144 protein-coding genes, 2 tRNA genes, 3 rRNA genes and 1 other RNA gene (1 of these 150 only partly in view) are annotated in these 175,109 nt (G+C 38.2%); 83 read left to right on the top strand and 67 right to left on the bottom strand.

All coding sequences use genetic code 11. The annotated features are described in order from the left end of the window. The 4 genes in view from ALLST_RS0108775 to ALLST_RS0108790 are tightly spaced (at most 13 nt apart) and all read right to left on the bottom strand, a layout consistent with a single transcriptional unit that may run on beyond the window. Positions 1–1,328: the 5' portion of an extracellular solute-binding protein gene (locus tag ALLST_RS0108775; RefSeq protein WP_019893810.1), read on the bottom strand. Its footprint begins 583 nt before the window's first position; only the first 1,328 of its 1,911 coding nucleotides appear in the window; it begins with the start codon at positions 1,326–1,328; its stop codon lies beyond the left edge, outside the window. Then, positions 1,325–2,158, bottom strand: a complete 834-nt coding sequence (locus ALLST_RS0108780) for an ABC transporter permease (RefSeq protein WP_019893811.1) — start codon at positions 2,156–2,158, stop codon at positions 1,325–1,327. Before ALLST_RS0108780 ends, ALLST_RS0108775 begins: the two co-directional genes overlap by 4 nt. Then, positions 2,155–3,744, bottom strand: coding sequence for an ABC transporter ATP-binding protein (locus tag ALLST_RS0108785; RefSeq protein WP_019893812.1), 1,590 nt, complete (start codon positions 3,742–3,744; stop codon positions 2,155–2,157). Before ALLST_RS0108785 ends, ALLST_RS0108780 begins: the two co-directional genes overlap by 4 nt. Before the next feature lie 13 nt (positions 3,745–3,757). Next, positions 3,758–4,294, bottom strand: a complete 537-nt coding sequence (locus ALLST_RS0108790) for a type II toxin-antitoxin system RelB family anti-toxin (RefSeq protein WP_019893813.1) — start codon at positions 4,292–4,294, stop codon at positions 3,758–3,760. A 199-nt stretch (positions 4,295–4,493) separates the two neighbouring features. On the opposite strand from ALLST_RS0108790, the gene ALLST_RS0108795 reads away from it, so the two are divergent. Further along, positions 4,494–5,363: a DUF368 domain-containing protein gene (locus ALLST_RS0108795; RefSeq protein WP_019893814.1), complete on the top strand. Its 870-nt coding sequence runs from the start codon at positions 4,494–4,496 to the stop codon at positions 5,361–5,363. A 183-nt stretch (positions 5,364–5,546) separates the two neighbouring features. Here the strand turns inward: ALLST_RS0108795 and ALLST_RS0108800 are convergent, their stop codons facing one another. Beyond that, positions 5,547–6,713 (bottom strand): cation diffusion facilitator family transporter, encoded by a 1,167-nt coding sequence (locus ALLST_RS0108800; RefSeq protein ID WP_019893815.1) that lies wholly within the window; start codon positions 6,711–6,713, stop codon positions 5,547–5,549. A 57-nt stretch (positions 6,714–6,770) separates the two neighbouring features. Here ALLST_RS0108800 and ALLST_RS0108805 point away from each other — a divergent pair. Further along, a tRNA-Ser gene (locus tag ALLST_RS0108805) sits at positions 6,771–6,859 on the top strand. Between the two features lie 191 nt (positions 6,860–7,050). On the opposite strand, the gene ALLST_RS0108810 is transcribed toward ALLST_RS0108805, so the two are convergent. Next, a complete protein-coding gene (locus ALLST_RS0108810; protein ID WP_019893817.1) occupies positions 7,051–8,391 on the bottom strand; it encodes an MATE family efflux transporter in 1,341 nt (446 codons plus the stop codon). A 220-nt stretch (positions 8,392–8,611) separates the two neighbouring features. On the opposite strand from ALLST_RS0108810, the gene ALLST_RS10630 reads away from it, so the two are divergent. From ALLST_RS10630 to ALLST_RS0108845, 7 genes are all read left to right on the top strand, one after another. Beyond that, on the top strand, positions 8,612–8,953 hold the full coding sequence (locus ALLST_RS10630; RefSeq protein ID WP_019893818.1) for a hypothetical protein: 342 nt from the start codon (positions 8,612–8,614) through the stop codon (positions 8,951–8,953). A gap of 150 nt (positions 8,954–9,103) precedes the next feature. Next, positions 9,104–9,400 (top strand): hypothetical protein, encoded by a 297-nt coding sequence (locus ALLST_RS0108820; RefSeq protein ID WP_019893819.1) that lies wholly within the window; start codon positions 9,104–9,106, stop codon positions 9,398–9,400. A gap of 126 nt (positions 9,401–9,526) precedes the next feature. Further along, on the top strand, positions 9,527–9,907 hold the full coding sequence (locus ALLST_RS0108825) for a GntR family transcriptional regulator (protein ID WP_019893820.1): 381 nt from the start codon (positions 9,527–9,529) through the stop codon (positions 9,905–9,907). Next, positions 9,900–10,748: an ABC transporter ATP-binding protein gene (locus tag ALLST_RS0108830; protein WP_019893821.1), complete on the top strand. Its 849-nt coding sequence runs from the start codon at positions 9,900–9,902 to the stop codon at positions 10,746–10,748. Before ALLST_RS0108825 ends, ALLST_RS0108830 begins: the two co-directional genes overlap by 8 nt. Positions 10,749–10,751: 3 nt before the next feature. Continuing rightward, positions 10,752–11,366 (top strand): ABC-2 transporter permease, encoded by a 615-nt coding sequence (locus ALLST_RS0108835; RefSeq protein ID WP_019893822.1) that lies wholly within the window; start codon positions 10,752–10,754, stop codon positions 11,364–11,366. A 632-nt stretch (positions 11,367–11,998) separates the two neighbouring features. Continuing rightward, a complete protein-coding gene (locus tag ALLST_RS0108840; protein ID WP_019893823.1) occupies positions 11,999–12,703 on the top strand; it encodes a C39 family peptidase in 705 nt (234 codons plus the stop codon). A gap of 20 nt (positions 12,704–12,723) precedes the next feature. Continuing rightward, a complete protein-coding gene (locus ALLST_RS0108845; protein WP_019893824.1) occupies positions 12,724–13,920 on the top strand; it encodes a hypothetical protein in 1,197 nt (398 codons plus the stop codon). 138 nt (positions 13,921–14,058) lie between these two features. Here the strand turns inward: ALLST_RS0108845 and ALLST_RS0108850 are convergent, their stop codons facing one another. The 3 genes from ALLST_RS0108850 to ALLST_RS0108860 all read right to left on the bottom strand — a co-directional run bounded on the left by ALLST_RS0108850 (position 14,059) and on the right by ALLST_RS0108860 (position 21,308). Further along, complete coding sequence (locus ALLST_RS0108850; RefSeq protein WP_019893827.1) at positions 14,059–15,396, bottom strand: NCS2 family permease; 1,338 nt, start codon at positions 15,394–15,396, stop codon at positions 14,059–14,061. Positions 15,397–15,592: 196 nt separating this feature from the next. Further along, positions 15,593–18,874 carry a UvrD-helicase domain-containing protein gene (locus tag ALLST_RS0108855; RefSeq protein ID WP_019893828.1) on the bottom strand — a complete coding sequence of 1,094 codons (3,282 nt, stop codon included), beginning with the start codon at positions 18,872–18,874 and terminating at the stop codon, positions 15,593–15,595. A gap of 1 nt (position 18,875) precedes the next feature. Then, positions 18,876–21,308 (bottom strand): PD-(D/E)XK nuclease family protein, encoded by a 2,433-nt coding sequence (locus ALLST_RS0108860; RefSeq protein ID WP_019893829.1) that lies wholly within the window; start codon positions 21,306–21,308, stop codon positions 18,876–18,878. 305 nt (positions 21,309–21,613) lie between these two features. On the opposite strand from ALLST_RS0108860, the gene ALLST_RS0108870 reads away from it, so the two are divergent. The 16 genes from ALLST_RS0108870 (at position 21,614) to ALLST_RS0108945 (ending at position 38,963) form a co-directional block, all read left to right on the top strand. Then, a complete protein-coding gene (locus tag ALLST_RS0108870) occupies positions 21,614–22,474 on the top strand; it encodes a YitT family protein (protein WP_019893830.1) in 861 nt (286 codons plus the stop codon). After that, positions 22,474–22,986 (top strand): ribonuclease M5, encoded by a 513-nt coding sequence (rnmV, locus tag ALLST_RS0108875; RefSeq protein ID WP_019893831.1) that lies wholly within the window; start codon positions 22,474–22,476, stop codon positions 22,984–22,986. Before ALLST_RS0108870 ends, rnmV begins: the two co-directional genes overlap by 1 nt. Continuing rightward, on the top strand, positions 22,983–23,852 hold the full coding sequence (gene rsmA, locus ALLST_RS0108880; RefSeq protein WP_019893832.1) for a 16S rRNA (adenine(1518)-N(6)/adenine(1519)-N(6))-dimethyltransferase RsmA: 870 nt from the start codon (positions 22,983–22,985) through the stop codon (positions 23,850–23,852). Before rnmV ends, rsmA begins: the two co-directional genes overlap by 4 nt. A 63-nt stretch (positions 23,853–23,915) precedes the next feature. Further along, a complete protein-coding gene (locus ALLST_RS0108885) occupies positions 23,916–24,761 on the top strand; it encodes a 4-(cytidine 5'-diphospho)-2-C-methyl-D-erythritol kinase (protein ID WP_019893833.1) in 846 nt (281 codons plus the stop codon). Further along, positions 24,749–24,964, top strand: a complete 216-nt coding sequence (locus ALLST_RS0108890; protein ID WP_019893834.1) for a DUF1146 family protein — start codon at positions 24,749–24,751, stop codon at positions 24,962–24,964. The genes ALLST_RS0108885 and ALLST_RS0108890 overlap by 13 nt, the downstream gene beginning before the upstream one ends. Before the next feature lie 33 nt (positions 24,965–24,997). After that, positions 24,998–25,918: a rod shape-determining protein gene (locus tag ALLST_RS0108895; RefSeq protein ID WP_019893836.1), complete on the top strand. Its 921-nt coding sequence runs from the start codon at positions 24,998–25,000 to the stop codon at positions 25,916–25,918. 268 nt (positions 25,919–26,186) lie between these two features. Next, complete coding sequence (gene tilS / locus ALLST_RS0108900; RefSeq protein ID WP_019893837.1) at positions 26,187–27,503, top strand: tRNA lysidine(34) synthetase TilS; 1,317 nt, start codon at positions 26,187–26,189, stop codon at positions 27,501–27,503. Positions 27,504–27,535: 32 nt separating this feature from the next. Further along, a complete protein-coding gene (gene hpt / locus ALLST_RS0108905) occupies positions 27,536–28,090 on the top strand; it encodes a hypoxanthine phosphoribosyltransferase (protein ID WP_019893838.1) in 555 nt (184 codons plus the stop codon). A 36-nt stretch (positions 28,091–28,126) separates the two neighbouring features. Continuing rightward, complete coding sequence (gene ftsH / locus ALLST_RS0108910; protein WP_019893839.1) at positions 28,127–30,112, top strand: ATP-dependent zinc metalloprotease FtsH; 1,986 nt, start codon at positions 28,127–28,129, stop codon at positions 30,110–30,112. A gap of 179 nt (positions 30,113–30,291) precedes the next feature. Beyond that, the gene (hslO, locus tag ALLST_RS10635) at positions 30,292–31,206 is read left to right on the top strand and encodes an Hsp33 family molecular chaperone HslO (protein ID WP_019893840.1); all 915 of its coding nucleotides are present in this window, start codon (positions 30,292–30,294) and stop codon (positions 31,204–31,206) included. Continuing rightward, complete coding sequence (dusB, locus tag ALLST_RS0108920) at positions 31,196–32,221, top strand: tRNA dihydrouridine synthase DusB (protein ID WP_019893841.1); 1,026 nt, start codon at positions 31,196–31,198, stop codon at positions 32,219–32,221. Before hslO ends, dusB begins: the two co-directional genes overlap by 11 nt. A 304-nt stretch (positions 32,222–32,525) precedes the next feature. Next, a complete protein-coding gene (gene glgB, locus ALLST_RS0108925; RefSeq protein WP_019893842.1) occupies positions 32,526–34,394 on the top strand; it encodes a 1,4-alpha-glucan branching protein GlgB in 1,869 nt (622 codons plus the stop codon). A gap of 67 nt (positions 34,395–34,461) precedes the next feature. Beyond that, positions 34,462–35,058: a class I SAM-dependent methyltransferase gene (locus tag ALLST_RS0108930; RefSeq protein ID WP_019893843.1), complete on the top strand. Its 597-nt coding sequence runs from the start codon at positions 34,462–34,464 to the stop codon at positions 35,056–35,058. Between the two features lie 21 nt (positions 35,059–35,079). Continuing rightward, positions 35,080–36,144 carry a sensor histidine kinase gene (locus ALLST_RS0108935; RefSeq protein WP_019893844.1) on the top strand — a complete coding sequence of 355 codons (1,065 nt, stop codon included), beginning with the start codon at positions 35,080–35,082 and terminating at the stop codon, positions 36,142–36,144. A 93-nt stretch (positions 36,145–36,237) separates the two neighbouring features. Then, positions 36,238–37,029 carry an ABC transporter ATP-binding protein gene (locus tag ALLST_RS10640; RefSeq protein ID WP_019893845.1) on the top strand — a complete coding sequence of 264 codons (792 nt, stop codon included), beginning with the start codon at positions 36,238–36,240 and terminating at the stop codon, positions 37,027–37,029. Continuing rightward, positions 37,002–38,963, top strand: a complete 1,962-nt coding sequence (locus ALLST_RS0108945) for an FtsX-like permease family protein (RefSeq protein ID WP_019893846.1) — start codon at positions 37,002–37,004, stop codon at positions 38,961–38,963. The genes ALLST_RS10640 and ALLST_RS0108945 overlap by 28 nt, the downstream gene beginning before the upstream one ends. An 85-nt stretch (positions 38,964–39,048) precedes the next feature. On the opposite strand, the gene ALLST_RS0108950 is transcribed toward ALLST_RS0108945, so the two are convergent. The 4 genes from ALLST_RS0108950 to ALLST_RS0108965 form a co-directional block, all read right to left on the bottom strand. Beyond that, positions 39,049–40,950: an ABC transporter permease gene (locus tag ALLST_RS0108950; RefSeq protein ID WP_019893847.1), complete on the bottom strand. Its 1,902-nt coding sequence runs from the start codon at positions 40,948–40,950 to the stop codon at positions 39,049–39,051. A gap of 191 nt (positions 40,951–41,141) precedes the next feature. Then, a complete protein-coding gene (locus tag ALLST_RS0108955) occupies positions 41,142–41,924 on the bottom strand; it encodes a ZIP family metal transporter (protein ID WP_019893848.1) in 783 nt (260 codons plus the stop codon). Between the two features lie 131 nt (positions 41,925–42,055). Next, entirely contained in the window at positions 42,056–43,381 is a 1,326-nt protein-coding gene (locus ALLST_RS0108960) for an O-antigen ligase family protein (protein ID WP_019893851.1), read from the bottom strand. Between the two features lie 326 nt (positions 43,382–43,707). Next, positions 43,708–45,069, bottom strand: a complete 1,362-nt coding sequence (locus ALLST_RS0108965) for a serine hydrolase (RefSeq protein ID WP_019893853.1) — start codon at positions 45,067–45,069, stop codon at positions 43,708–43,710. Positions 45,070–45,562: 493 nt separating this feature from the next. Here ALLST_RS0108965 and ALLST_RS0108970 point away from each other — a divergent pair, with 493 nt between their 5' ends. Next, positions 45,563–46,777, top strand: coding sequence for an ATP-binding protein (locus ALLST_RS0108970; RefSeq protein WP_019893854.1), 1,215 nt, complete (start codon positions 45,563–45,565; stop codon positions 46,775–46,777). A gap of 172 nt (positions 46,778–46,949) precedes the next feature. Here ALLST_RS0108970 and ALLST_RS0108975 read toward each other — a convergent pair whose 3' ends face one another. Genes ALLST_RS0108975 through ALLST_RS0108990 form a run of 4 tightly spaced genes read right to left on the bottom strand, consistent with a single transcriptional unit; the run spans position 46,950 to position 50,448 of the window. Continuing rightward, positions 46,950–47,591: an RpiB/LacA/LacB family sugar-phosphate isomerase gene (locus ALLST_RS0108975; RefSeq protein WP_019893855.1), complete on the bottom strand. Its 642-nt coding sequence runs from the start codon at positions 47,589–47,591 to the stop codon at positions 46,950–46,952. A 33-nt stretch (positions 47,592–47,624) separates the two neighbouring features. Next, entirely contained in the window at positions 47,625–48,428 is an 804-nt protein-coding gene (locus ALLST_RS0108980) for a gluconate 5-dehydrogenase (RefSeq protein WP_019893856.1), read from the bottom strand. 15 nt (positions 48,429–48,443) lie between these two features. Further along, positions 48,444–49,463 (bottom strand): sugar kinase, encoded by a 1,020-nt coding sequence (locus ALLST_RS0108985; protein WP_019893857.1) that lies wholly within the window; start codon positions 49,461–49,463, stop codon positions 48,444–48,446. A 1-nt stretch (position 49,464) separates the two neighbouring features. After that, positions 49,465–50,448 (bottom strand): bifunctional 4-hydroxy-2-oxoglutarate aldolase/2-dehydro-3-deoxy-phosphogluconate aldolase, encoded by a 984-nt coding sequence (locus ALLST_RS0108990; protein ID WP_019893858.1) that lies wholly within the window; start codon positions 50,446–50,448, stop codon positions 49,465–49,467. Between the two features lie 344 nt (positions 50,449–50,792). Here ALLST_RS0108990 and ALLST_RS0108995 point away from each other — a divergent pair, with 344 nt between their 5' ends. The 7 genes from ALLST_RS0108995 (at position 50,793) to ALLST_RS0109025 (ending at position 57,876) form a co-directional block, all read left to right on the top strand. Further along, positions 50,793–51,983, top strand: a complete 1,191-nt coding sequence (locus tag ALLST_RS0108995; RefSeq protein ID WP_019893859.1) for a glycoside hydrolase family 88 protein — start codon at positions 50,793–50,795, stop codon at positions 51,981–51,983. A 25-nt stretch (positions 51,984–52,008) separates the two neighbouring features. Next, positions 52,009–52,500: a PTS sugar transporter subunit IIB gene (locus ALLST_RS0109000; RefSeq protein WP_019893860.1), complete on the top strand. Its 492-nt coding sequence runs from the start codon at positions 52,009–52,011 to the stop codon at positions 52,498–52,500. Positions 52,501–52,521: 21 nt separating this feature from the next. Then, on the top strand, positions 52,522–53,313 hold the full coding sequence (locus tag ALLST_RS0109005; RefSeq protein ID WP_019893861.1) for a PTS mannose/fructose/sorbose/N-acetylgalactosamine transporter subunit IIC: 792 nt from the start codon (positions 52,522–52,524) through the stop codon (positions 53,311–53,313). After that, positions 53,300–54,118: a PTS system mannose/fructose/sorbose family transporter subunit IID gene (locus ALLST_RS0109010; protein WP_019893862.1), complete on the top strand. Its 819-nt coding sequence runs from the start codon at positions 53,300–53,302 to the stop codon at positions 54,116–54,118. Before ALLST_RS0109005 ends, ALLST_RS0109010 begins: the two co-directional genes overlap by 14 nt. A gap of 110 nt (positions 54,119–54,228) precedes the next feature. Continuing rightward, positions 54,229–56,163: an alginate lyase family protein gene (locus ALLST_RS0109015; protein WP_019893863.1), complete on the top strand. Its 1,935-nt coding sequence runs from the start codon at positions 54,229–54,231 to the stop codon at positions 56,161–56,163. A gap of 40 nt (positions 56,164–56,203) precedes the next feature. Then, positions 56,204–57,220, top strand: coding sequence for a LacI family DNA-binding transcriptional regulator (locus tag ALLST_RS0109020; protein ID WP_019893864.1), 1,017 nt, complete (start codon positions 56,204–56,206; stop codon positions 57,218–57,220). 50 nt (positions 57,221–57,270) lie between these two features. Then, the gene (locus tag ALLST_RS0109025; protein ID WP_019893865.1) at positions 57,271–57,876 is read left to right on the top strand and encodes a hypothetical protein; all 606 of its coding nucleotides are present in this window, start codon (positions 57,271–57,273) and stop codon (positions 57,874–57,876) included. Between the two features lie 255 nt (positions 57,877–58,131). Here ALLST_RS0109025 and ALLST_RS0109030 read toward each other — a convergent pair whose 3' ends face one another. Continuing rightward, complete coding sequence (locus ALLST_RS0109030; protein WP_019893867.1) at positions 58,132–58,998, bottom strand: aldo/keto reductase; 867 nt, start codon at positions 58,996–58,998, stop codon at positions 58,132–58,134. Positions 58,999–59,097: 99 nt separating this feature from the next. Between ALLST_RS0109030 and ALLST_RS0109035 the strand changes: the two genes are divergently transcribed. Continuing rightward, entirely contained in the window at positions 59,098–59,499 is a 402-nt protein-coding gene (locus tag ALLST_RS0109035) for a MerR family transcriptional regulator (protein ID WP_019893868.1), read from the top strand. 309 nt (positions 59,500–59,808) lie between these two features. On the opposite strand, the gene ALLST_RS10645 is transcribed toward ALLST_RS0109035, so the two are convergent. The 5 genes from ALLST_RS10645 to ALLST_RS0109060 all read right to left on the bottom strand — a co-directional run bounded on the left by ALLST_RS10645 (position 59,809) and on the right by ALLST_RS0109060 (position 67,096). After that, a complete protein-coding gene (locus ALLST_RS10645; protein WP_019893869.1) occupies positions 59,809–60,453 on the bottom strand; it encodes an HAD family hydrolase in 645 nt (214 codons plus the stop codon). A 331-nt stretch (positions 60,454–60,784) separates the two neighbouring features. Then, positions 60,785–60,889, bottom strand: a 5S ribosomal RNA gene (rrf, locus tag ALLST_RS0109045). 89 nt (positions 60,890–60,978) lie between these two features. Next, positions 60,979–63,849: ribosomal RNA gene (locus ALLST_RS0109050) — 23S ribosomal RNA — on the bottom strand. Positions 63,850–64,114: 265 nt separating this feature from the next. After that, positions 64,115–65,641 (bottom strand): 16S ribosomal RNA (locus ALLST_RS0109055). The 16S, 23S and 5S rRNA genes sit together here, the layout of an rRNA operon. A gap of 549 nt (positions 65,642–66,190) precedes the next feature. After that, on the bottom strand, positions 66,191–67,096 hold the full coding sequence (locus ALLST_RS0109060) for a YitT family protein (protein WP_019893870.1): 906 nt from the start codon (positions 67,094–67,096) through the stop codon (positions 66,191–66,193). A gap of 279 nt (positions 67,097–67,375) precedes the next feature. Here ALLST_RS0109060 and ALLST_RS10650 point away from each other — a divergent pair, with 279 nt between their 5' ends. Both ALLST_RS10650 and ALLST_RS0109070 read left to right on the top strand, forming a co-directional pair. Beyond that, positions 67,376–68,692: a CapA family protein gene (locus tag ALLST_RS10650; RefSeq protein ID WP_019893872.1), complete on the top strand. Its 1,317-nt coding sequence runs from the start codon at positions 67,376–67,378 to the stop codon at positions 68,690–68,692. 41 nt (positions 68,693–68,733) lie between these two features. Next, positions 68,734–69,306, top strand: coding sequence for a xanthine phosphoribosyltransferase (locus ALLST_RS0109070; protein ID WP_019893874.1), 573 nt, complete (start codon positions 68,734–68,736; stop codon positions 69,304–69,306). A 72-nt stretch (positions 69,307–69,378) separates the two neighbouring features. Here the strand turns inward: ALLST_RS0109070 and ALLST_RS0109075 are convergent, their stop codons facing one another. The 4 genes from ALLST_RS0109075 to prfA form a co-directional block, all read right to left on the bottom strand. After that, positions 69,379–70,224: a Cof-type HAD-IIB family hydrolase gene (locus ALLST_RS0109075; protein WP_019893875.1), complete on the bottom strand. Its 846-nt coding sequence runs from the start codon at positions 70,222–70,224 to the stop codon at positions 69,379–69,381. Positions 70,225–70,425: 201 nt separating this feature from the next. Next, positions 70,426–71,289 carry a methionyl aminopeptidase gene (locus tag ALLST_RS0109080; RefSeq protein WP_019893876.1) on the bottom strand — a complete coding sequence of 288 codons (864 nt, stop codon included), beginning with the start codon at positions 71,287–71,289 and terminating at the stop codon, positions 70,426–70,428. Positions 71,290–71,321: 32 nt separating this feature from the next. Next, entirely contained in the window at positions 71,322–72,170 is an 849-nt protein-coding gene (prmC, locus tag ALLST_RS0109085; RefSeq protein ID WP_019893877.1) for a peptide chain release factor N(5)-glutamine methyltransferase, read from the bottom strand. Beyond that, positions 72,170–73,246, bottom strand: coding sequence for a peptide chain release factor 1 (prfA, locus tag ALLST_RS0109090; protein ID WP_019893878.1), 1,077 nt, complete (start codon positions 73,244–73,246; stop codon positions 72,170–72,172). The genes prmC and prfA overlap by 1 nt, the downstream gene beginning before the upstream one ends. Before the next feature lie 496 nt (positions 73,247–73,742). Between prfA and galU the strand changes: the two genes are divergently transcribed. Together galU and ALLST_RS0109100 are read left to right on the top strand one after the other, a co-directional pair. Further along, positions 73,743–74,687: a UTP--glucose-1-phosphate uridylyltransferase GalU gene (gene galU / locus ALLST_RS0109095; RefSeq protein ID WP_019893879.1), complete on the top strand. Its 945-nt coding sequence runs from the start codon at positions 73,743–73,745 to the stop codon at positions 74,685–74,687. Positions 74,688–74,814: 127 nt separating this feature from the next. Further along, the gene (locus ALLST_RS0109100; RefSeq protein WP_019893880.1) at positions 74,815–75,588 is read left to right on the top strand and encodes a TatD family hydrolase; all 774 of its coding nucleotides are present in this window, start codon (positions 74,815–74,817) and stop codon (positions 75,586–75,588) included. Positions 75,589–75,635: 47 nt separating this feature from the next. Here the strand turns inward: ALLST_RS0109100 and ALLST_RS0109105 are convergent, their stop codons facing one another. The 6 genes from ALLST_RS0109105 to rpmE all read right to left on the bottom strand — a co-directional run bounded on the left by ALLST_RS0109105 (position 75,636) and on the right by rpmE (position 81,891). Then, entirely contained in the window at positions 75,636–76,631 is a 996-nt protein-coding gene (locus ALLST_RS0109105) for a ribose-phosphate diphosphokinase (RefSeq protein ID WP_019893881.1), read from the bottom strand. 1 nt (position 76,632) lies between these two features. Beyond that, positions 76,633–77,631 carry a bifunctional UDP-N-acetylglucosamine diphosphorylase/glucosamine-1-phosphate N-acetyltransferase GlmU gene (locus ALLST_RS10655; RefSeq protein WP_033400001.1) on the bottom strand — a complete coding sequence of 333 codons (999 nt, stop codon included), beginning with the start codon at positions 77,629–77,631 and terminating at the stop codon, positions 76,633–76,635. 240 nt (positions 77,632–77,871) lie between these two features. Continuing rightward, complete coding sequence (locus tag ALLST_RS0109115) at positions 77,872–79,623, bottom strand: hypothetical protein (protein WP_019893883.1); 1,752 nt, start codon at positions 79,621–79,623, stop codon at positions 77,872–77,874. 221 nt (positions 79,624–79,844) lie between these two features. Next, positions 79,845–80,186, bottom strand: a complete 342-nt coding sequence (locus ALLST_RS0109120) for a hypothetical protein (RefSeq protein ID WP_019893884.1) — start codon at positions 80,184–80,186, stop codon at positions 79,845–79,847. A gap of 110 nt (positions 80,187–80,296) precedes the next feature. Continuing rightward, positions 80,297–81,514 carry a helicase-related protein gene (locus ALLST_RS0109125; RefSeq protein WP_019893885.1) on the bottom strand — a complete coding sequence of 406 codons (1,218 nt, stop codon included), beginning with the start codon at positions 81,512–81,514 and terminating at the stop codon, positions 80,297–80,299. A 158-nt stretch (positions 81,515–81,672) separates the two neighbouring features. Beyond that, positions 81,673–81,891 (bottom strand): 50S ribosomal protein L31, encoded by a 219-nt coding sequence (gene rpmE, locus ALLST_RS0109130; protein WP_019893887.1) that lies wholly within the window; start codon positions 81,889–81,891, stop codon positions 81,673–81,675. Between the two features lie 162 nt (positions 81,892–82,053). Between rpmE and ALLST_RS0109135 the strand changes: the two genes are divergently transcribed. Beyond that, positions 82,054–82,602, top strand: a complete 549-nt coding sequence (locus ALLST_RS0109135) for a DUF5662 family protein (RefSeq protein ID WP_019893888.1) — start codon at positions 82,054–82,056, stop codon at positions 82,600–82,602. 69 nt (positions 82,603–82,671) lie between these two features. Here ALLST_RS0109135 and ALLST_RS0109140 read toward each other — a convergent pair whose 3' ends face one another. Genes ALLST_RS0109140 through rsmG form a run of 3 tightly spaced genes read right to left on the bottom strand, consistent with a single transcriptional unit; the run spans position 82,672 to position 85,095 of the window. Then, positions 82,672–83,580: a ParB/RepB/Spo0J family partition protein gene (locus ALLST_RS0109140; protein WP_019893889.1), complete on the bottom strand. Its 909-nt coding sequence runs from the start codon at positions 83,578–83,580 to the stop codon at positions 82,672–82,674. After that, positions 83,577–84,356, bottom strand: coding sequence for a ParA family protein (locus ALLST_RS0109145; protein WP_019893890.1), 780 nt, complete (start codon positions 84,354–84,356; stop codon positions 83,577–83,579). Before ALLST_RS0109145 ends, ALLST_RS0109140 begins: the two co-directional genes overlap by 4 nt. Next, positions 84,349–85,095, bottom strand: coding sequence for a 16S rRNA (guanine(527)-N(7))-methyltransferase RsmG (gene rsmG / locus ALLST_RS0109150; protein WP_245553770.1), 747 nt, complete (start codon positions 85,093–85,095; stop codon positions 84,349–84,351). The genes ALLST_RS0109145 and rsmG overlap by 8 nt, the downstream gene beginning before the upstream one ends. A gap of 125 nt (positions 85,096–85,220) precedes the next feature. On the opposite strand from rsmG, the gene ALLST_RS10660 reads away from it, so the two are divergent. Beyond that, complete coding sequence (locus tag ALLST_RS10660; protein ID WP_019893892.1) at positions 85,221–85,919, top strand: DUF4230 domain-containing protein; 699 nt, start codon at positions 85,221–85,223, stop codon at positions 85,917–85,919. 295 nt (positions 85,920–86,214) lie between these two features. On the opposite strand, the gene rpoE is transcribed toward ALLST_RS10660, so the two are convergent. The 11 genes from rpoE to rpmH form a co-directional block, all read right to left on the bottom strand. Beyond that, on the bottom strand, positions 86,215–86,562 hold the full coding sequence (gene rpoE, locus ALLST_RS0109160; RefSeq protein ID WP_019893893.1) for a DNA-directed RNA polymerase subunit delta: 348 nt from the start codon (positions 86,560–86,562) through the stop codon (positions 86,215–86,217). Positions 86,563–86,590: 28 nt separating this feature from the next. After that, complete coding sequence (gene argS / locus ALLST_RS0109165; RefSeq protein WP_019893894.1) at positions 86,591–88,225, bottom strand: arginine--tRNA ligase; 1,635 nt, start codon at positions 88,223–88,225, stop codon at positions 86,591–86,593. A 97-nt stretch (positions 88,226–88,322) separates the two neighbouring features. Next, on the bottom strand, positions 88,323–88,742 hold the full coding sequence (locus tag ALLST_RS0109170) for a hypothetical protein (RefSeq protein WP_019893895.1): 420 nt from the start codon (positions 88,740–88,742) through the stop codon (positions 88,323–88,325). A gap of 53 nt (positions 88,743–88,795) precedes the next feature. Next, positions 88,796–90,025, bottom strand: a complete 1,230-nt coding sequence (locus tag ALLST_RS0109175) for an HD domain-containing protein (RefSeq protein ID WP_019893896.1) — start codon at positions 90,023–90,025, stop codon at positions 88,796–88,798. Then, positions 90,006–90,287 (bottom strand): RNA-binding S4 domain-containing protein, encoded by a 282-nt coding sequence (locus ALLST_RS0109180; protein ID WP_019893897.1) that lies wholly within the window; start codon positions 90,285–90,287, stop codon positions 90,006–90,008. The genes ALLST_RS0109175 and ALLST_RS0109180 overlap by 20 nt, the downstream gene beginning before the upstream one ends. Positions 90,288–90,290: 3 nt before the next feature. After that, positions 90,291–93,722 (bottom strand): transcription-repair coupling factor, encoded by a 3,432-nt coding sequence (mfd, locus tag ALLST_RS0109185; protein WP_019893898.1) that lies wholly within the window; start codon positions 93,720–93,722, stop codon positions 90,291–90,293. A 43-nt stretch (positions 93,723–93,765) separates the two neighbouring features. Next, positions 93,766–94,437: an aminoacyl-tRNA hydrolase gene (gene pth, locus ALLST_RS0109190; protein ID WP_019893899.1), complete on the bottom strand. Its 672-nt coding sequence runs from the start codon at positions 94,435–94,437 to the stop codon at positions 93,766–93,768. 236 nt (positions 94,438–94,673) lie between these two features. After that, entirely contained in the window at positions 94,674–95,309 is a 636-nt protein-coding gene (locus ALLST_RS0109195) for a Jag family protein (protein WP_019893900.1), read from the bottom strand. Positions 95,310–95,371: 62 nt separating this feature from the next. Further along, on the bottom strand, positions 95,372–96,421 hold the full coding sequence (locus tag ALLST_RS0109200; protein WP_019893902.1) for a YidC/Oxa1 family membrane protein insertase: 1,050 nt from the start codon (positions 96,419–96,421) through the stop codon (positions 95,372–95,374). After that, a complete protein-coding gene (gene rnpA, locus ALLST_RS0109205) occupies positions 96,411–96,764 on the bottom strand; it encodes a ribonuclease P protein component (protein ID WP_019893903.1) in 354 nt (117 codons plus the stop codon). Before rnpA ends, ALLST_RS0109200 begins: the two co-directional genes overlap by 11 nt. Positions 96,765–96,804: 40 nt before the next feature. Then, entirely contained in the window at positions 96,805–96,939 is a 135-nt protein-coding gene (rpmH, locus tag ALLST_RS0109210) for a 50S ribosomal protein L34 (RefSeq protein WP_019893904.1), read from the bottom strand. Positions 96,940–97,884: 945 nt separating this feature from the next. On the opposite strand from rpmH, the gene dnaA reads away from it, so the two are divergent. From dnaA to serS, 7 genes are all read left to right on the top strand, one after another. Further along, positions 97,885–99,234: a chromosomal replication initiator protein DnaA gene (gene dnaA / locus ALLST_RS0109215; RefSeq protein WP_019893905.1), complete on the top strand. Its 1,350-nt coding sequence runs from the start codon at positions 97,885–97,887 to the stop codon at positions 99,232–99,234. Between the two features lie 135 nt (positions 99,235–99,369). Next, on the top strand, positions 99,370–100,503 hold the full coding sequence (gene dnaN / locus ALLST_RS0109220; RefSeq protein ID WP_019893906.1) for a DNA polymerase III subunit beta: 1,134 nt from the start codon (positions 99,370–99,372) through the stop codon (positions 100,501–100,503). A 267-nt stretch (positions 100,504–100,770) separates the two neighbouring features. Continuing rightward, positions 100,771–100,974: a S4 domain-containing protein YaaA gene (gene yaaA, locus ALLST_RS0109225; RefSeq protein WP_019893907.1), complete on the top strand. Its 204-nt coding sequence runs from the start codon at positions 100,771–100,773 to the stop codon at positions 100,972–100,974. Next, on the top strand, positions 100,971–102,071 hold the full coding sequence (gene recF / locus ALLST_RS0109230; RefSeq protein ID WP_019893908.1) for a DNA replication/repair protein RecF: 1,101 nt from the start codon (positions 100,971–100,973) through the stop codon (positions 102,069–102,071). The genes yaaA and recF overlap by 4 nt, the downstream gene beginning before the upstream one ends. Then, the gene (gene gyrB / locus ALLST_RS0109235; protein ID WP_019893909.1) at positions 102,064–104,085 is read left to right on the top strand and encodes a DNA topoisomerase (ATP-hydrolyzing) subunit B; all 2,022 of its coding nucleotides are present in this window, start codon (positions 102,064–102,066) and stop codon (positions 104,083–104,085) included. The genes recF and gyrB overlap by 8 nt, the downstream gene beginning before the upstream one ends. 122 nt (positions 104,086–104,207) lie before the next feature. Next, positions 104,208–106,751 carry a DNA gyrase subunit A gene (gene gyrA, locus ALLST_RS0109240; RefSeq protein WP_019893911.1) on the top strand — a complete coding sequence of 848 codons (2,544 nt, stop codon included), beginning with the start codon at positions 104,208–104,210 and terminating at the stop codon, positions 106,749–106,751. Between the two features lie 267 nt (positions 106,752–107,018). Next, complete coding sequence (serS, locus tag ALLST_RS0109245) at positions 107,019–108,308, top strand: serine--tRNA ligase (protein WP_019893912.1); 1,290 nt, start codon at positions 107,019–107,021, stop codon at positions 108,306–108,308. 244 nt (positions 108,309–108,552) lie between these two features. Here serS and ALLST_RS0109250 read toward each other — a convergent pair whose 3' ends face one another. Then, entirely contained in the window at positions 108,553–109,383 is an 831-nt protein-coding gene (locus ALLST_RS0109250; RefSeq protein WP_019893913.1) for a hypothetical protein, read from the bottom strand. Between the two features lie 801 nt (positions 109,384–110,184). On the opposite strand from ALLST_RS0109250, the gene ffs reads away from it, so the two are divergent. The 5 genes from ffs to ALLST_RS0109275 all read left to right on the top strand — a co-directional run bounded on the left by ffs (position 110,185) and on the right by ALLST_RS0109275 (position 115,407). Beyond that, positions 110,185–110,282: signal recognition particle sRNA small type (gene ffs, locus ALLST_RS11370), an RNA gene on the top strand. Positions 110,283–110,603: 321 nt separating this feature from the next. After that, positions 110,604–111,107, top strand: a complete 504-nt coding sequence (gene tadA / locus ALLST_RS0109260; RefSeq protein ID WP_019893916.1) for a tRNA adenosine(34) deaminase TadA — start codon at positions 110,604–110,606, stop codon at positions 111,105–111,107. Between the two features lie 100 nt (positions 111,108–111,207). Next, positions 111,208–112,947: a DNA polymerase III subunit gamma/tau gene (gene dnaX / locus ALLST_RS0109265; RefSeq protein ID WP_019893918.1), complete on the top strand. Its 1,740-nt coding sequence runs from the start codon at positions 111,208–111,210 to the stop codon at positions 112,945–112,947. A 254-nt stretch (positions 112,948–113,201) separates the two neighbouring features. Next, positions 113,202–113,789 (top strand): recombination mediator RecR, encoded by a 588-nt coding sequence (gene recR, locus ALLST_RS0109270; RefSeq protein WP_019893919.1) that lies wholly within the window; start codon positions 113,202–113,204, stop codon positions 113,787–113,789. Between the two features lie 1,003 nt (positions 113,790–114,792). Then, positions 114,793–115,407 (top strand): hypothetical protein, encoded by a 615-nt coding sequence (locus tag ALLST_RS0109275; RefSeq protein WP_245553772.1) that lies wholly within the window; start codon positions 114,793–114,795, stop codon positions 115,405–115,407. A gap of 75 nt (positions 115,408–115,482) precedes the next feature. On the opposite strand, the gene ALLST_RS0109280 is transcribed toward ALLST_RS0109275, so the two are convergent. Beyond that, a complete protein-coding gene (locus tag ALLST_RS0109280) occupies positions 115,483–116,058 on the bottom strand; it encodes a CYTH domain-containing protein (protein ID WP_019893921.1) in 576 nt (191 codons plus the stop codon). Between the two features lie 219 nt (positions 116,059–116,277). Here ALLST_RS0109280 and ALLST_RS0109285 point away from each other — a divergent pair, with 219 nt between their 5' ends. Next, on the top strand, positions 116,278–117,069 hold the full coding sequence (locus ALLST_RS0109285; protein ID WP_019893922.1) for an NAD(+)/NADH kinase: 792 nt from the start codon (positions 116,278–116,280) through the stop codon (positions 117,067–117,069). Between the two features lie 196 nt (positions 117,070–117,265). Here ALLST_RS0109285 and ALLST_RS0109290 read toward each other — a convergent pair whose 3' ends face one another. Beyond that, on the bottom strand, positions 117,266–118,519 hold the full coding sequence (locus ALLST_RS0109290) for an FtsW/RodA/SpoVE family cell cycle protein (RefSeq protein WP_019893923.1): 1,254 nt from the start codon (positions 118,517–118,519) through the stop codon (positions 117,266–117,268). Between the two features lie 253 nt (positions 118,520–118,772). On the opposite strand from ALLST_RS0109290, the gene mutS reads away from it, so the two are divergent. The 5 genes from mutS (at position 118,773) to ALLST_RS0109320 (ending at position 126,524) form a co-directional block, all read left to right on the top strand. Beyond that, complete coding sequence (mutS, locus tag ALLST_RS0109295; RefSeq protein WP_019893924.1) at positions 118,773–121,304, top strand: DNA mismatch repair protein MutS; 2,532 nt, start codon at positions 118,773–118,775, stop codon at positions 121,302–121,304. A 66-nt stretch (positions 121,305–121,370) separates the two neighbouring features. Continuing rightward, positions 121,371–123,416 (top strand): DNA mismatch repair endonuclease MutL, encoded by a 2,046-nt coding sequence (gene mutL, locus ALLST_RS0109300; protein ID WP_019893925.1) that lies wholly within the window; start codon positions 121,371–121,373, stop codon positions 123,414–123,416. Further along, the gene (gene miaA, locus ALLST_RS0109305; RefSeq protein ID WP_019893926.1) at positions 123,409–124,311 is read left to right on the top strand and encodes a tRNA (adenosine(37)-N6)-dimethylallyltransferase MiaA; all 903 of its coding nucleotides are present in this window, start codon (positions 123,409–123,411) and stop codon (positions 124,309–124,311) included. The genes mutL and miaA overlap by 8 nt, the downstream gene beginning before the upstream one ends. After that, positions 124,301–124,987 (top strand): tRNA threonylcarbamoyladenosine dehydratase, encoded by a 687-nt coding sequence (locus ALLST_RS0109310; protein ID WP_019893927.1) that lies wholly within the window; start codon positions 124,301–124,303, stop codon positions 124,985–124,987. The genes miaA and ALLST_RS0109310 overlap by 11 nt, the downstream gene beginning before the upstream one ends. Positions 124,988–125,189: 202 nt before the next feature. After that, a complete protein-coding gene (locus ALLST_RS0109320; protein ID WP_019893929.1) occupies positions 125,190–126,524 on the top strand; it encodes an HlyC/CorC family transporter in 1,335 nt (444 codons plus the stop codon). Between the two features lie 173 nt (positions 126,525–126,697). Here ALLST_RS0109320 and ALLST_RS0109325 read toward each other — a convergent pair whose 3' ends face one another. From ALLST_RS0109325 to ALLST_RS11175, 5 genes are all read right to left on the bottom strand, one after another. Next, positions 126,698–128,077: an ISL3 family transposase gene (locus ALLST_RS0109325; protein WP_019893930.1), complete on the bottom strand. Its 1,380-nt coding sequence runs from the start codon at positions 128,075–128,077 to the stop codon at positions 126,698–126,700. Between the two features lie 220 nt (positions 128,078–128,297). Continuing rightward, positions 128,298–129,347 (bottom strand): N-acetylmuramoyl-L-alanine amidase, encoded by a 1,050-nt coding sequence (locus ALLST_RS11165; RefSeq protein ID WP_019893931.1) that lies wholly within the window; start codon positions 129,345–129,347, stop codon positions 128,298–128,300. A 108-nt stretch (positions 129,348–129,455) separates the two neighbouring features. Then, complete coding sequence (locus ALLST_RS11170) at positions 129,456–130,499, bottom strand: N-acetylmuramoyl-L-alanine amidase family protein (RefSeq protein WP_019893932.1); 1,044 nt, start codon at positions 130,497–130,499, stop codon at positions 129,456–129,458. An 83-nt stretch (positions 130,500–130,582) separates the two neighbouring features. Beyond that, a complete protein-coding gene (locus tag ALLST_RS0109340) occupies positions 130,583–131,215 on the bottom strand; it encodes a YggS family pyridoxal phosphate-dependent enzyme (RefSeq protein WP_245553773.1) in 633 nt (210 codons plus the stop codon). A 110-nt stretch (positions 131,216–131,325) separates the two neighbouring features. Beyond that, a complete protein-coding gene (locus ALLST_RS11175) occupies positions 131,326–131,898 on the bottom strand; it encodes an SOS response-associated peptidase family protein (RefSeq protein ID WP_019893934.1) in 573 nt (190 codons plus the stop codon). 132 nt (positions 131,899–132,030) lie between these two features. Here ALLST_RS11175 and tmk point away from each other — a divergent pair, with 132 nt between their 5' ends. The 4 genes from tmk (at position 132,031) to rsmI (ending at position 135,705) form a co-directional block, all read left to right on the top strand. Further along, the gene (gene tmk, locus ALLST_RS0109350; RefSeq protein WP_019893935.1) at positions 132,031–132,672 is read left to right on the top strand and encodes a dTMP kinase; all 642 of its coding nucleotides are present in this window, start codon (positions 132,031–132,033) and stop codon (positions 132,670–132,672) included. Then, entirely contained in the window at positions 132,665–133,699 is a 1,035-nt protein-coding gene (locus tag ALLST_RS0109355) for a DNA polymerase III subunit (RefSeq protein ID WP_019893936.1), read from the top strand. Before tmk ends, ALLST_RS0109355 begins: the two co-directional genes overlap by 8 nt. A gap of 304 nt (positions 133,700–134,003) precedes the next feature. Next, positions 134,004–134,882, top strand: a complete 879-nt coding sequence (ricT, locus tag ALLST_RS10680; RefSeq protein ID WP_019893939.1) for a regulatory iron-sulfur-containing complex subunit RicT — start codon at positions 134,004–134,006, stop codon at positions 134,880–134,882. Further along, positions 134,854–135,705: a 16S rRNA (cytidine(1402)-2'-O)-methyltransferase gene (rsmI, locus tag ALLST_RS0109365; RefSeq protein ID WP_019893940.1), complete on the top strand. Its 852-nt coding sequence runs from the start codon at positions 134,854–134,856 to the stop codon at positions 135,703–135,705. Before ricT ends, rsmI begins: the two co-directional genes overlap by 29 nt. Before the next feature lie 158 nt (positions 135,706–135,863). On the opposite strand, the gene ALLST_RS0109370 is transcribed toward rsmI, so the two are convergent. Further along, on the bottom strand, positions 135,864–136,790 hold the full coding sequence (locus ALLST_RS0109370; protein ID WP_245553774.1) for an aldo/keto reductase: 927 nt from the start codon (positions 136,788–136,790) through the stop codon (positions 135,864–135,866). Positions 136,791–137,128: 338 nt separating this feature from the next. On the opposite strand from ALLST_RS0109370, the gene uvrA reads away from it, so the two are divergent. The 4 genes from uvrA to ALLST_RS0109390 all read left to right on the top strand — a co-directional run bounded on the left by uvrA (position 137,129) and on the right by ALLST_RS0109390 (position 143,288). Then, positions 137,129–139,945: an excinuclease ABC subunit UvrA gene (uvrA, locus tag ALLST_RS0109375; RefSeq protein ID WP_019893943.1), complete on the top strand. Its 2,817-nt coding sequence runs from the start codon at positions 137,129–137,131 to the stop codon at positions 139,943–139,945. Positions 139,946–140,175: 230 nt separating this feature from the next. Beyond that, a complete protein-coding gene (hprK, locus tag ALLST_RS0109380) occupies positions 140,176–141,108 on the top strand; it encodes an HPr(Ser) kinase/phosphatase (protein ID WP_019893944.1) in 933 nt (310 codons plus the stop codon). A 60-nt stretch (positions 141,109–141,168) separates the two neighbouring features. Beyond that, on the top strand, positions 141,169–142,398 hold the full coding sequence (locus ALLST_RS10685) for an HAD family hydrolase (RefSeq protein ID WP_019893945.1): 1,230 nt from the start codon (positions 141,169–141,171) through the stop codon (positions 142,396–142,398). Beyond that, positions 142,374–143,288 carry an NAD(P)/FAD-dependent oxidoreductase gene (locus ALLST_RS0109390; protein WP_019893946.1) on the top strand — a complete coding sequence of 305 codons (915 nt, stop codon included), beginning with the start codon at positions 142,374–142,376 and terminating at the stop codon, positions 143,286–143,288. Before ALLST_RS10685 ends, ALLST_RS0109390 begins: the two co-directional genes overlap by 25 nt. A 135-nt stretch (positions 143,289–143,423) precedes the next feature. Here the strand turns inward: ALLST_RS0109390 and ALLST_RS11495 are convergent, their stop codons facing one another. Together ALLST_RS11495 and ALLST_RS0109400 are read right to left on the bottom strand one after the other, a co-directional pair. Next, positions 143,424–143,570, bottom strand: coding sequence for a hypothetical protein (locus ALLST_RS11495; RefSeq protein WP_019893947.1), 147 nt, complete (start codon positions 143,568–143,570; stop codon positions 143,424–143,426). A 209-nt stretch (positions 143,571–143,779) separates the two neighbouring features. Beyond that, entirely contained in the window at positions 143,780–145,210 is a 1,431-nt protein-coding gene (locus tag ALLST_RS0109400) for a polysaccharide deacetylase family protein (RefSeq protein ID WP_019893948.1), read from the bottom strand. Between the two features lie 494 nt (positions 145,211–145,704). Here ALLST_RS0109400 and ALLST_RS0109405 point away from each other — a divergent pair, with 494 nt between their 5' ends. The 4 genes from ALLST_RS0109405 to ALLST_RS0109420 all read left to right on the top strand — a co-directional run bounded on the left by ALLST_RS0109405 (position 145,705) and on the right by ALLST_RS0109420 (position 148,435). Beyond that, entirely contained in the window at positions 145,705–146,949 is a 1,245-nt protein-coding gene (locus ALLST_RS0109405; protein WP_019893949.1) for a phosphoribosylglycinamide synthetase C domain-containing protein, read from the top strand. A 411-nt stretch (positions 146,950–147,360) separates the two neighbouring features. Then, a complete protein-coding gene (locus ALLST_RS0109410; RefSeq protein WP_019893951.1) occupies positions 147,361–147,621 on the top strand; it encodes a hypothetical protein in 261 nt (86 codons plus the stop codon). Between the two features lie 15 nt (positions 147,622–147,636). Beyond that, positions 147,637–148,002, top strand: a complete 366-nt coding sequence (locus tag ALLST_RS0109415) for a hypothetical protein (protein ID WP_169336062.1) — start codon at positions 147,637–147,639, stop codon at positions 148,000–148,002. A 19-nt stretch (positions 148,003–148,021) separates the two neighbouring features. After that, entirely contained in the window at positions 148,022–148,435 is a 414-nt protein-coding gene (locus ALLST_RS0109420; RefSeq protein WP_019893953.1) for a hypothetical protein, read from the top strand. A gap of 138 nt (positions 148,436–148,573) precedes the next feature. Here ALLST_RS0109420 and ALLST_RS0109425 read toward each other — a convergent pair. Further along, a tRNA-Leu gene (locus ALLST_RS0109425) sits at positions 148,574–148,657 on the bottom strand. A gap of 177 nt (positions 148,658–148,834) precedes the next feature. Between ALLST_RS0109425 and ALLST_RS0109430 the strand changes: the two genes are divergently transcribed. Further along, positions 148,835–149,746, top strand: a complete 912-nt coding sequence (locus tag ALLST_RS0109430; protein WP_019893954.1) for a DUF3737 family protein — start codon at positions 148,835–148,837, stop codon at positions 149,744–149,746. 268 nt (positions 149,747–150,014) lie between these two features. Next, positions 150,015–150,965 (top strand): 1-phosphofructokinase, encoded by a 951-nt coding sequence (pfkB, locus tag ALLST_RS0109435; RefSeq protein WP_019893955.1) that lies wholly within the window; start codon positions 150,015–150,017, stop codon positions 150,963–150,965. Positions 150,966–151,052: 87 nt separating this feature from the next. On the opposite strand, the gene ALLST_RS0109440 is transcribed toward pfkB, so the two are convergent. Then, positions 151,053–151,466, bottom strand: a complete 414-nt coding sequence (locus tag ALLST_RS0109440; protein ID WP_019893956.1) for a GtrA family protein — start codon at positions 151,464–151,466, stop codon at positions 151,053–151,055. A 541-nt stretch (positions 151,467–152,007) separates the two neighbouring features. Here ALLST_RS0109440 and ALLST_RS0109450 point away from each other — a divergent pair. Then, positions 152,008–152,982 carry a YihY/virulence factor BrkB family protein gene (locus tag ALLST_RS0109450; RefSeq protein ID WP_019893958.1) on the top strand — a complete coding sequence of 325 codons (975 nt, stop codon included), beginning with the start codon at positions 152,008–152,010 and terminating at the stop codon, positions 152,980–152,982. Positions 152,983–153,120: 138 nt separating this feature from the next. On the opposite strand, the gene ALLST_RS0109460 is transcribed toward ALLST_RS0109450, so the two are convergent. Next, on the bottom strand, positions 153,121–153,750 hold the full coding sequence (locus tag ALLST_RS0109460; RefSeq protein WP_019893960.1) for an HAD family hydrolase: 630 nt from the start codon (positions 153,748–153,750) through the stop codon (positions 153,121–153,123). Between the two features lie 260 nt (positions 153,751–154,010). Continuing rightward, a complete protein-coding gene (locus tag ALLST_RS0109465; RefSeq protein WP_245553775.1) occupies positions 154,011–154,637 on the bottom strand; it encodes an HAD family hydrolase in 627 nt (208 codons plus the stop codon). A gap of 350 nt (positions 154,638–154,987) precedes the next feature. Between ALLST_RS0109465 and ALLST_RS0109470 the strand changes: the two genes are divergently transcribed. Both ALLST_RS0109470 and ALLST_RS0109475 read left to right on the top strand, forming a co-directional pair. Further along, positions 154,988–156,346, top strand: a complete 1,359-nt coding sequence (locus tag ALLST_RS0109470; protein WP_019893962.1) for an MATE family efflux transporter — start codon at positions 154,988–154,990, stop codon at positions 156,344–156,346. A 163-nt stretch (positions 156,347–156,509) separates the two neighbouring features. Next, on the top strand, positions 156,510–156,761 hold the full coding sequence (locus ALLST_RS0109475; protein ID WP_019893964.1) for a GNAT family N-acetyltransferase: 252 nt from the start codon (positions 156,510–156,512) through the stop codon (positions 156,759–156,761). A 72-nt stretch (positions 156,762–156,833) separates the two neighbouring features. Here ALLST_RS0109475 and ALLST_RS0109480 read toward each other — a convergent pair whose 3' ends face one another. The 4 genes from ALLST_RS0109480 to ALLST_RS0109495 form a co-directional block, all read right to left on the bottom strand. Further along, complete coding sequence (locus ALLST_RS0109480; protein WP_019893965.1) at positions 156,834–157,829, bottom strand: LacI family DNA-binding transcriptional regulator; 996 nt, start codon at positions 157,827–157,829, stop codon at positions 156,834–156,836. A gap of 81 nt (positions 157,830–157,910) precedes the next feature. Further along, a complete protein-coding gene (locus tag ALLST_RS0109485; RefSeq protein WP_026472877.1) occupies positions 157,911–158,882 on the bottom strand; it encodes a carbohydrate kinase family protein in 972 nt (323 codons plus the stop codon). Positions 158,883–158,980: 98 nt separating this feature from the next. Further along, positions 158,981–160,429, bottom strand: coding sequence for a glycoside hydrolase family 32 protein (locus ALLST_RS10690; protein WP_019893967.1), 1,449 nt, complete (start codon positions 160,427–160,429; stop codon positions 158,981–158,983). A gap of 117 nt (positions 160,430–160,546) precedes the next feature. Continuing rightward, the gene (locus ALLST_RS0109495; protein WP_019893968.1) at positions 160,547–162,469 is read right to left on the bottom strand and encodes a sucrose-specific PTS transporter subunit IIBC; all 1,923 of its coding nucleotides are present in this window, start codon (positions 162,467–162,469) and stop codon (positions 160,547–160,549) included. A gap of 337 nt (positions 162,470–162,806) precedes the next feature. Between ALLST_RS0109495 and ALLST_RS0109500 the strand changes: the two genes are divergently transcribed. The 5 genes from ALLST_RS0109500 (at position 162,807) to ALLST_RS11185 (ending at position 170,441) form a co-directional block, all read left to right on the top strand. Next, the gene (locus ALLST_RS0109500) at positions 162,807–163,268 is read left to right on the top strand and encodes a winged helix DNA-binding protein (protein WP_019893969.1); all 462 of its coding nucleotides are present in this window, start codon (positions 162,807–162,809) and stop codon (positions 163,266–163,268) included. 49 nt (positions 163,269–163,317) lie between these two features. Then, on the top strand, positions 163,318–164,151 hold the full coding sequence (locus ALLST_RS10695; RefSeq protein WP_019893970.1) for a DegV family protein: 834 nt from the start codon (positions 163,318–163,320) through the stop codon (positions 164,149–164,151). A gap of 325 nt (positions 164,152–164,476) precedes the next feature. Continuing rightward, the gene (locus tag ALLST_RS10700) at positions 164,477–165,310 is read left to right on the top strand and encodes a DegV family protein (protein WP_019893971.1); all 834 of its coding nucleotides are present in this window, start codon (positions 164,477–164,479) and stop codon (positions 165,308–165,310) included. Positions 165,311–165,578: 268 nt separating this feature from the next. After that, positions 165,579–167,399 carry an LCP family protein gene (locus ALLST_RS11180; protein ID WP_019893972.1) on the top strand — a complete coding sequence of 607 codons (1,821 nt, stop codon included), beginning with the start codon at positions 165,579–165,581 and terminating at the stop codon, positions 167,397–167,399. A 507-nt stretch (positions 167,400–167,906) separates the two neighbouring features. After that, the gene (locus ALLST_RS11185) at positions 167,907–170,441 is read left to right on the top strand and encodes a leucine-rich repeat domain-containing protein (protein WP_019893973.1); all 2,535 of its coding nucleotides are present in this window, start codon (positions 167,907–167,909) and stop codon (positions 170,439–170,441) included. 130 nt (positions 170,442–170,571) lie between these two features. Here ALLST_RS11185 and ALLST_RS10715 read toward each other — a convergent pair whose 3' ends face one another. Then, positions 170,572–171,267, bottom strand: coding sequence for a lysozyme family protein (locus ALLST_RS10715; RefSeq protein ID WP_019893974.1), 696 nt, complete (start codon positions 171,265–171,267; stop codon positions 170,572–170,574). A 449-nt stretch (positions 171,268–171,716) separates the two neighbouring features. Between ALLST_RS10715 and ALLST_RS10720 the strand changes: the two genes are divergently transcribed. The 3 genes from ALLST_RS10720 (at position 171,717) to ALLST_RS0109545 (ending at position 175,014) form a co-directional block, all read left to right on the top strand. Further along, on the top strand, positions 171,717–172,964 hold the full coding sequence (locus ALLST_RS10720; RefSeq protein ID WP_019893976.1) for an AI-2E family transporter: 1,248 nt from the start codon (positions 171,717–171,719) through the stop codon (positions 172,962–172,964). Between the two features lie 83 nt (positions 172,965–173,047). Next, positions 173,048–173,374, top strand: coding sequence for a thioredoxin (gene trxA, locus ALLST_RS0109540; protein WP_019893977.1), 327 nt, complete (start codon positions 173,048–173,050; stop codon positions 173,372–173,374). 218 nt (positions 173,375–173,592) lie between these two features. After that, entirely contained in the window at positions 173,593–175,014 is a 1,422-nt protein-coding gene (locus ALLST_RS0109545) for an aldehyde dehydrogenase family protein (RefSeq protein WP_019893978.1), read from the top strand. The last annotated feature ends 95 nt before the right edge of the window (positions 175,015–175,109 follow it).

Genomic DNA, 175,109 nt, shown 5'->3' on the forward strand with positions numbered 1-175,109 from the left:
ACGAATTTAGGGTCTTGGAAAATTGCCCATCCTTCGGCTTCTAATTCTTCACGAGAAACTTTTTCTTTATCATAAGAAATTCCTACTGTTCCCCAGAAATAAGGAATCGAGTAGAGATTTTGTGGATCATAAGCTAAGTTGCACACTTGTTCATCCAATTGTGCAATCGTTTCATCCACTTTGCTTTGATCTAAAGGCATCAATAAATCTTCGCCAATCAAGCGTTGAATCATATAGTCAGATGGAATCAAAACATCAAAAGATTCATGGTTGGCCACTTTGATATACATTTGTTCATTTGAATCAAAGTTATCAATCACTAAAGTTGCTCCTGTATATTCTTCAAATGTAGTAATCATTTCTTCAGAAATATATTCACCTGGCATATAAATATGGAGCGTTTGTCCAGCATACATTTGTCCGCCACTTGTTGGACGTAAAAATAAAGTAACTAAGCCGACTGTTACGACAAGCGCACCAATCAACAAGTTTCTACCTGTATGCTTGTGTGGAGATGGTTCGTAGTTTGGATCTTGTTCTCGTTTTTCTTGGATCTTTTTACGAATGATCGGCACAACGTTAACTAAGATTAAAACAACTGTAATCAATAAAACTAATAGAGTTGAAATTGCGTTAATCGATGGATTTACACGTTTGGACATCGTATAAACCATAATCGATAAGTTTTTAATTCCATTTCCTGTCGCAAAATACGAAATGATAAAGTCATCAAAACTCATCGTAAACGCAATGATTGCCCCCGAAAGGATCCCCGGAATAATTTCCGGAATGATAACTTTCGTCAACGTTTGGAAAGGGGTAGCCCCTAAGTCCATTGCAGCATCGGCTAAGTTTGGATCTAGTTGTCTTAACTTTGGCATAACCGACAACATGACATAAGGAATACAGAATGCTACGTGAGCCAATAATAATGTGATAAAACCACGTTCAATATGGAAGGTGATGAATAACAACATCAAACCGATTGCGGTTACGATATCTGGGTTCATCATGGGTAAATCGTTAATTTGTTGCACATAAGCTTTCGTTAACTTTTTAGAGTACGAAAGACCTATGGCTGTCAGTGTTCCAACAACTGTTGAAATTAAAGTTGCGAGCATGGCAATCACAATCGTGATGTATAAAGAATTCATCATGTCATGTGATTGCAGCATCTGCTGATACCATTTTATTGAAAAACCAGTAAAATGCGTCAAAGATTTAGAACTGTTAAAGGAGAACACGACCATGAACACAATTGGCAAATAGAAAAAGATCATGGCCAACGTTGTGATCAGCGCGCCGGTTGTGCGTCTTTGTTTCTTCATGCTTTCCCTCCTTTAGTTCCTTTGCGATCTGCTTTACGGACTAAAGTCATTAATAACATCATCACCATCGCCATAATGACAGAAATTGCGGAACCGAAGTTCCATTCCCCAACTGTGATGAACTGGTTTTCAATGACGTTACCAATTAAGAACCAGCTTCCTCCACCGAGCAGTTTTGGAATGAAGAAGGCCGAAATCGCAGGTAAGAACACCAATGTCACCCCAGAAATAACCCCTGGTAAAGAGAGTGGAAAAATCACTCGCCAGAATGTCTGGAATGGTGATGCCCCTAAATCGTTTGCAGCTTCGACTAAAGAAGGATCCATTTTCGTCAATGACGTATGGATCTGTAAAATCATATACGGTAAAAAGTTGTACACCATACCGATTAATACTGCAGTTTCCGTATATAAAATTTCTGTGTGGATGCCAAACCATCCTAAAACGACCGACAAAGGACCACCTTCAGATAAAATACCAATCCAAGCATAAGTACGCACGAGCATATTAATCCACATTGGTAAAGTGATCATCATGATCAATACGTTTTGCATACGCGCACTGCAACGGCTAATCCAATACGCAATTGGATAGCCGATCACTAAACAAATCAATGTTGTTTTTAAAGCAATCGTCAGCGAGCGCACTAAAATCAATAAGAAGTCTTTATCCGTAAAAAAGCGAATAAAGTTGGCGAATGTAACTCTAAAGGTTGTGACTTCATTTCCCGGTTGAATCAGTGAATAAAACACAATCAACAACATAGGAAGAAGTAACATGACAGTGCCCCAAACCAAATAAGGAATGGTTAAACGACGCCACGTCTTCATGAGATAAAGTCCTCTTTTTCCATAACGTGGATGTCTTCAGGGGCAAAATCAAGTCCTACTTCAGATCCTTCATGAACATTTTTCGTTGTATGAACTTTAAATTCACGTCCTGTTGTCCAGAATGTGATCGGATAAATACCCGGCACGATATTTTCTGGGTCAAAATCATAAGTGACCGTTAAGTTAATATCTTCATCTTCGTTGTCTAACTTCCAACCTTGTGCGTTAGACCACGTTTTTAAGTCGGTATCTAAAGCGATAGATTCTTCAATTTCTTCTTTAGATTTAAAGAAGTCAAAGGCAGATACCCCTTCGTTTTTCTTTGGATTGCGTACAACCTGTTGGTCGATAACTTGGATCGTTTTGGTGATCGATAATCCACCAACTGTTGTAAATGTGATTGAATATACCCCAAGTTCAGGTTTTAAATCTGTTTCCACTTTTTCAATGGAGATTAATTCATCTGTTTCATCGTTCCATGCTTGCGCATCCGCACGAGCGATTAAATCTTTTTCTTCAATGCCTTCCATATCTTCTTTATCGAGATAGAAGCTATTTCCGGAAATATGGATATGGCCATCATCATTTTGGTTAGCACTTTCACTTGTAATATGCATATTTACAGTGACGTGTGTACCTGGAACCGTTTCGACAATCACTTCATTGAGCATGCCTTTAAATAAAACGCTTTCCACTGTTCCACTTAATTTACCTTGGCCATTAGGAACGATATAAATATCTTCTGGACGAATCACAACATCGACTGGCTCATTTGGACGGAAACCTTTATCGACACATTCAAAATCAGTTTCGTCAAAACGAACTAATTCATCGTGAATCATTCGGCCTGGAATAATGTTGGATTCACCGATAAAGTTTGCAACATAAGCGTTAGCAGGTTCGTTATAAATTTCTACTGGCGATCCCACTTGTTGGATTTCGCCTTCTTTCATCACGACAATTTTATCCGACATCGTCAAAGCTTCTTCTTGGTCATGAGTGACAAAGATAAATGTGATGCCGACTTCTTGTTGAATTCGTTTTAATTCATATTGCATTTCTTTACGCAGCTTTAAATCTAATGCGCCCAGTGGTTCATCCAATAATAAAACGTTTGGTTCATTGACTAATGCACGCGCAATCGCAACACGCTGTTGTTGACCACCAGAAAGCTGCGTGATTTCACGTTTTTCATAACCTTCTAAACCGATCAGCTTTAACATACGCATGACTTTTTGTTCAATAATATCGTTTGAGACTTTTTTAATTCGCAAGCCAAAGGCGATATTTTCATAAACATTCATGTTTGGGAATAAGGCGTACTTTTGGAATACCGTATTCAATTCCCTTTTATAAGCGGGAAGCTTAGTAATATCTTGATTATCGATCAAAATTTCACCTTCATCTTGATCTAAAAACCCACCAAGAATACGTAGTAGCGTTGTTTTTCCGCAGCCCGAAGGTCCCAAAAGGGTTACGAACTCATTTTCGTAAATGTCCAGATTAATTCCTTTTAAAATAATCTGATCATCAAAACTTTTTTGGATGTTGCGAAACTGAATTAGTTTCTTTTTTTCATTTTCCATCCTGTTATCCTTTCTAGAACACCGGTGGTGTCGAAACCCAAAGCAGTTGTGCTTCGCCTTTATTGACGTTGACAATGCGATGACTTAAAGAGCCTTCTATATAAAACGTTTCGTGCGCATGCACGACCACACTTGTCTTGTTTTCAAATTCAATCCGAATGACACCTTTTAAAACATAACCAAATTCTTGACCATCATGATTGGAGATTTCATACGAATGTCCTTTTGGTTTTAAATCCAATAAGATCGGCTCCATCATATTTTTTTGCGCATTTGGAACAATCCATTTAATGGTGTATTCCTCTTGTTCATCGACAAAAAAATCTTCTTGACTGAACACAATTTGTTCATCACGTTCTTCTTGGAAAAACTCGGCCAAATTCGTTCCGAGTGCTTCTAAGACGTCTTCTAAAGTCGAAATTGAAGGTGATGTTAAGTTGCGTTCTAGCTGAGAAAGGAAGCCTTTAGTCAGCTCACTACGACTCGCCAATTCTTCTAAAGTGAGTCCACTTGTTTTTCGCAATTTTCGTATTTTTGCTCCGATATCCATGCCGTCCTCCGTTTAGTATTAGTAAACAAGAAAGTATCTTTATATAAACGCAAATCAATTATAAAGAAAACGGTTTTCAAATCAATTCAAAGTGATTGTTCATGTTAAATTCGGACAAAAATATTATTTTTTCACTTCTTTTATGCCTTATCCTATAAAATCAGTTAGAATACCCTAGTTCTTCAATGGAGATATGATTATGAACAAAACACATTTTCAATTAAATCTTGTTCGGGGAATGATTATTGGACTTGCCAATATTATCCCTGGCGTATCGGGTGGAACTATGATGGTGGCCATGGGTATTTATGACCAACTCATCCATTCCATCACGCATTTACTGAAAGAATTTAAAAAATCTATTCGCTTTTTATTGCCAATCTTTATTGGCGTTGCTGTTGCGATTGTCCTGCTCGCTAAACTGTTTGATTTCCTTTTAGTGCATGCCCCAATTGCGACTAACTTGGCATTTTGTGGGCTGATCCTTGGATCCGTTCCACCTATTGTGCAAAACGTTAAACACAAAGGATTCAACTTCACTTATGGCATTGCCTTTTTTGCTTTCTTTGCGATCGTTGTCTTAGGCGCATTGTTCTCGAATGCCAGTGGACCTGATGCAAAACTAACGGTTTCTTTTGGTGGTTTAGCCATGTTATTTCTCGTTGGTGTGATCGCCGCTGCAACAATGGTTATTCCTGGCGTATCGGGATCCATGATGTTGATGTTAATGGGCTACTATCAACCTGTTATTTCCCTTGTTTCAACTGCTGTTGATTCTTTAATCCACTTTGATTTCCCAGCACTTCTCAATTGCATTATTTTGGGAATTCCTTTTGGACTGGGCGTAATTGTTGGTATCTATGCGATTGCTAAACTCATTGAATGGGTATTAAAAAACTATCAATTACATACGTATTGGGCAATTTTAGGTTTAATTATCGCAAGCCCAATTGCGATCATGATCCAAACGAACTGGAGCGTTTCTTCTTTATGGCAGATCGCTGTTGGAATTGTTGCCTTTATCGCTTGCTTCTTCGTTCCAAAATTAATCGAACGACTTGAACCTTAGTTCTTTTTAGCCTACAAAGCGATTCAATTTGGATATCTAAATCTTTACCGGACTTCATGTTTTGAAGCCCGTTTTTTTTCGTCAAATTCTCTTCTCCATTTTCAACATAGAAAAAAAACTCCGAACCAATCAGTTTTATTTTCTGATTCATTCGGAGAATTACACTTTAAAGTCATAATTAGATTAGCGATAAGGATGGACGACACGCATTTCCAAGCGATAGTATTGTTTGTTTTTCAACTCATCCGCGATGAGTGGTTCGATTTCACTTGCGGATCTCTTTTCTTCAAAAGGAACAACTAAATCGAAGAATATATGAATATGTTGCGGATTTTCATCTTTCTTGATTCTAAAATCTTGCACAGTCCATTGGGGATCAATATTACGGACTATATTTCGAATCCGTAAATCGAGATTTTTCGTTAATGTATCATGCAACAAAACCGGATCGACATGCGTAACGAGTTCGATATTCATCTCTTTGGCGATAATTCGTTCTAAGCGATCGACTTCTGTGTGCACTTCCATTAAATCTAATGTTCCATCCACTTCCACATGCGCACTGGCATATGTGCATTGAGGACCATAAGTATGAACCGCAATATCATGAACCGATAAAACCATAGGGCTTTGTTGAATGATTTCTTCAATCCGTTCAACCACTTCTTCCGATGGTGCTTGACCAAGTAGTGTGCTAACAACTTCTTTGATTAATCCATAAGCGGAATAAAAGATAATCCCAGAAACAACGATCCCCACAATGCCATCTAAATCATAATTGATCAAAGGAGAGATCAAAGTTGAAGCTAAAACAAGCGTTGTTCCCATAACATCATTTCGGGAATCAATCGCATTGGCTTCTAACAAATCCGATTGATACGCTTTACCATAACGATGGTTATAGCTATACATATATAACTTTGTCAAAATTGAAATTCCTAAGACGATGATCGCTGCCCATTCAAAATGAACTGGCGCTGGATTGAGTACTTTTTCAATCGATTGTTGCAACATATCAATCCCTAAAGACACAATCAGCATTCCCATAAATAAGGCCGCAATCGTTTCTGTCCGGCCATGACCATAGGGGTGCTCTTTATCCGCTGGTTTTTGGGACAAGTTAAACGAGAAAATCGAAACAATGTTGGACATTGAGTCCGTTAAGTTATTGATCGCATCCCCTTTAATGGCGACAGATCCAACTAAATAACCAATCAAAAACTTTGCGACAAATAAGAAGATATTCAATCCAATCCCGATATAGCCTAAAAGTTTGCAGATCGCATAGCGTAAGGTATTGGCATCTTTCTGTTCTTTCTTTATCATGCGTGATACTAAAAACGAAACCATGATTTCACCTTCATCCTTTAAAATGAAAAAAGTCTATGTTAAAATACAAAAACATATGGAGACGTATCGAAGTGGTCATAACGAGCCTGACTCGAAATCAGGTAGTCTGCAAGGGCTCGTGGGTTCGAATCCCACCGTCTCCGCCACTTAAAAATCAAACCGGCATAGCCGGTTTTTTTTATTTCCCCATTATATTCCATTTCCAATCAAAAGGAATAAGTTAAAGCTGCAAAATCATTAGACACATCAAACTCTTCTCTATAAAGCTTCTTGTTCAATTTGCTCAAAAAAAGATGCCTGTTCAGCAATCAGACATCTTTAAAACATTCTATTCCAATTATTCTTTTAATAATTTCCTTTTATTTTTGCGGTAATACAAGAATCCTACAAGATCCGCCAAAACCCAACCAATAGGAATCGACCACCATATTCCTAATACACCAATTTGCGAAATAGAGGAAAGAAAATAAGAAAGTAACACTCTTGTTCCCAGGGAAATAATTGTTAAGACCACTGAAACGCCTGGTTTTCCAATTGCTCGATACAATCCATATAACAAAAATAGGCAACCAATCCCAAAATAAAATGGACCTACTGTATGTAAATAACGAATCCCCTGGGCAACGATCAGCGTTTCTTGCGGATCGATAAAGATAAGGATCAACGGCTTAGCAAGAAACCAAAGCACTAGGGAGATTGCAAAACAATACCCTATTGATGTGAGTACACCATAGCGAAATCCTTGTTGCACCCGCTTTGTTTGATGGGCGCCCATATTTTGGGCAATAAAAGTCGAAAATGCATTGCCATACTCTTGGACTGGCATATACGCAAAAGCTTCGATTTTAACACTTGCCGCAAAAGCTGCCATGATGGCCGTTCCAAAACTGTTCACTAACCCTTGGACCATCAAGATTCCTAAATTCATCACAGATTGTTGCATGCACGTCAACAAAGAATAATTCGCAATTTCTTTAAGACTTTCTTTTTTGACATTAAAACGACAGAATGCCTGGCGCATTTTATGATCGTGAATGAGGGTATACATCCCAATGCCAATTCCGGAAATATATTGAGCAATAATTGTTGCCCAAGCCGTTCCCGCAACACCTAGTGGATACACCACCACCAAGACAAGATCCAATATAATATTGATTCCCGTTGCCACGCCTAAAAAGACTAACGGAACTATCGAATTTCCTAATGCTTTTAAATAGGCGCTAAAGAAATTGTATAAAGCAATCGCCGGAATCCCACAAAAGACAATGAATAAATAAGATCTTGTTCGCTCAACAATTTCGACAGGAATATTCAGCCACAACATGATGCCATCAATCAATATGAGTGAGGCGAACATCAAAACAAGTGCAACAACACTTGTTAAAAAGAACGCTGAACAAATGCCTCGTTCTAGTCGTTTTTTGTCTTGCGCTCCAAAACAAATCGAGAAAACTACACCACTGCCCATACACAATCCCAAAAGAATAGACGTCAAAAACGTCATTAACGTAAAGGCGGATCCAACTGCTGCCAATGCATCAGAGCCGATGTAATGTCCGACAACCCACGTATCCACAATGTTATATCCTTGTTGTAAAAGATTGCCTAAAATCATCGGCATCGCAAATAAGCACATCGTGGAAAATACATTTCCTTTAGTTAAATCTTTCTGGTGCACAATCCTATTCCTTCTCTCTGTCCATTTTCTTCGCTTTTATCATCTGTTTTTTCAAACTCATTTTGGCGTTTTCACGTATTTTAATCCATTTTAAAGCAATGTCGATAGATTCGTTATGTTTGGATTCAATTCTATTTTGCCTTATACTCTTAATGTTTCAGTGCCTCGCAAGCTGGATATCGAATTATCAAGCATTTAAACGAGGCAGAAAGGAGTTCTCATGTCTCAAGATGTGTTAGTTGTTTTAAATTCCAGCCGTTTCGGTCAAGGAAATCCGCAATTAGGCGAACGTTTAATGAAAAATTTTTTAAATTCTCTCGTTTCCAATTCGACTCGCCCAACGGCTATTCTTCTATATAATTCTGCTGTTGTTTTAGCTAGTGAAGAAAGTGCTGTATTAGAAGATCTTCAAGCTCTCGAAAAAGAAGGAATTGAAGTCCTTGTTAATGAAGAAAGCTTATCTTTCTATAATTTAGATACTGTGCTTAAAGCCGGAAAAAGTTGCCCATTATCCGAAATGAGCGAAAAAATGATGAACGCTGATCTAATCGTCAAGCCATAACACCCAAAATATTCAAAAAAATTGATTTTTGCTTTATTTGTGGGATTTAAATGTTTTGCGATTCGCTTACATCATGCTAATTTGACAATCGAATGATATCCTTTATTCTATCTTTTAGCTTATCGGCCCAAACGAAGAAAGGAAATTCTCATGGAAAAATGGACGCAAGAACAGTATGAGCAAGTGTTAATGTCCAAAAAACAACAAGCTCATGATGCCATGGAACTCTATATTCTTGTCAACGCAAAAGAATTACAGGATGAATGTGAACCAGGTTGCAAAAATTTAACTGCTGCTTGTAAAGCTATGCTCAACCAAATGTTAGAAGGCGATGGATTTGAAGTTGAACCAAAAATCCGTACCAAAATTGCAGGCAAATTAACTGTTCGTTACTATTGTGACAACCTCGACCCATCCCGTCGTAAATATTCCGAAGTCAATCAATAAAACATGAAAATGCGCTTTTCTCAATTTGAGAAAGGCGTTTTTTTATCTCAGAATTTCTGTTTTGTTGTGTTTGTACTGTTTATTTCTGTTATTCACTGTTCTATACTGTTTATGCAGGAGGTGCTTATGGAACTTCAAATCTCTACAACCTCAATGGTCCCTATATACGAACAAATCGCCAATCAAATTCGCAAACAAATTGCCAACGGCTCTTTAGCAAGTGGTGAACTATTACCCTCTGTTCGCACATGCGCTAAAAACCACCATATTTCCGCTCTAACTGTAAAAAAAGCCTACGACTTATTAGAAAGCGAAGGCTTTGTGCAAAGTGTGCATGGAAAAGGCACTTATGTTTCTTCTATTTCACCAAATTTGGTGGAAGAAGAAATGCAAAAACAACTCGAAAACGCATTTGATCTCGCTTTTACAAAGGCAAAAACGATGAATTATACCCGTGATCAAATTCTCGAGCTCGTGAATACTTTATTGGAGGATTATGATGCTTAACATTCAAAATCTAAAAAAAGAATATCCAGGATTTTCTTTATCTATCGATCAATTTCATCTTGAACCCAATTCGATTACCGGAATTGTTGGACTCAACGGCGCAGGAAAAAGCACATTGTTCAAAGCCATCTGTGGCTTAATTCAAATCAATTCAGGCACGATTGAATTATTTGGCCAGACTTTCGATGAACTGTCCAAAGAGCAAAAAGAAAATCTCGGTGTGCTCTTTAATCATGCGACATTTTCTCGCTATCTCAACATTGCCCATTGTAAAAAAGTTTTAAAAGCGGCTTATTCACATTTTGATGAAGCGTTGTTTGATCAATTGTGCAAACAGCTCAACTTACCTTATGACAAACCATTATCGAGTTTTTCAACAGGTATGGAAGTGCGTTTTAAATTAGCCACTGCCTTAACCCATGAAGCAAAATTATTAATTCTCGATGAACCAACTGCTGGATTAGATATCATTGCGCGCAACAAGACATATGAATGCTTGCAAGATTTCATGGAGAAACCAGATCGATCCATTCTCATCAGTTCCCATATTGCTTCTGATTTAGAAAATCTTTGTGATGATTTTTGGGTCATTCATAATGGCCAATTCATTCTTCACGAAACAGTGGATGCCCTTAAAAATCAATATGGAATCTTGTCTGTAGATGCTAAAACATTAGACACACTTGATCCAGTTGCGATCGTAGGAATCGATCGCCAACCACATGGCATTAAAGTCCTTGTTTCCGATCGACAATTTTATGAGGAAAACTATCCCGGAATCGTCGTTTCTGCAGGAAATATCGATGATCTTCTGACTATTCTTGAACAGGGGGAACGCTAATTTATGAAAGCTTTATTTATCCTTGATTGGCAATGGCTCAAATCCATGAAGTTTTACCTTTTGATCATTCTAGGTTTAAGTCTGTTATATTGTTTTGTCCACCCCACTCTAGCCGTCGTCTTTATGCCTGTGATGCTCGCAATCACAATGACTAAATCGGTGAGCGACAATCTTCAGCGATCAACTGGTGCTTATTTATTTACTTTGCCATTCACACGAAAACAATACGTTTTCGAAAAATATATCATCAGTATTGTCCCTGCCTTACTGACCTCATTCATCTTTGCATACGCCTTAGGTGTAGTGAATTCTTTTTCAAAGATGGGAATTCCTTGCTTAATCGCTTGTATCAGTGCCATCTTGATCGCTTCCCTATTAATTCCCTTAACCATTAAATTTAAGGATAATGGCATATTAGTTTTCCGATTACTCTCCATTGCGATTGTCGTGATGATTATTGTCATTGCTGAATCATTTACTTCACCAGATGTTCTCAATTCAGCACTATTTATGAGCCATTCTCCTTGGATTTTCCTAATGATTGGTGTCGCTTTAATTGTCATCATCTTCATCTCAATGTTCATCAGTAATCGTTTAATTCAACGCCGTGAATTCTAACTTATTGGAGTAGATCAAAGATTTAACTTCTAAATTAATAACTCAAATTCATTTTTGCTTTCACTTCAAAACAATACTAGGCGAGAACCTTTTGAATTCGACTTTCTAATTAGAAAATATGAATTCAAGTGGATTCTCTCCTTTTTCTATTTTTCTCATCTTTTCCGTCGTAGACAAAATTAAGAAATACAAATTGGATTATTTTAATGCAAATCAGCATATAACACAAACCAAAATCAGTTAATTTTAACTGGATTTGCAACAATTTTTAATTTTCGATTTTTATTTACATAATCAATTTGACATTTTACAATATCAATAACATATATCATTCATATATATTGAGAACGATATTCCTGGATCATGAGTCATAAAATAATCATTTCAGTTCTTTTTATCACAACGACTTCGTCTCTTTTCTTTAATAAAAGATCTCATCATTTTGTTGATATTTAAGTAAATAAGCAAAACGAACATTGATCCAGACTCGAACATAATTAACCTCAATATTGTATGTATCAAAGGACGTGATGCCCATGACTTATTTTGAGCTTTGAAAGCATTTATAAATACAAACCAATAAACGAACAAAAAAATCTCATTTGAATAGAGATGGAACTAGGAGAAAAACAATGAATAAATATTTTTCGTTATTATTGACCGCAAATATCCTATTTGCGTCTATCCCCATTCAAGCCAATGAATTTAAAAATGATGAACAATTTGAAATGACTCCAGGCACTAATTATAGTGGCATGAGCCCGGAAGGAGAAAAAGAATTCTGGTCAGAAGATAACCTAAGAAAATTAGACGAGAAAATCAAAATTCTACAGGAACAAAATGCAAAACGACCAATCCCTTATGCTGGAGAAGTGATTCTTAATACACCAAGATATACACAAGAGACAAATTATTATTGTGTACCAGCATGTTCTCAGATTCTAATCGAATATGTTACAGGAGCTAAGAAATCACAAAACGAACTTGCTGGAATGATGAAAACTGTTGAAGGTCGTGGGACATATATGAGTGATGCTCAACCTGTAATCACTCAGTTAACTGGGGTAAATTATGAATTAGGAAACAATACTTATTCTCATTATTACCAAAATATGGTAGCGGATATTAATGCGAATTATCCAGTGATTTATAGTGTTGACGCTTCTGTATTCGGATATGGACACGGAAATTATGGTCACGCCGTTCTTGGAAATGGATATGCGCCTGGTCAAACTTGGTTTTGGGATCCCTTCCCTAATTTTGCATCACTTTGGTATTGCCCAGTAGATGAAATGTCTCGGGCATTAAACAATAATGGTGGTTATTATATTTTCTAGCTCAATTAGAGGACTTGTATATGAATAAATATGTATCAAGAATTAGCACATTATTAGTAGGTGCCTTATTCATTAGCGCTTGTGCTACAAACACCAATACATCTTCTGTGTCCAGTACTTCCAGCGCAATCACAACTGAGGATTCTTCGCAAACATCAGTTGATGAGATCGTGATTGATCAACCTGTAATGAAACTTGAAACACAAGGGGATGTCATCATCAACGAAAACGAGTGTTATGAACGCGTTCGTGAATCGAATAATACTTACTATTTCCAAGTTTTAAATAGACAAATTAGTTATTTATATCCTACAGTTCGGCAATATAAGATGGATTTACACGATGGGAACATTTCATTAATCAAAGAACGTGATCCAAACAGCAATGAGCGTGTATGGGATTTTTTAGAGTTTAATGGGGTGTTCTATGAATCTGTCATCGTCCCTAGAGAAGATAATGCTTACGGTGTGATTTATGCAGACGGAAACGAAATTTGGAGCGCCCCACTTGACGGAATTCCATCAGCACCACTCTTCGCGATCGATCAAGGTCATCTGTTATTTGCGACAAGTGGACCTGGTGATATCGATATGAGAAGTACAGTCTGTCGCATCAATTCCGATCAAACAGTCACAACACTATGGCAATCAGGAGGAGATTCTGGATTTACCCATTTTAAATTTCCGACATTCACCAATGATGATCTATGCAAACTTGTATTTCAATCCACTTTAAACGGAAAGAAAGTAATCGTTCTTGTCAATTCAGAAGGGTATGAGACTGTCGAGTTTGATAAAGATGTGATTCGTCTTCAACCACTAAAAGATAAAGTATTTATAGCCAATAGAAAATATGATCAACCAGATCTAGGCGAAACATTTGTCGCAGACGCATCGCTTGCAGAAAATGAATATCATCTTTTAGATTTAACCACAAAAGAAATTGTTCCAATCGAATCACCTTATGATGAAATCGGAAATAAAAACGTCGGCGCAGGTGCACAGAATTCTTTCTTGTTCATTCGTTCAGATGATCATTCAACTTGGAAAGCCAAATTACAGGATAATCAATTAACGATCGAAAAGCTTCCAGATATTGAAGCAGGAATCGATTATTATTTCCGGTTAAACGATAAGACTGCCCTTGTCAATGTGATTGTTGATTATGCGAATAATGACTGGTCAAAGATCAAATTCTATCTTGTAAATATGGAATAGCTATTTGAGCTATAACACATTTTCGATCTACAGTGCCTCTTTACTGACTTTCATAAAATCAAAAAAAGCTATAACGTTCTTGGATTTTTCCAGGCGTTATAGCTTTTATTATTGATCATATTTCGCTTCTAATTGGAATTAGAAAGATAAGTATGGTGATGCGAAGTAGAATAAGAAGATCACCATTAATACCCAAACTGTTGGGTGAATTTCTTTTGCACGTCCTGCTGCAAGCATAACGACAACATAGGAGATGAAGCCAAATGCGATACCATTAGAAATGGAATACATTAAGATCATGGAGATGATTGTTACGAATGCTGGAATAGCAATAGTAATGTCATCCCATTTAACGTTTTTCATCTGCTGAGCCATCATAACACCAACTACGATTAAAGCAGGCGCTGTAACAGCATTTGTGATTAATCCTAAAACCAATGGTGAAATGAAGATGGACAGAATAAAGAAAACACCAGTTGTGATTGCTGTTAAACCAGTTCTACCACCAACTCCTACACCAGAAGAAGATTCAACGAAGCTTGTTACTGTAGAAGTACCTAAAGCAGCACCTACGCAAGTTCCGATAGAGTCAGCTAATAAAGCTTGTTCTGCATTTTCTAATTCACCTTTTTCGTTAACCAAACCGATTTCGTTACCTACGGCAACTAATGTTCCGGCAGTATCGAAGAAGTCAACGAATAAGAAAGAGAAGATTACAACAAGTGCGTTCATTGGGTTTGCGAATAATTCACCAAAACCTTGTACGAATGCACCAGCTGCGTTCATTTCAAAAGATGTAGTAAATACACCAGTTACTGCAGGCATGTTTTCCATACCCATCATACCTAATACAACACCAACTAATGCTGTAAGAAGAAGACCAACGAATACACCAGCTGGAATTTTACGAACAACACAAACGATTGTCACAATTAAACCGAATACTGCGAGTAATACAGTTGGGTCTGCTAAGTTACCGATACCTACGAATGTAGATGCATTTGCGATAATTAATCCACAGTTTTTCAAACCTACAAATGCGATAAAGAAACCGATACCTGCACCAATCGCAAGTTTTAACTGTACTGGGATCGCATCGATAATTTTCTTACGAATTCCTGTTACGGAAATCAATACGAAAACCAAACCAGAAACAAATACAGCAGCTAAAGCAGCTTGCCAAGAATAACCCATTGCACCACATACTGTGTAAGCGAATAATGCGTTAACACCCATACCAGCAGAAAGTGCAACTGGATAGTTTGCTAAAAAGCCCATTAAGAAACAAGCAACAGCAGAAGCTAATGCAGTCGCCATGAATACAGCGTTTTTGTCCATTCCCGCATCGGCTAAGATCATTGGGTTAACCCCTAAGATATAAGCCATGGCAAGGAAAGTTGTAATTCCGGCAACAATTTCTGTTTTTACTGTTGTCCCCTTCTCAGAGAGATGGAAACACTTTTCTAAAAAAGACATAATTTCCTCCTATGTTTTTCTATAAAGAAACATTTATAAGTATAGCTAAGGAAATTTTCGAATCCGAAATTTTCCCGAATTACGGAAAAAATTCGGATAAATTGTTGTAATTTAATTGTTTTTACTACGTTTTCATAAATCAAAAATCTTGGCTTGTATCTTTCAAATCTCAATATTTCTTTTACTCACACTGGACTTAAGAAATTTCAATCATTTCTCCAAGTGTGAACGAATAGATCCAAGCTGTAATTTTCATTCCTGGTCGAATTTGTTCCATTGCCTTACGATACGTTTCAAGCTGAGAACGATATTTGCGCACTAAGCTTGTCGCATCAAAAGCATTGTCGGATTTAAAATCGACAATTACGATTTCGTTTTCCAAAAAGACGACTAAGTCCATAAATCCATGAACATATGCCTCTTCTTCTTTTGTGCAATAAGGGCACTCAAATTCATGCGGATAGTTCATCCATTTTTGATAGTGTGCTTCTTGGTTCAATTGCATAATTTGATTTTTGCCTTGCTGATCCAGGGTTTGATTGGCCTTTTTTAAGTAGGATTCAATTTCCTCTTGTTGATATGGATATGGAATCGAACCTACAATTTCATGAATGAGCGTTCCACGATTTCGTGCTTCTAAAGATCCCGGTTGCGCAAGAGTTTGGACTTGTTTCCAAGAAGAACGCTTCTTAGACGCACTAGCCGTTTGAGAACGAATAATATGGGTTGGATATTCGTAATGTGAAATTCGAATTCGTTGTTGTTTCGATAAAACCGAACGATCTGGTCTTGTATACAGCTCTTCTACTTTTTCAAATACCACTTCTTGGCAGGGGTGCGTATGGAACGCATGGAAGAACCAGCTCGTAAATCCTTTATTGGCTGCGATCGCATATTGATTTAATGGTCCATCATAGAGATTTTCTTGTTTCAAACTATCCACAAATACAAGTTCTTGTTCAGCTCGTGTACAAGCAACATACAACAAGCGCATTTTTTCTTGGATATCTTCCATGAACCGTTTTTGTTCAAAGGCTAGAGAAGATGCACTTTTCAATTTCAAATGGCGATGCAAATCGAGGCCTTCTAGGCTAACGCCTAAATCGGCATCGATGTGAATCGGCATCCCCGCTTCCATGTCTCGTGTATTTTGATCACTGAGAATATAGACCAATTTATATTGCAAGCCTTTCGAAGCATGAATGGTGGAGATACGCACGGCATCTTCTTCTTTACCAAACGACATTGCCTCACTCGTTTTATCGAGTTTTTCCTCTAGATTCGCCGAGTCTAAAAAGCCATCTAAATCGAGAAGGGATTGCGCTTCAACTGCTTTTTGCAACAACAAATCGAGGTTCGTCTGATCTTGGGCTGTTGTTTTCGTATCATAGAACTGGTTGTAGGCATAAAGACGAATCACAATTTCAGCTAAAGGCAAATTACGATATTTTTGAATATCGCGAACGAGCTTCAACATTTGATAGCCTTGTGGCTGATTATGTAAGGTCTGATAGAGAGATTGTCCTTCTTGTCTATTTTGAAGTAAAGGTAATAAGTCGTTTTGATCTAAACCGGTTAAAGGCGAACAGAGTGCTGCCATCAAGGCGATATCGTTTCGTGGATCTTGTATCACCCGCATTGCTGACAAAATAATCTGAATTGCTTTATTGGTATAGAAACCTTTGCGCATATGGTGAATCGAACGAATTCCCCAACTATCTAACGCTTGTTTCAATTCTTCATGTGGTGTAGAAGATCGTGTTAAAATCGCAATATCACGATATGTATACTCTTTATTAGCAACTTTTTGTTCAATATCATGGGCAATCAAATCATAGCGATGCACGCGGTGAATCGCTTTTTTACTTTTCGCTGGTTTTTCTTGTTCTGCTTCTTCTTGATCTTCACTTGGGGCATCATATTCCGTAAATAAGAAACGAATCGGATGTTGAACAGATTCATATTGTCCCGAACTTCCTGGTTTGGCGACATCAATCGCACCAAATTGCGATGGCATGCCTTCAATATTCATCAATTGTTCAAAAAAGCGATTCACAAAGGAAATCAACATCGCACTTGAGCGGTAGTTTTCCTGCATCGCAATCACTTCATCATGCTTTCCAACGTGTTCTAAATGATGTTTCATCAATTCTGGACGAGCTTGGCGGAAACGATAAATCGATTGTTTAATATCGCCTACCCTAAACACGTTATTTTCTCTCGCAATCGCTTGAATGATCGCTTCTTGTAAGTCATTTGTATCTTGATATTCATCAATCAAAATAACTTGGTAACGATCGCGTAATGCATTTGCGGCTTCTTCATGTTGCAAGATTTTCCACGCATATTGTTCCATATCGGAGAAATCGATAAAGCCCGCTTCTTTTTTCTGAGCCATGAACTCTTCTTGCACATCAATAGCCAATTCACAAAACGTTGCTAATAACTCCGCTGTGTCTTGAGCAATCTTTTCAAAATCTTCGATCGTATATAAAACTTCCGCAATTTTCTTTTCAAATTTTCGCGAATCCGCCTGCACTTCTTTAAAGGAAACTTTATTAATCGTCGGAGTGAATTTGCCAGAGGTTTCAATATATTCAATAAATCGATGATAGAACACCAAATAATTATTTTGATTCAAAGCTTCTAAACAGCCACGCAATTTCGTGATTTTCCCCGAAAAAATTGCCAGGAATTCTTCTTGTTTTTTAGCTTGTTTAAATTCCATTTCTGCGACTTGTTCTTCAACTTCTTCAAAAATATCGATCAAAGCTTGAATCCGGATCGCAAACCAATCTAAAAACTCTTTCGTCACGACCGCTTTAGGTTTGGCGTTTTCTTGAATCCACGCCTTCCAATCCGCTTTTGATCGGGCAATCTCTAAAAACTTCAACAAAATCTCTTGGAGATCTTTTTCGGTTTTCGAATATGTTTCTAAATAAAATTCCATATTGGCCCGCTTGAGCGGATCAAGACGTTCCATCCCTTTACGACAAGCGATTTCTAAAGCTTGTTGATCAGCCAATCCATTATCAACATGGGTCGCCATCGAATAACTCAATCCGGCCAAGTAATATTCTTTTTGAACAACATCCAAACAAAAGGAGTGGATTGTTGAAATCGACGCCGTTTCAAGCTGACTAATTTGTTGGTCAATCCAGGGGTCACGATCCATTTCCAAAAGACGTTGCTTTAAACGCACTTTCATTTCACGCGCTGCATCTTCGGTAAATGTCATCGCTAAAATAGATTGAATTGGAACACGATCATCAATCACAAAACGACACAATCGTTCAACGAGCACGGCCGTTTTCCCCGCCCCCGCTGAGGCACTAACTAATAAGTTTTTGTTTCGGCTATCGATGACAGCTTGTTGTGTACTAGAAAAATTAATTTTCTTTGTGGACTTTTCTTCAGGAAGAGCAGGTTTTTTCATGTCTTGATCGACAAGATCAAATTGATCGAGTTGGTTTTCCATATTATTCCCCTCTTTCTATTGCAGCATTACGACAAATGGCCCGATATGCGCATGTCGTGCAGGCTGTACTTTTGTGGTAAGGCATAAATTCATTTTCTTTCATCGCTTGCGCATACCCTTGTGCTTGGTTTAATAATTGTTCTTCGCGCTTTTGATAGGTCGGCACTTTTTTCGTGAGTGCTTGCATCAACGGTTGTTGGCTTGGTTCAAAATTTTGCGCAACAATCGCTTGTTTTAAATAATCAACTTGGGCACTGGCGGCACCTTGTTCATACGTGATGGCAACGGCATTGGCTTGTGCTCCTCTGCCATAAGAAATGGAAAAAGCTGCACTACTTTGCGCTTTCGGTTGTAAAGATAAATCTAATGTGCCGCTTGGTCCTTCAAAACCATTTTGTTCTGGGGCATATAAATTAAAAATCGCATGTCGTGAATTCGCATTAGCGAGGGATCCTTCAATTTGAAATGGGATTCCTTGTAATGTTTCTTCAATATCGAGCTGATATTCGCCTGGCACTAAAATATAAGGAATCTCTTTGCCAATCGTTTGAATGTTTTGTAATACCCAGATGAGTTGTTTTTCTGTCTTGATGGCCAGGGCATCGAGTTCCGCTTTTCGCTGTAAGAAGATCTTTCTTGCAAATTGGAATTGTTGTTCGACAAATGCACGTACTTCTGTTGGTGTCACTTCTTGATACGGTTTACCGATTTGTTGGCAATATTGAATCAACGTTGGAATGATTTGTGCTCGTAAGTGAAGAACATCTTTTCGAACAGTTGGCTTTTTCAACTGCAAACCATATTGCAACATGTTTTGTAAAGGACAATCTTCATAGGCTTTTAATTGTCTAGAATGAGTTCGCACTTTTTGATTCTCTTTTTCGAAGAACACCTGACTTTGCATATTTTTGATTTGAAAGCTTGGTCGTAAATTGATTGAACTTTGTGCTGAGTTTTTAAACTTAGGCAAAGCTTCTAGCCATAACGTCAGTTCGTGCGAGTGTTCAATACTTTTCCCTTCATAGTCCGTTTGCGCCATTAAGAAATAAACACTTTCTGGTTGCATCAATACGGATTTGAGCGTTTCTAAATGTTCACTCATTCGCACATCTAATGTCGGAAAATCGAGTTTTGCGACATATTCTTCATCAAATACTCCCGATCTTGCGACATTTGTTGGAAAGTTTGACGCATCAGCTCCTAAATAAAAGACATTATCGAATAAGTTACAAACTAAATCTCGACCACCAATTAAAACACCTTTCCATTCCGGTAATGCAGAAGAAGGGTGAAGGGCATCTAATGAACGAATAAAAATTTCTAAGTCTTCTGGTTGATGAACATATTGTTTAATTTGGTTCCAACCATCTAAAACTCCTGAATAAATACGGACATCATCTTCACTTGGTTCCGGTGTTTGGTCCATGATCATCGCCCCAATTTTCCCCATAGATTTTAATGTCCAAGAGCGAATTTCTTTTAATTTGCCAAGCCATGGGCTCACGGCCATTTCTAGGCTCACTAAATCATCAAAATCCGTTTGAGAAATCAGCGGATTTTCTTGATAAGGCATATCTTTTAAAGCAATTGGCTGATCGCCAAACAAATCCAAATAGCGTCTTAAGTCATATCCGGTGGTTGGAAACATCACTTTTAATACATTCATTAAATTAGCTTGGTTTGGATCAGCTAAATAATGTAACGCCGCTCGCCATTGATTGAGAATTTTCGAATCTGTTTCTTCATGAACGAATGTATAAGGAATTCGTCTCGATTCTAGAGCTTGGGCCAAGGCATATTTTTGTTGATCATCCGCAAGCGCAATCAATGTGTTTTCCGCTTTAAGTTGGTTTTTTACGAGTGCGTCAGCACAAACTTCTTTTTCTTTATGGGGATTGGACGTTGCCCAATAGTAAAAGCGCTGATGTTTTTGCGTATCGATGAGTTTTGCTCCTTGTTTTTCTAACATCGAAACCCAATAAGCTTGAAGCGGATTGAACTCCGTTTTTAAAATGCGCAAAGCTGTTGCATCGGGATAAACGGTTGTTTTTGCTTCTTCAACCCAAAGTTCAATCGGCATCAACTTTTCGATTACTTCATATAGATCTTGATCCCGTTTTGTTTCTTGTGGAAATTGTTGAATGTCATACAGCTTGGCATACGTCATGAATTCATTGCAATCTTTCAAAAAATCGTAATCACTTCGCGAAGAGTAAAACGTATTCGTTTGACTTAGTGTACTTAACGCTTGGCGATAAGAATATAAAATTGCTGCTGTGGAAGGTCTTGTTTGCTTTAAATTGCGGCTAATGTATGCCTCCAAAGACAAAACTGATACATTCAAACAACTGCCTTTTTGCGCAATGATTTCTTCATAAATCCGTAGATGAAGAGGGCTTGGGGCAATAATAATTGTGTTTTCTTCAATTCGCATAACAATCTTCCTTTCGCGATCTTATTTCATCGCTTTTCCATTTTTTCCGTTTGAATTGACCAGAAAGAGCTGATCATCCTCTGTATGCTTAACTCATTCCGTTTCCAATCGAAATCACAATAAAATCCTTTTTGTTTAAGTGCATTTTTTGTATTTCTCATGTAGTCTTAGACTTGAGCAAACAAATCCTCATTTCAATCCATTCCTTGAAATGAACACAAAATTTTAACTCACTCATTGATCATGGAGATCATCCTCTTTTAGATCGGACGCTCAATCTGTTGAAGGGTTAGAAAGGACTTAACATGTCAAAAGTTAAAAACATTCTTCTTTTGCTCCTTGGCAACTTGATTCTTGCTTGTGGAACATCTTTTTTTATTTTACCGAATAATATTCTTTCTGGGGGAGTCACCGCAATTTCCATTATTCTCGACTCCTTATTGGGCATCAACCGCGTTTTTACGATTTATGCACTCAACATCGTTCTCTTTATCCTAGGCGCTGTTTGTTTAGGAAAAGCATTTGCGGCAAAAGCTTTAATGTCCACGATTCTTTATCCAACATTCATCGCTTTACTGTCTCCTTTTTATGATCCGGAATTCTGCGCCGTCGATCCGATTTTAGCCGCTATATTTGCCGGGGTGATTATGGGGACTGGTCTTGGTTTAGTCTTCCGAGCAAATGGCAGTTCGGGAGGAATGGACATTCCTGCCTTAATCCTGCATAAATATCTACATATTCCACAAGGCAATGCCGTGTTCGTTATTGATTTTCTTACGGTATCTGCTGGTTTGATGGTCTTTGGCTTAAACTCTCTATTGACCGGTATTTTAACTATTTTCACCACTTCCAATGTGATTAATATGGTATTAACGTTCGGTGGTGAAAATGCCCAAAACGTCATGATCATTTCAAACAAATGGGAAACAATCCGCGACTATCTTTTAAAAGATCTCGCTCGTGGTGTCACCATTTTAGAAGGTACTGGTGCTTACTCCAATGAACATCGTCCTGTTTTAATGTGTGTTGTTAAAACTCGTGAATATGCAAAATTCCAACGTGAAATTGGCACGATTGACCCAGAAGCATTTATTATCGTTAACTCCGTCCATGAAGTTCGCGGAATGGGCTTCTCTTATGCGGTCCCTAATGGAGAAAACAAATAATGCAAATTAAGGAAATCATCGTGGTCGAAGGGCATAATGATACCCAAACCCTCAAACGTTATTTCGATTGTGAGACAATCGAAACCGGTGGCGATCACGTATCCAAAGAAACTCTCGATCGCATCGCCCATGCAGCAAACACTCGTGGCGTCATTGTGTTTACCGATCCAGATAAAGCAGGCAAACACATTCGTAGTGTCATTGAGCGCCACATTCCTCATGTTAAGCATGCCTATATTGATCCAAGCGTTGCCCACACCCCTAAAAAAGTAGGCGTTGAACATGCTAAAAAAGCAGATCTAGAAGAAAGTCTGTCTCATTTAGTCACTTATCGTGAGGCACAAGATAGTATTTCTTGGTCTGAATTTATCGATTTAGGCCTAATTGGGGATGCCCCTTTACGCAAAAAAGTGTGTGACACTTTTCATATTGGCCATTGCAATGCCAAATCTTGTTTTAAACGCCTTAACCAACTCGGGATTACCTACACACAAATCAAGGAGATTTTATGATAGATCAACCGATTGCAACAAAAAAAAGAACTCGCGAAATCCAAGACAAATGGAACGCTTCGACCAAGAAAAGTTTTGGTCAAAACTTTATTGTCGAACCTGGTGTCGTCGATAAAATTGCCAAGTCCGCTATTTTAAGTGAAGAGGGCGTCGTCATCGAAATTGGTCCTGGGATTGGTGCATTAACCCAATTTCTATGTGAATATGGCAAACAAGTCATCGCATTTGAAATCGATCCTCGTTTTCCAAAAATCTTAGAAACAGAGATCAACAGCGATCATCTGCAAATTATTCAGCAAGACTTTTTAGAAGTTGATGTCAATGCACTATTAGAGCCTTTTGCCAAAAGCAATACTCCTGTTTATTTTGCATCCAACTTGCCTTACTACATCACTACACCGATTTTATTTAAACTTTTTGAAGCGACCCAACCCATTGCAGCAATCACAGTTATGATGCAAAAAGAAGTTGCTGATCGTTTCATGGCAAAAGTCGGCAGCAAAGAGTACAACGCGCTTTCTGTTATTACTCAATATCGTTGTGATCTAAAACGCATCATGGATGTCAATCGCAACGTTTTTTGGCCAAGTCCAAATGTCGGCAGCACTGTTTTACAATTCACATTTAAAACAGATAAGCCAGCGATTGATGAAGCGAAGTTTGTCGCTTTAGTGAAAGCTTGTTTTGTCCAACGCCGTAAAACGATTCTTAACAATCTTCAAACTTGGCTAGCGGACAAACAAAAAGCATCACAATTATTAGAGCGAGCTGGCATGGAGCCATCTTTAAGAGCCCAACAGCTTGGTGTCGATGATTTTATCCATTTATACAACTGTCTGATTGAACTCGAACAAGCAGACCACTAATCTTGATCCTGTCTGTTTAACTTCTTGTTTTAAATAGTCAGTTCCAGAAAGGTTTTAAATTTTATGAAAGTAAAAGCATATGGAAAAGTGAACCTTGCGCTTGCCGTTGGTGGAGTGCGCGAGGATCGCAAACACGATATGAATATGATTAATGGGCGTGTCAATTGTTTTGACGAGCTTGATATTCAACCAATTGATCGCGATGTCGATGAAATCGAATGCCCTGGTTTTCATATTCCACCCCAAAACACATTAACGAAAACACTTGATCTGTTACGTCAACACGGTCTAAAACACCATTACCATATCCATTTAGTCAAAAACATTCCTAGCCAAGCCGGACTTGGTGGGGGAAGCGCCGATGCCGCTGCATTGATTTTGGCTTTAAACGAAAGCGAACAACTCCATCTTTCTTTAGCACAGATGGAAGAAATCGGTTTTCAAATTGGCGCAGATGTTCCTTGTTGTTTACATGATGGCTTTACACATGTAACCGGTGCTGGAGAACACGTTGAAGAACTCCATGTCGATTGGAAAATTCCGGTTTTACTTGTTCAAGGTGTCAAAGGCATTTCCACAGCGCAAGCATTTGCCGATTTTGATGAGCGCGAACCTCGCGATCTTGATGTCGATATCGTCCAAGATGCGATCCGCAAACACGATATTGGTCTTCTTTTCCAAACAATGGTCAACGCCTTTGAACCGCAAGCTTTTGAACAACTCATCGAATTGCAAGAACTCAAAGAAGCGATGCAAGATGCCGGCTTAGTTCGTGTCGTTATGACTGGTTCTGGCTCTTGTTTGATGGGATTTAGTGTCGATGAAGAAGTTTTAGATGAAGCCTATGATCAACTTCGCAAACATTATCCATTTGTCTTCAAAGGAGTGATTGGCTCATGTTCTCGATGACTTGGATGATCTATATCATCGTCTTTTTAGGCTTTTTTGCCTGTGCAATGTACGCTTTAACGTGTGTGGATTTTTCAAAATTTTGTAAAATCCACAACATGCAAAAAGTTTATCTTTTGATGTTTTTACTCGCCTTTGCTTTAGCATGGATGGCTACAGAAGCGATCTTGACGCTCACAATTCGCCAAGGCTTACCATTTTAATCGTTACATTTTGATCAATAGAAAGGATTTATTATGTTTGAAAGTAGTTATTTAATTGATCCCGGTGCTCATACCACCCGTTTATACGATCCCAAAACAAAACAAATCCTTTCCGTTCGCTCTTGTCGTCTAGCCAAACAACCGCAAGTCATTGGTCAAGATGCCCTTGCCGCAGCATGGGATAAAGGGGATCATCTCGTTTATCCTTTTGATCAAGAAAAGATCATTGCCAATCCAACCACGATCGTAAAAAGCTTATTTAGCCAAGCTCCCCCTGATCGCTATTTACTTGTCCCGGGGGCAAGAGTTCTTTCGTTTCAAACACCTGATCTTTCTTTACAAGAAGAGTGGAAACAATACTTAAAATGTGCCAATCTCGTCAAAGTCAAAATGATTCCGGCTTATCAACCGGTCGACTATGCGCCATTTTTCCATATTCATGCTGGAGCGAGTCTTGTTCACTTTGTGATGGGCAATGGCAATAAAGTTTTAGACTATCAAGCTTTAGATTTAGCAGGTCATCAAATGGATAATGCGATCTCCAAAGAAATTACTCGCGTATTTCAAGTTCTCATTTCTAATGAAGATGCTTGTGCGCTTAAAGAAGCTGTCAGCCATGCCTTAAGTCAAAATCGAAATCCGATTTTGAGTGTCGTGGGATTAAATCGTCATAACGAATATGTTCAAATCCAATTCCGCGCTGCTGATTTATGGGGCTGTATGGAGCCCATTCTTTTAGAGATTGCTCATCAAGCGGCAACATTTGTTTGTCAAAAAGGACCAGAATTAATGGAACAAGTGCTAGCTGCACCAATCCTTCTTTCAGGGGGATTTGGTCAATGCTATAACTTTGTGGCTTTATTAGAACGTGCTTTACATACCCACGTTCAATTATGTGAAGATCCAGAAAACTGGGTCATCAACCATCTCGTCCAATCCAACCTCGTTTTCTAAAGGTTGGCCTCTAACAAGAGGCATTATTATCCAAACATGCTTTGTGACATTATTCATGTCTGTTTATTTTTTACAAATCTAAGGCAGTAACTGAAGTGAGTATTTTCTTGCTGATGTTTCTGCCTTTTTTCTATTCCAATTTCAATCGCTCTTGTTTGATTGTGCTATTTTTTCTTAAAATCGATACATTTGACCATTAATGCGACATTTTGTTGGAATTCTAAAAAAAAACAAAAGACAATATCAAATAAAGGAAGACAATACAGAAATGATGACGGATAAATTTTCTTTTTTGAACACTGAACAACAAACTCAAATTGAGAATCAAGACAACATCTTTTTGCGTGCTCATTTAAACGAACTTCTTCAAAAAACGACATCTTGTTTGGATCATCCAACTGTCTTAGCCGCCGTTTCCGGTGGCCCAGATTCAATGGCCTTGCTTTATTATTTAGAAGAAATTCAGATTGATTATGTAATTGCCCATGTCAATTACCATCATCGACCCACTGCTTCACGAGATGAAGACATCGTCCGCCAATTTGCTGGTGAACATCAAAGAGATCTTTGGATTCTTCATCCCACTTTTGAACAAGGCAACTTTCAAGCTTGGGCTCGCAAAGTCCGTTATGACTTTTTTGTCCAGCTTGCAAATAGCTATTCTTTACAAGCGATCGTCTTAGGACATCATTTGGATGATCATCTCGAAACGTGGATGATGCAAAAAAAGCGCGGATCCTTTCCTCAAACTTACGGCTTGCAAGAAATCAGCACCTATCAAGATGTATTGTTGTTGCGACCATTTTTAAACCTACAAAAACATGAACTTCAAGATTGGTGTACAAATCATCACGTTCGCTTTGGTATTGATGAAAGTAATTTAGAAAATGACTATTTGCGCAATCAAATTCGTCATACATGTATCGAGCCAGCAAATTTTCCACAAAAAATGCACTGGCTTAAAGAACTCGAAGCCGATCAACACCAACTCGAACAAATACGAAATCATACCCAACAATTAATCGCCCAAAATGATGCGCAAAAGATTTTGTCTGATCCCTGGGGCTGGCTCGTTTTAGAAACACGATTATTCAATCAAACAAAGCGTCATCACTCCAAAAAGGCAATGCTGGATCTTGTCCAAAAGCTCAAAAGCGATCCTTATCAAGAGATTGATTCCTATGCGATTCAAATCATCGACCAAAAAATCGAAATTCTTCCAACAAGCTGGGTCCCCTTTTATGTCGATAATCTTGAGCAACTACAAAGTTTATGCAAAAGTCATTATCGCTATGCATATTTTGAACTTTCGACAACAGGAAAACGGATCCAAGGTTTTCATGTCGAAGACACGGATTTTCCATGCATCATTCGTCAAAGTCATGCCCATGATGCGCTAGAACAGCGCTTTGGTACTAAAAAAATTAACCGCCTTTACATCGATCGTAAGATCCCACGCGCCAAGCGAATGATGTATCCCGTCATTATTGGTCAAAACGGGCTATTTTTCGCGAGTTTAGCGGGCTGTAATCCAAATCATTTTATGGAAAGTCAAGCCTTATATATGTTAGAATTATCGGTATAATTAATAGAATTTTTTTATATAAGAGGGATATTATGGCAAAAATTATTAGTGAAGATATCGATCACGTTTTATTTACTGAAGAACAAATCGAAGCAAGATGTAAAGAACTTGCTCAACAAATTGAAAAAGACTATGAAGAACGTCATATCCAACCCCTAGTTGTTGGTTTATTAAAAGGAAGCATTCCTTTCATGGCGGAATTAATCAAATATTTCAAACATCCTATCGAAATCGACTTTATTTCTGTTTCTTCTTACCAAGGAACTGAATCTTCTGGGGATGTTCGCATCAACAAAGACCTCGACTTATCTAGCCGAGATAAAAATGTATTGATCGTTGAAGACATCGTTGACACTGGTCGTACATTAAAAGAAGTAAAACAACTTTTCTACAACAAAGGTGCTCACGACGTAAAAGTTGTTGCTCTATTAGATAAACCAGATCGTCGTTTAGTTGATATTCAAGCTGATTTCATTGGGTTCACAATTCCTGATGAATTCGTCGTTGGATATGGATTAGACTATAACCAGTGTTATCGCAACTTGCCATACATTGGTGTCCTCAAAAACGAAATCTACAATTCGTAATTTTCGTTAAAAAATTAGTTTTAGAAAGGTATTTAGATGAAAAAATGGCTGAACTATCTGCCGACTCTGTTCATCATCATTATCCTTGCCTCCTTATTGCTTTTCTCTACTCAAGGATCAGTAAGAAGACTCAATTACACGGATTTTCAGAAGGTTGCACAGCAGGCAGATTTTAAAGAGTCCTCATTAAGCATCTCGACAACTATCATCAAAGCCGAAGGAACTTATGAGCTAAATGGTAAAAAACAAAGCTATAGCGTCATTATTCCAAACACGGAAGAAAACATGGTGTGGCTGACTGATGTTTTAGAGGAAGACGGTGGATCAATTTCCATTACCGACCCATCCACAGGAAATCTTTGGATGACGATTCTCGGACAAATTGTCCCATTACTTTTAATTGGATTCTTATTCTATTTCTTGCTTTCGAAAATGAGTGGTGGCGGATCTGCCAACAAAGCATTCGAATTCTCGAAATCGAAAGCTCGCATGGAAAGCGATGTAAAAGTTCGTTTTAAAGACGTCGCTGGCTGTGAAGAAGAAAAAGATGAAGTTAAAGAAATTATTGACTACTTAAAAACGCCTCAAAAATTCACTCAGATGGGCGCTCATATTCCAAAAGGATTATTGATGGTTGGCCCTCCTGGTACAGGTAAAACGTTATTGGCAAAAGCGGTTGCGGGAGAAGCTAACGTTCCATTCTTCTCCATTTCCGGTTCTGACTTCGTTGAAATGTTCGTTGGTACTGGAGCAAGCCGTGTTCGCGACATGTTTAAAACGGCCCAAAAAAATGCGCCATGTATTTTATTTATCGATGAAATCGATGCCGTTGGTCGTCAACGTGGTGCCGGTATGGGCGGCGGAAACGATGAACGTGAACAAACTTTAAACCAATTATTAGTTGAAATGGATGGTATGGGGGATAACACGGGTATCGTTGTTATCGCTGCAACAAACCGTCCTGATGTATTAGACCCTGCTTTACGTCGTTCTGGTCGTTTTGACCGCAACATCACCGTTTCTTTACCTGATGTTAAAGGCCGTGAAGAAATTCTTAAAGTTCATGCGCGCAACAAACCACTTGCGCCAACAATCTCTCTAGAAAACCTCGCAAAACGTACTCCTGGTTTTTCTGGTGCTGACTTAGCTAACGTGTTAAACGAAGGGGCAATCTTAGCCGTTCGTAATAAGCAGTCTAAAATCACTCAAGAAGATTTAGATGAAGCGATTGACCGCGTTATGATGGGTCCAGCAAAAAAATCGAAAAAATACTCCGAAAAGGACAAATGGCTTGTTTCTTACCATGAAGCCGGACACGCTGTCATCGGCTTAATGTTAGACGATGCGAAAATCGTTCAAAAAGTTACCATCATCCCTCGTGGAGATGCAGGTGGTTATAACTTGATGACACCAAAAGAAGACCGTTACTTCCATCGTAAATCCGAACTGTTAGCAGAAATCACAGGATTACTAGGTGGACGTACAGCGGAAGAAATCGTCTTTGGCGAAATTTCTGCCGGTGCTATCAACGATATCGAACAGTTAACAAGCATCGCGAAAAACATGGTTCGCGTATATGGAATGTCCTCCCTTGGACCAATCCAATATGCTGATCCAAGTGGTAACGTCTTCTTAGGACGCGACTACAACAAAGGTTCTGATTACTCCGCTGGCGTTGCAACAGAAATTGATAAAGAAGTTCGCTCCATTGTCGATTCTTGCCACGATCAATGTAAACAGATTTTGACTGAACAACGCGCATTACTGGATTTAATCGCTTCTCAGTTATATGAACACGAAACATTGACGAACGAAGAAATCACTAACCTCAAAAACTTTGGACAATTAACAGATCCAAACATTTCGGAAGAACAACTCAATGATCAAAATGAGATGCCACCTCTTCCAATGCCAAATCAAGACGTTCCAGCGCCAACTGTAGACAATGAACCTCCTGTTCAAAACCCAACAGTTGATCATGAAACTATGGATGAAGCGTTAAACGAATTGACGAAAAAGTAATCGATATAAAAACCGCAGAATCTCTCTGCGGTTTTTCAATGGATAAATTGGGTAGGATCACTTTGGTTTGTGCTACATTCCGCTATAATAGTAGCGATTTGAATGCACAATCGCGCAAATCAAATTCAATTTCTACACGTATTTAACCTCTACAATATGAAATAGATAAGGAGAATCATATGGAAGATACATTAGTCAAAGCAATGGCGCTTGATGACCGCGTTCGTTTCTTTATTGTCCGCTCAACCGATCTCGTTCAAGACGCTGTCGATCGATTTGATTTATCCCCTGCTGCTGGCGATGCGCTTGGTCGTGTTTTATCCATCGCCTCCATCATGGGTAGCATGCTTAAAAGCCCAAAAGAAATGTTGACGATCAACATTTTAGGCAATGGTCCATTTGGATCCATCGTCGTTGACGCTTATGAAAGCGGCAATGTTCGTGGATTTGTGGCCAATGGACAATTAGAAGGCGAACAGGCAAATTGGCCTGTTAATGCTTTAATCGGTTTACCCGGAACACTCACGATCACAAAAGATTTGTCCATGGAAGAAAACTGGTCGGGAACTGTTGAACTTCAAACTGGTGAAATCGGGCAAGATTTTGCGTATTACTTCACACTCAGTGAACAAACTCCAACAGCAGTCAGTGTTGGTGTCAAAATTGATACCACTGGACAAGTTGAAGCTGCCGGTGCCCTTATTTTACAAATGATGCCGGATGCAACAGATACAGAAGTTTCCATTTGCGAACACGTCTTATCCGGTTTAAAACCAATGACGACTTTGATCGAACACTACGAAGATAGCTCACTCGAACAACTCGCTTATGATTTATTCGATGATACAAAAATTATGGACCATCGTTCGATCGCCTTTAAATGCACTTGCTCCAGAGAAAAAACCAAAAGTGTATTACATACCATTTCTGCCGATCAACTTCAAAAAATGATCGATGAAGATCATGGTGCCGATGTCAATTGTAATTTCTGTAATGAAACTTACCATTTTGACACGCAAGAACTCCAAGAAATTTTGGATCAAAACAAAAATAACAAAAAAGAAAGTGAACAAACAGAAACTCATGACGCTTAAGATTCGAGAAATAGAACTCCCTTCTCCAGTAGTCATTGCGCCTTTAGCAGGTGTTTCTACTCGTGCCTTTCGCCATATCGCCCGCCAATTTGGTGCGGGATTGGTCTGTAATGAAATGGTTTCTGATAAAGCGCTGTACTATGATTCCACACGGACAAGAAGAATGTTAAAAAGCGATCCAGAAGATCATCCTGTTTCATTTCAGCTTTTTGGTCATGATAAAGAATCCGTTTTACATGCCGCTAAAATATTAGATGAAGAAAGCGAATGCGATATTATCGACTTCAATATGGGTTGTCCGGTCAATAAAGTCATCAAGGCAAAAGCTGGCTCCTATTTGATGAAAGATATCGACTATGCCTACGATTTAATTTCTTCTTTAGTACAAAGTGTGTCCAAACCAGTTACCGTAAAAATGCGTCTGGGCTTTGATTCGCAATCCATCAATTGTGTTGAAATGGCACAAGCGATGGAAAAAGCAGGGGTCAGTGCGATCATTTTACATGCTCGAACACGTGCGCAAATGTACGAAGGAAAAGCGGATTGGAGCTGGATTAAAAAAGTAAAAGAAGCCGTCTCCATTCCTGTCATTGGCAATGGCGATATTGTCAGTGTTGAAGATATGGTCGCAATGATGGAACAAACAGGTTGTGATGGTGTGATGATTGGTCGCGGGATTATTGGAAATCCATTTTTAATCCAAGAATGTGTCGATTACTTTACTGGTGAACATCATACATTTGAACTTTCACAACGCTTTGAAGCTTGCAAAGAACATGCTCGCTTACTTTGCGAAGATTTAGACGAACGAAATGCCCTTTCACAAATGCGCGGTTTAGCAAGTTGGTATTTAAAGGGGTTGCCGAAAAGCCATGAATACAAAGATCGCCTCTCTAAAGTTCGCACTTATCAAGAACTCGTCGATATTTTAGATGAATATCAAGAGATCATTCGCGAATATCAAGCCACAAAGCCAGAATATAACAGTCCCAATCTTGCAGAAGATATTGAATAGATTGAACCGTCATCCAACCACTTTGGCGTGGTTGGATGTTTTTTATTTGCCTCTTCCATCTATAGTTTATTGATTTGATCAACAATTGTGATACGATTTTTTTATATCCAGAACTCAATCACTTTAGATGAATATTCAGGTATTTTGAACAAAAATAATATTTTTTATTCAATGAAGTAAGCGATATCTTAAAAACAAGCCGTACTCTTGTTTTAGTTTTTTTATCGCTCTATCCCTTTTCATCTGCCTGCATTGAGATAAAATAAAAGTTGAATATTGAACACACATAATTAAGGAGAGTCCTATGCTTAAAATGGATCTAACCCCCTTCTTTCAAGGAAGAGAAATAGGCTTATTTAAATATTTCGGTGCCCATCCCGAAAAAGATGGTGTATTTTTTGCGGTATATGCCCCAAACGCAAAAGAAATTTCTATTGTCGGTGATTTCAACGAATGGACTACTGACATCGACACAATGACCAAAGACAAAGATGGTGTTTGGACCGCTTTTGTCAAAGGCGCTAAAGTTGGCCAAGCCTATAAATATCGAATTACTCAATCCACAGGGCGAATTCTCGACAAGATCGACCCATGTGCCTTTAGTGCCAAACTTCGTCCTGAACATGATTCCATCATTTGCGATTTAACATTTGATCAATGGACAGACGAAAAATGGATGCAAGAAAGAAATAAAGGCTTTGATACTCCATTATCCATCTACGAAATTAACCTCGGTTCTTGGCGTGATCGCAACATGCGTGTTGAAGAAGTCGAAGGTGCGCCAGAACAAAATGAAGATGGATTATTTGTTCACTACGATGATATCGTTGAAGAATTAATCGTTCACTGCCAGAAAAATCACTTCACCCACGTTGAAGTTATGCCATTATCGGAATTCCCATTTGATGGTTCTTGGGGATATCAAGTTTCTGGTTTCTTCTCCGTAACTAGCCGCTATGGCTCACCTTTAGAATTAAAAACATTCGTCAATCGGATGCATGAAGCTGGAATTGGCGTCATTATGGACTTTGTTCCTGTCCACTTTGTTAAAGATGAATATGCGCTTGCCCATTTTGATGGAACGCCATTATACGAATATGCCAAAGAAGAAGATGCAAATTCCGAATGGGGAACAAGCAACTTTGACTTATGGAAAGAATCCGTTCGTTCCTTCTTAATGTCCGCTGCTAACTATTGGCTTGAAGAATATCACTTTGACGGCTTACGTATGGATGCCATCAGTAATGCGATTTTCTGGAAAGGCAATAAAATGATGGGGGAAAACAAAGGTGCAACTGATTTTATCAAACGCATGAACTACACCCTCAATCAAAAATACGACAACAAAATTTTATTGATTGCAGAAGACTCCACTGACTTTCCAAATGTCTGCAAATCCACACTCGATGGTGGCTTAGGATTTGACTATAAATGGGATTTAGGTTGGATGAACGATACGCTCAACTACCTTAAACTCGACCCCATCTATCGCAAATGGCATCATAACGACATCACATTCTCAATGGCTTATTTCTATAGTGAACGCTTCATTTGTCCACTCAGCCACGATGAAGTCGTGCATGGAAAAGCTACAATCGTCGATAAGATGTGGGGCAGTTACGATGATAAATTCGCTCAAGCTCGTGCTTTATATACTTACATGTTCGCTCATCCAGGTAAGAAATTGAACTTCATGGGGAATGAACTTGGTATGCTTCGCGAATGGGATGAAATGAAAGGCTGCGATTGGTTCTTGCGTAAATATCCAATGCATAATTCTTTCGAAAAATTCTTTAACGAATTAACGGGCGTATGTTGCGAAAGCGATGCTTTCTATTTCGGCTATGATCCAATGAATTTCCAATGGATCAATGCTGACGATGCCGACCACAACGTCTTCTCCTTTATGCGTAAAGGATCCAAAGATGTTTACATCATCATCATCAACTTCTCAACAAACCCATATACGATGCAATTCGGTGTTCCTCACGGGGGCATTTATGAACAACGTATCAATACACAATGGGAATGTTTCGGCGGAAAATTAACAAAACAAATCGAAAACGCAAAAGCGATCCATTTACCTTTGAATGGCTTACCTTGGCGCATTCGTGTGAATGTTCCTGCTCTTGGCGCCTTGATTTATAAAGTTGATCGACCAGAAGAACAATAATTATCGTAAACTATAAAGGCAGGGTTTCACCCTGCCTTTTCTAATACAAATCAATGAGGTGTATTCTATGTCCCATTACTATGAATTCGATCAAAATCTCGATCGCAGTGAATTTGAAATTTCTTTTGACCTCCATGGTCAATCTTTCCAACTCTTTTCTTCTGCAGGTGTCTTTTCCAAAGAAGGATTAGATACCGGCAGTCGGATCTTAATTGAAGCCGTTCTCGATCATGCGTTGCCAAGCCATAACGTTTTAGACTTAGGCTGTGGCATTGGCGTCATCGGCGTCGCCCTCGCTCACTTTTGGAAATGTCCTGTTGTTGGCATCGATCCCAATAGCCAAGCGTGCTATCTGGCCAATAAAAACTATGCCCGCTATCAAATCGATGCCACTGTCCATGAAAATGATCATATCGAAGAAGATCTTGGATTATTTGATACAATTGTGCTGAATCCCCCTATTCGAACTGGAAAAAAAGTCATTTATTCCCTATTCGAACAATCTGCTCGCCACTTAACTCAAGATGGTTCTTTGTGGATTGTCATCCGCAAACAACATGGTGCGCAAAGTGCTTGGGATTATCTGCAGTCTTTAGGCTTAACTTGCAAGCGCGTTGTGCGTGATAAAGGCTTCTGGGTCATTCAAGCAACCAAAACAAACTAAACACAAAAGAAAGGGGTTCTTATGCAAGATCCTTATTATGAAGAAGATCTCGAAGATAAATATTTAACCTATCTTTCGAATCTCTGGAAACAAAATTGGCTCTTTATTCTCGCTTGGCTTTTAAGTGGTCTTTTGTTGGTGATTTTATCTTGGCTCTATTCCATCCCTTTTGATATTGCTTGGATGTTTATGTTAATTAGCGGCTTTGGTTTAATGATTTATTTAGGGTTTTATTTACGCCGCCTACATGATATCAAACACCTTCTTCATGCTGATAACTTTGAAATTGAAAAATATCCGGAAGAATTGCGCTCTTGTGTTTTGAAGATGCAACAACTTTCGCGCCAAATCCAAGAAGTGAAATCGCAAGCTCGTCACGATCAAAGCGAACTGGAAGATTACTTTTCCATGTGGGCTCACGAAGTCAAATTACCCCTTGCTGCAATGGAGCTTCAACTCTCTTTACCCCAACCTGATTTAAAGGAAATTTCCGATTGTGAAAAGCGAATTTCGCATTTCGTCCAACAAGCGATGATGTATGTCCGCCTCGATGGTTCGGATTATCGCATTCAAAAAGTTAACTTAGAAGAAGTCGTTCGTCCTTTAATTCGTGAACAATCAGCAACGTTCTTCGCTCGCAAATTGATCTTGGATTGTGATTTAAATCCTTGCGAAGTCTATACTGATCGCAAATGGATTGCTTATGTCATTGAACAACTCTTTGCCAATGCCATTAAATATTCTCAAGCCAACAACACGATCACGATCAAAACCGAAGACAATTCTTTTGTCATTTATGATGAAGGTTGTGGAATTAATCCCGAAGATTTACCGCGTATTTTTGAAAAAGGATTTACCGGTAAAAATGGGCATAACAACATTACAAGCTCAAGTGGTCTTGGTTTATATTTAGCCGCTAAAGTCTGCGATAAACTCGGCTGTACACTCACCATTGAAAATCGCGATTATACGCTCTATCCGGCACAAGAAAGAGAGGATGAAGATTCTTCCTCTTGCCCGACGCCTTCAAAAACAGGCGTTGTTGCGCGAATTCAATTTCCACCGGCTTTATTTTTCCGGGCTTAATTGACTTACTGTAGCGTAAGACAACGGTAAGCCATCCTTATGGCAAATTTCTTTAGTGATTTTTAAACTAAAGATACATAAGAGGTGAATACTATGGCATTACTTGAAGTACGTAATCTACAAAAAATATACAAATCACGCTTTTCTTCCGTTCAGGTTGAAGCTTTGCACGATGTTTCTTTCCAAGTTGAACCAGGAGAATTCGTTGCGATTATGGGGGAAAGTGGATCCGGTAAATCCACCTTATTAAACTTACTTGCTGTCCTCGATCAACCTACTGCGGGGAAAATCTATATCAATGGCCAAGACTGTGCCTCCATCCCCAATAAAGAGTTGAGTGCTTATCGTCGTAACCATTTAGGTTTTATTTTCCAAGATTATTCGTTATTAGACACATTTACACTGAAAGACAACATTTTATTGCCTTTAGTGTTAAACAAAATGAAATATCCACAAATGATCGAACAACTGGAGCCACTCGCTAAAGAATTGTCGATCGAACCGTTTTTATTAAAATATCCTTATGAAGTCTCTGGGGGTCAAAAACAAAGAGCCGCTGCGGCAAGGGCATTGATTACCCATCCGGAATTATTGTTAGCGGATGAACCTACTGGAGCACTTGATTCTAAAAGCTCGCAATCTTTGCTTGAATTATTTGAATATTTGAATAACGAACAAAACCAGACAATTGTCATGGTGACACACTCTGTTTCTGCCGCTAGCTATGCAAAACGTGTCCTCTTTATTAAAGATGGCAAGATTTTCCATCAGCTCTATCGCGCAAAGCAAAGTCGTGAGCAGTTCTATGAACAAATTTCAAATACATTGACGCTTTTGGCTTCCATGGAGGAAAACACATGCAAAGCGCCTTATACTTCCTTTTAGCCCTGCGCTCACTAAAAAAGAATTATCGAATCGCACTGCCTCTATTTGGAGGGAGTGCGATTTTGGTTTCTCTTTTTTATTCAACGATGGCTTTACCCCATTCCTTAACGCATCACTTTGGGATCGATAATCTTGTTGCAAGTTCTTATTTTGAAATCATTGAGATGATGTGCCAATTTTTGTTGGTGATTTTCTATCTCTACCTCAACGCCATTTGGAACAATACTCGGGCTAAAGAAAATGCCGTCTTTACTTCCTTAGGGATGGAAAAAGGTCAGCTCGTACGTATTACATTTTATCAGCTTGGCCTTTTCTATTTATCCTCTTTAGTTGCTGGCATTATTTTGGGCATCTGTCTGGAGAAAGTCCTTTTATTATTTTTATTGAAACTATTAGACCTTGAGCCCTTAATTGGATTTTATCTCTCTTATGATGCCTTAAAAACCACCGCGTTATTTATCTTATTTTGTTACGGATTATTGTTTGTGTGCAGCACCATTAGCGTTTTGCGCTCCAAACCTCTAGAACATTTACATGAACCACAAGGCGGAGAAAAGCCGCTCAAAGCCCCTTATTTCTTTGCGTTACTCGGGCTGATTTCTTTACTTTGTGGATATTGTTTAGCGACCATGACCACCAATCAAATGTATTTGGTGATCAATTTCTTCAATGCCGTCTTATTGGTCATTGTGGGCACGTATTTGTTGTTTTTATATGGTTCCTATATTTTGTTGGAATTACTGAGTCGAAATAAAAAGGCGTACTATCAAACACGCCATTTTATCTTTTGGTCCACGATGAAATCGCAGCTCAGAAAAAACGCCTTAGCCCTGGCCAACATGTCGATTTTATCGACGATGCTTTTGATCATCAGTGCAACAACGATTACATTGCAGCTATCGATCAAACCGACACTTGAAATGCGCTATCCGAACGCTTTTCAAGTGTCAATTCCTTACTCCCCTACCCTCCAAGATGCAACCACACAATCGCCGACAAACAAGATCTCTTCCATTCGTAAAGATCTCAATGGGCAAGCTGCTCAACATCAAGTGGAATTTCAAGACTTACGCATTTTGCCCTTCACGCTTGTTTCTTTGTATGAACCTGGCGATTCTTCCGCTAGTGTGATCCATCTTGATGACTTAAATGAATTGCTCCAGACTGATTACAAACTTGAAGAAAATGAAATATTTGTTTTAGATGGAGCTTACTTTCAAGACCAATTAGACAAGCTACAAAAATATAAAATCACTGATCTTGAACATGATGACCAATTGAATTGGATTGCGGATTTAACCCCGTTATTAACCATTGTCGCAAAAGATAATGCCAATTTTGTTCCCGTTCGTGATGAGCTTTTCCTCTCTTTCGATTTAATCGATGCCCAAACGAAAGAAAATGTTGCTGAAGATGAAGCGACGAGTGAGTTGATTTTGGATTTGTTGAAACCTTATTTAGGCGATCAATACGCCTATGTCTATATGCGATCTGACTTTTCCAAAAATTTGAAATACATCTATTCGATGCTTTTAATCACGGGTCTATATATGACCATCATCTTCTTATTAGCCGTGATTTTGATTTTGTATTTCAAGCAAATCACCCAAGGCCAAGAAGATCACCAACGATTCAAAATTATGAAACATATTGGCTTAGAACCTGATGGATTACGCCAAATCATTAACTCGCAAGTGCGGATTTTATTCTTTTCGCCCTTGATTACTGCACTGATCCATATTCTCTTTGCCTATCCGCTGATTCAAAACATTCTAGATAGTATGACTTATGAAACATTCGACCATTTCTTTATCGTTTTAATCGCATGTTTTATGATTTTTGCCCTGCTCTACTGGATCACCTTTAGGTTAACAGCGCGCTCTTACTACAAGCTAGCATTGCTCAATGATCAAACAAATGATTTCACCATCTAAAATAAAAAGCACAATTCCAATCCTCTTATTGAGGACGAATTGTGCTTTTTCATTGCATTTCAATGTTGATTCAACAGTACATTCTTTACGCTTTTTGCGTTGCGATTTGATAGTAAACGCGAGCACTGAGCTTGTAGACCATGAAGTAACAAATACCAAAGATCAAAATCGTAATGGCGCAAGCGATGATAAATACCCAGGCATAAGGCAAAGACATCGCATATAAAATTTGATTGATCAATGGAAAGGCAAAGCATAAGTGAATCACAGCCACGATCAAAGGTAAGAAGAATACCGCAATGACTTGGTCGTTGATCACTTTGCGAATTTGTTTTTTCTCCAATCCCACTTTTTGTAAAATTGCGAAACGATCATGGTCTTCATAGCCTTCTGAAATTTGTTTATAGTACATAATCAAAATGACAGAGACTAAGAATAATAAGGAGAGATAGATCCCCACAAAAAGCATGGCAGAATACATACTCAATAATCGTTCTGCCATCAAACTTTTACTCACATAGCGAATAAAAATTGATTCATTCGGGAAGTTACTTTGAATTGCTTGCGCAAAAGTATCCGAGATACTCATTTCTCGTTCATCATCCATCACACCTGTTAAATCCCCATCCAGGCGAATGATACTAGCGGTTGGTAAAATTCCATTTTTATTAAAATCCACAATCGCTTCAATCATGAGCATTGGATTGGAAGAAGGGCTATCGACATGATTAATGATTTCAAAGTGTTTCCCTTCAACATCAAATGAAGTATTTTCTTCTTCTTGTTTTCCTAAAGTAATCGCTTGGTTTGCTTCTAAACTGACCGATTCAAGACCAAACTGCTCAGCTTGGCTTACATCATAAAGCGTCACTGGCATGCCAGAATCTAAAAATGTCGATTTGCTCGAATTTAACTTCATTGTTGAAGGATCCATCCCCACTTGCTTAGCAACTTCTTGAATCGTTGGGACAAGTTGATCGATATGAAGCGTGGACCCATCGGATAGATCGAGCATTAATGTATGTTGGGTTGGATAAGCTTGATCGACCGCTGTTTTGGCCCCGGCAAAGAGCGCTGATGTACTCGATAATGTCACAAGCACCATCGTCGATAAAATCGCAATCGAGGCTAAAGAAGCCGCATTTTGTTTTAAGCGATACTTCATCGTCGAAACATTGAGAAAATGATTGGTTTGATAGAAATAACGATGATTTTTCTGCAATGCATTTAAGATCACTGTCGATCCATATAAAAACAACAAGTAAGTCCCAATGATGACGAGTGTGACCGCCACAAAAAATAACATGACTGCTGTAACTGGATCTTCAATTGTAATCGCAATCCCATAGCCCGCTCCTAAAGACAAAAAGCCAAGTAAAGCAAGAATCCAATTGTTGCGAATTTTCTTTTCGCCTGTTTTTTTGACTTGTTCTAAGGGATTCGTTCGAATTAAATTCACGATCGAATATAACGAAATTGCCAAATAACAAGCCCCAATCCATAATGCACTCTCACGAATTGCACTAGGCATAATCGCAAAATCAACCACTAGCGCGGGAACCATCCATTCAAGGATTTGAACAGTGGCAAAACTCATCGCAATTCCTAAAGGAATTCCAATCAATAGCGATAAAAGATAACAGACGATCATTTGATCGAGCTGAATTTGAATCAAGTGAATCCGATCCATCCCTAAAATTGTAAATACACCATTTTCTTGTTTTTTGTTTTTTAACCAAACGGAATTGAGATAGAAAAACAAAATAAACATAAAAATGCGAATCACGACGATTCCCATACTCATCACTAACAATAACTGTTGCCCAGACATTCGTGATGTGTCATACAGGGAAGGTAAGACACAAATATTGGCAATTGATAAGTAAAGCGCCGTAATAAATGCCGAACCACAAATAAACGGTATCGAAATACGCTGATTTTTCTTCAGTGATTGTGTGGCTAGACGTAAATAAATCCCATTAAACATATTTCATCCTTCTTCCTTCATCTTTGTGTTTTCAGTATAAAAAGACAAAAGAAGGCGATCCATCGACTCATCTTACAAAAGCCGGCATCTCTTACATACGATCTTACGTCTTTGAAAGAACAAAAAACGAAGCGTTCTGCCTAGATCATCGCGGCATAATCGCTTCGTTTTTTCTTATCTTTCATTTAGATCTAGCCTAAAGCAACATCGAGAACCATCATCAATACAAAACCAATCGCAAATGAGATCGTGCCAATATTCGAATGATGTCCTTGGGAAGCTTCGGGAATCAACTCTTCTACTACAACATAAACCATTGCTCCAGCTGCAAAACTGAGTAAATAGGGCAAAATTGGCATGATGTGCGTTGCGAGCAAAATCGTAATCCCTGCGGCAATTGGTTCAACAATTCCTGATAATGCACCATAAACAAATGCTTTTGACTTACTTTTACCCTCTGATTTTAACGGCATCGAAACGATTGCTCCTTCAGGAATATTTTGAATCATAATCCCCAAAGCAAGCGCCATTGCGCCCGCTAAAGTGATGCTCGAATGTCCACTCATCCAACCTGCTAAAGTGATCCCCACAGCCATTCCTTCTGGAATGTTATGCAGGGTAATCGCAAAAACGAGTAAAGTTGTCTTTTTAAAATGAGATTGTGGGCCTTCTGGTTCTGTACTATCTGCATGTAAGTGCGGAATGAATTCATCCAAAGCCAACAAAAACAAAATTCCGAGTAAAAAACCAACCGCTGCGGGAATGAATGCCCATTTGCCCATAGACTCGCTTTGTTCCATAGCCGGAATTAATAAACTCCAGACGGATGCCGCAATCATCACTCCAGCCGCAAATCCACTCAGCATTTTTTGCACACGCAATGGCATTTCATTGCGCATAAAATAAACGCAAGCGGAACCTAAACAAGTTCCGATAAAAGGGAGGAATAATCCCTGTAGTATTTCAAACGTCATATTATTTCTCCTGTATCATCGATATCCATTTGCGTATACAAAGAATATCGGTTTGATTCTACTAAAAAAAATGAATAGAGATCGTCTTAATTTGACCTCTATTCATTTTAACGTATTTATGTTGTTTAAGATTAAGATTTGATCCTTGTGATCGGGTAAGTCGATTTAGAAACGACTTGGCTTTTTGTATTGGTTGGTTGCATGTTCATATAGCGATTTTGGGCAACAGGTTTGAAATAATATTCGAAAACCAAAGAAGTTGCGCGGTTTACAAAAGGTTGCGCCACTTTTTGTTGGCTTGTTTCCATAACTGCTGGTGCACTAATCACAAATAAGAAGAACATCGCGGTTGCTGGGAAATTAATTGTGTAATCGACCAAGCCTTCAATCAATACTGCCGAAATCACGGCGCAAATTAAAGCGCGATATAAAGGGCGTTCTTTGACAAAACGGGTTTGATTGGTTGTCGACACGATTCGATAGCTATACACAGCCATTAAAACAGTCCCGACAATTCCGTTGGCCAACAACATTTCCAATAACAAGTTATGCGCATGCGCAGCCGGAACGCTACCCATTTCTTGCGATAACATTTGATAGTATTGCGGACCACCGCCGATTAAAGGTTTATCGATAATGCCTTGCAATGTCGTACGCCAAATGCTGATGCGCGCATAAATCGAATCCATATGGGTCAATCGTGGCATTAATTCAGGATGTGTCAATAAAGTGACAATTCCTACCGTTTCCGATCCAAGTGTGAATGCTAATAATTTCTTTTTATTTAAAATCATGAAGAAAATTGGGAAAATCACCAATAAATCAACAAAGGCTGAACGGCATCCTGTCATAAACAAAGCCATTAAATTCGTTAAAAAGACGATGGACCAGCCAAATTTTTTACGATGGTTTTCTTCTTTAAAGAAAAAATAAGTCGTCACAATCAAAAAGAAGATGATCATTGTCGCATATAAATTCGGATTGAAATACGTCAGACTTATTCGCGATTGTGGGGGCATCTCGACTAAACTTTGCATAAACGTCAAACCATTACGGTTTGCTAATAATCCAAATTCAATGATGGCTAAAATGGCCGCAAACAATGAATACTTTCCTGTTTGTTTGAGCATGCCTTCAAACGTTTCAGGATTGAGTTTGGAGAGGATCATCGCCACAAATAAAACGATGGCTAATGTTCCAATCGCATTGATCAAACCGATCAAGTTCTCACTAAATAACGAAGAGATAACTTGTAAAAGTCCAAATGCCAGCAACAAACTGATATGCGGTGTGCGATGGATAATATTGTTCATTTTCCCTTGATAAGCCCAAACAACGAGACACAAAAGGATCAATGCCATTGTCCATTCGAAAGGTAAAAACAACAGCAATGGTGTGCCATAAATGAGTAAGTTTTGCGTTGGCCAATCAAAGATTGATGTGTTCTCTTTTTTCATACTCAATTACATTAATACTTTAAAATTGGAAAGGGGAAATATGTGCAATATGTAAGATTAATGTAAAATGTTTCCGTTTTCATATACATTAAAATCTAATCGTTTACAAAGACAAATCAAAACCAGAAATAATGATGAATTTCCTTTTATTTATCGCTTTCCCTCCGTTTACAAATATGCTGATCTTCTCTCTTTCCTTCCCCACTTTTCAAGCGTTTGAAACAATAAAAAAATCCCTTTTCGTCATCACTCGTTTTATGCTTTCGAGTGACTACAAAAAGGGATTCCATTCACATCTATTGGCTCGTATTTTCCTTGTTCACAAACTATCTTAAGTTGTCATCCACAGAAGGTTCTCCCCCTTCAGAAAGTGAGGGAGTTGTGGGTTGTGGTGCCGTTTGAGAACTCGCATTTGTCGATGAGCTGGTTGCTTGGTTTGGTTCTTCGTCATAAAGCTCTTCTTGAATCGCTTCGTTCATCTTTTTGATTTCTTCTGGCGTCATTTCTGGAAGCTTTTGACCTTTTGGCCCATCGCGATACAAAATCACGTCATATGGTGTCGACATTTGCGCATTCAAACTTGAGTATTGGCTTAAATCCATTCCGTCATAGAAACCAGAAGCATATCGGTTTTGGAAGTAGTTATAAACGAGTTCACCAAGATCCGCTAAAATATCCATTCCATCTTTTTTCGAAATATCAGTATAGATGGATAATGTGTAAGGCGTCATTCCATTATAAATACCCACCGCATTGCGCACAGCGTTGATATTTCCAATTTTCTGAATGTACGTATATTTCATCGTTCGATTCAAAAATGTATCCGGTGCTGTATATTGAAGCCAATACTTCAAATCGTTATACGTTCCCGGTGTAAAGTAGATGTGATTTAACAATCGCATCATATAATCCGCATTGATCGAGTTACTTGTTTCTTCAAAGAAACTTTTGGCTTGGGGTACATCGGAATACTTTGCAACGATTTCTTTAAATTCTTGATATCCACCCATATGGCTATACAACATATGGCCGGCGATATTATCCGAATACAACAGTGCTGCTTCTAATAATTCATCGATTGGAATTTTATCGCCAACTTTATATTTACGATGAATTGGCTGATTTAAGTTCTCATCATCTTCGTCTTCGCGCATCTCTTCGGTATATTCCAACTGATCAGAAGGATTGATACGCCCAGCCGCGATTTCTTCATAGTAATACACACATACGGGCAATTTATAAGTGGAAGCGGCGGTGAAGTTTTTCCGTGAGTTATCCGATTCAGCAACTTCTAATGTCACCAAATCTTGGATCGCCCAAGAAACTTTCGATTTATCGTAATGATGTGAAGTTAAATACTCATCGATTTGGGCTTCTAAGTCTGCTAATGAGTTTGGCTGTTTCACAACGGATAACGACAGGTTATTTTTAAAATTTGTCAGGCTAAATTCAGTCATACCTGTGCCATTTGCTGGATTGGCACTGGGTACTTCTGTCGTTTGGCTAGAGACAGTTGCATCTGGCGTCGTATCTTTTTTAGGACGCACAAAAATAGCGCGAATCGCAAAGATGAATGAGATTAAAATGGCCAATGCAGCAACGACAAGAATGCCGACGCGCACCGGATCATATCTTTTTTTTCTTCGTCTTTTATTCGAGCTAGATGAATTGTTTTGTGTTTTGTTCATTTGGGACTTCTTCTTCGATTCAGGCATACTTTATATAATAGAAGAAATTATGTCAGACTTCAATTTTTCTTATCCTTTTTTACGATATGTATGCAATTTAATCAAGTATATAAAATTCAGATCCATCCTATTCCTTTCTCCATCATTACCTTGCAATGATTCAAGTGATTGACCCGCTCTTTTATGCCTCTTATTTCCTATTATTCCCCTTTAAATTTAAATATCACGCCCACTAAACATATGCCAAATTCACCTTACTCTCCATAAAAAAGACTTTTCTAAGTACTTCAAAACCTCTTTTGCGATTAGCGTTTTTTCACTTATACACGCTTACTGATATATGATCGCAAATAAAATTCAAAGTATATCTGATAAAAGTTGTTTTGTTCTTAATTTTATCAGTTATAACTGATAAATCGACTGTTATTAGATATTCTTTCAGTTATAACTGATCTATACTATAGATAGCCACGAAAAAAGGAGGGGTAATCTCATGATCAAACGTGAAATGTACATGCGCCGTATCCGCCCGTTTATTGGTTTGGATCTTATAAAGGTCATGACTGGGATTCGCCGCTGCGGAAAATCAGTCATGTTGGAGTTGATTAAGCAAGAACTCTTGCAGTCTGGCGTCAGTCCGTCTCAATTGATCTCGATCAATTTTGAAGATATGCGATATTCCCACCTGCAAACTGCTAAAGCTTTACATGATGAAATCCTTCAAAGAGCTTCCGCTATAGATGGCAAAGTGTATCTATTTTTCGATGAAATTCAGGAAGTCAAGGATTGGGAGAAGTGTGTTAACTCATTTCGCGTCGCGCTCGATTGTGATATCTACATCACTGGTTCCAATGCCAAATTACTGTCCGGCGAGCTTGCGACCTATTTAGGGGGACGATATGTGGAGTTTGTGATCTATCCTTTCTCTTTTGCAGAATTTATCGAACTGTATCAGCTAATTGCACCAGAGGAGTCGATTCAGAAGATTTTTCAAAAGTACCTTCTAACTGGCGGTATGCCTTATCTTTCGAATCTTGGCTATGCAGATGAGCCCTCTAAGTTATACCTTAATGACCTTTTCAATTCCGTCCAACTTAAGGATATTGTAAAAAGAAACAAGGTCCGTGATGTTGATTTACTAGAGCGTATTATTGCCTATGTCCTGGCCAATATTGGCAACACATTTTCTGCATCTTCTCTCGCAAAATTTCTCAAAAGCGAGCAGCGAACTGTGGCTCCAGAAACAATTTTGAACTACATCAAATATTGCTGCGACGCTTATTTGTTTTACCAAGTAAAACGTGAAGATTTACAGGGCAAACAAATCCTGACCTCGAATGAAAAATACTACATTGCGGATCATGGGATCCGTGAAGCTGTCTATGGTGGTAATGCACGTGACATCAATTTAATTCTCGAAAATATCGTTTTTCTTGAACTGCTCCGCAGAGGCTACCAAGTCACAGTTGGAAAAATAAGGGATAAAGAGATCGACTTTGTCTGTCATAAACGCTCTGAAAAGCTTTATATTCAAGTTGCTTACCTTCTTGCTTCACCTGAAACTATAGCTCGTGAATTCGGAGTCTATGATCACATTCAAGACAACTTCCCTAAGTATGTCGTTTCTCTAGATGAATTTGACATGAGCCAAAATGGGATTAAGCATCTAAATATCCGCGATTTTCTTTTGATGGAAAAGTGGGATTAAAACATATATATAACGTAAAAAACTGCCTCGTCATCACGGGGCAGTTTTCAGTATTCATGCTTATCACTATATATCTCTTATATTGAAGAGCCATACACTTAACTAGAAGAGTTGAAGGAGGACTTATTTGGGTTGTTAAGCAGATGTGTATGGCTCAATCAATCTTTATTGATTACGCATTTAAAACGTCTTTTAAATACGCAGCAATTTCTTCATCTTGGCAATCTTTGAAGAAATTTTCTTTGAATTCTGGATAGTCAATTGTGGATTTTAAGAAGTCTTGGTCGATTTCTTTTAAAATTTTGATTAATGGTTGATGAGTTACAGTTTTAACCTGGTCTAAGATTTTTTTGTTTCTTTGTTCTGGGATAACTCTTTCTTTTGGATATCCACCGCCGAATGGTTCGGAGAATAATTTTTCGAATGTGTAATCTAAGTTGATTTCAGCACCCCAACCAAAACCTTGAGCAAATGGCATTGCGATGCAATTTCCATCGTTTACTTGACCAAATAAATAAGCATCATTTGGGTTAGTGATGTGTCCGCAAAGTACGTTAGGGAAGGAGTTGCAAGCGAGCATTGCCCCTTGGCCAGTTCCGCATCCTGTAACAACGAAATCAACCGCTTTAGTTGTTAATAAGATAGAAGCGAGTAAACCGTTTTGAACATAAGTTAATTGGTGTTCGTCTTCAGCACCAAACATTCCGTAGTTCACAACAGTGTGACCAGCTTTTTCTGCTTCTTTATTTAAAGAGTTGAAGATGATGCTGTTTTTTGCTGCTTGGGAGTTTTCATTAATTAATGCAATTTTCATATTAAAACCTCTCTATTATTCTTTATTTATAAATTATTGTGGTTGTTTACCGATGTATGCCAAGATACCACCATCTACATAAAGCACGTGGCCATTGACAAAGTTAGAAGCATCACTTGCCAAGAACACAGCTGGACCCATTAAGTCTGCTGCTTCACCCCAACGAGCTGCTGGTGTTTTTGCGATAATAAATTGGTCAAATGGATGACGAGAACCATCAGCCTGTCTTTCACGTAATGGTGCAGTCTGAGGAGTAGCGATGTATCCTGGGCCAATTCCGTTACATTGGATATTGTATTCACCATATTCGCTGGCAATGTTTTTCGTTAACATTTTTAAGCCACCTTTTGCTGCTGCATAGGCACTTACTGTTTCACGTCCAAGTTCACTCATCATTGAGCAGATGTTGATGATTTTTCCGTGACCTTTTTTGATCATTCCAGGAATGACTGCTTTAGACACGATGAATGGACCATTTAAGTCAATGTCGATCACTTGTCTGAAGTCTTTTGCGCTCATTTCTAACATTGGAATACGTTTGATAATTCCAGCGTTGTTAACCAAAATATCAACTGTTCCAACTTCTTCTTCGATTTTTTTCACAGTTGCTTGAACTGCATCTTCATCAGTTACGTCGCAAACATAACCGTGTGCTTCGATACCAGCTTCTTTGTAAGCTTCAAGACCACGATTGACTAAATCTTGGTTAATATCGTTGAAGACGATTTTTGCACCAGCGCTTGCGAATGCAGAAGCGATCGCAAAACCGATTCCATAAGAAGCTCCAGTTACGAAAGCAACTTTTCCATTTAATTGGAAGTTATTCATATCAAACATTTTCGATTCTCCTTTTTATCTTTGAACACGGCCGCTGGCATCGCCATTAGCCAATGCTTCTACTTCTTCTGTGCTTACTAAGTTGAAATCCCCATTGATCGTATGTTTTAAAGCACTTGCGGCAACCGCAAACTCTAAAGCTTCGCCCATAGTATCTTTTGTTAATAAGCCATGAATTAATCCACCAGAGAAACTATCCCCACCGCCAACACGGTCGATAATTGGATTAATTTCATAACGTTTTGATTCATAGAATTCTTTTCCGTCATAAATTAATGCTTTCCAACCGTTGTAAGTTGCACTGTAGGATTCTCGTAATGTGGAACATACAATTTCAAAACCGAATTCTTCTTTCATCTGTTTGAAGATTTCGTAATAACCAGATGCGTTTGTTTCACCTTGTTCAACATTTGCTTTTGGTTCAAAGCCAAGGCAAAGTTTTGCATCTTCTTCGTTACCAATGCAGACATCTACGTATTGCATTAACTGTTTCATCACCGCTTGGGCCTGTTCTGGTGTCCAAAGTTTTTTACGATAGTTCAAATCGCAAGATACTTTTACGCCATGTTTTTTGGCCGCTTTACAAGCTGCTTCTGTTAATTTTGCTGCTTCAGCGCTCAATGCTGGCGTAATCCCGGAGAAATGGAACCAGTCTGCACCTGCCATGATGGCATCAAAATCAAATTCATCGGCAGTTGCTTTAGCAATTGCGCTATCTGCACGGTCATAAATGACTTTAGATGGACGCATAGATGCGCCAGTTTCTAAATAGTAGATTCCGACACGATCGCCACCGCGCAAAATATAGTCAGTGTGAACACCATACTTACGTAAGGCATTTACTGCGCTTTGACCAATTTCATGAGTTGGCAGTTTGCTGACAAAGTAAGCATCATGTCCATAGTTTGCTAATGAAACGGCAACATTTGCTTCTCCACCACCGTAAACAACATCAAAGCTGTCACTTTGCACGAAACGTGTATTTCCTGGTGTGGAAAGGCGTAACATAATTTCGCCAAGAGTAATAATTTTCATCTTAGACCTCCATCTTTACGTCTGGATTAATCAAATGAATGCCAAATCCAGCGACTTCTTTATCGAGATAAACGAAATTGATGAGGTGTGTTTTTTTGTTGCGAGTGATTGTTTCCTCGATTCCGTGAACACCGATTTTTTCTAAGTGATAAAGAGCGCGTTCAGGATATGGTGTGTAAATTCCAATATGTCCATGTTTACCACGGCCAGGTTGATTTAAAAGTTCAAAGCCAACACCAGCGAAGTGGGATTTTGGTTTAGGATAATAAGTGAAGTTAAACATGTTGCATAACGCATCCGCAGTCTGTTTTGCTTCTTCGCATGAATCGTGATTGATTCCAATATGAATCAATTTATAATCCAACATCGTTTTCACTGCTTTTTTAGCGAGCGCTTCAATGCCTTCCCAATCTTTTGCTTGAACAAGATTATCTGGCAACATAAAGCTTCCACCAATTGCAAGTACAGAAGGTAAAGCCAAATAGTCATGCATGTTGTTTAAGCCAATTCCACCAGTTGGTAAGAATTTAACGTGTTGATAAGGTGCGCTGAGATCTTTGATCTTTTTCGCTCCTCCGCTACTTTCTGCTGGGAAGAACTTCACTGTAGTCAATCCATAGCTCAGTGCTGTTTCCAGCTCACTTGCACTGGAAATTCCAGGTAAAACAGGAACGTCATGTTCTACACACCATTTCACAACTTCATGATTGAAACCTGGAGTCACAATATAAGAGGCTCCCGCTTCTACTGCACGTTTTGCTTGATCGACGGACAATACAGTCCCTGCACCAAGTAACATGTCTGGAAGTTGTTTATGAATTTCAGAAATTGCATATTCTGCATGTTCACTTCTGAAGGTGATTTCTGCAGTATCGATGCCACCTTTATACAAAGCGTTAGCTAAAGGAAGAGCATCTTCTGCGTTCGTGATCTTAACGACTGGAACAAGGCCAATCTTTGAGATTCGTTCAATACAATTGCTCATAGAAACCTGCTTTCTAGTTGCATATAGGGATAATAGATACGCGTGTATGCATGCGTGTATATACAGACTTATGTATTTACACACGTTTATCCCCGATGCGGGTGTCTGGTGAAAACAGCTTGCTCTACGAGTCTTGGTAAACCAGTTCACTAACGACTTTATCTAGGTAAACCGGTTTTGTCAATCAAGATTTAAAAATTTGAAAATTATTTTTGTTCTCATAAAAAACCCATAATTTTCTCAAATTTTTTCATAAATACCGGTTGACACCCCATATCCTACCGAGTAACATGGTGATTGTCTGGTGAACCGGTTTACTCTAATTGCTTTTTTGGAGGTTCCGAATGATTCGAAAAGTTACAGTTGAAGAAATACAAAAAAAAGACGAGTTCCTCGCTACTCCGGAACTCACAAAAGAAGAATTAACAAAAGCATTTGAAGAATGTTTGAAACAAATCGATCTGAACATGGAGTACTTCAAAGATAAGTTCCCTTATTCAGCAACGAAACAAAACAAATATCCAATCATCGAAAACATTGAATGGACAGATGGTTTCTGGACAGGAATGTTATGGCTGGCATATGAATACACAAAAGATGAAAAATACAGAGAATTAGCCGAAAAGAACGTGGATAGCTTCTTACATCGTGTAGAAAATCGCATTGAGTTAGATCACCATGATCTTGGCTTCCTTTATTCTTTATCTTGTGTAAGCGCTTATAAGATCACTGGCAGCGAAAAAGCAAAACGTGCTGCGCTTCTTGCAGCAGATAAGCTGATGGAACGATGGCAAGAAAAGGGCGAATTTTTACAAGCCTGGGGGCCTAAAGATAGTCCTGAACACTATCGATTCATCATCGATTGCATGTTAAACATCCCTTTGCTCTATTGGGCAAGTCAGATGACCAACGATCCAAAATACGAAACAGTGGCGAAAAAGCACTTCGAAACAAGCTGCAAATATGTCATCCGTGATGATGCAAGTGCTTTCCATACCTTCTATATGGATCCTTTAACTGGAGAGCCTAGCCATGGCGCAACTCGTCAAGGATATAACGATGACAGTTCATGGGCTCGTGGACAGGCTTGGGGAATCTATGGAATTCCACTTAATATTCGCTATACAGGGCAAACGGAATATATCGATCTATACAAAGGAATGACAAATTATTTCTTAAATCGATTACCTCAAGATAACGTTTGCTACTGGGATTTGATTTTCAATGATGGTTCTGGACAATCTAAGGACTCTAGTGCTGCCGCTGCTGCTGTTTGTGGCATGTTAGAAGCTGATCCATTCTTAGCTGATAACGATCCTGATAAGGTGGTTTATCACAAAGCTTGTGCTAACATTCTCCGTTCTTTAATGAACAATTACACAAGTACAGAACACGAACCTGGAAATCCAATTTTATATCATGGTGTTTATTCTTGGCACAGTGGAAAAGGTGTAGATGAAGGAAACATTTGGGGCGATTATTACTACATGGAAGCAATTTATCGCCAATTAAAACAATGGAATTCTTACTGGTAGAGAGAGAATAAGAGGAGTTGAAAAAATGAGCACACCAAATATCGTAATGACACGAATCGATGAACGCTTAGTTCATGGTCAAGGCCAATTATGGGTTAAATCTTTAGGTGTAAATACCGTTATCGTCGCAAACGACGAAGCAAGTAAAGATGCAATGGCGCAAACATTAATGAAAACAGTTATCCCAAAAACTGTTGCTATGCGCTTTTACCCTGTTCAAAAAGTAATTGACATTATTGGCAAAGCAAATCCTGCACAAACAATTTTCATCATCATTAAAGACTGCAAAGACGCACTCCGTTTAGTTGAAGGCGGCGTACCGATCACAAAAATCAACATCGGAAACATTCACAACTGTGAAGGAAAAGAAAAAGTTACACGTTCCATCTTCCTTGGCGAAGAAGATAAAGCTGCATTACGTAAAATGGTTAATGAATACAATGTTGAATTCAATACCCAAACAACTCCTAGCGGTGGAGATGGAAGCGTCTTAGTAGACATCAGAGAATATATTTAAGGTTAAAACAGAGGAAATATCATGCAAGAAATCACATTCATCCAGGCCGTATTGATCGGTCTGTGGACCGCGTTTTGTTACTCCGGTATGTTATGGGGTATCTTTACAAACCGCGCAATCGTTTTAAGTTTCGGTGTCGGCCTTGTTTTAGGCGACTTACAAACAGCATTACAATGCGGCGCAATTGCCGAATTAGCCTTCATGGGCTTTGGTGTTGGTGCCGGAGGAACTGTACCACCAAACCCAATTGGTCCTGGTATCATCGGTACATTAATGGCTATCACTATGCCTGAAGTTACTCCAGAAAGTGCATTATCTTTATCTATCCCATTTGCTGTTGCAATTCAGTTCTTACAAACAGCAATTTACACAGTACGCGCTGGTGCTCCAGAAAGTGCTGCTAACGCATTAGCAAAACACAACTTCTCTAAATTTAGATTACACGCAAACTTAACAGTTGTTTTATTCGCACTTGTTGGTTTCGCCCTTGGTTTCTTAGGTGCATTCAGCATGGAAACTTTAAACATGTTAGTCACTTTAATTCCTGACTGGCTGTTAAAAGGCTTAACTGTTGCTGGTGGTATGTTACCTGCAATCGGTTTCGCTATGATCATGAGCGTTATGCTTAAAAAAGAATTTATTCCATTCGCATTACTTGGCTACATCTTAGCTGCATTCTTCGGCTTACCTGTAATCGGTATCGCATTAGTCGGTGCAGTATTTGCGCTTAAACATTATTTCGACACAGAAAATGCTCCTTTAGCAACAGCTCAAGCGGCAGTACAGGAGGAAGAACAAGATGACTGGATCTAATAAATTAACAAAAAGAGATTATACAAAAACGACTCTCCGTGCATATTTTCTACAAAACGGATTTAACTACAGTAACTACCAAGGTTTAGGTTATGCATTAGTTCTTTATCCTGCATTGAAAAAGCTGTATGGCGACAATCCAGAACGTTTAGCAAAAGAATTAAACGACAACTGCGAATTCTATAACACAAACCCTAACTTCTTACCATTCATCACATCTATCCACTTAGCAATGGCAGATAGTGGTATGGAATACGAAGAAATTCGTGGTATTAAAATGGCATTGATGGGCCCTCTTGCTGGTATCGGTGACTCCTTATCCCAGTTCTGTATCGCTCCATTATTCTCTACAATCTTCGCTTCTTTAGCGATGGATGGCATTGCCATTGCTCCACTGCTGTTCTTATTATTTGAAAACATCACTCTGTTAACAATTAAATTAATTACAGGTGCTTACGGTCGTAAACTTGGTACAAGCATGATCGACAAACTCTCTGAAAAAATGGGTGTTATTTCCGATGCTGCTAGTATGATCGGTGTTACAGTTATCGCTGGTCTAGCGGCTACATTCGTTAAAATGAAAGTCGCAATCACTTTCGCAGCTGGTGAAGCAGTAGAAGGTGTAACTCAATCTACAGTAAACTTACAAGCTATGTTAGATAAAGTTGCTCCTGCTTTATTACCTGTTTTATATACAGTTTTGATGTACTACCTGATTAAGAAAAAAGGTATGACAACATACAAATTAGTATTAATCACTGTAGTTTTAGGTATTGCTTTAAGTTTCTTCGGTATCTTAGCTTAGCCTAAATTTGATTCAACGATTTTAAATCAATGATTTTAAAGAGGAATATGAGACTGAAGAAATCAGAATTCATATTCCTCTTTTTATTCCTGATTCAATTGGAGAACCCCATGACTGAATATTCAAAGACAAACTTACTCAAACTTGCACAAGATAAACAATACGCAAAAATGGGCGCTCATCTTTCCTTAGAGGATCAACAACTGATTTTAACGAAAGCCCAACAATTAAAAGAAAACATTTTTACTTTCGACAAACCTTGGGATATGGAACGTTGCACGACTCCATACCAGCTCGAAACACTCGATTTCAATGCGCAAAAAAATGATGACGAAGAATGGTGTTTCATGCTCAATCGCATGGATTATTTAAATTACCTCATTCTCGCTGACATCATTGAACAAGACCATACAAATGCTAACCAAGCAAAACGATTCATCCTTGAATGGATCAATCAACACCCCAGCATTCAACCTGAACCAAGTACAAGAACTTTAGATACAGGTATTCGTTTAATGAATATCTTTGAATGCTTACCTTACTTATATGCTGAGCATATTATTGATGATGATCAACTTGAAATGATCGTTAGCAATATGCAAGCCCAGCTACAATATTTAAAACATCAATTCCTCAATCGTTACATCACCAGCAACTGGGGTAGCATTCAAACTTGCGCAATCGTTTCTATTCTTCCTTACTTTGATGAAGACTACGAACAAAACCCACTATTTATTTGGGCCTATAAAGAAATGATCAGACAATTCAATGTCCAAGTCTATGATGATGGTATGCATTGGGAACAATCCACGATGTATCATATCGAAGTTTTAAACTACGGCATGAAAGCTCTTCATTACTTATCCCCATTTAAAGAAGATCTCGATACAAGCTTTAAAAACAACGTTTTTGCGCTCGCAAAGGCTGTGTTCTTACAAGCTACACCTTCTTTTGAAATCGAAACATTTGGTGATACAGACCGCTGCAACATTCAAGATGTCATGACTCGTGCTGCCGCCTTATTTAAAAACAAAGAATTCAAATGGATGGGATTTCCTTCCTTTGATCTCGAAAGTCTGTACACACTCGGTGTTACACAGCTTGAACAATATTTAGACCTCGAAGCTTGTAAACCTGTTGAACTCTATTTTGATGGGAATTCAAGTGGAATGTATTGCGTTCGCAATAACTGGTCAAACAATGCCAACTTTACGATGTTTACGAATGGTTCACTCGGAAGTGGACATGGACATAGTGACAACCTTCATGTCTCCATCTATCATCAAGGAAAGCCTATCCTAATTGATTGCGGACGATTAACTTATCGTGAAGATCATCCAATGCGTGTATTCTTGAAATCAATGAAAGCACACAACAGCGTGATTGTTGATGATCACGAATACTGTACACCTTGTGATAGTTGGGGCTATTCGAATTTTGGCACCCCTTTAAAAAGTTATGTCAACCACAAGGATGGAATTCATTACTATGAAGGAACAATTTTAGGCAACCACCCTTTATCGGCATGGACAAGAAAAATGATCGCTATTGATCAAGGAATCTGGGTCATCGTAGATACAATGCATCAAGATGGCCACCACGCACTCACATCTAGATTCCATCTTGACCCAAGTGTGAACTATCAAGATCAACACGTTGGAACTTTAAAATTCTATACCCAAGAATCTGTACACATTGAACAAGGTGTATGCTCTCTTCGCTACAACGAACCTTTAAATCATGAAATAATCTGTGTAGAAAAAGAATTTACAGATCGCACAAATCTGCTCTATTCGTTCTATGATGAAAAAATCCAGATTGAACCAGCGCAAGTATTCCAAGACCAAGCTGAAGCAGATGAGAACATTGCCTTCGCAAAGAAATTTGTACTTTCAGAATCAGAAAGTTTCACCGTCGTGATATTCAATCAGGAAGTCTACAAAGGCAAAAAAATTCTATTTTCCCAAGATGTACCTTTCCATGCCAAAGCGGTTGTCATTCATGAACACAATGGAGAGAAAGAACTCGTTCGTCTAAGGACATAAACATGAGTTTATGTTAAAATCAGTCGACAAGGAGATTTATATGAGCAACCAAAAAATTACGATTCGTGAGATAGCAGAAAGAGCCAACACTTCTAAAACAACTGTTTCTTTTTATTTAAATGGAAAGACAGATAAAATGTCTGAAGAAACAAAAGAGAGAATTGCGAAAGTCATCGAAGAAACCAATTACCGCCCAAGTGTCGCAGCCCGCTTGTTGAACGCCAAACAAACCAAGCTCATCGGTGTCATTATTGGGGATATCACCAATGCCTTTGCCAATCAAATCGTCAAAGGAATTGAAGACATCGCTCGCGAAAAACGTTATCAATTAATTGTAGGAAATAGTAACTATGATCTTGAAAACGAAAAAGCTTATGTGAATCGTATGTTGGAAATGGGTGTCGACGGATTTATTGTCCAACCTTCAAGCGGTTTTCATGAATTACTCACCAAAATCAAAGCCGAAAAAAAATCGATCGTATTTATTGACTCACAAGTCTCGATGGATCGAGAAAAATGGGTAAAAACCAATAACTACGAAGCGGTTCTTGATACCATCAATCAATTAATCAACGAGGATTATGATGAATATATTATGATCACCGCCGATCCGAGCATCTTAAGTACTCGTTTGGAGAGAACCACCGGTTTTGAACACGCCTTAGGTGTTCGTGAAAAAACAGGAACAACACTCGTCGTTGATGGAGATATCACGAGTGATGAGATTTTGAACTTGCTCAACAGCAAGTTGAAATTTGGCAGTCGAACTTTAATCTTTGTGGCAAACTGCTTCTTGCTTCCACGCGTGTATATCGCACTCAAAAACTATCACAACTTAATGCCAGAAACATTGGGTCTTATTGGTTTTGATAATACGGAATGGAGCGATTTCTCCTCTCCAACCGTTACAACGATCGTCCAGCCCGCTTATGACGAAGGAAACCGAGCTGCTTGTTTATTAATCGATACAATTGAAGGATTAAACCAAGAGCTCCCTAACCAAATTTTGAAATGTAATGTCCAATGGCGCGAATCCACATTACATACTAAACAATAAAACAAACCACTAATTGTTTTATCCATATTATCTGTAACAAGAGGTTGACTATGAAAAATGCGTTTTTACTCATCGGCATACTAATTATCATTCAAATCGTATTCACTGTGATTTACCAAGTCTTTCGCAACAAAAAAGAAAATCAGTTGATCACAGCTCTTCAAAGCAGCAACTTTGATGAATTAGATCGTCTTCTTCAAGCAAGATCAACAAAAATTTTCATTGGTGAATACAATCGTGAATATCTGCACTTAAATGCCTTGATGATGCAAGAAAAGAAAAAAGAAATCAATGCTACTTTTGACAAATTAATCCCAATGGCGAGAAACAAAAAATCGAAATTCGATATTTTAAATAAAGCCTTCTCCTATTATGTCTTTGCAGAAGATCGAGCACATTGTGACAAGCTTTTAAAAGAAATTGAAAAGCTCGACAACAAATCATTTCTTGATTCTTGCAAAATGAAATACGATATCTTCATTTTGAAAAAAACAAACCACATCACTGAACTTGAGCAAAACTTTGATTCATTGCCACTTCTTAAAAAATTGAATAATAGTGTTTTGTTAAGTGAGCAATATAAAAACGCAGGAAACCCTACCAAAGCAAAATACTATGAAAATTTATCAAAATCCTTAATCGAAGTAAAAAAATAAAAGACGCACTCCACACAAAAACCCACAAACTTCTGAATTTGAAATTTGTGGGTTTTTCTTTTCTAGTTGATCTGTTTTCTTCAGTCAGATTGATTTTGACTCTAAGTAAAACTGTGTGGGATTTATCTTTTTGTTCTAAAAATTAAATCTCTTTTTTCGCAAAAGAAAAGAGATTTCTTTAAATTTGTAATAGCCTCAAAACAACTTAAGGAAGTCTCCTTAAGTTACTGCCATTGTAAGAACATATGCCAGATTTTATTTTCTCATTTGTTCCTTTCGTTCAGAGATCATTTTTTTAAACATTTCAACTGCTTCAGGTGTTTGATGATCAAAAAACAAACTTGTATTCGTGTCTAATTCACTAATAACTTTCATATCTTGTTCAGATAATTGAAAGTCAAAAATTTCAAAATTTTCTCTCATTCTTTCGATATGTGTTGATTTTGCAAGAGCCACTATGTCCCTTTGCATAAGCCAACGTAAAATCACTTGTGCTACAGACTTATGATATTTTTCTCCTATTGCCTTAAGGACAGGATTTGAAAACATATCATTCTTGCCCTCTCCAAAAGGCGCCCATGCTTCCATTTGTACATTTCTTTTTATCATGTTCTCTTGTGCAGTGATTTGTTGGTGAAATGGATTAGTTTCCACTTGATTCACTTGAGGTGGTATATCATTAAATGCAACCATATCTGCTAATCTATCAGGATAAAAATTACTTACCCCAATTGCTCGGATTTTCCCTTCGTTATATAGATCCTCTAAAGCTCTGTATGCACCATAATAATCGGAAAAAGGCTGATGCAGTAACACCAAATCAAGATAGTCTGTTTTTAATTTTTTCATTGAGTCTAAAACTGACTGTTTTGTTTTTTCATATCCATAATTGTCAATCCACACTTTTGTAGTAATAAAGAGTTCTTTTCGTGGAACGCCACATTTTTGAATAGCATTTCCCACTTCTTCCTCATTAAAATAGGATTGAGCTGTATCGATATGACGATAACCAACTTGAATTGCGTCAAGCACACAACGTTCACAATCTTCTTTCGGGATTTGGAAAACACCAAATCCCAATTTTGGCATTTTCGTTCCATTGCTCAAAGTTACATATTCCATTTTTTATATCTCCTTGCACTGTTTCTTCTCATTGAAGTACAATGACATTATCAAACTCGGTAGTAACTACCGGTCAATACTTTTTTTAGGAGAGAAATAATGTATTCAATGAAGGATGTATGTAAATTAACAGGTATGAAATACGAAACTCTAAAATATTACTGTAACGAAGGGTTAGTCCCTAACGTAAAGCGAAACGATAATAATTACAGAGTTTTTGATGAAAAGGATGTTGCCTGGATCGAAAGTTTATCCTGCTTAAAAAGATGTGGTATGGGTATTGCAGAAATGAAGGAATATGTTGATTTGTGTTTAGAAGGCAAAAATTCTATTCCAAAACGCAAAATTATATTAGATCAAAAAAAGAAATCACTAGAAGAAAAATTGCAAGAAGTACAAGAATGTATTGAATATATCAATTCAAAACAACAATTCTATGACGATGTCTTATCAGGTAAAATTAAGTATAAAAGTAATTTAATCCTCATAGATAAAGATTGATTTTAAAATATCCCACCTCTTTTTCTCGCTAATTAACCAAAATAGAAAATCCTTCAAATACTTAAAGGATATCAAAAAGATGCGCGAATATTGGGCATTTTAAACGGCAATAATTGGTCATTTACATTAGCATTAACACCTAATCTTTGAGGCTAAAAATACACTTTGAACAGAGTGACTTACTCTGCGATAAACATCCTTCCAAATGGAGTTATATTGAACTACTATTAAACTCATACAACATACGTTGAAATCAAAAAAAGTCTGCTCATATTCTACTTACAGAATAGTGACAGACTTTTTTATATTCTATTTTAATAAATCGACAAAATAAGGATCATTTGTTAGATCAGAGATCTGTTTAATACCTTTCTTTTCCACATTCGTTCCAAATCCATATTCAGCCCAAATAAAGTCAATCCCCGCTTCTTTTGCGGCAGCTTGATCGCCAAACGTATCGCCAACATAACAAGCACTTTCCAAGTTATGCTCTTGAATCACACGTAGAATGGATTGTCCTTTTGATGTCAGTGTTTGTCCATAACATAAATGGGCTTGAATCACATCATCCAAACCAGATGCGATTAAGAAATCTTCGATATAACCACACTGACAATTGGATACGATACCTAACCAGTGATCTTTTGCTAAGTTTCTTAATGTTTCAATGACGCCATCATATACACATGATTCACATCCTGAAGATAAATCTTCGACTTCCTTCTCTTCTACAATCTTCATGAATCGTTTACCAGGCTCTTCTGGCATATTTGGTAAGTAAGCTAAACGGAATGCATCCATTGTCTTACCCACTAAAGGAGATAAGTTCTCTAACGTTACTGGGCGTCCATGACCATTGGCCTCAAACGTGTTATTCCAGCTTTCTGTAATTGCTTCTCGGGTATCCCATAGCGTTCCATCTAAATCAAATAAAATAGGTCGTTTTGTTTTCATAGCTTCAGTTTATTCATTCCCTCTTGAACGTGCAAGTTTAATATTTCCGTTAATCTTTCAAAAATGAAGAACAGGCGCTATTAATATCTATTCACTCATTTCAGAAAAAGCGTGCTATAATATTTATGTTCATGATTTTTTGTTCGTTTTTCAGTCATTTAGTCATTTTTTTACCTTTTACCTTTAACTTTTATAACCTTTTATTGACTGAAAAACCATAACTGAAAAGCTCCCAATCTTCGGACTGGGAGCTTTTCTTATGCTCTAAACAAATAGGTATAATGTTTATCTAACCAAAAAAAACTGCCTTGATATGAGGCAGTTTTTCTTTGTCCAGCGGCTTCCTATTTTCGCATTCACTATCGTCGGCGCTAGATGGCTTAACTTCTGAGTTCGAAATGGGATCAGGTGTGACCCATCCGCTATCGCCACTGTACTATTGAATTGTTCCATCGATCTTTCAAAAACGAAGACCAGTATTTACATAACTGTTACAGTTACCTTTTTTCTTATACTCTCGAATCTTAGATGAAGCTTTCGACCGATTAGTACTGGTCAACTCCATGAATCACTTCACTTCCATTCCCAGCCTATCACCTTATCGTCTTTAAGGGGTCTTATTTACCGCAGATCTTATCTTGGGGTTGGTTTCGCACTTAGATGCTTTCAGCGCTTATCCATTCCCTACTTAGCTACCCGGCTATGCCATTGGCATGACAACCGATGCACCAGTGGTAGGTCCATCCCGGTCCTCTCGTACTAAGGACAGCTCCCCTCAGATCTCCTTCGCCCACAACAGATAGGGACCGAACTGTCTCACGACGTTCTGAACCCAGCTCGCGTACCGCTTTAATGGGCGGACAGCCCAACCCTTGGAACCGAATCCAGCTCCAGGATGCGATGAGCCGACATCGAGGTGCCAAACCCCGCCGTCGATGTGAACTCTTGGGCGGGATCAGCCTGTTATCCCCAGGGTAGCTTTTATCCGTTGAGCGACGGCCCTTCCATTCGGCACCGCCGGATCACTAATCCCGACTTTCGTCCCTGCTCCACTTGTCGGTGTCGCAGTCAAGCGCGCTTCTGCATTTACACTCTTTGTCTGGTTTCCATCCAGACTGAACGCACCTTTGGGCGCCTCCGTTACTCTTTAGGAGGCGACCGCCCCAGTCAAACTGCCCACCTGGCACTGTCTGTGACTTTCGTCTACGTTAGGGGTTCAAATCATCAAGGGCGGTATCCCAACGGCGGCTCCTTAGAAACTAGCGTTCCTATCTCTTTGCCTCCCGCCTATCCTGTACATGATCATCCAAAACCCAATACCAGGCTGCAGTAAAGCTCCATGGGGTCTTTCCGTCTAGTTGCGGGTAACCTGCATTTTCACAGGTACTAAGATTTCACCGAGTCTGCTGCCGAGACAGCGCCCAAATCGTTTCACCTTTCGTGCGGGTCAGAACTTACCTGACAAGGAATTTCGCTACCTTAGGACCGTTATAGTTACGGCCGCCGTTCACTGGGGCTTCGGACCACTGCTTTGTCTTGCGACGAACAGATCCCCTTAACCTTCCAGCACCGGGCAGGTGTCACCCCATATACTTCGCCTTACGGCTTTGCATAGAGCTGTGTTTTAGTTAAACAGTCGCTTGGGCCTTTTCACTGCGGCTCTCTCGAGCGCCCCTTCTTGCGAACGTACGGGGCCATTTTGCCGAGTTCCTTGGCAACAGTTCTCTCGCTCACCTTCGTATTCTCTACGTGCCCACCTGTGTCGGTTTTGGTACGGGCCGCAATAAAGTTAACGCTAGAAGCTTTTCTTGAAAGCCGCTCCATGTGCTTCACTACTTTCCGAAGATTTCGTTTACCGTTCACGCTCTGTACATCTTGATCCGGATTTGCCTAGATCTGTACTGCTTCGCTTCGCCCCCAATCCATTAAGGGGGTCACACTTCCCGTCTTTGTCACTCCATCGCCTTTATCACGGGTACAGGAATCTTCGCCTGTTTTCCATCTGCTTCGCCTCTCGGCTATGCATTAGGTCCCGACTAACCCAGGGCGGACGAACCTTCCCCTGGAATCCTTGGGCTTTCGGTGTGCAGGATTCCCACCTGCATCTCGCTACTCACACCGGCATTCTCACTTCCATATCCTCCACAGACTCTCACGATCCTGCTTCAATGAATATGCAACGCTCCCCTACCACTTAATATCTAATTAAATCCGCGGCTTCGGCAGATGACTTAGCCCCGGTACATTTTCGGCGCAGAGCCACTCGACTAGTGAGCTATTACGCACTCTTTCAAGGATGGCTGCTTCTAAGCCAACCTCCTAGTTGTCCGTGCATCTCCACATCCTTTTCCACTGAGTCATCATTTTGGGGCCTTAGCCGGCGGTCTGGGCTGTTTCCCTCTTGAGCATGGACCTTATCACCCACGCTCTGACTGCCAACTATTGACTGACGGCATTCGCAGTTTGATTCCATTCAGTACCCCGGGATGGGGCCATCATGAATTCAGTGCTCTACCTCCGCCAGCTTTCCATTAACGCTAGCCCTAAAGCTATTTCGGGGAGAACCAGCTATCTCCGAGTTCGATTGGAATTTCTCCGCTAGCCACAGGTCATCCGCTAACTTTTCAACGGTAGTCGGTTCGGTCCTCCACAAAGTTTCACCTTTGCTTCAACCTGCCCATGGCTAGATCACCCGGTTTCGGGTCTACTTCTGTCTACTCTATTCGCCCTATTCAGACTCGCTTTCGCTTCGGCTTCGCATTTTCCTGCTTAACCTCGCATCCAAAAGTAACTCGCCGGTTCATTCTACAAAAGGCACGCCATCACCCTTTGACGGGCTCTGACTTCTTGTAGGCATACGGTTTCAGGTTCTCTTTCACTCCGCTTGCGCGGTTCTTTTCACCTTTCCCTCACGGTACTTCTTCACTATCGCTCACTCTTACTTATTTAGCCTTGGCGGATGGTCCCGCCTGCTTCCGACAAGATTTCTCGTGTCTCGTCGTACTCAGGAGACGCTAACGACTCAGTTCGCTTACCTATACGGGAATTTCACCCTCTTTGTCTGTGCTTTCCATCACATTCTAGTTCACTTACCTTTTGTATCTCGCGTTCCTACAACCCCGTATTTCTACGGTTTGGGCTCTTTCCCTTTCGCTCGCCGCTACTCGGAAAATCACTTTTGTTTTCTTTTCCTCCAGCTACTTAGATGTTTCAGTTCACCGGGTTGTTCTCCATACAAGTATGGATGACTGGACTTGACTCCAGCCGGGTTCCCCCATTCGGATATTCATGGATCGGCGCTTTTTTGACAGCTCCCCATGACTTTTCGCAGTCTAATACGTCCTTCTTCATTCAAGAGTGGCAAGGCATCCTCCGTACGCCCTTCCTTGCTTGATCTAATTTCAAAATATGCTTGTTTCGAGATTGTTTTTTACACTATAAGAACTGTTTACTGTTTTTCTGACTTGGTTTATCTTTTCTGATTACCTTCGTAATGTTTTCTACAACTTACGTCAGACCTTCTGTTATGTCTTATACTGATCATTCGTTTTTCAAAGATCGATGGTTGATGATCAAGGTCTCCCTCTCTCACCTTGGAAGATCACTCTTCCAAAACTCAATGACAAACTCACTTAACTCTTCCCTTGTACTTTCTCCTTAGAAAGGAGGTGATCCATCCCCACGTTCCCGTAGGGATACCTTGTTACGACTTAACCCCAGTCATCGGTCCCGCCTTCGACGACTCACTCCCTTACGGGTTATGCCATCGGCTTCGGGCGTTACCGGCTTCCATGGTTTGACGGGCGGTGTGTACAAGGCCCGGGAACGTATTCACCGCGGCATGCTGATCCGCGATTACTAGCGATTCCAACTTCATGAAGTCGAGTTGCAGACTTCAATCCGAACTGGGACATCTTTTCTCGGATTGGCTTGCCTTCACAGGTTCGCTTCCGTCTGTAGATGCCATTGTAGTACGTGTGTAGCCCAGGCCATAAGGGGCATGATGATTTGACGTCATCCCCGCCTTCCTCCGGTTTGTCACCGGCAGTCTGATGTGAGTCCTCAACTGAATGGTAGTAACACATCACGAGGGTTGCGCTCGTTGCCAGACTTAACTGAACATCTCACGACACGAGCTGACGACAACCATGCACCACCTGTCACCGAGATAACCTCTAACATATCTCTATGTCTTTGCTCGGGATGTCAAGGCCTGGTAAGGTTCTTCGCGTTGCTTCGAATTAAACCACATACTCCACCGCTTGTGCGGGCCCCCGTCAATTCCTTTGAGTTTCACACTTGCGTGCATACTCCCCAGGCGGAGGAGTCATTGCGTTAGCTTCGGCACCGAGGTACTACCCCCGACACCTGCTCCTCATCGTTTAGGGCGTGGACTACTAGGGTATCTAATCCTATTTGCTCCCCACGCTTTCGTGCCTGAGCGTCAGTTACAGGCCAGGCGGCCGCCTTCGCCACTGGTGTTCTTCCACATCTCTACGCATTTTACCGCTACACGTGGAGTTCCACCGCCCTCTCCTGTCCTCGAGCATACCAGTTTCCAAAGCCTGTACAGGTTGAGCCCGTACCTTTCACTTCAGACTTGATATGCCGCCTGCGCACCCTTTACGCCCAATCATTCCGGATAACGCTCGCCACCTACGTATTACCGCGGCTGCTGGCACGTAGTTAGCCGTGACTTTCTGGCGAGGTACCATCAAAAGAGAATCATTCCCTCTTCTCTTCCTTTTTCCCTCGCAACAGAGCTTTACGATCCGAAGACCTTCTTCACCCACGCGGCATTGCTCGTTCAGGCTTGCGCCCATTGACGAAAATTCCCTACTGCTGCCTCCCGTAGGAGTCTGGGCCGTGTCTCAGTCCCAGTGTGGCCGATCGCCCTCTCAGGCCGGCTATGCATCATCGCCTTGGTGAGCTGTTACCTCACCAACTAGCTAATGCACCGCAGATCCATCCATCCCCTAAGCCAAAGCTTATTTCAAAAATTTAAGATGCCTTAAATCTTCCTATGGGGTTTTAGACTTCGTTTCCAAAGCGTATCCCCCGGGTATGGGCAGGTTATCTACGTGTTACTCACCCGTTCGCCACTAGCTACCGAAGTAGCTCGTTCGACTTGCATGTATTAGGCATGCCGCCAGCGTTCATCCTGAGCCAGGATCAAACTCTCCATTTGATATTGACTCAAACGCATTTGCGTTTATTTATTTCGTGAAATGATATATTGAAGTATATTAAGTGTTTTTGTTCAGAATCGACGTTGTATAATTTTTATCGAATTTGAATTGTCTGTCATTGAGTTTTCAAAGAGCCATCTGTTTTCAACCGGCTACCCGGTCAAAAAGCTTGTTTACTATACCGCTTGAGATTTGGATTGTCAACTCGAAATTTGAATTTCTTTATTTCGTGTTGTTTTCCAAGTCTTTGTCGGTGCCCTCACTTGCTTGCCGCTCGGTGAGTGCTCGACTATTCAACCACATATCCCATCTCTTTGCAAGCCTATTTTTTAAAAAAATTTCACTTTTATTTGTGCCTGCTTTACCTATCGTGTTTTTTCGGATTATTTTTTTCAGATTTTATTCATACTGAATTATATACTTCTCTTTGTGAGTTATTTATTCTTCGTTTTGATCTTCTTTTTTTGTTGATTTTTCTATTTTTCTTCTTTGCAAAAAAATCTCTGAATTTCTACTTTTAAAAATTCAGAGACTGTTTCAACTATTTTTTAAGCTTTCTGTTTTGAGAATTGTTCAAGACGTTGTGATTGTCTAAAAGTAAATCCTTCACCGTGAACTTTATGTACATCACTTACCGCTATAAATGCGACTGGATCTATTTGTGTGATCTTCGCTTCGATCTCTGGGTATTCTTTTTGATCAATGATACACATCAATATCACTTTTTCATCTTGAGTGTATCCGCCAAAACCTTTCCAATAGGTTAAACCACGATCCACTTCATTTAATATATATTCACGAATTTCATTCCATTTGTCTGAAATCACCATAAGTTCTTTGCGATGTGAAGCGTTAATCATCATTGTTTGATTAATCGTATACCCACAAACATAGACAGAGATCATTCCTACTAACGCTGGCGCTAAACCATAAGTAAAGATTCCTAGAATTACGGTCAAGCCATCGACAATTGTCACGGCATCACCTTCTTTTATTTTGAAATACTTATGGATTAACAAGGCTAAAATATCCATACCGCCGGTGCTCGCATTCGCATAGAATACAAGTCCTAAGCCTATCCCCACTAAAATCCCGGCATAAATTGAAGCAAGATAGTCTGGCATCACAAAGAAATCAGTTGGAAATAAGCTGTATACATAATTCAAACCAAATACAAAGATTGGATAAAACACAGTTGCCGCAAACGATTTAATCGCAAACTGTTTTCCAAGACAGAAATATCCTAATACAAATAGACTGACGACTAAAATATTAGACGTCCAGATCGGATCGACATGGATCAAAGGTTGCAAAGCTACTGCAACCCCTGCTGTTCCCCCAGTCAAAATTTGATTTGGGAAAATTAAAAATGTAATGGCACATGCCTCGATAAAAACTCCAAAGGCAATCACCAAAAGAGTTTTTATAGATGTTTGTTTTTTTAAATCACTCATAAATTTACCTTATTTCTTTTTCCTACCTATCTTATTTCAATTTTTTGTGTTTTTCAAAGTTAGATAAAAGCAGTCTATTGTCACGAATTGTTGATCTTTAAAATCAATTCCACTCAAAATTTGAATAAACAATTGATTTTTCGATGGTTTTTAGGGATGGATCTCACCATTCCATTTTTGTTCAAATTCGTTTGGATAAATTAAATAAACAGTGAAATAATTAAATCATTAAACGTGATGTTATTTCCTAGTTTTTAAAACATCCTAGAAAGATAAAATATGAACCACTCAAAAGATCCTCGTCCTTTAAAACGTTCTGAACGGATTTTAGCTAAGAAAAAGAAACGCAAACGCCATCTATATGCCTTAGTTATTCTCAGTTGCGTATTGGTGGCATGTCTTTTGGGGGCCGGTTGGTTTTGGATTCAATCGAGAAACGTTTCTCCATCCAAACCTCAAACAAACTCTCCCGTTGCTTCTTCTACAGTGGACTCTCAACTAGACCATCCTACATCTTATCCCCAAATAATGAATTCCTCTTCTTTTACGTTTACCGGGGTTGGAGACAACTTATTACATGACACTATTTTCGTTTATCACGAACAAGATCACGGAAATCGTGACTTTACTCCGTTATACGAGACGACTATTCCTTATTTTCAAAATACAGATCTCGCATATTGTAATTTTGAAACGGTTTGTGCCGGAGATCAATTTGGTTTATCCGGTTATCCTTCCTTCAATGGCCCAACAGAAATGATGGATTCTTTAGTTTCTTCTGGATTCGATTGGTTTTCAATTTCCAGTAACCATTCATTAGATGCCGGAGCTGAAGGTTTAAAATATGAAAAAGCCTATATCCAACAACACTTCCCTGATATGAGTGCAACTGGCGCTTATTCCAGCTATGAAGATGCCCAACAACCTGTCGTTCGTGAAATCAACGGCATCCGGGTTGGTCTTTGTGGATTTACATACGGCTTAAATGGTTATACTGTTCCGCAAGGAATGGAGTGGTTAATTGATGTGTATCGAAACGTCGATGATACAATCAACTATAAGTTAATTGACAAAAAACTAGATGCCATCAATGCATTAAGTGATGTCCAAATTGTTGCGATGCATTGGGGAGATGAGTATCATAATGAACCTAATGAAGAACAACGTACTTTAGCACAGTATCTTCATTCAAAAGGGGTTGAAGTGATCATTGGTACCCATCCTCATGTGATTCAGCCTGTTGAATTCATTGAATCTTCAGACCAAACAACTTTAGTTTATTATTCACTTGGAAATTTTATCTCTGCTCAAGATTCTAATGTCACAATGGTTGGCGGTATGGCAAATTTCAGATTAAACTATGATTTCAACAAACAAAAAGCGTCCTTCAGTGAGATTCAAATAATTCCTACTATCACTTGGATTTCTCCAGATTTACGCCAATATCGAACAACAACTATTCATGAATACAACGATGATTTAGCTGCCAATCATTTTGTGAGTGCCCAAGGCATGGACATTTCAAAAGCTTGGGTGCAACAATACGTTTCATCCATTATTCAAGGGGATGAGCGAATTCAAGTTGTTCTTGAATAGCAGTTGCCTAAACATCATTCATTTTAAAGAGAGGCTAAAATATGAATTTTTTACAAGAAAGAATTGAAAAAGACGGGCGTGTCTTAAGCGAAAGAGTTTTAAAAGTCGATCATTTTTTGAATCATATCGTCGATCCTGCCTTAATGGATCAAATCGGTAAAGCTTTTTCAAATTACTTTAAAGACGAAAAGCCAACTAAAGTTTTAACCATTGAATCTGGAGGGATTGCTCCAGCATTCATGACTGCACTCTATTTAAATGTTCCTCTCGTTTATGCAAAAAAAGCATTACCTTCTACGATGGATCATCCAATCAGTACTGAAGTTTATTCATTTACCAAACAAAAAACGTACACCATTTGTATGGAACAAGAGGCCATTGCCCCTGGTGATCGCGTATTATTTATCGACGACTTTTTAGCCGATGGCCAAGCATTTAAAGGGGTTGAAGATTTAATTACCCAAAGCAATGCCATTTTATGTGGCTGTGGCTTCTGTATTGAAAAATCGTTCCAAAAAGGACGTTCTTATTTATTAGAAAAAGGATATCCATTCTATTCTCTTGCCCCTATTCAAAAAATGGTGGATGGCAAGATTTATTGGTTAGAAGATTAATCCAACAAATAAAAGACGACAAGTTCTTCACATCTTTAATGTGTTCTTGTCGTCTTTTTTATAAGTTGAGTTTTATTGAAAATATTCCGGGAATGTTTCTTCTATCCATTTTCCGATTCCATCGTGGTTATTGTCATCCACAACAATATCAGCAGCAGATTTTACTTCGTCCACCGCATTGCCCATCGCAATTTTAATTTCTGCTTTTTTAAACATCGGCAAATCGTTTTGTGCATCGCCAATCGCGACAATTTGTTCTTTAGCATAACCTAACGACTCAATTGCAGCACCTTTATTGGTATCTTTTGCGGTATATTCAAAATAGAAAGGGGCTGTGAACATACAATCCAAGCGATCTTTAAATGGAGCTTCCATTTCTTGATAATGCTCTTGTAAATAAACATCACTTCCGGCACTCAAAATCTTAGATGGTGAAAAATTGACTGATTGTGTAAGATTGTGACTTTCTTTTAATAAAAAGCCATTACTATGTGCTTCATAATCAATAATATTCATCGTCTTGCCTTTACACGTAATTTCATTTTGATAGACATTATTGACTAACATATAATCGCCATCTTCAATCATAGGATACACGTCAAATTGTTTTAAATGCTCCAAGACTTCTTTGGCAAGTTCTGTAGGAATTGCATGTTCAAAGCGAACCGTTCGAGAGGGTAGAATTTCCGCTCTAGCACCATTGCTTGAAATTAAAATTCCGTTATACTCATCCATCTTCAGCTGCTTTGCGAGCTGAATCAATCCTTTATACGGTCTGCCGGATGCTAAGGCAAGACAAATTCCATGTTCTTCTAAGCGAATGAGCGCTTCTTTTGTTTTTGGTGTTAATTGTCTTTGACTATTCACGAGTGTGCCATCGATATCCATCACAATTAAACGAATGTCTTTTACATTCATATTTGTCACTCCCTCTCTTTAAGTTTTTTTTCGTAAGCTCATTTTGCCACGGCAATCTCAATCAAGAAAAGATAATTTCCAAGAAAGATCGGCAATTTCATCGATCTCGATCAAAACATCATGAAAATCGAAATGAGATGTCTAAAAAAAATGTGCAAAAGCAGAAGTTGATCTTCTGTTTTTTGCACATTGTGTGTTGCATTAATGAGCGATAATTTCAATTCCGTCTTCAGTGACTAAAATTGTATTTTCCCATTGGGCAGAAAGTTTTCCATCATCAGTGTAACTTGTCCAATCATTGTCGGCATCGATAAATAAACTTGCGACACCTTCGTTGATCATTGGTTCGATTGTGAACACCATTCCTGGCGCTAAAACTACACCTGTTCCTTTTCGGCCTACGTGAGGAACCATAGGATCTTCATGGAATGCATTTCCGACACCATGACCACAGAAGTCAACGACAACAGAATAGCCATTCGCGTGCGCAATTTCTTGAATTGCTGCACCAATATCTCCTAAGTGACCCCAAGGTTTAACTGCCGCAATCCCGGCTTCTAAACATTGTTTTGTGACATCTACTAGTTTTTGCGCATTAGGTGCTACGTTTCCTAAGCAATACATACGGCTAGCATCTGCATAGTGGCCATTGACGATCGTTGTGCAATCGACGTTGATGATATCTCCATCTTGGAGCACGTAATCATCTGGAATACCGTGGCAAATTTGATCATTGACTGATGTACAACAGCTTTTTGGGAAACCTTCGTAACCTAAACAAGCTGGGATTCCACCATGTTCAACAGTATAGTCGTGAACGAGCTGATCAATTTCGTCAGTTGTCATTCCGATATGAATTTTTTCGCCAACTAAATCCAATACCGCATTGTTGATTTTAGCGGCTTCACGAATCCAATGAATATCTTCTTCGTTTTTAATCATTTTGTGGGTAGGAATTCGTTTTCCTTCTTTTTTAAGTTGATGAAGATGACGGTCGAATTCTTCGTGGCATTTTTTATACTTCTTGCCACTTCCACACCAACAAGGATCATTTCTTGTTAACATTTTTGAATATCTTCTTTCTTTGTTTGTACATTTTAAGTGCGTACAACTAAAATGCGATCTTTTTGTGAAATATCTTGGAGCACTTGTACATCCGCTTCAGGGAAATATTGTTTAGCTAAAGCAGATAAACGTTCACCTTGATCATATCCCATTTCAAACGCCATGATTCCATTTTCGTTTAAAACTTTATGCGCATTTTTAAAGACACTACGATAGAAATACAAACCATCTTCGCCCCCGAATAATGCGACATTGGGTTCATAGTCCACTACACCATGGTCGAGTTTTTCTTCTTGTGGGATATAAGGTGGATTGCAAACAAGGACATCACAATGCATGTTGCGATCCACAAATGGTTGTAACATATCTCCTTGCACGAAGACGACACGTCCTCCAAGTTTTTCGTTGTTTATATAAGCAACTTCTAATGCCTTTTGCGAAATATCTGAAGCATAGACATCTAGACGTGGTTCTTCTAAAGAGAGAGTAATACCAATTGCACCTGATCCGGTTGCAACGTCAAAAACAACAGGGTGTTCGATTTTTTCGAGCACGTCATCGCAAAGCATTAAGACTTGACCTGTCAATTCTTCTGTTTCAGGACGAGGAATAAGAACATCTTCATTAACGATAAAATCGTAGCCATAGAAGTTTTCATACCCTAATACATATCCGAGTGGTTCGCCTTTTTCCATACGATGAATTGCTTCTAAATAATCTGTTTGAACTTGTTCATTCACAGGTTCATCCATCACCATATATAAATTGATATTTCTATGGGAACACAATTCATTCAACAGTAAAAGAGCTGCTTGGTCGGATTGGTTTGCTTGATACAGTCTTTCTTTGCCTTCCTGTAACAATTGGTGCCATGTGATCATTAGAGAGATTCTCCTGCAAGTTTTGCTTGTTGATCCGCCGTTGATAAAGCGTTCATTAAGTCTTCTAAACGACCATCAATAATACGATCTAATTGGTTTACAGAGTAACCGATGCGGTGATCTGTTACACGGTTTTGTGGATAGTTGTAAGTACGGATTTTTTCAGCACGGTCACCTGTTCCGATTTTAGTTTTACGTTCCGCATCGTTTTTCATATCGATTTCACGTTGGCGTTCTTCTTTAACACGTGCCGCAATCGTTGCTAAAGCTGTTGCACGGTTTTCGTGTTGAGAACGTCCGTCCTGACATTTTACGACGATACCTGTAGGTTTGTGCACGATACGTACAGCAGAGTCAGTTTTGTTGACGTGCTGTCCTCCAGCACCAGAAGCACGCATTGTTTCGATTTCTAAATCGTTCATATCAATATCGAAATCTTCTTCGTCTAATTCTGGGTAAACAAGAACTGTTGCCGTTGAAGTTTGGATACGACCTTGGGATTCTGTTTTAGGAACGCGCTGTACACGGTGGGATCCACTTTCGTATTTAAGTGTTCCATAAGCATGTTGGCCAGTAACTTTAAAGCAGATAATAGAGAATCCACCTGCTTCGGAATCTTCAGCATCGCTGACTTCAATACGCCAACCTTTTGAATCCGCATATTTGGAATACATGCGGAATAAGTCCCCCGCAAAAATATTGGCTTCATCACCACCAGCAGCACCACGGATTTCCACAAATGCGTTATGGGAATCGTTAGGATCTGTTGGAACTAAAAGTAATTCCAGTTTTGAAACGTATTCTTCAATTCTTGGTTCAAGCTCGCTGATTTCTAATTTCGCCATTTCGATAATTTCAGCATCAGATTCTTTGAGCAGTTCTTTAGCATCTGCTAATTCTGCAGTTGCTGTTTTATATTCATTGTATACTTCGATAATTGGAGTCAGTTCATTGGCTTCACGTCCTAGTTTAGACATTTGTCTACGATCGCCAACGACTGAAGGGTCCATCATTTTTTCGTTAATTTCGTCCAGACGCTGTGCCATTGTATCTAGACGGTCTTCCATTTTTGCCATGTCTTGTCCTTTCATCTATTTATGTATTCATCAAGTGAATCTTTACAATTCTGATCGAGTAAAAGTCTACTCAATCATCAAATTATCTTACTATTTTCATAAATAAAAGGGAATCTCCATCAAATCTCTTCCTAATTTATAGTGGTTTTCTTGAATGCAATCTACATTTACTCACGCAAATCTAGAGAATCCCTTTTCTATTTTATACTGATTTTCTTATTACTTAAATGTTCAAAGAGATTCCATTTTATGAGTATCTAAAGTGTTTTTATTCCTTTTTTAAAGTTTCATTCGATTCCTTTGAATGTCCATATATTCATTATTTATAGTTCCTTTAATTTTTTTTACTCTTTTTTATCTTTTCCTTTTCTTGTCTGATTGATACGCTTGATTGAACACAACCTCTCTAACCGCTACAATAGAGAAGATAGAACTCATCATTTTTATCGTATAAACGAGTTCAAAACGAATTTGAACTTCGAAAGGAAATCTTTATATGTTTAAAAAAGTACGTAAAGCTGTCATTCCTGCAGCTGGCTTTGGCACTCGTTTTTTACCTGCCACAAAAGCAATCCCAAAAGAAATGTTACCTATTGTCGATATTCCTACAATTCAATATGTCATTGAAGAAGCAGTTGAAGCGGGGATTGAGGAGATTTGTATCATCACAAACTCTTATAAACAAAGCATCGAAAACCATTTCGACCGTTCTTTCGAGTTAGAAGAAAAACTAAAAACTTCCAATGATCTCGAACATTTAGAAATGATCGAAAAAATCACGGACATGGTTAACGTCGTTTCTGTCCGGCAAAAAACACCTAAAGGTTTAGGACATGCGATTTTATGTGCTAAAAGCTTTGTGGGAAATGAACCTTTTGCGGTTTTACTCGGTGATGATATTGTCGTCAACCCAAATGGCAAAGGTGCCATTCGTCAATTAATCGACATTTATGACCAAACTGGTTGTAGCGTCGTCGGTACACGAAATGTCAAAGATGAAGATATTTCAAAATATGGCATTGTCGCAGATATCAAACCACAAGATAATGGCTACAACTGTGTAAGTGAATTTGTGGAAAAACCGGCATTGGAAGATGCCGCTAGTAACTTAGCTATTTTAGGTCGTTATGTTTTAACACCTGGCATTTTCGAAAAACTTGAAACTCAACCCGCTGGTCGTGGAAACGAAATTCAATTAACTGATGCGATCGATCGTTTAAGTCATGATGAAGATGTTTACTCTTGCCCATTTGAAGGAAATCGTTATGATGTCGGAGATCGTAAAGGATTCTTACAAGCCCAAGTTGAATTCGCATTAAACCGTGACGACACCCGTCAAGCTATGGAAGAGATTATTGAAGCTTTAGGCTATACCAAAACTGGTGCTCCTCAAAACGAAGCCCCAATCGAATTGAAAATCTTCAAATCAAAACAGAAATAATTCGCTAAGTGTAAATTTGATCTTATCCTTGCGATGACTCACTTAAAATTTGATTTCACACAAACTAAGGATGGACGGATATTGTTCATCCTTTACTTATTTTATGTTTTTAAAAAGGAGAATGTTCATGATTACTGATACGCATTGTCATATCACTTGCGACACGCTTTATCCAGATGCCGACCTCATTATTGAAGAAGCACTCCAACAAGGAGTCGATTTAATGATGATCATGTGTACAAATAAAGAAGAATACTTACGCGCACAACAATTAAAAGCTAAATATCCTGAGCATTTAAAAGTTGCTTATGGTTTTTATCCAGGGGATGCTCAAGATATTACTTTCGAAGATTTAGCTGATTTAGAAGCAGAAGCAAAAGCCCACCATCTCGATGTCCTTGGTGAAATTGGTCTCGATTATTATTGGGATACAACATTTAAAGAACAACAAAAAGAATTATTCATTCGTCAAATCGAAATTGCCAATACCACTAATTTACCGATCTCAATTCACATGCGCGATGCAAGTCGGGATTGTTTAGATATTTTGAAGGCTTATGCGAAAACCCCAATTATTTTCCATTGTTTTTCCGGTTCGCTAGAAATTATGAAAGAAGCATTAACTTTAAATTCACTCATTTCTTTTGCTGGTCCGATCACTTATAAAAACAACAAACAAGGTTTGATCAATGTTGCCCATTGTCCGATTGATCGCATTTTGTCCGAAACAGATTCCCCTTATCTTTCCCCTGTTCCTTATCGGGGGAAAACAAATCATCCTGCTTATGTTCATGCAACAGTATCTAAAATTGCTGAAATTCAAGAAGTAGATGAAACAGTTTTACAACAACAAATACGAAATAACTTCTTATCTTTATTTCCTCACTCAAAAAATAGCTAAAAAAAACTGAAGATCTTATTTATTGAGATCTTCAGTTTTTTCATATTTTATTTCTGATCAGTGTAGCTTACTGCTGCGTTTAAAGCAGTAGATAAAGATTCGTTTTCTTCGATTGCTTCGATTGCAGCTGCTGCAAGAGGAGCAACAGAAAGAACTGTCATTTCTTCATATTTTGCTTTGTTTTCTGCTTGATCAATTGTATTTGTAACGATGAATTCTGCAAGGTTAGCAGATTTTAAACGGTCAATTGCAGGTCCGGATAATACACCGTGTGCACAAGCAGCGATAACTTGTTTAGCGCCTTTTTCATAAAGCATGTTAATACCACTTGTTAAAGTACCAGCTGTATCAACCATGTCATCGATGACAACAGCAACTTTACCATCCACTTCACCTAATAAGTTCATTGCAACTGCAACGTTTGGTTTTGGTCTTCTCTTATCGATGATTGCTACTGGAGCACCTAAACGATCTGCAAGTCTTCTTGCACGAACAGTTCCACCATGGTCTGGGGAAACAACAACGATGTCTTCAAGATTTAAGCCATCTTTGTTTTTGAGGTATTCAGCGATTAATGGCAATGTGTTTAAGTCATCCGCTGGGATATCAAAGTAACCTTGGATCTGAGCAGCGTGTAAATCCATTGTGATTACACGGTTTGCACCAGCTCTTTCTAACATTGTTGCGATAAGTTTAGAAGAAATTGGCTGTCTTGGTTTTGCTTTGCGGTCTTGGCGAGCATAACCAAAGTATGGGATTACACAGTTAATGGAACGAGCAGATGCACGCATGCACGCATCGATACCGATTAACAATTCCATCAAGTTATCGTTTACTGGGCGGTTAGTTGATTGAACGAAGAATACGTCTTTTCCACGAACAGATTCGCCTAATTCAACAAGAATTTCACCATCAGCAAAGTGATGAACATCACATTTACCAAGTGGTAAATCTAAAATATCACAAATTTCTTGCGCAAGACCTTTGCTGGCACTAAGCGCAAAAACTACAGTTGAATCTTTTAGTTCTTCTTTTTGTTTCATGTCAGAGTCCTTCCTTAATGAATTCATTTTCTTTGAAAGTGTTCTGTGGCACTGTGCAATTTTTAACGATACAAGAATGAAGTTTGCAGTGATCTTCTACTGTCGCATCTTCGATCCAAGTATTTGGGTAAATTTCACACCAATCTTGAATAATTGTTTTCCCCATCAAATGCGTACCTGGGTAAATTTCAACATCATGACCGATTTGCACATCTTTACCAATGACCGTGCGTTTTGGATCCATAATCTGAACGCCTTGATCCATCCATTTCTGATTGATTTTTTGAATCATCCATTGGGATACTCCATACAGTTCTGTCACTGTATTGATCCCTGCCATTTCATCTGGGTTACATTGAATGGCTTGTACACTTTTTCCTTGCGAAGAAAGAATCTTAACCAGATCGGTCAGATAATATTCATGTTGGGCGTTGTTGGTTGTCAATTTAGACAATGACTCAAACAAATCCCGGTTATTAAAACAATAAACTCCAGCATTAATCTCCCGGATTTGTTTCTGATCTTGAGTGCAGTCTTTACTTTCGACAATCTCTAAAACCTGACCTGCATCATTTCTCACTACTCGACCATAATGCGCACCATCTTCCAATACTGCACTTAATAATACGAGTGAATGATTGTTCTTTTGTGTTTCTTCGTACAACGCTTGTAGTGTACTGGCTTGTAAACAAGGCACATCCCCATTCATGACTAACGTATAGCCTGGTTCATTTTCCAAAACTGTACATTGCATTACAGCATGTCCTGTTCCGAGCTGTTCTTTTTGAATCGCAAATTCTACATCTTTGAATGCATCCATTAAAGATTGAGCTTGGTATCCAGCCACAACCACAATTCGATCTGCACCTGCTTCTTTTAAAGCATCAATCGGATAAGCAAGAATTGGACGATCGATCAAAGTATGCATCACTTTGTTTTTTTCGGATCTCATTCTTGTTCCTTTGCCCGCAGCAAGTACAATGGCATTTTTTTGTGTCATAGAATCACCTTCCGGTCTCATTTTAACACATACAGCGCATTCTTTCTTGAGCGAAAATGTAATGACGGTTACAGAAAAATAGAATCTTCTTTCATATTGAGATTCTAAGTAATCTTTTTGTGAAAACGAAGTGAAATTGGACATTTTAATTTTTGTTTTCTTTACTTCACTTTTGTTCTCGTGAAAAGAAAAAGATCTTCTCTAAAGAAAGAGAAGACCTGAACTCCATTTTGATTTGAATTATTGAATTGCATCCATTTCGTCTTTTAACTCTTGGATTTTTGAATTTTTAGAATCAATTTTTTCTTGGATTGGCGTTTTTTCATCTTTAATGGCTTGCCATTCAGAATTTGCGCTATCCATTTCTGTTTTTGCCGTATTGGCTTTACTTGATGCTTGTTGCAGATTATTTTGTTCCATCGAGATTTTTGATTCTAAATCAGCAACTGTACTATCGTGCGTATCAATTTGGTTTTGCAGACTCGCGACTCTTTGTTGCATTGAAATCACACTTTCCTCATTGCCTTCATTGGCTTCTAGGCGTTCAAGTTGTGATTGCAAAATGATCAATTGCGATTGTAAATCGGAAATCGAAGGTAAGTTATTCAATTGGGATTGATAAGAGGCAATCGCATCACTAGCTGCTTTGACATCAGATTGATAAGCATTATAAACACTTTGTTTATCATTAAATTTGCGTTCCGCTGATTGCGCTCGCGAATCAATTTCAGAAAGTTGTTTGGATAATTCCGAAACTTCCAATTCTAGTGTTTCGACTTGTTCACGCAACTTCGCTTTCTTTTCAGCATTCGCAACATTTTCGACACTAGACTCTGGTTTATCTCCCATAGTCGCAATTGCTAAAAGCTCATCAAATGATTTTCCCGTAACCGAACTGATTAAAGAGTTAACTTTGTCTTTGGCATCTTGACTGAGTTTTTCATATGTTTTTCTAAAATCGAGAATATCCATCTTTTCTTCATCAGAATAAGAATTATATCCAGCAATCCAATCCATCAAGGCATCAAAACCTTCATCCATTCCTTGTTTATCCGCGATAGTTGTATCAATAAAACTTTTGAGCGCATAACCGCCACCAAACAATGCCACAATTCCTAACAAAACTGCTCCAAAAATGAGCGCCCCTTTTGCCCCACTTTTTTTACGGCGCGATTTGCGATCATAGCGATCAGAATAGTCATCCTCATCTTGCAAATATTCCCGTTTTAAAATTGGTTCTTCTTTATCGAGTAAATTGCGAATTTCATCTTGATTCATCCGTACCGTACCACCTGCTTGATTAGATTTCATTGGTGCTCGATGATCAAATACGCGAGTCGAATCAGCTGGATGTGAACGATAAGCTGCCTCTTGTAAGTTTTCATGACGAACCATTTGGCGTGTTGCCCCACCAATATCTTGACGCGGTTGCATTCGCGAACGATCTGGCGTTGGCATCATGCGCATCTGGTCAACTGCTTCATAAGACTGTTGCGGCATATGACGATTCGGTTGAGATTGAACTGGTCTAGACGGACTAACACGATCGTTTTGTACAAACTGCCGCGTTTGTTCGATTGTGTTCTCATTGACTTGTCTTTGTTCATCCTGCCTTGGCTCGTATTCTAGTCCATCACGATCAAGTTCATTTAAATTAATTGTTAAATCTGAAACATTGTGGCTACGCATAAAATCAGGAATATCTAACGACTCATACGTTTTATCTGTTTCTTCCGGTTCATCGATCGGAATATTTCGAGGATGAAAAACAGGTTGTTCTCGTGTTTTTTCAACAATATTGTCGAGTGAAGATTCCTGTTGACTGGAACGGGAATAAGTTTGTTGAAATTGTTCTGAAGTTGCTCGCGCACGCTGTATACGACGTTGACGTTCTTTATTCCGGGCAAACTCATTAATTTTCTGTTTCATTTCCTGATCATCCGATAATGAATCAAGTAATGAATCTAAAACTTCATTTTCTCTATTGCTCATCAGAAACCTCCCTTTGTTTTGGATATTTTAACAGATTCATTCTCTGATATTCGTGTTTATCATTTTAAAACGGGTGATATTGAAAAGTTTAAATTTAATGCCCATTTCACTTTAATCAAAAAATAACGAAAATCGATAAACAAAATCTAATTTATTCATAAAACCTGTTTTCATCCAAATGATTTCTTATTTTTTTAGCGATCTTTTCAAAATAAATCGCTTTACATCGCTTTCTTCATCATTTGACTCAACCAACTTTTCGGGATCCATTCCTCTTTTTGAGCCATCATCCACACACCGACACAATAGTGGTCTTGTAAAATCGATTGGATTTTTTGGGGGTCTATTGGATAAATAAAACAAGCAATATAGAATGAAGGACGCTCTTGTCTTTGATGAACCCGTCGTACATCGCGTAAAACAATTCCGGTAAAAAGCGCATGAAATTCATCTGCATTATAATCGAAATCCATCGCTAGAATTGGATATTTCAAAAGGGGTTTGATCCATGCTCTTTGGTATTCAAGTAAAGCTTGCCCTAGCGCAAGATCATGAAATTTCATAATTCTTTGATAAAACGTTTCGAATTCCTCATTCCACAAATAACTAATCCAAACTCGTTTTCGCGATACTTTATGCGTTACCCATACCGGGTGAAGCTTCTTTTGGCAATCTAAACATAGTGATTTGGATCCTTGAAAAACGTCTTGAATCGTTTGGCATGTGTTGATTGGGGCGCTACACCAGAGACAGTGTTCATGTAATGAATTTGTTCGAGACACTTGGTCAGTTGTTGGGATGGCGTTTGAATATATGCGCTGGTCTTGCCGTAGGGATCGTTGTAACTGCGGCCGGCTCGTCCGAAAATCTGGATCAAACTCGCGCTGGTAAACACGGGATGATCGGCTCGGTAAACGATCACTTGCACCGATGGAACAGTAATTCCTCTTTCGAGTAAAGTTGTGCATATCAACACCTGACTTTTCTTATCATGAAATCTCTCCATGATGATTTCTTTATCTGTACTTTTGGAATGGATCACGTCGGTTTTCATAAAAGGACTTAAAATCCATTTCATCCATTTTGTATCTTGAATTCTAGGAACGAACAATAACACTTGTTTGCGTTGTTTTTTATATCTCATACATTCCATGAATATATAAACCACCATCATCCCTCGTGAACAAATTTTCACTTTCGGAACACTTAACGGCTGTTCATGGGGACGCTTAAATAAATTGACCATTCCCATTTTTCCTTGCGCGATTGCCTGTAAACTTTTTTGATCCGGCGTTGCCGAAAGGAGTAACTTTTGACCAACACAACTTTGATTGGCGATCGCTTCTAGAACATCATTTCCTGCATAAGGAAAAGCATCTAATTCATCCAAGATGAGTAAATCGAAACAAAATGGATAACGATATAACTGATGGGTAGTACATACAATTAGATCCGCATCCGTAATTTGAGTATGACCTTGGCAAACGGCAATCACTTTAAGTTCGGGAAAATTGGCAGACAGACGTTTCGCAATTTCTAAAACAACTTGTCTTCGTGAAATCGCAAAACATACTTTTTTCCCTTGAGCTAAATACCAACAAATACTCTCAAGAGAAATTTCTGTTTTTCCTGCTCCCGTAGCTGCATACGTTAAAACATCTTTTCCCGCTTTTAAATATTCAAGAACTTGATGCGATGCTTCTTTTTGAAAAGACTTTAATTCAAATTCTAAATGCGGCTTTCCTTTCCATACGCGAGAAGAAAGATGTGGTTTTAACGGTAGCGTTCCAACTTCTAATAAACCAAAATCCATGCACTTGCGACAATAGAGATGATTGTTGATCCAAAAGAAAAAATGGGGATCTTGATTTTGGCATCTTAAACACTTCATATCTTTTTATAGTCAGAAATTCGCAAATTGAATCATAAATATTGAATGAAGAAAAAACACACTCCATTTGATCGAAGTGTGTTTCCTTTTAGAACTTATAAAATTCAAATTGTCCTAAAATAAAAAATTCCGCCCATAAGGCGGAAATTTTTTTATCCTTAGTCTTTGTTGTTGCGTCCGTATTTTCTGTTGAACTTTTCAATACGTCCTTGAGCGGCTGCGAAACGCTGACGGCCAGTGTAGAATGGGTGGCAGTTGCTGCAAGTATCTACTGTAAGAGTATCACCTTTTACTGTAGAACCAGATTCGAATTTATTACCGCAGGAAGCACAAACAACAGTTACGGTATGGTAGTTAGGATGGATTCCTTGTTTCATGTGCCATAACCTCCTTCCGCCTTAAATCATTTGCTGATTTAAAGTAAGTGCGTAAAGATTATAACAACCTCGTCTTAACAAATGCAACCAAAATAGCGTTATATTTCGTAAATTTCCTTTCCTGTTTGTCACCAATCGGCTTAAAATAAAGACATGAACACCATGCAAAAAACTTTTGGCCATCTGCAAACGATTAACCAGCATAAAATCAAAGTCACATCTTTATGTTTTCGTTGCGGATTATACAAACAAGGCCTTCTTCATGACTTATCTAAATATAGCCCAATCGAGCTAAAAACAGGATTTCGTTATTACCAAGGCTATCGCTCACCAATCGATGCCCAAAAAGAAGCAGAAGGATATTCTCTATCCTGGCTTCATCATAAAGGCCGCAATCCCCATCATTGGGAATACTGGCTCGACAACAGCAAAGATGGCATCAAACCGGTGCCGATGAAATTCCAATATGTCGTCGAAATGTTTTGTGACCGGGTGGCGGCAAGTCAAATTTATTTAAAAGAAAAGTATCGAGATGATTCTCCTTTGAAATATTATCGAGATAATCAAAGCCATGTCTGCATTCATCCGCAAACTGAACGCCAAATTTTATATCTGCTCGGTTACTTAAAACAATTCGGTCTAGACAAAACGATCCTACAAATTCAAAAACTATTAGAGATGGATCGCCAAGGTCTTCCTTTACCGATTTAAAACAAAAAAGTTTCCTTGTCCTTTGAAATCACATTTTGATTTCTTAGCCATTCAAGGAAACTTATTTTTTTATTCTGTTTCTGTTAAATCTAATAATTCTAAAATACGAGTCAAATCTTGTACGGTTTCATAGTGAATCGTAATCGAATTGGGTTTAATCTTCACCGGCGTTTGGAAAAATTCTTCTAATTGCCGATGGGCATCTTGAATAAAGATGTTGTTGTCGAATTCTTCTTGTTCCGCTTTTTTTACATCATTTTTTAATTCTTTTGATTGTGAATCGAGCGCCTCTTTGACTTTTTGTTCCATCTTTCGCACCGACCAGCTTTCTCGATAAGCTTTATCGGCTAATTTGATCATGGATGGTTTGTCTTTTAATGACAACAAAGCGCGAACATGACCCATCGATAATTTTTTATCGATGACCATTTGACTCACTTCTTCTGGCAAACGTAAAAGTCTTAATAAGTTTGCGATATGTTCTCTACTTTTGCCGACTCTTGTTGCGAGTTGTTCTTGAGTATAATGCAGTTTTTTGATCAATTGATCATATGCTTTTGCTTCTTCAATGACGTTTAAATCTTCACGTTGAATATTTTCAAGTAAAGAAATTTCCATCATTTCTTGATCATTGAAATCGACAATAATTGCTGGGATTTCCGCTTTTTGTGCAAGTTTAGAAGCACGAAGGCGGCGTTCTCCGGCAATCAATTCGTAGCCATGAATACTTTTCTTGACTAAGATCGGCGTGAATACGCCATGTTCTCGAATTGAAGCAGCTAACTCTTCGAGAGCTTCTTCATTAAAAATTTTTCGTGGCTGATAAGGGTTCGGGCGAATTTGATCGACCGGAATTTGGAGCTGAGCATAGTTTTGTGATGTATCTTGTCCGTTTTGAATATCATCCAACATTTGGGTTATGTCTCCTCCAAAAATGGAGGATAAGCCTTTACCTAATCTTTTGTTTTCTTCACTCATGCAAACACATCTTCTTTCAGATGAAGCATTTCACGAGATAAGCGGGCATAGGCTTGAGCCCCTTTACATTTCGGATCATATTCAAAAATGGAGACACCACGACTTGGAGCTTCGGACAATTTAACATTCCGTGGAATTGAATTTTGGTACACTAAACGACCAAAGGTCTGGCGAACTTCTTGGGAAACATCGACGGATAGACGAGTTCGATAATCAAACATTGTCATCAAAATTCCTTCGATTAAAAGTTTTGGGTTACTTGTTTTTTGAACCAAGCGAATGGTCAACAACAATTGGGTTACCCCTTCTAATGCATAATACTCACATTGCACAGGAATCAAGACACTATCCGCTGCCGTCAGCGCATTGGTGTTCAGTAATCCTAAAGAAGGTGGACAATCAATCAAAATAAAATCGTATTGATCGCGAATTGGATCAAGCGCATTTTTTAAGAGTTGTTCTTTTCCTGAACTTAAGCGATCCATCATTAAATCAGCACCTGCTAAAGTCATGTTGCTTGGCAAAATATCGACTGGACATTTATCTCCATGTACAATCGCATTTTGAATTGGAAAACCTTCCAACATCACGTTATAGACTGTGGGTTGGCCATTGGATTTTAATGCCCCTAATCCTTGGCTTGCATTCCCTTGGGAATCAAAATCAACAAGCAATACTTTATTGCCTAATCTCGACAAAGCACTGGATAAATTGATTGCTGTTGTCGTTTTACCCACGCCACCTTTTTGATTGGAAATTGCGATGATTTTAGCCATTCGTTTCCTCCAGTGGTTTTTTCTTAATTAAAGAATAAGAACGTGGATATTGTTTTGGAGTTGGCGCTGTCTTCACAAATGTAATGACGGTTCGTTCGCCCTCTTGTCCTAATTCAAATTCTTTAATTTGTTCAACCTTAACTTTTAAAGCATCGATCGCTGGTTTCGCATTTTTTAATTCTTCTTTACCAGCAGATCCTTTTAACGCGATAAATTTTCCTTTGCCTTTGAGTAAAGGAATACAAAGTTCCAATAAAATGGAAAGTCTTGCTACTGCCCGAGCACTAACCACATCAAATTTAGAACGGTTTTGTTTGACGTAATCTTCAGCACGCGCATTTTCAATGTTCACGTTTTTCAACTGTAATTCATCTTTTACGACTTGTAAAAACTTGCAACGTTTTGTCAATGGTTCAATCAAAGTGAATTGCCGTTTAGGCCAAACGATAGAAAGTGGAATCCCTGGAAATCCCGCACCACTGCCGACATCGGCCATCGTTTCAAATTCTGTCCCCATAAAAGGAACAATTGAATCGTAAAAATGTTTTTCCCAAACTTCTTCTTCTTCAACAATTGCCGTCAGATTCATTTTCTGATTCCATTCTTGAAGTAAGCTTAAGTATTGTTCAAATTGATGGATTTGTTTCTCATCGAGAATAATGTTGTTTTGTTGTAGAGCTTCTCGGAATTGTTCTTTATTCATAGTCTTCAGTATACCATTAGTTGCTAATCGATTCATGATGAATCTTACGAACTGCAATTCTCTCTGTTTTCTTTATAGTCTGAATTTTAGAAAACGTTTGCGTCCAATCATTATTTATTCATTCGAAATATTATTGTTTTTAAAAATGGTAAACTATTTGCATGGCAAAACAAAGATTAAAACCAGCGATCCGAAATGGAGCCATCGGATTTGTGATTGGTTTAGCGCTATGCTCCATCGTTTCCCTTTCTGGTTGTTTAGCTTTGAAAGGAGCTCAAGAAAGAAAAGAAATCAGTTCAACAACTCTCAAAACCTCACTTGAGCAGGCTTCTGATCTGATCACCACAAAGTACTACTATTCCGATATTGGTAAATTTGAAAATTCATATGAAATTAATGGTTGGAGTATTCCTTTTACAGGAAAAAACTTCATCCTCTCTTATCAAGGAGAAGCTTTACTTGGTTTTTCTATCAAAGACGTCAAAATCGATGTGAACCACAATCAGATTCATGTCACTTGTCCACCGATCCAAATTTTATCCAATGCGATCCCTGCTGAAAGTGTCGAAGTCTATGATCAATCGTTCAACATCTTCAATCAAGTGACGATTGATGACTATCTTGAATTTGAAACCAATCAAAAAGTGATTGCAGAACAAAAGATGCAAGATAACGGCGTATTTGAACAAGCAAAAGAAGATGCGAAAACCTCAATTCTCTCTGTGCTCAATGTCATCCCAGAAGTTCGCGAAGACTACCACATCACAATCGACTTTGAAGAACAACCGGAAGATACAACGCAACCTACAAGCCAAGCGAGTGAAACAAATTCATCAACAAGTACGCAAGCCGCTTCTTAAACATGACATCAAAAAATCTGAAAGAATAAGAATATCCTTTATTTTAGGGATATTCTTATTCTTTTTATTTTTTCCTAACTATCTTTTCAATATTTAGGATTTTCATATTCTTGATCTCTTCCAATCCTATGACAAAAAAACGTGATCCATTTTGTGTTCTACTTGAACATCTATTGGATCACGTTTGATTTCAATTTTTATTGATTAGCGAAAGATGAATCATTTCGCATTGAATGTTTATTTTTGAAAAATATATATCCCCATTGATTCAAAAACATTCACTGTTTAAATCGTTTTATTCTTCGTCTTCAGAAGACTCTTCATCATCATCTTCTTCATCGATGATTTCATCTTCGTCTTCTTCTGTTACGTAGTCGTCTTCATCTTCGACACTAATTGATTCTGTGTCGACAATCGTGTTAGCGGAAGACTGACGTTTGCGCAAATCCCAAGTGTTTCCTGGAAGAGAGGCAAATCGACCGTCAATGGATAAGTCACTATAAAGTTGTGCGATATTGTCATCAGCTTGTGAAGGAGTAAATCCCATTTCACTAGATACTTGATTCCAAATATCGATAAATTTCATAGCTTTTTTCTGGCTGGATAAAATGTCATAAGCCAGATCAATCATTGATTTTTTCATGTGTAAATCTCCTCGTAATACAATCGGTTTACATTGATTCAGGGGCTGATACGCCAATTAAGCTTAATGCATCAGCTAAAACAATCTGTACAGCTTGCAACAAAGCAATTCGTTGAGCGCTGAGTTCTGGATTTTGGGGATCATTTACTTTGCATGCGCCATAGAAGCTATGGAACTTCGCAGCGAGGTTTTGAATATAATGAGAAATTCGATGAACTTGACGTGTTCTTGCTGTCTGTTCAATTACAGATGGATATTCTTGTAATGTTTTGAGCAGATCAATTTCTTTTTCGTGAGTTAAGTCTTTGAAATCTGTTGGTGTGCTATATCCTTCTGTCTGTTTTAAGATCGAACAAATACGCGCATGGGCATATTGAGCATAATAAACTGGGTTTTCATTTGTTTTGGATACAGCTAAGTCTAAATCGAAATCAAGATGTGTATCTAATGCACGTGCAGAGAAGAAATATCTTGCTGCATCAACACCAACTAAATCCATCAAGTCATTAATTGTTGTCGCGTTACCTAAACGTTTCGACATTTTAACTTCTTCACCATTGCTAACTAAACGAACCATCTGAATGATATCGACATTTAATTTGTCTGGATCATGGTGTAAAGCAGACATTGATGCTTTTAAACGTGGAATATATCCATGGTGGTCAGCACCGAAGAAGTTCACTAACATATCAAATCCACGGCGATATTTATCGTCATGATAAGCGATATCTGGAACTAAGTAGGTCAAAGAACCATCTTGTTTACGTAATACGCGGTCTTTATCATCATTGAAGTCTGTTGTTCTAAACCATAATGCGCCATCTTTTTCGTAAGTATAGCCATTATCACCAAGTTGTTTTAAGGCTTCATCTACTTTTTTCGCATCTCTTAATGCTTGTTCAGAAGTCCAAACATCGAAGTGAACACGGAAACGGTCTAAGTCTTCTTTGATTTTGTCTAATTCAAAGGCAATTCCTTCTTTTCTGAAGAAATCTAAGTTTTCTTTTGTTGGTTCTAATAATTGATTTGGATATTCTTTTGCGAGCTGTTCTGCTTTTTCTTTTACGTCAGCACCTAAATATCCATCTTCACCAATTTCAGCTTCCTGGCCGTGTGCTTGCGCATAACGTGCCCATAAAGAAAGAGCAAGGTTGCCAATTTGGTTACCTGCATCGTTAACATAGTATTCACGAGTTACATCATAACCCGCTTTTTTCATGATTCTCGCACAAGAATCACCCCATGCTGCCCCACGTGCGTGTCCTAAGTGTAAAGATCCAGTTGGGTTTGCGGATACGTATTCAAGATTCACTTTGATGTGATTATCAGCAAGTTGGCCATAGTTTTCTTTAAGTTCAAGAATTGTTGGAATAACTCTTGCATATTCATCTTTTTTCATCACGAAATTCAAGAAACCAGGACCGGCGATTTCAACGTGTTCGATGGAATCACTTTGCAGGTTGTTCATGATGTTTTGGGCAATTTCAACTGGTTTTGTGCGTAAAGTTTTTGTTAACTTCATCGCCATATTCGTTGAATAATCCCCTTGTTCTTTACGTTTTGGAATTTCGATAATAATTTCGTTTGGTTCTAAGTCTAAGTCGTAAGCTTGTTTTACTGCTAATGCAAGAGCTTGACGGAGAGTTTGATCCATTGCTCCCATGGTGTTCATCCTTTCTCTATTGGTTATTTATGATTTCATACTCAAATCATATGAGCATGTATTTGCATTTGTGAATCTGTGGTTTTTTAAACCTTAACTATTTATGCATGTTCAACGTCATTTGAAAATAAAAATACTCAGTTTCGTCTAATAAATAAGAAAGATGAATCACTTTTATCCATTCTTCGCTCATTTTTGAGACATTTTCTAAGGATCGTTGTTCATTTCCTTTCGTTTGAATCTCGCATTTGATCTGTGAAATTGGCATTTCCATATTGCCAAAAGGCGTTTGAATATTCGCTTTTCCTTCGCCTACGTAAGGCAAAAATAAGCGCGTTTTTACTTCTGATTCATTGTGAATCAATATCCCTTTTTTGAGTACTTTCCACGTGGATTGTTCTTGGGCCGTGCCAAAGGAAACACAAAATGAACCAGAGTCTAATAATTCATACTCTGCTAAACCTTGATACAGAGCTTCGTGTGATTTTAAATCTTCTAAATGAACATGTACTAACATAGCGATTGAAAGTGTATCACATCATTAGATCTTTTCAATCTATCTAGCGATTTCTATGCCGTTTTTTCGTATTTTAAAAATCTCTCTTTTGGAAAATACACCCGCCATTGTTGCGGATTTTTCATATTTAACAACGCTTGGGTCACATCTGAGCATTGAGAAAGAGGAATACAAGTATCGCCATCCAAAATGCGAATTTGATTGTGTAAAGATTCAAAGTAAGGACAATATTCGCCTGCTTCCATTCTCATCACTTGGCAAAGCGCTTGTTGGAATGGATGAGATAATTTCAAATGCGCAATCCATTGCTCTCCTTCTTCTTTATTTTGACAAGATTTCCAATCTGGGAGTCTTCTCGACAAAATAGCTCGGGAAAGATGAGATAAGACTTCATCCTCTAAGTCTTGGGCTTTTTCAATTTGCATCAAAAGCGAAAAATCATCTAAGCGCTCAAACGCTTGTAAATTCAATACATCTTGATGCAAATCCACTATTTTGCATTGGTGAAGATCACTAGGATGTTTATCGCAATAGTCTTGGAATGCATGAAGGAACGTTAAAATCATACTTTCATATCCGGCAGCATCGGGATGTAAGTACACTTGCCAATACATTTGATAACGGGCCATGATGTAATCTTCAACGGCATGTGTTCCTGAACGTTTGACACAAAGATGACCCTCTTTGACGCGAAGCACGCGCAAAATTCTCTCTAAATCAAAATTGCCGTAAGTTGTGCCGGTCATATACGCATCGCGCAATAAGTAATCCATGCGATCACAATCGAGTTGTGAACTAATCATTTCTTCTAACAAAGGACAATTTGATTGGTGATTTAAAATATCCACCACGCTTTGCGCAAGACTTGGATCTTCCTTGTTTAAAATTTGATGCACTTCACTATGGGGATCGAGGATAATCGCTTTGGTTAAGGTTTCATGATGAATGTGACTAAAGCGCTCAAAACAATGGGAAAAAGGACCATGTCCTAAATCGTGTAACAATGCTGCACAAAGTCCTGCCGTTTTTTGTTGATGATTTAAAAATTGGGAAATTTCATCCACTTCACTCATCATTCGTCTAGCCAGTTCATAAACGCCTAAACTATGGGCAAATCGCGTATGCTCGGCACAATGGTAAACCATACTGACGCCCCCTAATTGATGAATGCGGCGTAAACGTTGAAACTCTTTACTGTCGATTAAATCCCAGATCACTTGTTGGTCGATATGAATATAGCCATGAATGGGATCTCGTAATACTTTAGTCTCCGCTAGTTTCATCAGCGATTTCCTTTTTCGTTTGCCGAATCACTTCAAACATCAAGGCAGCTTTTTCCTTATTTGCTTGTTTTGGCGTATCTTTGACGACGATTTCTAAGATTCGATTTCCAAATTCAAGGACAATCACATCATCGATATCCACTTCACTCGATGGTTTAGCAACGCGACCATTCAGAGTAATTCTTTTTTCCAATGCTAATTGTTTTGCTGCCTCACGGCGTTTTAAAATGCGGGCAGTTTTTAAGTATTTATCTAGACGCATCGCTTAATCCTTTCTAAATAATGGGTCATTTAAAACTTCAATCACTTTATTGAATAGTTCCCAATAATGTTTCTTTTTCTCAAAATTGATAACAATCGCCCCATTTTTGAGGGTCATATTGACTTGGCGGCTGACAGCTGACATCGCTTCAAACAGTTTTAAACCATCCGCTTTGCGCGACCAATCCACAGTCATGCGAATTTCAATGCGATTGTCTTTTTCTTCTACTGATTCAACACTGTCTTGACTCGCAAATAAATCAATTCTTCTGCTGTTGAATAATTGTTGAACTTCTTTAGGAATTCGTCCAAAGATATCCGCGGTTCTCTTTTCATATTGGCGCAATTGTTCTTCGCTATGAATATCACGAATGGCTTGATATAAAGCCAGTTTATCCCCATCGCTCGATGTAAATGGTACTGGGACATAACCTTCCATTTGAATATTGGTCTGTTTAATTTCCGGAACTTCTTTTTCTTTTGCCTCTTCGCGAATATTGACTTCCATATTGGCCATTTGGGCTAGTTTTTTCTTTCGTGCGACGGCTTGAGAAAGTAAATCTAAGTACATGTCTAATCCGACAGAATCGATAAATCCAGCTTGTTTTGGACCTAACATATCCCCAGCACCACGAATGGTTAAATCGCGCATCGCAATTTTATAGCCCGATCCAAGCTGGGTGAATTCTTTAATCGATTTTAAACGCTTGCTCGCTTGTTCATTCAATTGTTTTTGTGGCGTAACCATCAAGTAACAATAAGCCAGTTTTTCTCGTCGACCAACACGACCCCGAATTTGGTAGAGCTGCGATAAGCCAAAGCGATCGGCATTTTCGATAATAATCGTATTCGCATTGGCAATATCTAATCCCGTTTCAATGATCGTCGTACAAACGAGAATTTGGAATTTTCCTTGCGCAAAATCAATGAGGATATTTTCGATTTCTTCCCGCGACATTTTGCCATGGGCGACGCCGATTTGCGCATCAGGGAAATCTTTAGCCAGGTCATTTGCCACTCTAAAAATATCTTGAACCCGGTTATGCAAGTAGAACACTTGGCCATCACGTGCTAATTCACGAGAAATAATTTCTTTAATGACTGGGCCTTTTTGTTCCATGATGTAGGTTTGCACCGGATGACGATGGGCAGGCGCCGTTTTTAATTGGGAAATCGAGCGGACCCCGATTAAAGACATTTGCAATGTTCTTGGAATTGGCGTTGCCGAAAGAGAAAGAACATCAATCGTGTTTTTCATCTCTTTAATTTTTTCTTTGTGACTGACTCCAAAGCGTTGTTCTTCGTCGATAATCAATAAACCTAAATCTTTATATTGTATCGATTTTGAGAACAGACGATGCGTTCCGACCACAATATCGATTTGGCCTTCTTTTAATCGCTTAATGATCTCGCGCATTTCTTTATCACTGACAAAACGATTGACTAAGGCAATTTGCGCCCCCGTTTGTTCAAAACGGCGCTGTAACGTTCTAAAGTGTTGCAAAGATAAAATAGTCGTTGGGCAAAGGAAAGCCACTTGTTTTCCGGCACAAATTGCTTTAAATGCGCAACGCATCGCTACTTCGGTTTTACCATACCCAACATCCCCGATTAACAAGTGATCCATCGGTTTTGCTAATTCCATTTCTGCTTTAATTTCCGCCGTTGCTGAAATTTGGTCTGGCGTCGATTCGAATTCAAACGCTTCGTCAAATTCCCGCTCTAAAACATCATCTTTAGGAAAGGCAAAGCCGATATCTTCAGTACGTGTCGCATACAGTTCCACAAGTCTTCCGGCAATTTCTTCGACTTTCGTGTTGACTTTCTTTTTCGTCTTTTCCCATTCGCCACTTCCTAGTTTGGACAGTTTCGTCCCCGCCCCTTCTTTGGATACGTATTTGCGAATGAGCTGGAATTGGGATAAAGGCACAAATAAATCATCTCCACCCCGATAGGCAACGTGAAGATAGTCTTTTTTCACACCTTTGATTTCTTTTGTTTCAACGCCTAAATACTGACCAATTCCATATTGGGCATGAACGATATAATCCCCAACTTCTAATTCGAGAATGTCATTTAACGCCGTGGATTGGGAGAACGTCTTTTGATATGGCACTTTTCGGTTTTGATGTCTAAAGATTTCTTGTCTTGTATACACCGTCATGCCATCGACGCTAAATCCCTGATAGAAAATCGGATCAGTTGTATTTAAATGCAAAATATCGCAATTGTCTTTTAAAATTGCTAAATCTTCTTTTTCTAAGGCAAAATATACGTTTTCTTTTTTCGCTTCTTCAACAACCCATTCTCGATAATTAATCCCTGGTGCATCCACCATACGAATGCCACTTTCAATTGGATGATCAAAAGGTAAAAATACCGAGATTTTAAATGGATTCCGTTTTTTATCGATCGTATAAAGATCATGAAACATCGTATAACGCGCTAAAGCTTGGAAGTCTTGAACTTCTTCTTGCATATACGTCGCATTATCTAAAACAACTTTTTTGGCATTTTCTTCCACATCTTCTGCGGGGGAATAAATAACCTTTGCCCCTTCGACATAATCATGAATATTCGATGTTTCAACAAATGTGTAATAACGATACAGTTTTGATTGCGTATCAAATGCTTCAATGGCTCTTAAATCTGATTCAATCGCATCTTGTAAAAATTCCGCTCCATCCGGATTTGTCTTTTTGAGTTGTTTTTCTAATTGTTCTGGCACAATTGTTTGAAGTTGTTCGATTTGTTGATCACTAAATAAAACTTCCGTGGCCGGAATTAAAACGACTTCATCAATTGAACGAATCGTACGTTGGGTGTCGGGATTAAAAAAACGGATCGATTCGATTTCTGTATCAAAAAATTCGATACGAATTGGATCGGGATAGTTAATGGAGAATACATCCAAAATGCCCCCACGTGATGCATAGGAGCAAGGCATTTCCGCATAATTCACTTTGGCATAGCCAATGCGGTTCAGTTTTTCTGACAATTCTTTACGCGAAACATCCCTGCCGACTTTCAGTTGAATGCAACTTTGATCGAAGAAATCCACATCCGGTAAAAAGCGCATATAGGCGGCAACATTCGTCACAATGATCTTCGAAAAGTCTTGGCGCATTTGATATAAAGCAGAAAGCTGATTGATTTTTTCTTCTGGACTCGCTGCAATTGCCGAAATACGCAAAGATTCATCCATCGTAAAACACAGCACTTCTTGTTGCAGTAAAGCTAGGCGGGTGTAGAGCTGTTGCGCTTCGTATTTATTTTTCTTGACGACAATTCGTGTTTGATGGTCTTGTTGGAATGCCGCTGCAAGTAATAACGCTTCTTCCATCATCGACAAATTTCCTAATTGTCCATCCTCTTTGAGCAATTCTAAAGTCGCCGGATTATGCTCTAAAGATTTCAATATGAGATTCTCTGACATATATGAACCTCCTTTCTTTATCCTTTAAGATTCAAGCTTGAATCTATTCATTTGTGTTTTTATTCCCTTCAACACGGTAAATTTCATCTTTGCCGTTGTTAGGGTAAAGATCTTTTGTATTTTCTTTTTCTTCTTTTTTCACTTTTGGTTTTTTCGGTTTAACGTTATAACGGTTCATCGCTTTAGGAAAACCTTGTTTAATTGCTAAAATTGCAGCATTAGCAGCTTGTTCAACCGAATGATTTAAATCCTCTAATTCATCGGGACGGAAACGCGTTAAAACGTAATCGATAATATTAATTTGTGGATTTCTGCCAATTCCTACGCGAATCCGATCGAATTCTTCGCCCATCGCACAAGCAATTACGCTTTTTACCCCATTATGACCACCAGCAGATCCTTTTGTTTTTAAACGAATCGATCCTACTGGTGTATCTAAATCGTCATAGATGACTAAAATGTCTTCACGGCTGATCTTAAAAAAGTCCATGCATGCACGAACGGAAAAACCAGAATTATTCATATATGTTTCTGGTTTTAATAAAATGACATCTTCATTGCCAATTTTTGTTTTGACATAAGATCCTTCAAATTTCTTTTTATTGATGGATACATTTAATTTTTCACTAATGGCATCCATAACCATAAATCCCGCATTATGGCGAGTTCCTTCATATTTCACACCTGGGTTTCCCAGTCCTACAATCAGTTTCATAATTGTCCTTCCTTATTTTTTTGTTTTCGACAAACCGCAAAAGACTTCAATTATCTTGAAGTCTAGTAAACGATTTTATTTTTAGATAGTGGATTTGTTGAAACAACAAATCGAATTGTTTTTGCTCATACAACTCTCATAAGAATACAAGATTTTTTTCTTTTCTAAAGCCTAAATCTTATCCCTATGATATGAAATTTCAAAAATCCTAAAAAAAAGGGCGATTAGCCCTTTTTTTATTCTTGAGTTGTTGGTGTATACAGGATATGGAGCTGTCTTGCAGCACCTTCTCCTTCAGAACGAGTAGAAATGCCTTTCATTTCGCTTAAAGCAGCGTGAATCGCTTTTCTTTCGTCAGCTGGCATTGGTTCAAGAACAGCATCAACTTTGGTGCGTCGAACGTCTTTAGCCACACGTACAGCCATGCGTACGATTTTTTCATAACGATCTTCTTTATATCCGTTCACATCGATCAATAAGCGAACATGTTTTTTGAATACACTACTTGCTGCAGTGCGCACTAAACGGTTGAAGTCTTGAAGTGTACGTCCTTGACGACCGATCAAAACTGCATTGGCATTTGTATCGACTTTAACACGATAGAAATACTCGTTATTATCTAGTTCCATTGCAACTTCAACTTTGCCATCCATTTGGGCATTGTCAAAATAAGTCTGCACGTAGTCGTGGATAAATGCTTTTACATCAACTGGAGCCCAGGCTTCAATCGTCACAGTACGGCCGATGCCTAAAAAGCCAGCTTTTTCTTCGACAATGTTATAGGTGAGCTGTTCAACGTCAACACCTTTTGCAGATGTTGCAGATGCGATAGCTTCTTCTAGAGTTTTTCCAGAAAAACGATCAAATTCCATAAGATCTCCTGTTATGAATTTTACTGCTTTAAAATTCATTTCAACCGTTTCTATACGGTTTATTACTTTTTACGATGTTTTAAAATACCTTCAGAACGTTTCTGTTTTTCTTCTTCTTCACGTTTTGCTTTCTGTTTTTCAGATAAGAAGTGAGATAAGACGCTTGTGAAGGCACGAATAATAGATGAAACTAACCAATAGAAAGACATCGCCATTGGCCAAGATAAGTACATGATTGCGATTAATCCAGTCGTCATGTACATTGTCATGTTCATGGTGCTTGTCATTGAGTTAGTTGTTTCTTGTTTTTTATAAGCTTGTTTATTTTTACGAGCTGAGTATTTGTTTAACCACTTTGGAATCTGTAATTGAATTAAGGACATCAAAATCATTAAGACATATACAGCGATTGGCGCAATTTGCATTGCTTTGAATCCATCCAATGGTGTACGCGCTAAAGACATACCCATGAATGTTCCATATACAGTTGTTGCAGCACGCATTGTTGCATAGAACATACCCATCATGATTGGTAACTGAATAAACATCACTAAGATGCTACCAAATGGGTGAATGTCGTTATCTGTATAAAGTTTTTGTGTTTCCTGAGCCATGAGCATTTTAGAACGCTCATCGTTTTTCCCTTTATATTTTTCCTGAATGCGAGTCATCTCAGGTTGAAGTTCCTGCATTCTTTGTTGGGAAATCTGGGATTTAAATGTTAATAAGAAAATCAACAGCTGAATCAGTAAAGTCGCAAGAATAATTCCCCATCCAGCATCTGTGAAGGATGCAAAGAAGTTAATTAATTGCGCAATTGGCCAAATGATTAATCCATCGAACCAACCTTTTTGCCAACTTTCACCCCAACTTGTTGGTTGGATAGTGATTGTCTCTTCTTTTGAATTTTCTAATTCTTCTTTGAGCTGCTGATCTGAAATTTCAGAAATGTTGACTTGATCTTTGTTAAGAGTTACCTCTTCTAAAGCGATAACCTGATCGACTTTTGTCTTACCATCTTGTCCACGTGGATTCGAACAAGCAGCAAGACCTACTGCAACAAGCAGACACAGAAGAAGGACGCGAAATTTTTCAAACAGATTATTTTTCATGTGCTCTTCCTCCATTTTTTTGCACAGCCCGGTCGTGCAACCGGGATAACAATTCACTCCGTTGTTCGTAATCCATCTTTTTAAATGCCGGACGGACAATCACAATAGAGTCAAAAGTCTCATCAAAAGTATACACGGAATCAATTAGAGCACGAACTTGTCTTTTCGTTCTGTTGCGAATGACCGCATTTCCTATTTTTTTTCCTACACTAATTCCGACCCGTGCTTTGTCTTCAGCTCGTTTTGCGGTATAGAGAACAAACGCTGCATTGGCTTGCGAGTGTTTCTTGGAAATGATGGAGGAAAACTCCGTGTTTTTAAGAATTCTCTGATTCTTTTTCATAAGGCAAGACAGAGAAAAAAATCACCTTTGCAGGTGATTTCTAAGCGGATAAAACCTTTCTGCCTCTAGCTCTTCTTCTTGCAAGTACTTTACGTCCGCCTTTAGTTGCCATACGAGCGCGGAAACCATGAGTTCTTTGGTGTTTAACTTTACTTGGTTGATATGTACGTTTCATTGTTTCTCAATCCTTTCTCTATATAAGTATATAAAATACTTCTTTTCTTCCTAGTTGCGAAAGTCACTATACCATTTCAAAAACAAGACTGTCAACGATTAAAACGGTTGGAATTGCGATCAAAAAGTGTAAAAAAACGCTTATTTATCCATTATTTAGAAATAAATGGTGGAAACTGACAATTGTAGCTCATGAATGTGATTCAATTTAGCTCATTCTTGCTTATAAAATGCTCTTTTTTCAAGTCTATATATTCCATTTTCTTCTCTTATTATTCCATTGTATTTCCATCAAATCTACATAAAAAAGCAGATCAAAGCGCATTTTCAAATATCACGAGCATTCGCAAATTCTCGCTTTGATCATCCCTGATCTTTTAGATGGAGACTGATTCACTCTTTTTGTATTTTTCTTTCCTTATATTGTTGTAGATTTTCTTTTCGCTTTTCTCCCTTTCGTTTTTTACATCTTGTTTAATGCGTTCCTTTTCTCTTTTTATATTCAAATGCTATTCATTTTGAGTTTTCCCCATTGTTTACACAGACCCTTGCATTTATCCCCAAATAATCCCCAATGAATGGAGAATTCAAAAAACGAACAATTTTAAACAAGAATTTTCCCCAGCTAAATTGGGGAAAACTCAGTGATTTATTCACATTATCCACATACTTTCCCCATTAATTGCAATGTTTTTGTTTCGTTTTTTCTCCCCAATGGGGAAAAGTGGAAAACTCTTAAAAAATGTGTATCTATCGCTAATTCTAATAAATATTAATGGGGAAAACGCGATTTATAGTATGGGGACTTCACAAAAATTGCAGAGTTTTCCCCATTGGGGTAAAGTTTGTATTTTCACTTTTCCCCATTGGTTTTCCTCCATATTCCACACTATTTTTCAAAACAAAAATCTTGTATATTGGAAACTACACGAAAGGATTGCGATTTATGGACTCATCTTTGAAATCAAATTGGATACAAACATTAGATCTCATTAACAAAAGCGGACATTTTGATAGTGGGACAATGACATGGATAAAAAAGACATCTCTTTTCAAAATTGAAAACCAGGTTGCTTATATCTCTTGTCAAAACATTGTTGCCATTAATCTAATTCGTGAAAATCTACAATTATTTGAAGCCACACTTTCCGAAATGGTCGGATCGAATGTGAGTATTGAATTAATTACCGAAAAAGAAATGGCTCAAATGATGCCTGATGAATCGCTGAAACAAAAAGCGATTCAATTAATTTCCCGTGGCTTTGATCCGGGATTAACTTTTGACTCTTTTGTTCGCGGACCAAGTAACCAAGAAGCTTTAGCAGCTTGTCAAATGGCTTGTCTTCCGAAAAACAAAGGCATGTTTAATCCGCTCATGTTATACGGAAATTCTGGCTTAGGTAAAACACATATCCTCAATGCCTTAGGGAATGCATTAGCCCAAACACAACCCAACGCAAAAGTGATTTACATTTATGCTGGGGATTTAGTGAGCTTATTGCTCGATGCTATGCGCACGAAATCTAAAGAAGGAAATGCGGTAGAAAAGATTAAAGAAACCCTTTTGGATTGCGACTATTTTTTAGTCGATGACATTCAAAACTTACGTTCAGATAGCTGCCAAGAAGTCTTCTTCACGCTCTATAACGAACTGATTCGTCAAAAAAAGCAGATTATCTTAACTTCCGATACCCATCCTTCGGAGATTTCAAGCTTAACGAAGCGATTAATCAGCCGTTTTTCTTCAGGATTAATCGTCAATATCTCTAAACCAGGCGCAGAACATGCGAAACGAATTTTAATGAAGAAAATCGAAGGACATGAAGATGTTATCGACATTGATGATGATGTATTAGATTTTCTCGCTCGTGGCTATAGCGATGATGTTCGTGCCTTAGAAGGAGCATTAAATCGTCTGATTTTCAATGCAACATTATTTAATCCACCTACAATCTCCATGTCCTTTGCCCTTGGTGTTTTAAAAGATGAACCGATTATTAGTGAACCGGAACAACTCAACGCAAAATCGATTAAAAAAGCAGTAATTCGCTATTATGGTTTATCCTATGCCGATTTAGAAGGTAAAAGTAGACAGAAGAAAATCTCACAAGCACGGCAAATCTGTATTTATCTGATGCGAGATATGTTACAACTTCCTTATGCAGAGATCGGATCTCAATTGGGAAATCGTGATCATACCACCATTTCTTCAAGTTTTTCCCGCGCCAAGAAGATGATTCAAAAAGAATCGACTTGGAAAGACGCTGTTGACGAGATAAAACGGAAGATCACATAAATACCACATTAAATCCACACTCATTTTTAGGGTGTTTTTGCTTTAGGTATCGCTTGTTTTCAAGCTATATCCCCAGTTTCCCCACCCTTATTGTTATAATCTTTAACTTTTATATAGAAGGGAGAGTTAAATTTTATGGAAATTTCAGTAAAACGTACCGTTTTTTTAGAAGCAATTAACCTAGTGGGTCATGCTATTAACCCATTGAATCCAAAAACAATTTTGACGGGAGCTAAAGTTCAAGCCAATGAAAATGGACTAACTTTTTTAGCAACCGATGATTCACTTGCGATTCAAACCCAAATTATTCCTGATGAGAACAATCGACTTGAAGTTACTGAAAAAGGATCGATTGTCATCAATACACATATTCTTTCTGAATTATTACGTCGCATGAATAGCGAACAAATTCAGATTGTTACAACAGATGAAGATTTATTACGTGTCAGTGGAAGTGATGGAAATTACGATTTAATTTGCCAATCTGCTTATAAATACCCAGCAGTTGCATTAGATCGCCCAGAAAACCACTTTGTGCTTCCAGCTAAATTTTTTAAAGCAATTGAACGTCACGTTGTATACGCTGCAGCGGATAAAAATACAAGACAAGTTTTATTAGGCGTTAATATTGAAATTGATGGTGAAAAATTTATAGCAACGGCAACCGATGCATTTAGAATGGCTAGCTTTAAAACAGACTATCCAAGTGAACAAACAATTCGCATGACCATTACGCCAAGCTTTGCTAAAGAAATTGCTCGTAGCGTACCAGAAGATCAAGACATTGATGTTTATGCAGATAAACGTCGTATTATGGTGACGTATGATCACACGATGATTCAATCTCCATTAATTGAAGGAACATTCCCAGATGTACATTCCATTATTCCAGTGGATCCTAAAGCTCACTTAAAAATCAAAGCGAGTGATTTAATTGGAATGCTAAATCGTTCTTTGATCTATACTTCTAAAAAATCTACTTTAGGTAGTGTTGTTCCTGTAGAAATGGCTTGTTCCGAAAGCGGAGTGAATATGCGCGTATTATCCAGCCAGATTGGATCATGTCGCGAAGTATTCAATAACGTGGAATATACAGGTGACGAATTTACTTTTGCCTTTAATGCACAATTGATGTTACAAGCATTAAACGCATTAGATTTAGAAGGCGATGTTGAACTGTTCATTTTGAATGAATTACGTCCAATTCGCATCAGCAATCCGAAAAATGATGAATTGACAATGGTTGTTGTGCCAATTCGCCAATATTAATATTTGAAATTGATTGAACTGATCTAGACAGTTAGTGTTTAGATCAGTTTTTTTTTGAGAACATAAGAAGAAAATGAAGAAAAATGAAAAAGATCAAGGAAAAGAAGGGAGAATATATTTTCACTGATTTTTCACAAGTACTTTTTTAGAGTCATTAAGAACGATCTTTTTATTTGCGTATTCCTGTGTGTTTAGATAGAAATTCTCAATGTGTGGTAAATAGGGCCTATTTTTGTTATAATTATGAATGGAAAAGAGGATTTACAGATGAAGTTTTCTTTAAATGGTGAATATATTACTTTGCAGCAGCTTTTAAAAGCCTGCGATCTGATTCAGTCAGGTGGACAAGTAAAAGCTTGGCTGGCTGAAAATGAAGTTCGTGTCAATGGTGAACTCGAAAATCGTCGCGGGAAAAAATTGCGCAGTCATGATGTAGTTGAAGCCGCAGGAACTCGGATCGAGATTGAATGAACGTACAGAAGCTTGTTCTTTCGGAGTATAGAAATTTCGAAAAGGCTTCTTTTTCTTTTAATCCTGATTCGATCTATATTCTATTTGGAAAAAATGCGCAAGGAAAAACAAATCTGATAGAAGCCATCTATTTCCTTTCTCATCTACGCTCATGGAGGACCAATAAAACACCTTCTTTGATGCGTCATGGCCAAGAGTCTTTCACTCTAGAATGTGTGGTTGAAAATTCTGGACGGCTTGAGAGCCTTAAAACAATTTTTTCGCAAGGCAAGAAATATTTATTTCGTAATGGAAAGCCAGTGTCTGCTTTTTCTAATTTTGTAGGAATTTTAAATGCGGTCATTTTCTGTCCAGATGATTTACGTCTTTTTTCTGATCCACCAAAAGAAAGAAGAAAAATGATCGATATTGAATTGGTGAAATTATCTAGATCTTATACGACTGTACTCAGTCAGTTTAACAAGCTTTTAAAAGAGCGCTCAACAATTTTAAAGACTTATCAAGTGGATCAAGTATTACTCAAAACCATTACCGATCAAATGATTGATGCGCAAGTGATATTAATCCAACAAAGAGTTGCATTCGTAAAATTATTAAACGAAAAAATGAATGAGATTTTCCACAATTTTTCCGAAGGAAATGAAACGTTAACCCTTCGCTATAAAACTTGTGTGGATGCCTCAGCCGACGTTCGCCAACAGCTCGTTGATGCTTATGCGAAATCATATGATAAAGATTTAAAAATGAAAACAACAGCAATCGGGATACATAAAGATGATCTTGAATTTTATCTCGATGGCAAACTTGTTACCCAAACCGCAAGCCAAGGGCAAAAACGCTCAATTATGCTTGCGCTAAAAATTGCATTATGCCAAGTCATTAAAGATAAAACAGGACATCATCCTGTTTTACTTTTGGATGACGTTTTCTCGGAATTGGACGAATCACGCAGAGCGGGACTCGTTGCTGCTTTTCCCGATGAAATTCAAATTTTTATTACAACGGCCGAAACCGTAGATCCATCCTGGTTTAATCGGCCTGTCCATTTTTACACAGTAGATCATGGAGTCATGAAGGAGGGATTATACGATGTCTGAGATCGAAAACAAAGATCAAATGCCAACCAATGAAAATCGTACAGTAGAAAATGCCCAAGAGCTTAAAGAGTCTATTTCTGAATTTGACAAATTAGAAAATGAAGCAAGTCATGTCGATCATTCTTATACCGCTGATGATATTCAAGTTTTAGAAGGACTTGAAGCGGTTCGTAAACGTCCAGGGATGTACATCGGATCGACATCACAACGTGGACTTCACCATCTTGTATGGGAAATTGTCGATAACGGGATTGATGAATGCTTAGCTGGATTTGCGAATCAAATTGATGTCACGATTGAAGAAGGAGACGTCATTTGTGTTCATGACAATGGCCGTGGTATGCCAGTTGGGATTCATGAAAAAACACATATCAGTGCTGTAGAAACGATTATGACCGTTCTTCACGCCGGTGGTAAATTCGGTGGTGGAGCATATAAAGTGTCCGGTGGTTTGCATGGTGTTGGTGCCAGTGTAGTTAACGCCCTTTCAAAATGGTTGGAAGTCACTGTTGAGCAAAACGGAAAAATTTACTATATCCGTTTCGAAAACGGTGGAAAAACAGTTGAACCACTTAAAGAAATCGGAACAACGGATAAAACGGGAACAACAGTTCGCTTTAAACCAGATTCAGAAATTTTTGAAGAAACGACTGTTTTTGATTTTGGCATTTTAAATTCCAGAATCCGTCAATTAGCATTCTTAAATAAAAAATTAACACTAACTCTAACAGATCAACGTCCAGAACATCCACAAAGCAAAACATACAGCTATGAAGGTGGAATTGTTGAATATGTTCAATATTTGAATAAAGGACGTGAAGTCATTTCTGAAAAAGTCATTTATGCCGAAGGCGAAATGGATCAAATCTTAGTAGAAGTGGCGATTCAATACAACAAGGATTTCCAAAACCAAATTTATTCTTTCGTCAATAACATCAATACACCAGAAGGTGGTTATCACGTTGATGGATTCCGTTTAGCATTGACTCGTGAGTTGAATAAATACGGACGCGAAAATAACTTGTTGAAAAAAGACGAAACACTGACACAAGAAGACGTCAAAGAAGGTTTAGCAGCGATTATTTCTGTTAAACACCCAGATCCTCAATTTGAAGGTCAGACGAAAACAAAACTCGGAAATAGTGAAGTTCGTAAAATTGTCTCCAATATTTTTGGAAAATACTTAGAACGCTTCTTACTTGAAAATCCAAAAGATGCCAAAGCGATGGTTGAAAAAGGATTGATGGCAGGGCGGGCTCGTCTTGCGGCAGCAAAAGCGCGTGAAGCTGTTCAACGTAAATCTGCTTTAGATGGTATTACTTCTTTACCAGGTAAATTAACTGACTGTTCCAGTAAAGATCCTAGTGAATGTGAAATTTACATTGTCGAAGGGAACTCCGCGGGTGGATCTGCCAAGATGGGTCGTGACTCTCGAACACAAGCGATTTTGCCACTGCGCGGTAAAGTATTGAACGTTGAAAAAGCGCGTGATTCTCGTATTTTCAAAAACGCTGAAATTAACTCAATGATCACCGCATTTGGTTGTGGATTTAGAGAACAAACAGATGTCTCTAAATTGCGTTATCATAAAATTGTCATTATGACCGATGCCGATGTCGATGGAAGTCACATTGCAACATTAATGTTGACGTTCTTATATCGCTTTATGCGTCCAGTCATTGAAAATGGCTATGTCTATATCGCTCAACCTCCTCTTTATAAAATTGAAAAAGGCAAAAAAGTCGCATATGCCTATAAAGAACAAGAAATGGACAAATTGCGTGCCGAATTTAAAGAAGGATATAAAGTACAACGTTACAAAGGTTTAGGGGAAATGGATGCCGAACAATTGTGGGAAACGACAATGGATCCAAAACGTCGTATTTTAAAACGAATCACAATTGATGATGCGATGGAAGCGGATAGTGTCTTCTCCATCCTGATGGGTGAAGATGTTGAACCACGTAAAGAATTCATTCAAAATAACGCAGAATATGCGACTTTAGACCTTTAATTCTTCAGTTTATACACAATTTAAAATAGGAATAAAAAATGAAATTCAGATTTTTATAATCTGAATAAGACAAATAAGATCTGATCAGATTTTAATCAAGATCTGTAAGAAAGGGGAAAATAATGAGCGAATCTGAAATCAAAACTTCCGAAAACGTTGAAGAAGAAGAAAGATTTGATGTTGTTGAAGATATCGAAATTTGTAAAGAAATGCGCGAATCATTCTTGGACTATTCAATGTCCGTTATCGTTCAACGTGCATTACCTGATGTTCGCGATGGTTTAAAACCTGTTCATCGTCGTATTTTGTATGCGATGAGCACATTAAATATTACCCCACAATCTGCGCATAAAAAATCAGCGCGTATTGTCGGTGATGTTATTGGTAAGTATCACCCACATGGGGATACTGCTGTATATGAAGCCATGGTCCGTATGGCACAAGACTTCTCTTATCGTTATCCACTAGTAGATGGTCATGGTAACTTTGGTTCTCTAGATGGAGATGGAGCTGCGGCGCAACGTTATACAGAAGCGCGTATGTCCAAAATCTCGATGGAGATGATTGCGGATTTAAACAAAGATACTGTTAATTTCGCAGAAACTTATGACTCTGATGGCAAAGAACCAGTTGTTTTACCAAGCCGTATTCCAAACTTACTATTGAATGGTGCAGTCGGAATCGCAGTTGGTATGGCGACGAATATTCCACCACACAACTTAAATGAAGTTGTAGATGCGATTAAGGCTGTCATGAATGATGAGAATATTTCAGTTCCAGAATTAATGGAATATTTACCTGGACCTGATTTTCCTACGGGCGGAATTATTCTTGGCCGTAAAGGAATTCGTGAAGCGTATGAAACAGGACGTGGATCGATTACAGTTCGTGCAAAATATCGGATTGAAGATATGCCTAATGGTAAAAAACGTGTTGTTTATTACGAAATTCCATTTGGCGTCAATAAGATGAAGATGTACGAAAAAATGGCGGAAGTCATCCGTGATAAAAAAGTCCAAGGCGTAACCTACTTAAACGATGAATCTAACCGTGAAGGTGTACGCATCGTCATGGAACTGAAAAAAGATGCGCAAGAAGAAGTCATCATCAACCAAATGTTTAGAGAAACACAACTGCAATCCACATTTGGAATTAACATGTTGGCTTTAGAAAATGGTCGTCCAAAACAGTTAAATATCCATGAAATGATCACGGATTACATCAATCACCAAATCGAAGTCATTACCCGTCGTACACGTTTTGATTTACGTAAAGCAGAAGAACGTTTGCATATCGTAGAAGGTTTACGTATTGCGCATGACTTCTTAGATGAATTGATTGCATTAATTCGCTCATCTAGAAAAGACGAAGCGGGATTGGTTGCAGATATGAATGAACGCTTTGGATTAGATGTTATTCAATCCAAAGCGATCTTAGCAATGCAAATCCGCCGTTTATCCGGATTGGAACGTGAAAAGATCGAAAATGAATACAATCAATTATTAGAAAGCATTAAAGACTTTAAAGACATTTTGGCTAACCGTGAACGTGTCTTAAATATCATTCGCGAAAACTTAGATGATATTAAACAACGTTATGGTGATGAACGTCGTACTGAAATTATGGAAGGTAACTTCGATGTAATCGATGAAGATTTAATTCCTCAAGAAGACATCATCATGACATTAACTCACTCTGGTTATTTGAAAACTACACCAACAAGCACATACCATACGCAAAACCGTGGTGGAAAAGGAATTCGTTCCATTTCCTTAAACGATGAAGACTTCATTGATTTCATGGTTGGTTTATCGAACCATGATTACTTGTTGTTCTTTACGAATGAAGGTCGTGTGTATCGTATGAAAGGCTTCCAGTTCCCAATCAGTTCTCGTACTGCCAAAGGAACACCAATCATTAACTTCTTACCATTACAAAATGGTGAAAAAGTTGAAGCCATTCTGCCATATAATCCAGAAGAAGAAGCGAAGTCATTATTATTCGTAACAAGAAATGGTATCGTTAAACGAACATTGATGTCTGAATTTAAAAACATTAACCGCACGGGTAAAGTCGCAATTTCCTTAAATGAAGGAGATACTTTGGCATTCGTTCGTCGCACAACTGGTGATGAAGAAATTCTGATTGCCGGAGACCGAGGAAATGCTGTTCGCTTTAAAGAAAGTGCCGTTCGTTTAATGGGACGTACTGCAACAGGTGTTCGTGGTATTGATCTGATGGGCGGAAAAGTTGTTGGCGTTGCGAGCTCTTCAATGGGCGAAACAGTCATGTCCTTAACTGAAAAAGGATATGGAAAACGTTCTTTAATTTCAGATTACCGTTTAACAGACCGTGGTACACGAGGTGTTAAAACAATTGTAACGTCTGAAGAAACAGGACCAATCGTTGCCTTTAGAGCAGTGAGCGGTGATGAAGATGCATTGATCGTAACTGAAACAGGTCAGATGATTCGTTTCCACTTACAAAATGTGAAGATTCAAGGGCGTACAACACGTGGTGTTCGTGTGATTCGTTTAGCAGAAGGTGATAAAGTTTTACGTTTAGCTTTAACAGATCACGAAGAATCTACAACAAACGATGATTTAATTGAAAATACAGAGATCGATACAGATACAATTGAAGAGATCATTGATGATCAAGAATAAAGATCGATCAAATATCTGAAAATCATATTGAATTAAAAACATTGATGAAATAACAAAGGGACAAGTCAAAATTAGCTTGTCCCTTTGATTTCAATGAGAACAAAAATCTGAACAATCATACGAATGTGAATTTCAGATTTTTGCAAATTTTCAGCATATTTTTGAAGAAAAACAACGATTTTGAATGAATATTCATGAGAAAATTTGCTTGTTTGCCTACAATTTTGATCGGTGATAAATTATAACGTGTAAAAAAGGAGATTTTGCATGCTCGACTTGAAATTTGTCCGTGAAAATCCGGACCTTGTCAAAGAAAATATGGAAAAGAAGTTCCAGCATCACAAACTCCATCTAGTTGATGAAGTAATTAGTAATGATGCCCAATTGCGTCAAACTCAGCAATTAGCGGATGAACTTCGTTCTCAAAGAAAAAATGCATCCAAGAAAATTGGAATGTTAATGGGCCAGGGCAAAAAAGAAGAAGCTGAAGCAGCTAAACTGGAAACAGCTAAACTTGGCGAACAAATCGATGAACTGGCTAAAAAAGAAGATGAATTAAGAGAAGCAGTAACACAAGCAATGATGGCAATTCCAAACATCATTGATCCAAGTGTTCCAATTGGTAAAGACGATTCAGAAAACGTTGAGTTACAACGTTTCGGTGAACCAATCGTTCCTGACTTTGAAATTCCTTATCATACAGAAATTATGGAATCTCTTGCGGGAATCGATATGGATGCAGCAAGACGTGTAGCCGGAAATGGTTTCTACTATTTGATTGGCGATGTTGCTCGTTTACACTCTGCAATCCTCTCTTATGCTCGTGATTTCATGATTGACCGTGGATTTACTTATGTGATTCCACCTTACATGATCCGTTCTAATGTCGTAAATGGCGTAATGTCCTTTGCGGAAATGGAAGGTATGATGTACAAAATCGAAGGTGAAGATCTGTATTTGATCGGAACTTCCGAACACTCTATGATCGGCCGATTCATTGACCAAATCTTAGATGAAAAAGAATTACCATATACTTTAACTTCTTATTCCCCATGCTTCCGTAAAGAAAAAGGTGCACATGGAATTGAAGAACGTGGTGTATATCGTATTCACCAATTTGAAAAACAAGAAATGATCGTTGTCTGCAAACCAGAAGAATCTGCAGAATGGTTTACAAAACTGCACACAAACACAGTAGATTTCTTCCGTACATTGGATATTCCAGTTCGTACATTAGAATGCTGCTCCGGTGATTTAGCTGACTTAAAATGTAAATCTGTTGACGTTGAAGCTTGGTCTCCAAGACAACAGAAATACTTCGAAGTTGGTTCTTGTTCCAACTTAACTGATGCACAGGCACGTCGTTTAAAAATCCGTGTAAAAGATGAAAAAGGTAATAAATATTTTGCGCATACTTTAAACAACACTTGTGTAGCTCCACCTCGTATGTTGATTGCTTTCTTAGAAAACAATTTACAAGCAGATGGTTCTGTACTTATTCCAGAAGCATTACGTCCATACATGGGTGGTAAAGAAATTCTTACACCTAAAAAGTAGAACGAAATCAAAACTGATATGAGAAGTCCATTGAGTCGATCGTGACTTGGTGGACTTTTTTATGTGAGTAAGTGTTGTACTTATTACAATCATTCATCTTTAAAAAAAGAAGATCTGTTCATTTAAAATGAATCAGATCTTCAATACAAAGAAATTATAATTTTTTTGTTTTTCCTGTGTTTAATTGACGGGGAGTGTCACACTTACCTAGATGATTAAGGTAGGTGCTATGGAGATGAATGAATTAAGCTTGTGATGGGTTATTGATGATTGGATCATCAGGATTGGAAGGCATTGGATGTTCTACAGGAGATTCATGAGGAGTTGTCGAATTTCCATCATCTTCTTTGTCTTCATTTTTGTCTTTATCTTTGTAGACCGGTTCTTCAGTTGAATATAAATATGACATTTGCATAACGAGTTGGCCCGTAGAATCTTGATACAACGTACCGGTTGCTTCCGCTTTGCAGTTGCCAAATGGAGCATCAAATCCTTTTAACAAAATATAATTCGATCGACTTTCGTCATAGAGGACAGGTGTTTCAACGCCGGAAGCATCTAGTTTTCCCTCTAATGGTAAATAGCCACTTATGACAACGGAAACATTTTTAGAGATTAACAAGTCTTTCTTTTCTATCGCTTGTGAAACTGTAACTCGATCGCCATCTTGAATTTGATCCATAAGATCTTCTTCTGGTTTTTGTGAAGATGTTGTAGAAGAATCCTCTTGGTTCATCGAAATCGCATCTCGATTTAATACTTCAATGGAGAGAATATTACTTTGCACGCCATCGTGCATGACATAAATAGAATACGTTCCTGGGGTATTGGATTTGAATTTGATTTGATCATTTTCAACCCAGGCTTCACTTCCTCTTGAAGGGTTCAAATCGTTTGGATCGATATTATTGTTGAAGCCAGATAGATTCGTTTTGATCGATACAGTGTCACCAATTCGAACTGGAGAGTTTGGATCTACAAGTGAGATCTCAACGTTTTTTTCACCTTGGCAACCAGCAAATAAAAGTGAACTGCCAAGCGCGAGTGTAGCAATTATTTTCTTCGTCTTTTTCATATGGGGGATCCTTTTTAAAAATGTTTAATTGAAATATTTATACATTGATCATAAGCTATTTTCCCATCGTTAACTCTTAATGTTTTCTAAACAATAGGAAAAATAAGCATAATCTATTGGATCCAAGAACGAATGATTCTTTGCATGATAAGCATGCGAAAATGGAAATCAACAGGATGCAAACGATCAGATCTTTGATCTGAATTTCATATCTTTAACTGGATGATTGAAATGATTTCCCGTTTTCTAAAAGACAAATCTTTAAATCGTACTGAATAGAGAAATTAGAATCAGATATATTCTCCAAAATCTGATTCGAGTATTTGATCACAATTTAGTGGCGAATGAGGCTTTGACCCTTTTGAGCTAGGAAATTTATTTTGAAATAGAAAATCAATATTGCGATAGAGTCTGAATCAGATATTCTTTAGAAGAGAAATTGCGATTTAGAGCGTGAATTACAATGAAATCAGATTGATTAAAACAAATACTGAAAGATCAGGATTTGTTCAAAATCAGGCCTATAAAGCGAGTTTTATTTCTACCATTTGTGATCTTTAAGCATGATTCAAACAGGAGTATTTTAGATGGCGTTGGATAAACCCAAGAAATGAATCAGAAGATTTTATATGAATTTGAATATGACATCATTGATTTAAAATCAGGTCTAGATCAAGGACATCAAAACGCTCAAATAGCACATAATCATCCAATCAACAAATAAGATTAAGAGATCAAAATAATAGATCAACCGTTTTTCTCTTGCATAAAAGCTTGCAACAATTTGAGAATCTGATAAACTAAACGAGCTACTACAATAACATCTCACTAACCGTGTCAGGTCGGGAACGAAGCAGCACTACGTGGGCGCTGTTATGTGTAGTAGTTTTTTTATTGATCAATCATTCTGAATGTAGAAATACGTTCAGATTTTTTTTATCTGAAAATGGATTTCTTTATATTTGTTCATTTTTCTTTTGAATGTTTGTTCTGCGCAAAAGGAAGCCATTCATATTGTTCAAAAGCAATGACAACAAAGAAAATAGAATAGAGAGATCCACAAACTTTCGTAAAATCATTTGATCAAACTCTTTAAAGAAAGTTGGAATTTTGCGAAAAAGAAATAAATCAATCAAGGAAATTGAATGTAGTAAAGAAAATAGGATTAGCACATTCCTTTCGGTAATATTCACTTTTGTTTGATAAAATTAAATCAGATTATGAAAAACGAAAAAGAAAAATATATGCGAAGCGCACTACGGCTTGCTAAAAAAGCAGAAAACTTAGATGAAGTGCCAGTAGGGGCTGTAATTGTCAAAGACGGAAAAATACTCGCAAAAGGTTGGAATCGTAGACAAACCAAACAGAATCCTTTAGAGCATGCCGAGGTCATGGCAATCCAATCCGCTTGTCGAAAATTAAAAAGTTGGCGTCTGGAAGGATGCGATTTATATGTGACTCTTGAACCTTGTCCAATGTGTTCGGGTGCTATTATTCAAAGTAGAATTGAACATGTTTACTTTGGTGCATTCGACCCTAAAGGAGGAGCTGTTGCTTCTGTTGTTTCTCTTTTCGATCTTCCGCAATGGAATCATCACCCTATGTGGGAAGGTGGCATTCTAGAAGACGAATGTTCTATGATTTTAAAACAATTCTTTAAAAGAAAAAGAGAGTTAAAAAAACAAGAAAAAAGAGCCCTTAAATTGAGATCAAACAACAACTAGAAAATCAAAAATAGATTTGAAATTTGATTCGGTGTCATTTGAACAATCAATTCAAGAGAAAAAGAAGAAATTCAAAAGCATGAAATAAGGAGGTTTGAGTATGGCTTATCAAGCACTTTATCGGAAGTACAGGCCAGCTTCATTTGATGAAGTAGTCGGGCAAAAGCATATTGTGCAAACACTCAAAAACGCAATTGCCAATCAGCGTATTGCGCATGCGTATTTATTTTGCGGTCCCCGTGGTACTGGGAAAACATCGATTGCTAAAATCTTTGCACGGACGCTGAACTGTACTGGAGAGAATCCTCCATGCATGGAATGCGAAAACTGTAAGTTGTCTTTGGATGGAACCCATCCCGATATTATTGAAATTGACGCGGCCTCCAACAATGGAGTAGACGAAGTACGTGCTTTGATTGAACGTGTAAACTACTCGCCAATGGAAGGTAAATACAAAATCTATATTATTGACGAGGTTCATATGATGACTTCTGGGGCATTCAATGCGCTGCTAAAAACGATTGAAGAACCACCAGAACATGTCATTTTTATCTTTGCGACAACTGAGCCTCATAAAGTATTGCCAACGATTTTATCTCGTTGCCAACGATATGATTTCTCAAAAGTTTCTAATCATGATATTCAGCAACGCCTGATTCAAATTTGTGAAAAAGAAAATGTGAATGCAGATGAAGATGCTTTGGAGTTTATTGCAACTCTAGCTGATGGTGGAATGCGTGATGCTTTATCGATTCTCGATCAATGTATTGCTTATGAACAAAATCACATCACAATTGATGCAGTCAGAGAAATCTATGGAGTAGTTCAACCTGAACAACTCGGAGAACTCGTTAGCAAGCTTGTGCCAGAAGAAGCAAACCAAGCGATTGAACAATTAAAGAAAATAGAAAGTCGCGGAATGGATCTGAAAAGACTTTGTGCGGATCTTATTTCAATGTTCAAAGATTCCCTTCTTTTGGGGATGGCCAAACAAACAGAATTGATTTCTGAACATCGCAAAGAAATCCTAAATAAGTATTTCATGAATCATCCTGTTCAGAAACGTATTCAGATATTGAACGATTTGATGAACTTGTATAATCGTTTGGCATTCTCTTCGAATGTCATGGATTATATGGAAACAATCTTGTTAAAAGCTGCATTATGGCAAGCACCTGTACAAAATCCGATTGCATATGATGTTCATCCGAATAATCAGATTCAATATGAAAAGAGATCTGATTCTTCGGATAAATCTGCCAGACAAGTGACAAACAGCCCAAAAGTAACACCAAAATCGAACTTATCTGATTTATTCTGGAAATCTGATGTTTCACGTGAAACAACGAAAATGTCAGAAAAGCCTAAATCTGAATTCACATTTTCGGAAGATTTTTTACTCAGTCTGTTAGTTGCAGGGAATAAAGAAGAAAAAAATGCCGATATGTACAATATGAAAGATCTGGAGAAATATCGGAATGATCTGAAATATTCACGATTTGTTGCTTCACTCAATAAGTTTACGTACATTGCGGATGGAAAAGACTTCATGTTGATCGGGGTCCAAAGTAAATTGGATCGTGACTTTATCAACGATATGCAAAACAGTGTTGGCTATGAGACATTCACAAATGAAATTCTGAAAAAGCCAAAGAAGATCTTTGCAATCACAATCGAAGACGGAAAAAATCTGATCGAAGTATTTAAAAAACGTAGCGCAGAAAAAACGTTACCAGAACCGGCAAAGCTTGAATTAAACGAAGTTTTAAACGTTGAGGATCTTCCAATTGAAGAACAGCTCTTAAAACGCTTTAAAGACCTGAAAATCGTCGATGATTGATATCAAGAATATGAATTGATTCAATGCAAAGATGAGTCCCCTTCCCTGCTCTAATCAAGCATTTCAAGCGGGATTTGTCTAAGCAAAGGATCAATGCTCAACAAAACCTGAATAATCAGAAAATAAAAGGAGAAATAAATCGGAACAAAATTAGATTCAGATTCTTGAAAGCTACTAAATAGAAGCTTAGAGAAACAAAATCTGAATAATCAGATATTTGCCCGAAAAAATATGATAAGAGAGGAGAAATAGAGATGTATCCAGTAAGTTTTGAGAACTTAGTTTTAGAATTGCATAAGTTGCCTGGAGTAGGCATGAAGAGTGCTGAAAGAATGGCATTTGCAATTTTAGATTGGTCGGATGAACAGAAGAAGCAGTTTATTGAATCTCTGAATTCCATCACCAAAATCAGACGCTGCAAAGTATGCGGAAATTTATCAGAATCTGAAATTTGTGAAATCTGCTCAGATGAAAGCAGAAATCACAATCAAATCTGTGTGGTCCAAAATGAAAAAGATATCTATGCGATTGAGAATCTTCAAGAATATAACGGTGTATATCATGTACTGCATGGCGCAATTAATATTCATAAAGGAATTTTGCCTGATCAGCTGAATATCCCATCCTTAGAAGAAAGAGTAAATGAAGAAACGGAAGAGATTATTCTTGCATTAGATCCTACAATGGAAGGCGAAACGACTGCGAAGTATCTAACACGCTTATTAGAGGGAAAAGTACTCATTACACGCCTAGCTTCAGGGATTCCTTTTGGCGGAAAACTAGACTATGCAGATACAAGAACACTTTCTCAAGCATTTAAAGGCAGAAGAAAAGAAGATTAAGTATAAAAAGTATCTTAAATAACAAATAAATCAACTTATTTGTTTAAATCTGACCGATCAGATGAAGAAATATGAATAAAAATATGAATATCCGAGCGATCATAGGACTAAATTGTATACAATAGGACAATTCATACGAATCAAATAAACGGAAAGACAATCTAGAGAATGAATATTCTTAAGGATATGAATTTCCGTTTTTATTTTCCTATGTAATTCACATAGTACCAGAGGGAGAATGGGAACGAATACGAAAATCATATATTTATTATAAATGTTATATTATCAAGAATACTCACAATATGAGCGATCACATGAGTAAAAAAATACATTCATTCGCATGGAGGGATGGTCATCTGAAAATCAGAATTTATGTAGGATTTAAGTTGTGATTTTCAGTTATTAGTAAAAACAAACATATGATTACTCCTAATAAATTCACATCTCCGAAAATTCAAAAAATCGAATTTTATCTGCAAAATATATGAATAATCATATTTAATTCACTATAAATATGACGAATCATAGGAATGGAAATTTGTAATTCATATCAATTCTGAAATAAATATGAATAAGCAGAAATATAAAAACGTAAATTTCTGAATTCATATTTATGTTCATACTGCAAAAATATGAATATTCATATCTAATTTCCTGATCATGCGATTAATCAGATTTTTTCTTCTTTACCTAAAAGTTGTTTTTTGCCTCAAAAAGTTTATTTGTGAGCATTCACAAGATTGTCAGATATTTTTTTAACCTAAAAAACACGATATATTTAGGCAAAATTTTAAATTTCTGTATGAATTAGGCGATGATATCGTTAACATATTTGCATTTGTCCAATCTGATCAATACAATAGAGTCGCATATGAATTTCCCCGGATTATCATAAATCATTTTGAAAGTTTACAATTTTATGGTAAAGTCTTAGGGCTTTTTATATATAGAAAGGGTGATCGTTTTGACTGATAATAACTCACCAATCGATGTTTACTACGATATGGATATTGCGACGATATGCCAGCACTTCAATAAATCGCGTAATACTGTAGATAAAGCTGTAGCTAAGTTAGTCAGGCATTACCCTGACAAAGGTTGGAAATACAAAAATCCAGAAACAAAAAGGATTACAATTAAAGCAGAAGGTGTAGAAAAGCTATCTACCTATTTCAGAAAAGAAAAACATGAAATATCTGCAGTTGAAACTGAACTTAGAATGGAAATCGAAAAGTTAAATGCTCTTTTAGAAGAGAGAAATACGCAGATCGCCAATCTAGAAGTACTATATGCTGAGAAACTGAAATTAGAATTAGAAAAAAACACCCAAACTTTCCTTTTAGAACAAAAAAGCAAAGAAGAAGAAATTGCTCAAAAGGATAGTCAAATATCGGAACAATCAGAGAAAATTTCAGAGCAGTCTGATCAAATTTCCGAACAATCTGAGCAAATCTCTACTTTAGAATCTGAAAATCAGAAACTCAAAGAACAACAGGATCTGACCGATCAGATGAAAAATGAGTTAGAAGCAAAACTTGCGGATTATCGTAAACAAGAAGAGGAATATAACAAAAAAGGATTCTTCTATCGTTTAACTCATAAATTTACTTTATCCTAAACCTGAAAATCATATATTTTTGTTCAATAAAAAAGACGCTATATCCCAAACCAATGGGCTATAACGTCTTTTTTCTTATTTATCGATATGATTTTGATCTTGAATAGCCCTTGCTAGTTTGCTTGGGCAATTTTTTTCGAATTCGAGGTTAACGGAATGCATTAACGAATTAAAGGATTGAATGGATGCAGAAGATGATTTGTATTCATATTCGATTTCAAAGTCATCTGAATTTTTGAAATATGTATGATCTAAAGACAGTTCTGCTTCCTCTAAATCACAAATCCACCGTTCTGTTTTGAAAGAAGCTAAAACTTGTAGATCATTTGGAAATGGAATATGTGATTCAATCCACTCGATATCTTCCTTTGAGAATTCTTCTAGCGTGTGGGCAGAAATAGATTTTTCATATTCATATTTCGTGATCGCATCTAGTGGCTTTTTAATCGTCAAAATCCATTGATCATTCCCTTGATCGCCAACGATTTGTCTAATTCTTAAAGCGATACCTTTCGTTTTATAAAAATGACTAGGATTGTCGTAATAGGTATTGATCTGAATACGAGGTTTTTGAAAATCAATCTGATTCAAAAGTTGCTTTGCTTGTTGTTCATTGAGAAGGATTTTTAATTCACGTTCTTGATCGTTCATGGTTACCTCCAAAGTTGTATTACTGTTTGTCATTTTACTCTATCAAAAGCAATGATGAAAAATGCAGGGGGTCTATTGTGTATAAAAAATGAGTTGACTGACTTATTGCATAGGATTTGTCTCGACAACTGTTCAAATTTTGAAAAACGCTAGATTCGTATTAGAATGCATAAAAGAAATCCCAATTATCGGATTAAGTAAGTAAAGGAAAAAGCATGTATGAATCCAATCTGTTTTTCAATTTATACACGTGATGATTCTTTCTCAAAACAAATAGGAAATGAGTTAAAAGACGTGTTAACTCAACAATTTCAAGATGTTTATTGTGAAGAATCTCCCAATATTGTCATTTGTATTGGTGGGGATGGAACGCTACTTCGTGCGATTCATGCCTATGAAGATCAATTAGATACTATTTCTTTTGTTGGTATTCATACAGGAACACTCGGTTTTTTTACCGACTATACAAAACATGATTTAGAAGACTTTGTATATGATTTACATCACAACGAAATAAAAACTGAATCATATCCTCTAATCGAAGCAGTTCTTGATGATGATGAATCGAAAGTATATTCTGCATTAAATGAAATTCGACTCGGTTCTTTTACAACAACGGTTGTTTATGATGTCTACATTGATAATGAATATTTTGAATCTGTATGTAGCTCAGGGGTAAGTGTATCGACACAAGCGGGATCGACAGGTGCTAACCGGGCACTGCAGGGGGCAATTGTGGATAATGGTTTAGAAGTGATGGAACTTACACAAATTATGCCTGTTTCCCACGTGAACCAACATTCAATGACTTCACCTTACATTCTTAAACGGGATCGAATCGTTGATTTTTATGGAAAATCACTAGAACATTCCAACCTTTGTTATGATCATTTGGAAACGGGAAAACTAACAGGCGTCAAAAAAGTAACAGTGCGTTTATCAAATCGTAAAGTCAATTTTGCCCGTTTTCGACCATACAGCTATCTGACACGACTGAAAAATTTATTTTAAAAAACTGTTCAAAGTGGTAATCAACAATAGAGCATTTTTCTTTTCATCTGGTAAACAAGGATGGAAAGAAGAATGCTTTTTTGATTCAAGATTGAAGTGAATGGGACAAAAAAGCTGCCATGATTTGGATGAGTGAGCTAGAACTCAAATCATCGCAAAAACGGTGACAGCTTTTTAATATATGAAAATCAGATTTTTAGTGAAGATTGAATCGTTCTTTAAATGCGATCCAATGCGGCAGAATGTCGAAGCTAATTTTGATTATTCTTGAACTTGTTGGGGACATATTCATAATCAATCCAAACAAAATGAAGTAGGAAAGAGTAGAAGATCCACCATAGGAGATTAAAGGTAAGGTGATTCCAGTAATTGGAACAAGTCCAATAATCATGCCTAAGTTTTGAAATTGTTGATAGAACAACATGGCAATTGTACCGATGATAATTAAGCGGTTAGCTGGGACTTTTACATTGTATGCCATTTTGCATAAATATAAATCAAGTCCTAAACAAATGACGATGATAAATAAAGTTCCAATTAAACCGAAACATTGACCAAAAGCAGCAAAGATAAAGTCAGTATGGGCTTCTGGGATCGCTACAATATTCGCTTGTAAACCATGACCAGTCAGACCAGCAGAACCGAGTGAAAGTAAAGCGGTATAAAGCTGGTTAGAAGAACCTAAGTAGTTGTGTTCTGGATATAGCCAAGCATCGATTCTTCGTAACTGATAACTAGATACTAAAGAAGCAAGTAAATCGTTTTGATAGAAGTAGAGGAAGAAGAATCCTCCAAACAATACAGCGACGAGGGCTAATGCGATCCAAATATAAATTTTTCGAATTCCACTGCACAACAATAAAACTAAAATCGTAAAGCCAATAATGATAAACAAACCAGTATCTGGTTCTAACAAAATGAGAACCATCGGCAAAACAGCCCATTTTGCGATTTGTAAAAACATACGCAAGTCATCTTGTACAGAAGGGTTTGGATGTTTTTTTTGGAAATCAGCAATGATATTACTCGTTTGCAAAATCAAAACAACTTTCATAAATTCCGAGGCTTGGAATGATCCGAGTCCAGGTAACTGAATCCAAGAAAAGGCACCGTTGACAGGTCCGGCAAAAGGTAAGGAAAATCCTGTAAAGCGGTGAAGAAGTTTTGATAACAACAAGTAAATTAAAACATAAATCAAAGCTTTATAAACGATGGGAATATATGCAAAGAGTGCCTTATTTTGAAAACGGCTAATGAGCATTAACATCGCAAAACCGATGATATACCACATGATTTGTCGTTTTAGATAAAAAGGACCGGCATTGTAGCGGATTAAGTTAAATGCGTTATAAATCGCAAAACAACTCGTGGCGAATAAGACGAGTAAAATGAAGATAAATCCAAAATCACAACGGATCGTTCTTCGTCCAATTTGAATCGTTTGCTTCATATAAGTCCCCCTTTCGTTCATTGATTCGTACAGTTCAGTATATCATACTCATTTCATGAGCGGATTGGCATGCCAAAAATGAAAGGAATCGAATCTGAAAAACGGCAAGCTTAGGCAAATTATTAAAAACAGATTCGACCCACAAGCTAGATCTGTTTGATTTCACCAAATATGTTTTGTTTTGAAAGGAATTCCAGGACACAAACGAATTGTGATTCAAAGTGAATCGAAACGTTTTGATATAATAAAATCAATGTCTATCGATAAATCTCAATATTCTCCGATGATGCAGCACTATCTTGAACTAAAAGAAGAGCATCCAGATGAAATCTTGTTTTACCGTCTCGGAGATTTTTACGAAATGTTTTTTGAAGATGCAGTAACTGTATCTCGCGAACTTGACCTCGTTTTAACTGGAAAAAACGCAGGCGCTGAAAAAGCACCGATGTGTGGTATTCCCCATCGGGCATACAAGAGTTACGTTTCTCGATTAGTGAAGAAAGGATATAAAGTTGCGATTTGCGAACAGCTTGAGGATCCCAAAGCATCCAAAGGGTTAGTAAAACGCGGAATCGTGAAAATCATCACACCAGGGACGTTACTCGAAGATGAAAATAACCGTCAGTATGTGAACTACTTAGGTGTTGTGGCAACGGATAGCTGGAAAGCGTTGTTGTTGCTTTGTGAATTATCCACAGGGGAACTGCGCTATATTGAGCTAGAAAAATCTTTGAGTCAACTTCAAAACTTATTGAATGAATTTGAAGTCAAAGAGTTAATTGCGCCACGAAATTTGAATAAAACTTGGCAGAAAGCATTAGAACAAAGTCCCCTTGTTTTCTCCTTACAACAAGCTAAGCCATTAGCGCCAGAAGATGAATCGCTATTACCGGTTCAAGATCCTTTGATGAAATCGACATTAGAAGTATTAATGGGTTATCTCCAATCTACCCAAATGCAGCATGCCGATCATTTAAGTCCCATGACACCGATGTTTCCTTCAACCGCTATGGTTTTAGATCCGGAAACAAGACTTCATCTTGAATTGACCCGCTCGCTTTCGAGTAATGCTCATGCTCAATCGTTATGGGCATTTATGGATCAAACGCAATCCGCACTAGGGAGTCGTTTGCTTCGCGAATGGATTGAAGCACCTTTACTAGATCCAACGCAAATTATGCAACGCCAAGATGCGGTACAAACGTTATTGGATCAATTTTTAGTGCGGACCGATCTTAGGGATCACTTAGCTTACATTTATGATCTAGAACGTTTAGCAGCAAGGATTAGCTATCGTTCAGCTTCTCCACGTGATGTATTGCAGCTATCGACATCGCTAGAACACGCTGCACCTATTTTAGAAATGGCGCAATGTTTGACGAGTTATCCAGGACTGAAAGACGTACCGGATTGTCATGAACTTTATGAACAAATCAAAAGTGCGATTGTTCCGGAACCACCTTTAACGACAAAAGATGGAGAGTTCATTGCTCCAGGATATAACGAAAAACTCGACGAAATCCGTCGTTACGCCAATGAAAGTGACCAAGCTTTACGGGAATTGGAAGAAAGAGAAAGGGAACGGACCGGAATTAAAGCATTAAAGATTGGATATAACCGTGTATTTGGTTATTACATTGAAGTGCGTAAAACATCTTTAGATCAAATTCTTCCTGAATATGGCTATGTTCAAAAACAAACGCTAGCAAACGCAAGTCGTTTTACATTTGATGAACTCAAGCAACTAGAAGAAAAAATCTTGAGTGCCCAAGATCAAAAGATTTTATTAGAACAAGAAATCTTTGATCAATTGCTCGATACGATTAAAGAAAATCTAGCAACCCTTCATGAACTCTCTAAAGCACTCGCTTTAATCGATGTACTTTGTTCACTTGCCAACCTCGCTAGTGAAAGAGGATATATTCGACCGGTTTTTTCTAGCGATCGCAACGTAGAAGTCATTGAAGGACGTCATCCCATTTTAGAGGCGAGAATGTCGGGATTTGTATCCAATAACTGGCTAATGCCTACAAAAACAGACGTATGTTTGGTGACTGGTCCCAATATGGGCGGTAAATCGACATGGCTTCGTCAAAACGCTTTACTCGTTGTCATGGCTCAAATGGGAAGCTTTATTCCTGCTCGACAAGCAACGCTGCCAATTTTTGATCGAATTTTTACTCGCATTGGAGCAAGTGATGACTTACTTCAAGGAAAGTCGACATTTATGATGGAAATGATGGAAGCCAATAATGCTTTACGTCATGCCACTGAAAACTCGTTGATTTTATTTGATGAAATCGGTCGCGGAACGGCTACATTTGATGGAATGGCTCTTGCCCAATCGATGATGGAATATATTGTCCAAGTTTTGAAATCGAAGACGCTATTTTCCACGCACTATCATGAATTGACGACACTCGATCAAGATTTCCAATCGATCCAAAACGTCCATGTGGATGTGCAAGAAAAAAGAGGAGATATTCGCTTTTTATATCGCATCGTCGATGGCAAAGCGGATAAATCCTATGGTATTCATGTCGCAAAACTTGCCGGACTACCGCCACTAGTGATTAGTCGGGCAAGTGCGTTACTAGAACAATTTGAACAAAATAATCCAAATCAAAACTTCCAACCAAGCTTATTTGTGATGGATCCAAAAGAAGTAGAACGACTGAATTTTATTGAAGAAGTCAAAAACATTGATCCAGATGAATTAAGTGCCAAAGAAGCGTTGGATTTGATTTATTCATTGAAAACAAAAGCTGAAAAAGTCAGTGATTAAAACAATACAATCTAAGAAAATCCAGTGAATGGATCACTGGATTTTCTTGTAAAAGAGGAGGTATTTATGGGACTGATTCATGTATTAGATCCGCATTTAACGAATATGATTGCGGCAGGCGAAGTCGTTGATCGGCCAGTAAATATCGTTAAAGAATGCGTAGAAAATTCCTTAGATGCAGGGGCAACGAAAATTGATATCGAAGTATTTGAAGGAGGAATTTCCTCAATCTCAATCACAGATGATGGTTGTGGAATGAGTTATGACGATGCTAGAGTCGCTTTTCGTCGTCATGCCACAAGCAAGATCAAAAGCGAAGAACAACTATTCGCCATTGCGACAATGGGATTTCGAGGCGAAGCATTACCTTCCATTGCCTCAGTTGCTAAAGTTGTTTGTACGACTTGCGATGGGCAAGAAGGAACACGCATTGAATTCGAATATGGGGAACTCAAAAGCTGGGATCATGTCGATGCTCCACAAGGAACACGCATTACAGTCAGTGGCTTATTTTTAAAGACGCCAGCTCGTTTTAAATATTTAAAAAAGCCGACTTATGAATTTTCGATCATTGCCGATACGGTCAATCGCCTCGCTTTAGCGCATCCGGAAGTGCGCTTTACTTTACACCACGACAATCGTTTAGTGTTTCAAACGAGTGGCCGAAATGATCGTCGAGAAATTCTGTATCAGATGTTTGGTTTAGTCCCTTCCAAAGAAGCGGTGGAATTTTTTAAACAATCGGATGACTTTACGATTAATGGTTATGCAATGCAACCTAGTGTAAACCGGGCTTCTAAAAACTATATTTACATTTGTATGAATGGCAGAACGATTCGTTCATGGCCAGTCACCAAAGCAGTGATCGAAGGCTATCGGGAATATATGCCCAAAGATCGTTATCCGATTTGTTACATCAACATCACAACGGACTATCAGCTTGTAGATGTGAACGTGCACCCGAATAAATTAGAAGTTCGTATTTCTAAAGAAGAATATTTAACCCAACTGATTGTTGATACGATTCATGAATTGTTTGAAGAAGAGATCCAAGTTCCACAAATTCGCGCAGCTAAGCCAAATTCCGAACAATTAGAAGCAGAATTGACTTATCCTACACATCGACAATGGGAAATGAATTCGACAATTCAAATGCCGGTATCGAAAACTAAACCAGGTTATCCTAATGGACTTGAGCCAAATCGCGCTGAAGAACTCTTCGACTTGCAACAAACGAAAAAATATGAAAATCAGATTTTTAATCAGAAAGATAAAGAACCCATTTTCTTAAAAGAAACGCTACAAGATCCGGCCAAAATGTTGATTCAAGATCAAAAAAACGAAGGGTGGAATAGACCACAATCCAAACCGGTTGCAAATACACCATCTTATGGATCAAAAGCGTCAGTTCAAAGCAATTTCAATCGAGTAAATTCGACTGTAAAACCAACAACACAACTTGTTTCCAATATGGAACCTCAACAAAAAATTGGCTATCCAACTGGACAAGAACCAAAACATAAAGCAAATGAATTTTTCTTGAATCTGAAAATCATCGGACAATTAAAAGAATCCTACATTTTGTGCGAAGGTCCTGATGGATTAGTTATTGTCGACCAACATGCGGCAGCCGAACGTGCGAATTTTGAGCGCATTCAAAGAGAATTTGAAAAGCCAGTTACAGTGACGCAACCGCTATTAGTGCCGATTTCTATTCCACTTTCGAGTGATTTAATTGCGAATATCGGTGATTTAAATGAAAAGACTGCTTTTTATGGTTTGAAGTTTCATGTCGTAGATGATTATACCGTTGAATTGAGGGAAGAACCTTCTTGGATGACGTTGGTAGATCAACAAAAAACACTCGAAGATTTATTCACTTGGTTTCAGCAACATCAAATTGTTGATGTCAAAGAATTAAGACGGCATATGATTGCCACTTGCGCTTGTCATTCCTCGATCCGTTTTAACCATGCGCTCAGTATGGATCAAATGGAAAGTATTCTTGAAGATCTCGTGCAATGCGATCAACCGTATCATTGTCCACATGGCAGACCGACTGTAGTCTCCATGTCATTAAAAGAACTAGCAAAGGAGTTTGAACGTGTCTAAAGTCATTGCGATTGTTGGGCCAACCGCATCAGGGAAAAGTTCGTTATCCATCCTCGCCGCAAAACGACTTGGCGGAGAAATTATTTCTGCCGATTCAATGCAGGTCTATCAAGGAATGGATATCGGAACGGCCAAAATTACAAATGAAGAAATGGAAGGAGTTGCGCATCATTTAATCGATATTCAACCGTTAAATGAAGCATGGAACGTGAAGCTCTTCCAACAAATGTGCCGTCAAAAAATAGAAGAAATTCAAGCACGCAATCATGTTCCTATTCTTTGTGGGGGAACAGGCTTATATGTCAAAGCGGCATTATATGATTACGCTTTTGAAGAAGAAGATCCTAATGAAGCCAAAATTATGGCTGAAATTTCGAGTTGGAGTAATGAACAACTTTTTGCTTATCTCGAACAAGAAGATCCACAATCCCTCGAAAAAATACATCCCAACAATCGCCAGAGACTGTTGCGCGCGGTCGTGATGGCAAAATCGGGTAAACGAAAATCAGATCGAGAAGCGAATCAAAAACATGAACCAATTTATGATGTGTATATGATTGGCTTAAAAGACGATCGCCAAATCGAAATTGAACGAATTGATCAACGTGTAGATCAAATGTTCGAACAAGGATTGGCCGATGAAGTCAAACGTTTATTCAGTACTCCAGAAAGTCGTTCTTGGAATAGTTTCCAAGGCATTGGCTACAAAGAGTTTTTAGGCTGGTTAGAAGGAAAAGAAGATTTGGATTCTGTTCGGGAACAAATCAAAATTCATACTCGTCAATATGCCAGAAGACAAATGACGTGGTTTAACCATCAAATGCCAGTACATTGGTATAAACCAAGTCAAAAAGAAGAAATCTTACAAGATCTTGAGGAATGGTATGGCAGATAGTTTAGATCGAGCAACGCTGTTATACGGCAAACGGGCAATTGAAACACTCGAACAAGCAACTGTCGCGGTAGTTGGATGTGGGGGTGTTGGTGGCTTTGCGATTGAAGCTTTGGCCAGAAGTGGTGTGGGAACATTGATTTTAATTGATAAAGATGTCGTTGAACCGACCAATCTCAACCGGCAACTTTGCGCTTTGACAAGTACTATCGATCAGCCCAAAACAGAAATTTTTAAAGCGCGAATTGCGACAATACGCCCACAAACCAAGGTGATTGTTCATACGGGATGGTACGATGAAAACCTCAACGATTGGTTGCAACAATGTCATCCAGACTATATTTTGGATTGTATCGATTCCATGCGTTCTAAACAAGAACTCATCAAATTTGCACTCGATCAGAAAATTCCCATTATTTGCAGTATGGGCATGGCAAGACGTAAAGATCCTTTACAAATCCAACTTTGCGAATTAGAACAAACGCAAAACGATCCAATGGCCAGAAGACTTCGCCAATGGAAACGGAAAGAAAAAATCAAAACTAAAATTATGACCGTTTGTTCTAAAGAATTGCCGATGGACATGGAACCGGATCAAAGTTTACCATCTTCAATTTTTGTTCCTGCAAGTGCAGGCTTAGCGATGGCCGCAAAATGTATTGAAGACTTAACGAATTAAGGATCCCCAAGAAAACCTGCGCTTCAAATTTGCGAAAAGTGTAAGTTTATTAGATAATGCATGGCAATTACTAAATTGAAAAAGGAGAAATAAAGTTAAAAATGGAAAATAGTAGTGACTACCACAGTACATGTGATTCTCAAAAAGCGGATGACCCGCTGCTTAATCACGATGTAACAATGATGAATCAAGGAGGGTGCTTATGTCTGGATCAACAGTAGTACAAGTGACCACTCTCATTGTCTTATTGTTATTATCGGCATTTTTCTCATCAGCTGAAACGGCATTAGTTGGTGTCAGCAAAATCAGAATTCGAACCCTTGCCGACCAAGGGAATCGACGTGCCCAAATCGTTTTGAAAATCTATGAAGATGAAGGAAAGATGTTGTCGGCCATTTTGATCGGGAACAACTTAGTCAATACCTTCATGGCTTCTTTAGCTTCGATGATTGCTTATAACTTTGGTGGCTATGCCGTATCGATTGCGACATTCTTAATCACGTTTCTGATTTTAGTTTTTGGTGAAATTACACCAAAGACATTTGCAACAAGTAAACCGGAAAAATTTGCGCTTGCTTATGCGCCAGTGATTTTATTCATGATTCGCATCATGACTCCGGTTATTTGGTTTGTGAATATCTTTTCATCGATCATTTTACGCTTGCTTGGTATGAAGAAAACCGCCAAAAATGCGGCGATTACAGAAAGTGAACTGCATACAATTTTAGATGTTTCTCATGAAGAAGGCGTCATCGAAACAGAAGAACGCGATATGATTCGTAACGTATTCGAGTTTACAGAGGCTAAAGCAAGTCAAATTATGGTCCCTCGTGTCCATGTGACGATGATTGATGTGAATGCAACCCGTGATGAGCTTGAACGCATTTATAAACGTGATCACTATACGAGAGTACCTGTTTATGAAGGGACTCCTGATAACATCATCGGAATTGTGAATATGAAAGATTTATTGTTCACAAATCCCAATGAGCCATTTGATTTACGTAAGCTATTGCGTAAACCTTATTTCACAATTGAAAATAAAGGAATTAATGAGCTTTTATCCGAACTTCAAAAAGACCAATACAACATGACGATTGTCTTAGATGAATATGGAGAATTAGCTGGAATTTTAACAGTCGAAGATATCATTGAAGAAATCATTGGCGAAGTCCAAGACGAATTCGATGGTGCGGAAAACGAAAACATTCAAAAAATTGAACCGAATAAATTCAAAGTCAAAGGTTATATTTCCTTGCATGACTTGAATGATGAATTGGATCTTGAATTAGAAAGTGAAGATTATGATTCGATTGGTGGTTTGATCATCGAATCGTTAGGCCGATTCCCAACACTTGGAGAATCCGTTGAACTCGAACATGGAGTAAAAGCCCGTGTCATTAACCTACAAAAAAATCGAATTGAACAAGTAATTTTAGAACTTCCGCCAAAAGAAGAACCAAATCAAGAACCAAAATCGGACGAAAAACCAGTAAAGGAACGTCATATGTTGCGCTCGGAACCAACTAAAAAATAGAGTGGCAGGATCAAAAAATCTGATTTTCATCGGATTGATCAGATATTTAAAATAAATAGAAAGCCCAAATGAATCTAAATTGCGATTCATTTGGGCTTTTTTTTAGTTGGATACATCGCACGAAAAAACAATAAAAATGGCTCTATGGAAAATCGTGTGGGATCATCTATGAATTAAGCTGATCGATAACGACTCATGTCAATTAACTTCAAGAAGAAATATTCGTCATCTCGAAAACCATAAGACATTCTTCGAACCGTTTTGATTCTATTATTGATCCCTTCTATTTTGCCATTAGACAAGCGTAGAATCGCATGACTAATCAATCCATTCCAGTGTTTGAGGATTAAGTTAGAGAACCATTTAAAATGTTCATTCTTTGTCGCATTGCAGATTTCTACAATATGCGTAAGATGATTTGCCATTGTATTTTCGTCACTTGTCGCATATGCCTCTTTTAGTTCTTCTTTAATGAGATCTATGGCGAAAAATAGTTCGTTCTCTTTCAATAGTTGTTTATATTTCTTCATTAACCCGCCTTTGCGAATTTTGGGTTCTTTTCGAAATAGGACATGACCAGAATCAAGAAGAGTTCCTTGACTCGCTAACGCATCCTTCCTTTCAAGTGTTTCTGGAGAGGATAGAAGAATATATCGGGTTTGTTTTAATGAACGAGCCTTNCNAAGATTACCTTCTTCNATTAAGCGGCGCTGCTCGTCTTTTCTAACCATAGAAATGACCTTGTCATTAAAGTTTTTGATCAAATGAAAACGATCATACACAACCTGGATCCAAGGACACTTTTCATGAAATGCCGAGTAGAAATAGGCATTCATATCACAGCTCACCGCTTTAACGTGGCGCATCCAGTTGTATCCTACATGGTTGATAAAATCATATACAATCTGTTTTTTCTTTCCAAAAGCGATCCATAGGATATGTCCTGTATCCAGATCGATAATATGAGTGGCATATTGATGATGGTTATGAAGTTTAAATTCATCAATGCCTAGATAACGAGAATACTCCATAGGTTTCTTGAGTTTGCGATGAGATCCATCTTCTGTCGTGTAGAGCTTTGAGAGACGATCTTTATCAATCGCTTTTACAGTATGTGGATCCACTCCACAGATCTGTGCGATCTTTTTAAGCGATAAATCGTGTCGTTCAAGATGATATACGATCTGTTTATAAAGATCAGTGGTCATTCTGTGATTGGGGCATTCATAAGGGATCTGTTGCACATGGGTTTTATGGCATTTTGGACATTTGAATCGAGTAACCTTCACAAAAATTCTGCAAGTTGAATTTCCCTTGGATTCATGCTTGAGTACTCGAGTGATTTGACCATGAACATGCATAGCTGTTTTGCAAGAAGGACAAACAGAATCTTCTGGAGTAATGAATTGTTCACCATAAATATGATAAAAAAGTTGTCCGGAATCGCTGACGATTAGATCAGTTGTTTGATTGATGAATCCAGTCAGTGATTCAGGATAAACAATAGCTCCAGGAATAGTTTGACTGATGGTCACAGAACAGTTAGTATGCATATGAGATCTCCTTAAGTTGTTTTGTGGTTATTACAATTTTAAAGAGATCTCTTTTCTTTTGTGAAAAAAGAGATTAATTTTTTTAATCCAAAAGACAAATCCCACACAGTTTTACTTAGAACCATAAAAATGTCGTTATGATTCGTGTTTGAATAGACAACGACGAATCATAACGACTGAATAAAATAATTAGATTTTTAGATTTGATTGATTTAAGAAGCTAGGAAAGAGGTTGGGGCGTTTCTTCTGCTGGTGGGATTGGATCCTGTGCGGGTGGTTGTTCCGGATTTGTAGGTTGATTTACATCTTGATTGGGATCCGGATTGTTTGGTTGATTAGGATCTGTCTGGGAATTTGCAGCAGAATCTTGAGCAGAATTGGCGTCTTGCTCACTTTGTTTGGATGCCACAAGGCTACCAGCTTGGCTTTCGGCAGATGCCATACTGGAAGCAGATTGTGTTGTGCTTTCAGGTTTAGGTTTTTCATATTTTGGCGCGTCTGGATTTTCCATAACGAAATCGGAAATCGTTGCGGCAATTGTTTTAGCGACTTTATCTTGCTCAGATGAATTCGTTAAATGAGCGAGGTTTTCAGCATTAGACATATAACCAAGTTCAATTAAAGTGGAGTGAATTTCTGACATCGTAACGACTTGTAAAAGTTGGTTGTCCACGATGCTGTATTGTTGACACCATTGAATTTCTTGGAAGTTTTTACCCATTTTATTGGTTAAGTCTTTCATGACTTCATCTGTTGGGTTTACGAAGAAGACTGCCCCTTCAATACTTGGATCCGCATAAGAATTACAGTGGATCGAGAAGAAGTATTCAGCAGATTGCTTTGTTTGTTGTTCAAGACGATAGTTTAAATCGGAAAGTTCATCTGTTAACCAAGGAACGCTATCGTCAGTACGAATCATCTTAACGATGATATTCGGATTTAATTCATTCAAGTAATCAGCAACTTTATTTGTGATCGACAGGTTGATGTCTTTTTCTAAAATGGTGTCATTGACGGTATTTCCCCCATCCATTCCTCCATGGCCAGCATCGAGTAGAATCGTAGTTTTCTTTCCTTTTTCAGGATAAGTCTTATAGACCAATCCTGTAGTTGGATCGACAGATGGAGTTCCGGTAGGTGTTGAGGAAGTGTAGTTTGAGTGATAAGTTCCAGCAAATATGGTGCTGTATAAAACCAAAGAGATCATACACAATCCCCCGATATAGAGGCTGATGTTCAGCTTTCTATTTTTAGGTAAACGAAATTTCACAACAATCCTCCTCATCAATATACGTAAAGTGTTTGGGTGATATAAAACGTTTTATTTCCTCAATATTAAACGAATGTTAAGGAAATTTGTTTCGCTATTTTGAATCAATTAATAAGCAGAAGCATAAGGGTTCTCTAAAATATTGGCATTCAGAGATCCGGCAATAGCAGCAGCTGCTTTGTCTAAACTTTCTTCATTGTTCATCAATTGCAAGTCTTGGCTATCTTTTAAGGAACCGACTTCAACCATCAAGGCATGACAATTAGCCATAGAAATGAGCTGTAAAGGATATTTATCGGTTGTCGTCATTGCGTTTAAGGATGACCAGCCTTGGTTTGTTAAGTTTTGAGCCATAACAGTCGCAAGTGCTTCAATTAAAGAATCATTGGCGTTGTAGTAGAAATGAACGCCAGCTTGATTGTCTTTGGCATGAGTATGTAAAGAAAGGAAATAGTCAGGTTGTGTAGCTTCTAATACTTGGCGTCGCCAAACTAGATCTTCCCAACCGGTTGTATTGGAACCAGTAGTATCGTCTTCACGAACCATGACTACATTCAAATTTGGGTTTTGCAGTTGTAAGTGTTCTTTGACTTTTAAAGCCAGTTTTAATGTGACGTCTTTTTCGATTGTTCCATCGCTTGCTGCATCCCCTTGATCACTTCCCCCATGACCAGCATCAATTAAAATTGTTTTAACGATCGCATCATCGCTTTTCGCAACGATCGGAAAACCATAATCATCAACGGGCTTGGATTCATTTTCTACAGATAGTGAATCATTGGTCGCAGAATCTTCAGATGGATGATTTACAGAAGAATCTTCTTGCGTATTGGAATCAACAGGTGAATCTTGATCATTTGTTAAAGATTCGTTTATAGAATTTGCAGAAGATGAATCTTCTACTTTTGCGGTTGTTTGATCATTGCATAAAGAAGAATTTGGATCTGCAGAGATTGGAGTGGTGCTTTGGACTAATGGTTCACCATTAATCGCATAAGCAGTCGCAACCGTGTTTGTTTGCGTTGCATTGGACATGGTGATTGTTCGTTCAAAAAGACCTTTATATAAGCCAAAAGCAACAGCCGATAAGGCTAAAGCATAAAGTGTAGTTCGAACAGACATTCTCATTCGAACGTTTGGATCTGTTTTCATATATATTTACCTCCGAATGTGAAGCCGTCTGTTATTCTACCACGGGAAAAATCAGACTCAATCTTTCAATTTGGCAAGAGAATTTATTCTGCTTCAAATAAGGCCGTGCCAATTCGTACTTGGTTACTGCCATGTTCGATGGCGAGTTCATAGTCGTGGCTCATGCCCATTGATAAAGTATCCATAGTCGGATAGAGTTGGCAAGCTTGATCATAAAGCGCTTTGGCTTGATCAAATTCTGATGCGATTAAATCTTGATCGTCCGTATTGGATGCGATCGTCATTAAGCCTTTTAAACGAAGATGTTCCATCTTAGCAATTTCGGCAAGTAAATCATCTAGTTCGGCGATCGGAAGACCGGTTTTATTTTCATCTTGTTGAGAAACTTTGATTTCAACTAAGATATCTTGAACCAAGCCATGCTTTGCGGCTTGTTTTTCAATTTCTTGGGCAAGCTTTAAAGAATCGACCGATTCGATCAAGGACACTTTCCCGATAATATATTTCACTTTGTTTGTTTGTAAGTGACCAATAATATGCCAATCGTAATCAGGATTGTATTTGGATAAAAATTCTTGAACTCGGTTTTCACCAAAGGTTCGAACACCGAGGGCATATAATTCATCAACTTCTTGAGCAGTGTGTTTTTTTGTGACTGCAACGAGTTTGGCACGAGGATCTTGTAGACGTTGAGCAATGAGTTTTTGATTCATCATCGATTCTCCTTTCTTGTTCAGTTCAAAAGATAGGTAAAGGCATTTCTAACATCATAACGGTTTTACTTATATATAGAAAAGGAGAATTCAATTTAATCTCTTGAAATCCCTTAAAACAGAGAAATTTGTTGGAAAGCTTGATGCACGTTTAGCATAGGATTGTTTTGTTGGAGCAAATCAAAAATTTTAGACTCATCGCATAGCCATTGTTTTGCTTGTTGCGCATTGAAAATAACAGGCATGCGCGGATGAATCGATAAGACGGATTCATTAGCCTCTTGCGTAATAATCACAAATGAATTTTCAATCACGAGAGCGGCAAGGTAAAACGGCTGATCTTGATCGAAAAAGACTTTTTGTTTAAACAAATCCCATTCATAAAAGCCGGAACAAATCACAACAGCTCGGTGATTTTGTAAAGCATGACGAAAAAGCGTTTTTTGCTTTAGCGTTTCGCTTCGCGCATTGATAATCAATTTCTTTTTACCTTGATATGGGTAGGGATAACCAAATGAATAGAGGTTCGTTTCAAATTGTTGATGGAGATTGCGATCGATAACAATCGCTTGTTGACTTGGATAAATATCGCCAAATTCAAACTGTTCTTGTTTCCATTTTGGAGTGGATCCAAAAGCAGAAAGAAATGGAATGACATGATCTTGAACTAAAAAAGCACCGCACATCTGTTTACTCCTTTGATTTCAGTTTAACATCCAGTAGGCAATTAATAGCGCATAGAGCTTGGATACAAAAGGGATCAGGAAATTGTATAATAGGAAAAGTCTAGGATGAAATTATATTAAAAAGGAGAAGCCATGAATCAAACAAAAGGAATGTTAATCACATTTGAAGGAAATGATGGGGCCGGGAAAACAACCGCATTAGAGTCCGTTGCCGCTATTTTAAAAGAAAAAGGATATCCGATCGTGGTTTCTCGTGAACCTGGGGGATCTGTTTTAGCTGAAAAAATTAGAGAATTAATTTTGGATGTGAATAATGAAATGGATGCGAAAACAGAAGCTTATCTTTATGCCGCTAGCCGAAGAGAACATTTAGTCCAAACGATTCTACCGGCATTGCAGGAAGGTAAATTGATTTTATGTGATCGCTATTTAGATTCCTCTTTGGCTTATCAAGGGCATGGCCGCAAGTTAGGACAAAAAGAAATCGAACAACTGAACGATTTTGGTTTAGAAGGATTTCGTCCGGACTACACTTTATTCTTTTCATTAGATTTAGAAACAGAAAAAGAGAGAATGGAAATGCGTGGGGAAATGAATCGCCTCGATTTAGAATCTAGAGAATTCCATCAGCGAGTTCGTGATGGATTTACTTGTTTGTGTCAACAAAATCCCCAACGTATTCATGTGATCGATGCTTCTCAAACGAAAGAAGAAGTTGCCCAAGCAACCCTTGCACAAGTCGAAGAACTGTGGAAAGGTCGATTCCATGATTGATAAAAAGCGACTTCAAGAAGAACAACCTGTTGCTTGGCAAACGTTATCGCATGCCCTCAAAACTCAAACACTCTCTCATGCTTATTTGTTTTATGGGCCACATAACCCGATTAAAAATCAAATGGCTTTATTACTCGCTCAATCGCGAGTTTGTCCAAATTGTGATGAAGATGGTTTTGCTTGCCAAGAATGTTCGGCTTGCCAACAAATCGCCCATGAACAAAACCCGGATTTCTATTGGTTACGCCCAAATGGGTTGTATAGTGGAAAACCGCTTACCCGCAAACAAATTGAAGCAAAGTGGAAACAGAAAGACGAAGAAGTAGAACCAGTCGTTTCGTTATCTCAATTAAAAAGCTGGAGTATTGGCAAACAAGACATTTTAAATATTCAACAAGCCTTTCAAACCAATTCGATTGGGTATGTTAACCAGCAAACGTATATTATTGAACAATACGACAAAGCAAATGCTTATGCCTCTAACTCGTTATTAAAATTTTTGGAAGAACCACGAGAAAACTTGATGGGGATCTTAGTTGTGGATGAATTATCCAACGTGCTGCCCACGATCGTATCTAGATGTCAGCTCATTCCTTTTCGCATGGCCAGTATGGAATCACGCAAAGAGGAATTACGAGCTCTCATTGGCGATGAAGAATTAGTCTCTGTTTTTGCGTATAGTGGCTATGACTTATTGTCTGCACAAAAACTCATGGAAGGAGAGGCTGCATTTGAAATTTTAGATGCGAGTGTTCAATACTGGAAAGAACGATCTAAACATATCGGAATCTATCATCTTCAAACCCAAGTGTTTTCAAAAAATGCCCAATTATCAAGAATGGGGATTGAATTTTTCTTCCATTGCTTGTTGTATCATCTCGAAATGGAAAACAAACTTGACCTCATGCATTTAGATTTACGGATGATTTTATTAGAAGGACTAGATGCTTGTCGTTATCCACTTGATCCCGCTTTATTATTGGATCGAGTCTGCATGCAGATCAGAAAGCGGACGCTACAAGGATAAAATAAAAGAGAACTTTTGACTTTAAAGGTTTTGGTGAATGCTTAAGTCGTCTCATTCAAAACCTTTTTTGCGTTTTACTGCGTATTTTAAAGGAAGAATACCTTGATTTTGAAAAGGATTTGATACAATCAAAGCCGATACATTTGCTTGCCTAAATCGAAAGAAAAAGAAACAAGCAGATTGAAATCAGATTTTTTATAATAAAGAAGAAATGCCAACACTTGATCGGCAAATGAAACAATAACAGAATGCATCATCAATAAGCGATGGTGAACTTCTGTTTCGATATATTAGGAGGATTGTCATGTCTAAACCTCAACCGGTAAAACAAAAACCAGAGAATACAAAACCATTTCCTTATATGGTTTACATCCAGTTTGATGGCTCCAAAAAAGCTTATTCATTTGGATGCTTTGAAGAATACAAAACTGGTGATGCGATTGTCGTGGAGACTGTTCGAGGCCAAGAAATCGGTACCGTTTATGTTCCATCCTTGCCTTTTGATGAAACAAAAGTAAAAGGAGAAATCAAACCTGTTTTGCGTAAAGCAACAGAAAAAGATTTAAAACGGAAAGAAGAAAACAACCAAAAAACAATTGAAGCGATGGAGATCTGTCAAGAAACGATCAATCGTCTGCAATTAGATATGCATTTGATTTCATGCGAATATACGCTTGATCGTTCCAAAATTATCTTCACTTATGTCAGTGATGATCGTGTGGATTTCCGTGGTTTATTAAAAGAATTATCCAACTTGCTGCAAGGTCGCATTGAACTTCGCCAAGTCGGTCCACGTAATAAAGCAAAATTAGTCGGCGGAATTGGCATTTGTGGAATGGAATGTTGTTGCAGTCGCTTTTTGACCGACTTCGATACCGTGTCGATCAATATGGCGAAAAACCAATTGCTCGCCCTAAACATTTCAAAACTTTCAGGTCAGTGTGGGAAATTAAAATGTTGCCTACGCTTTGAAAACGACGACTATACGGTTTTGCGAAAAGATTTACCAAAACTGAATTCGCAAATCGAATTTAATGGCAAGCATTATCGCATTAGCTCGATGAACGTTTTACAAAAACAGGCCAAACTTGAAAATAGAGAAGAAACATTGTTCGTTTCTTTTGATGAATTATTCCCAGATCGAAAGGATATCCATGAATCGACAGAAGAGCTTCCAGAATGAGCAAGGTGCAGCACTATACCTCGTGCCAACCCCAATTGGTAACCGTAATGAAATCTCCAAGCGTGTCTTGGATACATTGAATCTTGTGGATGTGATCGCATGTGAAGATACACGCAATTCGGGTCAGTTATTAAAAACGCTCGACATTCATAAACCGCTAATCGCCCATCACGAATACAACACCCAACAAAGTATTCCGGGAATTTTGAAATTGCTCGATCAAGGTAAAAAAATCGCAATCATTTCCGACGCCGGTTATCCGTTAATTTCGGATCCGGGAAGCGGATTGGTGCAAGCTGTGATTGAACAAGATATTCCTGTGATTTCTTTATCTGGACCAAACGCAGCCCTAAATGCCTTGGTTGCCTCGGGACTTTCTACCCAACATTATTTGTATTATGGATTTTTAGATGCAAAATCAACAAAACGCAAAAAAGAACTGTTTGCGCTCAAAGATTTTCCGTACACGATGATTTTCTATGAAGCACCTCATCGTATTGAAGCGACTTTAAGTGATGTGCTTGAAGTATTCGGAAATCGTAAAATCGTTTTAGCTCGCGAATTAACAAAAATCCATGAAGAATACATTCGCGGAACGGTTCAAGAAGTACTTGAAATTTGTGGAGAACTAAAAGGGGAAATGGTTGTTGTCATAGAAGGCAATACCACAAGTGAAACCCAAAGTTTAGAAGAGATTGTCACAAAAGCGCTCGAACTTGTCCAAGAAGGAATGAAGCCAAAACAAGCAGCAGGTCAAGCTTGTCAAAATAGTGCCTATTCCAAAAATGAAGTGTATCAAGAAATGTTAAAAGCAAAACAATAAACAAAAGCCTCTATTTCCTTTTATGTAAGGTGGAATAGAGGCTTTTTTACAGTTTGTTTAGGTGGAAATATTGAATATTTTGAAGAAAAAAGCCACCCAATGATGTCTGGCCAAATTCATTTAGAGTCAATATTTCTTAAGTCAAAACGAATGAAATATTAAGGGAGGGGATGATGTTGGGCGGTGTAGATGTCGTACCATTCTTGACGAGTGAGTTCGACCTTTGTTGCATCGACAATTTCTTTTAAGTGTGTCGGATTTGTTGTACCGGCAATGACTTGAATTTTTACAGGAAGACGTAAAATCCACGCCGCTCCAATCGCAGATTTTGTGACTTGATATTTCGTCGCTAATGTTTCTAATACTGCGTTGAGTTTGGGATATTTTGGATTATCTAAATATGTGCCATCTTGCCAACTTGCTTGGAAAGGACACCAAGCTTGTAAGGCGAGATCGTTCTCTAAAGCGTAGTCGAGAATTTGATCGGTGCGACTGATCGCATGATCATCTGTCATGTTGAAGAATACACTTTCATCAATGGCCAAAGCATGGACAGCCGAGAGTTGAATTTGATTGACGATTAAGTCTTGATCGATAAATTTTTGTAACATGCGCATTTTGGAAGCAGGGAAGTTCGATACACCAAAATAACGAACGAGTTTGCGATCATGGAGTTCTTGGAATGCTTGTGCGACTTCTTGGGGATCCATTAAAGGATCAGGACGATGTAAAAGTAAAATATCGAGATAATCACAATGTAAATTTGCGATCGATTGTTCAGCTTGGCCAATGATGTAGTCTTTTGTGGTGTCATAGCGAGGACCACCATTGACTTGTTTGACGATGTCGCACTTCGATTGAATAATCATCTGCTTGCGAAGTTCTGGATGTTTAGCGAGCACTTGGCCAAAAGCAGGCTCTGTTCCATAAATATCGGCATGATCAAAGAAGTTAATGCCGAGATCTAAAGCACAACGAATCAGTTCTTCAAGTTGATCTTCGTTTAAAGAAGAAATGCGCATGCAGCCAAGGGCAATTTCGGAAACGTTTAAATCAGTGTGGGTAAGGTTAAAAGTTTTCATCATGATTTTCCTATCTACTTTGTTGTTGGATTGATTCTCAAATAAAAGGAATTGTCGGGATCAATCTATTGATAACCTTATTATAATTGAAAATTTATGGATTAGAGAGATTTGCAAGCTCTAACGAGAAGTAAAATTCAATCGATTAGAACGCTCAATTGGGTATAAATGCACAATTTACGCAAATGAATTAAAAATATAGTTTTGTTTGTACGCAAAATATACGCTAAAATACAGACGTAAAGTCTGATGAAAAAAATAAGAGTTTCCATTCAATATAAATCTCGATAGAATGGCAAAGATTAATTCTCACGAAACAATAGAAGAAAAGGAGGGAATTTATGGGATCCACAATTAAAATTCAAGGGGCACGAGAAAACAACCTCAAAAATGTCTCCCTTGAAATCCCTAAAGATAAACTCATCATTATGACGGGTGTTTCTGGAAGTGGAAAAACGTCCTTGGCTTTTGACACGATTTATGCTGAAGGACAACGTCGTTATATGGAATCTTTATCTTCCTATGCCCGTCAGTTTTTAGGAAATTCCGAAAAACCCGATGTGGATCAAATCGATGGCCTTTCTCCGGCAATCGCAATTGATCAAAAGACAACGTCCCATAACCCACGTTCTACAGTTGGAACTGTGACGGAAATTTATGATTATTTACGTCTTTTATATGCGCGCATCGGTGTGCCCTATTGTCCAGAACATGGTGAACCGATTACAGGCATGACCGTAACCGAAATGGTTGACCAAGTCATGTTACTGGCTGAAGGGACAAAAACAACAGTTTTAGCCCCAATCGCCTTAGGAAAAAAAGGAACGTTTAAAGATACATTTGCCCGATTGATGAAAGAGGGCTATTTACGTGTCCGCGTCGATGGTGAAATTCGTTTATTAGAAGAACTTGAACCATTAGAAAAAAATAAAAAACACGATATTGAAGTCGTGGTTGACCGTATTGTCCGTCGGGATAATCGTAGTCGCTATTATGACTCGATTCAAACGGCATTAAATATTGGAGAAGGAATGGCAGAAGTCGTTACCGATGAAGAAACATTACGTTTCTCTTCCAATTATGCCTGCAATATTTGTGGCTTTACAGTGCCAAAACTAGAACCACGTCTGTTTTCTTTTAACGCCCCAATGGGCGCATGTCCAGAATGTAAAGGGATTGGGACAATTCAAAAAGTCGATCTTGACTTATTGATTCCGAATTGGAATTTATCGCTCAATGAAGGAGCGATTACGTTCTATAAAAACATGACGCAATCGAGCAACCAATTGTGGCAGCGTCTAGAAGCAGTCTGCGATCACTTTGGCATTGATATGGATGCCCCCATCAAAGATTTACCGAAAAAACAACTCGATAAAATTTTATATGGTTCCCAAGAACCGATTCAATTTTCAATTTATAACACCAAAGGATTAGAACGAAAATACGATGAACCGATCGAAGGAATTGTCGATATGATCGAACGCCGTTATCTAGAAACGGGATCTTCTTGGAGTCGAGATTGGTATGAAACATTTTTATCCGAACAAGAATGTCCATCTTGTCATGGAGCGCGTTTGAATCGAGAAGTGCTAGCTGTTCGCATTGGCGGAAAAAATATTTATGAATGGACGCAAATGAGTGTGGTTCAAAGTATTCAATTTATTGATCAATTAGAACTCACCCCAACCCAACGCAAAATTTCCGATCTCGTTTTAAAAGAAATTCGCTCTCGTTTGAATTTTTTAAAAAATGTCGGTTTAACGTATTTAACGCTAGATCGTTTGGCTTCTACTTTGTCAGGGGGAGAAAGCCAACGAATTCGTCTAGCAACCCAAATTGGTTCTAGACTAACCGGAGTGATGTACGTTTTAGATGAACCATCCATTGGTTTGCATCAACGAGATAATGATCGCCTTATTGAAACGCTTAAAGACATGCGCGATTTAGGGAACACCTTAATTGTTGTTGAGCACGATGAAGATACGATGCGGGCGAGTGATTTCATTGTTGATGTGGGACCTGGTGCAGGAATTCATGGTGGAAACATCGTTGCGATGGGAACGCCACAAGAAGTGATGAATAACGACAACTCCATTACGGGTCGCTTTTTATCAGGAAAAGAAAAAATTCCTGTACCAAGCGAACGCCGTAAGGGAAATGGGAAGAGTTTACAAGTGATTGATGCGACGCACAATAACTTAAAACACGTGAATGCTGAATTCCCGTTAGGTACGCTAACCGTCGTGACGGGGGTATCGGGTTCAGGAAAATCGTCTTTAGTCACAGAAGTTCTTACCCATACGATTCAGCACCATTTAGGAAAAGTACGGACAAAACCAGGCCAAGCGAGAGAAGTGAAAGGTTTAGAAGAAATTGATAAACTCATCGAAATATCGCAAGAACCAATTGGACGCACCCCGCGTTCCAATCCAGCAACCTATGTTGGCGTATTTGATGACATTCGTGATCTTTATGCGCAAACAAAAGAAGCAAAGCTTTTAGGATTTACGAAATCACAGTTCTCCTTCAACGTGAAAGGGGGACGTTGTGAAGCTTGCCAAGGGGATGGAATTCGCAAGATCTCGATGCATTTTTTACCCGATATTTATGTCGATTGTGATGTTTGTCATGGCAAACGGTATAACGAAGAAACGCTGCAAGTGAAATATAGAGATAAGACAATTGCGGATGTTCTTGAAATGACAGTTGAAGAAGGAATTGAATTTTTCTCTTCTATTTCCAAAATTCGTCATAAATTACAAACCCTTTCCGATGTGGGATTGTCTTATATTAAATTAGGACAATCGGCAACGACTTTATCGGGTGGGGAAGCCCAACGTGTAAAATTGGCCAGTGAGTTGCAGAAAAAACCAACTGGAAAAACAGTCTTCATTTTAGATGAACCGACAACGGGACTGCATTCTTCAGACGTGCGTAAATTGATTGAGGTTTTACAGCGCCTTGTGGATACAGGCAATACAGTCATTGTCATCGAACACAATTTAGATGTGATCAAAAATGCCGATTATATCATTGATATTGGACCAGAAGGTGGCGATGAAGGGGGACAAATTGTTGCCAAAGGAACTCCGGAAGAAATTGTGCAATGTCCACAAAGTTATACGGGAAAATACCTCAAACCCCTTTTAGAACAATAAAAGAATCAAACAAATAAGCTGAAATCAACCATGCGATTTCAGCTTGTTTTTATCTCGATGATGAATGATCGAATTATGTATATAACCGATATAGGATTAAGAACAAGTTAAGATTTTCATTTGGTGTTTACACTTTAGAGTAAAATTTAGAAACTTACTGCTCAAATGCGCAGTTATATGTTTAACTAGATACGTCAAACCTTAAAAGTTTGAATAAAGGAGGAGCAGGCATGCCTAGAACGACTGTAGAAGAACTCAATAAACGTTTTCATTATCACCAAGTAACTGGCTCGCCCGCTTCGTTAAATCGGGCAATCACTTTGCCTGATATTAACCGACCAGGATTAGAACTTGCCGGTTATTTTTCAAATTCCCAAACGAAACGCGTCATTGTCATCGGGGGAAAAGAGTACCGCTATATCACCGACGAAATGGATGAAATTTCTCAACGGCGGGCATTTGAATTTTTAACAAATGAAGATACGCCTTGTATTTTGATTACTGGGGATCATACTTGTCCACCCGTTTTAAAAGAAATTGCGGATCGGAAAGACTTCCCTGTTTTCGAAACAAATCGAAAAACGAGTCAATTAGTGGTCAATGTAACGAACTGGTTAGATGGACAATTAGCGCCTGCTCAATTAATCCATGCCGAACTTGTTCGTGTTCATGGTGTGGGTGTTTTAATCACCGGAGCAAGTGGAATGGGAAAAAGTGAAATCGTTTTGGATCTTGTTAAACGAGGCCATCAATTAGTTGCCGATGATCGCGTCGATGTATATCGCGTGCATAACTCATTGATTGGACGAAGTGCCCAAATCATTGCGGGTTATATGGAACTAAGAGGCGTTGGGATTATTGATGTGAAACGCTTATACGGCATCACGTCAGTCGCAAATTCGACAGAGATCAGTTTTGAAGTTTGTCTTGAGCCCTTTGATCCGAATGGAGATTACGATCGTATCGGATTAGATCATGACGAATATAACGAATACTTAGGTATCAAAATTCCAAAGTTAAGAATCCCTGTGACGTATGGTCGCCCAATGGGAACCGTTATTGAAACAGCAGTGACGAACTATTTATTACAACAAGATGGTTTTGATTCAGCACGAGAGTTTGAAGAACTCGTTCTTTCTGAAATCGAAAAAAACCGCATTTAGAATGAAACGTTCAAGGAACAGGACAACTCCTGTTCCTTTTCTACATCGAAAGGAGACAGTATGGAAAAGACAATCCTTTGGGCATTGGATACGGGATTTGGCTTATTCTTCATGATTTGGGGTGTGGAAAGCACATTTCAAAAATGGGGAATTACCCAAAAGCAAAGACAAAAAGGAATTGCGATCTATTTGATTGTTGTCTTTTTGTTGAATGCTTTATTACACCAAGTGATGCTCGCTATGATCATCGCGGCAATTTTAGTTGCCTTTGTTTTTCCGATGGAGATTCATGCGCTACGGGCATTGGATGCTTGGGGCCTTTGGTCAATCATCGGCGCTGCCTTTGTTTTATGGACGAATACAAAAGCCGAGATGATGATTTGGATCATCAGCACTCTTTTCTTATTTGGTGCATTTATTTTTATTCGCCAAGTGTTTACGCGTAAATTTTATTCTTGCTTTGGACAAGTCGGGATGCTTTCGATTCTACTTGTATGTGGGGCTACTTATTTTGGTCTACAAGCAGAAGAAAACATGTTGGCGTATTGGCTCAATCTGATTTTAATCGCACTGAGTATGATTGGCTTTGTGTATGTTGGCCTGAACAAGAAACAAATGGCTAAGCCATTATTATTGTTTGATTTGGATGGAACATTAATCGATTCCCAACCTCTTGTTTTTGAAACATTTCGCCAAGTGTTTGCCAAACTAAAACCGGGCTATCCATTAAGTGATCAAGAGTTGTATTCCTTTTTTGGACCGACATTAGAAACGACATTTTTACGTTACTTTCATCCCGATGAAATTGACGATGTTATTGAGTTGTATCAACAAATCAATCGCCAGTTGCATGCTGAATATTTAAAGGAAATGCCTTATGCGCTAGAAACGATTGTTCAATTGCATGAGCAAGGTTATGTACTGGGAATTGTTTCGAATAAACGGCATGCGGTCGTGGAACTTGGATTAGAACAAAGTAAACTCAAACCTTACATGGATGCAGTTTATGGCAAAGAAGACCAACCGGTATGTAAGCCAAAGCCCGATGGATTAATTCATGCTGCCAAACAAATGGGGTACAAATTGGACGAAGTGCTCTATTTTGGTGACAATGCGGCAGATATTCAAGCGGCGAAAGGGGCGGCTTTTTATTCCGTAGGTTATACTTTAGATACCATACAAAAACAATCATTACTCAACGCTAAACCATGTGCGTTTATTGATGATTTAAGAAAAATAACCAAGCTATTAAAGGAGGATCAGATATGGATCGACAAGTCGATTTGGTAATTATTGGTGCAGGACCTGCCGGTATGGCTGCTGCATTATATGGATCACGAGCAGGATTATCTACAGTGATGATCGATGCATCTGCTCCTGGTGGAAAATTATTAAAAACGTATCAAATTGAAAACTATCCTGGTGTCGGAACAGTAAGTGGGCCAGATTTAGCAATGCAAATGTATCAACAATCTATCGCATTTGGCGCTGAATTTCTGTATGGCGAAGTCGTAGAAGTCACTCAGGATAAAAAAGTCCGTTTAGCAGATGGCACCGTTCTAGAAGCTAAAGCGGTAATCATTGGCACAGGAGCTCGAGAAAAAGAAATGGGGATTCCCAATGAAGCAGAAGCCATTGGCCATGGCGAAAGCTTCTGCGCAGTTTGCGACGGGGCATTTTTCAGAAATAAAGATGTTGTCGTTATCGGTGGTGGAAATTCCGCATTAGAAGAAGCGCAATTCTTAACTCGATTTGCGAGTCATGTTACGATCGTGATTCGTCGTGATGTATTTAGAGGATCTGTTAAAGCACAAAAAGAAGTTGAAGAAAACGAAAAGATCTCAGTGATCTACCATCATATTCCAAAAGAAGTTGTCTTAACGGATGGAAAAGTGTCTGGCATCGTTTTAGAAAATGTGCAAACAAAAGAGCAACAAACATTAGCATGCCAAGGAATTTTCCCTTTTATTGGCCAAGTACCAGAAACATCATTTGTGAAAGACTTAGGAATTTTGAACGAACGTGGCTATGTGATTGCCAATGAGCAATTGGAAACAGCAGTCAAAGGAATCTATGTTGCCGGTGACTGCAAAGAAAAAGATTTACGCCAAGTCGTTACTGCAACAGCAGATGGTGTAATTGCCGCAACCAATGCATTCCACGCTATTACTGGGATGTAATGACTTTTGTTCAATCCTAAAATCCTTAAAGAAAATTACTTAAATCAATAGAAAAACGCCCGGAACTGAGTATAGAACCGGGCGTTTTTGCGAAATTAATGCGGGTATAAAGCCAATGTAGATTGTGCGTAGAGTTTAATGCTCAGATGAATTGAGGACTTCAGAATAATATGAATTGTAATCTTTTAGGCTGATCATTGTATCTTCGTTTTGATCTGTAGAAGAGCATCCACAAAAGAGAAATAAAATTAAAGCAAATAAAGATAACGTTTTGATATTCATCCTATTTTCTCCTTTATCTACAATTTGATTGTTAATAAAATTGTAGTGTATATAAATTAAAATGTCGAGTTTGAATTTTAATGCCACAAAGATATTCTTTTCTCTTTCATTGTATGAGATAGAGCGTGCCAAGTATGAAGATCTCGTTGTGCCAAAGAAGGGAAATAAAAAAAGAACCCGATGAGAAATCGGATTCTAAGTGGAAAAGATTAATTGACTACACCGTGATGAACGGGAGCAGAACGACGAGTAAGTGGTTTGAAGACATAACCTGCGTCACGATAGGCCGCAATAATTTGTGGTAAAGCTTGCGCAGTTGTTGGTTTTGCATCTGTGTCATGCATTAAAATCACAACATCATCCATGCCAATACCGGCTGTGGAATTCTCAACGATTTGTTCCACAGGGACACCATTAGCGGAAGCATCGGTGGAATCGATGTTCCAGTCAAAATAGGCATATCCTTTATTTTGCACTTCTTGAACTAAAGTCGACATAATGCCTGGGCAATAAGAAGCAGAAATAGAGTTCGAAGAACCACCCGGGAAACGAATAATATCGGCTTTTACTCCTGTTTGTTGCTCAACGAGATTACTAATGTCTTGTAAATCTTTGAAGTAAGCTTCTGTTGACGAGTAGACAGTTGGATAATCGTGTGTATAGGTGTGCAGGGCAATAGTATGACCATCGTCAACAATGTCTTTCATGAAGCCATAACTTTCTGGGTTAAAGGCGGTTACGAAGAAAGTCGCTTTTGCATCATTCTCTTTTAATATTTTTAAGATATCGCCCGTTAAGGCGGAAGGTCCATCATCAAATGTTAAGTAACAAACTTTTTTACCAAAGTCAGGATCTTCGGCAATATTGATCGTTTGTTTATAGGTTTTCATATTTCCGGAGCGATCAATTGCGGTGTAATTGACGGTATAATTTCCTGGAACATCAGTATTTAATTGAGAAGAGTCAACAGTGATTTGCGGATCAGGATCGATGTCATCGACTGCTTTATATTGTTGAACGGTAAAGTGATCCCCTTGGATAAGATCGACTTTTTCTTCGAAGTTTTCGATTTTAGGTGCTTTTTTATCAATCGTGCGTTCTAAGGTTGCTGTTTTTGTTGTGGTATTGCCATGAGAGTCTTTTGCGGTAATCGTAATTTGATTTTTACCCGATTGGCCCGGATAGATATCGCCATCGATTCGTAAATTGTATTCAGAAGCATCAGAAACAGATTCGATAAAATCGTTTTGAGAAACGACTTGGGTCGTATCGGTTTTGATATCTTTTAAAACGAGATCAGGACCTTTCGTGTCTTTGACTTCGACAGTGAAAGGATAAGTCTTATTTTTGTATTGATAAGAAGCTTCAACTTCGCCAAGAACATTTGAATCGACATCACCTTGAAATGTCACATTTGTTTTGGAGTCAAAGAAAAGGGATTTGATATTTCCATAAGGATCAAATGTTTCACCATATTCAGCAATGTAATGATCGGTTTTTATGGAGAGGGGATTAAAAAATCTAAATACACCCCAGATCAAAGCAAAAATTCCGATAATACCGACAAGTAAAATCGCAACTCGATCATAGCGAATGCGCTTTTTTCGTTTTTTTTGATTGGTATTGGGTGTGTTCGTCATAAGTCCTCCATATTTTATATGCATAAACAATGAAGTTGAATCATCGTTTTGTCGTTTGGGATTTGTTTTTCAATTCGCTTCCATCATCAGGATGGCATCTATGTTTAAGTCTATCAAAATCATGCTCGATAAATGATTAAATCGTGCGAAATGTCAGAAAAGATTTTCGGTCTAAAAAATGAAGAAATCATAAAGTTCAACTCGCCCAAAACGGGTTGAAAATAGAAGTAGAAATGCTCTTCATTTGGATCGATTCTATGCAAATTTAAAGTTTACATAAAATTTGGAATGAAGTCATAAAGTTTTCGATTTCGAAATAAAGCGGTTACCAAAGCGGAAAAATCGAATCTTTTTGGAGTGTCGAATTTAGATCAAAAAAGTAAAAAATCACATAGAAACAAGCATTCCAATAGCATCTTAATTCTATAGCGGCAAGTTTAAAAAAGATTCATGAGGGTGCATGGTATCATGATTTTCAGAGAGGCGTTATAGATATGAAAGTAATCATTATTGGAGAAAATGCGAAAGAGCAAGCGCTCGCATACGCTTTGGAACAAAATGGGAATCATCAAGTATTAGTCTGTCCTGGAAATCCGTTCACGCATGAGTTTGAACAATCCATGGAAGAACTCCCAGAACCTTATCATCCTGAAAAAGTCCTAGAAACGATTACTGCAGTAGATCCTGACGAAATTATTCTTTTGGACGAACATTTAATTCGTCAAGGAATGACACAAGATTTAGCTAGACGGGGTTGGGACGTAATTGCCCCGAACCAAGCGGCTGTTGAAGTGATTGATGATAAAGTGCAATGGGCAACTTTGATGAAAGAACGCAATATTCCCGTTGCTGATTTTCTACAAAAAAATACGAAACAGGAAGCAATCGATTTTATTCAAGAAATTGGTCTACCCCTTGTCTTAAAAGAGGCAAACGGACTCAAACGTTTTGCGATTCCTTATAATGAAGATGAAGCAATTGATGATGTCAATGAATGGTTTGATAGTGGATGCCAGGGAATTATTTTCTCTGAATTCTTAAGTGGTGTACGTTTTAACTTACCTGTACTTGCATGGAAGGAAAGAGTACTCCCATTATTGCCATTTGTGGTCACACGTGGCGTTTATGAAAATGAAGATGATCCACAAGCAAAGGGTCTTGGCTGTGTTTGTGGGATTCATGATGAGATTGCGACAGTATATGCACAACAAGCTGTTCAAGACGTACTTGTTCCATTTTTAAAAGCGTTAGATGAACAAGGAATTGAATATGAAGGGATTCTTACTGGTGAATTCATTGTGAGTCAACAAGGTCCTGTTTGCGTGAATATTAAAGCCGGACTTTCCGAAACAGGTGCATGTGCGCTCTTCCCATTGATGAATTTTGATTTGTTGAAAGCATGGAAACAAATCAAAAATGGCGAACAACCAACAATAAAATGGCGCAATCGCAATTCCGTATCCCTTGTGTTGGTGGGAAAAGACTATCCACAAGAAGATTCTAAAGATCAGCCGATCGAAGTGGATGAAGATTTTGAAGGCGTGATTTATGGAAACCATGCTGCTCTAAAAGATGGACAACTCGTAAGCGATGGCGGCCGTGTTTTAATTGTATCGGGAATGGGACATAATTTACTCGATGCAGCGACACAAGCTCTTGAATCAGCAAAACATATCCATTGTGCAGATTTAATTTATCGTACAGATATTGGAAAAGAAGCGGATCAAAAAGAAGCATAATATTAGAAAAATTAAAATGACAACAGAAGTTCTTGCCATAGAACCTGTTGTCATTTTTTTATCGGTAAGATCCGGATGAAATCCGTAAAGTTCCGGATTTAGGAGATAAGATTCGGATAGAATCCGTAAAAACATATACGAAAAGACAGACGTTAGAGTTAAGCAAAAGCGAATTTGGCGATGCTTTTTGAGATTTTTAGATATTCATTTTATAAGATTATGACAGAATTGAGAGTGTTCCATATATCTATTTGATTATGTTGATTTTGTTTGTTTTTTTTCATCCGTTTTATAAAATATAATAAAGAACAAAGTTTAATTTCAATCTATAAGTTTTGTTGAAAAAGAAATAGACATTTATTGTGTTGGATAAGATTTTCGTAAAAAGAAAAGAAGAAGGAGGGATAAATTATGACATTTCTTACTCAAACACTATTTACCTATTTAATGTTGTATTACATGTGGCGTCAAAAAAACGATATCAATCGAAAAAATATGTTTTTTGTCGCATTAGCTTTTCTAATTGTAATGATTTATGTGATTGCTTATATCTATCTACTTTTTCAAGGCCAATTAGGATGGATTGAAATTATAGGATTGGTATCAGTTCTTTGTTTCTCAGGACTGATTATCGTATCTTCTTTGAAATCAGATCAAAGTCATGAAAGATAAAGGATGGATACGCATATGACTGTTCAACCAACAAAGATCAAAAACATAAAATTTAGGAGAATGGTCTGGATTTTGTTAACTGCAATTATCTGTATAGAAGGAATCGGTGTTTTTACATATCATTTGAATACCGAACAATTTGGCCTCATATCGTCTCTTGCAATTCTTTGCGCCTTATATATAGGTTTTTCATATAAAGGTACCCAAGGAATTGATATGCTTTTTGCCATTTCCTTTTTGATTGGAGTTTTAAATACAGGTGCTGCATTGTATTTAATTGATCTTTATCCAATTCTAACTGCAGCTATAGTCAATAGCGCGATTGTTGTTGTTTTTGGTTTTTGTGCTTTATATGAAAATTATAGGCATAAAATTCGATGATTCTTTAGGAGGATATAATATGAAAGAGAACGATAATAATAAATCTGTAATTGAAGTATGTAAGAGGATTTACTATTTGATCTACCTTCCTGTGATTCTCTGTGTTGTTTTTCTTACTTCAGCAAACCTCTGGGAAGCTCGAAAAGGGAATGTTTCACAAATTGCACTCTTGCTCCCTATAGCTTGTATGTTGGGATTTAGCTTATTGTTATTCTGGTTTGATTGTCACAAAAAAGACGTGAAATATATTGGTGCGGGACTGTTGATTGGGGCTGTCATTGGAATTTTGGCTTTTGTTAATCCGAGCTTTCTGCAAGATCTTGCCGCCAAAGGAAATAAGCTGTTAACGATTACTGAAACATATCAATATATTGTTTGGGGCGAGACCAATTTGTTGATTCTCTTCATGATCGCCAATAAAAAGGCCATATAAAACTTGATGGGAATTTAGAGTGATCTGTCCTTAAAAAGTAGAGTCTGTATAATAACGAAACATTTTTCTAATCATTACCTTTTAAATTTAGTTAAAGAAAAAACCCGAGATCAAATGATCTCGGGTTGATTTACGAAATGGTGCGGACGATGCGAGTCGAACGCACACGGGTTGCCCCACTGCCGCCTGAAGACAGCGTGTCTGCCATTTCACCACGTCCGCATGTTGCCAATGAATTTATTGTGCTTTGTTATACTAACATCAACCTCAGTTTTCTGCAAATGTTTTTTAACAATGTACAGACTTGACACATTTGATATAAAAAAAGTAAGACGAAAAAATAATTAATTTTGGATCATGAAATTGATTAAAAAATCCAAAATAAGAGAGGTAGAGAGAATGCAACAATTTTGGAATGAAACGTATGATCAAGAGCGCGCCTTTTATGGTGTAGATGGCGTATCTTTAGATCACTGTAACTTTGATGGACCAGCTGATGGCGAAAGTGCATTTAAAGAAGCTAAAGATATCGCAATCAATTATTGCTTCTTCAATCTTCGCTATCCGTTTTGGCATGATCAGCATTTGAAAATCGAAAATTCTAATTTAACGGAATTATGCCGAGCTGCTTTATGGTATTCCCAAGATATTGAAATCAACAATACGAAACTGCATGGGATTAAAGCATTACGTGAATGCTCAAATGCGCACATTGAAAATTCGGATATCATTTCCCCGGAATTCGGATGGAATTGCCATAACGTGAGTATGCATAATGTGAAAGCGCAAAGTGAATATTTCATGATGAATTCTGAACGGTTAAAGTTTTCAAAATTAGAATTTAAAGGGAAATATTCTTTCCAATACATTCATGATGCGGTATTTGAAGATTGTAAGTTTGATACAAAGGATGCGTTCTGGCATGGTAAAAACATTGTTGTGCGCAACAGTATCGTTAAAGGAGAATACTTAGCTTGGTATTCTGAAGATATTACATTTGAACATTGCACAATTATTGGAACTCAACCACTTTGTTATGTGAAAAACTTAAAAATGATCGATTGTAAGATGGTTGATACAGATTTAGCTTTTGAACGTTCGACTGTAGAAGCAACTTTACTAGACCCAATTGTGAGTATCAAAAATCCATTAGAAGGAACGATTACGGTACCTTATGTCCAAGATGAGATTGTGATGGATATCGAAGAAGCTAAAGGTGTAGTCATTCAAACAAATCCACAAGTTCAAACGAATGATGAACTTGAAACAGTTCAAGAAGAAACGTCAGGACAAGAAGAAGTAAAAGAATAAAAGAAGCAAAATTTAAGGAGCAGCCAATTAAACAAAAGTTTAATGAGCGTTGTTCCTTTTTTATTAGATAGAAAATCGAATCCCCGAAATGTTTCAAACAAAGGATAAAATAAATATACAAAGTGCATGGGTCCATCTTTTTTAGGGTTCAAGGATTTCAATGAGGAATAAAAGAACATGAATCAATAGGTGCACTTATAAATACGGAAAACTTTTTAACCGGATGACGTATTCATCTAGGATCAAAGAGGCGAAAGGACAAAAATCTATGATCATTACAGTCACATTTAATCCTGCAATTGATAAAACAGCATATGTGGACAATTTAGTTGTTGGCGGTCTTAACCGATTAGAACATGTAATTGCAGATGCGGGAGGAAAAGGGGTCAACGTTTCCAAAACGATCCAACAATTACAAGGTGCAACGATTGCGACCGGTTTTCTTGGGGGCAGTGCCGGCCAATTTATCTTGAACAATTTAAACGATCTTGGCATTCAAACGGATTTTATTGAAGTGGAAGGGCAAACGAGAACCAATTTGAAAGTGCTCAATCAAAACATGGAGTTAACGGAACTCAATGAACCAGGGCCAATTGTCACGGATCAAGATATCGAAAAACTGATCGATCGAATTTTAACGATCGCAAAGCAGGATCCCGATCAGACTTGGGTTGTGCTGAGTGGCAATGTAGGACCGGGGGTAAACAAAGATATTTATCAAAATCTTATTTCGCGTTTCCAACAAGAAAATATCAAAACAATACTCGATGCAGATGGAGAATTATTCAAAAATGGCGTGAAAGCCAAACCGTACTTCATTAAGCCAAACCGTTTTGAACTCAGCCAATATTTTGGAGTGGAAGAAGAGCTGTCTAATGAAAAAGTCATTGAACTCGCTTCTACGTTTTTAAATGATCAAACGAAATTGGTTGTTGTTTCCATGGGAATTGAGGGATCAATCTTTTTGACGGCAGATGAAGTGATCCTTGCTAAAGCGTTGACTATCGATTATCGCTCAGCTGTAGGAGCCGGAGATGCGATGGTCGCAGCCATTGCGTGGGGATTAGAACAAAATATGAGTTTAGACGATTTGGTTTCGTGGTCTGTTGCGACAAGTGCTGGGGCATGCATGTCAGAAGGGACTTCACCGGCAAGTCGCCAAGTGATTGAACAATTAAAGCCAAGAGTAGAAGCCACAAAATGGCAGAAGATAAAATAAAAATTTGTGGCATGTGCCGAAAAAGGCATCAAAAACCTCGTGTTCCATCACGCCAAGAGCGTAAAACACGAGGTTTTTCGTATATAGTTATTTTTCAAAATACATTTTTCGAGTGATGTAGTTGAAAATCATAACGATGAATGTCGCAAATAATTTAACGATCATATAGCTGATGTGCATGAAATCACTACCGATCCACATAATCAATTGGTTGATCCCTAAGCCGATTACCGAGAATGTGATAAAGAAGGCTAAGTTTTGCGATTGTTTCTTACCATTATTGATTTGGAAGACCCATTTTACACTTGCAATATAGTTAAAGATCACGGATACCGTAAAAGAAATGGTTGAAGAAATTAAATAGTAAATTCCTAAGACTTCTGTACAGAAAATCATTAATCCATAGTCAATCACGAAGGCTAAGCCCCCAATCAGGCCAAAGCGAAGAATTTGATTGATCAAGTCTTTTAATTTTTGTTTGGAATTTTTTTGTTCAGACATAAATGCTCCTTGTCGATGTAAAACTCTTGAATCGAAGGGCAAAATTACAAGTTTCGAATCAAAAGGGTGATGGAATACAGGTATTGGATGTGTCTTTTTAAGACGAACCAAAAACTAATTTAGTCTATCGCCTATAGATATGCAAAGAAAGTATGATTTTCACAAATCTTTTGTTCAAAAGAATACTTAATTTGAGACCTGAAAACGAGAACAACACAAGTATGATTGGTGAACATAAGGCTGCGATTGTCTTTGGCAATGATTTTTTGTATGATTTTTTCTTAACGATTGGTGAATTTTGGATGAAGGAAAACCAGAACGGATCGTTAAAGATATTTCCATAGAGCATCCCCTTGAATGAATTTTAAATTGATGATTTAAGACGATACCACCTTGTTGAAGAGGTGGAGATTTTTATTTGGGGATAACACAATTGAAGCAAATGTGGATTTAGTGCATAAATATGCGAAAATGGACAAGAAGAGCGCAATGGATTTGTTGATTATAGATTTTTACAAAGGAATTAGAAAGGGATGAGGGAATGAAAGCGGCCGACAACAAAAAGCATGTTAAAAAAGGACGATTGTCACAATCATTGATCGTGCAATTAAGTGTGCGCTATTTTATTGATGATATTGGAACGCGATCAGCAGCATTGACCTATTATTTAATTTTCTCGCTCTTTCCTTTGATGATTTTAATTTCGATTTTAGTCGGTTCGTTGAATATTCAAATTGAGCCGATGTTTGATGCGATGCATAATGTATTGCCAAAATCAGTTCTTGAACTGTTGAGTGGTTATATTCATTATGTAGAAGAAACCCCATCGACAATCATGTTCACTTTTGCGATGTTTTTCTCGATCTATTTTCCTTGGCGAGTAGTCCATGAAATTATGGCAACGATTCGCATCGCTTATGAACTGCCCCCAGCACCAAGCCAATTCAAGCAACTGTTCAAAGAGCTCGTTGCGGCCATTATTATTCCTTTGAGTCTTATTGTTTCGTTGATTTTAATTGTCTTTGGACCCAACATCATTTTGAAATTGTTGAGTTTTCTGCCCGCAGGACTGATCACGATTTCAGATGCTCACTTAAACATTTGGGAATATGCGCGTTTTGCGATTGCCGGATTAATGTTAGTCTTTGCGCTTGTTGTTGTATATGAACTTGCTTTAGATCGTCATCAACCATTACGCACGATTTTACCAGGGATTATTGCCGTGTTAATCGTATGGTTAGCTTCTAGTGCGCTGTTTTCTTTTTATGTAGAAAATTTTGCTCGCTACTCGATTATTTATGGAACGCTAGGAACGTTTATTATCTTGTTGTTGTGGCTTTATTTGACAAGTGTCATCTTTTTAATGGGTGGAGAAGTCAATGCGCTCATTTTAAAGAGAAGAAGAAGACGAGCACTGTATCATAACTCGTCGATTGTTCACGATAAATCAGAAGTATATGAATGGCCAAGTCATAATTCATTTCGGCATATAACAGATCATGAACAATACAAGTGATGAGATTTCATGTAAAGACTTATTTTCTTTTGATTCAATGTGTAATTACAGGATATATAACATTCAAATTCTCAATAAAAAACATGCTCTTTGATGAACAAGAGCACGTTTTTTATAAATGGGGGATGAGGGTTATGGTTATAGGTTAACGAGTTTTAAAATATCGAGGACACTGTTTAAACGGATCGTAGGATGGATTCCTTTATCACTAAAAGAACCCCATGCTGCATAGCCAAAATCGATGCCGGCATTGACGCAAGCTTGATAATCCGAATAAGCGTCCCCAATATAGATGACTTCATCTTTATTGAGGTTCATCTTTTGAATTGCGAGTTCAATTGGTTCGGGATTGGGTTTGTGTAATTTTGTATCATCGCCTAGAATCGCTAAATCCATGTAGCGATCTAATCCTTTAGAGACAAAGTCAATTTGATATTGGTTTTTGAACTTAGAGCTGACGACGCCTTGTCTAATATTATTTTTATGCAACTTCTTTAATACTTCTTCAACATGAGGGAATGCTTTAGCGCCTTCTTCAAATTCGTTGACGTATTTGACCCAACGTTCATATGTTTGTTCTTTATTTTCAATATGGAGAAGATCTAAAACTTTTAATCCGGTATAAGCCATAAAAGGACGTAGGTCATGGATGGACCAGTCTTCATTTTTTTCTTCTTTGATAATGCGTTGTAAAGGAACTAAGTTCATCTTCATAGTGTCTAATAACGTACAATCTAAATCGTATAAAACGGCTTTATATTTCTTCATTTTTTCCCTCAACTGTGATTTAAAAGTATATGATGGAAGTTTTTTGGTGATGACCTCATACAACGTAATCCGAAAAGAAATATAAGGAAAGAAGATGTTAAAAGTTACAAAACACATTTCAATGTAAACGTTTGCGAAAACAAAAGCGGAAATGGATGTTGGATCAAAATAATAAGCTAGATCGATCATTTGAATAAACGCTAGTCAGGCAGTGCATTAAAAAAATCTGATCTTCTTTGAAGATCAGATCAAGGTACAAATTAAATGAGTTCTAAAATTTCTAATGGATCTTGTAAAACAAGAGACGCATGGATGCCTTCATTGCTAACGCTGCCCCAAGTCGCATAGCCAAAATCAATGCCGGCATTGAGACAGACTTTATAGTCGGAAATTGAATCCCCGATATAAATCACTTCGCTTGGTTTTAAATTCATTTTTTCAATCGCCAGTTGGACTGGAATCGGATTTGGTTTTTGGTAAGGCGTATCGTCGGCTAAAATAGCTACGTCGATATATTGATCGAATCCTTTGGAGACAAAATCGATTTCGTATTGATCACGAAGTTTGGAGCTGACAATTGCTTGAACGATATGTTTTTGTTGGCATGTTTTCAAGACATCTTCAACATGAGGATAAGGTGTTGCCCCTTCTTCAAACTCATTGACATATTTAACCCAACGGGCATATGTTGTTTCCTTGTCTTGGACGCCCAGCTCTTCCATGACTTTCATTCCAGTATAACCTGTGAAATGATAGAGTCTTTCAATTGGCCAGTCTTCATTTAGTTCTTCTTGGATAATTCTTTGTAGAGGTACCATGTTCATGCGAAAAGTATCTAAAAGTGTGCAATCAATGTCGTAGATAATTCCTTTATATTTCTTCATCATGTTCTCCTTTTTGGATTCGTTTTCTGAATTGAATATAGTAATCGCATTTTACGCGTAAGTCCATTGTAGGCGATTCAACGAAAAAGAACAAAACGATTTTGAATGAAAGTGAAATGAATCTTCTATATATCGCGAATCAGATTCAGGGCAAGGAAAAGAAAAGACACATATTTTAAAGGATGTGCCATGAATAATATTTGCGATTTGAACAAGATAAATCGTTACAACAAAAAATAGACGTAACCATATCAGTTCTTTGATAGAATGGATTGCGGCTTAAAAATATCAAAAAAATAAAATAGAAATGATTTCAGGATTAGAACGAAAAGAAAAAGTGAAAGGAGAATGAAATGAAACATCAAGTGTCTTTGATTCAAGGTGATTTAAAACGAGCTATTGTGATTTTTGCGATTCCGTTATTTTTCTCTCAATTATTCCAAACTCTTTATAACACGATGGATACAGTTATTATTGGTCATGTGTTGGGTGATTTTTCTCTGGCGGCAGTTGGTGCGGTGGCTAGTTTATTTGAATTGATCGTTGGCTTTTGTACAGGATTTGGCCAAGGTCTCGGTGTAATTGCCGCCCAAAAATTTGGTGCGGGAAATATGAAAGGATTTAGACGAGTTGCAGGGTTATCGATTGAATTGTCGCTTGTGGTCTCGTTTGTTTTAGCAATTGTGGCGGGATTGAACATGGAAACGATCTTAAATTTCATGCATACATCGAGTGATATTTTCGATCTTTCTTACTCCTATATTATTGTGATTTGTTGGGGATTACCGATCACGATCTTTTATAACTTATGTGCCGGCATGTTACGCGCAGCCGGAGATTCCATTACGCCATTGGTAATTTTATTGATCTCTAGTGTGACAAACATTGTTTTAGACTTATTGTTTATTACGACATTCAATATGGGTGTTGCTGGAACAGCATGGGCGACATTGTTGGCACAATTATTATCGTTAGTGATTTGCGTGATTTGGATGTTGTTGAAAAAACGGGAATTATTGCCAAGTTTATCCGAAATGAAGTGGGATTCCACTTTAGCGCGTCATTTAACAGAAATGGGATTATCGATGGCGTTCATGTCGAGTATCGTTTCTGCCGGCACATTGATTTTACAAATCGGCATTAACCAACTCGGAACATTAATCGTCACCGGTCATACGGCAGCGCGTAAATTAGTCGGGATGTTGAACTTACCTGTGATTGCTCTTATGCAGGCGTTGTCTTCTTTTGTGGCCCAAAATATTGGTGCCCAACAATATGAACGAGCAGAAAAAGGAATTGCCTTTGTGAACCGTTTTGGTTTGTATTATTCCATTCTTTTAAGTGTGATCGTCATGTTTGTTGCGCGTTATTTAATCGCTATGATTTCAGGAAGTACAACGGATGTTGTTTTAGATACGGGAGCGTTGTATTTAAGAACAAATATTCCATTCTTCCCTGTATTGGCTGTTTTATTGGACTTACGAATCTCCTTGCAGAGTATGTCATTAAAAATCGTGCCCATCATTTCAAGTGTGATCGAATTAGTGGGCAAAATTATATTTACGCTCTTTATCGTTCCAACAGCAGGTTATCTCGGTATTTGTTTTACGGAACCGGTTGTTTGGATCGCGATGTGTTTATTCTTAGGCTATTTCTATTTACGAAATCGCTTGTTTAAGGAAAACAAGATCGCAACGCATATTTTTAGATAATCGCTAAACTCTTCTTGCCAAAATAAGACAAGAAGAGTTTTTTAAAGCTTTGATGGGGCTTGATTTGGGCATGTTGGAAAGATAACGATTAAAATAGAGAAAAAGAAAGATGGATTCTTTGAAAAGTGTGATTTCTATTCTTTTTTTAAAGAGGATAAGATCAATGAATATTCGTTATACATTTGAAGCCGCACTTCAACAAAGTGCGGCTTATGATGGCCAAAAACAAGTCGGCTTTTGTCGCTTTGATGTCCAGGATCAAACATGGACAATTTTCACAACGCATGTTTTAGATGAATATGGCGGACAAGGGATTGCTAAAAAAATGGTTTTGTTGGTTGAACAAGAAGCACAAAAACAAGGTGTAAACCTACAATCAACTTGTTGGTATGCGACCAAAATTTTAAAAAATTAAAAATGACTTTTCCTTCGATTGAAGAGGGAAAAGTCATTTTTTGATTTATACCTTTAAAAATTCATATTTTCTTTATTTTTCAAGTTTGCTGACTGATTGTCCGGGATCGAATTCAAAACCGAGGACTTGGAGTTTGGGAACGGCCTGACCTAGGATCATTTGAACGATAGTGCGAGCACAAAGTTGCCCCGCTTCTTCGTTGGGAAAATGGACTGTGGCTAGAGCAGGGGTGATTAAAGCGCCGACATCGTGGCCACCAAAACCGATAATGGAGACATCTTCTGGGACAGACAGATTGTGTAAGCGCGCTTCTTTAAAACAAGCTAAGGCGATTTGATCTGTCGCACAAATGATCAAATCAGGAGTTCGTTGATCTAAAATGGAACGTGCGACTTCTCGAGCTTGGTCATAGGAGAATGTCGTTTCATTTAATGATAATGATTCGACTTGGGCATGATGAGATAAGCCATCCATGACGCCACGTTTTCGTTCATGACCTACCGCAAAGTCGGAGCCATTGACGCCAATATATGTGATGTTGCGATGACCCATTTTTGAGGCATATTCCCCAATCGTAAAGCCAGCTTGGTAATCATCATAAATGATTGAAATGCCATAGGGGAATTTTTGCCCCATCACCAAAAATGGAACGGAACTCGATTTTTGTAGAGCTTGGTGTTCTTGACCAAGATTGGTGGCAATTAACACAATGCCATCGACGCGTAATGAGCGTAAATATTCAATTGCTGCAATCTCTCTTGTTGATTGATGATCGGTTGTAATGATCAAACAGGCATAACCGAGTTCTCTTAGGGCATTATCCATCGCATTTAAGAGTCGGCCAGTAGAAGGAGAAGTCATAGTCGGGGCAACTACACCAATCATGCGCGTTTGTTTCGATTTTAAATTGGAAGCGGCAGCACTGGGTTCAAATCCGGTGCGCTCAATAACGGCTTTGATTTTCTCTTTCGTCTCGTCTTTGACATAACCATTGTTGAAATAGCGAGAAACAGTACTTTTGGATACGCCAGCTTCGCGAGCAATATCGGCAATTGTATATTTGGACATAAAACACTCCTCAAAATTTGGATGATTCAAAAAACACAAAAACTGCTAAGACAGAATGCCTTAACAGCGATTGAAAAAACTTTATTGATCTAAATGGTCTAAAAATTCGCTAACTTCTTTTGCGGTTGGCATAGCCGGGATTGCGCCATGTTTGCGAACGGTTAATGCGGCAACGGCATTGGCATAGCGTGTAAATTGTTCCAAAGTATCTAAATCGATTTGATCGAGATCTTGATCACAATGGGCAATTTGATAGAGCATGGCACCCCAGAAAGAATCACCAGCGCCATTCGTATCAGCGACTTTGGATTTAAATCCAGCAACGACTCTAGATCCAGCAGCATTCGCAATGAGCGCTCCTTGGCTACCGAGCGTAATCGCAACAACTTTTGGCCCTTGAGCAAGAAGGGCAGTGGCGGCTTGTTGAGGATCAGTTTGATCAGTTAGCAGTGCGCATTCTTCATCACTGATTTTCATGATGTCGACCATGGGCACTAGAGAGCGCATTTGTTCAATTGCCGTTTGTTCATCTGGCCATAATGAAGCACGATAGTTTGGGTCATAGGAGATCGCAACCCCACTCGCTTTAGCAAGAGCAATTAATTGATGGGTCGTGGAACGAGCAGGTTGATCGGTTAAGGATAAAGATCCACAATGGAAGATTTTTGTGTTTTGAACAGTGGCAGGATCGATTTCTTCCATGCGAATTTGGGTATCCGCGCCGGGTTTACGACTGAATGAGAATTCTCGTTCGCCTTCTTCATTAATATTCACAAAGGCTAATGTGGTAAAGAAGTTTGGATCTTCAATGCATTGATGAACATCAATGCCCTCATCTTCTAATACTTTTTTTAACATTGCACCATGCATATCCATGCCGACTTTACCAATAAAAGCAGGTGTTCCCCCAAGGCGCCGAATGGCGACACAAACGTTAGCGGGTGCACCACCGGGATGTTGGGCAAAAAGGGCGGCATTTGATTCGTTGTTCCCTTCGCGGGTAAAGTCGATTAAAATTTCTCCAAATGAAGTGATATCGGTTTTCATATTCATTGTATTTCCTTTTATATTTTATTTAAACGATTGGATAGGTATCGTGAATTTTTATTGGGATCGGTTCCTTAATATTGTAACCGATAGAGAAGATAAGTTTAAGCCAATGTTGGGTCTTCTTTATCCACTTTTTCGCGAATTTCAAAATGATCATAGCTATAGAAATCGATATCCATGCCCAGATCACTGCTTAAACGCATTTCGGTTTCACCATCGAATAATTGGGTTGTGAGCGCATATTCCCCTTTGTTAATGAATATTTCTAGAGAACTTGTATCAGACCAAATCGATAAAGAATCAATCGTATCGATTTCAATATGACGAGAGCTTCTGCCATAGCCTGAAGAACCTAAAGCCAAGGTGAACAGTTTTCCATCATACGTGATTGTACAATCTTTGCGAAGGTGGAGTGTCCAAGCGTTGCCTTGGGGTCTGATTTGTAGCTCACAGACCACTGAGCCAGGTGTATAGATGGTGTTTTCTTGGATGTCGAAATGAATGTGTTTATTGCGTAGCCCTTCAATTTCTGAAATTGGATATTGAAAAATCTTATTTTGATGCAAAGTTAATAAGCGGGGTAAAGTGAGCGCGTGTTGCCAGTTTTGTTGAATCGTAGGTTTTGTGTAATCCACATCGGGAAGTCCCATCCAACCAATCAAAATTCGCCGTCCTGCTTGATCGACAAATGATTGGGGAGCGTAGAAATCAAAACCATGATCTTGTTCGTGAAAGAGGTCGACTTGTTGGTCAATATCTAAATTACGATCGAGTTCAAAATATCCGTTTTGATATTTCGCTTCATAGTTGTAGCCAACTTGATCGACACCTTGCGGACAAGCAAACAAAAAGAGACGACCATCAAGTTCAACAAGATCAGGGCATTCCCACATATAGCCAAAGCGTTGGATAGGCGTGATCGTGGAAACGTGAGTCCAATCGTGTAAATTCGAACTTTTGAAAATTTCTGCTTGGCCACAAGAGTCTTTGGTTCGAGCCCCTACAACCATATAGTACGCGTGGTTGTAGGCAATCACTTTTGGATCGCGAACATGGCAAGACAAATTTTGCGGATAGTCTTTATTTTCAAGAAGAACTTCTTTTGGTGTGAAGTGGAAACCATCTTGGCTCATAGCGTGCATGACCCAATGAATACGACCGGAATTGATGTAATCATAATCGCCTTCTAATTTGTTATTTCCAGTATAGAACAGATGCATGATGTCATCTTGAATCAAAGCACTTCCGGAATAAGAACCTTTGAGGTCGCCAAAATGATCGGGCACAAAGGGGTCGTTTTCTTCTTGATAGTGGATGAAATCCTGGGTGGTGTAATGGCCCCAACCACGATGGTCCTGACCAGTGGGATTGCCTGGCGTGTATTGGTAGAAGATGTGGTAAGTATCATGAAATTGACATAAACCATTCGGATCATTAAGCCAACCAACAGGCGGCATTAGATGATAAGCAAGACGATTCGGGTCTGCTTTAACTTTATTGCGGTTTTCTTGAGTTTGGGGAGCTGTGAATTCTTGACGGACTTGGTTCATCGGTAATTCTCCTTAAGAGTAAATTTCAATAGATTGATCGCCATACAGTAAATAAGACTGTATGGCGTTTCAATCAAAATAGGGGGATCGAGAAATATTCCTATCGGGAAAGTTGGATTAATCGAGAGTGAGGACAAGTTGGCCAGCGCAAACTGGACTTGTGCTTACAGGGGTGGAAATTGGTTTATTTGTGATCACTACTGGTGTCTCAATGGATAAGCCAGCGGCTTTAATTTGTGCAAAGTCAACATGACCTAACAGTTGACCAGCTTGGACTTTATCGCCTTGTTGAACCGATATTTCAAACGGTTTTCCTTCAAGTGTGACTGTATCCATCCCAATATGGATCAGCAGTTGGGTACCATTTTCTGTTTGAATGCCAAGGGCATGGCGAGTAGGGAAGATAAAGGTGACTTCCCCAGTTACAGGAGAGTAAAAGTTGTTTTCAGTAGGAATGATCACAAAGCCATCTCCCATAGCTTTAGAAGCAAATGCTTCATCATGACATTGATCGAGAGGTTTAACATCACCAACAAATGGGGCATAAATCGCATGATCTTGAGCTTGATCGATAACGATGGAAGGAACTTTGGCAGTTTGTGTTTCTTGTGATTCTTGGACTGCGACTTGTTTTTCTTTGCGTGCTTGGTGTTTTGTGAAAACTAAAGTCAGGATGAAAGATGTTGCCATGGAGAGGGCTAAACCGATAAAGAAGTTGAGCCAACTTTGAGGGGCAATGGAGATAAATCCAGGTAATCCAGCAGCACCAAGTGCTAATGCTAAAGTATGGGTTCCAGCAATCCATGCAGAACCAACAGCAGAACCGATAATTGCGGCATAGAATGGGTATTTCAATTTCAATGTGACCCCAAACATAGCGGGTTCAGTAATGCCGAGTAATGCAGATATACCAGATGCAGAGCAGATTGATTTCATCTTTTCATCTTTTGTCACTAACAATACCGCTAATACCGCAGCACCTTGAGCAACGTTATTCATTGAAGCGGTCGGAAAAATGAATGATCCACCAGTTGTTTGTGCCGCGGAAATCAATTGGGTTTCAATTGCGGAAAAAGAGTGGTGCATTCCAGTGATTGTAATAGGGGCATACAATAATCCAAAAATAGCGCCTCCAATAAATCCTAATGTGGAGTAAATCCAACTTAATCCATAAGCGAGCCAGTCACCGGCTATACGCATTGCAGGTCCGACAAATAAGAAGGTTAAGACGGACGTGATCAAGATAGATAAAAGAGGAGTTGTTAAGTTATCTAACCAACTAGGTGTGATTTTGCGTAAACGTTTTTCAATGTTGGCAAGAATCCAAGACACCACTAAGACAGGAAGAACAGTTCCTTGATAACCAATGGCTTGAACTTCTAAACCAAACCAGTTCCATGATGGAATTGTTTGGGCACCTGCTAATGCATAAGCATTTAATAATTCTGGGTGAACCATAATCATACCCATTGCGGCACCTAAATAAGGGTTTCCGCCAAATTTCTTTGTTGCAGAAATTCCAATTAATACAGGTAAGAATGTGAAAGGTGCGTTGGCACATAAGTTGATGAAGCTTGCAACGCCCGCAAATTCCGGCATGATTTCAATTAAAGATTTACCGGTAACGAATAAACCCTCTGCGGTTAAAACGTTGTTTAATCCCATCAATAAACCACCAGCAACAATGGCAGGGATGATTGGAACGAAAATATCTGAGAGCACTTTGACAAAGCGCATGATCGGATTTCCTTCTTTAGATTCATTTGGTTCTTCAACTTGAACGTGTGTGGATAAGTGAGCTTGTTTTAAGACTTCGTCAGTTACGAGATTCACAGTTCCGGAACCGAGTATGATTTGATATTGATCGTTTGCTAAAAATACGCCTTTAACTTGATCGATATCTGTGATTTTGTCTTCATTGACTTTGTTGTAGTCTTTTAGACGCAGACGTAAACGGGTAGCGCAATGTACGGCAGAAAGAATATTCTCTTGACCGCCAACATTTTGAATGATGCTTTTTGCGATTTTCGAGTAGTCCATATGTTCTCCTTGTTTTTTTCTCTTTTCTGAGTGAGTTCTGATGAAATTAGTTATGGAACCGATTTCACAATCAAAGTATAGTATGGAACCGGTACCGTGTCAACGTTCAAAAATAAAAAATATTAAAAGTTAAAATCTTCAATTATTTGGAATATTAAAGTGTTTGCCCGTTAATAACTCGATAAATTGATGTGGGAACGGTTCTATAATTGTTTCGAAATGAAAATATAGAGCTAAGATCTATCCTCTTGAATAAAAAATGAGTCTGTCTTGTAAGCGACATAATAAAACGGGCGTGAATGTTGACGAGTCAACAAAGTGGAAATACACTTAATTTATGGATCAAACAGAAAAGTTTTTACATTTTTTCGCGACGATCAATACCTTAAATCGCCAGATCAACCGTTTTAAATCGTTCTATATGGAGAAAAAAGGCTTAAAAGGTGCAGACTTATCTGTGCTTTTAGCACTCAACAAGGCAGAAAACGGTTATCGTTTTGATGAATGTTGTCAGATCGTGCGAATGGATAAAGCGTTGATTTCTCGTTCTTTAAAACACTTAAAAGAACAAGATCTTTTAGTGATTGAAGGAGAAACAACCTATAAAGTTCGTTTTAAGTTGAGTACAAAAGGAAAGCAATTAACGAGCTATCTTGAACAAGAAGCATCAACCATTTTTGAAAAAGCGCATCTTGCGATCGATGAAGAAGAATGGGCGGTATTTTATGCGTTTTGTTCCACTCTTTCTCAAGAAATCGAGACTCAGATGAAAGAAAAAATCGAAACCTCTAAAGCATAAGCAGCCCAATAAGATAAACAAAAACAAAGAAAAGAACAGGAGATAGAATATGATTTGGATTGTTGCAGATAGTGCGCAAGAATTAAAAACCGATCGCGAGAATGGATTCATTGTTGCAGATTTAACGATTAATGCGGATGGAATACCGTTTCAACCAGGATTTACAGCCGAAGAGTTCTATGCAAAAATGGAAGAAAAAGGCGTTGTTATCAAATCTAGCCAAGTAGCTCCAGCGGTTTATATGGATATTTTTGAAAAAATTCTCAAAAATCCTGAAGATGAAGTGATTTACATTTCCTTAGCCGCAAAATTGTCTGGTACATACAACTCGGCACATCTTGCAGCGAGTGGACTGGATGCTGATCGTATCCATATTGTGGATTCAGGGACAGTATGTTTTTCCATTACATTACTTGTTGAAGAAGCTTTTGAATTACGGAAACAAGGAAAATCCGCCAAAGAAATTGCGGCTATTTTAGAAGAAGATGCTAAAAAAGTTCGCTTTATCGGAATTGTGCCAACACTTGAATATTTAAAACGGGGCGGACGCATCTCGGCTGCAACGGCCGCGATTGGCGATATGGTTGGAATTAAACCTTTATTATCCGTCATGGATGGAGTTGTCGGCATTCCGAAAAAAGTTAGAGGATTGAAAAAAGCCTATAACAGTTTGCCTCGCCTTGCGAGTGAATGGGGAATCGATTTAGATCGTCCAGTGATCTTTGGTTATACCGGCTTAGATCCAGAACCAGGTCATATTTTGAAAGAGGCGTTTGATAAACAGCTGGATCATCAATTTCCAGAACGAATCATGCCAGCAAGTTTTGTTTTGGCTACACACACCGGACCAAATAGTGCGGGTGTCGGCTTTTTTATAAAATAAAATAGATGACGAAAACGTTTTGATTGAAGTGAAAACACGACAATCGAAACGTTTTTTTTGTGGGAAAGAGAAGGAGTTCAACATTATTGTTGATTGATCAACAATAATGTTGACAAGTCAACAAAACGTCAATAAACTGTCCCCAAGAACGAAAAAGGCGAATGAATGCCATAGGACAATAGATCACGCCAATCCATCAAGCCAAACGAAGTGATTTTGATATTTCGTTCATTATGTCAGTACAAAAGAAAAGTAGAATACCCCGCTTTGAATGAGAAGAGTGGAGTAGATCAACACAAAATACGAAACAGAACAGGAGATCAATATGATTTGGATCGTTGCCGATAGCGCACAAGAATTAAAAACAGACCGTGACAAAGGACTTGTCGTTGCTCCACTTGGCATCATTGCCAGTGGTGAGCCAATGGAAGAGGGGTTCACGAGTGAAGATTTTTACCGTACGCAACAACAGAAAGGGGTAACTCTGACAACAAGCCAAGTTTCCCCAGCGGTTTATATGGATATTTTTGAAGACTTACTCAAAAATCCCGAAGATGAAGTGATCGTGATTTCATTAGCTTCTGGACTATCAGGAAGTTATAACTCTGCTCGTTTAGCGAAAACGAGCGTAGATGAAAAACGCATTCATTTAATCGATTCCCAAACGATCAGTTTTCCGATGGTCTTACTTGTGCAAGAAGCTTTGAATTTACGGAATCAAGGAAAATCTGCCCAAGAAATTGTGGATATTTTAGAAGAAGATAAAAAGAAAGTTCGCCTTTTAGGCTTAGTTCCAACTTTGGAATACTTAAAACGCGGAGGCCGCATCTCAGCAGCAACTGCAGCAATTGGAGAACTTGCTGGAATTAAACCAATCCTGACTTTAGAAGAAGGAAAAATTGCGGTGCCATTAAAAGTTCGGGGGATGAAAAAAGCGTACAACAGTATGGCTAGACTGGCGAAAGAGTGGAATATCGATTTAGATCGTCCCGTGATATTTGGTTATACGGGTTTAGATTCACAACCAGCCCAAACCCTCAAAGAGGCTTTTGAAAATCAATTGGAAACAACATTCGCAACAGATTATATGGAAGGTTGTTATATTTTAGCAACGCACACTGGACCTGAAGGCGCAATCGCTGGCTTCTTTGTAAAATAAGAAAATCAATCGAAATTTAAACGTTTTGATGTTCCTTAACTGGAAAATTCAAAACGTTTTTTTTTGTATGCGAAAAAAGAAAATCTAAACAAAAATGAACAAGGGTATAGAGAAAATTAGCAAGAAATTGAAGATTTCTTTAATGAGATACGACGATTTATTATTGGGTTATTTGAACAATTGAAAGGGATAGTGACAAAACTGTATGGGACTTGAGTCTGGTCTATGTTACTATAATAAGCGCATTTTTAAGTTCATGAGGTGAAACATGAGACGATATACGAATCATCAATCAAAGACTGTGACAGTATTGTCTTGGATCTTTGTTCTTTTATTTATTGCGTCAGCCGGTTATATCGCATACCAAGCATTCCGATTGGAAATCTTCTCAACGATTCAACTAATTATCGGCTATGGCGTACTCGCTTTACTTTTAGTGTTATTCATTTGCTTGTTGTTAAAACGCTACTATCGCCATTGGATTAAAGGCGTGGTGATGGTCTTTACGTTTGCGCTGAGCTGCACTTGTGTATTAGGTGGTTACTACATGCAAAAAACAGGTGACTTCTTTGAATCGATTTCAACACCAACAGGCACAGCAGACAAACAAGATAAAGATGACCCTAATGCGGATACACTCAATTCCGCAGATGTCTTAAATCAAATGGCATTAAGTGTGACGACTTATGCGATGCAAGGAAGCAATATCCATCAACCTAGCGAATTAAATGGAACCGTAACAGGTGTAGTGACTGCTTTAGATGAACGCGGAACTAATGGTGCGCTTGAACAGTTGCGTAAAGCAGGGGCAACACCAGTCACACAAGAATATGAAAGTTCTTTTGCGCTTGTCGATGCTTTATATCGAGGCGAAGTCAATGCGATCATTTTGCCAGAACAATTCCACGAAGAATTATTGGAAGCCGCAAACGACTACAACCAATACAATGCCTTAACGACAATGACCAATAAAGTGGATCAATATATTTACTACGTTCCAGTTCCTGAAGAAATGAAAAACCCAGCGGATGATGTCATGGACATTACCCAAGAACCATTCACGGTTTTGATTTCAGGAAGCGATAGTTATGGGAACTTATCGACAATCAGCCGCTCTGATGTCAACATGCTCGTCAGTGTAAATCCAAAAACACATCAAGTGTTAATGATTTCTTTACCACGAGATTCCTATATCCCAGTCTCTTGTAAGAAAAATGAAACGGCGTGTGCAGCAATCGCAGGACAAAGCGATAAATTAACGCATACCGGTTGGTATGGAATTGGCACAACAGAATCCACAATTGAAGATTATCTGGGAATCGAAGTGAACTACACAGTTCGCGTCAACTTCTCTTCCTTAATCAATATCGTCGATGCCATTGGTGGAATTGATGTTTATGTTGAACCAGGATTAGAAGTTGAAACCTTCTATGCGAATGGTATGCCAGGCGTTCAAGCGGGGATGAACCATTTAGAAGGGGAAAGAGCCTTAGCCTTTGCGCGTGAACGTCATGCTTATTTGACCGGAGATAACCAACGAATTATCAACCAACAAATCGTGCTAAGAGCATTATTGGAAAAAATGATGTCTCCTACCATGGTTGTCAATTATCCAAACTTTATCCGTGCTTTATCCACAGCATTTACGACAAATATGAGCGGAACACAGATTAAAGAATTGATCGGATTAGAAATTTCCTCTTTCCCAAGCTGGAATATTCAAAGTTATGCGTTAAGCGGAGATTCAGCAACAGCATTCTGCCCAGCAATCGGATCTAACGCCTCTGTTTTGATGAACTACGCAGAAACAGTGACAAATGCCCAAACCTTTATTCAAGATTTATTCGAGGGCAAAACGATTGATGTCGCAAACCCATCCGGACAAACCACAGAGTCGAATACCCAGACGCCACAAACACCAGAAAACGCAGATCCAAATGTGAATCAAGGTGTAGAACAATATCCAACAGAACAGTATCCAGTGGAACAACCTCCTGTTCAAGAACCGGTAGAACAATATCCATATTACCCAGGCGAAGAACAAGAATTTGTAGAAGAGCCAATTTATGGCGAACAAGCTGGTTATTAAATCGTTGAACAAAGAATATTAATATAGAAAAAATCTTCATAAAAATAGAATCCCTTTTCGTAGACACTCGAAATAACGAATTCGAGTCGTCACGAAAAGGGATTTTTTTATGCCTAGAAAGCTCAAATGTTTTGCCAATCGAGATTCTAAGTGAGAAATAGAAAAATGATTTTTAGCTAAAAACCCCTAAATAATCGACAAAAATAAATTTTAAGGTGAATAAAAACTTTTTCTTTCACGCTGAATGTATACCTTTTGAGGCAAAGCTATAACACAAATTAGATAATATATTTCTAATACAACACTATAAAGATGAAATATAAACCGTATATATATATATATATATAACAGTGTTAGTGTTAGTATTTAATTGTTAATGGTTTTGAGTAATCAAAACAAAAAAATCCATTTAAAAAGACATTGATTTGAGAATACTTCGATCCAATGAAGATTTTTTATGGATAGAAAGAACATGAAGAAAAGGAACGATTAAAGAAAGGGGCTATTATGAAATCAAGAATGAATAAACTCATGTCATTATGCTTGGTTGCAATGATGGGTACTACTTTTATACCACAACCCATACAAGCAGAAGAAGTGGGTGAATTTGAAGAAGCAACAGTTGAATTCGAAGAAGCTACATTTGAAGAAGAAAAACAAAATGTCGAAGCAAGCCCAGAGAACTCAGTTACAGCTGACTTCGAGTATGAAGGATTGAAGTATAAAATCACTGATGAAAATAAAAAAGAAGTGGAAGTAATTGGGTTTGCGGATGGTTATCAGCCAACTGGATACACATTGGATATTCCAGATGTTGTTCGAAAACAAGATGAATCTGACGAAGATTACACGGTAACAAGCATAGGTGACAATGCTTTTAAAGACTGCCAATATTCCTCAATTAAAGAAATCAGATTACCTAGTAATTTAAGAATCGGTGAATCCGCATTTGAAGGATTCAAATCACTAGTTGATATCAATTTTTACTATTGCGTTAATTTAGAGATAGGTAAATCTGCTTTCAAAGATTGTACTGCGCTAAAGAATCTTAGTTTGCCTAAAGGACTTAAATCAATTGGCGAATCTGCATTTGCGGGTTGTACTAAACTTAATGACATTAGTTTCGCCCTTGACCAATATGAGGAACCTTCATTAATGAAACTAGAGACAATTGAAAATTCAGCGTTTGAAGGATGCACTTCGCTGTGGGATATTGACTTTAGCGAACTACAACATCTAACAACAATCGGTGAATCAGCTTTTGCTGGTTGCACCAAACTTGGACGTATTGAATTACCAGAAGGATTAACAACGATCGGTGATTTGGCATTTGCTTTGGGAAAAAGTACATCAGATAAAATGTCTCCACATCTGCGTTTTATCAACATTCCTTCTTCTGTAAAAACATTAGGATCAATCTTTGGAAATGAAAGTCCTTTTGGAATAGAGGATTACTTCGGACAAGTTAAAGAGGGTAAAGAAGTAGTATCGTTGGCTTTCCAAAGCAATGAGTTGCCTACAATGGAAGAAGGCTTCTTGAACACAATTGCGAAAGGAAATAATAAACCTGCTATATTTTTTCCGAATACGAAAGAAGCAATTCAAGCTTTTGCAGGAAAGGATTCTCCTTTTGTAGCAGCAGGACTTGTTAATCCTGATTATTTTGATTCATCCGTTGAACAAGAGTATGAGTCAATTCAAGTATGTCCAGAAAGTGTAGGCCATTCTCCAATTTATGACAACTTCCCGTATTATTACGGAGATGAAGCAAGCAAATCTACTGTACGAAAATTTACAAGTAGTAATGCTGAGGTGGCTAAAGCTGAAGCAAATGGTGCTTATAATTACGGAATTATTGAAGCTTATTCAAAAGGTGAAACAAACATTAGCTTTGTCAATGTACTCAAGGGTCAAGAACTAGTATCTGACAATAACACATTCAAGGTTATCGTGGATCATGAATATGTATGGCAGATTACAAGTTTCCCAGACTTCTTTAAGTCAGGATCTATGTATCAAAAATGTGAGGGAGGCTGTGGTAAGAAGAACGAGCCAATAAAAATTCCATCATATTTAAAATTATTAGAGGGTCTAATTGATCTTGATGATTTTGATTTTGATGATTTTGATGATTTGCCTTCAATTATTATGGGAATCAATGAAGATCAAGAATTTAAATCGAATTCAACTTATGAAGTGAAGAATGAAAGTCTTGAATTGATTCCTTATCCATTAAAAGATCAAGAGATGGATTTTGAACAATATGAGTGCAGTGTAACAAGTTCTAATCCTAGCGTTGCAACAGCAAAAATTGATGAACAGGGAAAAGTTGTTGTTAAGACTGTAGGTAAAGGACAAGCAAAAATCACTACGTCTTATACAAAAAAAGAAGAAACTCCAGCAGTGATGAATGAAAGTGGATTTATCAATGAAGTAGCTCCTAATACTGAACTAGAAGGTACATTTGTTATGAATGTAGTTGAATCTGAAGATGACATTCCAACAGGTGGCGGATCCGGAGGAGGATCTACAGGTGGTTCTGGTGGATCTTCAACTGGCGGAGGCTCCACAGGTGGTTCAACGAGTGGTGGATCTTCAACAGATTCTAATGCGCCAACACAACAAGTAGAAAATGCTGTATATCGTGCTTATAATCCATATAATGGTGAACATCTCTATACAACAAACTATGGTGAGTTTAAAGTCATTACTAAAAATGGATGGAATGATGAAGGAATTGCGTTTATGAGCGAATCCAAAGAAAAAGGACAAGCCGTATATCGCGTTTATAATCCAAATAGTGGATTGCATCATTACACAACGAATGTAAATGAAAAGAATGCTCTCGTGTCTTTAGGATGGAATGATGAAGGAGTAGCATTCTATACTTCAAAGAATCCAAAAGATACACCAGTTTATCGTGTTTATAATGGAAATGATGGAAACCATCATTACACGATGGATGCGAATGAAGCATTAGCCCTTATTTCCATGGGTTGGAAGAATGAAGGAATCGCGTTCTTAACTGCACCTATGAAATAAAAAATGATATAAAGCAATATAAAAATGAGAGGTCAACGATACGGATGTATCTAAAGATCTCTCATTTTATTTATTTTATTGGGGCATCTTAGTCCATTTTCATGAGAATGATTTTAAAGGGAAATTCAAGTTAAAGGGATGGATTGTTATCTAGAGCTTGATGGATGAGTTTGACATAAAACATGTTGCCATAGTCATAACGCCATCCGCCATTGGATTCGACCGCAATTGGATTGGGATAAGTCACAATACGACCGTTGCTGTGGATGCGTGAAAATTCTTCGGCTAATTCTTGGGTATGTTGTTTTCCGTGTTGGGCAACGAAATCTAAATAGCCACTTCCATAGTTATAGGCTTGATAAACGGCATCTTGATCAACACCGAGTAGTTCTGCTTTATCGAGTAATAATCGGTAGTAGCGAACCCCTTGGTCGATCGATTCATCGACGCCTAGCGAATTGGGTGGTAGTCCAGCCGATTCACTGGATTGAAAGACATCTTCACTTTGGCCATTGGACTCGACTTCAACAATGGCTTTGAGTTCATCGAGATGGTCCAAAATATCATATTGTAATGCGGCAGATTCGATCCGTTGATTTAATTCAAGAGGAGTTAAACCATGTGGGGCATTGGACTTTCGGGATTCCATGAAAAAAGTTAGGCCAAAAGAGAGCAGGACAATCAGGAGTAAAGGAATTAAAGAAAAGTGAGATTTTTTTGTCTGTTTAATCGACTCGCTTTGATCATAAGCAAGTTGTTTGGCTTGTTTATTTTGCAGGCGACGCTTTGCTTTATCATCTTCAGACATTCGCTGTCGTTTGACCATATTCAAATCTCCTTTCTTTTGTTTCATGCGTCTTTCTGTTTCAAAATAGGATCGTTTGCGATCAAAATTGTTGGGGTAAGAAGAGCACGATTATCATTGTAAACAAAGAAAATCAAAAAGAGATGAAAACTTTAAATTCTGACAGTTTTGTTGGTCATATGTATGATGATTTTTCATTGACTTGAAACGTGTTAGAATGTTAACAATCTGAAAAAACGATAGGAAAGGCTTATAGATGAAAAAATTGACAAAAAAATCAGCACTATGCATAAGCTGGATTATGCTATTTGTAGCATGCGCACTATCGATGTACGCGATGTTTAAAGGAGATCCTTTCATGCTTGTGATCTCGGCTATTTTCTTTGTGATTGGTTTTTTGACATTGAGACACTATATGTCATTGTAATCAGATCACAGACAAGTGAATAAATAGAACGAAAGGAGAATGTATGAAGCTCTTTCGAAAATACAAAACACTATGGATGGCAAGTTTTGTTGTGGTGCTTGCAATCTTATTTATTACGAACTTCTCTTACTTTGCTGAAGGGTTTAAATATGTTTTAAGCGCCTTTACGTCTTTAATGGGTGGTGTCGCTTTAGCGTTCATTTTGAACCTTATCATGGCTCCAGTAGAAGAAAAACTGAGAAATTGTAACGTGCGCTTTTTCGCAAAACGGGCACGAACATTTGCGATGCTTGTCGCGTTTTTAGTAGCCCTTTGTATCATTGCGCTGATCTTGTCGATCGTTATTCCAAACTTGATCAATGCGGTACAAATGTTGGCGCGTGAAGTTCCGCGTTATTTTCAAGAAATTCAAGCGGCTATTGATCAGTTGATGGTGAAATATCCAGAATTTAGTAAATGGCTAGGCAATATTGATTTGAACTGGCAAAAAACAACGGAAGCGATTTTAGGCTTTATCCTCAATGGAAATAGCGATAAAAACGTCGTCAATTCGACGATGAGTATTGTGTCAGGCGCAATTGGCGGCGTGGTGAACTTATTTGTTGTGGTCGTTTTTGCAACGTACATCTTGTCGGAAAAAGAACGCTTTATTAAAGCTTATTTCGTATTGACTGATTTATTCATGTCACAAGAAAAACGTGCTCATCTTACGCGTTCTTTGATGATTATCTACGAATCGTTTAAATCGTTTATTACCGGGGAAATTATAGAAGCTTGTATTTTAAGTACGATGTGTACTGTCGGCATGCTGATTTTACGATTGCCGTATGCCACGATGATTGGCGTTTTAGTGGGGGTCATCAATATGATTCCGATGGTCGGAGCATTTGTTGGTGGAGGTATTGGAGCCTTTATTATCTTTACGATTAGCCCGATGAAATGCTTGATCTTCTTAGTCTTCCTTTGCGTGATCCAACAAATCGAATCGAATATCTTCTTTCCAAGAGTCATTGGCAATAAAGTCGGTTTACCGGGAATTTATGTCATGATGACCATCGTTGTTGGCGGTTCATTGTTTGGTGTTTTTGGCATGGTGCTCGGTGTGCCATTAATGGCCTCGGTGTATAAAATCTTTAATAACTACTTAGCGGAAGTAAGACTACAAAAACAAGCGCAAAAAGAGCAAGAGAATCTGCAAGAAGCTAAAGAGCCAGACATAGATCAACCTATAGCAAGCCAAGATGAATTAGATCCTGAAGATGAAATACAAAGAGTGCTGATGAAGCAATAGGAACAAAATAATCTATGAGCAAAATAGAAGTGCTTATGATAAAGTTAATGTAAACTAATTTTAAAGAAAGAGAGATATTTATTATGGCAATTCGTCACGTTAAAAGTGTTGATGATTTTAAAGAAATCGTTGAATCCAATAATCAAGTTTTAGTCGACTTTTTTGCGACATGGTGCGGACCATGCAAAATGTTAGCCCCTGTTTTAGAAGGAGCAGCAACAAAATTAGAAGGCGATGTTGTGATCGCTAAAGTAGATATCGATGAAAACCAAGAACTCGCTAATGCATTCCGCGTTCAATCCGTTCCAACTTTAGTATTCTTCAAAGACAACAAAGCTGTTTTAGCAACTGCTGGTTACATGGATGAAGCTGGTTTGATGCGCTTTATCGACACTGCAAAAGAAAAATAAAAACGATTCAAAATCAATCATTCAACTCATTTAAAATCACAAAAAGGTCTTCGTCATTTGAACGCAATATGTTCGTTCTTTGATGAAGATCTTTTTTATTCAATTTATCGCAATGATCACTCAATTTGGAGCAATGAGTCCGATTGAAAGGCGAGTTTGATCTAGAATGATACATAGAGAATATCAATGAAATCCAAAAGATTAAGTAGGAGCCGTATATGGAAACAATCATCAAAGAAGAAGTGCAATCCATAAACGAAAGCACGAATGTTGATCCAATTCGGGATTATGGTGAAATTTTAGAACAACAAAAACGTTATTTTGAATCGGGCAAAACAATTTCTATTCCCGGAAGAAAAGTAGAGCTCGAATTATTAAAAGCAGCCATTCAACTGCATGAACAAGATATATTAGAAGCACTCAACGAAGATTTAGGAAAATCGTCTACTGAAGGCTATATGTCTGAAGTGGGTTTAACTTTAAGTGCAATCGATTGGCAAATTCGTCATTTGAAAAGTAATACGCAAGCGAAACATCATGTAACCCCTCTTCATCAATTAGTCTCAACAAGTCAAACGGTGCCCGTTCCTTATGGCAATGTGTTGATCATGGCCCCATGGAACTATCCGTTTTTATTGGTCATGGAACCTTTAGCCCAAGCCATTGCGGCAGGAAATACAGCGATTGTGAAAACAGGACATGCGGCCAAAGCGACCAATGCGGTAATTGAAAAGATCATTCAAATGATTTATCCTTCCGAATTTGTTTGTGTTGCACCAGGAGGAAGAGAAACGATTAGCCAACTTTTAGAATTAAAGTTTGATTATATTTTCTTCACCGGTGGAAAAGATCTCGGTTCTCTTGTTTACCAATCTGCCAGCAAGCATATGACGCCAGTGACCTTAGAATTAGGGGGCAAATCGCCAGTTGTCGTGGATGAAAGTGCCAATTTAGTTTTGGCAGCGAAACGCATCGTTTTTGGAAAATTTTTAAATGCGGGACAAACTTGCGTTGCGCCTGATTATGTGGTGGTTCATGAATCCGTTGTGCAACCATTTATGGCGGCTTTGAAACACGAAATTCAAAAACAATATCCCAATCCTTCTCGAATTGGAAAGATCATTAATGAAACACGATTTAAACATCTCATCTCTTTAGTCGATGAAAACAAAGTTGTGATTGGCGGGCGGGCGAGTGTGGAAACACTCCAAATTGAACCGACCGTTTTAGAAGGGGTAAGTTGGGACGATCCGATTATGCAAGAAGAAATATTCGGTCCGATTTTACCCGTTTTGACCTATCGTCAATTTAAACCTTTGATGCGAAAATTAGCCTCTTTACCGACACCTCTCGCATTTTATTTGTTCTCACGCAATGAGTTACATCAATCGTATATGAAATATGTCCAACCGTTTGGTGGGGGATGTATTAACGATACAGTTCTGCATATTTCGAGTGAACGCTTGCCTTTTGGAGGCATGGGCGCAAGTGGTATAGGCCAATATCATGGTCGTTGGGGATTTGAAACGTTCTCGCACACCAAAGGAATTTTAAATAAAGCATTATGGATCGATACGCCATTTCGCTATGCGAATCGCAAACGTTGGATGGCTAAGGCGATTCACAAAATCATGAAATAGAGTAGAGGGAGACTATCTGTGAGCCTCGCCCCTCTCATTGCACCGTACGTACGGTTCTCGTATACGGCGCTACAGCTTTACAGTTTTATTTCATG

This window comes from Allobaculum stercoricanis DSM 13633 (genome assembly GCF_000384195.1).
GTDB classification, from domain to species: domain Bacteria; phylum Bacillota_I; class Bacilli_A; order Erysipelotrichales; family Erysipelotrichaceae; genus Allobaculum; species Allobaculum stercoricanis.

Excerpts from the sequence above, each read along its gene's own strand:
- rpmE (WP_019893887.1), bottom strand. The coding sequence starts at position 81,891 with ATGAAACAAGGAATCCATCCTAACTACCATACCGTAACTGTTGTTTGT.
- ALLST_RS11180 (WP_019893972.1), top strand. The coding sequence starts at position 165,579 with ATGAGACGATATACGAATCATCAATCAAAGACTGTGACAGTATTGTCT.
- ALLST_RS0109140 (WP_019893889.1), bottom strand. The coding sequence starts at position 83,580 with ATGAGTGAAGAAAACAAAAGATTAGGTAAAGGCTTATCCTCCATTTTT.
- ALLST_RS10640 (WP_019893845.1), top strand. The coding sequence starts at position 36,238 with ATGGCATTACTTGAAGTACGTAATCTACAAAAAATATACAAATCACGC.
- ALLST_RS0109430 (WP_019893954.1), top strand. The coding sequence starts at position 148,835 with ATGCAACAATTTTGGAATGAAACGTATGATCAAGAGCGCGCCTTTTAT.
- ALLST_RS0109480 (WP_019893965.1), bottom strand. The coding sequence starts at position 157,829 with ATGTCCAAATATACAATTGCCGATATTGCTCGCGAAGCTGGCGTATCC.
- ALLST_RS0109355 (WP_019893936.1), top strand. The coding sequence starts at position 132,665 with ATGATTGATAAAAAGCGACTTCAAGAAGAACAACCTGTTGCTTGGCAA.
- prmC (WP_019893877.1), bottom strand. The coding sequence starts at position 72,170 with ATGATCACATGGCACCAATTGTTACAGGAAGGCAAAGAAAGACTGTAT.
- ALLST_RS0109195 (WP_019893900.1), bottom strand. The coding sequence starts at position 95,309 with ATGGAATTTGATCGTTTTTCTGGAAAAACTCTAGAAGAAGCTATCGCA.
- serS (WP_019893912.1), top strand. The coding sequence starts at position 107,019 with ATGCTCGACTTGAAATTTGTCCGTGAAAATCCGGACCTTGTCAAAGAA.
- rsmA (WP_019893832.1), top strand. The coding sequence starts at position 22,983 with ATGATAGATCAACCGATTGCAACAAAAAAAAGAACTCGCGAAATCCAA.
- prfA (WP_019893878.1), bottom strand. The coding sequence starts at position 73,246 with ATGGCAAAAATGGAAGACCGTCTAGATACAATGGCACAGCGTCTGGAC.
- ALLST_RS0109405 (WP_019893949.1), top strand. The coding sequence starts at position 145,705 with ATGAAAGTAATCATTATTGGAGAAAATGCGAAAGAGCAAGCGCTCGCA.
- ALLST_RS10695 (WP_019893970.1), top strand. The coding sequence starts at position 163,318 with ATGATTTGGATTGTTGCAGATAGTGCGCAAGAATTAAAAACCGATCGC.
- hpt (WP_019893838.1), top strand. The coding sequence starts at position 27,536 with ATGGCAAAAATTATTAGTGAAGATATCGATCACGTTTTATTTACTGAA.
- ALLST_RS11175 (WP_019893934.1), bottom strand. The coding sequence starts at position 131,898 with ATGTGCGGTGCTTTTTTAGTTCAAGATCATGTCATTCCATTTCTTTCT.
- ALLST_RS0109080 (WP_019893876.1), bottom strand. The coding sequence starts at position 71,289 with ATGTTAACAAGAAATGATCCTTGTTGGTGTGGAAGTGGCAAGAAGTAT.
- ALLST_RS0108780 (WP_019893811.1), bottom strand. The coding sequence starts at position 2,158 with ATGAAGACGTGGCGTCGTTTAACCATTCCTTATTTGGTTTGGGGCACT.
- ALLST_RS0109420 (WP_019893953.1), top strand. The coding sequence starts at position 148,022 with ATGAAAGAGAACGATAATAATAAATCTGTAATTGAAGTATGTAAGAGG.
- ALLST_RS0109475 (WP_019893964.1), top strand. The coding sequence starts at position 156,510 with ATGAATATTCGTTATACATTTGAAGCCGCACTTCAACAAAGTGCGGCT.
- ALLST_RS10630 (WP_019893818.1), top strand. The coding sequence starts at position 8,612 with ATGTCTCAAGATGTGTTAGTTGTTTTAAATTCCAGCCGTTTCGGTCAA.
- ALLST_RS0108990 (WP_019893858.1), bottom strand. The coding sequence starts at position 50,448 with ATGAGCAATTGTATTGAACGAATCTCAAAGATTGGCCTTGTTCCAGTC.
- ALLST_RS0109180 (WP_019893897.1), bottom strand. The coding sequence starts at position 90,287 with ATGCGTCTAGATAAATACTTAAAAACTGCCCGCATTTTAAAACGCCGT.
- ALLST_RS0109465 (WP_245553775.1), bottom strand. The coding sequence starts at position 154,637 with ATGATGAAGAAATATAAAGGAATTATCTACGACATTGATTGCACACTT.
- ALLST_RS0109450 (WP_019893958.1), top strand. The coding sequence starts at position 152,008 with ATGAAAGCGGCCGACAACAAAAAGCATGTTAAAAAAGGACGATTGTCA.
- ALLST_RS0108950 (WP_019893847.1), bottom strand. The coding sequence starts at position 40,950 with ATGTTTAATGGGATTTATTTACGTCTAGCCACACAATCACTGAAGAAA.
- ALLST_RS10645 (WP_019893869.1), bottom strand. The coding sequence starts at position 60,453 with ATGAAAACAAAACGACCTATTTTATTTGATTTAGATGGAACGCTATGG.
- ALLST_RS0109070 (WP_019893874.1), top strand. The coding sequence starts at position 68,734 with ATGAATTTTTTACAAGAAAGAATTGAAAAAGACGGGCGTGTCTTAAGC.
- ALLST_RS10650 (WP_019893872.1), top strand. The coding sequence starts at position 67,376 with ATGAACCACTCAAAAGATCCTCGTCCTTTAAAACGTTCTGAACGGATT.
- ALLST_RS0109170 (WP_019893895.1), bottom strand. The coding sequence starts at position 88,742 with ATGTTAGTACATGTTCATTTAGAAGATTTAAAATCACACGAAGCTCTG.
- rnmV (WP_019893831.1), top strand. The coding sequence starts at position 22,474 with ATGCAAATTAAGGAAATCATCGTGGTCGAAGGGCATAATGATACCCAA.
- ALLST_RS0108860 (WP_019893829.1), bottom strand. The coding sequence starts at position 21,308 with ATGCGAATTGAAGAAAACACAATTATTATTGCCCCAAGCCCTCTTCAT.
- ALLST_RS0109340 (WP_245553773.1), bottom strand. The coding sequence starts at position 131,215 with ATGATGAATCAAAAACTCATTGCTCAACGTCTACAAGATCCTCGTGCC.
- rsmI (WP_019893940.1), top strand. The coding sequence starts at position 134,854 with ATGAATCGACAGAAGAGCTTCCAGAATGAGCAAGGTGCAGCACTATAC.
- glgB (WP_019893842.1), top strand. The coding sequence starts at position 32,526 with ATGCTTAAAATGGATCTAACCCCCTTCTTTCAAGGAAGAGAAATAGGC.
- ALLST_RS10720 (WP_019893976.1), top strand. The coding sequence starts at position 171,717 with ATGAAGCTCTTTCGAAAATACAAAACACTATGGATGGCAAGTTTTGTT.
- ALLST_RS0109400 (WP_019893948.1), bottom strand. The coding sequence starts at position 145,210 with ATGACGAACACACCCAATACCAATCAAAAAAAACGAAAAAAGCGCATT.
- ALLST_RS0109290 (WP_019893923.1), bottom strand. The coding sequence starts at position 118,519 with ATGAAGCAAACGATTCAAATTGGACGAAGAACGATCCGTTGTGATTTT.
- galU (WP_019893879.1), top strand. The coding sequence starts at position 73,743 with ATGTTTAAAAAAGTACGTAAAGCTGTCATTCCTGCAGCTGGCTTTGGC.
- mutS (WP_019893924.1), top strand. The coding sequence starts at position 118,773 with ATGTCTATCGATAAATCTCAATATTCTCCGATGATGCAGCACTATCTT.
- ricT (WP_019893939.1), top strand. The coding sequence starts at position 134,004 with ATGTCTAAACCTCAACCGGTAAAACAAAAACCAGAGAATACAAAACCA.
- ftsH (WP_019893839.1), top strand. The coding sequence starts at position 28,127 with ATGAAAAAATGGCTGAACTATCTGCCGACTCTGTTCATCATCATTATC.
- ALLST_RS0109250 (WP_019893913.1), bottom strand. The coding sequence starts at position 109,383 with ATGAAAAAGACGAAGAAAATAATTGCTACACTCGCGCTTGGCAGTTCA.
- ALLST_RS10660 (WP_019893892.1), top strand. The coding sequence starts at position 85,221 with ATGGCAAAACAAAGATTAAAACCAGCGATCCGAAATGGAGCCATCGGA.
- ALLST_RS10655 (WP_033400001.1), bottom strand. The coding sequence starts at position 77,631 with ATGACACAAAAAAATGCCATTGTACTTGCTGCGGGCAAAGGAACAAGA.
- ALLST_RS0109470 (WP_019893962.1), top strand. The coding sequence starts at position 154,988 with ATGAAACATCAAGTGTCTTTGATTCAAGGTGATTTAAAACGAGCTATT.
- dusB (WP_019893841.1), top strand. The coding sequence starts at position 31,196 with ATGACGCTTAAGATTCGAGAAATAGAACTCCCTTCTCCAGTAGTCATT.
- ALLST_RS0108820 (WP_019893819.1), top strand. The coding sequence starts at position 9,104 with ATGGAAAAATGGACGCAAGAACAGTATGAGCAAGTGTTAATGTCCAAA.
- ALLST_RS0109115 (WP_019893883.1), bottom strand. The coding sequence starts at position 79,623 with ATGAGCAATAGAGAAAATGAAGTTTTAGATTCATTACTTGATTCATTA.
- ALLST_RS0109005 (WP_019893861.1), top strand. The coding sequence starts at position 52,522 with ATGCAAGAAATCACATTCATCCAGGCCGTATTGATCGGTCTGTGGACC.
- ALLST_RS0108985 (WP_019893857.1), bottom strand. The coding sequence starts at position 49,463 with ATGAAAATTATTACTCTTGGCGAAATTATGTTACGCCTTTCCACACCA.
- ALLST_RS0109030 (WP_019893867.1), bottom strand. The coding sequence starts at position 58,998 with ATGGAATATGTAACTTTGAGCAATGGAACGAAAATGCCAAAATTGGGA.
- ALLST_RS0109075 (WP_019893875.1), bottom strand. The coding sequence starts at position 70,224 with ATGAATGTAAAAGACATTCGTTTAATTGTGATGGATATCGATGGCACA.
- rpoE (WP_019893893.1), bottom strand. The coding sequence starts at position 86,562 with ATGAAAAAATCAATGATTGATCTGGCTTATGACATTTTATCCAGCCAG.
- ALLST_RS0108825 (WP_019893820.1), top strand. The coding sequence starts at position 9,527 with ATGGAACTTCAAATCTCTACAACCTCAATGGTCCCTATATACGAACAA.
- rpmH (WP_019893904.1), bottom strand. The coding sequence starts at position 96,939 with ATGAAACGTACATATCAACCAAGTAAAGTTAAACACCAAAGAACTCAT.
- tilS (WP_019893837.1), top strand. The coding sequence starts at position 26,187 with ATGATGACGGATAAATTTTCTTTTTTGAACACTGAACAACAAACTCAA.
- ALLST_RS0109440 (WP_019893956.1), bottom strand. The coding sequence starts at position 151,466 with ATGTCTGAACAAAAAAATTCCAAACAAAAATTAAAAGACTTGATCAAT.
- ALLST_RS0108840 (WP_019893823.1), top strand. The coding sequence starts at position 11,999 with ATGAATAAATATTTTTCGTTATTATTGACCGCAAATATCCTATTTGCG.
- ALLST_RS0109105 (WP_019893881.1), bottom strand. The coding sequence starts at position 76,631 with ATGAAACAAAAAGAAGAACTAAAAGATTCAACTGTAGTTTTTGCGCTT.
- ALLST_RS0109495 (WP_019893968.1), bottom strand. The coding sequence starts at position 162,469 with ATGGACTACTCGAAAATCGCAAAAAGCATCATTCAAAATGTTGGCGGT.
- pfkB (WP_019893955.1), top strand. The coding sequence starts at position 150,015 with ATGATCATTACAGTCACATTTAATCCTGCAATTGATAAAACAGCATAT.
- ALLST_RS0109000 (WP_019893860.1), top strand. The coding sequence starts at position 52,009 with ATGAGCACACCAAATATCGTAATGACACGAATCGATGAACGCTTAGTT.
- ALLST_RS0108995 (WP_019893859.1), top strand. The coding sequence starts at position 50,793 with ATGATTCGAAAAGTTACAGTTGAAGAAATACAAAAAAAAGACGAGTTC.
- ALLST_RS0108885 (WP_019893833.1), top strand. The coding sequence starts at position 23,916 with ATGAAAGTAAAAGCATATGGAAAAGTGAACCTTGCGCTTGCCGTTGGT.
- ALLST_RS0109415 (WP_169336062.1), top strand. The coding sequence starts at position 147,637 with ATGACTGTTCAACCAACAAAGATCAAAAACATAAAATTTAGGAGAATG.
- ALLST_RS0109025 (WP_019893865.1), top strand. The coding sequence starts at position 57,271 with ATGAAAAATGCGTTTTTACTCATCGGCATACTAATTATCATTCAAATC.
- ALLST_RS10715 (WP_019893974.1), bottom strand. The coding sequence starts at position 171,267 with ATGGTCAAACGACAGCGAATGTCTGAAGATGATAAAGCAAAGCGTCGC.
- ALLST_RS0108970 (WP_019893854.1), top strand. The coding sequence starts at position 45,563 with ATGATCAAACGTGAAATGTACATGCGCCGTATCCGCCCGTTTATTGGT.
- ALLST_RS0108935 (WP_019893844.1), top strand. The coding sequence starts at position 35,080 with ATGCAAGATCCTTATTATGAAGAAGATCTCGAAGATAAATATTTAACC.
- ALLST_RS0108930 (WP_019893843.1), top strand. The coding sequence starts at position 34,462 with ATGTCCCATTACTATGAATTCGATCAAAATCTCGATCGCAGTGAATTT.
- ALLST_RS0109175 (WP_019893896.1), bottom strand. The coding sequence starts at position 90,025 with ATGAAACTAGCGGAGACTAAAGTATTACGAGATCCCATTCATGGCTAT.
- ALLST_RS0109545 (WP_019893978.1), top strand. The coding sequence starts at position 173,593 with ATGGAAACAATCATCAAAGAAGAAGTGCAATCCATAAACGAAAGCACG.
- rnpA (WP_019893903.1), bottom strand. The coding sequence starts at position 96,764 with ATGAAAAAGAATCAGAGAATTCTTAAAAACACGGAGTTTTCCTCCATC.
- ALLST_RS0109485 (WP_026472877.1), bottom strand. The coding sequence starts at position 158,882 with ATGAATATGAAAACCGATATCACTTCATTTGGAGAAATTTTAATCGAC.
- ALLST_RS0109460 (WP_019893960.1), bottom strand. The coding sequence starts at position 153,750 with ATGAAGAAATATAAAGCCGTTTTATACGATTTAGATTGTACGTTATTA.
- ALLST_RS0108800 (WP_019893815.1), bottom strand. The coding sequence starts at position 6,713 with ATGGTTTCGTTTTTAGTATCACGCATGATAAAGAAAGAACAGAAAGAT.
- ALLST_RS0109060 (WP_019893870.1), bottom strand. The coding sequence starts at position 67,096 with ATGAGTGATTTAAAAAAACAAACATCTATAAAAACTCTTTTGGTGATT.
- trxA (WP_019893977.1), top strand. The coding sequence starts at position 173,048 with ATGGCAATTCGTCACGTTAAAAGTGTTGATGATTTTAAAGAAATCGTT.
- ALLST_RS0109275 (WP_245553772.1), top strand. The coding sequence starts at position 114,793 with ATGGATATTGCGACGATATGCCAGCACTTCAATAAATCGCGTAATACT.
- gyrB (WP_019893909.1), top strand. The coding sequence starts at position 102,064 with ATGTCTGAGATCGAAAACAAAGATCAAATGCCAACCAATGAAAATCGT.
- ALLST_RS0108960 (WP_019893851.1), bottom strand. The coding sequence starts at position 43,381 with ATGAAAAAAGAGAACACATCAATCTTTGATTGGCCAACGCAAAACTTA.
- ALLST_RS11170 (WP_019893932.1), bottom strand. The coding sequence starts at position 130,499 with ATGAAAACAGATCCAAACGTTCGAATGAGAATGTCTGTTCGAACTACA.
- ALLST_RS0109015 (WP_019893863.1), top strand. The coding sequence starts at position 54,229 with ATGACTGAATATTCAAAGACAAACTTACTCAAACTTGCACAAGATAAA.
- ALLST_RS0108850 (WP_019893827.1), bottom strand. The coding sequence starts at position 15,396 with ATGTCTTTTTTAGAAAAGTGTTTCCATCTCTCTGAGAAGGGGACAACA.
- ALLST_RS0108785 (WP_019893812.1), bottom strand. The coding sequence starts at position 3,744 with ATGGAAAATGAAAAAAAGAAACTAATTCAGTTTCGCAACATCCAAAAA.
- ALLST_RS0109145 (WP_019893890.1), bottom strand. The coding sequence starts at position 84,356 with ATGGCTAAAATCATCGCAATTTCCAATCAAAAAGGTGGCGTGGGTAAA.
- ALLST_RS0108830 (WP_019893821.1), top strand. The coding sequence starts at position 9,900 with ATGCTTAACATTCAAAATCTAAAAAAAGAATATCCAGGATTTTCTTTA.
- ALLST_RS0108955 (WP_019893848.1), bottom strand. The coding sequence starts at position 41,924 with ATGACGTTTGAAATACTACAGGGATTATTCCTCCCTTTTATCGGAACT.
- ALLST_RS10700 (WP_019893971.1), top strand. The coding sequence starts at position 164,477 with ATGATTTGGATCGTTGCCGATAGCGCACAAGAATTAAAAACAGACCGT.
- hslO (WP_019893840.1), top strand. The coding sequence starts at position 30,292 with ATGGAAGATACATTAGTCAAAGCAATGGCGCTTGATGACCGCGTTCGT.
- ALLST_RS10685 (WP_019893945.1), top strand. The coding sequence starts at position 141,169 with ATGGAAAAGACAATCCTTTGGGCATTGGATACGGGATTTGGCTTATTC.
- ALLST_RS10690 (WP_019893967.1), bottom strand. The coding sequence starts at position 160,429 with ATGAACCAAGTCCGTCAAGAATTCACAGCTCCCCAAACTCAAGAAAAC.
- ALLST_RS11185 (WP_019893973.1), top strand. The coding sequence starts at position 167,907 with ATGAAATCAAGAATGAATAAACTCATGTCATTATGCTTGGTTGCAATG.
- ALLST_RS0109100 (WP_019893880.1), top strand. The coding sequence starts at position 74,815 with ATGATTACTGATACGCATTGTCATATCACTTGCGACACGCTTTATCCA.
- ALLST_RS0108870 (WP_019893830.1), top strand. The coding sequence starts at position 21,614 with ATGTCAAAAGTTAAAAACATTCTTCTTTTGCTCCTTGGCAACTTGATT.
- ALLST_RS0109120 (WP_019893884.1), bottom strand. The coding sequence starts at position 80,186 with ATGAAATTTCATGATCTTGCGCTAGGGCAAGCTTTACTTGAATACCAA.
- dnaX (WP_019893918.1), top strand. The coding sequence starts at position 111,208 with ATGGCTTATCAAGCACTTTATCGGAAGTACAGGCCAGCTTCATTTGAT.
- dnaA (WP_019893905.1), top strand. The coding sequence starts at position 97,885 with ATGGACTCATCTTTGAAATCAAATTGGATACAAACATTAGATCTCATT.
- ALLST_RS0109500 (WP_019893969.1), top strand. The coding sequence starts at position 162,807 with ATGGATCAAACAGAAAAGTTTTTACATTTTTTCGCGACGATCAATACC.
- ALLST_RS0108790 (WP_019893813.1), bottom strand. The coding sequence starts at position 4,294 with ATGGATATCGGAGCAAAAATACGAAAATTGCGAAAAACAAGTGGACTC.
- yaaA (WP_019893907.1), top strand. The coding sequence starts at position 100,771 with ATGAAGTTTTCTTTAAATGGTGAATATATTACTTTGCAGCAGCTTTTA.
- mutL (WP_019893925.1), top strand. The coding sequence starts at position 121,371 with ATGGGACTGATTCATGTATTAGATCCGCATTTAACGAATATGATTGCG.
- recF (WP_019893908.1), top strand. The coding sequence starts at position 100,971 with ATGAACGTACAGAAGCTTGTTCTTTCGGAGTATAGAAATTTCGAAAAG.
- ALLST_RS0108795 (WP_019893814.1), top strand. The coding sequence starts at position 4,494 with ATGAACAAAACACATTTTCAATTAAATCTTGTTCGGGGAATGATTATT.
- gyrA (WP_019893911.1), top strand. The coding sequence starts at position 104,208 with ATGAGCGAATCTGAAATCAAAACTTCCGAAAACGTTGAAGAAGAAGAA.
- mfd (WP_019893898.1), bottom strand. The coding sequence starts at position 93,722 with ATGTCAGAGAATCTCATATTGAAATCTTTAGAGCATAATCCGGCGACT.
- ALLST_RS0108845 (WP_019893824.1), top strand. The coding sequence starts at position 12,724 with ATGAATAAATATGTATCAAGAATTAGCACATTATTAGTAGGTGCCTTA.
- ALLST_RS0109035 (WP_019893868.1), top strand. The coding sequence starts at position 59,098 with ATGTATTCAATGAAGGATGTATGTAAATTAACAGGTATGAAATACGAA.
- ALLST_RS0108855 (WP_019893828.1), bottom strand. The coding sequence starts at position 18,874 with ATGGAAAACCAACTCGATCAATTTGATCTTGTCGATCAAGACATGAAA.
- ALLST_RS0109410 (WP_019893951.1), top strand. The coding sequence starts at position 147,361 with ATGACATTTCTTACTCAAACACTATTTACCTATTTAATGTTGTATTAC.
- ALLST_RS0108975 (WP_019893855.1), bottom strand. The coding sequence starts at position 47,591 with ATGAAAATTGCATTAATTAATGAAAACTCCCAAGCAGCAAAAAACAGC.
- ALLST_RS0108965 (WP_019893853.1), bottom strand. The coding sequence starts at position 45,069 with ATGAACAAAACACAAAACAATTCATCTAGCTCGAATAAAAGACGAAGA.
- ALLST_RS0109390 (WP_019893946.1), top strand. The coding sequence starts at position 142,374 with ATGGATCGACAAGTCGATTTGGTAATTATTGGTGCAGGACCTGCCGGT.
- tmk (WP_019893935.1), top strand. The coding sequence starts at position 132,031 with ATGAATCAAACAAAAGGAATGTTAATCACATTTGAAGGAAATGATGGG.
- ALLST_RS0109010 (WP_019893862.1), top strand. The coding sequence starts at position 53,300 with ATGACTGGATCTAATAAATTAACAAAAAGAGATTATACAAAAACGACT.
- ALLST_RS11495 (WP_019893947.1), bottom strand. The coding sequence starts at position 143,570 with ATGAATATCAAAACGTTATCTTTATTTGCTTTAATTTTATTTCTCTTT.
- ALLST_RS0108980 (WP_019893856.1), bottom strand. The coding sequence starts at position 48,428 with ATGTTTGATATGAATAACTTCCAATTAAATGGAAAAGTTGCTTTCGTA.
- ALLST_RS0109200 (WP_019893902.1), bottom strand. The coding sequence starts at position 96,421 with ATGAAAAATAATCTGTTTGAAAAATTTCGCGTCCTTCTTCTGTGTCTG.
- rsmG (WP_245553770.1), bottom strand. The coding sequence starts at position 85,095 with ATGAATCGATTAGCAACTAATGGTATACTGAAGACTATGAATAAAGAA.
- ALLST_RS0108945 (WP_019893846.1), top strand. The coding sequence starts at position 37,002 with ATGCAAAGCGCCTTATACTTCCTTTTAGCCCTGCGCTCACTAAAAAAG.
- tadA (WP_019893916.1), top strand. The coding sequence starts at position 110,604 with ATGAAAAACGAAAAAGAAAAATATATGCGAAGCGCACTACGGCTTGCT.
- dnaN (WP_019893906.1), top strand. The coding sequence starts at position 99,370 with ATGGAAATTTCAGTAAAACGTACCGTTTTTTTAGAAGCAATTAACCTA.
- argS (WP_019893894.1), bottom strand. The coding sequence starts at position 88,225 with ATGGGAGCAATGGATCAAACTCTCCGTCAAGCTCTTGCATTAGCAGTA.
- ALLST_RS0109135 (WP_019893888.1), top strand. The coding sequence starts at position 82,054 with ATGCAAAAAACTTTTGGCCATCTGCAAACGATTAACCAGCATAAAATC.
- recR (WP_019893919.1), top strand. The coding sequence starts at position 113,202 with ATGTATCCAGTAAGTTTTGAGAACTTAGTTTTAGAATTGCATAAGTTG.
- ALLST_RS0108835 (WP_019893822.1), top strand. The coding sequence starts at position 10,752 with ATGAAAGCTTTATTTATCCTTGATTGGCAATGGCTCAAATCCATGAAG.
- ALLST_RS0109285 (WP_019893922.1), top strand. The coding sequence starts at position 116,278 with ATGAATCCAATCTGTTTTTCAATTTATACACGTGATGATTCTTTCTCA.
- ALLST_RS0108890 (WP_019893834.1), top strand. The coding sequence starts at position 24,749 with ATGTTCTCGATGACTTGGATGATCTATATCATCGTCTTTTTAGGCTTT.
- ALLST_RS0109370 (WP_245553774.1), bottom strand. The coding sequence starts at position 136,790 with ATGATGAAAACTTTTAACCTTACCCACACTGATTTAAACGTTTCCGAA.
- ALLST_RS0109125 (WP_019893885.1), bottom strand. The coding sequence starts at position 81,514 with ATGAAGTGTTTAAGATGCCAAAATCAAGATCCCCATTTTTTCTTTTGG.
- ALLST_RS0109320 (WP_019893929.1), top strand. The coding sequence starts at position 125,190 with ATGTCTGGATCAACAGTAGTACAAGTGACCACTCTCATTGTCTTATTG.
- pth (WP_019893899.1), bottom strand. The coding sequence starts at position 94,437 with ATGAAACTGATTGTAGGACTGGGAAACCCAGGTGTGAAATATGAAGGA.
- uvrA (WP_019893943.1), top strand. The coding sequence starts at position 137,129 with ATGGGATCCACAATTAAAATTCAAGGGGCACGAGAAAACAACCTCAAA.
- ALLST_RS0109020 (WP_019893864.1), top strand. The coding sequence starts at position 56,204 with ATGAGCAACCAAAAAATTACGATTCGTGAGATAGCAGAAAGAGCCAAC.
- hprK (WP_019893944.1), top strand. The coding sequence starts at position 140,176 with ATGCCTAGAACGACTGTAGAAGAACTCAATAAACGTTTTCATTATCAC.
- ALLST_RS0109310 (WP_019893927.1), top strand. The coding sequence starts at position 124,301 with ATGGCAGATAGTTTAGATCGAGCAACGCTGTTATACGGCAAACGGGCA.
- ALLST_RS0109280 (WP_019893921.1), bottom strand. The coding sequence starts at position 116,058 with ATGAACGATCAAGAACGTGAATTAAAAATCCTTCTCAATGAACAACAA.
- ALLST_RS0108895 (WP_019893836.1), top strand. The coding sequence starts at position 24,998 with ATGTTTGAAAGTAGTTATTTAATTGATCCCGGTGCTCATACCACCCGT.